The sequence below is a fragment of the Granulicella arctica genome (assembly GCF_025685605.1).
GTDB classification, from domain to species: domain Bacteria; phylum Acidobacteriota; class Terriglobia; order Terriglobales; family Acidobacteriaceae; genus Edaphobacter; species Edaphobacter arcticus.
Map to the genome: position 1 here is coordinate 3166860 of NZ_JAGTUT010000001.1, position 230686 is coordinate 3397545.

General features: G+C 58.0%; 197 protein-coding genes and 2 tRNA genes (2 of these 199 only partly in view). 97 read left to right on the forward strand and 102 right to left on the reverse strand.

What is annotated here, in order from left to right; all coding sequences use genetic code 11:
• The 6 genes from OHL20_RS13505 to OHL20_RS13530 all read left to right on the forward strand — a co-directional run.
• A protein-coding gene (locus tag OHL20_RS13505) for a polysaccharide deacetylase family protein (protein WP_263383702.1) crosses the window boundary here: on the forward strand, positions 1-39 show its end. It extends 1311 nt beyond the left edge of the window; 39 of the gene's 1350 nt are visible here — the last part of the coding sequence; its start codon lies beyond the left edge, outside the window; the stop codon is at positions 37-39.
• The gene (locus OHL20_RS13510; protein WP_263383703.1) at positions 30-2009 is read left to right on the forward strand and encodes a hypothetical protein; all 1980 of its coding nucleotides are present in this window, start codon (positions 30-32) and stop codon (positions 2007-2009) included. Before OHL20_RS13505 ends, OHL20_RS13510 begins: the two co-directional genes overlap by 10 nt.
• Positions 2010-2429: 420 nt before the next feature.
• Positions 2430-3569: a right-handed parallel beta-helix repeat-containing protein gene (locus tag OHL20_RS13515; protein WP_263383704.1), complete on the forward strand. Its 1140-nt coding sequence runs from the start codon at positions 2430-2432 to the stop codon at positions 3567-3569.
• A gap of 57 nt (positions 3570-3626) precedes the next feature.
• Positions 3627-4745, forward strand: a complete 1119-nt coding sequence (locus OHL20_RS13520; protein ID WP_263383705.1) for a glycosyltransferase family 2 protein — start codon at positions 3627-3629, stop codon at positions 4743-4745.
• A gap of 142 nt (positions 4746-4887) precedes the next feature.
• Positions 4888-5970 (forward strand): glycosyltransferase, encoded by a 1083-nt coding sequence (locus OHL20_RS13525; RefSeq protein WP_263385012.1) that lies wholly within the window; start codon positions 4888-4890, stop codon positions 5968-5970.
• A 5-nt stretch (positions 5971-5975) separates the two neighbouring features.
• Entirely contained in the window at positions 5976-7259 is a 1284-nt protein-coding gene (locus OHL20_RS13530; protein ID WP_263383706.1) for a rhamnosyltransferase WsaF family glycosyltransferase, read from the forward strand.
• Between the two features lie 2 nt (positions 7260-7261).
• Here the strand turns inward: OHL20_RS13530 and OHL20_RS13535 are convergent, their stop codons facing one another.
• Positions 7262-8668, reverse strand: a complete 1407-nt coding sequence (locus OHL20_RS13535) for a sigma-54 interaction domain-containing protein (RefSeq protein WP_263383707.1) — start codon at positions 8666-8668, stop codon at positions 7262-7264.
• A 585-nt stretch (positions 8669-9253) separates the two neighbouring features.
• Between OHL20_RS13535 and lhgO the strand changes: the two genes are divergently transcribed.
• The 3 genes from lhgO (at position 9254) to OHL20_RS13550 (ending at position 13949) form a co-directional block, all read left to right on the forward strand.
• Complete coding sequence (lhgO, locus tag OHL20_RS13540; RefSeq protein WP_263385013.1) at positions 9254-10471, forward strand: L-2-hydroxyglutarate oxidase; 1218 nt, start codon at positions 9254-9256, stop codon at positions 10469-10471.
• 603 nt (positions 10472-11074) lie between these two features.
• Positions 11075-12595, forward strand: a complete 1521-nt coding sequence (locus OHL20_RS13545) for a choice-of-anchor D domain-containing protein (protein WP_263383708.1) — start codon at positions 11075-11077, stop codon at positions 12593-12595.
• Positions 12596-12746: 151 nt separating this feature from the next.
• Entirely contained in the window at positions 12747-13949 is a 1203-nt protein-coding gene (locus OHL20_RS13550) for an esterase (RefSeq protein ID WP_263383709.1), read from the forward strand.
• Positions 13950-13951: 2 nt separating this feature from the next.
• Here the strand turns inward: OHL20_RS13550 and OHL20_RS13555 are convergent, their stop codons facing one another.
• On the reverse strand, positions 13952-14548 hold the full coding sequence (locus tag OHL20_RS13555) for a cytochrome P460 family protein (RefSeq protein ID WP_263383710.1): 597 nt from the start codon (positions 14546-14548) through the stop codon (positions 13952-13954).
• Between the two features lie 124 nt (positions 14549-14672).
• Here OHL20_RS13555 and mreC point away from each other — a divergent pair, with 124 nt between their 5' ends.
• From mreC to OHL20_RS13600, 9 genes are all read left to right on the forward strand, one after another.
• Positions 14673-15941: a rod shape-determining protein MreC gene (gene mreC / locus OHL20_RS13560; RefSeq protein WP_263383711.1), complete on the forward strand. Its 1269-nt coding sequence runs from the start codon at positions 14673-14675 to the stop codon at positions 15939-15941.
• A gap of 9 nt (positions 15942-15950) precedes the next feature.
• Entirely contained in the window at positions 15951-16475 is a 525-nt protein-coding gene (gene mreD / locus OHL20_RS13565) for a rod shape-determining protein MreD (protein WP_263383712.1), read from the forward strand.
• 73 nt (positions 16476-16548) lie between these two features.
• Entirely contained in the window at positions 16549-18495 is a 1947-nt protein-coding gene (gene mrdA, locus OHL20_RS13570; protein ID WP_263383713.1) for a penicillin-binding protein 2, read from the forward strand.
• A 3-nt stretch (positions 18496-18498) separates the two neighbouring features.
• The gene (gene rodA / locus OHL20_RS13575; protein WP_263383714.1) at positions 18499-19599 is read left to right on the forward strand and encodes a rod shape-determining protein RodA; all 1101 of its coding nucleotides are present in this window, start codon (positions 18499-18501) and stop codon (positions 19597-19599) included.
• Positions 19600-19653: 54 nt separating this feature from the next.
• Complete coding sequence (locus OHL20_RS13580) at positions 19654-21258, forward strand: VWA domain-containing protein (protein WP_263383715.1); 1605 nt, start codon at positions 19654-19656, stop codon at positions 21256-21258.
• Between the two features lie 32 nt (positions 21259-21290).
• On the forward strand, positions 21291-21869 hold the full coding sequence (locus OHL20_RS13585) for a DUF4142 domain-containing protein (RefSeq protein WP_263383716.1): 579 nt from the start codon (positions 21291-21293) through the stop codon (positions 21867-21869).
• A gap of 28 nt (positions 21870-21897) precedes the next feature.
• Positions 21898-22320, forward strand: a complete 423-nt coding sequence (locus OHL20_RS13590) for a DsrE family protein (protein ID WP_263383717.1) — start codon at positions 21898-21900, stop codon at positions 22318-22320.
• Positions 22321-22918: 598 nt separating this feature from the next.
• The gene (locus OHL20_RS13595) at positions 22919-26764 is read left to right on the forward strand and encodes an Rne/Rng family ribonuclease (protein WP_263383718.1); all 3846 of its coding nucleotides are present in this window, start codon (positions 22919-22921) and stop codon (positions 26762-26764) included.
• Between the two features lie 197 nt (positions 26765-26961).
• On the forward strand, positions 26962-27972 hold the full coding sequence (locus OHL20_RS13600; RefSeq protein WP_263383719.1) for a hypothetical protein: 1011 nt from the start codon (positions 26962-26964) through the stop codon (positions 27970-27972).
• A gap of 95 nt (positions 27973-28067) precedes the next feature.
• On the opposite strand, the gene OHL20_RS13605 is transcribed toward OHL20_RS13600, so the two are convergent.
• The 8 genes from OHL20_RS13605 to OHL20_RS13640 form a co-directional block, all read right to left on the reverse strand.
• Positions 28068-28484 (reverse strand): hypothetical protein, encoded by a 417-nt coding sequence (locus OHL20_RS13605; protein WP_263383720.1) that lies wholly within the window; start codon positions 28482-28484, stop codon positions 28068-28070.
• A 448-nt stretch (positions 28485-28932) separates the two neighbouring features.
• Complete coding sequence (locus tag OHL20_RS13610) at positions 28933-30279, reverse strand: aminopeptidase P N-terminal domain-containing protein (protein WP_263383721.1); 1347 nt, start codon at positions 30277-30279, stop codon at positions 28933-28935.
• Between the two features lie 63 nt (positions 30280-30342).
• Positions 30343-30714, reverse strand: coding sequence for a hypothetical protein (locus tag OHL20_RS13615; RefSeq protein WP_263383722.1), 372 nt, complete (start codon positions 30712-30714; stop codon positions 30343-30345).
• A complete protein-coding gene (locus tag OHL20_RS13620) occupies positions 30711-32333 on the reverse strand; it encodes a cellulose synthase family protein (protein ID WP_263385014.1) in 1623 nt (540 codons plus the stop codon). The genes OHL20_RS13615 and OHL20_RS13620 overlap by 4 nt, the downstream gene beginning before the upstream one ends.
• Positions 32334-32412: 79 nt before the next feature.
• Positions 32413-32826 carry a VOC family protein gene (locus OHL20_RS13625; protein WP_263383723.1) on the reverse strand — a complete coding sequence of 138 codons (414 nt, stop codon included), beginning with the start codon at positions 32824-32826 and terminating at the stop codon, positions 32413-32415.
• Between the two features lie 21 nt (positions 32827-32847).
• A complete protein-coding gene (locus OHL20_RS13630; protein WP_263383724.1) occupies positions 32848-33774 on the reverse strand; it encodes a dehypoxanthine futalosine cyclase in 927 nt (308 codons plus the stop codon).
• Between the two features lie 65 nt (positions 33775-33839).
• Positions 33840-34232, reverse strand: coding sequence for a hypothetical protein (locus tag OHL20_RS13635; protein WP_263383725.1), 393 nt, complete (start codon positions 34230-34232; stop codon positions 33840-33842).
• A gap of 25 nt (positions 34233-34257) precedes the next feature.
• Positions 34258-34779 (reverse strand): vitamin K epoxide reductase family protein, encoded by a 522-nt coding sequence (locus OHL20_RS13640; protein WP_263383726.1) that lies wholly within the window; start codon positions 34777-34779, stop codon positions 34258-34260.
• A gap of 69 nt (positions 34780-34848) precedes the next feature.
• On the opposite strand from OHL20_RS13640, the gene OHL20_RS13645 reads away from it, so the two are divergent.
• On the forward strand, positions 34849-35787 hold the full coding sequence (locus OHL20_RS13645; RefSeq protein ID WP_263383727.1) for a metallophosphoesterase family protein: 939 nt from the start codon (positions 34849-34851) through the stop codon (positions 35785-35787).
• Positions 35788-35932: 145 nt separating this feature from the next.
• Positions 35933-36445, forward strand: a complete 513-nt coding sequence (locus OHL20_RS13650; RefSeq protein ID WP_263383728.1) for a DUF4870 domain-containing protein — start codon at positions 35933-35935, stop codon at positions 36443-36445.
• 91 nt (positions 36446-36536) lie between these two features.
• On the opposite strand, the gene OHL20_RS13655 is transcribed toward OHL20_RS13650, so the two are convergent.
• The gene (locus OHL20_RS13655; protein WP_263383729.1) at positions 36537-37421 is read right to left on the reverse strand and encodes a DNA-methyltransferase; all 885 of its coding nucleotides are present in this window, start codon (positions 37419-37421) and stop codon (positions 36537-36539) included.
• Positions 37422-37553: 132 nt separating this feature from the next.
• On the opposite strand from OHL20_RS13655, the gene OHL20_RS13660 reads away from it, so the two are divergent.
• Positions 37554-38306 (forward strand): Stp1/IreP family PP2C-type Ser/Thr phosphatase, encoded by a 753-nt coding sequence (locus tag OHL20_RS13660; RefSeq protein WP_263383730.1) that lies wholly within the window; start codon positions 37554-37556, stop codon positions 38304-38306.
• Here the strand turns inward: OHL20_RS13660 and OHL20_RS13665 are convergent.
• Positions 38303-39067: a hypothetical protein gene (locus OHL20_RS13665; protein WP_263383731.1), complete on the reverse strand. Its 765-nt coding sequence runs from the start codon at positions 39065-39067 to the stop codon at positions 38303-38305. The two genes, OHL20_RS13660 and OHL20_RS13665, sit on opposite strands and share 4 nt — an antisense overlap.
• 106 nt (positions 39068-39173) lie before the next feature.
• Between OHL20_RS13665 and OHL20_RS13670 the strand changes: the two genes are divergently transcribed.
• From OHL20_RS13670 to OHL20_RS13685, 4 genes are all read left to right on the forward strand, one after another.
• Positions 39174-40040, forward strand: a complete 867-nt coding sequence (locus tag OHL20_RS13670) for a 3-hydroxybutyryl-CoA dehydrogenase (protein WP_263383732.1) — start codon at positions 39174-39176, stop codon at positions 40038-40040.
• A gap of 12 nt (positions 40041-40052) precedes the next feature.
• The gene (locus tag OHL20_RS13675) at positions 40053-40508 is read left to right on the forward strand and encodes a MaoC family dehydratase (RefSeq protein WP_263383733.1); all 456 of its coding nucleotides are present in this window, start codon (positions 40053-40055) and stop codon (positions 40506-40508) included.
• A gap of 3 nt (positions 40509-40511) precedes the next feature.
• Positions 40512-40778, forward strand: a complete 267-nt coding sequence (locus OHL20_RS13680) for a hypothetical protein (protein ID WP_263383734.1) — start codon at positions 40512-40514, stop codon at positions 40776-40778.
• Between the two features lie 173 nt (positions 40779-40951).
• The gene (locus OHL20_RS13685) at positions 40952-42112 is read left to right on the forward strand and encodes an acyltransferase family protein (protein WP_263383735.1); all 1161 of its coding nucleotides are present in this window, start codon (positions 40952-40954) and stop codon (positions 42110-42112) included.
• A gap of 216 nt (positions 42113-42328) precedes the next feature.
• Here OHL20_RS13685 and OHL20_RS13690 read toward each other — a convergent pair whose 3' ends face one another.
• The 3 genes from OHL20_RS13690 to OHL20_RS13700 form a co-directional block, all read right to left on the reverse strand.
• A complete protein-coding gene (locus OHL20_RS13690) occupies positions 42329-43222 on the reverse strand; it encodes an RluA family pseudouridine synthase (RefSeq protein ID WP_263383736.1) in 894 nt (297 codons plus the stop codon).
• A gap of 397 nt (positions 43223-43619) precedes the next feature.
• Entirely contained in the window at positions 43620-44777 is a 1158-nt protein-coding gene (locus OHL20_RS13695) for a M4 family metallopeptidase (protein WP_263383737.1), read from the reverse strand.
• 81 nt (positions 44778-44858) lie between these two features.
• Positions 44859-45221, reverse strand: a complete 363-nt coding sequence (locus tag OHL20_RS13700) for a protealysin inhibitor emfourin (RefSeq protein ID WP_263383738.1) — start codon at positions 45219-45221, stop codon at positions 44859-44861.
• A 674-nt stretch (positions 45222-45895) separates the two neighbouring features.
• Between OHL20_RS13700 and OHL20_RS13705 the strand changes: the two genes are divergently transcribed.
• The 4 genes from OHL20_RS13705 to OHL20_RS13720 all read left to right on the forward strand — a co-directional run bounded on the left by OHL20_RS13705 (position 45896) and on the right by OHL20_RS13720 (position 49054).
• On the forward strand, positions 45896-46624 hold the full coding sequence (locus OHL20_RS13705; RefSeq protein WP_263383739.1) for a hypothetical protein: 729 nt from the start codon (positions 45896-45898) through the stop codon (positions 46622-46624).
• 115 nt (positions 46625-46739) lie between these two features.
• Positions 46740-47264, forward strand: coding sequence for a hypothetical protein (locus OHL20_RS13710; protein ID WP_263383740.1), 525 nt, complete (start codon positions 46740-46742; stop codon positions 47262-47264).
• A gap of 172 nt (positions 47265-47436) precedes the next feature.
• A complete protein-coding gene (locus OHL20_RS13715) occupies positions 47437-48099 on the forward strand; it encodes a hypothetical protein (RefSeq protein WP_263383741.1) in 663 nt (220 codons plus the stop codon).
• 124 nt (positions 48100-48223) lie between these two features.
• Entirely contained in the window at positions 48224-49054 is an 831-nt protein-coding gene (locus OHL20_RS13720) for a rhomboid family intramembrane serine protease (RefSeq protein ID WP_263383742.1), read from the forward strand.
• 1 nt (position 49055) lies between these two features.
• Here OHL20_RS13720 and OHL20_RS13725 read toward each other — a convergent pair whose 3' ends face one another.
• From OHL20_RS13725 to OHL20_RS13735, 3 genes are all read right to left on the reverse strand, one after another.
• Positions 49056-49409 carry a helix-turn-helix domain-containing protein gene (locus OHL20_RS13725; RefSeq protein ID WP_263383743.1) on the reverse strand — a complete coding sequence of 118 codons (354 nt, stop codon included), beginning with the start codon at positions 49407-49409 and terminating at the stop codon, positions 49056-49058.
• Between the two features lie 155 nt (positions 49410-49564).
• A complete protein-coding gene (fabG, locus tag OHL20_RS13730) occupies positions 49565-50311 on the reverse strand; it encodes a 3-oxoacyl-[acyl-carrier-protein] reductase (protein ID WP_263383744.1) in 747 nt (248 codons plus the stop codon).
• An 18-nt stretch (positions 50312-50329) separates the two neighbouring features.
• Positions 50330-51103, reverse strand: coding sequence for a YqjF family protein (locus tag OHL20_RS13735; RefSeq protein ID WP_263383745.1), 774 nt, complete (start codon positions 51101-51103; stop codon positions 50330-50332).
• A gap of 60 nt (positions 51104-51163) precedes the next feature.
• Here OHL20_RS13735 and OHL20_RS13740 point away from each other — a divergent pair, with 60 nt between their 5' ends.
• The 5 genes from OHL20_RS13740 to OHL20_RS13760 all read left to right on the forward strand — a co-directional run bounded on the left by OHL20_RS13740 (position 51164) and on the right by OHL20_RS13760 (position 57732).
• Complete coding sequence (locus OHL20_RS13740; RefSeq protein WP_263385015.1) at positions 51164-52750, forward strand: FAD-dependent thymidylate synthase; 1587 nt, start codon at positions 51164-51166, stop codon at positions 52748-52750.
• A 67-nt stretch (positions 52751-52817) separates the two neighbouring features.
• Positions 52818-53897, forward strand: a complete 1080-nt coding sequence (gene recA / locus OHL20_RS13745) for a recombinase RecA (RefSeq protein WP_263383746.1) — start codon at positions 52818-52820, stop codon at positions 53895-53897.
• Between the two features lie 127 nt (positions 53898-54024).
• Entirely contained in the window at positions 54025-54522 is a 498-nt protein-coding gene (gene coaD, locus OHL20_RS13750) for a pantetheine-phosphate adenylyltransferase (RefSeq protein ID WP_263383747.1), read from the forward strand.
• 151 nt (positions 54523-54673) lie between these two features.
• On the forward strand, positions 54674-55018 hold the full coding sequence (locus tag OHL20_RS13755; protein WP_263383748.1) for a PadR family transcriptional regulator: 345 nt from the start codon (positions 54674-54676) through the stop codon (positions 55016-55018).
• Positions 55019-55020: 2 nt separating this feature from the next.
• Entirely contained in the window at positions 55021-57732 is a 2712-nt protein-coding gene (locus OHL20_RS13760; RefSeq protein WP_263383749.1) for an ABC transporter permease, read from the forward strand.
• A gap of 104 nt (positions 57733-57836) precedes the next feature.
• Here OHL20_RS13760 and OHL20_RS13765 read toward each other — a convergent pair whose 3' ends face one another.
• Entirely contained in the window at positions 57837-58664 is an 828-nt protein-coding gene (locus OHL20_RS13765) for a hypothetical protein (RefSeq protein WP_263383750.1), read from the reverse strand.
• Positions 58661-58966 (reverse strand): PadR family transcriptional regulator, encoded by a 306-nt coding sequence (locus tag OHL20_RS13770; protein ID WP_263383751.1) that lies wholly within the window; start codon positions 58964-58966, stop codon positions 58661-58663. Before OHL20_RS13770 ends, OHL20_RS13765 begins: the two co-directional genes overlap by 4 nt.
• Before the next feature lie 50 nt (positions 58967-59016).
• Between OHL20_RS13770 and OHL20_RS13775 the strand changes: the two genes are divergently transcribed.
• A complete protein-coding gene (locus OHL20_RS13775; protein WP_263383752.1) occupies positions 59017-59790 on the forward strand; it encodes an ABC transporter ATP-binding protein in 774 nt (257 codons plus the stop codon).
• Positions 59783-61417 carry a hypothetical protein gene (locus OHL20_RS13780; protein ID WP_263383753.1) on the forward strand — a complete coding sequence of 545 codons (1635 nt, stop codon included), beginning with the start codon at positions 59783-59785 and terminating at the stop codon, positions 61415-61417. Before OHL20_RS13775 ends, OHL20_RS13780 begins: the two co-directional genes overlap by 8 nt.
• 15 nt (positions 61418-61432) lie before the next feature.
• Here OHL20_RS13780 and OHL20_RS13785 read toward each other — a convergent pair whose 3' ends face one another.
• Entirely contained in the window at positions 61433-64033 is a 2601-nt protein-coding gene (locus OHL20_RS13785; protein ID WP_263383754.1) for an ATP-binding protein, read from the reverse strand.
• Positions 64030-64605: a biliverdin-producing heme oxygenase gene (locus tag OHL20_RS13790; protein ID WP_263383755.1), complete on the reverse strand. Its 576-nt coding sequence runs from the start codon at positions 64603-64605 to the stop codon at positions 64030-64032. Before OHL20_RS13790 ends, OHL20_RS13785 begins: the two co-directional genes overlap by 4 nt.
• A 119-nt stretch (positions 64606-64724) precedes the next feature.
• Here OHL20_RS13790 and OHL20_RS13795 point away from each other — a divergent pair, with 119 nt between their 5' ends.
• From OHL20_RS13795 to OHL20_RS13815, 5 genes are all read left to right on the forward strand, one after another.
• Positions 64725-64883 carry a hypothetical protein gene (locus tag OHL20_RS13795; protein ID WP_263385072.1) on the forward strand — a complete coding sequence of 53 codons (159 nt, stop codon included), beginning with the start codon at positions 64725-64727 and terminating at the stop codon, positions 64881-64883.
• Between the two features lie 46 nt (positions 64884-64929).
• Entirely contained in the window at positions 64930-66123 is a 1194-nt protein-coding gene (locus tag OHL20_RS13800; protein ID WP_263383756.1) for a pyridoxal phosphate-dependent aminotransferase, read from the forward strand.
• A 68-nt stretch (positions 66124-66191) separates the two neighbouring features.
• Positions 66192-67322 carry a mannose-1-phosphate guanylyltransferase gene (locus OHL20_RS13805; protein WP_263383757.1) on the forward strand — a complete coding sequence of 377 codons (1131 nt, stop codon included), beginning with the start codon at positions 66192-66194 and terminating at the stop codon, positions 67320-67322.
• Between the two features lie 20 nt (positions 67323-67342).
• A complete protein-coding gene (locus OHL20_RS13810) occupies positions 67343-68776 on the forward strand; it encodes a phosphoglucomutase/phosphomannomutase family protein (RefSeq protein ID WP_263383758.1) in 1434 nt (477 codons plus the stop codon).
• The gene (locus tag OHL20_RS13815) at positions 68773-69441 is read left to right on the forward strand and encodes an HAD-IA family hydrolase (RefSeq protein WP_263383759.1); all 669 of its coding nucleotides are present in this window, start codon (positions 68773-68775) and stop codon (positions 69439-69441) included. The genes OHL20_RS13810 and OHL20_RS13815 overlap by 4 nt, the downstream gene beginning before the upstream one ends.
• A gap of 435 nt (positions 69442-69876) precedes the next feature.
• Here the strand turns inward: OHL20_RS13815 and kdsB are convergent, their stop codons facing one another.
• Entirely contained in the window at positions 69877-70635 is a 759-nt protein-coding gene (gene kdsB / locus OHL20_RS13820; RefSeq protein ID WP_263383760.1) for a 3-deoxy-manno-octulosonate cytidylyltransferase, read from the reverse strand.
• Between the two features lie 105 nt (positions 70636-70740).
• Here kdsB and OHL20_RS13825 point away from each other — a divergent pair.
• Positions 70741-70817: transfer RNA gene (locus OHL20_RS13825), tRNA-Met, on the forward strand.
• 30 nt (positions 70818-70847) lie between these two features.
• Here OHL20_RS13825 and OHL20_RS13830 read toward each other — a convergent pair.
• Positions 70848-71171 (reverse strand): hypothetical protein, encoded by a 324-nt coding sequence (locus OHL20_RS13830; RefSeq protein ID WP_263383761.1) that lies wholly within the window; start codon positions 71169-71171, stop codon positions 70848-70850.
• Positions 71172-71239: 68 nt separating this feature from the next.
• Positions 71240-72484, reverse strand: coding sequence for an acyltransferase family protein (locus OHL20_RS13835; protein ID WP_263383762.1), 1245 nt, complete (start codon positions 72482-72484; stop codon positions 71240-71242).
• A gap of 211 nt (positions 72485-72695) precedes the next feature.
• Here OHL20_RS13835 and OHL20_RS13840 point away from each other — a divergent pair, with 211 nt between their 5' ends.
• From OHL20_RS13840 to OHL20_RS13850, 3 genes are all read left to right on the forward strand, one after another.
• The gene (locus OHL20_RS13840) at positions 72696-73940 is read left to right on the forward strand and encodes a S41 family peptidase (protein WP_263383763.1); all 1245 of its coding nucleotides are present in this window, start codon (positions 72696-72698) and stop codon (positions 73938-73940) included.
• Positions 73941-74072: 132 nt separating this feature from the next.
• Positions 74073-76478, forward strand: a complete 2406-nt coding sequence (locus OHL20_RS13845; protein ID WP_263383764.1) for a penicillin-binding protein 1A — start codon at positions 74073-74075, stop codon at positions 76476-76478.
• Positions 76479-76632: 154 nt separating this feature from the next.
• Positions 76633-77985 carry an energy transducer TonB gene (locus tag OHL20_RS13850; protein ID WP_263383765.1) on the forward strand — a complete coding sequence of 451 codons (1353 nt, stop codon included), beginning with the start codon at positions 76633-76635 and terminating at the stop codon, positions 77983-77985.
• A 338-nt stretch (positions 77986-78323) separates the two neighbouring features.
• On the opposite strand, the gene OHL20_RS13855 is transcribed toward OHL20_RS13850, so the two are convergent.
• Positions 78324-78728, reverse strand: a complete 405-nt coding sequence (locus tag OHL20_RS13855) for a DUF1801 domain-containing protein (protein ID WP_263383766.1) — start codon at positions 78726-78728, stop codon at positions 78324-78326.
• A 513-nt stretch (positions 78729-79241) separates the two neighbouring features.
• Between OHL20_RS13855 and OHL20_RS13860 the strand changes: the two genes are divergently transcribed.
• The gene (locus OHL20_RS13860) at positions 79242-80561 is read left to right on the forward strand and encodes an alpha/beta fold hydrolase (RefSeq protein ID WP_263383767.1); all 1320 of its coding nucleotides are present in this window, start codon (positions 79242-79244) and stop codon (positions 80559-80561) included.
• Between the two features lie 638 nt (positions 80562-81199).
• Here the strand turns inward: OHL20_RS13860 and OHL20_RS13865 are convergent.
• The gene (locus OHL20_RS13865; RefSeq protein ID WP_263383768.1) at positions 81200-82285 is read right to left on the reverse strand and encodes an oxidoreductase; all 1086 of its coding nucleotides are present in this window, start codon (positions 82283-82285) and stop codon (positions 81200-81202) included.
• 42 nt (positions 82286-82327) lie between these two features.
• Positions 82328-82480, reverse strand: coding sequence for a hypothetical protein (locus tag OHL20_RS13870; RefSeq protein ID WP_263383769.1), 153 nt, complete (start codon positions 82478-82480; stop codon positions 82328-82330).
• 150 nt (positions 82481-82630) lie between these two features.
• Here OHL20_RS13870 and OHL20_RS13875 point away from each other — a divergent pair, with 150 nt between their 5' ends.
• Positions 82631-83722, forward strand: coding sequence for an alkene reductase (locus OHL20_RS13875; RefSeq protein ID WP_263383770.1), 1092 nt, complete (start codon positions 82631-82633; stop codon positions 83720-83722).
• Between the two features lie 3 nt (positions 83723-83725).
• On the opposite strand, the gene OHL20_RS13880 is transcribed toward OHL20_RS13875, so the two are convergent.
• The 5 genes from OHL20_RS13880 to ygfZ all read right to left on the reverse strand — a co-directional run bounded on the left by OHL20_RS13880 (position 83726) and on the right by ygfZ (position 87896).
• On the reverse strand, positions 83726-84274 hold the full coding sequence (locus OHL20_RS13880) for a glutathione peroxidase (RefSeq protein WP_317890961.1): 549 nt from the start codon (positions 84272-84274) through the stop codon (positions 83726-83728).
• A gap of 39 nt (positions 84275-84313) precedes the next feature.
• Positions 84314-85261 carry a riboflavin biosynthesis protein RibF gene (ribF, locus tag OHL20_RS13885; protein ID WP_263383771.1) on the reverse strand — a complete coding sequence of 316 codons (948 nt, stop codon included), beginning with the start codon at positions 85259-85261 and terminating at the stop codon, positions 84314-84316.
• A 1-nt stretch (position 85262) separates the two neighbouring features.
• The gene (locus tag OHL20_RS13890) at positions 85263-86048 is read right to left on the reverse strand and encodes an MBL fold metallo-hydrolase (protein WP_263383772.1); all 786 of its coding nucleotides are present in this window, start codon (positions 86046-86048) and stop codon (positions 85263-85265) included.
• Between the two features lie 100 nt (positions 86049-86148).
• Complete coding sequence (locus OHL20_RS13895; protein WP_263383773.1) at positions 86149-86796, reverse strand: DUF1844 domain-containing protein; 648 nt, start codon at positions 86794-86796, stop codon at positions 86149-86151.
• An 83-nt stretch (positions 86797-86879) separates the two neighbouring features.
• Entirely contained in the window at positions 86880-87896 is a 1017-nt protein-coding gene (ygfZ, locus tag OHL20_RS13900; protein ID WP_263383774.1) for a CAF17-like 4Fe-4S cluster assembly/insertion protein YgfZ, read from the reverse strand.
• Positions 87897-87947: 51 nt separating this feature from the next.
• On the opposite strand from ygfZ, the gene OHL20_RS13905 reads away from it, so the two are divergent.
• The 9 genes from OHL20_RS13905 to OHL20_RS13945 all read left to right on the forward strand — a co-directional run bounded on the left by OHL20_RS13905 (position 87948) and on the right by OHL20_RS13945 (position 97749).
• The gene (locus OHL20_RS13905; protein ID WP_263383775.1) at positions 87948-89468 is read left to right on the forward strand and encodes a hypothetical protein; all 1521 of its coding nucleotides are present in this window, start codon (positions 87948-87950) and stop codon (positions 89466-89468) included.
• A gap of 49 nt (positions 89469-89517) precedes the next feature.
• Positions 89518-90378, forward strand: coding sequence for an S-methyl-5'-thioadenosine phosphorylase (locus tag OHL20_RS13910; protein ID WP_263383776.1), 861 nt, complete (start codon positions 89518-89520; stop codon positions 90376-90378).
• Positions 90379-90444: 66 nt separating this feature from the next.
• A complete protein-coding gene (locus tag OHL20_RS13915; RefSeq protein WP_263383777.1) occupies positions 90445-91389 on the forward strand; it encodes a PfkB family carbohydrate kinase in 945 nt (314 codons plus the stop codon).
• Complete coding sequence (locus OHL20_RS13920) at positions 91370-93064, forward strand: ArnT family glycosyltransferase (protein ID WP_263383778.1); 1695 nt, start codon at positions 91370-91372, stop codon at positions 93062-93064. The genes OHL20_RS13915 and OHL20_RS13920 overlap by 20 nt, the downstream gene beginning before the upstream one ends.
• 31 nt (positions 93065-93095) lie before the next feature.
• Positions 93096-93803 carry an MgtC/SapB family protein gene (locus tag OHL20_RS13925; RefSeq protein WP_263383779.1) on the forward strand — a complete coding sequence of 236 codons (708 nt, stop codon included), beginning with the start codon at positions 93096-93098 and terminating at the stop codon, positions 93801-93803.
• Complete coding sequence (dapF, locus tag OHL20_RS13930; RefSeq protein ID WP_263383780.1) at positions 93804-94607, forward strand: diaminopimelate epimerase; 804 nt, start codon at positions 93804-93806, stop codon at positions 94605-94607.
• The gene (locus tag OHL20_RS13935; RefSeq protein WP_263383781.1) at positions 94604-95542 is read left to right on the forward strand and encodes a S66 peptidase family protein; all 939 of its coding nucleotides are present in this window, start codon (positions 94604-94606) and stop codon (positions 95540-95542) included. The genes dapF and OHL20_RS13935 overlap by 4 nt, the downstream gene beginning before the upstream one ends.
• Before the next feature lie 17 nt (positions 95543-95559).
• Positions 95560-97002: a UDP-N-acetylmuramate:L-alanyl-gamma-D-glutamyl-meso-diaminopimelate ligase gene (gene mpl, locus OHL20_RS13940; protein ID WP_263383782.1), complete on the forward strand. Its 1443-nt coding sequence runs from the start codon at positions 95560-95562 to the stop codon at positions 97000-97002.
• Positions 97003-97014: 12 nt separating this feature from the next.
• Complete coding sequence (locus tag OHL20_RS13945) at positions 97015-97749, forward strand: lysophospholipid acyltransferase family protein (RefSeq protein ID WP_263383783.1); 735 nt, start codon at positions 97015-97017, stop codon at positions 97747-97749.
• Here the strand turns inward: OHL20_RS13945 and OHL20_RS13950 are convergent.
• The 13 genes from OHL20_RS13950 to OHL20_RS14010 all read right to left on the reverse strand — a co-directional run bounded on the left by OHL20_RS13950 (position 97728) and on the right by OHL20_RS14010 (position 113446).
• Positions 97728-98366, reverse strand: coding sequence for an SPOR domain-containing protein (locus OHL20_RS13950; protein WP_263383784.1), 639 nt, complete (start codon positions 98364-98366; stop codon positions 97728-97730). The genes OHL20_RS13945 and OHL20_RS13950 overlap by 22 nt on opposite strands.
• A 14-nt stretch (positions 98367-98380) precedes the next feature.
• The gene (locus OHL20_RS13955; protein WP_263383785.1) at positions 98381-99157 is read right to left on the reverse strand and encodes a slipin family protein; all 777 of its coding nucleotides are present in this window, start codon (positions 99155-99157) and stop codon (positions 98381-98383) included.
• Positions 99158-99220: 63 nt separating this feature from the next.
• Positions 99221-99883 (reverse strand): hypothetical protein, encoded by a 663-nt coding sequence (locus tag OHL20_RS13960; RefSeq protein ID WP_263383786.1) that lies wholly within the window; start codon positions 99881-99883, stop codon positions 99221-99223.
• Between the two features lie 71 nt (positions 99884-99954).
• Entirely contained in the window at positions 99955-101262 is a 1308-nt protein-coding gene (locus tag OHL20_RS13965) for an NfeD family protein (RefSeq protein WP_263383787.1), read from the reverse strand.
• Entirely contained in the window at positions 101259-102881 is a 1623-nt protein-coding gene (locus tag OHL20_RS13970; protein WP_263383788.1) for a tetratricopeptide repeat protein, read from the reverse strand. Before OHL20_RS13970 ends, OHL20_RS13965 begins: the two co-directional genes overlap by 4 nt.
• A gap of 25 nt (positions 102882-102906) precedes the next feature.
• Entirely contained in the window at positions 102907-104514 is a 1608-nt protein-coding gene (locus tag OHL20_RS13975) for an ArnT family glycosyltransferase (RefSeq protein ID WP_263383789.1), read from the reverse strand.
• A 3-nt stretch (positions 104515-104517) separates the two neighbouring features.
• On the reverse strand, positions 104518-104847 hold the full coding sequence (locus OHL20_RS13980) for a DUF3467 domain-containing protein (RefSeq protein WP_263383790.1): 330 nt from the start codon (positions 104845-104847) through the stop codon (positions 104518-104520).
• A 24-nt stretch (positions 104848-104871) separates the two neighbouring features.
• Positions 104872-104956, reverse strand: a tRNA-Leu gene (locus OHL20_RS13985).
• A gap of 274 nt (positions 104957-105230) precedes the next feature.
• A complete protein-coding gene (locus OHL20_RS13990) occupies positions 105231-108677 on the reverse strand; it encodes a carboxypeptidase-like regulatory domain-containing protein (protein WP_263383791.1) in 3447 nt (1148 codons plus the stop codon).
• 222 nt (positions 108678-108899) lie between these two features.
• Positions 108900-110384, reverse strand: a complete 1485-nt coding sequence (locus OHL20_RS13995) for a tetratricopeptide repeat protein (RefSeq protein ID WP_263383792.1) — start codon at positions 110382-110384, stop codon at positions 108900-108902.
• A 16-nt stretch (positions 110385-110400) separates the two neighbouring features.
• Entirely contained in the window at positions 110401-111417 is a 1017-nt protein-coding gene (locus OHL20_RS14000; RefSeq protein ID WP_263383793.1) for an L-rhamnose/proton symporter RhaT, read from the reverse strand.
• Positions 111414-112670 (reverse strand): enolase C-terminal domain-like protein, encoded by a 1257-nt coding sequence (locus OHL20_RS14005; protein ID WP_263383794.1) that lies wholly within the window; start codon positions 112668-112670, stop codon positions 111414-111416. The genes OHL20_RS14000 and OHL20_RS14005 overlap by 4 nt, the downstream gene beginning before the upstream one ends.
• 71 nt (positions 112671-112741) lie before the next feature.
• Positions 112742-113446, reverse strand: coding sequence for a GntR family transcriptional regulator (locus OHL20_RS14010; RefSeq protein ID WP_263383795.1), 705 nt, complete (start codon positions 113444-113446; stop codon positions 112742-112744).
• Positions 113447-113539: 93 nt separating this feature from the next.
• Here OHL20_RS14010 and OHL20_RS14015 point away from each other — a divergent pair, with 93 nt between their 5' ends.
• Positions 113540-113863 carry an L-rhamnose mutarotase gene (locus OHL20_RS14015; RefSeq protein WP_263383796.1) on the forward strand — a complete coding sequence of 108 codons (324 nt, stop codon included), beginning with the start codon at positions 113540-113542 and terminating at the stop codon, positions 113861-113863.
• 122 nt (positions 113864-113985) lie between these two features.
• Complete coding sequence (locus OHL20_RS14020) at positions 113986-115332, forward strand: alpha-L-fucosidase (protein ID WP_263383797.1); 1347 nt, start codon at positions 113986-113988, stop codon at positions 115330-115332.
• An 83-nt stretch (positions 115333-115415) separates the two neighbouring features.
• Here the strand turns inward: OHL20_RS14020 and OHL20_RS14025 are convergent, their stop codons facing one another.
• Complete coding sequence (locus OHL20_RS14025) at positions 115416-117197, reverse strand: alpha-L-fucosidase (protein WP_263383798.1); 1782 nt, start codon at positions 117195-117197, stop codon at positions 115416-115418.
• 224 nt (positions 117198-117421) lie between these two features.
• On the opposite strand from OHL20_RS14025, the gene hflX reads away from it, so the two are divergent.
• Positions 117422-118954 (forward strand): GTPase HflX, encoded by a 1533-nt coding sequence (gene hflX, locus OHL20_RS14030; RefSeq protein WP_263383799.1) that lies wholly within the window; start codon positions 117422-117424, stop codon positions 118952-118954.
• A 125-nt stretch (positions 118955-119079) separates the two neighbouring features.
• Here hflX and OHL20_RS14035 read toward each other — a convergent pair whose 3' ends face one another.
• Positions 119080-119424, reverse strand: coding sequence for an oxidoreductase (locus OHL20_RS14035; protein WP_263383800.1), 345 nt, complete (start codon positions 119422-119424; stop codon positions 119080-119082).
• A 237-nt stretch (positions 119425-119661) separates the two neighbouring features.
• Between OHL20_RS14035 and OHL20_RS14040 the strand changes: the two genes are divergently transcribed.
• Together OHL20_RS14040 and rpiA are read left to right on the forward strand one after the other, a co-directional pair.
• Entirely contained in the window at positions 119662-123096 is a 3435-nt protein-coding gene (locus tag OHL20_RS14040; RefSeq protein ID WP_263383801.1) for a TonB-dependent receptor, read from the forward strand.
• Between the two features lie 312 nt (positions 123097-123408).
• A complete protein-coding gene (gene rpiA, locus OHL20_RS14045; RefSeq protein ID WP_263383802.1) occupies positions 123409-124086 on the forward strand; it encodes a ribose-5-phosphate isomerase RpiA in 678 nt (225 codons plus the stop codon).
• A 73-nt stretch (positions 124087-124159) separates the two neighbouring features.
• Here rpiA and OHL20_RS14050 read toward each other — a convergent pair whose 3' ends face one another.
• The 13 genes from OHL20_RS14050 to OHL20_RS14110 form a co-directional block, all read right to left on the reverse strand.
• Positions 124160-125533 carry an amidohydrolase/deacetylase family metallohydrolase gene (locus OHL20_RS14050; RefSeq protein ID WP_263383803.1) on the reverse strand — a complete coding sequence of 458 codons (1374 nt, stop codon included), beginning with the start codon at positions 125531-125533 and terminating at the stop codon, positions 124160-124162.
• A gap of 45 nt (positions 125534-125578) precedes the next feature.
• On the reverse strand, positions 125579-127192 hold the full coding sequence (locus tag OHL20_RS14055; protein ID WP_263383804.1) for a PLP-dependent transferase: 1614 nt from the start codon (positions 127190-127192) through the stop codon (positions 125579-125581).
• A 55-nt stretch (positions 127193-127247) separates the two neighbouring features.
• Positions 127248-127733, reverse strand: a complete 486-nt coding sequence (locus tag OHL20_RS14060; protein WP_263383805.1) for a RidA family protein — start codon at positions 127731-127733, stop codon at positions 127248-127250.
• A gap of 48 nt (positions 127734-127781) precedes the next feature.
• On the reverse strand, positions 127782-129062 hold the full coding sequence (locus tag OHL20_RS14065) for a selenocysteine synthase (RefSeq protein ID WP_263383806.1): 1281 nt from the start codon (positions 129060-129062) through the stop codon (positions 127782-127784).
• A 47-nt stretch (positions 129063-129109) separates the two neighbouring features.
• Positions 129110-129892, reverse strand: coding sequence for an RraA family protein (locus OHL20_RS14070; protein ID WP_263383807.1), 783 nt, complete (start codon positions 129890-129892; stop codon positions 129110-129112).
• A gap of 132 nt (positions 129893-130024) precedes the next feature.
• Positions 130025-133399: a TonB-dependent receptor gene (locus OHL20_RS14075; protein WP_263383808.1), complete on the reverse strand. Its 3375-nt coding sequence runs from the start codon at positions 133397-133399 to the stop codon at positions 130025-130027.
• Between the two features lie 257 nt (positions 133400-133656).
• Entirely contained in the window at positions 133657-134280 is a 624-nt protein-coding gene (locus OHL20_RS14080) for a response regulator (protein ID WP_263383809.1), read from the reverse strand.
• Positions 134277-137297 carry a sensor histidine kinase gene (locus tag OHL20_RS14085; RefSeq protein WP_263383810.1) on the reverse strand — a complete coding sequence of 1007 codons (3021 nt, stop codon included), beginning with the start codon at positions 137295-137297 and terminating at the stop codon, positions 134277-134279. Before OHL20_RS14085 ends, OHL20_RS14080 begins: the two co-directional genes overlap by 4 nt.
• A 174-nt stretch (positions 137298-137471) precedes the next feature.
• Positions 137472-138764 (reverse strand): MFS transporter, encoded by a 1293-nt coding sequence (locus tag OHL20_RS14090; RefSeq protein WP_263383811.1) that lies wholly within the window; start codon positions 138762-138764, stop codon positions 137472-137474.
• Between the two features lie 138 nt (positions 138765-138902).
• A complete protein-coding gene (locus OHL20_RS14095) occupies positions 138903-140594 on the reverse strand; it encodes an alpha-L-fucosidase (protein WP_263385017.1) in 1692 nt (563 codons plus the stop codon).
• A 66-nt stretch (positions 140595-140660) separates the two neighbouring features.
• On the reverse strand, positions 140661-141617 hold the full coding sequence (locus tag OHL20_RS14100) for a hypothetical protein (RefSeq protein WP_263383812.1): 957 nt from the start codon (positions 141615-141617) through the stop codon (positions 140661-140663).
• 61 nt (positions 141618-141678) lie between these two features.
• Positions 141679-142506 carry a lactonase family protein gene (locus tag OHL20_RS14105; protein ID WP_263383813.1) on the reverse strand — a complete coding sequence of 276 codons (828 nt, stop codon included), beginning with the start codon at positions 142504-142506 and terminating at the stop codon, positions 141679-141681.
• A gap of 34 nt (positions 142507-142540) precedes the next feature.
• Complete coding sequence (locus tag OHL20_RS14110) at positions 142541-144094, reverse strand: FAD-binding protein (RefSeq protein ID WP_263383814.1); 1554 nt, start codon at positions 144092-144094, stop codon at positions 142541-142543.
• 355 nt (positions 144095-144449) lie between these two features.
• On the opposite strand from OHL20_RS14110, the gene OHL20_RS14115 reads away from it, so the two are divergent.
• Complete coding sequence (locus OHL20_RS14115) at positions 144450-145778, forward strand: cytosine permease (RefSeq protein WP_263383815.1); 1329 nt, start codon at positions 144450-144452, stop codon at positions 145776-145778.
• On the opposite strand, the gene OHL20_RS14120 is transcribed toward OHL20_RS14115, so the two are convergent.
• Positions 145775-146887, reverse strand: coding sequence for a Gfo/Idh/MocA family protein (locus OHL20_RS14120; protein ID WP_263383816.1), 1113 nt, complete (start codon positions 146885-146887; stop codon positions 145775-145777). The genes OHL20_RS14115 and OHL20_RS14120 overlap by 4 nt on opposite strands.
• Positions 146888-147061: 174 nt before the next feature.
• Here OHL20_RS14120 and OHL20_RS14125 point away from each other — a divergent pair, with 174 nt between their 5' ends.
• Positions 147062-148717, forward strand: coding sequence for a M28 family peptidase (locus OHL20_RS14125; protein WP_396272569.1), 1656 nt, complete (start codon positions 147062-147064; stop codon positions 148715-148717).
• Positions 148718-148929: 212 nt separating this feature from the next.
• On the opposite strand, the gene OHL20_RS14130 is transcribed toward OHL20_RS14125, so the two are convergent.
• The 12 genes from OHL20_RS14130 to OHL20_RS14185 all read right to left on the reverse strand — a co-directional run bounded on the left by OHL20_RS14130 (position 148930) and on the right by OHL20_RS14185 (position 162069).
• Entirely contained in the window at positions 148930-150081 is a 1152-nt protein-coding gene (locus OHL20_RS14130) for a glycoside hydrolase family 88/105 protein (RefSeq protein WP_263383818.1), read from the reverse strand.
• A 111-nt stretch (positions 150082-150192) separates the two neighbouring features.
• Complete coding sequence (gene ilvC / locus OHL20_RS14135; protein ID WP_263383819.1) at positions 150193-151218, reverse strand: ketol-acid reductoisomerase; 1026 nt, start codon at positions 151216-151218, stop codon at positions 150193-150195.
• A gap of 279 nt (positions 151219-151497) precedes the next feature.
• Complete coding sequence (ilvN, locus tag OHL20_RS14140) at positions 151498-152121, reverse strand: acetolactate synthase small subunit (protein ID WP_263383820.1); 624 nt, start codon at positions 152119-152121, stop codon at positions 151498-151500.
• A gap of 9 nt (positions 152122-152130) precedes the next feature.
• Entirely contained in the window at positions 152131-152874 is a 744-nt protein-coding gene (locus tag OHL20_RS14145; protein WP_263383821.1) for a hypothetical protein, read from the reverse strand.
• A complete protein-coding gene (gene ilvB, locus OHL20_RS14150; RefSeq protein WP_263383822.1) occupies positions 152874-154619 on the reverse strand; it encodes a biosynthetic-type acetolactate synthase large subunit in 1746 nt (581 codons plus the stop codon). Before ilvB ends, OHL20_RS14145 begins: the two co-directional genes overlap by 1 nt.
• 68 nt (positions 154620-154687) lie before the next feature.
• The gene (gene ilvD, locus OHL20_RS14155) at positions 154688-156397 is read right to left on the reverse strand and encodes a dihydroxy-acid dehydratase (RefSeq protein WP_263383823.1); all 1710 of its coding nucleotides are present in this window, start codon (positions 156395-156397) and stop codon (positions 154688-154690) included.
• A 190-nt stretch (positions 156398-156587) separates the two neighbouring features.
• On the reverse strand, positions 156588-157223 hold the full coding sequence (gene leuD, locus OHL20_RS14160; protein WP_263383824.1) for a 3-isopropylmalate dehydratase small subunit: 636 nt from the start codon (positions 157221-157223) through the stop codon (positions 156588-156590).
• Positions 157224-157320: 97 nt separating this feature from the next.
• Positions 157321-158748, reverse strand: coding sequence for a 3-isopropylmalate dehydratase large subunit (leuC, locus tag OHL20_RS14165; protein ID WP_263383825.1), 1428 nt, complete (start codon positions 158746-158748; stop codon positions 157321-157323).
• Positions 158745-159470: a hypothetical protein gene (locus OHL20_RS14170; protein ID WP_263383826.1), complete on the reverse strand. Its 726-nt coding sequence runs from the start codon at positions 159468-159470 to the stop codon at positions 158745-158747. Before OHL20_RS14170 ends, leuC begins: the two co-directional genes overlap by 4 nt.
• 10 nt (positions 159471-159480) lie before the next feature.
• Positions 159481-159672 carry a hypothetical protein gene (locus OHL20_RS14175; protein WP_263383827.1) on the reverse strand — a complete coding sequence of 64 codons (192 nt, stop codon included), beginning with the start codon at positions 159670-159672 and terminating at the stop codon, positions 159481-159483.
• 13 nt (positions 159673-159685) lie between these two features.
• Positions 159686-160786 carry a 3-isopropylmalate dehydrogenase gene (leuB, locus tag OHL20_RS14180; RefSeq protein WP_263383828.1) on the reverse strand — a complete coding sequence of 367 codons (1101 nt, stop codon included), beginning with the start codon at positions 160784-160786 and terminating at the stop codon, positions 159686-159688.
• A gap of 107 nt (positions 160787-160893) precedes the next feature.
• Positions 160894-162069 (reverse strand): 2-isopropylmalate synthase, encoded by a 1176-nt coding sequence (locus OHL20_RS14185; RefSeq protein ID WP_263383829.1) that lies wholly within the window; start codon positions 162067-162069, stop codon positions 160894-160896.
• A gap of 248 nt (positions 162070-162317) precedes the next feature.
• Here OHL20_RS14185 and OHL20_RS14190 point away from each other — a divergent pair, with 248 nt between their 5' ends.
• The 3 genes from OHL20_RS14190 (at position 162318) to OHL20_RS14200 (ending at position 164616) form a co-directional block, all read left to right on the forward strand.
• Positions 162318-163241: a LysR family transcriptional regulator gene (locus tag OHL20_RS14190; RefSeq protein WP_263383830.1), complete on the forward strand. Its 924-nt coding sequence runs from the start codon at positions 162318-162320 to the stop codon at positions 163239-163241.
• 103 nt (positions 163242-163344) lie between these two features.
• The gene (locus OHL20_RS14195) at positions 163345-163821 is read left to right on the forward strand and encodes a hypothetical protein (protein WP_263383831.1); all 477 of its coding nucleotides are present in this window, start codon (positions 163345-163347) and stop codon (positions 163819-163821) included.
• 192 nt (positions 163822-164013) lie between these two features.
• On the forward strand, positions 164014-164616 hold the full coding sequence (locus OHL20_RS14200) for an outer membrane protein (protein WP_263383832.1): 603 nt from the start codon (positions 164014-164016) through the stop codon (positions 164614-164616).
• Positions 164617-164678: 62 nt separating this feature from the next.
• On the opposite strand, the gene OHL20_RS14205 is transcribed toward OHL20_RS14200, so the two are convergent.
• The 3 genes from OHL20_RS14205 to OHL20_RS14215 all read right to left on the reverse strand — a co-directional run bounded on the left by OHL20_RS14205 (position 164679) and on the right by OHL20_RS14215 (position 168498).
• Entirely contained in the window at positions 164679-165221 is a 543-nt protein-coding gene (locus OHL20_RS14205) for a porin family protein (protein ID WP_263383833.1), read from the reverse strand.
• 226 nt (positions 165222-165447) lie between these two features.
• Positions 165448-167325 carry a hypothetical protein gene (locus tag OHL20_RS14210; RefSeq protein ID WP_263383834.1) on the reverse strand — a complete coding sequence of 626 codons (1878 nt, stop codon included), beginning with the start codon at positions 167323-167325 and terminating at the stop codon, positions 165448-165450.
• Positions 167326-167412: 87 nt separating this feature from the next.
• Positions 167413-168498: an energy transducer TonB gene (locus OHL20_RS14215; protein ID WP_263383835.1), complete on the reverse strand. Its 1086-nt coding sequence runs from the start codon at positions 168496-168498 to the stop codon at positions 167413-167415.
• Between the two features lie 366 nt (positions 168499-168864).
• Here OHL20_RS14215 and galE point away from each other — a divergent pair, with 366 nt between their 5' ends.
• Positions 168865-169833 (forward strand): UDP-glucose 4-epimerase GalE, encoded by a 969-nt coding sequence (gene galE, locus OHL20_RS14220; RefSeq protein WP_263383836.1) that lies wholly within the window; start codon positions 168865-168867, stop codon positions 169831-169833.
• Positions 169834-169926: 93 nt separating this feature from the next.
• Here galE and OHL20_RS14225 read toward each other — a convergent pair whose 3' ends face one another.
• From OHL20_RS14225 to OHL20_RS14235, 3 genes are all read right to left on the reverse strand, one after another.
• Entirely contained in the window at positions 169927-170109 is a 183-nt protein-coding gene (locus OHL20_RS14225; protein WP_263383837.1) for a hypothetical protein, read from the reverse strand.
• Between the two features lie 1525 nt (positions 170110-171634).
• Positions 171635-171811, reverse strand: coding sequence for an MFS transporter small subunit (locus OHL20_RS14230; RefSeq protein WP_263383838.1), 177 nt, complete (start codon positions 171809-171811; stop codon positions 171635-171637).
• A gap of 18 nt (positions 171812-171829) precedes the next feature.
• Positions 171830-173206 carry an L-lactate MFS transporter gene (locus OHL20_RS14235; protein ID WP_263383839.1) on the reverse strand — a complete coding sequence of 459 codons (1377 nt, stop codon included), beginning with the start codon at positions 173204-173206 and terminating at the stop codon, positions 171830-171832.
• Positions 173207-173512: 306 nt separating this feature from the next.
• Between OHL20_RS14235 and acs the strand changes: the two genes are divergently transcribed.
• Positions 173513-175489 (forward strand): acetate--CoA ligase, encoded by a 1977-nt coding sequence (gene acs / locus OHL20_RS14240; RefSeq protein ID WP_263383840.1) that lies wholly within the window; start codon positions 173513-173515, stop codon positions 175487-175489.
• 2 nt (positions 175490-175491) lie between these two features.
• Here acs and OHL20_RS14245 read toward each other — a convergent pair whose 3' ends face one another.
• The 3 genes from OHL20_RS14245 to OHL20_RS14255 all read right to left on the reverse strand — a co-directional run bounded on the left by OHL20_RS14245 (position 175492) and on the right by OHL20_RS14255 (position 178257).
• Positions 175492-175998 carry a GNAT family N-acetyltransferase gene (locus tag OHL20_RS14245; protein ID WP_263383841.1) on the reverse strand — a complete coding sequence of 169 codons (507 nt, stop codon included), beginning with the start codon at positions 175996-175998 and terminating at the stop codon, positions 175492-175494.
• A 12-nt stretch (positions 175999-176010) separates the two neighbouring features.
• On the reverse strand, positions 176011-176580 hold the full coding sequence (locus tag OHL20_RS14250) for a YybH family protein (RefSeq protein ID WP_263383842.1): 570 nt from the start codon (positions 176578-176580) through the stop codon (positions 176011-176013).
• Between the two features lie 78 nt (positions 176581-176658).
• Positions 176659-178257: a M20/M25/M40 family metallo-hydrolase gene (locus tag OHL20_RS14255; protein WP_263383843.1), complete on the reverse strand. Its 1599-nt coding sequence runs from the start codon at positions 178255-178257 to the stop codon at positions 176659-176661.
• Between the two features lie 306 nt (positions 178258-178563).
• On the opposite strand from OHL20_RS14255, the gene OHL20_RS14260 reads away from it, so the two are divergent.
• Positions 178564-178746: a hypothetical protein gene (locus OHL20_RS14260; RefSeq protein ID WP_263383844.1), complete on the forward strand. Its 183-nt coding sequence runs from the start codon at positions 178564-178566 to the stop codon at positions 178744-178746.
• Between the two features lie 76 nt (positions 178747-178822).
• On the opposite strand, the gene OHL20_RS14265 is transcribed toward OHL20_RS14260, so the two are convergent.
• Together OHL20_RS14265 and OHL20_RS14270 are read right to left on the reverse strand one after the other, a co-directional pair.
• Entirely contained in the window at positions 178823-180361 is a 1539-nt protein-coding gene (locus OHL20_RS14265; protein ID WP_263383845.1) for a fumarate hydratase, read from the reverse strand.
• Positions 180362-180469: 108 nt separating this feature from the next.
• Complete coding sequence (locus OHL20_RS14270) at positions 180470-181180, reverse strand: outer membrane protein (protein WP_263383846.1); 711 nt, start codon at positions 181178-181180, stop codon at positions 180470-180472.
• A 154-nt stretch (positions 181181-181334) separates the two neighbouring features.
• Between OHL20_RS14270 and OHL20_RS14275 the strand changes: the two genes are divergently transcribed.
• Positions 181335-181898 carry a c-type cytochrome gene (locus OHL20_RS14275; protein WP_263383847.1) on the forward strand — a complete coding sequence of 188 codons (564 nt, stop codon included), beginning with the start codon at positions 181335-181337 and terminating at the stop codon, positions 181896-181898.
• Between the two features lie 58 nt (positions 181899-181956).
• Here the strand turns inward: OHL20_RS14275 and OHL20_RS14280 are convergent, their stop codons facing one another.
• Complete coding sequence (locus OHL20_RS14280; RefSeq protein WP_263383848.1) at positions 181957-183075, reverse strand: DUF481 domain-containing protein; 1119 nt, start codon at positions 183073-183075, stop codon at positions 181957-181959.
• A 112-nt stretch (positions 183076-183187) separates the two neighbouring features.
• Here OHL20_RS14280 and OHL20_RS14285 point away from each other — a divergent pair, with 112 nt between their 5' ends.
• From OHL20_RS14285 to OHL20_RS14300, 4 genes are all read left to right on the forward strand, one after another.
• The gene (locus OHL20_RS14285) at positions 183188-183346 is read left to right on the forward strand and encodes a hypothetical protein (RefSeq protein ID WP_263383849.1); all 159 of its coding nucleotides are present in this window, start codon (positions 183188-183190) and stop codon (positions 183344-183346) included.
• A gap of 240 nt (positions 183347-183586) precedes the next feature.
• The gene (locus tag OHL20_RS14290) at positions 183587-184324 is read left to right on the forward strand and encodes a GvpL/GvpF family gas vesicle protein (RefSeq protein WP_263383850.1); all 738 of its coding nucleotides are present in this window, start codon (positions 183587-183589) and stop codon (positions 184322-184324) included.
• Positions 184325-184495: 171 nt separating this feature from the next.
• Positions 184496-186094 (forward strand): OmpA family protein, encoded by a 1599-nt coding sequence (locus OHL20_RS14295; RefSeq protein WP_263383851.1) that lies wholly within the window; start codon positions 184496-184498, stop codon positions 186092-186094.
• Between the two features lie 70 nt (positions 186095-186164).
• The gene (locus OHL20_RS14300) at positions 186165-186938 is read left to right on the forward strand and encodes an SDR family NAD(P)-dependent oxidoreductase (protein ID WP_263383852.1); all 774 of its coding nucleotides are present in this window, start codon (positions 186165-186167) and stop codon (positions 186936-186938) included.
• 3 nt (positions 186939-186941) lie between these two features.
• Here OHL20_RS14300 and OHL20_RS14305 read toward each other — a convergent pair whose 3' ends face one another.
• On the reverse strand, positions 186942-187193 hold the full coding sequence (locus tag OHL20_RS14305) for a hypothetical protein (RefSeq protein WP_263383853.1): 252 nt from the start codon (positions 187191-187193) through the stop codon (positions 186942-186944).
• Positions 187194-187384: 191 nt separating this feature from the next.
• Between OHL20_RS14305 and OHL20_RS14310 the strand changes: the two genes are divergently transcribed.
• The 3 genes from OHL20_RS14310 to OHL20_RS14320 all read left to right on the forward strand — a co-directional run bounded on the left by OHL20_RS14310 (position 187385) and on the right by OHL20_RS14320 (position 190024).
• On the forward strand, positions 187385-188326 hold the full coding sequence (locus tag OHL20_RS14310) for an ABC transporter ATP-binding protein (RefSeq protein WP_263383854.1): 942 nt from the start codon (positions 187385-187387) through the stop codon (positions 188324-188326).
• An 8-nt stretch (positions 188327-188334) separates the two neighbouring features.
• A complete protein-coding gene (locus OHL20_RS14315) occupies positions 188335-189189 on the forward strand; it encodes an ABC transporter permease (RefSeq protein ID WP_263383855.1) in 855 nt (284 codons plus the stop codon).
• 304 nt (positions 189190-189493) lie between these two features.
• A complete protein-coding gene (locus OHL20_RS14320; RefSeq protein ID WP_263383856.1) occupies positions 189494-190024 on the forward strand; it encodes a hypothetical protein in 531 nt (176 codons plus the stop codon).
• A gap of 51 nt (positions 190025-190075) precedes the next feature.
• Here OHL20_RS14320 and OHL20_RS14325 read toward each other — a convergent pair whose 3' ends face one another.
• On the reverse strand, positions 190076-191092 hold the full coding sequence (locus OHL20_RS14325) for a YpdA family putative bacillithiol disulfide reductase (protein WP_263383857.1): 1017 nt from the start codon (positions 191090-191092) through the stop codon (positions 190076-190078).
• A gap of 74 nt (positions 191093-191166) precedes the next feature.
• On the opposite strand from OHL20_RS14325, the gene OHL20_RS14330 reads away from it, so the two are divergent.
• Together OHL20_RS14330 and OHL20_RS14335 are read left to right on the forward strand one after the other, a co-directional pair.
• Positions 191167-193215, forward strand: a complete 2049-nt coding sequence (locus OHL20_RS14330; protein ID WP_263383858.1) for a DUF2339 domain-containing protein — start codon at positions 191167-191169, stop codon at positions 193213-193215.
• On the forward strand, positions 193212-194510 hold the full coding sequence (locus OHL20_RS14335; RefSeq protein WP_263383859.1) for a DUF3999 domain-containing protein: 1299 nt from the start codon (positions 193212-193214) through the stop codon (positions 194508-194510). Before OHL20_RS14330 ends, OHL20_RS14335 begins: the two co-directional genes overlap by 4 nt.
• 9 nt (positions 194511-194519) lie before the next feature.
• Here the strand turns inward: OHL20_RS14335 and OHL20_RS14340 are convergent, their stop codons facing one another.
• Positions 194520-197219 carry a DNA translocase FtsK gene (locus tag OHL20_RS14340; protein WP_263383860.1) on the reverse strand — a complete coding sequence of 900 codons (2700 nt, stop codon included), beginning with the start codon at positions 197217-197219 and terminating at the stop codon, positions 194520-194522.
• A gap of 364 nt (positions 197220-197583) precedes the next feature.
• Here OHL20_RS14340 and OHL20_RS14345 point away from each other — a divergent pair, with 364 nt between their 5' ends.
• Together OHL20_RS14345 and OHL20_RS14350 are read left to right on the forward strand one after the other, a co-directional pair.
• Entirely contained in the window at positions 197584-198048 is a 465-nt protein-coding gene (locus OHL20_RS14345) for a PA2169 family four-helix-bundle protein (RefSeq protein ID WP_263383861.1), read from the forward strand.
• Positions 198049-198115: 67 nt separating this feature from the next.
• Positions 198116-198472, forward strand: coding sequence for a DoxX family protein (locus OHL20_RS14350; RefSeq protein WP_263383862.1), 357 nt, complete (start codon positions 198116-198118; stop codon positions 198470-198472).
• Here OHL20_RS14350 and OHL20_RS14355 read toward each other — a convergent pair.
• Genes OHL20_RS14355 through OHL20_RS14370 form a run of 4 tightly spaced genes read right to left on the reverse strand, consistent with a single transcriptional unit; the run spans position 198469 to position 202659 of the window.
• A complete protein-coding gene (locus OHL20_RS14355; RefSeq protein ID WP_263383863.1) occupies positions 198469-199371 on the reverse strand; it encodes an undecaprenyl-diphosphate phosphatase in 903 nt (300 codons plus the stop codon). The two genes, OHL20_RS14350 and OHL20_RS14355, sit on opposite strands and share 4 nt — an antisense overlap.
• 58 nt (positions 199372-199429) lie before the next feature.
• Positions 199430-200455, reverse strand: coding sequence for an SH3 domain-containing protein (locus OHL20_RS14360; protein ID WP_263383864.1), 1026 nt, complete (start codon positions 200453-200455; stop codon positions 199430-199432).
• A gap of 43 nt (positions 200456-200498) precedes the next feature.
• Positions 200499-201506 carry a threonine ammonia-lyase gene (locus OHL20_RS14365; RefSeq protein ID WP_263383865.1) on the reverse strand — a complete coding sequence of 336 codons (1008 nt, stop codon included), beginning with the start codon at positions 201504-201506 and terminating at the stop codon, positions 200499-200501.
• 10 nt (positions 201507-201516) lie between these two features.
• A complete protein-coding gene (locus OHL20_RS14370) occupies positions 201517-202659 on the reverse strand; it encodes an alpha/beta hydrolase (RefSeq protein WP_263383866.1) in 1143 nt (380 codons plus the stop codon).
• Between the two features lie 239 nt (positions 202660-202898).
• On the opposite strand from OHL20_RS14370, the gene OHL20_RS14375 reads away from it, so the two are divergent.
• Complete coding sequence (locus tag OHL20_RS14375) at positions 202899-204218, forward strand: DUF6895 family protein (RefSeq protein WP_263383867.1); 1320 nt, start codon at positions 202899-202901, stop codon at positions 204216-204218.
• Positions 204219-204274: 56 nt separating this feature from the next.
• On the opposite strand, the gene OHL20_RS14380 is transcribed toward OHL20_RS14375, so the two are convergent.
• The 6 genes from OHL20_RS14380 to OHL20_RS14405 all read right to left on the reverse strand — a co-directional run bounded on the left by OHL20_RS14380 (position 204275) and on the right by OHL20_RS14405 (position 211151).
• On the reverse strand, positions 204275-205939 hold the full coding sequence (locus tag OHL20_RS14380; protein ID WP_263383868.1) for a ribonuclease J: 1665 nt from the start codon (positions 205937-205939) through the stop codon (positions 204275-204277).
• A 39-nt stretch (positions 205940-205978) separates the two neighbouring features.
• Positions 205979-206686, reverse strand: coding sequence for a TMEM175 family protein (locus tag OHL20_RS14385; RefSeq protein ID WP_263383869.1), 708 nt, complete (start codon positions 206684-206686; stop codon positions 205979-205981).
• 16 nt (positions 206687-206702) lie between these two features.
• On the reverse strand, positions 206703-207557 hold the full coding sequence (locus OHL20_RS14390; protein ID WP_263383870.1) for a 2,3,4,5-tetrahydropyridine-2,6-dicarboxylate N-succinyltransferase: 855 nt from the start codon (positions 207555-207557) through the stop codon (positions 206703-206705).
• A 57-nt stretch (positions 207558-207614) separates the two neighbouring features.
• Positions 207615-208535 carry a 4-hydroxy-tetrahydrodipicolinate synthase gene (dapA, locus tag OHL20_RS14395; protein WP_263383871.1) on the reverse strand — a complete coding sequence of 307 codons (921 nt, stop codon included), beginning with the start codon at positions 208533-208535 and terminating at the stop codon, positions 207615-207617.
• A gap of 88 nt (positions 208536-208623) precedes the next feature.
• Positions 208624-209547 (reverse strand): hypothetical protein, encoded by a 924-nt coding sequence (locus OHL20_RS14400; protein WP_263383872.1) that lies wholly within the window; start codon positions 209545-209547, stop codon positions 208624-208626.
• Positions 209548-209897: 350 nt separating this feature from the next.
• On the reverse strand, positions 209898-211151 hold the full coding sequence (locus tag OHL20_RS14405) for an aminotransferase class I/II-fold pyridoxal phosphate-dependent enzyme (protein ID WP_263383873.1): 1254 nt from the start codon (positions 211149-211151) through the stop codon (positions 209898-209900).
• Positions 211152-211476: 325 nt separating this feature from the next.
• On the opposite strand from OHL20_RS14405, the gene OHL20_RS14410 reads away from it, so the two are divergent.
• Complete coding sequence (locus OHL20_RS14410) at positions 211477-212193, forward strand: ROK family protein (RefSeq protein ID WP_263383874.1); 717 nt, start codon at positions 211477-211479, stop codon at positions 212191-212193.
• Positions 212183-212569 carry a DUF6979 family protein gene (locus OHL20_RS14415; RefSeq protein WP_263383875.1) on the forward strand — a complete coding sequence of 129 codons (387 nt, stop codon included), beginning with the start codon at positions 212183-212185 and terminating at the stop codon, positions 212567-212569. Before OHL20_RS14410 ends, OHL20_RS14415 begins: the two co-directional genes overlap by 11 nt.
• Before the next feature lie 220 nt (positions 212570-212789).
• On the opposite strand, the gene OHL20_RS14420 is transcribed toward OHL20_RS14415, so the two are convergent.
• Entirely contained in the window at positions 212790-213296 is a 507-nt protein-coding gene (locus tag OHL20_RS14420) for a VOC family protein (protein WP_263383876.1), read from the reverse strand.
• Positions 213297-213385: 89 nt separating this feature from the next.
• Between OHL20_RS14420 and OHL20_RS14425 the strand changes: the two genes are divergently transcribed.
• From OHL20_RS14425 to OHL20_RS14480, 12 genes are all read left to right on the forward strand, one after another.
• Positions 213386-214597, forward strand: a complete 1212-nt coding sequence (locus OHL20_RS14425; protein WP_263383877.1) for a VWA domain-containing protein — start codon at positions 213386-213388, stop codon at positions 214595-214597.
• 100 nt (positions 214598-214697) lie between these two features.
• Positions 214698-215261, forward strand: a complete 564-nt coding sequence (locus OHL20_RS14430; RefSeq protein WP_263383878.1) for a thioredoxin family protein — start codon at positions 214698-214700, stop codon at positions 215259-215261.
• A gap of 36 nt (positions 215262-215297) precedes the next feature.
• Positions 215298-216197, forward strand: coding sequence for a YihY/virulence factor BrkB family protein (locus OHL20_RS14435; protein WP_263383879.1), 900 nt, complete (start codon positions 215298-215300; stop codon positions 216195-216197).
• A 116-nt stretch (positions 216198-216313) separates the two neighbouring features.
• Positions 216314-217846: a pyruvate kinase gene (pyk, locus tag OHL20_RS14440; protein ID WP_263383880.1), complete on the forward strand. Its 1533-nt coding sequence runs from the start codon at positions 216314-216316 to the stop codon at positions 217844-217846.
• A 59-nt stretch (positions 217847-217905) separates the two neighbouring features.
• Positions 217906-218334, forward strand: coding sequence for a DUF3291 domain-containing protein (locus OHL20_RS14445; RefSeq protein WP_263383881.1), 429 nt, complete (start codon positions 217906-217908; stop codon positions 218332-218334).
• Positions 218335-218436: 102 nt separating this feature from the next.
• Complete coding sequence (locus OHL20_RS14450; RefSeq protein ID WP_263383882.1) at positions 218437-219684, forward strand: FAD-dependent oxidoreductase; 1248 nt, start codon at positions 218437-218439, stop codon at positions 219682-219684.
• Between the two features lie 98 nt (positions 219685-219782).
• Positions 219783-220898 (forward strand): Gfo/Idh/MocA family protein, encoded by a 1116-nt coding sequence (locus OHL20_RS14455; RefSeq protein WP_263383883.1) that lies wholly within the window; start codon positions 219783-219785, stop codon positions 220896-220898.
• 33 nt (positions 220899-220931) lie between these two features.
• Positions 220932-222845 carry a DNA mismatch repair endonuclease MutL gene (gene mutL, locus OHL20_RS14460; protein WP_263383884.1) on the forward strand — a complete coding sequence of 638 codons (1914 nt, stop codon included), beginning with the start codon at positions 220932-220934 and terminating at the stop codon, positions 222843-222845.
• A gap of 133 nt (positions 222846-222978) precedes the next feature.
• Positions 222979-225246, forward strand: coding sequence for a hypothetical protein (locus OHL20_RS14465; RefSeq protein WP_263383885.1), 2268 nt, complete (start codon positions 222979-222981; stop codon positions 225244-225246).
• Complete coding sequence (gene cmk, locus OHL20_RS14470; RefSeq protein ID WP_263383886.1) at positions 225243-226016, forward strand: (d)CMP kinase; 774 nt, start codon at positions 225243-225245, stop codon at positions 226014-226016. Before OHL20_RS14465 ends, cmk begins: the two co-directional genes overlap by 4 nt.
• A 179-nt stretch (positions 226017-226195) precedes the next feature.
• A complete protein-coding gene (locus tag OHL20_RS14475; RefSeq protein ID WP_013581125.1) occupies positions 226196-226396 on the forward strand; it encodes a cold-shock protein in 201 nt (66 codons plus the stop codon).
• A gap of 399 nt (positions 226397-226795) precedes the next feature.
• Positions 226796-226996, forward strand: a complete 201-nt coding sequence (locus tag OHL20_RS14480; protein WP_179486580.1) for a cold-shock protein — start codon at positions 226796-226798, stop codon at positions 226994-226996.
• 70 nt (positions 226997-227066) lie between these two features.
• On the opposite strand, the gene OHL20_RS14485 is transcribed toward OHL20_RS14480, so the two are convergent.
• Entirely contained in the window at positions 227067-227951 is an 885-nt protein-coding gene (locus OHL20_RS14485) for a hypothetical protein (RefSeq protein ID WP_263383887.1), read from the reverse strand.
• Between the two features lie 194 nt (positions 227952-228145).
• On the opposite strand from OHL20_RS14485, the gene OHL20_RS14490 reads away from it, so the two are divergent.
• Positions 228146-230650, forward strand: a complete 2505-nt coding sequence (locus OHL20_RS14490; RefSeq protein WP_263383888.1) for a 2-oxoglutarate dehydrogenase E1 component — start codon at positions 228146-228148, stop codon at positions 230648-230650.
• A gap of 15 nt (positions 230651-230665) precedes the next feature.
• Here OHL20_RS14490 and OHL20_RS14495 read toward each other — a convergent pair whose 3' ends face one another.
• Positions 230666-230686 carry the end of an MFS transporter gene (locus OHL20_RS14495; protein WP_263383889.1) on the reverse strand. The gene runs 1647 nt beyond the window's last position, so the window shows 21 of its 1668 coding nt (coding positions 1648-1668); its start codon lies off the right edge, out of view; the stop codon is at positions 230666-230668.

A 230686-nucleotide genomic window follows, 5' to 3' on the forward strand; every position in this document is an offset into this window, starting at 1 on the left:
AGGGTTTGCTACGAGTTCGAGAGTGCAGTGTGCAGTTGAGCATATATCCAACCTGTTTCTGGCGATGGCTGGCCAGCGTTTCTCTCTTTTTAGGACATGCGTCCGCCTTTGGAGCCAGCATTGTGCTTATCGAGAGTTCAGGCGCACGGTCGACATCTCATCAGAAGTTAGCCTCAGTTTCTTCATTTTACGGACTTGACCTCAACGTCGTCTCAGTCAAGCAGCATCCCGATAATGCAGAACTTCTTCGGGCAATTCGCTCTCCTGAGACCGTGGCGGTGGTTACAACTGCGGAAGCACTTTCCAAGCTCGATCCTCGAGTGGTCTCCCTTGCACTGCATGGCCGGGATAAGGCCGTACCATGGCTGATTGACTCTATTGATGAGACAACAAAAAACGAAAAGCTGGAGCGTTGGTCCGGTGGGTCCATCCAGAGTTCGGGAAGCATTCATGATGGTCATACCGCTTCTTATGCAGTGTTGCATTCAGCCACTGTCACCGGTCCACTTGGTGGTACTACTTTCCCGCTGAATACCGATGGAGCCTCTTATCTTGTTATCCGCGAGAAAGGGAGTGCAGAACAACTTTTGACCGTACATGAAGGAGATCAAGCATATCCCGTGCTGGCACGAGTGTTGGTTGATGGTCAGGAAGTATTTTTTGCTACGAATGTTCCGACCGATTCACCGTCGCTCACCGCAGATCCCTACCGCCAAATACAAGTATTTGCGGATTTGATTGTTCCAATGGTTTTTCTTCATTACGCAGCAGGTGAGCGCGCTTGGCATGCTCCTGCGGCATTTGCCAATCTCACAATCGATGATGTTTGGCTGCGACAACCATATGGGCACGTGGACTACGAAGGTTTACTCAAAGAGGCTATCCGCAAAAACTTTCACGTCACCATGGCGTTCATCCCGTGGAATTTTGACCGCAGCCAGTCTAGAGTAGTCTCTCTTTTTCGAGATTACCCCAATAGATTATCCATCGCCATCCACGGCAACAATCATGTGCATCAGGAGTTCGGTCCGCTTGCTGATCACCCGCTTGTTGAACAATCCTCGAACATCCGGCAAGCGCTCGGACGCATGGAGAGATTCCACCAACTCACCAGTATTCCTTATGACAGAGTTATGGTGTTTCCTCATTCGATATCGCCAACCGCAACACTTGGTGTACTGAGACGTTATAACTATTTGGCTACAGCAAATTCATTGAGTGTTCCCTCTGATGCCGCAGCACCGGCTGGGCTCTCCTTTGCTCTCAGAAGTGGCAGCCTGGATTTTGAAAATTTTCCTAGTCTTCGGCGGTATTCCGCGGAGACATCTATCCCCCGTACCCAACTCGCCATTGATGATTACCTCGGTAATCCAATGCTTTTCTATGTTCATCAAAACTTCTTTTCGGCGGAAATCGCTGCGTTCAACGAGACGGCAGATTGGGTAAACAGAGTAGATCCGAGTACGCAGTGGGTCAGCCTGGGAATGATCGCGAAGCACCTTTATCTTGAGAAACTCCGGGACGATGGTGGCGTAGACGTTGAAGCAGTCTCACCTGTAATACAGCTGGAGAATCATCGCGAGTACCCAGTCACTTACCATATGAATCGTCGTGAGGACTTTACATACCCGATCACGGTTTTCGTAGGAACTGCGAGCGTGCCATTCAACCGGACCAGTAGGAATCTCTCACTCGATGTCATAGTGCCGGCAAAGAGTCAACGTACAATTGCAGTCATCTATGGCAATGAATTGGCGCTCTCGCAAGTAAAGATTGCGAAAGATTCTACATATGTCTACGTCATTCGCATGCTGTCCGACTTTCGAGACGAAGTGGTTTCCCGTTCTAATCTAGGACGAGCGCTCTCCGCCTCGTATGTTACTCATAGCAAAATGTGGGCTGACGGAATCTTGGCATTGGGTTGTTTAGTGATCCTCACATTCGGTTATTTATGGTGGCGTAAAAAACGAGTGTGCAGAGAGGTTCATATAGACAGGGTAAGTGCTTGATGTTGAGAATCCTAGAGACAGAACGCGGAACATGCTCACGATAAAGAGTATGCGCAAAGAACATGTCTATCATAGTTGCTCAGAACTATGCATTTCTTTTTAATAACGTTAATGTTAGAACATTGAGTAAATAACACGGAGAGAGTGCCACGACTGTCTCGTGTCTCTCTTCGATTGTTCTAGAAATGTTTGTTCAAGAGGCTACTCAACGTGAAGCAATCCTTGAAGTGCTGTTTCGTGATTATTGCTCTGAGTTCACTGAGAGCTTATGGTTCTAACTTTTATGTTCGTCAAGCAGCGGTTGGTAATGGAACAGGCACAGACTGGAACAATGCATGGACTGATCTAGGAAGTATCTCGGCAACTAGCGTTGCATGCGGAGACACAGTCTGGATCGCAAGTGGAACTTATAAGAGTACGATGACACTCAGTAAGACATGTAGTGCAGGTCAGCCAATCACTATTAACAAAGTTCTAGCATCAGACGTGTCTCCTACTGCTGCGGCAGGCTGGAACGCAGCATTCGATGGCCTGGTAAGCCTGACAGCCAATCCGGCGATCAACATAGCAAGCGGAAGCAATGTCACCGTCGATGGTCGGTCTCGTTATCCCGCATCGACCTATGGCATGCAAATCACTATCCCACCCGGAGGAGGAAACGGAATCGTTGGAGCCCAGTCTGGATCAATCGATAGCGTCAAGTTGTACAACATCGAAGTAGTGGGACCTTACTGTACTTCTACAAAACCCTGCAGTACTGCCGCGTATGGAATAAATATCGCTCCATCCACAAACCAAGTCACTAATCTTCTTATAAGCAATTGTTCAATTCACGGCATCAGTGAAGCCCTGAGATCGTCAAACTGGAACGGTGTTACCGTTGAATACAATCACATTGCAGATACCATTGGTGACGGCGTCGATCATGAAGATGTGATGTATTCCTATCCATCGAGTAATGTTACCTGGCGATACAACATCATTAAGAACTCGCCAAACGACGGAATCTTCTTTGAATTCGGTGGAGCTACAAACTTCAGTTTTTATGGAAATGTATTCTACGCAAGCTCTTTATCGTTCATAACAACGAAGGCGCCGGGCAACTACGGCCCGATTTACATCTACAACAATGTCTTTCATGCTCCATCTGCGGCAGCGTATGGGTTCATCTCTTCTAATGGGAGCACGATGAATGCTGCGGATCAGGTATATAACAATGTGTTCTACAATGTCTCAAATAGCCTAGGTGCTGCAAACAGCGGTTATAACGCATATAGCTATACGTCATTGACAGGTTACACGTGGCCCTCAGGCGAGGTGGGATCGTTCACATTTATTGACACCGGCAACACGTTCCAGAATGTGGGGGGAGGCCTATTTCAGCCTGTAGCTAACTCACCTCTCATAGGCAAGGGCAAGGCGCTTACCGCCGATGGCTACATCAACAAAGACATGGATGGCAGGACTCGCGGCGCTAAGGGAGGATGGGATATTGGCGCTTATGAATACCCGGGAACTGCTCCGGCCCCCCCAACAAACCTGAATGTCATTGTTCACTAATTCCCCTTAGAGGTTCGATGATGACGTCCACACCTGAAGTTTCTCCGAGATATGTATATGAGCAATCCAACTGTCAGCTTTGTTGTGCCTTGTTATCGATTGGCACACTTACTTAAAGAGTGTGTGGATTCTATTCTGCTTCAGACATACAGCAATCTGGAAGTGTTGATCATGGATGATGTCTCTCCAGATCACACAGCCGAGGTTGCTTTGTCGTTCCGGGATGACCGGGTCAGGTATATTCGCAATCCACAAAATCTGGGACATCTCAAAAATTACAATGCCGGAATTTCTCTATCCAAGGGTGATTATATCTGGCTTATTTCAGCCGATGACTATCTCAAGTCGCCACAAGTGTTGGAGCGTTATGTCACTTTGCTGGAGAAGTTCAAGAATGTGGGCTACGCGTTCTGTCCGGGCACAGAGGTTCGCTCCGGGGCTGAACTAGAGGTTTTGAAATACTCAATCTTTGCCAAAAACGATTGTGTCGTTAGCGGTCGAAGGTTTGTAAAGAGTTTGTTGGAGCATAACTTTGTTGTTGCGGCGTCCGTTCTTGTGCGGCGATCCTGCTATGAAGACATCAGCATGTTCCCGATCTCCGGCGCTATGGAGTGGAGTGGTGACTGGTATCTCTGGTGTCGTTTCGCACTTGAATACGACGTGGCTTATTTCGCAGAGAGCATGGTGTGCTATCGGGCTCATGAAGGGAGCATGACGCAGGAGCTGGCGAAGGTTGAAAACCTGCACAAGTGTTCAGAAGGGGATCTAGCAATACCATTAATGATGAGGCTTGAAGCACAGGAAAGACATCTTGAAAGCCTCGAGAGAGACTGTCTTAGGGCGGTCGCTAAGGAACTTGTTCGACAATGCCTTAGTAAGAAATATCAGGGTAGTCAGTGGTCGCTCACCTCTTCTGAGATTGAGGCAATCATTTGTGATCAAATTCCCGGCATCGACTCTCAGCGTTATGTACGTGCAAAAGTGTTCGAAGGGTTTGGAGATCGCTTGTGGAAAGAGGGCCAACGTACGTCTGCTGCTCAGTTCTATCGAAGAAGCATCCTTCAAAACCCAGTACAGTTGCTTCTGCCCCTCAAGATGCTTCTTCTTGGTTTCGGCGTCCCAAGGAGCCTATTGGCTCATGTGAGGATGCTCGTCGCCGGTCTTCGTGCCGCCTGATATGGATCATCTGGATAGCCTGTACTGGGCCGCTGCCTGAGTGCTTCGGTTCTTTTGAAAAAGGTAACCCTCCTCTTACCATCCCTACTGAAGTTTTCTGAAATTGAGAATTGCCATGCCAAGTCCACTTGTCTCTGTGGTTATGAGTGTCTACAACGGAGAGGAGTTCTTGGGTGAGTCCGTTCGAAGCATTCTTGACCAAACCTTTTCAGACTTCGAATTTATTGTTGTGGATGATGGCTCATCGGATCGATCAAAATCTATCCTGGATGCGTATGCGCTCGAAGACAAACGTATTACCGTAATTGCTCAGGATAATCTTGGATTGGTAAAGTCACTGAACCGGGCGTGTGGGCTTGCTCGAGGCAAGTATCTTGCCAGGATGGATGCCGATGATGTCGCAGTAAGAACTAGACTTGCTTTGCAGGTCCAGTTCTTGGAGGCTCATCCAGAAATCAGCGTTGTTGGGAGCGCGGTTGCGTTTATAGACAGTTTAGGACGAATTCTTACCGTTGCAAAGCGGCCTCTACATGATCGCCAAATCAAGAGGGCACTGCCTGATGCAAATGTCTTGTGGCATCCGTCGGTGATGCTCACGGCAGAGACATTTATCTCGCTGGGGGGCTATCGCAATGTGCCCTATGCAGAGGATTACGATCTCTGGCTGAGAATCGCAGATCAACATGCGTTGGCCAACCTGTCTGAGATACTCCTAAAGTACAGAGTTCATGGTTCTCAGGTATCGATATCGAGGACCGTGCAGCAGGCGTATGGTGCGCTGGCATGCCAAGCTTCGGCGCGACAGCGGAGGGTAGCACAGCCAGACCTGCTAGAGAATATAAGTGAGATCGATTCGGAACTGTTAATCCGGATGGGCGTCAGTAAAGCCGCTCAGCAGACCGGGATAGCGAGAGGCTATCTTGTGTGTGGTCGCAATCTAAGCCGCGCCGGTAAATTCACTTTGGCACTGACGATGCTGGCGACGTTTACCTCAGGGGAACTTGGATCAGCAGAGCCTTGGGTGATCGCTGATGCCTTCCTTTGTATGGCCATGACTTATTGGATGATGAAAGAAAACTTGCAAGCGTTGCGGTTTCTGGGGCGTGCCCTCGTCATTCGACCGATGATCTTGGGACGTCCAATCAAAAAGACGTGGCAGAGACTTTCACGGGAATTTCAGGACAAGCGAAATAGCAAAGCTAGTCAGATATATCAGGTTAGGTGATCAAGATGGGAAATGAGATTCTCGCTCAGATGGGCCGCCGTTATCGCCAACTGTGGAGCATCTGGGGTGCTACGGGGTATCGAGGGTTAGCCGCACGCTTGCGCTCGGCCGCGGCCGCCCGCCTCATTCAACCAAACTCGGATTTACCTGTAAGGCGTGCCGATGTGCTGGCTGCGGATCTAGCCCATCCGGTAGTGGCACACAGTCTTTACCACAGTCCTGGTGAACCGCTCACCATCAACTGGGTGATCATCCCAGCCGCGCCACGCTCTGGAGGTCACACAACACTCTTCCGAATTATTCGTTATCTTGAGGATCGCGGCCACACCAATAGACTCCATTTTTACAATGTCTATGGCGGCGATCATCTGTATTACGAGAAGATAGCACGAGAATCTTATGGTTTCACCGGGCAGATCAAGGATCTCAACAACAACATGGAAGATGCACACGCGGTGATTGCTACTTCCTGGGCGACGGCCTACCCAGTGTTCAACTCCGCCGCTGCCGCGAAGAAGTTCTATTTTGTGCAGGATTTTGAACCATCCTTCTATCCTGTCGGTGCCATCAGCCTCTTGGCAGAGAATACCTATCGAATGGGATTTCAAGCAATTACAGCCGGAAGATGGCTATCTGAAAGACTTGCCAGCGAGTTCGGAATGATAGCGGAGGCTTTTGAGTTCGGTTGCGACACTTCGGTGTATCACCTCCTCCCACGGTTTCAGCGTTCAGGCATTGTCTTCTATGCCAGGCCAGAGGCGGCGCGCAGAGGCTACGAGCTCGGCATGATGGCATTGGAGTTGTTCGCACAGAGAAATCCGGACGTTCAGATCCACCTCTACGGCGAGCAGTTAGGCGCGATTCCGTTTCCTTGTACGCACCATGGCAGGATCAGTCCTCTTGAATTGAACGAACTCTACAATCGATGCTCCGCAGGACTGAGCCTGTCACTTACAAACGTCTCGCTGGTTCCACATGAGATGCTGGCTGCTGGCTGTATTCCGGTTGTAAATGATGCCCCGCAGAACCGCATGGTCTTGGATAATCCGTATGTCGAGTACGCTGACCCCTATCCGCAATCGCTTGTTGCGGCACTCGAGAACGTCTTCCGTGTGCCGGCACGGGAGGCCCTTGCGTCTGCTGCCTCTGCAAGTGTGCGTAACTCGACGTGGGAGAGTGCGGGAGCGACAGTCGAGAATATTCTGAGACGAGCTGTTTCTGATACAGAACTTTCAAGCTCAGTCTTAGAAGTCAGCACTGACACTCCCACTGCTCTCGCACACCATTAGTGCTAAAGGGTGAGCCCATGCTGCTGAATTTTGTAGAGAAGACTTCTATAGCTGATGTTTAGAGTAGTTGCTGCCTTTCGCCGGTTCCATCCCGAGGCGACTAAGGCGTCACTTAACAAGCGAATCTCTGTTCGGTTCTTCATCTCATTGATAGTGCCCTTCATACCAGAGACGTCGGGTGCAGGGAACTCTATTTCCGAGGTCGGTGCGCTCTTTGATTTAGAGCCTCCGGGCGACGACATCGTCTTTCGCTGCAAATCGTTCAACGCTGCATTTTGGTCCTTAAGAATCAGCGTCCGTACAACAAAATTCTTCAATTCACGCAGGTTTCCTGGCCAGTGATAGCCTTGGGCCGCCTCGATAAGTTCATCTGCGAAGACGAAGGATCGATCCAGATCTAATGAAGAGCGAGAGGTCATTTCCTTAATCAGGAAAGGAATCTCTTCTCGTCGATCGCGAAGTGGTGGGATGGTAATCGTGAAGGTGTTGATGCGGTAATACAAATCTTCGCGAAAGCGTTTTTCTGCAATAGCACCCTGGAGGTCGATGTTTGTGGCAGCGAGAACGCGAACGTCGACCTTGGTTGGAGAGCGTGAGCCAAGGCGTGAGAATGAGCCATCCTGGAGAACGTGAAGCAACTTGGCCTGCATTTGCGGGCTCATCTCCCCGATCTCGTCGAGCAAGATTGTCCCATTGTGTGCAAACTCGAACTTGCCTGGTTTAGACTTCATGGCACCGGTAAACGCACCAGCTTCATAGCCGAAAAGTTCACTTTCAAGAAGCTCGGTCGGCAAGGCTGCACAGTTCACATTCAAGAAGGTTCGTTCAGTGGACGCATGATACTTGTGGAGCAGCATGGCAATAATTTCTTTGCCGACACCGCTCTCTCCAAGAATCAGAACCGGAATCTTTACCGGCGCAAGAAGCCTCACTTCATCGTAGATCCGCAACATAGTCGGCGATGCTGCAAAGAAGAAGCGGTTATGATCCAACTCCTCGAAGCGATGCTCTGGTAGAGGGGCTGTTGATGAGATTTGGCTGCAAGCTGAGGCCGGTCCTGCGAAGCCGGCGCTCTTGTAAAGAGTATTCAAACTTGCCGCAAGAAGTGGCTTTGTGAAGACGTGACTGATCCCAAGACTCGCCGCATCGTCGATTGAGAACGACTCAGGGGAACTCGCGATGACACAGATGCGGTCGCGGCTAACCCACTCCAAAAGGGCTGCAGGGCTTCTCTTGGATTGATCGAATATCACGAGATCAACGGTTACACCATTGCGAAGCAACTTGATCCCATCTTCCAGTTGCCCAACGCAAAGAGTGTCGAACTTTAGGGGATTTGAAAGGCTGTTCACCGTGTTGCAAAGGTCTGGATCATTACTTATTAGGAGTAGCGTTCCTACGAGATTCATTAGATACCTCAAAGGCAGAGAGAAAATTGAAACAGAGTTTGTAGCACCAACAGCTGATAAATCTAAACTGACCCAATGAAAACTGACCCAAGGTGAATCTTTCTTAGCTCTAGTGAGATTGATCGGCTGCTTTCTTCGATCGATCTTCTATAACTCGGTTACCGTAGTTTTCTGCAGATTTTGTGTCTAAGCAGAAAGCTGGACCCGAGAAGCTGAGCGAATGTAAGGCCAATACGATTTTATGTCAAGTGCAAATTTTCTTCGGAGCTGGATGAAAGACATGAACTTTTATGTGTCGAAGTTAAGTCTATATATATCAACGAAATTACCCTGAAAGCCGAAAGATCTGAATTCCCGTTTTGGGCATCGCCAAGCATTTCTCAGTCCAACTTTTAGGACATACATTGGTAATGCGGTGTTGTAGGACGGAAACTGCCAGGTGCATTACTTAGTGGATAGGCGGGCTTGGAAACTGTGCGAACCATTGCTTGACATAGCTTTTCCGGCAGAAACCTATTACATTTACCCGACTCCAAATACGCTCCCTAAGGAAGTCTTATCTCTTCTCATGTAGAAGTCGCGATCATCGGTGCGGGAATTGTTGGGCTTGCAACCGCCCTCGAGCTGACGAAACGCTTCGACGGCTTGGCAATTGCTGTCCTTGATAAGGAAACAGATGTAGCTAAACACCAGTCCAGCCATAACAGTGGAGTGATTCACTCGGGTATCTACTACAAACCAGGCTCGCTCAAAGCTAATCTCTGCAGGAGCGGGGCTCGCTTGCTTATATCGTTCTGTCAGGAACACGACATTGCGTACGAGATGTGCGGCAAAGTCATCGTCGCCACCACCGAAGCGCAGCTACCTCAACTCGATAAACTCTACACTCGTGGGATCGAGAATGGCTTGGAGCATGTGCGGCTTCTGTCGAGCGAAGGCATCCACGAATTTGAACCTCATGCTGCCGGCATTCGGGGCATCCATGTTCCCGAGACAGGTATTGTCGATTACAAGCAGGTAGCGAGAAAATACGCAGAAATTGTTGGGTCGCGCGGCGGATCGATTCTACTCGGGCATGAAGTAATAGGACTCAGACCTTATGGTAGCAGGACGATTATTGAGACTACGAGCGGTGCCATTAGTGCAGGGGTGGTCATTAATTGTGCAGGTTTGCAAAGCGACAGGGTCAGTAGAATGGCCAGAGCAGCACTCGATTTGAGGATCATCCCCTTTCGCGGTGAGTACTATGACCTGACCCCCGTAGGATGTCGCTATGTAAAAGGACTGCTGTATCCTGTTCCCGATCCGGAATTCCCGTTTCTCGGAGTCCACTTCACACGGCGTCTCTCCGGTGGCGTAGAGGCTGGTCCCAATGCCGTTCTTGCTCTCAAGCGGGAAGGCTATTCGAAGCGCTCCTTCAATCTCATGGATGTTGCTGAGTACGCAACATTCCCAGGCTTTTGGAAGATGGCTTCCAAGCAGTTCCTCCGCTCCATCGACGAGTATCACCGCTCTTGGAGTAAGGCGGCCTTTGTGAGGTCACTACAGAGTCTGGTACCTGAACTTACGGGTGATCACCTTGTCCCGGGAGGCTCGGGGGTTCGTGCTCAAGCGCTTGGGAGCCAAGGGTCTTTGCTTGATGACTTCCGCTTTACATACACTGCAGGAATGATGCACGTCTGCAATGTTCCGTCGCCGGCGGCTACGGCTTCACTGGCCATAGGCAGATATATTGTGGATTCGTTATTGAAAAGCGATTGCACAAATCTCGCCGAGCTTCTTCGCTTACAAAGCACTAGGTGATAGGCAAGTTTGTTTAATCTGGAAAAATAAATTCGCCATACCGATATCTGTTGGCCGCAATGTCACTAATGTGACATTGCGGCATTTTACGTTAACGACCATCCACTAGCTGGATAGAGTGGGCATGTTACAACGATCAAAAGTGAGCAATAAAGTTCATAAACTTTGTTCGGATTAAGTCAGCACCGAGCTGGTTGCGTTGAATCGAAACTAAATCTATGTAACAGTTAATAAGTCTTCTTAGCTGAACATTCCCCGCCGAGAAGATCCTCAAGCCAGCCTGCAATTCTGATACTCCATACCTGCCTGTCGTACCCTCAACGGTTTTAGTACCGGTGTGTAATGCTTTGTCATTCTCTGCCTCTTAGTTAATTAATCTTGCACGATATAAGGGGTATGTTGATGCACAGCAGGCGCCGCTCTATATTCAACCAGGCTATGGTGTACGGGAAGACAGATCCTAAACCGGTATCCGCGCTTTCTGATTCAAGCAAAAGACCTTTCAACTACAAGTTTTCTCAGACAAACCGTCTAGCTCTGATGTGTCTACTGGTCACCTTCATCGCAGGATGCGGATCAGGCATCTCGCGGGTGAGTGTCGGCATGCTCCGTCTCTTACCAGGTTCAGTGGATTTCGGCGATGTAGCACTCGGAGAAGTGGTCAAGAGTAATGTAGCCGTCGTAAACGATTCGGCGACTCCCCTTGTCATTGGTCAGGTCAGCCTCGACGCTGCAGGGTTCTCGCTGATGGGCGACGAGGCGCTTCCAATTGCGATTGCGCCTCACGCAACACACACCCTTGTTGTTGGTTTTCAACCTTCAACTTCCGTCGACTACGCCGGACAGCTTACTGTCCTCGACACACTGGCGCGTCCAATGGCGCAGATTGCAGTGAGTGGATCAGGTCGTCATAGCAGGAGGCTTTCACTCAGCTCAACCAGCCTCACGTTTCCAGGTGTCAATGTGAACTCTACGTCAGTCCAGACCTTGACATTAACGGCAAGCGAAAGCTCATCAGTGACCATCAATTCCATTACAGCTTTAGGGAGTTCCTTCAGCCTCGTCCCGATAAGCTTTCCTGTCACGTTGAATCCGTCTCAATCACTGAGCCTCAGGGTGAAGTTTATTCCGGTAGCGGCTACAAACTTTACGGGGAGCATCACCATTGAAAGCAATTCATTCCATTCAACTGCCACTGTCAGCCTTTCAGGATCTGGAATTCTTGCCCCGCAAGCCCTCTCACCAGCGCTCGGGGTCAGTGCCACCACGCTGAACTTTGGTACAGAGTCGCTCAACGTAGCGGGAACACAGGCCTTGACGCTCACATCCGTTGGTTCATCGGCACTAACGATCAATTCTGAGTCACTCACAGGTAGCGGATTTACCGCTTCGGGCACAATATTTCCGATTACCCTCCAGCCCTCGCAGAGCCAGACGTTGAACGTCACATTCAAACCCTCGGCAGCCGGTGCGGTGACGGGACAACTCGCCATCACCAGCAACTCGGTAAACGGCAACACCACCTTAGTCAGCCTTGCGGGAACGGGAGCTGCGTCCCAGAATCCAGTGCTGGGCGTAAGCGCATCCAGCCTGAATTTTGGGAGCCTTGCCGTAGGTAGTTCTTCGACGCAGGCGCTAACGATGACCTCAACCGGGTCTTCTGCGCTCACTGTCACCTCTTCCACTGCGAGTGGCGCGGACTTCGCGCTCATAGGAGGAAGTTTCCCGATTACCCTCGCACCTTCGCAGTCTGCTGTTCTTCAGCTTCGTTTCACACCAGCGTCATCCGGATCAGCTACGGGAACACTCTCTATCGCAAGTAACTCCACAACGGGAAGTACTACATCGATAGGATTGAGCGGCGTTGGTACGGCCGTCGCCCACGAAGCCGATCTCAGTTGGACTGCACCGAGCACATCGGCAGACCCCGTCGAAGGCTACAACGTCTATCGCATCAGTAGCACTGGAGACACCACACTGTTGAACTCGTCGCCCAATGTCTCAACCTCGTATGTCGACCATTCTGTCCAGAGTGGGTCACAATATCAATACATCGTGAAGAGTGTGGATGCAAATGGGACAGAAAGCGTCGCGTCGAATGAGTTCCTCGCGCTTATTCCCTAAGCCAACTACTATCTTTAGCAACTTTAACAATCGCAGTGATCTTTAGGGACGTATCTTTACCAGATGAACGTGTAAGCCCGCTACAGGTCAGGTCCTCCAGCTTCACTCAGAAGTAATTCTTTCTGACGAAGTTGGAGGACCTGAACTATAAGTGACTTTCTTAGAGCTTTGGAAGGTACTGTGCGGCTACACTCCTGCTATGGCTTTCAAGTACCTCCTTACCGCTCTCCTTCTGTTTCCTCTTGCTGCCTTCGCCCAAAAAGCTACGCCGAAGCCCGCTCCGCCACCTCCGCTAAAATCGCATGAGGTCCATGCTAATCGGACGGTCACCTTTCGCTTCAGGGAGGCGGCCGCGGCAAAAGTGGAGTTGAATCTGGAGGGAGTAGCGAAGCCTGTTCCGATGGTGAGGGGACGGGATGGGATCTGGAGCTACACAACCCAGCCTTTGGCGCCGGAGATCTATGGTTACAGCTTTCTAGCGGATGGTGAGCCGCGCATCGATCCGGCGAATCACAATCTGCATCCGAACATCGCCTTCTCGGCAGGGAACAGCGTGGAAGTGCCAGGTGACGGACCACAGCCTTGGGATGAGACCTCTGTCCCGCATGGAACGCTGCACGTGCATCGGTTCACCAGCACCGTAGCAATTGGTCTGCAAGCAGATCAGGAGGAGGTCGTCGTCTACACGCCGCCGGGGTATGACGCGACCGCAAAGAAGCCGTACCCTGTGCTGTACCTCCTGCATGGCTGGAGCGGGGTTGCAAACACCTGGGATAACGAGGGGCAGGCGAATCTCATCCTCGATAACCTGCTGGCGGCAGGAAAGATCAAGCCGATGGTGGTCGTCATGCCGCAGGGATATGGCGACATGAGCTTTGTACAGAATGGGTTTGATATCTGGCAGGACCCTGTTCCCGTGGAGCACAACACGCAGCTTTTCATGAAGATGCTGCTGACAGAGATCCTGTCGCAGGTCGAGGCAAACTACGATGTGTCGAAGGATCGAGAGCAACGCGCAATAGCAGGACTGTCGATGGGCGGACTCGAGTCGCTCGATACGGGGCTGCACAATCCGGACAAGTTCGCTTGGGTCGGCGGATTTAGCTCAGCCGTGCACAACCTGGACTACGAGCATCAATTGGCAGATCTTGATCCGAAGGCTGCGAACCTGAGGCTCCTATGGATTGCTTGTGGGACTGAGGATGGGTTGATCAAGGCCAATCGCAACCTGGTCGGTTTTCTTCAGGAAAAGAAGATGCCCGTGACAGCGATCGAAACGCCCGGTCTTCATGTGTGGACCGTGTGGCGGGATAACCTGACGCACTTCGCGCCGCTGCTGTTCCAGGATAAGTAGCGCTATTTGGCGGCGGGCGTGGCGATCTCCTTCAAGTAGGCGGGGCTGAGGGTGCCTTTCTTCTGGGCCAGTCCTACGAGGGTGGGATAGAACTGGACGAACGTAGTGTCGACAGCGGCATGTTCTTCGTGGCAGGTGTAGCAGCTTGCCGGGCGGGGTGTGAGCCTCGCGCTGACCTGGTTGTCAAATTCAAAAAAGCCCCATCCGCCTTTGAGGCGGGCATCCTTCACGTGGATCTCCATCCCCATGACCTCGACGGATTGAGTCTGCCCGTGTTTGTTGATAGATTTGCCGCTCTCACCGCCTCGATTTTCAAGCACCATGACCGTCCCGTCCGGCCATGTGCCGACCTGCTGGAAGGCTCGCCAGGCCGAAGGATTCACGAAGACGTTGTCGAACATCGTGTGGCCGTCTGCCTGGGCCTTCGGGTTGTAGCTCATGTTGACGCCAGAGGTCAGGTAGACCCACTCACGATAGTGCTCAGGATACCTAAGCTGCCCGTCGGATGTGTAGGCGGGACCGTCTGCCGGGATCGTGTTCGGCTGACTGGCGGTCGGCATCAAGACAGCAAGGAGCAGGAGTACTGGCAGACGAAGCATCGCAGAACCTCTTGATTTATGAACATCATCGTATACGCAGGGCTGACCGCGATGGTTCCGATGACTTCTATTTGATAGGGATGACCATCAACACCCTGATCTCGCGGATAATGACAGAAGCGCAATGGAATCCTTCTTCTCCCGGTTTAAGAATGCACTCGTTCTGATCGTGATCCTTCTCGTTCAGACGATTGGCCTGGCTATCCAGGTACGCCGTCCCGTGGGCGCGGACGAGCCGGACGGTCGAAAGGTCTACCTGCTGCGTTACTGGGCTACGACTTCGATATCGCCGTTCGAACGATTGATCCAGCGGTTTGGGTCCGGGGTGGAGGGGGTGTGGACCAACTACCTCGATCTGCGCCACACGCGCCGACAGAACGCGGAGTTGCAGCAGCAGATTGCACAGATGCGACTGGAGGAGGCGGCCTTCGCGGAAGATGCCATCCAGGGACACCGGCTGCAAGTGATGCTCGACTTTCAGCAGCACTATGTAGCGAAAACCGTAGCAGCGCAGGTAATCGGCACGAGCGGGTCGGACCAGTCGCGAATGCTGATTATCGATAAGGGGAGCGAAGAGGGATTGAAGCCAGACATGGCCGTGATCACACCGGACGGGATTGTGGGTAAACTTCGCGACGTCTTCGCCCATACCGCGCAGCTTCTCTTGCTGAACGACCAAAGCTCGGGAGCCGGGGTTGTGCTTCAGACGACGCGCATCCGTGCCGTGGTGCGGGGTACGCCAACAGGCAAGCTCCAGATCGGCAACCTGACCGCAGATTCGCGGATCAAGCCAGGCGAGACGATTCTGACCTCAGGTGGCGACCTTGTGTATCCGCGCGGTCTGAATGTCGGGACGGTCGAATCGGTCGCGGCTGATCCGGATCACCAGCCTTATACCGCAATCGTGATCAAGCCAAGTGCGAACCTCTTTCAACTTGAGGAGGTGCTGGTGATTATGCAGACGCAGACAAACATCCCGCTGCGGGCACAACAGGATCTCGCGCGTGGAGCCGCAACAGCCGAGGGAATAGCGGCGCAGGCCGACACGCGGCGCGCGGCCGACTTGCTTTCGGAACGCCTGCCAAGCCTTCACGACGTCGATCCAAAGTATGTTGAGCCCTCCGGCGCGGACGCAAAGTCCTTAGATCCCGCTGCGGCGAGTGCTGTCGGGGCCACGAACAAGGAGGCTGGCGGGACGGTGCCGAAGCCCCTGCCTACCCTGCATTCCGACCACTTTACCCCGGGGACGACACCGCCTGCCTCGAGCTTGACCCCTGGAGCACCGGCCTCCGCTGTGCCGCTGGAGGTGCCCACGCCGACGCCTCGTAAAACGCCCCGGGTAGCTGCTCCGCCAGCGGAAACGCCCCCACCAACGACGGAGCCGCCGCAGTAGCGCTAAACCATGGCCAATCGAAGTTACACCTCCCGTCGCGAGCTTGAAGAGCACAGCTTTCATCCTGCTGTGACGCTGCTCGTGCCTGTCGCCGCCATCCTTGTACAGGTGCTGTTACCGCATGCCTTTCCGCGCGTGGCAATCATGGATCTTCCGCTGATTGTCGTGATCTTCTTTGCGGTGTCGCGACGAAGCCCCATTGCCGGAACGATAACCGGCACGATCATCGGCCTGTTACAGGATGCGCTCACCAACCAGCCGATCGGCGTAAACGGCATGGCAAAGGCGTTGATCGGCTATATTGCCGCCAGTATCGGGGTGCAGGTGGATGTGGAGAACATCAGCACGCGAGTATTGATGAACTTCGGCTTTTCGCTGCTGCAGAGTGCGTTTCTCTTCCTGATCGATAGTCGACTGCTCGGGCTGGCGGGGCACCACGTGCTCTGGAAGCATGAGCTGATTCGAGCGGCCATCAATACCGTAATCGCGATTCCGCTCTTCTTCCTCCTCGATGCTACAAAACGCACGGAGTAAAGAGGCATGAGCCAGCTTCGTTACCTCGATCCTTTCCCATGTTGAGGTACAGCCGTCTAAACTACTGTCAGCGATGTCTACGTCTTTTCCAAATCACGACTTCCTGAACGAGAAACAGGAGAAGGTTGCGCCCGGCAAGCTGCACGCCGCACAGTACATTGTCGCGTTGATTTTGGTGACCCTGTTTGCCGGGCTATGGAGGCTACAGGTTCTGGGAGCGAGTAACTATCGACTACTGGCCGAGGCGAATCGCATCCGCAAGGTGCCAGTGCTCGCACCCCGAGGCAAGCTCTTCGACCGCGAGGGTCGAATTCTCGTCGATAACTATCCTTCGACTTCCTGCTATCTGCTGCGCGAGCAGGTGAAGGACGCGGCTGCCGACCTTCCGCTCATCTCGGCTGGACTGCACCTGCCGATCGAGCAGATCCAGGCGACAATTCGGCGCTTTGAGGCTACGCCCGGATATCTCGCCATCCCCTTGAAGCAGGACATCACTCCAGATGAGCAGGCCTTTGTCGAGGCGCACCGGAATGAGCTGCCAGAGCTTGAAACCCTTGATGAACAACGCCGTCTGTATCCGCGCGATGGCTTTGCAGCGCACCTGATTGGGTATGTCGGCGAAGTGTCCGAGCAGATGCTGAATGACCCGAAATACGCCTTCTATGCGCCGGGTGACGTAGTTGGGCGGTCGGGCGTGGAGCAGACGTACGACGCGCTGCTGCGAGGTAAGGACGGTTCACGCGACTTGATCGTGAATAGCCACGGCAAAGAAGTTGGGCGTCTCGGGCAGGAACTTGCCGTGCCCGGCGAGGACCTGAAACTGACCATCGACCTCGATATCCAGATGGCCGCCGAGAAAGCGATGGAAGGCAAAATCGGAGCGATGGTCGCGATGGACCCGCATACAGGCGAGATCTTGGCGATGGTGTCCCGTCCTACATTCGATCCGAATGAGTTCTCGGGACGGCTGACACGCACCTACTGGTCGTCGATCCTGAATAATCCGGACCATCCACTGCTGAACAAGGCGATCCAGGCGCAGTTGGCACCAGGTTCGACCTTCAAGATCATCATGTCGCTGGCGGGACTGGAAGAAGATAAGGCGCAGGATCTAAAGGTAAATTGCCAGGGCGGAGCGAGCTTCTACGGGCACTTCTATGCCTGCGATAAGCACCACGGTGGAGTGGACATCCACAATGCCATTCCGCTTTCTTGCGATACGTTTTACTACACGCTCGCGAATCGCCTGGGTATCGACACTATCGCCAAGTATGCGTCGGCATTGGGTATAGGCCAGAAGACGGGAGTGGATCTGCCCGATGAGGCGACGGGCATCATGCCATCCACGATGTGGAAGATGAAGACGCAGCATGCCAAGTGGTATGCAGGCGAGGTGATCTCAGTTGGCATCGGGCAGGGTGCGGTGACAGTGACCCCGATCCAACTAGCGCGTGCGCTCGCCGGGGTAGCCTCGGGCGGGTCGTTGAAGCGGCCACATATCGTGTTCCCGAGCGAGGTTCCGAACGAGGAACAGGAGGCTTTGGCGGCCACGTTCCCGGGTTCGGGCGACAAGGTCGTTCCGGTTCGCAAGGACAACTGGCAGTTGATCTCGGACGCCATGGCGCAGACCACGATCAGCGGTACTGCCGCTGCCGCGCACCTCGAAGGCATCGACTTCATCGGCAAGACGGGCACCGCGCAAGTGATGAGCCACGATGCGCTGGCACGGTCGGGCGGCGGTCATAAGACCGATCCAAACGCCTGGTTTGTGGGAATGGCCCCACGTCGCAACCCCGATATCGTGGTCGCGGTCCTCTGGGAGCACGGCAACTGGGGAAACAACTCCGCAAAGTTGGCGGCGCAGGTGATTGACGCCTTTGTGAACAAGCAGCGCAAGTTGGAGAACAACATCCGGGTAGCCTCGGTCCCTTCACAGGTGCCCAAACCCGAGGCTTCGATAGCCGTTCCGGGCTCCACCATCGTTGCTGTTTCGACTAATCCGCCTCAGGGTACGAATTAACTGATGGCCCGACTCTCTTCATTTCGCGACTTTGACTGGCCGCTCCTGGGCATGGTCTTGCTGCTCTCGATCATCAGCGTACTTGAGATCAAGTCGGCTACCCTCCATACGAAGTTTCACGGCTTCGACCACAAGCAGATCGGCTTTCTGGCTATCGGCCTCGTGCTCATGTTCCTGATCTCGCTGATCGATTACCACCGCCTTCTCGACATCGCGCACTGGGCCTACGGGGTCAGCCTCGCGGCTTTGGTTGCGGTGCTGCTGATCGGTACGAAGGTGCTGGGCGGCCGACGTTGGATCAAGTTTCCAGGCGGCATCCATTTCCAGCCCTCAGAGTGGGTAAAGCTGATCCTCATCGTGGTTATCGCCCGCTACTTCTGGGGACTCGCGGGTCGAGATCTGACGTGGGGCGACGTGGGCAAGGCTGCCGCAATGGTGATGGTGCCGATGCTGCTGGTGCTGAAGCAGCCGGATCTTGGGACGGCACTGACCTATCTGCCGATCCTTATATGTGGCCTGTTTCTCGGGGGGCTCCGGTTCAAGCAGGCCGCTATTATTTTGCTGGTTATTGCGATCGTTGGCGGCGGTGCGTGGCGCACGGGCAAGGTGTTGAAGCCATATCAGAAGGCGCGCCTCACAAGCTTTATGGACCCGGACAGTGATCCGCGAGGTGCTGGTTACCAAATTAAGCAGTCGCTCATCGCGGTGGGATCGGGCGGGATCTGGGGGAAGGGAACGAACAAGGGGACGCAGACCCAGGGCGACTTCCTGCCGATTCCGTACACCGACTTCATCTTCGCGGCGTTCTGCGAGGAACACGGATTTATCGGTGCAATAGGCGTGTTGCTGCTGTACTTCCTCATCCTGATGCGGCTGATCCAGAACGCACAGACGGCGGCTGACCTGCCCGGATCCTTCATCATCATGGGGGTAGTAGCCGTGATCGTCTTTCAGATCGCCGTGAACGTCGGCATGGTCGTAGGGCTGATGCCGGTGACAGGCATTCCACTGCCGCTGATGAGCTATGGAGGATCCTCGATTCTCTTCACCTTTCTGGCGCTCGGTATCGTGATGAATATTCGAATGCGGCGCTTCGTGAACTAAAGCCGTCGTGACTTTCAGGATTGCCCTCGCGTAAGCTCGTTTGCGGAGAACGAGATGAGCTTTATCCGGGCCATAGTGCGCGCTTCGTTGCTGGCTGTGTTGATCGGAGCGTTGCAGCCGGGTTTTCTCCTGTTCGGGCAGGAGCCTGAGAAAGCACCCGTCACGACGATCAAGGTGGCGTCGCGGCTGGTCTTTCTGGATGTCACAGTTCTCGACAAAAGCGGCCACCCCGTAGTGACGGGGCTTACGCGGGACGACTTCACGATCAGCGAGGGTAAGAGACCTCAACGGATCTTCTCCTTTGAGGCGCCAGAAAGCCACACCACCGGTGATGAGGCCGCGAGCGATGACACTGTCGGTAAAGCGCCGGTGACAATCTTAGTGCTGGACCTATTGAACTCAAGCTACGACGACTTTGCGTACATCCGCTTCGAGCTTGAGCGATACCTCACAGCGCAACCGGCACAACTCGCGACCCCCTGTGAACTGATGGTGCTGGGAAACAACTCGCTGCAAATGGTGCAGGGCTACACGCGGAACAGGGAAGACCTGATCTCTGCGTTACACCATATGCCGAGAGCTCTGCCGTACAAGCTGAGCCCGGCATTTATCGGAGAGCGGTTTATCCAGTCCACAAGCGCTCTCAAGCAGATTGCATTACAGAATAAGGGCATTCCAGGACGGAAGAACATTATCTGGCTCGGCCAGGGGTCGCCCAGCATCAAGGCTGAGGATGTAATCGGCAAGTCACAGGAGTGGGTCGGTCGCTACATGCGCAACACAACGGACCTGCTGGTGGATGCGCGGGTGACGCTTTACGTGCTTCACCTCTCCCTAGGGTTGTCTCTGGAGACGATGTATGTTGCCGCAGCAGCAAACTCCGCCCAGCATGGTCACGATCCGTTCGCAGAGGGCCTGAACTTCGGGGTGTTCATGAGCGAGACCGGAGGGAAGTTCTTCTACAACCGGAACGACGTTGACGGCGAGATCAAGGATGCGCAGAAGCTCGGATCAAACTATTACACGTTGACCTACCAACCCCAGGAGAGCGTCTCCGCCGACACGTTCAAGCCGATCAAGGTAACAGTGCGCAACAGTGAGTTCACCGTGATGACGAAGACAGGGTACTTTTCTCCGGAGACCGTTGGCACGGTCGAAAGTCGTCACCACGTCATTACGGACCTCAATGAGGCGGTGTTGTCCGATGTACCGTTTCGCAATCTTCAGATGGCCCTTGGTCAAGTGGTGCGACATCCGGATACAGGTACGGCGGAGTTCACGGTAAACCTTGGGCTCAAGGATCTCTCATGGCAGCAGGGTGAGGATGGAAAGAGCACGGCGAACCTGCGGCTGGCCGCCGTCTGCATGACGGCCCAGCGAGGAATTGCCGCTTCGCGCGTCGAGACGGTGACGGTGCAGTCGCCAACGGATGACCCCACGCTGCGGCCAAAGTACATCACGCAAGTGTCCCTGACCTTGCGAGTTCCAAGACAGACAAAGAACATTCGTGTGGTGATGCAGACAGTCGAAGGAGGACGGCTCGGCAGCGTAGATGTAGATCGGAAGACGTTAGACGCGGCGTCCGCGACACCTACTCCAGCGGCGACGCTGATCGCTCGGCCGACGCCGCGGTCCCGCGACGTGCCAGCCAAGCCTTGAAACCCATTATGGTGTGGTTGGGGAGGATCGCTATGAAGGTTCGAACTGTAGCAACCGGTCTGACGATACTCTTCGTCGCAGTGAGCGCAATGGCTCAGAACAACGGCGCAAACACGCGCGGGGTCGAAGGAACACTAAGCGCCACAGCGGATGCAAACCAGGGCGAGAGCCAATCAACGCGGGACAAGATGTTTCTGCGGGAGGCGGCTGAGACCGGACTGGCGGCGGTGCAATTGAGCCAGCTTGCGGTGCAGAAAGCGGGTAGCGATGAGGTGAGACAGCTTGCGCAGAAGATCGTCCACGACCGCATCGTGCTGAACGAGAGTATGAGCCCGATCGCTGATGAGATGGGCGTTCGATCTCCCACAAAACTAGGCAGGAGGGACCATGCAGAGCTTGGCAAACTGTCCAGCCTGTCCGGCGAGGCCTTCGATCGGGAGTACCTGGTCTATTTAGTGAAGAGCCATCGTGCGGACCAGAAAGCATTTCGCGACGAGGAAAAGAAGGTGACCGATGCAGGCCTGAAGTCGGTCGTGGATCGAGCCTTGACGGCGATCGATGAGAATTTGACATTGCTGGAAAGGCTTGCGGCGGCCAGAGGAATCAAGTGAGGGTGCGCTGCGCGTGAAAGAATCAGGTATGTTGAAGCGTCTTGCTGGAGTCTTCCTGTTGTCTGCGATGACGTGTGTTGGTGTTTCGGCGCAGGCCACACACGCTCATCATGTGGTCTTTGTGCTGAGTTCGGCAGATCAGGACGACTGGCACACAGCCATGATTCTCGCGGATCACTTTCTAGCAGGGGTGAAGCCGGAGCCATCCGAGGTGGAGGTGCTGGCGTATGGCGGTGGGATCGATAGCCTGAAGGCAGGCGCGTCCACAGCAAAAGAAATCGTCGACCTCGAGCAGCTTGGCGTGCATTTCGTGGCTTGTGAGACGGCGATGCGGGCCCTTCACATCGCAAAAAGTGACCTGGCGTCCGGAGTAACGAGCGTTCCTTCCGGAGTTGTAGAGCTGGTACGGAAGCAGGAAACCGGCTGGAGCTACGTCAAAGTCGGACGCTGATTATGAACCGCTTGTGAATAAATAGCTCCCCGGAGCAAGCCAAGTGCCACCTATATAGTGCATACTGTTTTCATGACCTGATTGGCCAGATGCTGATCAGGAAATAAAACCCGCTCCCCTTTGGCGCACGGCGCCGGCAGCGGCAGGATTTCAAAAGCAAGTCTCAGCTTTAGCTGAGGATTACCAGGAATTTAGAAAAAAGGCCGGCCAGGCTGAGATATCGAACCCATTGGCCGGACAGGTTTAGGGAATGAACACATCCGGAAGGCAAACGGCCCCGCCTCTTATTGAGGTTGTTTCGGTCACCTCCGCATGTCGCCTGCTTGAAGCTTCTCCCATGTCAAAGATTTTGTCCGTGCCGCTGCAATTGCCTCTCTTCAGAGGTGGTTCGCAGCAGGGTTGCCGTTCGATCTCGCACTGGTCGGGTCCTCGTGTCATTGGAACATCGGCTTCGGCCGCTGCTGCTTGCATGCTTCCACATCCTGTCCGCACCACTGGTGAGCAGCGCTTAGCGATCAGCTAGCACCGCTCCCGATCCTCCGTCTGCCTGTCCGCTCCGGCCTGAAGAAATCAGGCCCGGGCAGAAAGAGCAGAAGTAATGTCGAAAGAAATTTATATCTCCAGCACGCCACACGAGACCCGTCTGGCTATCGTCGAGAACGACGCCCTCACCGAGATCTATTACGAACGCGAGAATGAGTACACACTCGCCGGCTCCATCTACAACGGCAAAGTAACGCGCGTGCTTCCGGGCATGCAGTCGTCATTTGTCGACATCGGCCTCGAGCGCGATGCATTCCTCTACATCACGGACTTCATGGAAGAAGCACCCGACTCGGCCGAGTTCGATACGGTCGCAATCGGCGACGGATCGCGTGATTCGAGTCCCCGCGATGCAGGGATCCGCGAGCCTCGCGAGCCAAGAGAACCACGCGAGCCACGCGAAGCGCGGGTTCCCCGGCTTGAAGGATCAAGTGAAGCCGCACCCCGTGTCGAGGGCCAGAGGACAGAAGGCCAGCGTGAGGGTCGCGGCGGCGAAGGCCGTGGTGACCGCAATAACGGTGGTCGCGGACGCCGTGGGCGCAATGATCGTAGCGACCGCACACCGAATGTAGATCGTTCTGCGAACGCCGATTTCCAGCGACCGGATGCTGGTCCTGACGTGCCGCGCGTCGCTCCGGTTGCCCCAATCGCTCCTGCTTTTACTGAGAATGTGGACGGTGGCGACTTAGGTGAGGGCGCTCCGGGAGCGGATGGTAGCCGCCGGTGGCGCGGTCGTCGTGGCCGTCGTCGTGGCCGCGGTCCGGTCACGGCTGCGGGAGCTTTACCTGTTGCTGGCGAGCAGCCGATGTATCCCGCCGAGGCTGAGGCCGAGTCGGTTGAGAATATTGCGGAAGAATTATATGTAGACACTGCGCCGACCGAGGCAGCGCCGATTGAGGCTAATCCCGAGCAAAGCTATAACGAGAGCCGTCGGAGTGGGCAGGGCGAGCGAAGCCGCAATGAAGGTCGCGGCGACCGTGGCGGCCGAGATCGTGGTGGGCGAGGCGGACGTGACGAGCGTGGCGGCCGTGAAGATCGCGGAGGTCGTGCGCCACGCGGCTTTGCGCCGTCGCAGAGTTCGTATGGCTTGGAGAGTAACGCGGAAGAGCTTATGGATGCACCCATAGGCGACCCGATCATCCTTCCGGGTGAGTCCCTTGGAAAGTATCGCAAGGGCGACGACGCTGCGGAGACGAAACCCACAAGTACCATCGCGGCTCCCGCTCCTTCAAGCGAATATTCCATTCCAGTAGGCTGGGACGGCGGAGCAACGCTGCCGGGTGAGTCGCTCTCGCGGCACAAGCGATCAGACAGGTCAGCGGAACCGCGCACCAGTGTGCGAACCGAGACCCGCGCGAATTTTACAAACCCCGCTGTGGTGCCAGTCGAGGTAGTTCACGCGGCCGTGATCGAAGAGCACGACGGGCTGAGTGTAGCCGAGACCCCCGAGTCACAGCCCGAAGTCGCAATGGCTGCCCATCCCGAGTTGGTTCCCGAAGCCGAGATCAGCCACGAGACCAGCTCCAATAGCCAGGCAAGCCCCGAAACGAAGCATGAGCCCGACGTCGAATTTGCACCGGCGATTGAGGCTGCTGCCGAAACCGAGCCCGCACTTGCGGCAGAGTATGAGCCTGAAGAGGGAGCCGCATCGCATCGCGTCGATCCAGTCGCGGTCAGCGAGTATCGTCAGAGCGCGGTAATCGAAGAGCCCACAAAGGAGACCGCACCGGAAGTCGACGTTCATGAGGAAGAAGTCGTCGCTCCCACAGAGACCGGCTTCGGCCACACGCATCTGTTCACCCCGGAGCCGGTGGTTTCTGCGGAGAGCAGTGCAATCGAAGAGCCCATCACAGCGCCGGTATTCGAAGAGCCAGTGATCGAGCACTTCGAGCCAATTACGGGCACACCGATGCCGGACTACCTCGCCTCGGATACCACGACCGTGAGCGCGTCGGGCGAGATGCTTTCGGAGACCCCCGCGGTTGAGCCGGTCAGTGTTCCTGCGCCGATCGAGCAGCCTGAACCCACGGCACCCATCCTGCACGAGGCAGCCGTCATAGATCCCGCAGCAACGGATGCAACGGACTTGGTCGAAGAGCACGCCGAAGCGTTTGAGGAAGAGGAGGAGGAGCCCGCAACTCAGTCGTTTGCGCCGGGCTCCGGCAATCTCGAGGAAGAGCTGTTTGAGGAGGACGAGTACGATGTCGCCTCGATGCACGCCTCGCACGATGATGAAAACGATGACCTCGAAGAGGAGACGCTTGAAGGTGCGGCCGACCTCGGCACGATGATTCGCGAGATGTCGATCGACCAGATCACCCGCCCAGGCGGCGACCCCGAGGACGATGATGAGGACTTCCTCGAGGAGGATTTTGTCGGTGAGTCAGAGGAGCTAAGCGGCCGCGAGACATTTGAGGATGAGGATGAAGACCAGGACTCCGAGGAGGCTGCCCGGACCACTGAAGCTGCCGGCGACTTCTCGAACGAGTTCCGTGAACCCGCCTCGACCGACGCTGCTCCGACCGATGGACAATCCTATAATGAGCGCCGCGGTGGACGGCGGGATGCCCGTCGCGGCGGTCGCGATCGGGATAAGCGCGGCGGCGATAGCTCCGGGCGTCCGCGGAACACGGGCGGCGGTGGAGATCGAGACCGTGGGCGGTCCGGTGGGCAGCGACGCTCGATGCAGGCGACGAACCTGCCGGCAATTAGCGAACTGCTGAAGCCGGGTCAAGAGATCCTTGTACAGATCGCCAAGGAGCCGATCGCGAAGAAGGGTGCGCGCATCACCTCGCACATCGCCCTCCCCGGTCGCTTCCTTGTCTTTATGCCGACCGTGAACCACACCGGCGTATCGCGCAAGATCGAATCCGATGGCGAACGCCGTCGCTTGAAGGAGATCCTGCTGAGCGAAAAGGGTGAGGCTGCAGGCGGCTTCATCGTTCGCACCGCAGCCTCGGGCGCAAGCGAAGAGGAGTTGCGGAGCGATCTGCGCTTCCTGCTGAACCTCTGGACCGACATCAAGCAGCGCTCAGAGTCCTCGAAGTCGCCGGCCCTGATCTATCACGACCTCAACCTCGTAGAGCGCATCCTGCGGGATCAGGTAACAGACAACTTCTCCGCAATCTGGGTCGACACCGAGACCGAGTATGAGCGGGTGCTGCGCTTCCTGCAGCGCTTCCAGCCAAGCCTCATCCGTCGCGTCAAGTTGTACGGCAAAGAGACGCCACTCTTCGAGCAGTTCGGCATCACGGAAGAGATCAACAAGGCGCTTCGCTCGAAGGTATGGCTCAAGTCCGGCGGATCGATTGTCATCAACCAGACAGAAGCGTTGGTCGCAATCGACATCAACACCGGCAAGTTCGTCGGCAAGACAGCTCGCCTCGAAGACACCATCGTCAAGACGAACCTCGATGCCATTCCCGAGATCGTCCGGCAGATTCGCCTCCGCGACCTTGGCGGCATCATCATCATCGACTTCATCGACATGGATGAGCGAAAGAACCGCAACAAGGTCATGGCTGCCCTCGAAGATGAATTGAAGAGCGATCGCGCTCCGTCAAAGGTCCTGCAGTTCAACGACTTCGGTCTGGTGGCCATCACCCGCAAACGGGTCAAGCAGTCGCTCGAGCGCACCCTGTCGACCACTTGCAACGTCTGCGTCGGCACAGGCATGGTCAAGTCGCCGGTCACGGTGTGCAACGACATCTACATCGAGATGCGAAAGATGTACAAGCACCTCGATAAGGGTGACGTCATGCTGCGCGTCCACCCCGAGGTGGTCAAGCAGTTGAAGAGCCCGGGCACCAAGTGGCTACAGGAGATGGAAGAGATGTCCGGAAAGACAATCCTGGTCAAATCCGATCCAAGCCTCCACCCCGAGCAGTTTGATATTCACTAAATCGCTCTGAAGGAAAGCGGACGGGCACCTCGCAGCATGCAGGTGCCCGTTTTGCTGGCCGCTAAACGGACAGTCTGGGCGAAGGCCTGTTATCCATTTCAGATTCGTTAGCGTCTTACACAACATGCTGACAAAGTTCGTGTTGAACTGTGACAAGAACAATGTTCCAGCCGTCTTAACATTTAGGAGTCAACAAGATGCAGAAGATGAAACCGATCCTCTTTCAAGCGAGTCGCGTAGCGGCCGTAACCTTCCTCGCCGCCGTGACGGGATTTGGGCTTCAGGCCCAGCAGCCCGCGACCATTGCCTCCACGAGCACGTACGCGACGCAGGCCTATCCAGCATTGAATCTCCAGGCCGCTCTGAAGACTCCGATCAATATCTTCGATACGGACACATCGAGCAGCAGCTCAAGTTCGAGCACCGATACAACCGATGCCGTTGCCGCCGAACGTTTCACCCTCGGCGAAAGTCTGCAGCCACCCCCGCGCCGTCGCTATGGCCGCCCACGCTACACCGACAACATGCATAACGCTGACGGCTCAAACAAGTATGCCTTCATCGTCGGTGGCGGCTTCACCCTGCCGACTGGCGGAACGCACAACACGCTGAAGACCAACTACAACGTTCAGGGCGGAATTGGTCGCAACTTCAATAAGAACTTCGCGGTCATCGCCCAGTTCGATTGGGCGAACTTCGGTATTCAGACGAACACCCTGAACACACTGCTTGCAACCTACAATCAGCTGGGAGCTACCGACCAGAACGGTGACTCGCTCACGCAGCTAGGAGGCAGCAGCCATGTATGGTCGTTTACGCTCAATCCAACTTACTACTTCATGGGTGGTGAGAAGAGCGGAGCGTACGTCGTCGCAGGTGCCGGTTTCTACCATAAGACAGCGAACTTCACGATTCCAGCGGTTGGCGAGTACTGCGACCCTTACTACGGCTGCTATGAATACCAGGCCAACCAGTCCATCGATAAATACACGAGCAATGCGTTCGGTGTGAATGGTGGTATCGGATTTACGTACAAGCCGTCGCGATTCGGAAACCAGAAGCTCTACGCTGAGGCGCGCTACGTCTTTGTCGACAACTCGCCGAAGCCGTACTCCCTCGGTAGTGCGACCAACAACTACTTCAACGCCTTCCCGCAGAACAGCGCGCGAACCACGTACATCCCCATCACGTTTGGTATTCGGTTCTAGCTCCAACCCGAACATCTATACCGTGAACGAAGAACAGGCTGTGGCGTTGATCGCCACAGCCTGTTCTTCGTTCGAATGGAATTTGAGTCGTCAACTTATTTCAGAAGCCATGCGGCCTTGCGAAATCGCATGCTGTCGTTACAACGAATCGATGCGATGAGCACTGGGGTTTTCATAAGTTGCAGCGGCGCAGCGGAAAAGGTTTGGCGTCGAGATGAGAGAATTGTCGGCGGTTTTCTGTGATTGAGTGTTGCTGCATCGAGTGCCGAAATACTCAGGACCTTGCAGCCGGTGCCTGGTGTGATGTCAATCGTTGCAATTCGTCCTAGCGGCGGTAGCGAGTGTGGTGTCATCAGTGTCTCGTTCGGCGCGTGCGGGATATCGTCAGCGTAGGGAGTCGCATGCTTGCAGTGCTGGCTTCGTGCATCGATCGTGTAGCACTGATAGAGCCAATCAGGCGGAACAAGTGTGCTGCCGACTTTCAAGCTGAACAGTGATCCTTCCATGGCCACAAGCTTTTCTTCTGCGGCACGAGTGACGCAGTCTTCCGGATCATCGGGAACGGTAGCAAGGAAATGCAGGAGGGAGCTTCGTTGTTCGAGAGCGGACTTGCCTTGCAGCGCAGTCAGGAGCGAGTCAAAGCGATGTTGCAAAGGCGCACAGGCGGAACTTACTCCTGCATGTTTCGCGGGTTGCGCCAGACAACTACTCGTCAGCACGATCAGAGTGAAGAGCGACACGCCACGTAGTTGCAATTTTCCAACGATCATTCCACCACTCGGGTGCCGACCGACAGATCGTCTAAATCGACTGTTGATAAGGTATTTGTAGATCTCATCCCAGGACGCCAAAGGAGCAAGCTCCCCCCGGATAGGGGAGGCCAAAGCCTCAAGGTACCTCGGGCGGCCTATTAAGCAGTCCTGAAAGTTGGCCCTTTCGCGACCTTGGATTCTATCGAAGCTAGTGCTTCATGGCCGCCTCAATCTCCGCAGCCGTATGAGGAAGCTTGGCGATCAGGTCGTCGAGCTTTCCTTGATCATCGACATAAACGACGTCTTCGATGCGTACGCCAATGTTTTCTTCAGGGAGATAAATCCCAGGCTCGATGGTGAAGACCATACCCTTCTCGAGCGGTCTGGAGTAGATCCACGGGTCATGGACGTCGATGCCGACCAAGTGGCCGATCCCATGAATCATGTACTTCCCGAGCGATTCGCCGTGGAGATCCTTGCCATGCTCATTAATGTAGTTGAACGCCACGGTATCAAGGGAGTCGGGCTCCTTGTGATTCGGGTCGTTGATCTTCGATTTGCCTGCGACGAAGGCAGCAGCAGCAGCGCGCTGAGCCCCGAGCACAAGATCATAGATCTCCCGCTGCCGGGCGGTAAACCTTCCATTCACAGGCAGCGTCCGCGTGATATCGCTGGCGTACATGCTGTACTCACCTGCAGCATCAATCACGACAAGGTCGCCGGACTTCATCGTGGCGGCATTCGAACTGTAGTGCAGAGTGGTGGCGTTCTTTCCCGAGCCGACAATAGGCGCATAGGAGACGCGCTCGCAGCCCTCATCCATCAGCTTCCCAATGATGACGCCAGCGACATGGCCCTCAGTTGCGCCGGGTCGAACCGCCTTCATCTCCGCTAGCTGCGCGGCGATTGACGCATCCGAAGCCTTGCGGAGCAAGGCTACTTCAGCGGGAGACTTGATGGCCCGCAGCTCCGTGGTGAGGTCGGTGACGTCCTGCGTGGGAGGCGTCGTGCCGAGTCCAATGCTCGCCGCGAAGAAGTCGAGCAGGGCCTTCGTCTGTTTGGAGTCAGGCTCCGTCCACACACTTCCGAGGCGGTGCGTAGGAGAGATGGCGCTGAGGATCGCCGGCATCTCCGCCATCGCGTGAACCTCGTCGACGCCGGTTGCGGTCGTAACGCCCGGCGTGGCGGCATCCATCTTCACCCCCGTGTACTTCTCGGTGCGAAGCTGCCGCGCAGGAAGAAAAAGTATCTCGCGATAGGGGCGCATGGCGCGAGCCGGTGTGATGTCGGTTGCGGCGACGGCGGGGCTACTCGCGATCACGACCAGCGCGGCACCAGGCTCGTTCCAGCCGGTCAGATAGTAAAAGTCCTCATCCTGACGGTAGGGCATAAAGTCGAGGATGGGTTCCTCAGCGGCGAAGAAGATGGCGACGCCACCCTTCATCTTGTCGGCAAGAGCGGCGCGACGTGTGCGGTACTCGGGCTTCGGAACGGACTCGAAGGCATGAGCGAAGGTAGTGCAGGTGAGGAGAGCTAGGGCGAGCAACGTGCGCATAAGTGTCCTTGGGTTCACGTCATTCTAGCGCGTAGGGTCAATGCTCGGTCGTATTTTGCGGAATCACCCGGCGATGGTGAGCGAGCCAAGCGCGACGACGGAAGCCATGGAAAACAGTGAAAGGATGACAGCGGGAATCCCGATGCTCTGAACCTCGAAGTCGCCAGAGCGGCGCATCAGAGGTACGGCGGCGAAGGCTATCAGCAGCGCGACGACAGGCGCAGCAATCAAGCCAAATTCGCCCAACTTGAGATGGCTACCCGGAAAGCTGCGGACGAGCAATTGGATCAGATTCAGAGCGACGATCACGAGTCCAAGTAGAACCCCGGTGGAAGCGGATTTCGTGCGGCTACCGCGGAGGGTCCAGAGGCAGTAAAGATGGCCTGCGAGGGGAACGATAGCCGCAATCCAGATCGTGAGCGTGAAGAGATTCAAATGCCGACCGGGTAAGGCTTTTCGTGAAGCTCCTGACCGGGATTGGCATTGCGCTCGAAGCGTCCCTGCAGAAGCGACAGCAGCCCCGTATACCAGTAGCCAAGGACGAACAGAAGAAGGAAGGGAACCGTAAAGAAGTTTTCAGTCGAGATGGCGTACCAGACAGTCCCGGTAAAGTAACAGCCGATGGCCAGTTCGATCCATGGAACAATGCCGAGGCGCTTGCGATACACCTTGGCCTGCGAGCGCTCGCCCTTCTTCTTCACAGAATACTTAGGCGTGCGCGCGAAGGCGGACTTGATGCCGAAGAGAGCTTCCAGCACCGCCTTCGTATTTGTAATTGTCAGGCCGACACCGAGCGCCATCAGGAAGGGAACGTAAAGAAAAGTCTTGTACCAGGTCTTCGGGAAAAGCTCTTTCTGGCTGACCAGGTAGAACGTCGAGACGGACATGGTACTCGCCATGAAGAGCGGCAGATCGATCAGCAACATCTGCGCCAGACCCTGCCAGCTCCGAATGATCATGGCCGGCATCAGCAACGTGCTCAGGACAATCATCAGCGGATAACTGAGATTGGCGGTCAGGTGATACCAAGCCTCAAGCTTGGTATGCCACGGCATGTCGCTGCGCATCACGCGGGGCAGAATTTTGATACCCGTCTGGATCAGGCCCTTGGCCCAGCGCGCCTGCTGCGTCTTGAAGGCGGTCATCTCGATCGGGAGTTCAGCAGGGCATTCGACATCCTGCAGGTACTTGAACTTCCAGCCCACCATCTGGGCGCGATAGCTAAGGTCAGTGTCCTCGGTCAGAGTATCGTGCTGCCAGCCACCAGCCTCTCCGATCGTCGTCCGTCGCCACATGCCTGCTGTCCCGTTGAAGTTGAAGAAGACGCCAGCACGCGAGCGGCCGCCATGCTCCAGCACAAAATGCCCGTCCAGCAGGATAGCTTCTACCTGCGTCATGAAGGAGTAATTACGGTTCAGGTGCGTCCAGCGAGTCTGGACCATCCCGATCTGCGGCTCGGCAAAGTGCTGGATAACCTTCGTGATCCAGTCCGGCGGAGGAACGAAGTCCGCATCGAAGATAGCGACAAACTCGCCCTTCGCAACCTTGAGGCCTTCGTCCAGGGCTCCCGCCTTGTAGCCATAACGGTTGGTGCGATGCAGATAGACGATCGGTTGGGGAGCCATGCCCGGGAAGCCCTGGGCGTATCGCTCAACGATCTCGCGGGCCACCTCGACAGTCTCGTCCGTGGAGTCGTCAAGCACCTGGATCTCAAAGCGATCCCGCGGGTAATCCAGACGACAGATCGCTTCGATCAGGCGGTCGATCACGAACTGCTCATTAAAAATTGGCAGCTGAATGGTCACGAAGGGAAGCTGTCCCTCGGGAAACCGGGCCACCGGCTCATCCCATTTTGCCGCGTTCTTCTTGTTGCGAAAGTAGAGCCAGACCAACTGGTACCGGTGGATGCCGTAAAAGGCAAGGATCAGCATCACGATGAAGTAGGGAACTAAGAGGGCGGTGTCAAATGCGTTCCAGCGATAAAGATGCTCGAATGTGCGGTCGGCATAGTGCGTCTTCCAGTAGTGCCCAATGCCCTTTGGTGCGAGGAGCAGGGCGAGCGCGAACTGGGTGGATGAGGTGAAAGAAGACAGGATTGCGGCTCCGTGCAGGTAGTGACGTGTCTGGTTGATTCTACGTTATAGGCGGTTGCGAGCGAGGGTAGGCCCCAGCGTCAGACGTATTGGGCCAGTTCGACAAGGTTGTTATCAGGATCGCGGAGATAGAGGGAGCGGATCTTCCCGGTAGCTCCGTCACGCTCGCCGGGACCTTCCTCAATCGATATATCAAGATGTGAAGTTCGATCGCCACTTGATCAAGCGGCGTATCTAAAATGAGGCAGAAATCTCCCGAGCCCGGGGTCGGTGGCTCAGCGTGCGGAGCGAATTCGTGCCCGCGTTCGTGAAGGTTGATCTTGTTCGGTCCAAAGTGGAGAGAGGTGCGGCCGTCTTTGTAGACGACCTTCATGCCGAGCCGGGCATAGAAAACCGACGTCTTCTCGATGCTGGCTACGGTCAGGACAAGGTGGTCGAGGCGGTTGAGGATCATGCCGGTTTGGATGCCGATTCGCTACCCGAGGAACATCGTCCGGTACACCGTATCGCGCTGCACAGGCTTCAGACTGGCTTCACGGATCACCCGCCGCAGGTCCTCTTCGGTCGTCCTGTCAGGAGTAAGAATCGTTTCAGTCGGCATCGTGGAGCCCACGTCATTCGCCCCAAACCGAATGGCCATCTGCAATACCTTCAGCCCCTGCGTAGCCCAGTCAGCCTGAAGATTCGGGATGGTATCCAGGACGATCCGAGCGATCGACAGCGTGCGCAGGTACTCGACGGCGGTAGCCTCTTCGAAGCCCCGTATGCCCGCGGCAGCAGGCTGGAACGCAACAGGAATGAAGGCAATAAAACCGTTCGTCTCCTGTTGCAGATCGTTGAGAGCTTCCAGATGGTTGATGCGGTGTTCAACCGTCTCGCCTGCGCCGAACAGCATGGCCGCAGTCGAGGGCATGCCAAGCCGATGAGCTTCGCGATGTACGGCGAGCCACTCTACCGGGGTACAGCGCGTACCTGTAGCCACAGCCTCATCAAGAATGCCCGCATCGGCACCGGTCAACGACTGCAAGCCTGCTGTCTGGAGTCGAACCAGCGCATCGCGAAGGGTCAAATTCTCCTGAAAAGCAAGGGCGACGATCTGGGTGGCGGAAAGCCCATGGCGCCAAAGAGCGGGCTGCCGGGTGCGAAGAGTAGCTAAAAGACTCTCCCACGCAGCAAGCGTAGGCAGGTCGCCGTGAAGGTTGAGACCGGTGACGTTCAAATCCACGGCTTCCTTCACCTTGCCGTCGAGATCTTCGGCCGTACAACAGAGAGTACGATCAATGACGTAGCTGACGACGCCCTCAGGATGAAGGCGGCGGCGAACCGCGTCCGCCTCCATGCCGATCCCGATAAGATCGTCGCTGCGGCTTGCGTCCAGGGCTTGCTGGCGGGTAATTCCCATTGCTTCAGTTTACGCCGAGTCTGGATCGACGGAGATAAGACCAGCTTCGCCCTCAACAACGTTTCTTAGTGAGGACGCAGCACAAGCGTAATCAAAATAGCGAACGCAGCCAGCAGGAGCAGCACACCCGTCTTGATCCAAAGCCCGAGGCTCGCTAACTGCTTCTCAAGCAGAGCAATCCGGTAGGTCTCACCCTCAACGGCAACACGGTTCTGTTTCACTTCATCAGCGATCGCCGCAAGCTGAGTCCCCTGATCCTGAAGCTGCCGGTACATACCGGCATGCGCCGCAGTCACCTCGCCCAGATCGGCGCGGACATGCTCAGCCATCGCCGTAATGGCGGTCTCATTCGCCTTTTCGCTGGCGGACTTCGAAGCAAAAAACTTGTCCGCCATCGGAATCAGGCGGGAGACGTGAGGGAGCAGTTCGACGAGTTGAGCGAAGACCTTGGGCCACATGGTCCCTATGGTAGCGGATGTTGGTCTAGTGCCAGGTGTTGACGATCGCCTTGGAGTCATCCTTGAGGTCGGTAACCAGCATCGTGCGATCAAGTGGACCACCACGCAGACTCTGCCGCCAGCGAACAAAGATCGTCACGGCAGTAAGCAGCAGGATGGTGGCAACGATGCACTGCGACCACAGGCAGTAGATGCACCACTTCTGCAAGACATAGGCCTCAAGATAGCTCAGGAACGCAGCCGCCATAAACCCGAACTCAGCAAGATGCAGCAGCATCCAGTAACGTCCGAACAAAGCCACAATCGCCATCAGGCCATAGCCCGCAATCCCGATAATCGCGATGGGAATGTGACCCTTCGCGTTAGCATCCTCGTCAAACGTGCGAGGCGGGAAGACCGCAAACCGGCTGTGATTCACCGCGCCGCAGTCGAACTTCTCCGTAACGGCGCACGGTGGCGCGTCGCCGGGGGCCTGGTTGTGGACGCGGAGCGCGAGGACGGAGACCCAGAGGCCGGCAACAGCAAGGAGCGCGAGCAGAAACTTCATACTCCCTATCTTAATAGAAATCCGCGTCATCGCGATGCAACCTGCGGGCGGTATTCTGACTGCATGAACATGCTCGATCGTCGCCACTTTCTCTCGCTGCTCGGTGCCGCAGGAGTCTCCGCCGCTCTGCCGAAGGCCACCTTTGCCGCTCCCGCTATCGAGCCGTTCACCTTCCTCTTCATTACCGATACCCACCTGCAGCCGGAGCTTGACGCCGCCAAAGGCACGGACATGGCGTTCAAGAAGGCGCGCGGCATCAAGGCCGACTTCGCCATCCAGGGCGGCGACCATGTCTTCGATTCGCTGGGCGTCTCCAAAGCCAAAGCCTCGTCCCTCTACGATCTCTACGGTAAAACCGAGCAGGATCTCGGCATGAAGCTCCACCACACCATCGGGAACCACGACGTCCTCGGCGTTTACCCAGCCAGCGGCATGGCCCCCACAGACCCGCTCTACGGCAAGAAGCTGTTCGAAGAGCGCTTCGGCAAGACATACTACAGCTTCGACCACAAAGGCGTTCACTTCGTCGTGCTCGACTCCATCGGCATCACGAAGGATCGCGCCTACGAGGGCCGCGTAGACGAGGACCAGTTGTTATGGCTCTCGAAGGATTTGAACGCACTTCCCGCAGGCACACCAATCATCGTGTCCGTCCACATCCCGCTGGTCACGGCGTTTCTCTCGTATGTGCCCGAGGTCCCGGTAGCCCCGAACGCTCCCCCAACCGCCACACACCACGGCCTGAGCGTCGCCAATTCAAGTGACGTCATCGACCTCTTCGCCGCGCACAACGTCATCGGCGTGCTGCAAGGCCACACCCACATCAACGAGCGCGTCGAGTGGCGCGGCGTTCCCTACATCACCAGTGGCGCAGTCTGCGGAAACTGGTGGCACGGCACACGCATGGGCACGCCAGAGGGCTTCACCGTGGCATCCGTAGCCAACGGACGGCTGACCACGCGCTACGAGACCTACGGCTTCCAGACAGTAGCCCCGCAGAATACCTGAGGCCTCGATGGCAACGTCTGCGGGAGCCTGGAAGAAATCACTTGACCTGCGTATGCGCTGAGGTATGCTGATGCCACTTGCGAACGGTGCATTCCGTGGGCCTGGCACTCGTCCGACGCAAATCCCAGCAGCACAAGGAACTTCCATGAGTGACCCGATCCCACCACAGCAGCCCTACACCCCGCCCTACACGAACACGCCCTACACCGACATCCCGAACGCTGGCCCCGCCGGGTACCCTCCACCACAGGGATACGCTCCACAGGGTGGGTACCCGCCGCCCGCCGGTTACCCTCCGGCGGCCGCATCCTCAGGCCTTTCGACCAATAGCGCCGCCGCACTGGCGTACGTCACCATCATCCCGGCGATCGTCTTCCTCGTCCTCGAGCCCTACAACAAGATTCCGCTGGTACGCTTCCACGCAATCCAGTGCCTGGCGCTCACAGCAGTATGGGTCGGCCTGCAGATCTGCCTCACGATTCTCGCTATCATCCTGCACGTCATTCCGCTCATCGGCATGCTCATCGGCCTCGTCCACCTCGCAGTCGGTCTCGCCATGTTCATTGGCTGGCTCGCTTGCATCATCAAGGCGAGCAAGGGCGAGTGGTTCAAGCTGCCAGTGATCGGCGACTTCGCACTCAAGCAGGCCCAGAGCTAGGCTCTCTTCAGAGACACGAACGCACGGGTGCCCCATCTCCCGATTTTGGGAGGTGGGAATGTACCAAGCTCCCTGCAGCCCTTGCTTTCCGTCATTTCCGAAGGGACCCTGCGTCCGCCTTGCGCTTCACAGCCTTCCGCCGATGCTTCGTCTTCTTCGGAGCGAACCGCTCCAGCCGACCCTCCATCACCGCAACGGCCTCCGCGCTTTCATCCACAAGGATGAAGGCGCGGTCGTTCTTCGCCGCTGCCTCCCCCGTCGTCCCGCTCCCCGCAAAAAAGTCGAGAACCGTCTCCCCCGGGTGCGAGTGGACGCGAACAATACGCTGCAGAATGCCCAGCGGCTTCTGCGTCGCGTAGCCGGTCTTCTCCTTGCCCGTAGGCGAAACGATCGTGTGCCACCAGACATCCGTCGGCGTTTTACCCCGCTTCGCCTTCACGGGACCAACCAGGCCCGGAGCCATATACGGAATGCGGTCCGTACCGTGGAGATTGAAGGTATAGTTCTCCGGCTGCCGCGTATACCAGAGGATATTGTCGTGCTTGGCCGGCCAGCGCTTCGTAGAGCGAGCCCCATAGTCATACGCCCAGATAATCTCGTTCTGGAAGCAGTCGCGACCGAAGATCTCATCCAGCATCACCTTGCAGTAATGCACCTCACGATAGTCGATATGAAAGAACAAACTACCGGTCGCCGAGAGAACCCGGTGAGCCTCGACAAGGCGCGGCCGAAGGAAGCCAAGGAAGTCGTCGAAGGCATCTATATACCCGGCACCGGAGATCTCGCTGCGTTCCGTCCGATACCGGTGGCCGCCAAAGCCAGTGCGATCCCCCGCTTCATCCCGAATCGTCTTGATCGCGGGACGCACCTGCCGCCGACCGGTGTTGAACGGCGGATCGACATAGATCAGTGGGATGGACGCGGTCGGCAGGTCCCGCAGCACGGCGAGATTGTCACCATGGATGATCCGATTCATAGGCGCGGCACAACGTTCGCCGCCCGCAATAGAGCTTGAGGATGCATGCCAGCAATCATCGCACTCCTCTTGGCTCGGTGAGACGTGTATTGTGAATCTCGGAGCAACTTGAGCACTATGCCAGCAGGTCAAATGTTTCCGGGTTTCAACTTCGCCATGCTTTCGAGTGTAGGCCGCGTCCGCAGCGGCAACGAGGACTACTGTGCAGCGGTCCCAGACCGAGGCCTCTTCATCGTCTGCGATGGCATGGGCGGCGCGGCAGCAGGTGAGGTCGCCAGCGAACTGGCAGCCAACACCTTTCTCACGCAGATGCAGGCAGCCCTCCCCATCCCGGATACAACCGAGCACCTCCTGAACTCGTCCGTCCAGGCGGCGAACAAAGCCGTGCATGAGCACGCGTCCGCGAGTCCGGGCATGAAGGGTATGGGCACGACCCTGGTAGCCCTTCAATTGGAACCCGCAGCAGAAGGGAAGCCGAGAACGCTCTGGCTCGCGCACGTAGGGGATAGCCGGTGCTACCGCCTCCGTGCCGGAGACCTAACCCCCATGACGCTCGATCACTCCCTCGTTCAGGAGCAGATGACCGCAGGCCAGCTCACGCCGGAGCAAGCGGAGCGGTCCCCGATGCGCAACATCATCACCCGCGCCATCGGCTCAGGCCCCCGCGTCGAGCCCGAGGTACAGGAGCTGACCCCCGAGACCGGCGACCTCTACCTTCTCGGCTCAGACGGCCTTACCCGGGACCTCTCAGACGAAGATCTCGCTGATCACCTCACCACCGCCGACGCTACTCTCGAGAGCATGTGCCAGTCCCTGATCGACGCAGCAAACGCCGCAGGCGGCGGAGACAACATCACCGTCCTCCTCCTCCGCATCGAGGCCTAGACACTCCGTCTGCCGCGTTCGCCGTTGCTGACCATGCCCGCTATGGCAAACGAACATCCGCTCATCGCGAGCGCCACCAGCAGGCTTGTCCATTCGTCACTGTTACGGTGTGCTGCGGCGACGCGCGGTCCGTGGAGCATCACAACCCACAGTAGAAACATCGCTCCCAACGAGGTCGCCGCCCACCCTGCATAGACTTTGCTGGCGATTGCAAGAGCCGCAGCCAGAAACGCGATCCCGACGAAATAGGCCCAGAAGAGATGAGCAGGCATCCAGGCTGGTATAAGCCCGGCGACAAAGGGGCCATAGAGGAGGTGCTGTACACCAAAAACCGCGAGCGACATCGCGAACAGAGATCGTCCCAAGTAAAGCAGCAGTGTCCACTTCCTCGCGCCCCCAGGGCGACAGAGCGACTGGGCGAGCACACATCCGGTGCCTGCGATGGCAAAGAGTTCGAAGGCCCCGGTCCACGGATCCGGAGCACGCGGACTGGCAACGATCTTCGGCAGGTAGTAAGCGACGCCTCGCGCAAACGGCACCAGTGCCAGCAGAAGTGCCGCAGCACAGGATTGCCTTCCAGTCACCAGTCCCGCAGCAGCAACAATCAGAAGGATTCCGGCCACAGCAGCGAGGAGGTGATTCTCAGGCACCCACGGCGGCCCAAGTCCCGAACCAGTCTTGGCGTAGAGCAGGTGCTGCACGCCGAACGCAGCGATAGCAAGGGAGAGCAGAAGACGACCGAGTGTAGTGAGATGTCTCATAGCCATCGGTGGAAGAGCGCTTGATTGCTGATCTTTGTATCACGTTGCTCTACCAGCTGGGAATGGGACGCAAGCTAACTGGTACACTTCGGCTTCTTGAGGACCTATGACTGAAAGCATCTCCAGTATGAATTCCATCGGCGTCGTCGGCGCTGGCACCATGGGCAACGGAATCGCCCACGTATGCGCACGCGCAGGCTTCCACGTCGTCCTGGTAGACGTGGCGCAACCGGCTTTGGACCGAGGCCTCGCCGCTATCGAGAAGAATCTGTCCCGCGAAGTCACCAAAGAAAAGCTGACAAGCAAAGAGGCCGCAGCCACGCTCGGGCACATCGAGCCAACCATCGAGCGTAGCCAACTGGCCGGATGTGATCTCGTGATCGAAGCCGCCACCGAGCGCTTTGCCGTAAAAGCAGAGCTGTTCAAGGAACTCGACAGCCTCCTGCGTCCAAAGGCAATCCTCGCCAGCAACACCAGCTCCATCTCCATCACGAAGCTCGCCGCCCAGACCCAGCGCCCCACCCAGGTCATCGGCATGCACTTCTTCAACCCCGTGCCGGTCATGGGGCTGGTCGAGGTCATCCGCGGCCTCCAGACCTCCCAGGCGACCTTCGACGCAGTCCGCGAACTCAGCACGCAGCTAGGCAAGACCCCGGTAGAGGTCAACGACGCCGCAGGCTTCGTCTCAAACCGCGTCCTCATGCCCCTCATCAACGAGGCCATCTTCGTCGTCATGGAGGGCGTCGCCACAGCCGAGGCAGTCGACACCGTCTTCAAGCTCGGCATGGCTCACCCCATGGGCCCGCTCACCCTGGCGGACTTCATCGGCCTCGACGTCTGCCTCGACATCATGCGGGTGCTGGTCGATGGCCTCGGCGATCCCAAATATCGGCCCTGCCCCCTCCTCATCCGGATGGTCGATGCCGGCTGGCTCGGGCGCAAATCGGGCAAAGGGTTTTACACTTACGAGTGAGGGACTGAACCCATGCCGCAAGAGCTTTACTTTGAAGATTTTTATGTTGGCCAGAAGTTCCACTCCGCTGGCACCGCCACCGTCTCCACCGAAGAGATCAAGGAGTTTGGCCAGAAGTACGATCCGCAGCCCTTCCATCTCGACGAAGCCGCCGGTGAAGGCTCCTTCTTCAAGGGCCTTGCCGCCTCGGGCTGGCTCACGGCCGCCATCGTCATGCGCCTGCGCGTGCAATCCATCAAGGTCTTCGGCGGCATGATCGGCGCAGGCGTTGAAGAGATGCGCTGGACCGAGCCCGTCCGTCCCGGCGACACCCTCCGCACCGAGATCGAGGTCGTCGGCGTCCGCCACTCCAGCTCCCGTAAGGACTACGGCATCGTCCGCACCCGCACCCTCGCCTTCAACCAGCGCGACCAGATCGTCATGCGCTCCACCGTCAACTTCCTCGCCCCCGTCCGCTCCAAGGTCTAAACCATGACGCCCGAGGATGTAGATCTCCTGCAGCGAAGCGTCGACCGCGTCGTCGCTATCGAGTTGACCACCGGCGAGCAGTTCTTCGCCGAGGTGGTCATCGTGGTCGACGAACCCCCAACCCCCGACGTCTTCGTCATCCGTGTCCTGCGCGAGCCCGACGGTGTCTTCGTATCCGCCACAGAGGATGAGTCCGGCGAGTCGATCCTCTTCTCCGCCATCAGCCGCGTAGCTCCAATCCCTGGAGTCGACTACCCAGCACTCGCCTAGTTCCGAACACCGTTTTCAAGGAACGACTTCTGGGGACCGCCATAGGATCCCTTCCCAGAAGCCGGCCGTAGTGATTCATCCGGGGTTATGGCATCGCCGGTCGCTCATAAGTAGTCAGCCCAAACAAGCACAAGCTCCCCCTTGCAGCCATTTGTGTATGGTGTTGACAGGCCATGAGTCAGCAAGACGCACGCATCCAACCCAAACAGCACTTCGAAATTCTTGACGGCCTGCGCGGCGTTGCGGCCATGATAGTCGTCATCTTTCACATGTGCGAGGCATGGAACGGCGGCGATCACGCCAGGCAGATCGTCAACCATGGCTACCTGGCAGTCGACTTCTTTTTCATCCTCTCGGGCTTTGTCGTCGCCTACGCGTACGACGACCGCTGGCACCCGACAAACGGCCAGCCACGCATGACGGTATGGGATTTCTTCAAGCGCCGCCTCATCCGCCTTCAACCCATGGTCGTCATGGGCACCGTCCTTGGTGCGCTGCTCTTTTACCCGGGCGCCAGCGCCAAAGTCTTTCCGCTTATCGCAGGCACCTCGGTGTCCAGGCTCCTTCTCATCGCACTCATCGGCTGCACGCTGATTCCGATACCCGTATCCATGGACATTCGCGGCTGGCAGGAGATGCATCCGCTGGACAGTGCGGCCTGGTCGCTTATCTTCGAATACATCGCAAACATCGGCTACGCGCTCGGACTGCGCAAGGTATCCAATCGTGTGCTCCTGGTGCTTACGGCGCTCTCCGCAGCCTTGCTCACGCACTATCTTGTCACCACGCCACGCGGCGACATCACGGGTGGCTGGACGCTTAACGCGATCGAACTCAAAATCGGTTTTGTGCGGCTGTTCTACCCATTCATGGCCGGCATGCTTCTGCAACGTCTGCACAAGCGCATCCGCGTCCGCAACGCTTTCCTATGGTGCAGCCTGCTGCTTGTCCTCACCTTCGTCCTGCCGCGCTTTGGCACGCCGGCCACGCTCTGGAAGAACGGTCTGTATGAGGCGCTGGTCGTCATTCTCGTGTACCCGGTCATCGTGGCCATGGGTGCGGGCGAGCAGATCACCGGACGCGCAATCACCCGCCTGTGCCGTTTCTCAGGTGCAGTTTCCTACCCGCTCTACATCACGCACTACGCTCTTATCTACATCTACACAGCCTGGGTGGCCGACGGAAAGTTCACCCCGGCGCAGGGCGTGGCGTGGGGTGCGGCTTTGTTCTTTACCGCCATCGCCATCGCGTATGCCTGCCTCAAGCTCTACGACGAGCCGGTACGCCGTTGGCTGAACCGCCGCTTCCTGGTCACTGGCACCACGACACCGTAGTTCTCTTGCCCAATGCAATCAATCTCTCGAAAAGTCATGGTTTTGAGACCGTTCGCGGGACTCCGTCATGTCCTCAAGGGATCGATCCATACAGCGTGGAAAGGACTAGCGCGCGTCTTCCCTGCACCAGCAATACCGAAGTCACGTGCTAAACCAGCTCACTGAAATGCGCGCAGGCTCCAGCAAGCACCTGACTTGATCCCCACTGTGAACCTGCTAGCGCACCCAGAATCCAGACGGCAAAGCAGCCTCAAGATGGATCACTTCTCCACTGATAGGGTGCTGAAATCTCAAAAATTGAGCGTGCAGCAAATATCCACCATCGCCCGGTAGACCGGGGAGATGGTCGAGAGGCTGCCCCGTCAGGCCGTACAGCGGATCACCTGCCAACGGGTGGCCGATCGATGCCAGATGGATTCTGATCTGATGAGGTCGGCCCGAGTGCAGACTCACCTCAAACGTTGTGGTGCTTGCGGTGCGTGAGATCACCTTCGCCGATGACCTTGACGGCTTGCCGCCCGGGTTGGCGGCCCATACGGAACCGATGAGCGGGTGGGGTACAAGGCCGATCGGCGTGAGAATTTCGTAGCTGTCGAACTGCGCAACGCCCTGGGCCAGCGCCCGGTAGGTCTTTTCAACTTTGGGTGTGTTCCAGTCTGCGGTCAGTTGAGCGGCTGCCTGCGGTGTCCTGGCGAAGAGGACGATGCCGGTAGTGGCTCGGCCCAGCCGGTGGACAGGATTTGCATTGGGGTATTGCGCTTGCACCAGCCGCAGGAGCGTGTTCTCCAGGAAGCCGCCGCCGGGCAGGGTGGGCAGCCCGCCAGGTTTGTTGACGGCCAGCAGATGCGGGTCATCAAACAGCACTTCGAAGTGCTGAGGAGCCTCTGGTTCCACCCACGGTGGACGGTTCCACACAAGACTCTGGCCCAGCCCGAGCAATTCGCTTCCGCTAGCGATGACGCCGTCGAGGGCGACCTCCCCATGGTCCAGCTTCGCTTGCCAGGCCTCAAGGCTGGAGTGGGGATAAAGGCTTGCCAGATGGCAGAGCAGGGTTCGTCCACAATCGTTGCTGCTGATACGTGTCGTATAGGCGTAGCCCCGGTTGAGCATCTGGTTTCAAGTCTAAGCCAGGCCATCTGTGGCAGATGCCCCGTCTTCCGTGGATCATTCTGAATTTGCTGAATGATTAAGCTCTCATGGAGCGAAGTCATCATCCGATGGAGCTCATTCCCACCAGGCCCGCATGTGCGACGGAGTATCGGCGGATGCACTGGTTCTAGCGGGCTAGCTGAAACGCTACCCGCATATTGATAACCTGAAGCACCAGCAAGCATTCGCCAGTCTCATCCAACAGCAAAACAAGCAGAAATCGCATGCCGAGAACGAACACGGTGGCGCAAGCTCAGACGACCTGCCATGAACGGCAACGACCGGGCACACTTCTCACTCGCTGCCGCCAGATGGCATGGTGGGGAAGTGTGCGCCGATCATTTGCTTTGCACCTGGCCTAGCGTCCAGGTTGTTGAGCTCCGTCGGACGGTGTTGTCTCGCCGCGCTGAGTCGGGTTCAGAGGCAGATTAACAATGGAGAGCGGCTGTTTCAACACTCCAACCGTATGCCAAGCATCGCTAACCGCCTTTTTCTCGGGGCTTGTCGATCCATACAGCCGCCCTGCGTTAAGAACGGTCAGATTTGCAAAGCTTGCGAAGTTGGCCTGCGGCTTGAGCCTTGGGTCGGTGAGGGTGTCGTACCAGACCTGCCCGGCCTTCAACCACGAAAAGCCACCGATGGCGCTGGCGGCGAGGAAGAAAGCGCGGTTTGGGATGCCCGAATTGGTGTGGACGCCACCGCTGTCGGATGCGGTATGGACGTAGTGAGCCATGTCAGCCGGTTGATCGTCCTTGCCTAGCATCGGATCGTCATACGCCGTTCCAGGAGCCTTCATGGAGCGAAGCGCAACCCCTTGGATGCTTTTTGCCAGAAGACCTGCGCCAATTAGCCAATCCGCCTGGTCGGCAGTCTGATTTAGAACAAATTGCTTGACGCAGGATCCGAAAACGTCCGAGATTGACTCATTCAACGCGCCGGACTGGCCCAGATAGATGAGATTTGCCTCGCTGCCCGTAACCCCATGCGTCAACTCGTGTCCAATCACGTCGACCGAGCCGGTAAAGCTGTTGAAGAGGACTCCGTCTCCATCGCCGAAGATCATCTCCTGCCCGTTCCAGAATGCGTTGTCATACTTCGAGCCATAATGCACCGTAGCGTTGAGCCGAAGGCCTGCATTATCGATCGAATTACGCTGATAGGACTTGTAGTAGAAGTCGAACGTGTTTCCTAGCCCGTCGTATGCCTGGTTTACGGACACATCCGCGACTGCAGCCTGACCCTCGCTGCGAACCATCGTTCCGGGCAGCGTCTGTGTGTGGTTCGTGTCGTAGATTGTTCTCTGTTTCTGGGGTGGTGTCGCGGTAATGGACTCGTGAGCTACCTTGTTTCCACCAAGTAACGCGAACTGAGTACGGCTCGCTCGAAGACTCTGGTCAACCGAGAGCGTCTCTAGAACAGCATCACGCTGTTCCTGGGTGCCTCGCTTGGCGACATTGATCAGAATGTTGGGGGGAAGAATGCAATAGATGGAACGACGGCGATTCGAACTGCACATGAGTTGCCTCCTGACTGGCCCCAAGAACGTGCAACAAAATCGAGGACAATATAGCATCGCCCTACTCGCCGTCTACATAAATTATTTAGGAACACTGGCAAGGCGGTGCTCCCAGATTCTCTGCGTCTCTCGCTGTACCCAATCGGATAATCCTTGCGTCTGCGCTGAAGGCGGAATGGAATGCGTCTCGCCGTCTTCCATCGTGACGGAAACATCGTATTGGAAGCCGTCTCGAACCGGGCTGTGCCCAGGTTGGTTGCTGCCTTGCCCAGGCACCCTGGTGACGAGATCCTCGACTTGCTTTGCCTCAGCGACGGCAAGGTCACGGCGATAGTCGCTCCCTGGTGCCGAGACATGCACTCCGTGTGCATCGGTGTGGATCACTCCCGAAACATTCGTTGCCCTGCCGACGAACCCTCCAGTGCGAGTAAAAGAGATCTCCATAACGCGCTCCTTGCGATGCTCAGGAATGGATGCAGGCTTTTCACCCTGCAAGATCTTGGTTGAGCTCTCCGCCCGCATCATCCGAACGCTGGCTAACGCAGAAACCAGGCAGGCTGTGAGTATAAGCACGGGCCCACCATAGCTCAAGAGCAGCCTTCGTGTCTGTCGAAGACAAAGCCCAGCACCGTTCATGGCTTCTCCGTCCCGGTCATTTTAGAACGGAACATGCCCTTCAGGGCGCTCGGAGATTCTCCGCCTCGAGGATGATTCCTGTCGAACATCTGCATTTGTCAGGACACCTTGAGCAGCTTGCTGTAGCTGTATCAGGCCCCTGGATATCGTGCGCAATCGATCAAAGCCAGTACCAAGAGCTCTACGCGGAACGTGGGTCGCTGACCTATCGAGAGCACGCAACCGATTACCACTGTGGGCTGTATCGTAGAGGGCGTCACCGGTGTTCACAAGCGCGAGTCCGCGCACGATCCCTAATCGGTAACAATTGGCAATCTTTACGATCCACATGGCTTGCCTCAGCTCCAGTCTATGAGTTGGCCGCCATAAATCCGCCATGTTCCCGCAAAGTCGGTGTTTTCGGCAATGTCGACGTTTTCAGCAGCCCGCTCGAACGAACTTGCCGAAAACGCCGTTTTGCGGGAGTCTCAGAAGAAGCGTCTATGCTTGGTGCAATGAACACAGCACTTTATCGCAACCCGCTCCTGTTAAGAGTCTGCATCTGCCTCATCAGCCTTGCTCTAGCGGTCACGCCCTGTCTCGCCCAAGGCGACCCATGGCAGTCGCTCAGGCTGCTGAAACGAGGTCTAGGCTTCGTCTTCATTGGACAGGACCAAACTTGCCGGTATGGTGAACTCCAGGAAGTTACAGATACAAACATCTCGATCAAAACGGCTCAAAGTAGCGTGGTGATTCCGAAGTCGGATTTATTACGGGTCCGATCTGGGTTTGGTGGCCGTCCAGTCGCGAACGATAATCCCAATATGCCGCTCTTCACCCTCTATAGCGGCAGAAGCTCATGGGCTGATCTCTTAGCCTTTGCCCCCTTCGAATCAAAAGGGCATCCCTACTCCACGGTCACTTTCTCACTGAAGACAAAGGATGGCGGACTGCATAAAGGCTTTCTAAGCAAGGTGACGGCAGAAGAAATCACGCTTACTGACAAAGTTGGAAGTGCTACTACCTTTCCCAAGGGACAGGTAGACTACGTCGACTACATCCGAGAAAAACCGCTTAGCGATAAGCAGGAGTTCTATTGGGAAGAACTCGGTATGGGAATGATTTTCGATCCGCAACTTTACCCACGTATGTTTCACTTGGGAGACATCATGCCGGTGACCTTATACAGATCAACACTCGTCGAAGAAGATTCCCCAGTCGTGTGCAAATGAATTGTCTCGCTCCCGCAAAGTCGGTGTTTGCGGCAACTTCGGTCGTTCTTGCCGAAAACGCCGTTTTCCGACAGCAGAATTTTTGCCGTCTAGGATTGTTCGTGCAGGCAAACATATGAGCGACCGGAACGAACAAACATACAGAGTTCGCCTTTTCGATGAAGACGGCTTGCCGTGGACGTCACGCGTGCAGTGGGGGATGCTCCTCTTCTGGCTTGCTATCATAGGGTTCGTTCTTGCTCCCATCGTTGGGATCTACCTGGGCATTTGGCTCATCTCCAAAGGCAAATCAGCCCTTTCCCTTGTTCTGTACATAGTTCTTACAAGTGTGTGGGTTGCGGTCTTCCTGCTACCGGGTGGAACGCACCGGATCCTATCGTCCGTCGAGCTGGCGCTCGAAGTGTCGTCTTCAGTTCTATGGCTTGCTGGTGCATATGCCCTCAGACTGCAAGTCATGCGCTACTACTCGGATCAAGAGGGTATTCCATTCCCGCTTAGTCCGGTGCTCACGGCGCTCTTCGGACCTTGGTACGTTAGCGGTCACCTTAGGGCAACTTTTCCCCTCGACGGCACGGGCCGAGCTGGAACGGGAATTATGAAACTCGATACATGGTCAGCGAAAGCTGAACTTAAGCCCTGACTGCCGCAAAGTCGGGGTTTTCGGCAATTACGCCTTTTTCTGACACATTGGCCTACGAGTTAGCCATTTGTGATACACTTAGGTTAGTAGGAAATATCACAAGCTCGGCTACCCAGCCGGGCTTGTTGCGTTTAACCCAGCACCCCAACCAGAGCAACCACGGGAGATCATCTTGTCCGAAGCCAAAAAGTCCTACCAGTGCCGCCACATCTTTACCGACGGCCACCAGTGCGGCAGCCCCGCCCTCCGCACCCAGAAGCTCTGCTTTTACCACCACGCCAGCCGCCAGCCAGCAGCCCACAAGACCGTCCACGGCATCACCTTCATCGCCCTGCCCGCGCCCGACGACTTCCACGCCATCCAGCGCGGTTTATCCGAAGTCTTGCGCTTACTCGCCTCGAACGGCATCGACGACCGCCACGCCACCGCCCTCATCAAGGGACTCTCGGTTTGCAGCGCCAACCTCGCCCGCGCCGCCCGTCACGCCAGGTCCATGCCCGCCGCCACCGAACTCGTCCAGGACTTCGTACAAGACCCCCTCCTCGGCGTCCTCGCTCCCGGTCCAGAACCAGAAGCCTCCATCGAAGACCCCATCCCCGACTACACCCCCGTCGTCACCCCACGCCCCACCGTCGAATACACCACCACCCACGAAGCCATCGCCCTGGCCAACGCCCAATGGGACGCAGCCCAAAAGACTCTCGCCAGAGACCGAGCCGACCACAAACAAGTCCAGACCTATCCCACCCCGAATCAAGACTTTGGACCTCAGAAAAAAATAATCCCGGCCAGCATCACAGTCTACGAAACGCCAAAAGAACTAGCCATCGCCTAGGCACCTGCACTTCTTTTCTGTCATTCCCGCAAGCAACCTGCGTGAGCACACCGGGAACGAGACGTGGCTGGCAACGCTCTTTGTTTTGTTTTCTGCACCACGACACGGTAGCGTAGAGGAGACGATGTCCTTCACTGAGCCACAAGGCGAAATTCTTCCCCCCATCGGCGGGGCCGTGCAGGTGCCGGACTACGCACCAGCAGAATCGCGCGCCCAACAGCAGACCCGTGCCGAGAAGAGCAGCTTCAATCCGATGGCCTCGCCCGCAACCTACGTTCTGGTCGCCGTCAACTGCGCAGTGTTCCTATGGATGCTCCTCCACGGCGTCTCCATCAGCAATCCCACCCCAGGCCAGTTGCTCCACTTCGGCGCGAACAACACCCAACTCGTGCTGAGCGGAGAGTGGTACAGGCTCCTGACCGCAACCTTCGTGCACATAGGCTTCATCCATCTGGCGACCAACATGTGGTGCCTCTGGAACCTCGGCCTCCTCGGCGAACCCCTGCTGGGAGCATGGGGCCTGGTAGCCACCTACATGGTCACAGGAGTAGCCGGAAACCTGTTGAGCATGGGCCTGAATGTAGCCATGGGCGAAGACTCCATCGGCGCAGGAGCCTCCGGAGCTGTCTTCGGAATCGCCGGAATTCTCATCGTTCTGCTAAGCAACAAGCGCCTGCCCATCCCATGGACGGAACTGAAGCGACTGCGCAGATCGGTCATCCAGTTCGCCGTCCTCAACCTGATCATCGGCGGCGCAACGATCTTTACCAACATCATCCGGATCGACAACTCGGCGCATGTAGGGGGCTTCGTGTCAGGGCTGGTGCTTGGACTACCGCTGGTGCCGCAGATGACAGCAGGCCGTGCGCGCTACCTCTCAAGGCAGAAGGTCGTCTTCGCAGGAGCAGCCTTTTTGCTAGCCCTCCTAGGCTACGGAATCTACCGCTTCCGCTAACTTAGCTCATCGTCGTAGAAGCGAACTTGCGGACCATCGCCAGCAGCAGCCGACGGTCACTTTCGCTAAGATTCGCAGAGTAGCGCTGAACCTGGGTCAGAAAACGGATCTCTTCAGCATTCAGGTTCAGGCCAAAGACCTCCTTGGTGGAAGGCGTGTTTCCGTCAGCAAAGAACTCAGCCAGCTGAAGGTCAAGCGCCCCGGCGATCTTCTTCAGCGTGTCCAGCGAAGGAACGGTGTGGCCGTTTTCCACGCGCGAGAGGTAGCAGCGGAGCAGTCCCGTTCGCTTCTCGATGTCGCCCTGCGACATGCCCTTCTGCTGCCGAAAGCCGCGGATGGTCGTGCCGATATTCATAGAGACTGACTCTTGCGCCGTTGCGGTGGTCGGGAATGTTTGCATGTCAGCCATTAGCCACAAGCTAACGAGCCACAACGCCACACGCAAGCGCTAACTTGGAAACCAACACGATTCTCGTACCTTGGAAGATTCCCCATAGGTCCGGGGTTGTCCTAACCCATGTACATTCCACCGTTTACGTCGAGGGTGTGGCCAGTGATGTAGCTGGCCTCCTCCGATGCCAGAAAGGCAACGGCGTGGGCAATGTCAGCCTCAGTGCCAGCGCGAGCGAGGGGGATGATCGACATCATGGCGGAGGTCTGCTGCTCGTTCAGAATGCCGGTCATAGCTGTCTCGACAAAGCCCGGAGCCACGGCATTGACGGTGATCGTCCGACTGGCAAGCTCGCGGGCGAGAGCTTTGGTGAGGCCAATCAGTCCAGCCTTCGAGGCAGCGTAGTTGGCCTGCCCAGCCTGACCAGTCTCGCCAACGACAGAGGTAATGTTGATGATGCGGCCCCAGCGGGCCTTGACCATAGAAGACATGACAGCCTGAGACATGAGGAAGGCACCGGTCAGATTGGTGGTGAGCACGTCGTCCCAGTCCTTCTTTTTCATTCGCATCGCCAGAATGTCGCGGGTGATCCCAGCGTTGTTGACGAGGATGCCAACGCTGCCATGAGCCGCAATCACGGCCTTGACCGTCTCCTTGATGGAGTCCTCGCTCGCGACGTCCAAAGCATAGGTCTGGGCGGCTCCCCCGGCTGCTTGAATCTCGGCGGCTACTTCGGCAAGCTTATCCAGATTGCGCGCGGCGAGGGCTACGGTGGCGCCGGCTTTGGCGAGTTCGAGGGCGCAGGCACGGCCGATGCCTTGCGATGCTCCGGTGACGAGTGCGATGCGGCCTTCTAATCTGCTCATTGCGACGATTATACGAAGTTACGGAGCGGGAGCGGCATCCGGGCGAAGCGACCAGATGTAGACCTCAAGCTTGCGGGCGAAGTGGAGAATAGGTGGGCAGTCGGGCAGGGTGATGTCGTGGGCTGTTGGGAGGGTGTTGACGGAGATCTCGGCTTCGGCAGCTTCAAGCGGCCATGGCAGGTGATGGATGTGGCCGACGAGGGTGCGGCTGCCGGAGGTGGTGAAGAGGCAGTAGCGCTCGGTGAGGAAGCTGGCGAGGGTGCCAGGAAGACTGGGAGTAACGATGCCAGAGCCCTTGTACTCGGCCTTGAAGCGGGCGGGCTTGCGGGTAAGTTCTCGGGTACTTTCGTAAAGGACGGTGCCGTCTTCGCGGGGCTTGGAGTGCATTTTTGCCCAGAAGTAGGGGAGATGAAAGAGGGTGCGGGCACCGATGACGGCGAGCAGGCTGGCGGCGTCGAGCGAGAAGAAGTAGACGCCCGGGAGGCCGGTGGTGCGGGAGCGGACGTAGGTGCGGAGGTTGAGTTCTGGGAAGCTGCTGGTGCCGGGGGTGGTAAAAGCGAGATCGCCCATGGCCCGCGTGCGGACGCGATCCATGTAGAAGGGGACGACACCGATCCAGGCGTGGCCGTCGAAGGTGTCGGGCTCGAGGCTTACGGGGAGGTGCGGGGCTAGCTGGGCGACGGGGATGGGCCAGTGGGCGAAGAGGAGATTGTTCCAGCGTTGGGCTAGGCGCCATTGGCCGGAAGGAAGGGGGTACGGGCGGTGGGCGAGGGTGGAGAGAATGTCCGGCACTGATGGTTGGATGCTGTGGGAAACAGGGCCGAAATTCTGGTGGCTTATTCTGTTGAGTACATGCTTGAGAACGAGACGATTCCTACTGTGGCGGCAACACCGGTTCCGGCGAGTGAGACGGATGTGTACGCGATCCATGGGGCTGACCCCGAGGTGCTGGCGTATGCGATGGCGAAGTATTCGCGGTCGTCGCTGTCGATGAAAGAGTCGCTGGCAGAGATTAGTTCGCAACGGGCTGAGCAGTTTCTGAATACGTTCTACTTTCAGTATGGGCATCGGTCGATTGCGGATCTGGCGCATATTCCGTTTGCCATTGAGCGGTTGAGTCTGCTGGCGGCAATCTGCCTGGTCGACGAGCAGCGCTGGGATGGCCAGGAACGGTCGACACGCTATCAGAATTTTCGGAGATCGGGATGGTTTACTCCGACGCTGGGAGCGGCGGAGACGGTGCGGTTTACGGCAGCCGTCGAGGCGCTGTTTGCCGGGTATGACCGGGTGGGCGCGGGGATGTTGGAGGCTCTGAAAGCGACGATCCCGCAGCCGGAGTCGATGAAGGCAGATGCGTATGAGCGGACGCTCAAAGCGCGGGCGTTCGATGTGGCGCGGTATCTACTGCCGCTGGCGACGAATACCTCGCTGGGGCAGATTGTGAATGCGCGAACGCTGGAGACACAGGTGTCGCGGCTACTGACGAGTGAGTTCGCGGAGATACGGTCGCTGGGCGAAAAGTTGAAGGCGGCTGCCGCTGGCGAGGCATGGAATGTTCACCATGGCGACGCCGAGGTGTTGCGGGAAGAGATCTGCTCGTACGATGCGGACTGTGGGGCACGTGCGGCAGAGATGCTGCTGCGGCCAGTGAAGGCTGCTCCGACGTTGGTGAAGTATGCGGCGGCGAACGAGTATCAGGCGCAGAGCCGCGCAGCGTTGACGCAGGCTGCGGCGGAATTGATGGCAAGGGCGGTAATTCTGCCTGCTCCGGTCGTTGACCTGGTGGATGGCAATGAGTCGCTTGAGATTGAGTTGGCGACCTCGCTGCTCTATCCACATTGCCACTACTCATACAGACAGCTTCGCGAAAGTGTAGCGGCGCTGACTGAGGGGCAGCGCGCGGAGATCGTGCGGCTGGGGATGAGCCAGCGAGGGCGGCACGATGAGTTGCTGCGGAGCTTCAGTGCGGGGCAGGGCATCAAGTTTGACATTCTGATGGATATTGGCGGGTTCCGCGATATGCATCGGCATCGGCGATGTGTGCAGTTGCTGCAAGGGTATACGGATGCGCATGGGTTTGAATCGCCTGAGTGTCCGGGACAGCCTGGGCTGGAAGCGGCGGGACTTGAGGCGACGTACGAAGCGGCGATGGATGCGAGCTTTGTGGCATATCGGGAGCTTCGGGATTGCGGGGTGGCGGAGGCGGCGCAGTCGGCTCAGTATGTGCTGCCACTGGGGACACGTTGCCGGTCGATGTTCAAGATGGACTTTGCTGAGGCGCTCTATATCTCGGAGCTGCGGACGGGTGCGGGTGGGCATTTCAGCTACCGGCGGGTGGCGCATTTGATGTATCAGGCCGTGGCAGCGCGGCACCCATCACTAGCCGCGTATTTTCGGGTTGAAGATGTGAACGAACCGGTGGATCTGCTTCGACGGTGATTCGCTTTTTCTTTGCCTTTTCCCAATTTGGTGCTAGAGTTGACGAGACTAGAGGAGAACTAACGACGTGGCTGATGAGCGTGGCAAGGCAATAGAAGCGGCAATGGCGCAGTTGGAGAAGCAATTCGGCAAGGGCTCCATTATGCGTTTGGGATCGAAAGAGGCCATTGTGCCGATCTCGGTAATCTCAACGGGATCGATCTCGTTTGACGCCGCGCTTGGAGTTGGAGGCGTGCCGCGTGGGCGCGTGATCGAGATCTTCGGGCCTGAGTCCTCTGGAAAGACGACGATTACGCTTCAAATTATTGCAGAGGCGCAGAAGGCTGGTGGACTAGCGGCCTTCGTCGATGCGGAGCATGCACTCGATCCGCAGTATGCAAAGAAGCTCGGAGTGGATGTTGACAACCTGCTGGTGTCGCAGCCGGATTATGGCGAGCAGGCGTTGGAGATTGTTGAGGCGCTGGTGCGGTCGGGCGCGATCGACGTGCTGGTAGTGGACTCGGTTGCGGCACTGGTTCCGAAGGCGGAACTGGATGGCGAGATGGGCGATTCGCACATGGGCTTGCAAGCCAGGTTGATGAGCCAGGCGTTGCGGAAGCTGACGGGAACTGTATCCAAGTCGAGAACCTGCTTGATCTTTATCAACCAGATTCGCGACAAGATTGGTGTGATGTTCGGCAATCCTGAGACGACGACTGGTGGCAAGGCGTTGAAGTTCTACTCGTCGATGCGTATTGATATTCGCCGCATTGGCGCGGTCAAAGAAGGCGACGTTGTAGTCGGCTCGCGGACCAAGGTAAAGATTGTGAAGAACAAGGTCGCGGCGCCCTTCCGCGATGCCGAGTTCGACATTCTATATGGCGAAGGTATCTCCCGCGAAGGTGATGTGCTTGATCTCGCGGTGGTGAACAACATCGTCGATAAGAGTGGCGCATGGTATTCGTACCAGGGTGAGCGGATCGGGCAGGGCCGTGAGAACGTCAGAAACTTCCTGAAGGAGAATAAAGAGATCTTTGGGCGGATCGACGTGGAGTTGCGTAAGAAACTTGGGATCGGCGCATCCAGTGTGCCGGTCGCTGATGTTCCGGCGGTACCTGCGAATGGCCCCGTCGTGGCGCAAGAGGCAGTCAAGGCAGGTAGAAAGTAATTCGTACTACGAAGTATAAGTTGCAGTTACATTCTGGGTGGATGTAGCTGCAACTAGTCGTCAAGGGTGCACTTTTAGAGTGGGCCTTTGACGTCGTATTTTGTTGAGCCTGTATCATTCCTCCTGAATGCATACCGTTAAGGCAATCTATCCCGGCACGTTCGACCCGCTGACGAATGGACATCTGGACCTGATAGCGCGTGGGGCCAAGATCGTCGACGAATTGGTGGTTGCGATTCTCAGAAACACGGAAAAGGGTGAGCCGCTATTCACAGTGGAGGAGCGGCGAGAGATGATCTTCGAGGCTACCCGCGAGTTCGACAACGTGTCCGTAACAACCTTCGACGGATTGTTGGTTGATTTCGCCCGCCAGCAGGGAGCGAAGGCAGTTCTGCGGGGCATTCGGGCGATCTCGGACTATGAGTACGAGTTCCAGATGGCGATGATGAACCGGAAGCTGAATCCTGAAATCGAGACGCTGTTCATGATGCCTGCAGAGAAGTACACGTATGTGAGCTCTCGGCTGATTAAGGGTGTGTTTCGGTTGGGCGGAGATGTGACGGCGCTGGTGCCGCCGCTGGTGATGGAGCGGCTACGGGCCAAGGGAAGTCTGCCGGCAGAATAAGGTGCGCCGCGGATCTTGATGGAGGAACGCGGACACAAGATCGTCTCAGCATTTAATTCCAGATGCGGGAACTTTCTCCAATGGGCCGCGTATGGGTCTCCTATGGATATTGCAAAGGAGTAGCTTCTTTGCGATATCCAAAGGAGTGAGCATGGCGACGGATAAATCGGAAGTTTTACAGGGAACGCTGGATCTGATGATCCTCAAGACGCTGCAGGCGCTGGGCCCGCTGCATGGGTTTGGCATTGCGAGGCGTCTTGAGCAGTTGAGCGAAGACGTGCTGACGTTGAACGAGGGCACAGTCTATACATCGCTCCTGCGGCTGCAGCAGAAGAACTGGATTGCTGGGGAGTGGGGCGTCTCCGAGAACAATCGCCGGGCGCGCTTTTACAGCATCACGCGGCGCGGCCTCAAGCAGCTCGCGGTTGAGACCGAAAACTGGGAGCGCATCGCCGCCGTGATTGGCCGTGTGCTGGCGCTTGAGGCGAAGGCTTAGCCATGATTGATCGCGCACTTACTCTCGTAGCTAAGTGTAAGGCTCTCTTTGTGCAGAGGCGTTCTGAAGATGCCTTCGACGAAGAGATAGGAATGCATCTCGAGATGCTCAAGGAAAAGCTCGAGCATGAGGGCATGAGCGCCCAGCAGGCGACACGCGCGGCACGTCGACAGTTTGGCAACACAACACTTCTGCAGCAGCGACAGAGAGAATCGAGGACGACTATGTTCTTTGCCAATGTGGGGCGGGACCTGCGGTATGGTGTGCGGCAGCTGGCGAAGACGCCAGTGTTTACCGCTGTTTGCGTCCTGACGCTGGCGCTGGGTGTGGGAGCGAACACGGCAGTCTTCAGCGTGATGCATGCTGTTCTGCTGAAGATGTTGCCGGTGCAGAATGCGTCCCATCTCTTCTATGTGCACACGACGGGCTGGCCGGATGGGGCCTCGCAGACAGGCCAGGGGGCCACCTCTTTTGCGTATCCGTTCTATCGCGCACTCCGCGAGCAGAGTGGACTGCAGGACGTGATGGCGTTTATTCCCATGTCGGCCAGCGGGAAGGCTCCTGTGCGGGTGGGCACAGTGCCGGAGGAGGCTGCTGGGGATATGGTGAGCGGCAACTACTTCAGTGGGCTCGGTGTCGGCACGGTGCTGGGTCGCGGCTTTCTCCAGAAGGATGAGGACGACCATACTGCCGTTGTCGTGATCAGCGAGAGCTTCTGGGCTACGCACTTTGGACGTAGCCGCGATGTCCTCGGAAAGACGCTTTATATCAAGTCGGTTCCGTTCACGATTGTGGGGGTTGCGGCGAGGGGCTTTGAAGGTACCGAGGGGAGGTTGCCGCTGGAGTTCTGGATACCTCTGCAGAGCAGGCCGGAGTTCAATGCATGGGGCTCGCCAGTGAAGCGTGGAACGTACCTGACCCGGCAAAACTTCTGGTGCATGAAGCTGATGGTCCGCACGGCTGCCGGTCTCAGCCGTGGACAGGCGCTTGCGATGGCGCAGGGAATCTTCGAGCGGGCAGCGTATATCGGCGTTGCGCCAAAGCGTGCAGGAGATAAGCCGAATGAGCTTTCTTTCAACGAAGCCAAGCAGTTTGACGCGCAGGATGACTCCTTTGCGCGAGCGTTGAAGCTGCTGATGGCAATGGTCGGACTGGTGCTTCTGATCGCTATCAGCAACGTGGTGATGTTGCTGACGGCTCGCAATGCGGGCAGGCAGAGGGAGTTCAGCGTACGGCTTGCATTGGGCGCGGGGCGCAAGGAGTTAGCTCGACAGTTACTGACCGAGAGCGTCCTGCTTGTAACACTGGGGGGAATAGTTGCCTGGGGGTTTGCCCTGGGAGCGACGCGAGCCCTGGGATCGTGGGCCCAGATTCACTCTAACTTGCAACCGGACGGGGCGGTGTTGGGGTTCACCTTGACGGTGCTCCTTCTGCTGGCGCTGATGTTTGGGTTGGCTCCGTTGCGATCCGCGATGTCGAGCGGGCCGGAGATGGTGCTGCGCAACTCGGCGACGGCCTCCCAGGCGAGCTCTCACAAGGTGCGCGCTGGGAATGTGGTGATCGTCACGCAGATCGCCATGTGCCTGGTTTTGCTGGTAGGCGCGGGATTGCTCCTTGGTACGCTGCGGAATCTTTTGAAGACACCGCTTGGGCAGAAGCCAGAGGGCTTGCTGGTCTTTGGCATCCATTCGGAACGGGCGCATGGTAAGGAGGAGAGCATCGCTTTTTTTGTGGCCTTGCAGCAGAGGCTGCGCACCATCCCCGGTGTGGAAAGCGTGTCGATGGTGGACAATCGGCCTGGCTCAGGATGGTCCAGCAACAACAGCGGCTTACTGGTGGACGGTCACAAGCCCAACGGAATCGAGCCCGAGCAGGCAGGCTATCGAGGAAATATCGTAGGCGCGGACTATTTCCGCACCATGGGCATCCAGATACTGCAGGGACGGGATTTCTCCGATGCGGATTCCGCGTCCGCCACGAAGGTCCTGATCGTGAATGAAACCTTCGCGAAGAAGTATGTCGGCACATTGAATGCTGTAGGCCACGTTATGAGCGACCCAAAGGGTGTTGATCAGGACATCATCGTGGGTGTCATAGCAGACCACAAGTACACCAGCATCACCGAAGAGGCGATGCCGATGCTATGGACCGTGTTCACGCAGGGCGGCGCCGTGAGTCAGGAGAATGTTGAGATGCGGGTGCAGGGCGACCCCTTGGCAATGTTGCCGACGGTGCGTAAGGTGGTGGCCCAGATTGACCCGGATATCCCTCTGCTGGAGCCGATGACCCAGAGCGCGGTGTTCGCAGATTCGATCTCACAGCAGGCGCTCTTTGCGCGCCTGGCAGGCTGCTTCGGCGTGCTGGCTGTGGTGCTGATCGCGACCGGTTTGTATGGAACGCTGGCTTATCGCGTTAGTAAGAGGACGGCGGAGATTGGTGTGCGCATGGCACTCGGCGCCCAACGTCCGCAGATGGTGTGGATGGTGCTCCGTGGAAGTTTGCTGCTGTGTGCGGCTGGTGTGTTGGCTGGTGTGCCGCTTGCTATGGCTGCGGGTAAGGTGCTGGAAAGTTCCTTGTATGGGATGAAGTCTCTTGATCTGACGAGTTATCTGAGTGCGATTGCGGGTGTTGGTGTGGTGGCTCTTCTGGCGAGTGCAGTGCCTGCGGGACGGGCGGCGAGCATTGATCCGCTGAGTGCGTTGCGGGCAGACTAGTTGCAACTGGGGCGTGAGCGAAGGCTTAACACCGATCCGTGCGGATGACATCGATTAGGAGCAGATGCAGTTTTCTATAGGAGACAGAAGAAGGCAATGGTGTGTCAGGGGGCGGGTTGGGTGATCCATTGGCTGGATTGGCACCAGCTGGTTTCGATCTCGGGGATACTGAGGAGGCCGTGGCCCTGCTTGCAGAGGAGCTCGGTGCCGTTCCACTCGAGGAGGTTGTGGGAGGGTCGGCCTACGCGGGCTGGGGTAGCGAGGGCATGAAGGCACTGCTTGCAGCGCTGCTCCTGATCGTGGAAGGCCCAGCGCATGCCGACGAGGGCGAGGAGAACGAAGGTGAGGATCTGGAGAAGGTCGGCGGTGGTGGGCAGAGCAGCGCGAAGGGAGTGGCAGATGTCGGCGCTGAGGAGGAAGGTAAGCGTGAGAATAAGGGCGGTCTTGGCGAGGAAGAAGAGCTGGCGTTTGATCCAGTAGAGCTTTCGGCCGATTGAGCCCTGTTCGAGGTGGCGGCGGGAGGCGGTCGCGAAGGTAACGAAGACGACGAGCGGAGCTCCAATGAGAGATCGCTTGAGTTGGTCGGTGAAGTAAAGGCTGAGCGGGTGCCAGCTTCCGGTGACGAGCACGGCAATGATGGTCGAGAACAGGCAGAGGCCGAGCAGGGAAGCGAGGCAGAGGACGGGTGTGCCGCTGAAGGTGCGTCGCCAGCTATCCGTGCGGAGCCACAGCGCGTCGCGGGTAAGGCCGATGGAGAGGTCAGTGGTGAAGGCAACGGTTGGCTTCCTGCGACTGCCGTGATGCATGTGCCAGAGTTCGGCCTCCCAGGTGCGGCACCACTCGTCGCGCTCGTCAGTGGGGACGATCGTTGCGACGGTGCGAAGGAGGGTGCGATCGAAGGTCGGGAGGGGTGACGGAAGCAGGGGGCTCATGAGTGCTTCTCCGTGACGAGGCGGGCGAGGAGAGGATATCGTTCGGTGACGGCGAGGGTAGCGGCCTTCCCTTCGCGGGTGATCTCATAGTAGCGCCGGGCGGGGCGTTTCTTGGCGGTGGCTTCCTCTTCGGGCTCCCATTTGGAGGCGACGAGTTCATCGCGCTCAAGCCGGCGGAGGGCGGGATAGACGGTGCCGCTGGGCAGGCCAGTGACATCCATGACGTCAAGGCCGAAGCAGTAGCCGAGGCTGAGCGCTTTGAGGATGAGGGCCGCGCTGTGGGAGAGACGATAGTTGCTCATGCTATGTAGTATGCTATCACTAGTAGAATACTACATAGGGGTGAGCGACCATGTTGGAGCTGCAAAGTGTGTCGAAGCGCTACCGGGGCATACCGGCGGTGGATGATGTGAGCTTCGTGCTGCGGGAGGGCGAGGTGCTGGGCTACCTGGGGCCGAATGGGTCGGGCAAGTCGACGACGGTGAAGATGGTGATCGGGATGATCCAGCCCACGAAAGGGAAGATTTTCTTCGGCGGGCGAAATATCCATGATGACCTGTCGGGGTATCGGGCGCAGCTTGGCTATGTACCGGAGGAGGCGCAGGTGTATACGCACCTGTCAGGGCTAGAGTACCTCCAGTTGATCGGGCGGCTGCGCGGGATGGAGGAGCGCCTGATCGAGCAGAAGGCGCGGACGTTGCTGCAGCTGCTGTCGCTCGAAGGGGCGCAGTACGCGGCGCTTTCGGACTACTCGAAGGGGATGAAGCAGAGGGTGTTGATTGCGGCGTCGCTGCTGCATGAGCCGAAGCTGATTGTGTTCGATGAGCCATTGTCGGGGCTGGACGCAGTGTCGTCGCGGCTGTTCAAGGACCTGCTCGTCCTGCTGGCGGGGGAGGGCAAGGCGATTCTGTATATCTCGCATGTGCTGGAGGTGGTGGAGCGGGTGTGCGACCGGGTCATCGTGCTCGCGAAGGGGAAGGTGGTGGCGGATGCCGCGCCGCGTGAGCTGACGCGGCTTATGGAACTGCCGACACTTGAGAGCGTGTTCGCGCAACTGGTGCAGCAGACGGATACGGCCAAAGTGGCACGGGAGATCGTGGACGTGATGAAGGTGCAGCATGGGTAACTGGGGCGGGGTGACGCGGATTCTTGTGGACCACTTCTTTCGGCGGTTTTTCGACAACGACACGCTGCAGGTGGAGGGCGACACGGTGACGACGGTGGCGCGCGCGGTTTCGATTGTGGCTGCGCCGGGGCTGCTGATCTCGTTTTTTCTGCAGAACACGTATCCGAAAGGGCCATGGATGGCGATTGAAGATCGCTACTTCTTTGTGCTGCTGTCATTTGTGGTGATGGGGGCGGTGTCGATCTTTGAGTGGGAGATGCTGTTTCCGGATCGGCTGGACTTCCTGATTTTGTCGCCACTCTCGTTGAAGCCGCGGCAGATGCTGGCGGCGAAGGCGATGGCGCTCGTGGGATTCTTGATGATCTTCCTGGTGAGTGCTAATTGCTTTGCAATGGTGATCGTGCCGGCGATCAGTCGCGGGGAGTTCTATCGGCACTTGTACGCACATGCTGTAGCGGTGCTGATGGCGGGGGTGTTTGCGTCGCTGTTCTTCCTGGCGCTGGGTGGAGTGCTGCTCTGTGTTGTAGGTGCGGTGCGGTTTCGCGTGATCGCACCGGTGGTGCAGATGGGGTCGGTGATGATGCTGGTGCTGCTGACGCTACAGTACCTGCGGTATGGCGACGGGCTGGAGGCGGTGCTGACAGGCTCGCTTGGCATGGCACGCTGGATGCCGCCACTCTGGTTTCTCGCGCTGTACGAGCGACTACTGCATGGGGATGCGGCACCGGCGTTCGCGCGGGAACTAGCTGGATACGCTGAGCGAGGAACGGCTGTAGCGGCGCTGGTGGTGCTGGTGACCTATCCGCTCGCTTGGGCCCGGATGCGACGGATGGCGGTGGAAGGCGGCTCGCGACAACAAGTGCAGCCTGCACGATGGTTGGCGGCGCTGGTGCATCGGGTGGTGCGCCGGCCGGGGGAGCGGGCGGTGTTTCACTTTATCGGGCAGACGATGAAGCGGAACAATCGGTACCAGGTCTACCTTGCTATCTACTGCGGAACGGGTCTGGCGCTTGCGGTGGCTTGTGTGGTGACTTTGCGCGGGAGTGTGGTGGTGCTTTCGGATCGGGGACTTCACGCGGTGATGCCGCTGCTGCTGTTCTGGGTGATTGCGGGGCTGCGGACGGCGTTCGCGTTCCCTCTCTCACTATCGGCGGGATGGGTTTTCCGGATAACGGGCGTTCAGGTGAGTGAGTGTACGGCGGCGGCAAGGAAGTGGGTGCTGTTCTGTGCGCTGGGTGTGATGGTCTGCGTTCTGGCTATGTTGGCGGCGATACGTTGGGATGCCCGGCACTTGCTGGTGCAGTTTGTGTGTGGGGTGTGCCTTTGTGTGGTGTTGGCAGAGGCGTTCTTCTTTCAGCAAGGTGTGCCGTTCAATCGGCCGAGGATGCCGGGAAGGACAAGTCTGCCGTTGATGCTGACGCTGTATGTGGGCGCGTTTCCAGTAATGATCCTTTGGGTGACACACGTGGAGGTCGGTTTGGAGAGGAATCTGTTCAAGCTGCTGTGGCCGCTCGCGACGGTCGCGATGATGTACGCGGGCTTGAGTCTTTCGCGCGGCGGGCCAGAGGAAGTTGAAGAGGAGATGGAAGGCTATGAGGGTGAGTTTCAGCTACTTGGTCTCAGCTAAGACGAAGGATTGAAGTTATGGAGTCATGATCGGGAGTAAGACGTGGAAGTGGGTGCCTTGACCCGGGGCGCTGCGGACAGTGAGGTGGCCGTGATGTTTCTCTACGATCTCCTGGGAGATGTATAGGCCGAGGCCATTGCCGAGGTCACCTTTGGTGGAATAGAAGGGCTGGAAGATGAGACGCTGAGTCTCTTCGGTCATGCCGTGGCCATTGTCGCCTACGACGATCTCGACTGCGCCATCGACGGTGCTGGCTGCGAGCGAGATGTGGCCTCCCACAGGCGCGGCATCTACAGCGTTTGATACCAGATTGGCGAGCACCTGCTGCAACTGGCCGATCACGCCGTGGATAGTGACGTCCTCACCTCGAAGGATGGTCACGGTGACGGCGCGGTTGCGGATCTTCCCAGCAAAGAGCTGCTGGACGTCATTGAAGAGGCTCCCGGCGAGGGCGGAGCTGGCCTTCTGGACGCTGTCCCGAGACCAGCGAAGGGTCTGCTTGGTGATGCCGGAGATGCGTTGAAGCTCACTCTCGGCCATGGCGATATAGGACTTTGCTGGGCCTGTGTCGAGGATCTCGTCGCGGAGAAGATAGAGCAGATTGGTGATGGCCTCGAGTGGGTTGTTGATCTCGTGGGCAATGACGGACGTCATGCGGCCGGTAAGGGCGAGCTTCTCAGTCATGCGTAGGGCAATCTCGCGCTCGCGGCGGTCCGTGAGATCTGTACAGGTGCCTACCCAGCCGGCGCGGCTACGGTTGGCGTGGAGGAATGGAATGGCGCGGACGAGATTCCAGCGCTCGATACCGTCGGGAGTCTGAAATCTGACCTCGGCCTCGAAGGAGGTACCAGCGGCGACGGCCTGCTTCCAGAGGTCGGTGCAGCGCATCTCATCCTCATCGGCCAGGCGGTTGTGCTCAAACCAGCGACCTTCATGACCCAGGCCCTGATCGCGCCACTTCTGGTTGACATATGTGAGCTGGCCGTCGTCGTTGGCGGTCCAGACTAAGGTCGGGAGGGCATGGGTTAGCTGCTGAAAGCGGGCTTCGCTGAGTTCGGCGGCCTCTTCGGCGCGCTTCAGATTGATGGTCATGACGGCGGCGCGGAACTCTCGGGCCGACTCGATCTCCATCTCGGTCCATGGGGCGCTTTGGCCGTGAACGATGTCCTTCCAGGCACCAAAGGAAGCGCGGGGATGGAGGCCGTCTGGCTCTGGCTTCAGCTTGACGGGCTCGCCAGCCCACTTGACGGTGCGAATGACCTCTGGCCGGAACCAGACAAGGTAGCTCTGGCGAACATCGGAGATTCGTATGGCAAGGATGCCGCTGGCAACGGTATTGATTTCTTCCGCCCACTCGACCTGCTCCTCAAGGTGCTGGGTGGCAAAGAGCTGCATGTCTTCGCGGGTGTTCATCCAGTCGACGAGTCTGAGGACCTGCTGCCGGTTGGGTGTGATGCCCGCAAGTTCACACTGACCTTCAACGATGAGGGCGACGCCTTCCGCGTCGGTCACCTCGGCGAGGAAGTCGATCTGCGACTTCATGGCGGCGATGTAGTCGTTCTCGGCGGCCATCTGGGTGAGCATTCTGCGCTGAACGTCATGGAAATGGAGCATCTTGCCGAGCTTAGCGGTGGTACGGAGGCCGATGAGCTGGGTGCTCACCATCTTGGTGAGGAGGTCGCAGGCGCTGCGGACAAGATACGGAATGGTGCGCGGGGTGGCGTGATGGCCGCTGATGAGGCCCCAGAGCTTGCCCTCGCAGACGATGGAGATGGACATGGAGGAGATGGTGCCCATGTTGCGCATGTACTCAAGGTGGACTGGAGAGACACTGCGGAGGAGAGCCATCGAAAGGTCGAGGGTCGCCATGGGTCGTCCGGCTACGCCCTGAATAGGAGAGGGGGTGTAGGTAACGTCCGGAATGATGCGGACGGTGTTGAGAACGTAGAGAGCGCGAGCCTGTTGAGGAATGTCGCCGCCGGGGAAGCGTAGATAGAGATAGCTTGGCAAGGTGCCGTCGTTCTCTTCGGCGAGGACGGTGCCGTGGCCATGCTCGTCGAAACTGTAGAGGAGGACGCGGTTGAAGTGGGTGAGGTCTTTCACCTGTTTCGTGATGGCGCGGCAGAGCTCGATCTCGCTACCGAGCTGATTGAGCTTGCCGACGAAGTTGGTGATGACGGCGTTCATCAGCTCAGGGCGGACAAGGCGATCGATACGCTCGAACTCAAGGATGCGCTCGTCGCCGACCTTGTGGGTGACGATGCTATAGAGCTCGTTCCGCATCTGGAAGGAGCCGAGATAGGTGACGAATCCTGGCGTCTCGTCGGCAAGGGTAAGAAAGCGGAAGGCGGCGAGGACCTCGCGCTCGAGGATGGTTTCGATAGGCGTGCCGAGGATGAGCTTCAGCGGGATGCCGAGGAACTCCTGCGCATTGTCGCTGGCGGCAACGACGTGGTTGTCCCGGCGATCGAGCAGGAGGAGGAAGCCGTGACGTTGGATGCTGCCCGGGAGGCGGATTGGCTCGTCTTCGCAGTGCTTGGGAAGCGGCGTCATCATGGCTGCAGGAAGGGGTTGCAGGAGTTCGTTGGTCGAGGAGGCGAGTGGCTTATCGTTCATGTGGCAGCGAGTTCCTCCTGCGGCTGTTGCATCCATGTGGCGAATGTCCGGAACATGGCTTGTGCAGAGTGGATGACCATTTCTGTTTCAGCGTCGGGGATGCGACTGCGGAGGATGTCACAGAACTCTGTCCACATAGGGCCGGTATTGGGTCCGTGGCCGCGGAAGAAGGCGTCACCTCGACCGTTCATCAGGCCGAGTACGCGGGTGACATGGCGAGAGATGATCTGACCGCCGAGGGTAGAACCTTCCATGACGTACATCGCGCCGAGAAGCGCGGCTTCGGTATCAAGTGGCGGAAGACCGGCGGTGGAGAGTTCGGTCGGCGTTGTGTGGAACCAGGCGAGGTCATGCTCGATCATGGATCTTCGCTGACGGCGCCGAAGGGCTGGTTGCAGCCAAGCGGGTGAGTTATGGATGGATTGCTGTTCCCAGATGACGATCAGGCTATGAATCTTTGTCAGGTAGCTGACATACAGGTTTGCGTCGAGGGTCTCCGACATGAGTGGCAGGCTTTCTTCGGCCGTGCGATGGTCTGCGGCGGTTGCTGCGCGTAATCGCCCAATGTCCAAGATGTGCGTGCTCGCGGTCTACGTATCGCCGTGGTCTGGTTATACTCCTTTGTCTGATTGATGGCCTTGGGTGCGACGAGGAATGGCGCAATGTTGTCGTTCCTCGAAGCAGCGCAGAAGTGGATCATCTCGTCAATCCGCTGGGGATCAAGGGTGTGGGTGAGCTTGGGGTAACCGGGGTCGATGCGGCGATCGCGAATGCGGTGTTTCACGCGACGGGGGTACGGGTGCGAAAGCTGCCGATTCGAGTTGGGGATATCCCTATTTCGGCGCTTTGATGAGGCATCGCTTTATCTTGAGGGGCAAATCTGAAAGACTAGGGGCATGAGTACAACAGCGACAAAGGTGTTTGCGGACCGCATTGGCCGCATTGAAGTTTCAGCAACGATGGCGATCACGGCTGCAGCGTTGAAGCTGAAGGCAGAGGGTGTAAACCTGGCGGACTTTGGCGCGGGCGAGCCGCACTTCGCGACGCCTCGCCACATTAAGGACGCAGCCATTGACGCGATCGAGAAGAACTTTACGCGGTATACCAACGTGGCCGGCATCCCCGAGGTGCGGAAGGCGATCGTAGATCGTCATGCGTGCGACTTCGCCTCGAACTACACGCCGGACGAGTGCGTGTTTACGACGGGCGGTAAGTTGGCGCTTTTCAACGCGATCCAGGTGCTGGTGGATCATGGCGACGAGGTGATTCTGCCGGTGCCGTACTGGGTCTCCTACAAGGACATCATTCAGTACGCGGGTGGCGTGGTGAAGTATGTCGAGACCAGCGAGGATGAGAACTTCCGCGTGACGGCTGCAATGATTGAGCGCGCGATTACGGATCGAACGAAGGCGATCATTCTTTGCTCGCCATCGAATCCGTCCGGTGCGGTCATGGCTCCTGAGGATGTGGAGGCGATTGTGCGGCTGGCCCATGCGCGCGGCATCTACGTGATGTTGGATGAGTGCTATGTGTACCTGACGTTTACCGGTGAGATTGTGAGCGGCGGTTCGTTTACGGATTGCAAGGAGCACATCATCATCCTGGGCTCGCTTTCTAAGACGTATGCAATGACTGGATGGCGTGCGGGCTTTACACTGGGGCCGAAGGCGATTATCTCGGCCATGAGCAAGCTGCAGTCACAGAGCACAAGCAATACGGCGAGCATGGTGCAGCGTGCGTCCATTGCGGCGCTGACGGCGTCGCAGGAGTGCGTGTCCGAGATGCGGGCAGACTACATCAAGCTGCGCGACCAGACACTTACAGGCTTTAAGACGATTCCGGGATTAACTTGTACCATCCCGCAAGGCGCTTTCTACGTATATCCAAATGTGAGCTCGTTTTTCGGCAAGGGCGGCATTCGCTCGGCTGCCGATATTGCAGCGAGATTACTCAGCGAGGCGCATGTGGTTGTCGTTCCGGGCGAAGCATTTGGTACTGCTGAGCATATCCGGCTTTCGTATGCGGTTTCGCATGATGTTGTGGATGAAGGCGTAAAGCGCATGCGGACGTTCTTTGCGGCACTAGCATAGTTGCAGGGATTTGAAGAAAGCGGAGGGCGCTCGACAGTGGCGCCCTCTTCCTTTAAGGATGGAGCTTTATGGGCTTGGATGGGATTCGATTTGCACCGGTAATTCTGGCAGGTGGAAGTGGGACGCGGTTCTGGCCACGGAGTCGTCGGGCTCGCGCAAAGCAGGTGTTGGCGCTCGACGGCGAGGACACGATGATTCAGCAGACGCTGGCGCGACTGTTGCCGGTGTCCGAGGCGGCTGATGTCTGGATCGTGACCAATCGCTGGCTTGCGGACACGATTTCGGAGCAGATGCCTACTGTGCGAGCGGATCACATTCTTTGCGAGCCCATTGCAAGGAATACGGCTCCGGCGTGTGCACTGACGGCGTTCCTTCTTGAGAAGAGCGAGCCGGACACTGTGATCGGAATCTTTCCCTCGGACCATGTGGTTGCGAACATCGGGCGATTCGCGAAGGTGATTGAGGCGGGCATTCGCGTGGCAGCGAGCGGAGCGAAGATCGTGGTGTTGGGAATCCCGCCGACACGACCGGAGACAGGCTACGGCTATATCGAGCAGGGCCAAGGCGTAGTGCTCGAAGGAGAAGAAGGAATCTCGGCGTTCCGCGTGAAGCGATTCCGGGAGAAGCCGGATCGGCATACTGCGGAGCGGTTTGTTAACGCCGGGAACTTTGCCTGGAACGGTGGAATCTTCCTGTGGAGTGCGCGGACGCTGGCAGATGCGATTCGGGAGCACATGCCGGATATGGCTCCGATTCTCGAGAAGATTGCGGCGGCGCATGGAACGGCTGACTTTGACCGGGTGTTCGCGGAGGAGTATCCCCAGTGCGAGAGCATTTCAATTGACTATGCGGTGCTTGAACCGCGGTCGGCCAAGGGCGAGCGACGGTCGGAGATTTATTGCCTGCCAGCGGACTTTGGGTGGAATGATCTTGGGTCGTGGGCATCGCTGCATGAGCATCTTGGTGATCATGAGGATGCCAACGTCGTCGATGGGCCAACGGATGGCATCGTAGCGATTCAATCCAAGGGGAATTATGTGTATGCGCCGGGGAAGATGGTGGCGCTCCTTGGAGTCGACGGGTTGGTTGTGGTCGAGACGGAGGATGCGCTGCTGATCACGACGCGGGAGCGGTCTCAGGATGTAAGCAAGGTAGTTCGGCAGGTGCATGAAGGATTGGGTCGGGAAGACCTGATCTAGATGAGGAGGCTACGAGGCTGATGGCAACTGCGGTCAAGTTCGGGACGGATGGTTGGCGCGGGATTATTGCCGATGACTTTACCTACGCGAATGTGCGGGTGGCGGCTTCTGCGATTGCGCATTATGTGATCGAGGCTGAGGACGCCTCGCGCGGCGTGTGCATTGGCTACGATACGCGGTTCGGGTCGCGGAGCTTTGCTGGCGTCGTCGCCGAGGTGCTCTCGAAGGCGGGAATTCCGGTGATGCTGGCGGATGCGATTACGCCGACACCGGCGTTGAGTTTCGCGGTGCGGGAGTTGAAGGCGGCTGGCGGCGTGATGATTACGTCGAGCCACAACCCGGCGGAGTGGAATGGCGTGAAGTATAAGGCGAGCTATGGCGGCTCGGGACGCCCGGCGATCATTGGGCAGATCGAGTCCTACTTAGGTAAGGAGTTGCCGGTTGCCGGAGTTGCTGGCGCGATCACCGAGGTCGACTTCAACACGGATTACGTTGCGGCGATCACGCGGTTCGTGGACCTGGAAGCGATCAAGGCTTCGGGGTACAGGTTTCTGATTGACTGCATGTATGGTGCGGGGCGCGGCGTGATTGCCGGGATCTTTACGCGAGCAGGCATTCCGTTTGTGGAGATGCGGGCGGAGATCAACCCCTCGTTTCCGGGGATCAATCCTGAGCCAATTCTGCCGCATATCAAGGAGACGCAGGTTCGGGTGGTTGCGGACAAGTGCGATGCCGGTCTGGTTACAGACGGCGATGCGGATCGGATCGGCGCGGTTGATGAGCATGGGAATGTTGTGGACGCGCATAAGATCTTCGCGATCATTCTGCAATGGCTGTTGAAACGCAAAGGATGGCCGGGCGATGTGACGCGTGCGTTCAACACGACGAAGATGTTGGACCGCATCTCCGCGAAGTATGGCCGCAAGCTGCATGAGCATGGGATCGGCTTCAAGTACGTCTGCGACCTGATGCTGACGGAGAACATCCTGATCGGCGGTGAGGAGTCGGGCGGGGTCGGGATCAGCAGGCACCTGCCGGAGCGCGACGGCATGCTGAACTCGCTGCTGCTCGCGCAGGTGATGGCAGATGAGAAGAAGACGCTCGGCGAACTGGTTGCGGCGTTGCAGGAAGAGTATGGCGAGCATCAATATGGGCGCATCGATATGCATATTGACGAGGCGTTGAAGCTGTCGGCGATCGCACGGGCGCAGGGTGGAATGACAGACTTCGCAGGAATGAAAGTGCTGCGCGTCGAGACGATGGACGGGATCAAGTTCTTTCTGGAGAACGAGGCTTGCGCAGGCAAGGCGAACGCAGCGGAGACGTGGCTGCTGCTGCGGGCTTCGGGGACGGAGCCTTTGTTGCGGGTGTATTGCGAGAGCTGTTCGGTGGAGTCAGTGGAGAGAATTCTGGCGGTTGCACAGAAGTTTGTCTTGGAAGGTGGGACTGTTTGAGCAGTGAGTTAGTGATTCGGACGAAGGGTTTGCTGTTCGATATGGATGGCGTGCTGATCAGCTCGATTGGGTCGGTAAACCGGTGCTGGAAGCGATGGGCGGCGATGTACGACATTCCGGATGCGGAGAACTTCGTGATTCCGCATGGCGTTCGGGCAATCGACGTGATCAAGTCGCTGCGGCCCGATATCGATCAGGCTGAGGGTCTGAAGGTGATCGAGGATATGGAGATTCTCGATACGGCGGATCTGAAGGTGCTGCCAGGTGTTCGGGAGCTGCTGACTTCGTTGCCGGTGGAGCGGTGGGCGATTGTGACCTCGGCGACGCGGCGGTTGATGCTTGGGCGATTGGAAGTAGCGGACTTACCGGTTCCTGAGCGCCTGATTGCCGGCGATATGGTGGAGAAGGGGAAGCCGCATCCGGAGCCTTACATCCGGGGAGCTGGCTTGCTTGGCTTTGCGCCGGAGGATTGCGTCGTGGTTGAGGATGCTCCTTCGGGTGTTGGGGCCGGTAAGGCGGCGGGGTGCCGGGTTTTAGGGGTGCTTGGGACGCATGCGTTTGGCGATCTGCATGAGGCGGATTGGGTGGTGGGTTCGCTGGAACATCTGGTGGTGACGGCTGTTGAGGGTGGGCTTGAGTTGCGGTTCAGCGCCGTTGAGGCATAATTTTTTCCGAAGTCCAAAGTGTTCAAACGGTTGGACTTAGGTCTGGACCTGCTCTATGAGAAATTAGGGTCTGAGGGAGTGATTCTCCTGATGTGGGGTTATTGCGGACCTGCATTTGTCAAACTGTGCGATTAGTTTTCGAGGCGGCGAGACCATTGCTTTGGGAGTGACAGAATCGCCGCCTGCGCTGCCGAATTCTTTCTCAGGATATTTTTCTCTGAAGTCCAAAGTCTTCAAACGAATGGACTTAGGTCTGGACCTGGTTTGGGCGAAGTCTGGGTATTGGGGACTCGTTTCCCAGCGTTGGGGGGACTGAGGCGCCGCATTTGTCAAGTTCCATGACTTTATTTTGGAGGGACTGCGGACGCGGGTTCCCTTCTGGAATGACAAAAGAAGAGCGAGGACCAGTGCGAACCGCAGATCCTTCGACTTCGCTCAGAATGACAGTTTGTTGGGTTGTCCGGTGTGGCGGGCGAGGAGGAGGGCTTCTACCTGGTGGAGGTCTTCTTCGGTGTCTACGCCGATGGTGTCGTAGTCGGTGGGTTCGACGTAGAGGCTCAGGCCGTTTTCGAGGAAGCGGAGTTGTTCGAGGCGTTCGGTTTTCTCAAGGGTGCGGTGGGGGAGGGTGGGGAAGCGGTTGAGGGCTTCGGCGCGGTACCCGTAGAGGCCGATGTGCTTCCAGTAGATGGCGGTGCCGGTGGCGTCGCGATCGTAAGGGATGGTGGCCCGGGAGAAGTAGAGGGCGCGGCCGTCGGCGGCGGTGACTACTTTTACGGCGTTGGGGTTGGCGATGTTGGTGGGGGTGCAGCGGACTGTGAGGGTGGTGACGTCGACGTGCGGGTTGGCGAAGGGGCTTAGCAGGGCGGTGAGGTGTTCGGGGCGGAGGAGGGGTTCGTCGCCCTGGATGTTGATGTAGATGTCGGCTGGATGGAGCTGGGCGACGGCGTGGACGCGGTCGGAGCCGCTTGGGAGGTCGGGCGAGGTCATCTGGACGGGCCAGTTGTGGGCGTGGCAGAGGGTGGCTACTTCGTCGGAGTCGGTGGCGACGATGACGGCGTCAAGCTGGGCGCAGGCTCGGGCGGCTTCGACGACCCAGGCGAGCATGGGGCGACCGGCGATCTCGCGGAGGACTTTGCGGGGGAGGCGGGTTGAGGCGAGGCGGGCGGGGATGACGCCGAGAACGATAGGTTTCATGGGGTGTCAGTTTCTCGATAGGGCCGAAATCCAGTATGATTGAAATGGCTGCGGCGCGGTAGTCAGGTGATGTTTACACCGGCCCGATGCAGCAACAAACACCACGGCGGTGTAGCTCAGATGGTTAGAGCGACGGACTCATAACCCGTAGGTCCGCAGTTCGATTCTGCGCACCGCCACCACACATTTCAGTACATTTGCAGCGAGCTTGTTCAGGACGGCACGTCTGTTTTGCTGGCGTTGGTTCGGGCGCGCATGGCTTTGAGCGCGGGTGTCTCGCCGCCGGTGGCCTCGATCTTGAAGTTGGCGTAGGCGCTCTCCAGATCGGGGTATTGGCGCATACTTGTCTCGTTGACGAGGTAATCGCCCGGGATATCGTTCCAGGCGAGTGGGTGTTGAAGTTGGCCAAGGATTGCTGCCTGCAGAAGATCGCTGAGCGCGCTGTGCAGGATGGTGCCGCCGGGATCTTCTTCGGCGTAGCGCTGAAGGATCAGGTCGAGCGTTAGGGCTGCGTGCTTAAGAGATGCCTGATCCATGATGGGTTCAGTCGTTCCTGACTGGGTAGATTCTCGACTGCTGGGTTCTTACCGAAGTCGCTATAAGGCTAGACGGGTCGCAGAGCTTCTTCGGGCAATGGTGGGATGGCGATGCGCGCCTCGGTCTTTCCGGCTGGCAGGCGGTCGTACTGGAAGTATTTTTTGAGCTTCAGGATGGGCTTTTCGTAGAAGTTGAAGCTGAGATAGGCTGCAGCGATGGCGAGGAGGAAGAGTGCGACCCCTGAGCCTGCCACTGCGACGAGCTTGTTGGGCGTGATCAGCCCAATCCAGGAACGGACCAGACCAAGGATCAAACCCAGGAAGAGGGCGTGCAGCACGTAGAGACCATAGCTGTATTTCCCCAGGAATCTGAGGGGAGCGAGTTCGAAGGTCCGGCGGAGGGTCGTGTCCGGACGCAGGCACCAGGCGATGAGGGCAGTCGAGGCAATGGCAAGGAGGGAGTATCGGACGCTGAGCAGCGATTCCGCAACGGATGCGGGCCATTCTGGATGGTGCGTGGCGATCTGCTGGAGGACGATGACGGCGAGGGCAGCCGGAGCGGAGAAGGCGAAGACTGCGCTGGCGCGGCGAAGGACGGTGTCATGGTGCCGGGTGCGGAGGATGAGTGCGAGCGCGGCGCCGATGAGGAGCGAGTCCATGCGGGCGATGGTCGAGGTGTTGATGACCTGATAGTCGGCGTGTGTGAAGGCAAGGCCGAAGCGGGCGGCGACGGCGAGGAGGCTCAGGATCACGCAAAGCCAGAGAAGATGGCGAGTCTTGCGGACGTAGAAGACGATGAAAGGCCAGGCGATGTAGAACTGCTCCTCGACGGCGAGCGACCAGAAGTGGGAGAGATTGACCTGATGGCCGGGGAAGAACTGCGACAAGGGCATGGGGTAGCCGGTGTTCTGCAGATAGAAGAGGAGGGACCACTGCATACCGTGCCATTGCAGCGCGAGGACAGGCGTAAGCAGCAGCAGAACGATGAGGGCACCGTAATAGAGCGGAAAGATGCGGAGGCAGCGGCGGGCATAGAAGCGCCGGAAGTATTGCGAATCGTGCAGTGAATCCTTCAGGATGCCGGTGATGAGGAAGCCGGAGAGGGCGAAGAAGAGATCGACGCCGATGGCACCGGTTCCAAGAACAAGCTGGGTGGCACGAATGACTGGGCTGACCGTGGGACCGCCGCCCGGGAAGAGATGCGAGCCCATGACGGCCAGAACGGCAACGCCTCGGAGGCCATCAAGGGAAGCGATGTGGCCTGCGTAGGGACCTGGGTCCTGAAGCCGGGGCTGTGAGGATGGAGAGAGCATCTGAGACTAGTGTAACTATTTTGGTACGAGAGTAACTCAAGAGACTTACGTCAGCTGGTTTATCTCTGGCTGAACCTGCTCTGCAAAGGTTCGAGTCCGGGTTTATGATTCTGAACAGGATTAGTTTTCGCCTGCTGCCGGTTTTGGCGGCTGGTTTGGTGCACGCTTTCTGAAGTAGTTCGTCTAACGATTGTCCTTTGAGGAGTCGCCTGTGCCCAAGAGTTCGAAGATCATGCTGCTGGTTGTGTCGGTTGTGCTGGTGCTGGTGGTGTTCCTCGGCGTGAATGCGAGTGGGGTACGTGCGGCGACGGCGGACGATCAGCAGGACGGTGCGTACAAGCAGATCAATGTATACAGCGAGGTGCTGCGGCATATCCAGACGGACTATGTGGTTGAGCCAAATATTCCGGCGGTGACGAATGGGGCGCTGCGGGGGCTGCTTGAGTCGCTCGACGCGGACTCCAGCTACCTGACGGCGGATGAGTACAAGACCTACAAGGCGGACAAGGGCGGCAAGGCGCAGGTCGGGATCAATATCTCGAAGCGATACGGGTATGCGACGGTGGTTTCGGTCGTACCGGGAAGCCCGGCGGAGAAGGCGAATCTGAATGATGGCGACATCATCGAGGCGATCGGGACGCAGGATACGCGGGAGCTTTCGCTGGCGACGATTCAGCGGATGCTGGCCGGACAGCCGGGTTCGGAGCTTTCGGTTGCGGTGGTACGACCTCGGCGTGCTGTTCCGGAGAAGGTGACGATGACGCGGGGCGATGTGGCGCTGCCGCCAGTGCAGGAGACGCTGTATGAGAATTCTTCGATTCTGTATCTGAAGCCAGGGGTGCTGGACCATGAGCATGTCTCGCAGATGGAAGCAAAGCTGAAGAATATGCCGAAGTCGGGCTCGAAGAAGGTGCTACTCGATCTGCGGGATGTGGCTGCGGGCGATATGGCTGAGGCGACGCGGCTGGCTAATTTCTTTTTGAAGACGGGGACGATTGCTACGCTCGAGGGGCAGAAGTTCCCCAAGCAGACGTTTGAGGCGGATGCGGCGAAGTCGATCAATGCGACGGCCCCGCTGGTAGTGATTGTGAATCGGGGGACGTCGGGACCGGCGGAGCTGGTGGCCGGGGCGCTGCTGGATGACAAGCGGGCGGAGTTGATCGGCGAGCGGACGTTTGGCGAGGGTGCGCAGCAGAAGACGTTTGAGCTGCCGGACGGGGCGGCGCTGATCCTGTCGATTGCGAAGTACCAGTCGCCCTCGGGGAAGAAGATTCAGGATGAGGGTGTAACGCCGGGGGTGCTGGTCGCGGGGAATATTCCGGATGAGGGTGGCGGGGATGACGATGCTGCGTCGGTTGAGACGACGCCGACTACGCCTACGGTGAAGAAGGCTGCGGTGCAGGTGGATGAGCAGTTGTCGAAGGCGCTGGATCTGTTGAAGGGTAAGGCGGCTTAGGGTTCATCGGGCAGAAACTGCGAACGCGGATTTCTCGGATTGGTACGGATAGAGTATGGCGATTTGCCTTATCCGTGGTGATCGGCGAAATCCGCGGTCGTGTCTGGTGGGCGTCGGCTAGAATGAAGAGCGATGCCAGGGACCTTCAGCCGCGAGACTCGAGAGCCTGAGGTTGGGGCTGGTGCGGGGCTGCGTGGGCGAGTGGTGCGGTTCTTTCGGCCGGTGGTGGACCGGTTCGATCTGCGGGGGCCTGAGTTTCCTTCGCGACGCGTAGCCGTCAAGACTACGTTTTATGCGTTGATGGGTTTGTCTGCGATGTTCGGGATTACGAGCGGATTGATGCTTGTGTACTCCGTCGACCTGCCGCAGATGGAAGATCTTGTGCGGTATCGCCCGAATACGACGACGGAGCTGTACGACATCCATGGGAAGGTGTTCGGCTCGTTTGCGCTGGAGCGGCGTGTGGTGGTGCCGTATGAGGAGTTTCCTCCGGTGCTGCGGCAGGCGATTATTTCGATCGAAGACAAGAGCTTTGAGAGCAATTGGGGGGTGAACCTGTTTCGCGCGGTGGGTGCGGCGTGGCGGGATCTGCATTCGCCGGGGCGGGCGCAGGGAGCGTCGACGCTGACGATGCAGTTGGCGCGGAACCTGTTTCTTTCGTCGGAGAAGACGTACGGGCGGAAGTTTCAGGAGGTGCTGCTGTCGATGCAGATCGAGCGGCGGTTTACGAAGCCTCAGATCTTCTCGCTTTACGCAAACCAGATCTACCTGGGGCATGGGACGTATGGGTTTGAGGCTGGGGCGGAGTTCTACTTTTCGAAGCATGTGCGGGAGCTGACGCTTTCGGAGGCTGCGTTGCTGGCTGCGCTGCCGAAGGGGCCGGTGCTGTATTCGCCGATCCGGCATCCGGTGCGGGCGATGGAGCGGCGCAACCTTGTGATCAACGCGATGCTGCATGACGGGAAGATCACGGAGCGGCAGGCTACGGATGCGGAGGCGGCTCCGCTGGGGCTGAATGTGGCGGTTCCAGGGAATAGCGTGGCGCCGTACTTTGTGGAGGAGATTCGGCGGCAGCTGGAGAAGGAGTACGGGGCCGAGGAGGTTCACGGGGCTGGGCTGCGGGTGTATACGACTCTCGATATCGAGCTGCAGAAGGTGGCGAACAAGGCGGTGCTCGACGGGGTGGCGACGTATGAGCGGCGGCGAGGATGGAAGGGAACTCTGAAGCGCGTGGCTGCAGAGGACCTGGGAGCGTATGTGCATCCGGACTGGTCGCAGACGGTGGAACCGGGCAGCTATGTGCATGGTGTGGTGATGGTGGCGACGGCTCGGCAGGTGGTGGTGAAGGTGGGTGCGCAGGCGCAGGCGGCAGTGATGGAGCCGGCGGACTGGGCGTGGACGCAGATCTGGAGCGGGGACAAGCTGCTGCATGTGGGCGATGTCGTGTATGTGAAGCTGGGCGAGCGGCTGGTGACGAAGGTGGCAGAGGGAGTGCCGGAGCCGGTGGCCTTCCACGCGCGGCTGGAGCAGGATTCGGGGGCCCAGGCTTCGCTGATGGCCGTTGATAACTCGAACGGCGAGGTGCTGGTGATGGTGGGCGGGCGCGACTATGCGTTGAGCCAGTTCAACCGGGCTACGCAGTCGCAGCGGCAGGTCGGCTCGTCGTTCAAGCCGTATGTGTATACGGCGGCGATCGAGAACGGGGTGAAGCCGAGCGACATTATCACGGATGTGCCGACTAGCTTTGCTACTCCGGGGGGATGGTACTCGCCACATAACTACGAGACGGATTTTGGTGGGGCGATGACGATCACGCAGGCGTTTGCGACGTCACGGAATATTCCAGCGCTGAAACTGGCGCGGGATGTAGGGATGCCGAAGGTGATCGAGGTGGCGCGGGCCTTCGGGATTACGAGCAACCTGCCTAATTTTCTCCCGGTGGCGATTGGCGCGGCGGACCTGACGCTGGCGGAGCAGGTGGGGGCTTACGAGGTGTTTCCGAATGACGGTGTGCGGATTCAGCCACACCTGATCCGGAAGCTGACGCAGGCGGACGGCTTGCCGCTGAACGAGAAGGTTCCTGAGGTGACGGAGGTGATCTCGGTGGAGGTGGCGCGGACGATGATGGTGCTGCTGAAGTCCGTGGTGCAGTATGGAACGGGCTCGGCGGCCTCGTCGCTGGGGCATCCGCTTGGGGGCAAGACCGGAACGACGAACAACTATACCGATGCGTGGTTCGTTGGATTCTCGCCGTCGGTGACGTGCGGGACGTGGATTGGCTTCGATACGCGGGAGAGCCTGGGTAAGAAGGAGACGGGCGCGAAAGCAGCGCTGCCGATGTGGATCGACTTCATGCGGGCCGCAGTGGCGGATAAGCCTAAGGAGCAGTTTGCGACGTCGGCGAAGCGGGCTATGGATGTGACTGTGACGCCTCGGGTGAAGGCGGTGCCGAAGGTGGATGAGGATGCTGATCCGGATGAGGATGCGCCGAAGGTGCCGGGTGGTGCTGGTGCGGCTCCTGTGGTGCCGCAGCCTTAGGGTTTCGTGCGATCTCAAGAACAACTTGAGTCCCAGTTTCGGGTTGCTATGAAGTATGGGTTCGCGTGTCTCGGTAGAATCTATCTAAGCCAGATGCGATCAGCGCGATTTGACTGCTCCTTGGGATGATCCACGAAGCGAGAATTGGATCCTTATGTTTTTGTTGTCGAAGCTTGGTGGGGTCTCAGGTCTCTTTACAGAGGATGTAGCGAGGATACGGGAGTTTTTGCTCGATCGCGGCATACCTGCCGGCTCATTGGCGGCGCTGACCCACTTTTCCGGTCGATTGGCGATCGACCCGTCCTTCCAACGGGATGTCACGTCGCTCGTCCAGGTGGTGATCCGGCGCGAGGATGAGGCGGTCGATTACATGGACCTGCTTGGCATTCTCGTCGTCGCCGCCGCAGGGGCTGGGCCATTCCATGCCAGCGACGAACAGGAAGAGTCGGTCAGGGAAATTCTCCGGTTCCTTACGCAGATTCGCCGACCCACCGGTGCCGTGGGGCCGGTGTTCGTGCGGTCTCAGAATGTGATTCCCGTTGTCGTTGCGGCCGAAGCTCTTCCTGGCGAGCGCGCCGCGATGCCGGTTCCTGGGAGCCACGATGTGCCAGTCCGTCCAGTCTCATCCGTGCCCTTCTACCGGTTAGAGGATCTGGAACCTTCGCGGGGGCGGGGAGCGGCGGTCTGGATTGCGGGCGCAATGGCGTTGGCAGTTGCCTTGGGGTCGGGATGGATGCTCTATCACAAGGGCCATGCTGCACCTCAGACTACGGCAGTGCTGCAGATCGTACCCTCTCCGAATTTGCCTGTACATGATAGTAACGAGCGGACGACGGAGCCGGTGAGACGTGTTCAGAGATCCCGGGCGCCTGTGATCCGGAGGCCCGCGCCGACTGCTGGACGTTCTGGCGCTCTTCCAGGTAAACCCCGCACGGCGGAAGACGCGTCGACTGTCGGCTCTCAGCGACCGCTGGATGCGGGCCGGAGCTTTCCGCCTGCGAATTCAGCTTCGCCTGCTAAACCTGATGTTATTGCTGGGAGTGCTCCTGTCACCAGGCCGTTGAACGCGGGGCCTGAGAGTGCTGCGACGAGTACACCACCCGTGAACACTGCGACTTCCAGTGCGCCGAGTGTTCGCCGCCGTTTACCGAAGTCAATCATGCTGAATCCACCTCCTCCGCGCTTGTCGGCTGAACGTCTCAACGCGGCGGCTCCGGGGGTTGTGCATCCAGCTTCACTCGGCATGATGGCGTCGAACCTGATTTCGAGCCCGGCGCCAGCTTACCCTGCCGCGGCGTCCCAGGCACTGGTGCAAGGCGAGGTCAGGGTGCGAGCGGTTGTCGATCGTGACGGCAATGTGATTGACGCACGCGTGGTGAGCGGTCCGGAGTTGCTACGAGACGTTTCGCTCGAGGCCGTTCAGCGCTGGCGTTTTCGACCCTACATGCAAGGCGGTAAGCCGGTTGAGGTTGCTACCACGGCGATTCTGGATTTTGAACTGCCCTGAGGCGACTTAAGCCTGGTGCATATTTCCTGATGTTTATTCGAGAGTAAGTATTTTTTTGGGAAGAGGCCAGTAGGCGCAAGTAAACGCGGCTGGATGGCAAACAGGAAGTCAGCGGCAAGTGCTAGGGCGAATGCGGGATCTCTTTCGACATCTCCCCCGAGTCGGGAGATGGGCAGACGAAGCTTGCTATCCCGCAACTGGCTTCGGCGTTTCGCTTTCGGCTGCTTGAAGAGGTTGTTTCCCAAAACACCGTTTTCTACTTGAAAACAATGTGGGCTATGTTGGCTGAGCGTCTTCGCGTGGAGGCATCGGCCTCGGACTCCTCGGACTTGTACCGGTCAGCCGTTTTCTATCCGCGCTTTCATGTCCAGAAAAGCGGCCACCACGAGTCTCCTCAGCGGTGCGGCGTCGAAGGTCGTCCCAGGTCTCAGCTTCACATGCCGCATGAACTTGCCATTTCCCTGCAACAGACATGCTGGATCCGGCAGCGCTGATCCCTGAAAAAAACCTACGTTGACGTGGGAAGTAAATACATTCATGGAAGCAAAGGGCGCGTCGTTGAGACACGCAACCGGACAACCATCATGCAAAAGCTCCCGGACTTCGTCTCCGCACTGACGCATCAACTGAAACCACTCACGCGCAGTATCACCCAGTACGCCCCCATGCGTGTTCATCCATGCATCGATGGCGGGGTCGTGTTCGAGCGTACCGTCTAAGCGGAAGAGTTTTCTCTCCATCATCGTCGCACTGTGCCTTCGCGATCTCTGCCGGAAGACATCGATAGTTCTACTCAAACGTTCCGCTCTTGACAAGATTTCAGGGATTCGCCTCTTACGTTCGTCGTTCCTCTTCGAAAGTCGGGGTTTCGGCAATCACGGCTTGTTGATGTCTGGGCTGCACGCAACGCACGAAACCAGGTCCTCACCTGGCGCATACCAAGATGACCCTTCTTGCTCAGGATGAGGAAGAGCAGACCGCTCGATCCGGTCATAGATGATGTGGCGGCGTCCGAACGATTTGCACAAAATTGGCCCTTGGGAAAGTACGAGACCCGTAATTTCCGAGAACCGTTTTCCAGGAATGAGGGGGATTACTGGTGACAAGCCGACTTGTCAGGATCAAAGATCCAGCTCATAGAGGAGGCTTTCACATGTATGGCGAGCTACATGTGCGCTTGACGAACCCTATGTAGTTTTCTACATTAACCGTCTGGTAAACCGTCCCACGCTATAGCTACCAACACAAGGTCTCTCATGAAACTGCTATCGAAGCTGATTCTGCTGGTCAGTTGCGCACTTGGAATCGCGATCTCCATCACCGGATGCCGCCACCAAGCACAGGACATCACCGGCAACTGGCAGGGAACCATTACGCCACCACAGGGAAGACCGCAACGGATGATTCTCCAGGTGATGCGCGATGACCATGGAGATCTGAGAGCAAGAATCTACAGCATCGATCAAGGACCTACGGGCGACTGGGCAGATTCGTTCAGCGTGCAGAACTCCGCCGTAAAATTTTTCGTCGGTATGGTTGGACTCACATATGAAGGCACCCTGAATCCGGACCATGACACCATTACCGGTATATGGATTCAGAGGGGACGCACTCCATTCACTTTCCAGAAAGCCACCAGCAAGACCGCGTGGTCCATTCCGTCCGATCCTGTCTCGCACCATGTGGAGTTCGTCACGGTCCAATCCGGTGTAAAGCTAGAAGTGCTTGACTGGGGTGGCACCGGTCTGCCTCTCATTTTTGTACCCGCGATGGGCGACACGGCGCATGCCTTCGAGAGCTTCGCACCAAAGTTTGTCGGCAGGTACCATGTCTACGGCATCACGCCTCGCGGTTTCGGCGAGTCGAGCTACCCTACCCCCAACCGCGAGAACTATGCTGCGGATCGCCTCGGTGATGACGTTCTCACCGTTATGTCTACTCTGAACATCAACAAACCTGTTCTCATCAGCCACTCTATTGGCGGTGAAATCCTCAGTTCTCTTGGGAGTCGTTATCCCGCTAGAGTTCGGGGCCTTATCTACATGGAATCCAGTGGCTACTATATGCACTACGATGCTGCGCTTGGCGATACGCAGCTTGATCTGCTCGATGCCCAAGATAAGATCGAGAGCATCCTGCCATATGACCCCACCGCTCCAAAGGAGTCCGTCGAGAAGTTGCTTGCGTCACTTCCTCAACTAGAGAAAGATTTGAGGGCCGAGTTGCAAATGAAGCAGGACATCCCTCCGCAACCTCAAGACTCTTCTTTACCGCCCCCGCCTCCCAGTGCCTTTTCCGCCACATTCAACGGCGAACAGAAATATATGAAGATTCCAGTGCCGATCCTCGCTTTCTTCGCGGTGCCGCACGATGAAACACTCCCTGCCGATCCCGCCCATCACGCTGCGGCCATCGCTTTTGAACTCAAGCGAAGCACCGACATGGCGAATGCATTCGAGAAAGACGTCCCATCGGCAAAGGTAGTCCGGCTACCAAACGCAAATCACTATATCTTTCGCACCAACGAAGCAGAGGTACTACGTGACATGAACGACTTTCTCGACAAGCTGCCGTGAACCGATAACTCCAAATCCACATATTGCTACCGAGAAACGCTCTTCTGGTGAGAGATGTCCCTGAATCCCGCAAAGTCGGTGGTTTCGGCAACTTAGTTTTTGAAGTTTCCGAATACGCCGTTTGGAGGCAGTTGCGCCGTCACACGTTGAGCGGTCGCCTTATGGGTCGCCGAATCGATTCAATTGCAAGACCGACTAGAGCATACGTCAGGGCATTGGCTAAAATGACCACGAAGATACTCAGAGGATGTGGACGAGCTATTGCGATCGGGCAAGTTAGATCGAGTAAAACAGACACAAATCCTCGCTGCTCCCCCTGTACGGTGAAGAGATACATTGACCAGAGACCCACAACAAGGCCGCCTACTACTGTCCAGATTGCGATTCGACCCTTCATGTTGTCACCTCAGCGTCCACACTACTCCCTAACTACTCCGCTGAAATATCTCCGTGCGGTGGTCGTTTTGTTATTTAGCTTCTGAAACTCCAGCAAAGGCACAGTTTTCGGCAAGTTCACACTTTGTGTCTCATCGAGTCGTCCTGGATATCCTGGGTTCGCTGAAGGAAGACAGACGCAGATTCCCTGCTGGAACGACAAAGAGAGTTAGGGCTAAGGTGCTCTGTCTGTTTGCTGATCGTCAGGCCCAGTCGGCTTGTTCTTCGGGGGTTAGTGGGATGGGGAGGGTTTTGCCCTGGGCTCCGGAGGCGAAGGAGGTTTCGAGGATGGCCATCACGGCTACGGCGTCGTGGGTGGAGATGGCTGGGGGTTGGTGGGTGAGGATGGCGTCGCGGATGTCGACGTAGTAGCCCTGCTGGTTGGCGGGTGGGGCGGGGATGAGGGTGCGGGTGCCGGTGGCTCCGTCGATGAGGATGCTTTGGTCGGGGTCGACGCCGAACGCGGGGTCGTTAGGGGAGAGGCCAGCTTTGAGCTGATCCTCCTGCACGTCCAAGCCGTATTTCATCCAGCTGCCGAGGGTGCCGTGGACCGTGGTGCGGGGGCCGGTTCCGGCGGCGAGCAGGGTGGCGTGGAGGATGACGCGGAGGTTTGGGTAGAGGAGTTGGATGTGGGCCCAGTCCTCGGTCTGGCCGGGTTGGCCGTCGGGGGTGCGGCGGAGGGTGGCGAAGCTGGCGTTAACGGCGGTGGGGAGTCCGAAGAGAAAGAGGGTCTGGTCGATGAGGTGGGGGCCGAGGTCGAACCAGAGGCCGGCACCGGGGCCGGCGTCCTCGCGCCAGCGTTGGCGGATGATGGGGCGGAAGCGGTCCATGTGGCACTCGTAGTGGGAGACTTCGCCTAAGACGCCGGAGGCGAGGATGGATTGTGTGGCGAGGATTTCGCTGTCCCAGCGGCGATTGTGGAAGACGGAGAGGAGGCGGTTGTGCTGCTTTGCGATCTCGGCGAGGGAGCGAGCTTCAGCCAGAGTGACGGTGAAGGGCTTGTCGAGGACGACGTCTTTACCGGCGCGGAGAGCGGTTGCGGCGAGGGGATAGTGCGAGGTGTTTGGGGTGGCGATGACGACGAGGTCGACGTCGGGGTGGGTCGGGACCTCGTCAGGGGTGCAGACATTGGCTTCGGGGATCGATGCGTGGACGGCTTCGGGCTTGCTTGAGCCGACTACGGTGAGGGCGAAGCCGGGAATGGAGCGGATGAGGGGAGCGTGGAGGGTCTTGCCGGCGTAACCGTAGCCGATCAGGCCTACTCGAATCGTGCGACTGGGTGCGGTCATGAATTCAGAGTAAGCCCTGATGGGCTGAAGGTGTGAACCGGTTTAGAAGGCATTCTTGAGTTCGTTGGAGAGAGTGCCAACGGGGTTTGTGGTGGCTTGTTTCACGATGGTGCCGAGGGACTCGCCGCGACGGTACATGAGGTAGGCTGCTGCTGCACCGGAGAGGATGGTTCCCCAGAAGAATAGTCGTTTCATGGCTGCTCCTTGAAGGTGAATCTGGAAGCACGTCTCGGGAGAGAGCGTGTCTATTTTCCGTTGGATGCAGGTTTATCGGATGCTTGATACGAAGAATATGGCGAGGATTACGGTCACAACTCGGGCTGCGGGATCGTCATCCGAGGAGATATGAGTGATTTGTTGCTAACCCATTTTCAGAGTGCTGCCCTTGATCTTCCTAACCGCGTCTGCATGGCGCCGATGACACGAGGGCGGGCGGATAATCCGGGCCACGTTCCGCCTGAACTTGAGGTGGAGTACTACACGCAGCGGGCTACGGCGGGGCTGTTGATTACGGAAGGAACGCACATCAGCCCGCGGGCGAACGGCTGGGAGAATGTTCCCGGGATCTATACGCCGGAACAGGTGGCAGGATGGCGGAAGGTTACGGATTCCGTGCACAAGGCGGGCGGGCGAATTTTCTGCCAGCTTTGGCACCAGGGGCGGATTTCGCATCCGGATCTGCTGGGCGGGGAGTTGCCGCTGGCTCCGTCGGCGATGACGGCCAAGGGCGTGAATGCGTATCTGCGGGGTGGGTATGTGCCGTCACCGGTGCCGCAGGCGGCTTCACTGGACGAGGTGCATGGGATGATTGGCGAGTTCCGTCATGCGGCGAAGTGTGCGGCTGAGGCGGGGTTCGATGGGGTGGAGATCCATGGGGCGAACGGGTACCTGGTGAATCAGTTCCTATCGGGGCAATCGAACCAGCGGACGGATGAGTATGGCGGGACGATCGAGAACAAGGCGCGGTTTCTGTTTGAGGTGCTGGATGCTGTCGGCGAGGTGCTCCCAGCGGGGAGGATTGCGCTGCGGCTATCGCCTTCTATGAACGATATGCAGGGGATCACGATCGATCCGGAGTTGAACGCTACGTTCGATTATCTTGTGCCGAAGCTGAGCCGGTATGGGCTGGCGTATCTACACTTCCTCAACCCGATGAAGCCGGTGGATGATGTGCCGTGGGCGGTAGCGGATGTGGCGAAGCACTATCGGCCGATGTATGAGGGGACGCTGATGATCAACAGCGGATTCAATTTTGAGAGTGGGAACAAGGTGATTGCGGATGGGTTCGCGGACCTGGTCTCGTTTGGGCGACCGTTCATTGCTAACCCCGACCTGGTGAGCCGCTTCCGAAGTGGGAAGAAGCTGGCGGAAGGGGATAAGGAGACGTTCTACACGCCGGGTGCGGAGGGGTATACGACCTACCCCTCCGCTTCGTAGCGATTACTTGAGGGCTGATTCGATTGCGGCGATGACCTCGGGTGAGTCCGGGGTCGTGGCCGGCTCGAAGCGGGTGATGGGTGAGCCGTTGCGGGCGATGAGGAACTTGGTGAAGTTCCACTTGATGTCGCCGCCGATGGTGGGGTTTGCGGTCTTGTCGGTGAGGTACTGGTAGAGCGGGGTCTTGTCTGCGCCGAGCACGGAGACCTTCGACATGATGGGGAAGGTGACGTGATATTTGCGGTTGCAGAAGGTCTTGATCTCGGCGTCGGTCCCTGACTCCTGGTTGGCGAAGTTGTTGGCGGGAATGCCGACGACGACGAGGCCGCGATCCTTGTACTTCTCATAAACGGACTCGAGCGCGGTGTATTGCGGGGTATAACCGCAGGCGCTGGCGACGTTGACGAGGAGGAGAACCTTGCCCTGATACCTGGCGAGTGTGGTGGGATCGCCGTCGATGGTTTTGAGCTTGTAGGTGTAGACCTGCTTGACTGAACCGGCGATGGCAGCGGTAGTTATGCAGAGGAGAAGGGTAAGACAGAACTTGCGCACGAGAGCCTCCAGTGAAGGATTAACTGTAGCAGGAGGGTGTTACGCGGTGGTGATGAGCTTGCAGAGATGGAAGAGGCGTTTTGCCTGAGCGACGTCGAGGCCGATTTGCGCTTTGAGGGCTTCGGGATTGGGCCAGCGGATCTCCGGGCGGAGACGCTTGAGGAAGGTCAGGCGGAGGGGCGTGGCTTCGTCGAGGGCGATGGGGTGAAAGTTGAGGAGGTGGGACTCTACGGTGAAGGAGTCGGCACCGAAGGTGGGGCGGTTGCCGATGTTGGTGACGGCTTCGAAGAGTTCTGTTCCGACCTGGAGGGTGGTGACGTAGACGCCATTGGCGGGGAGGAGTTCCGGGTACGGGGCGAGATTGATGGTGGGGACGGTGAAGCGGGTGCCGTAGCCGCGACCGGGGGCGGGTGTGCTGTCGATGGAGAAGGGGCGGCCGAGGAGCGCGCGGACCGATGCTACTTCGCCTGCGGCGATGAGTTTGCGGATGCGGCTTGAGGAGACAACCTGTTGGCGGAGGATCTGCGGGGCGAAGACGCGGACCTTGAAGTCGAACTCGGCGCCTAGCTGCTGGAGGCCGTCGATGCCGGACTCGGCCTGATAGCCGAAGCGGAAGTTTTCACCCTCGTGGACCTCGGTGGCGCGGGCTGCCTGCTTGAGGACGGTGTCGGCGAAGGTGCGAGCGGAGAGGCGGGAGAAGGTGTCGTCGAAGGGGAGGACGAGGGTGGCGTCGATGCCGGTGGCTGCGAGGAGTTCGAGCTTGCGAGAGAGTGGGGTGATGAGGGCAGGCGGCGCTTCGGGACGAAGGACGCGGGCCGGGTGCGGGTCGAAGGTGATGGCGAGGGATCTCTGATTGAGGGTGCGAGCGCGGGCGATGACCTCTGCGATGACCCAGCAGTGGCCACGGTGGACGCCGTCGAAGTTGCCGATGGTGGCGATGGTGGGGCCGTAGTCCGCGAGTTCTGCGAGGGTGTGGAAGATTTTCATATCAGGCGATCTCGAAGGTGAGTTGGAGGCCGTCGTAGGCGAGGCGGATGTTGGGCGGAAGGATGGCGTTGGTGGCTTCGTGATCGAGGTCGTGACTCATGTGGGTGAAGAAGGCGCGTTTGGGCTTGAGCTGTTCGACGAAGGCTATGGATTTGTCGAGGTGTGAGTGGCTGAAGTGCGGATCGCGACGGAGCGCGTCGATGATGAGGATGTCTAAATCCTGGAGGAGGGGAATGCTCTCCAGCGGAAGGTCGCTCATGTCGGTGAGGTAGGCGGCGGTTCCGAAACGATAGCCGGTAGTGTGAAGGCGCCCGTGGAGGAGAGGGATGCGCTGGAAGAAGGCTCCAAAGAGCGGGACACCGGCGCCGGGGGTGAGGTCGAGGCGGTGGATCTCGACGCGGGCGCTGGTGGAGTTGCGATGCTCGGACTTGAAGGTGTAGTTGAAGATGCGCTCGAGGCCCAGGGCGGTGGAGTCGTCGGCGTAGAGGGGCAGGTTTTCCTTGAGGAGAAAGGAGAGGGGACGAAGGTCATCCATGCCGAGGACGTGATCGGCGTGGCCGTGGGTGTAGAAGACGGCGTCGACGCGGCGGATGTTTTCGCGGAGGGCCTGGGCGTGGAAGTCGGGGCCGGTGTCGATGAGGACGGTGTGGTGGTCGTACTCGATGCGGATGGAGGGTCGGGTGCGGCGATTATGGGGGTCGGTGGAGGTGCAGACGGCGCAGGTGCAGCCGAGGGTGGGAACGCCCATGGAGGTGCCGGTGCCGAGGAAGGTGAGGGTGGCCTGCATGGGTGGGTTAGGGACTCTCGGCGGGAAGCCGTCTGTATCGATGTGGGTAGTGGCACGGATTAGACCATGCCACTCCGGGGTTTCGATTTGCTGGCAGAGTTTAGCGGACGATGCTGGGGCCGCTTTGACCGGGGCGACCAGGGGTTCCCTGGGCTTTGGACGCGGCAGAGCGGGAGAGAGCCTGGGTCACTTCGAGGAAGGCTACGCGCAGCTCGAAGATGGCGCTTTCGAGGAGGCGGGTTTCGGCCTCGGAGAGATTGTTAGCGGTCTTATCTTCGAGGACGGCGAGCATGTCGATGCTCTGGCGGGCTCCCATGAGGTCGACGCGCGGCTGCTCGCCTTCGGGGGTGTTGCCGCCGAGCTGCATGACGGCCGTCATGTAGACGGACTGGACGAGGCCGTCGAAGGTCATCTGGGGGAGATGGTCCATGCCGGGGTTGGCGGCGCGAATGGCTACGTCGAGGCGATCGGCGGTCTGCTCGTAGGCGAACTTGGCCTGGCTAGTCTGCTCGGGGGTGAGGGCGGGCGGCAGATCTTCCTGCTGATCGGTGGCTGGCGGCTCGACGCCGGGGGTGTCATCGGCTGCGGAGATCGGTGTCGGTGCGGCGACGGGCTCGGGACCAGAGGGGATGGCGTGCTCAGGGCGGGGCTCACGCTCGGGGGAGGGGTCAGCGTCGGGGCGGGGTTCGCCGTCGAGGGTGAACTTGCGGCGGTCGGTGACGACGAAGGGCTTATTTTGCTCGGACATGGCGTCTCTTTTCAATGTGTCTTGGAACTGGGATGCGGTTTACAGAGCAACAGCGCGGCAAAGCGCCGACCCTTCGGCCTTGCTCAGGATGACAGATTTACAGGAAGCGTGATGGCTTGAATTTCGATACCGGCGCAGGTGAGGGCGGCGTTACGGTCGAGGGCTTCGCGGCGAATATAGCCGAGGCCGAGGTGCTGGATGCCGGTTGGGAGCGAGATGGCGGCGATGCTGGTGAGTTCGCCTACGGGCTTGCCGTCGGCCTCGATGGGGGTGCCCGGAGCGGCGGTTCCGGCGAGACGAAAGCCTGTGAAGGTACGGTGGACGTTGCCGCGGGAGCGGATGCGCTCGACGATCTCCTGACCGAGGTAGCAGCCCTTGGCGAAGTGAAGGGCGCGGGTCTGGGCGGTCTCCTGGGGGAGCTCTTTGGCTGTCTCGGTGTTGCGAATGTCGGTGCCGTAAAGGGGTGTGCCTTCGAGGATGCGGAGGGACTCGAGTGCTTCGGGAGTTGCGGTGTCTGCGCCTGCGTTGGTGAGGGCGGCGGTAAGGGATTCGGCGGTGGCGTCGTCGGTCCAGAGTTCAAAGCGCGGAACGACAGGGCCATGAGTGCCGACGAGGACGACGGCAGATTCATGCCAACGTACGCTTTGAAGCGACAGAGCGCCGGGAACTTCAAGGCCGAGCTGGGCTAGAAGCTCAGGAGCTTTCGGGCCAACCAGGGCAACGCCGGTGAGGGTTGCGGTGATGTCGGTGAGCTCGACGTCGTCCATGATGATGAAGCGGTCGAGGGTGGCGGCGAGGCCTGGGATCTGGGTGCGGTCGGTCTGGAGGAGGATGCTCTCTGGCTGGGCGAAGGCGTAGGCGGTGCCCTGGATGCGGCCCTGGGCGGAGAGGATGAAGTTGTAGTTACCTTCGCCGGGCTTGAGCTCCTGAATGGAGTTGGTGACCATGCCGTTGAGCCAGCGGACGCGGTCTTCGCCGGTCACGCTGATCCAGCCCAGGTGGTTGAGCGGGGCGACGCCAGCGCCGTATAGCAGGGTTTGAAGCTGCGCCTCCTGTGAGGCGGGGACGGCGTCGGATTTGATTTCTGCGGTCAGGCTCATAGCGGACGAGGGTGCAAGTTCTGCGTACACTTGATTATAGCGAGGTCTTCGGTGGGGTCTGGTGTGTCGGGTAGCGGTGTGTGGATGCGGGTGGTGGCGGGCGCGGCGTTGGCTACTACGGGAATGATTGCGTTTGGGCAGGCGGCTCCCGCGGATGCGAAGCCAAAGGTAGAGCCGCGGATTACGAAGGAGCAGGCTAAGGAGCTATTCCGGTCTGTGGATGAGATTCTTGCGTTCGTGAGTACCGATACCAAGCTGCCGATCGAGCACCCGGTGAAGCGAGTGATGATCTCGCGGGATCAGGTGAACAAGTACCTGACGCAAAAGTTTAATGAGGATGAGGGAACGAAGCGGCTGGAGCGGTCGGAGATTGTGCTGAAGAAGTTTGGGCTGCTGGACCGGGACTTTCACCTTGGGCCGTTCCTGGTGACGCTGCTGACGGAGCAGATCGCGGGCTTCTACGACAACAAGACGAAGACTGTGAACCTGCTGGATTGGATACAGCCGGAGGAGCAGAAGCCGGTGCTGGCGCACGAACTGACGCATGCGCTGCAGGACCAGAAGGTTGGGCTGACGAAGTGGTCTGAGGCGAGCGAGCACGGGGTGGCGAAGAACTCGCAGGAGGATACGAAGCATATCCAGACGGACGAGGCGGAGACGGCGCGCGAGGCGGTAGCGGAGGGACAGGCGATGGTGAGCTTTGTCGACTACACGCTGAAGCCTGCGGGAAAGACGCTGCTCGATGCTCCAGAGCTGGCGGATCGTTTTAAGGAGGCGGCTGCGGATACAAGTGGGTCGCCGGTGCTGGCGCGGGCTCCGCTGCTGCTGCAGGAGTCGCTGCTGTTTCCGTATAGCGAGGGATTGAGCTTCGAAGAGGCGGTGATGGTGAAGGCGGGACGTGAGGCGGCGTTTGCGGGCGTGCTGGCGAATCCACCCTCGTCGAGCTTTGAGATTATGCATCCTGCGGCGTACCTGGGCCATGTGCCGGTGCCGACGCTGCGGCTGCCGGACATTCATCCGCTGCTGGATGCGGAGTACACGCCGTATGACGTGGGCGTGATGGGCGAACTGGATGTGAAGATGCTGACGGAGTTGTTTGCGGGGCATGAGGTTTCGGCTGCGATTACGCCTGCGTGGGACGGTGGCATCTACTTTGCGGCGCAGAAGAAGTCTGCTGTGACGGCCGCGGAGAAGGAGTCGACGGCTTCGCTGGGTTTGCTGTACTACTCGCGGTGGAAGAGTGCGAAGGCTGCGCAGGCGTTTATGCAGGTATATGCGGGACAGTTGGCGCGGAAGTACTCGGGCGTGGTTCGTCGCAATAAGGATGAGGCAGACGCGGGAGAGCAAATTTACTCGACCAATGAGGGCGATGTGCTGCTGTCGATTACGGGCGAGGGCGTTTTCATCGGTGAGGGATTTCCGCTCGCGCTGTCGCGGACGCTGCGGGATAAGGTTGCGGGAGCGCAGTCGAGTGGACCGCTCCAGCTGGCTGCCGTGCCGATGCGTGAGCCTGCGATGGGACTGGTGCAGATGATGGGATCGTTTGGGATGATGAAGGTTGCGGTTCGTTGAACGATATACTTTTCGTGGACAAAGCTGGTTGAGTTTCAAGGAGATTGCGTTGCAGAAGGCAGAGATTGGCATTATCGGCGGCAGCGGTTTGTATGCGATGCCCGGGCTTGAGAATATTCGTGAAGAGCGCATTGAGACACCGTTTGGTGAACCATCGGATGCGTTTGTGCTTGGTGATCTTGAGGGTCGCAAGGTGGCGTTTCTTGCGCGGCATGGACGTGGACATAAGCTGCTGCCTTCGGAGCTAAATTTCCGGGCTAACATTTACGGGATGAAGGTGCTCGGTGTGGAGCGGATTCTTTCTGCGTCGGCCGTTGGATCGTTGAAGGAAGAGCACAAGCCTACAGACTTCGTGATGCCAGACCAGTTTATTGACCGTACCTATGCGCGGATCTCAACCTTCTTTGGAGATGGGATTGTGGCGCATGTTGGATTTGGCGATCCGGTGTGCGGGACGATCGTGAAGACGTTCGCAACGGCCTGTGAGACGGTGGGCGTGGTCGGCAAAAGCGGCGGGACGTATGTGTGTATGGAAGGGCCGCAGTTTTCTACGCGTGCTGAATCGAACCTCTACCGCAGTTGGGGTGCGGACGTGATTGGCATGACGAACCTGCAGGAGGCCAAGCTGGCCCGCGAGGCGGAGATCTGCTACGCGACGATGGCGATGGTGACGGACTATGACTGCTGGCGCGAGGGGCATGACGACGTGACGGTCGACCAGGTGGTGGCGGTCCTGCATCAGAATGCTGAGAACGCGGCGAAGGTTGTGAAAGCGGCGGTTGCGGGAATGCCGACGGAGCGTACGTGTGCGTGCGCTTCAGCGATGAAATATGCAGTGTTGACCGATCCGAAGGCTATACCTGCGGCTACTCGGGAGAAGCTGTCGCTGCTCCTTGGGAAGTATCTGTAGCGGTATTGGTTACAAGTGTTCACGCAACGAAAATTTGAAGTTCCGCGACGCGGGGAAGACGGTTTGATGGCGATTCTGGTGGTTGGTTCGGTGGCGTTCGACAGCATTGAGACGCCGCATGGCAAGGTGGATCATGTTCTTGGGGGGGCGGCTACGCACTTCTCACTGGCCGCAAGCTTCTTTACCGACGTGCGCGTGATCGGGGTGGTCGGCGAGGACTTTACGCCAGCCGACGAGGCTGTGATGACGCGGCGTGGAGTCAACACACTTGGCATTGAGCATGCTGCCGGGTTGAGCTTTCATTGGACGGGCGAGTACTCGGGCAGCTTGAATGAGGCGAAGACGCTGGGTACGGACCTGAATGTCTTTGCTACGTTCGAGCCGAAGATTCCGTCGGCTTACCAGGATAGTGAGTACCTGTTTCTGGCGAACATCGACCCCGTGTTGCAGGCGCGTGTGCGGAAGCAGATGCCGGGCGTGAAGATGGTCTGCGGCGATACGATGAACTACTGGATTGCGGATCATGGCGCGAATCTTGCGGTGGTGTTGCGCGAGTTGGATGTGCTACTGATCAATGATGGCGAGGCGCGGATGTTGTCGGGTGAGCAGAACCCGGTGAAGGCGGCGCACGCTGTGATGGCGATGGGACCGAAGGCGCTGGTGGTGAAGCATGGCGAATACGGGGCTACGGCGTTCTTCAGCGATCGGGCGTTTGCTGGTGTCGAGAGCGTGACGGTGCCGTTCCGTGCACCAGCGCTGCCGATGTCGGAGGTGGTTGATCCAACGGGTGCTGGTGATTCGTTTGCGGGCGGGTTCTATGGGTACATTGCTTCGCAGCCCAAGCTGACACCTACCGTGTTTCGGACGGCGATGTTTTATGGCGGCGTGATGGGTTCATTCGCGGTCGAGAAGTTTGGCACGGAACGGCTGCAGGCGCTGACGCGTGAAGAGATCGAGGAGCGCTTCCGGCTCTTCCGGGAGATGTCGCATCTTGAAGCCTCGGTCGCCTAGAACGGGTCGACGGGTGCTTTCGACTGCACCCGATCGTGCTGGTGTGGTGGTGCACGATCCTAATGTAGTGCGACCGGCTACGCGCGAGGAGACGTTTCCGATTGCGCTGGGTGCGGTGGTGCTTTCGTTTCTGGCGTTGATTATTTGCTACTCGCACGGTTACTTGTTGCTGTATGGCGATGCGGTGGCGCACCTGGGGATTGCGCGTAAGATTCTGGATTCGCGCAATCCCGGGTTGGCGCAGCTTGGTGGTGTGTGGCTGCCGCTGCCGCATCTGTTGATCGTTCCGTTCGTGCAAAAGATGATCTGGTGGCAGAACGGGCTGGCGGGTGCGTGGCCTTCTCTGCTTTGCTATGTGGCGGGTGTGGCTGGTTTTTATCGGCTTGCACGGCTGATGCTGGTGCCGCGGTGGGCCATCGCGGCTACGGCATTTTATGCGCTGAATCCAAATCTGCTGTACCTTGCGACGACGGCGATGACGGAGCCTTTGTTCCTTGCATTATTGATCTGGATGACGCTGCTGACGGCGGAGTGCTGCGCGGCTATTCGCGCTGGGCGGCATGGTTTTGTTGCGCGACGGCTGATGTGGTTGGGTCTGCTGATTGTGGCGGCTGTATTTACGCGCTATGACGGTTGGATTGCGGGCGCGGTGGTGTGGTGTGTGGTGGCGTGGACGCTGGCGCGGCACCGTGCGGTGTGGGCGAAGGTTCGGCCGGCGTTTGTGTTGATGACGGTGCTGGCGGTGGCGGCTCCGCTGAGCTGGCTTTGGTATAACCAGCATTTTTATCATGATCCACTGGACTTTATGCGTGGTCCTTACTCGGCTGCGGCCATTGAGAAGAAGACCTCGCCTCCGGGTGCGAAGCACTATCGCGGCTGGCATAATCCTGCGTGGGCGCTGCTGTTTTATACGCGCACGGCACAGGTGGATGCGGTGGCCTGGGAGGTCGGGTTTGCGGTGATGGTTGCGGCGCTGGTGGGTCTGTGGAGCGTGATCCGGCGACAGTTACAGATGCCGGTGCTGCTGCTGTGGATGCCACTGCCGTTCTATGTGTATTCAGTGGCGTATGGGTCGGTGCCGATCTTCATTCCGCAGCTTTATCCGCACTCGTTTTATAACGCGCGGTATGGGATGGAGATGCTGCCGGCTTTGGCGCTGTTCTGCTTTGTCGCGATTGCAATGCTTGAGGAACGTATCCGCGGATCGAAGCCGCTTGCTGCTCGTTTGATGGAGCCGGTGGTGCTGGCGCTGATTGCGGCTAATACGATTGCCATGATTTACTTCGTGCCGCTGGTGCTGAAGGAAGGGATCGTCAATGCCACGACCCGCGTGCCATTTGAGGCGGCCATTGCGCGGGAGTTGGAGAAGATGCAGGGGGGCGTGCCGATCCTGATGTCGACGTCCGATCATGTGGGCGCGGTGCAGCAGGCGGGTATTCCGCTGCGGCAGATGTTGAGTGATGCGGATTGGGATACGTGGCATCCTGCGCTGGAAGATCCGGCTGGACACGCTGCGTTTGTGGTGGCAATTGCGGGTGACCCTGTGTCGGCGGCTGTTGCTGCACATCCGGCGCACCTGACGGAACTTACGGTCTTGTGCTCGACTGGGCAGCCGTGTGCGCGGATCTATCAATCGGATATCTACAAGGGCGCTTCTACAGGAAGCATTCGTTGACGCCCTGAGCTGGTGCTAGGCTTCTCATACGATGTTCGTGCCGTCCTCTTTTCACTTTAGCGAGATTGACCAGGAGCTGCTCTCGAGCGGCACGGCGACACGGTTGCTGATGGCGTGCGCGATGGGTGGCCTGATCGGCATTGAACGGGAGTGGCGGCGCAAGGCTTCGGGGCTGCGGACAAATATGCTGCTGTGCCTGGGGTGTGCGTTTTTTACGCTGCTTTCGGCTGTGCTGGCCGGTGAAGGGAATCCGGATAAGGGCCGGGTGGCTGCGAATATTGTGCAGGGGATCGGGTTTCTCGGGGCGGGGCTGATTCTTCATTCGCGCAACCGGGTGCTGGGGCTTACAAGCGCGGCGACGGTTTTTGTGGTGGCCTCGATTGGGATGGCTTGCGGGGCTGGTCTGTACCTTGAGGCCGCGTTGGCAACGGCGATTACGCTGGTGTCGCTACAGGTGATTGGGTTGCTGGAGTACAAGATTGGATGGAAGCGCTACCCGCTGATCTACGAAGTGCGCGGGGCGGATGAGAAGACGATGGTGGCGACCGTTCTGAGTGTGATGGATGCGGCTGGCGAGCGGCTCACCATTGCGGAGCGGGATACAGTGGGTGCGCTGCAACGGATCGTGTTTTATGTGACGGCAGAGCAGAAGAAGCATGAGCGATTGCTGGCGCAACTGCGGGCTGGCGATGCTACCGACCAGGTGGTGGCGTTTCGCGATACTGAAGAGGATGGATAGATGATTTCGTTTGTGAAGGCGCATGCGTGCGGCAATGATTTTCTGGTGATGGACGAGGCGGTTGCGGGGCGAAACCATGCTGCGCTGGCTCGGAAGCTGTGCTCACGAAATACAAGTGTAGGTGCGGATGGTATCGAGTTTCTGGAGCGGCGTGGGAACGGCGAGTTCTTCCTGCGACTGTTCAATGCGGATGGAAGTGAGGCGGAATTGAGCGGGAATGGCACACGGTGTGTCGCGGCCTGGCTGGCGAAGAGCGAAGGCTTAATGGAGGTAGCGCTGGGGACGCATGGCGGGGTGCGGACGTGCCGCGTCATCGAGGCGAGCGATCCGACGTACCTGATTGAGAGTGGGATGGGAGTGCCACGGGTGATGCCGAGGACGATCGTGGTGGAGGGGGTCGGCGAGGTTGCGGGAGCGATGGTAAATGTGGGGAATCCACACTTTGTAATCTTCACCGAGGCTGAGGATTTCAGTGCTCATGGGCTTTCGTGGCAGGAACTTGGGGGGCGGATCAGTACAAGTCCGCTGTTCAAGTTCGGGACGAATGTGGAGTTTGTGCGGGTGGTGTCGGAGGCGAAGATTGCGTTCCGCATCTTTGAGCGTGGGTGTGGTCCGACGACCTCTTCGGGGACGGGGACGTGCGCGTCTTCGGCGGCGGCGATGTCGCTGCGCGGCGTGAATCGGGATCTGACGGCGGTGGCTGAGGGTGGGAAACAGGAGACGGTCTGGACGTCGACTGACGCAGTAATGATGCTGACGGGACCGGCCGAGATTATCTGTACGGGTGAGGTGTTTCCGCTGTGATCGAGGTTGTGAAGGCGAAGGCATTGGGGGTTGGGTCGCGGCTGGCCGTGGTGTCTCCGGCGAGTACACCGAAGCCAGAGTTGGTGGCGGCGGGGATGGAACGGCTTCGCTGGATGGGGTATGAGCCGGTGCTGTTTCCGCATGCGCTGGACCGAGGGCCGCTGTATTACGCGGGGACGCTTGAAGATCGGCTGAGCGATTTGCACGCGGCGTTTGCTGATCCTGCGATCGATGGGATTATCTGCGCGCGGGGCGGGTGGGGGTCGGCGGAGTTGCTGCCGTATCTGGATGCGGGACTGATTCGGGCTAGTCCGAAGGTGTTTATTGGGTATAGCGACCTGACTTCGCTGCAGGGCTGGTTGCGGAATGAGGCTGGGCTGGTGTGTTTTTATGGGCCGATGGTCGCGGCGGATTTCGCTAAATCGGACGGAGAGGATGTGGCGAGCTGGCAGTCCTCGCTTGGAAGTGAGGCAGCGTGGTCGGTGGGGGCTGCGGAGGGGCTGCGCGTGTTGCGTGGAGGGAGTGCGGAGGGGCGTCTTGGTGGAGGATGTCTGTCGATCCTTGTGGAGTCGCTGGGAACGCAGTACGCACCAAAGAGCGGAGACGGGGTCTTGTTTCTGGAGGATATTGGAACGAAGCCTTACCAGTGGGACCGGATGCTGTGTCATCTTCGGCTTGCAGGGGTGCTGGATGGCATATCGGGAATCGTCTTTGGAGACATGCAGCAGTGCGTGGCACCTGAGGAGATGGAGTTGCTGGAGGGGGCGCTTCTTCATGCGTTGCGCGAGTTTGAAGGGCCGATTGCGATCGGGCTGCGGTGTGGGCATGTGGGTCGTGGCAATGTGACGCTGCCGCTGGGGGTGCGGGTGCGGTTGGAGTGTTCGGACGTGCAGAACCCGCGTATGGACTTTCTTGAAGCGGCTGTGAACGGCTAGACTCCATTCTGGAGCTAATGCGGACTTTGAAACATATTCATCTGATTGGGATTTGTGGGACGGCGATGGCGTCGCTGGCGGGGATGCTGCAGGAGCAGGGGCATCGGGTGACGGGGTCGGATACGGCGGCGTATCCGCCGATGAGCGAGATGCTGTCGGGGCTTGGCATCGCGATTCATGAGCCATATGCGGAGGCGAACCTGGAGCCACGACCTGACCTGGTGATCGTTGGGAATGCCATTTCGCGAGGGAATGTCGAGTTGGAGTATGTGCTCGATCAGCGGATTCCCTTTACGTCGATGGCGGCAGTGCTGCATGACGAGTTTCTGCCGGGTCGGGAGTCGCTGGTTGTCGCAGGGACGCACGGAAAGACGACGACCACGAGCATGCTGGCCTGGATCTATGAGGTTGCTTCGCGGACGGATGCGCGATTCGCGCCATCGTTCCTGATTGGCGGGGTGGCGGAGAACTTTGGGACGAGCTTCCGGGTGCGGGCTACGAAGCCGTTTTTGCTAGAGGGCGACGAGTACGACACGGCGTTCTTCGACAAGGGACCGAAGTTCCTGCACTACTTTCCGGATGCGGCTATTTTGACGCATGTGGAGTTCGATCATGCGGATATCTACCCTGATCTTGCGGCGGTTAAGACGGCGTTCAAGCGGCTGGTAAACCTGATTCCGCGGCGCGGACGGCTGGTGGCGTTTGATGGCAGCGAGAATGTGAGCGAGTGCGCGGCAAAGGCTTTTTGCGCGGTGGAGCGGTATGGGTTTGCTGCGGAGTCGTTCTGGCGAGTGTCCGGACTGCGGCATGAGGGTGCCGTGAGCTATTGGCGACTTGATCGAGACGGGCAGCACTTTGCCGATCTCGAAATGCCCATGGCCGGAGAGCACAATGCGCTGAACGCTACGGCTGCGGCGGCGCTGGCGGCAGGGCAGGGAGTGCCGGTCGAGGCGATTGTGGTGGCATTGGCGAGCTTCCGGAGTGTGAAGCGGCGGCTTGAAGTGCGGGCGGAGGTTGGCGGCGTTACGGTCATCGATGACTTTGCGCATCATCCTACGGCGATCCGCGAGACGCTGCGTGCGCTGCGTAGTGCTTACCTTGGGCGACGGCTCTGGGCGGTGCTTGAGCCACGGTCGAATACGCTGCGGCGGAATGTTTTTGAGGCTGATCTGGTAGAGAGCCTGGCGTTGGCCGATAGGACGCTGCTGGCGGCTGTCTTCAAGTCGGAGAGCATTCCCGCTGCGGAGCGGTTACATCCTGAGCATGTGGCGGAGGCGCTGGTGCAGCGGGGCGTGTCGTCGGCCGTGTGTGCAGATGCGGATGAGGTCGTGAGGGTGCTGGTGCCGCAGCTTCTGGCCGGGGACGTGGTGGCGATTCTTTCCAATGGCGGGTTTGGAGGGATCTATACGAAGCTGCCTGCGGCGATTGAGGCGGCTCAGGACGTGCTCTCGGCGCGGTAGACTAAGGCTTGTATGTTTGCTGCCTTGAAGATGCTCGCTGTGTACCTGACGCTTGGACCGATTGCAGGCATCATCGGGATTCCGTATACGTTGGTGGTTGGAGATATCAGCCGGCTTTATCGGGTGGCGATGTGGATTTTGCGCGCAGGAGTGCGGGCGGGCGGGATCACGGTAGAGGTCTCCGGCATGGAGAATGTGCCGGCCGGACAGAGCTGCATCTTTATGAGCAACCATGTCTCGAACCTGGACCCGCCGGTGCTGCTGCCGATGTTGCCGGGACGGAGTTCGGTGCTGCTGAAGAAGGTGCTGACGAAGATCCCGATCCTCGGCTGGGCTATGCTTATGGCGAAGTTTGTGCCGGTGGAGCGCGGGAGCAAGCGAGATTCTGCGCAGGCGAGCGTCGTGGCTGCAGGAGATGCGTTGAAGTCCGGGTTGCATATCCTTGTGTATCCCGAGGGGACACGGTCGCGGGACGGTCGGCTCTCGACCTTCAAGAAGGGGCCGTTCTATCTTGCGCAGCAGACCGGAGCGCCGATTATTCCGGTCGCGATCTCAGGGACCGAGAGGATGATGCGAAAGGGCAGTATTGGAGTGACGCCAGGGCTGGCGCGGGTTCAGATGTTGCCCGCGATTGAACCATCCGACTACAAAAGCCGGGAGGACATTCTTGCGGCTGTCTATGAGGCAATCGCCCATGCCTTGCCCGCTGAGATGCAGCCTGCCGACTATTTGATGAAGGGCTTATAGCCGTCGGAGTCGAGGCGCTTCGCTATCGCCTGCGCTTCTGGTTTGGTGGCGTAGGGGCCGACCTGGACGTGGAAGAAGCTATCCTGCGGCTCTTTGCGGATATAGGCTTTGTAGCCTTTGCGGCTGAGTGCGGCGAGGAGGGCGTCTGCGTCTCCCTGACGCGAGGGCGCGGAGATCTGGACGACAAACTGACCTGCGGCGGCGACCGGTGGATTCACCGGGTTTACAGCCGATGGCGTAGGGCTCGGAAAGGCTACAGGATGCGCCGTCGTCTCTGTTGGCTTGGAGCGCGGAGACGGTGTGGTGTCTGCGACCGGACCCTCTGGCGTTTCAGTATCGGGGTCTGTCACGGGTTTGGGGGCTGGAGGAGTGCTCTGTTTGAAATGGCTGAAGGGTGAGTCGGGTTTAGGTTCCGGCGCAGCGTCCGCCTTGACCTCTGGTGCTATAGGTGCGGCGGCCTGGATGGAGTGGCGGCCCAGCGAGTAGCCGAAGCCGAAGAAGGCGGCGCAGACGAGCGCCAGGGCGAGGAAGATGCCGAGGATGGTGGCTGTGCCGAGGGAGATCTCGCGTTCCCTGTCGTTGCCGTCAGAGTCAAGGCGGTCGTTATCGATATTCACGCGGTAATCCTTCGTTAGTCCTTCTTAGGGATGCTCGCTTCAGGGATGAAGGTACGGTTGAACAGGTTCATGAGTTCCATCGGCAGGGGGAAGACGATGGTGGTGTTCTTTTCGACGCCGATCTCAGTAAGGGTTTGGAGGTAGCGGAGCTGAAGCGTCATGGGCTGGGTGGCCATGAGAGCGGCGGCCTCGACGAGTTTGGCTGCGGCGTTGAACTCGCCTTCTGCATGGATGATTTTGGCGCGGCGTTCGCGTTCTGCCTCGGCTTGCTTGGCCATGGCGCGGAGCATGGTCTCGGGCATGTCGACCTGCTTCACCTCGACGGAGACTACTTTTACGCCGAAGGGTGAGGTGTGGCCGTCGATGATGGACTGGATGCGGATGTTGAGGGCTTCGCGATGGGCGAGGAGCTCGTCGAGGTCGACCTCGCCGAGGACGGAGCGGAGGGTGGTCTGAGCAAACTGTGAGGTCTGGTAGACGTAGTTCGCAACTTCGATGACGGCCTTGGTGGGATCGACGACGCGGAGAGTGATGACTGCGTTGACCTTGAGGGTGACGTTGTCGCGGGTGATGACGTCCTGTGCCGGAACCTCCATTGCTTCCTGGCGAAGGCTGATGCGGACGATCTGATCGAGTGGGCGGAAGACGAGGATGATGCCGGGACCAGCGGCTGCCTGCTGCACGCGACCGAGGCGGAAGATCACGCCCCGCTCATACTCCTTAAGGATCTTGATGGAGTTGAGGAGATAAAGGACGACGATAGCAACGATGACGAGGATGGGGAGCGGCATACGGGTAGCCTTCTTTGCGGGGCCGGTTGCGTTTATGGCAAGCGGCCCTTAGGACAGAGCGGTTTAGAAGTGAATGTAGAAGCCGACAGCCGGCTCGGTGGTGATCTGGCGCTGCTTGATGGTGAGGTAATTCTGGCCGAAGTCTGGTGCGAGGAAGAAGACCTGACGGAACTGGGCACGGATGCCGAAATGCGAGCTGATGATGGAATCTTCGACACCGGCATCATAGTAATACGCCGCGCGGGCTTGAGTCGGGAGCCCTTGTCCGCCACCAGGCGTGGCGCGGAAGGCGAGCGACCCGGCACCGGCTGAGGCGAAGGTGGAGATGCCGAAGATTTTAGGTGTATGCGCTACGTATCCAACCGTGTACTCGCTGGCGTTGGTTTGCGCACCGCCGGTGATGTAGGACGAAAAGTTCTGGGTGTAGCGAGCGTAGCCGTAGTTGAACTCTGCTCCAAGGTAAGGAGACTTTGTGTAGCGGACCGTGACGAGAGCGCCGAGCGTCTGGCTGGGCTTCTGGGTGAGGGAGACACCGAGATAGTTCGTGCCAGTGACGGTGTTGGTGAACTGGCCGGTGCCGCTCACACCGAGATCCATGTGGCTGAGAGTTCTGTCGAGGAGGGTGACAGGTGCGGTGACCTGGGCGTGGGCGCTTCCTGCGAGAACGAGGGCTGCGACAGACAACAGGGTGCGGCGGACAACAGACGGGCAAAACACGTTCGGCATGAAGAACAGACTCCCTTATCAAGACAACTATTACCGTTTAGTCTACCTTGTTTGTGCCTTTGCTCCCGTAATCAGCGGAGTTCGGCTGCCTCGACGATGAGCATCAGTCCATCGACGGCACGGACACGAACGGGCGATCCTGTGGGTAGTATGGCGGTATTAATGTCGAGGGTGGCTTGCCAAAGTTCGCCACGAATCTCGATCTGACCGGAAGGATTGAGGGGGGTACGCGCGACGGCGAGACCGCCGATCATGGCTTGAGGGCCGAGCAGGATCTTGTTTTTTCGAGCGCGGAGGGCGATCCAGGCAAGGGTGAAAGAGATGAGACCGAAGCCAACACCGGCTCCTATTGCCATGCCGAGATGGACGCGAAGTTCGCCGATGGGGCCGTCGACGAGGGTGGCAAGGCCGAAGACAAGCGCCAGGGTGCCGGCGAGGGCGAGGATGCCATGGCTGGTGAACTTCGTCTCGAGAAGGATGAAGACGAGGGCGGCAAGAAGGAGTGCTACGGCAGTGTGCCGGACGGGGAGCAGGTTGAGGCCGAAGAGTCCGAGGAGAAGAAGGAGGGTGCCGAGGGCTCCTGGGACGATCGTGCCGGGAACGTTGAACTCGAGGTAGATGAGGAGACCGCCGAGGACGACGAAGAAGACGGCGAGGTCGGGGCTGGTGAGGCTGCTCAGTAGACGCTCCCGGGTGGAGGGAGGGAGAGAGACGATATGTGAGCCGGCCAAATGGAGCGTGGTGGGGTTGCCGTCAAAGCGGTGGATAGTGCGATTGTCGAGAGCAGCGAGGAGGGCGGCATCATTCGGGGCGGTGAGGTCGATGAGTTTGAGTTGGAGCGCTTCGGTGTCGCTGTAGGACCTTGAGTTGCGGACTGCGTCCTCGGCGGCTGCAGGGTTACGGCCTCGGCGGGTAACGTAGGAGCGGAGGAAGGCTGCGTCGTCGTTCTCTATCTTTTCTTTGAGGATTGGGTCGAGCTGCTTGCCCTCGACGATGGGGTGGGCTGCGCCAGCGTTCGTGCCGGGTGCCATGGCGGCTACGTCGGCTGCTTCGAGGAGGAAGAAACCTGCGGAGCCAGCGCGGCTGCCCGAGGGCGAGATGTAGATGATGACGGGAACGGGGGACTGCTCGATGGCGGCGACCATGGTGCGGGTGGACTCGAGGAGGCCGCCGGGGGTGCCGAGCGAGATAAGGACTGCGGCGGCGTGCTGGTCGGCGGCTGCGCGGAGGCCGCGCTGGAGGTAGTCGGCTGTGATGGGCTGGATTGTGTCGTGGAGGGTGAGGCGAATCACGATCGGTGGTGATTGGGCGGGGAGGCCCAGGGCGCAGATGAGGCTTAGCAGCAGTAGCTTCAATGCGCGTGCTGCTGTGGCGGTCATGGGAGGCTTTGGCCCCGATTGGCGAGTGCCTGCTTCATGCCGAGGACAGCGGAGTTGGCTGGCTCGAGGTGGAGTGCTGCGCTGACGTCGGAGGCTGCAGCGGGTAGATTATTGGCTTGAAGTTCGAGGCGGGCAAGGACGAGCAGCGCCTGGGCATTAGGTTGAATCTTCAGCGAGGTTTGGGCTTCCGTACGAGCATCTGCGGCGTTGCCACTCTGCTCGCGGATCTGGGCCAGACCGGCATGGGCTGGAGCGCTGTTGCTGTCTGCGGTCAGGGCTGACTGGAACTCCTGCTCGGACTCGGGGATGAGGCCGGCAGAGAGGTAGTCGCGACCCAGTTTGGTGTACTGCGTGGCCTGTTCCGCCGGGGGCAGGGTGGCCATACGGATGGCGCGCATCTGGTCCATCTGGAAGGCTGCCTGACGGAACGAGGCCTCGGAGTAGGTGCGGCGAATGCGAGGGACGGGGTCGAAGCCACCCGCGGTGACGGCGTTCTTAAGTGGAGTGCCTGTCACGGATTTGTTGGCGAGCAGACGGGTGTGCAATTCAGCTGCTTCTGCATCGGCGGCGTGGAGCTTGAGGGCGGTCTCGACCTCGCGTATGGCGCCGGGTGCATCCCCTCGGTTGAACAGGCCGACGGCAACGTTGTAGTGATAGTCAGCGTCGTTCGGATCGGCGGTGCTGGCGCGCTGGAAGAGGGCGACGGCGTCTTTGCTCTGGCGGCTGGCGGCTACGGCCTGATTGTTGACGACCTCTGGAAGAGGCAGGCGGCTGGCGACAAAGCCAAAGGCGGTTTCGGCGGCGCTGTACTTTGCTGCGTTGAAGCGCGCCAGACCGAGATAGAAGTTGGCTTCGAGAGAGAGACGGTCCCCGGCAGGAACCTTGGCAAGGGTTGCGGCGGCCTGGTCGTAGAGACGACTGGTGTACTGCACCTTGCCGAGGGCGAGTAAGGCGGCTGGATAGTTGGGCGTGTCCTGAAGAGCCTGTTGGAGGTGCTTGATGCGCTCCTCGGAATTGGCTTCATCTGTGCCACGGATGTAGTTCTCGAAGGCGATGAGCTTGACACCAGAGGAGGCGGCGAGGAAGGTCTGCTCGGCTACCCTGAATTTTGGATCGACCTGGTGGGCGACCTTCCAGGCGATGCCGTTCTCAACGTCGAAGAGATGGTCGAGCGGGCTGGAATCCTCAAGCGGTGCGGAGAGACGAAGCTGATTGATGCTGAGAGTCTGAGCCTGGGCGGTTATGCGTCCGTCGCGGACGGTATAGCTGCCGACGACGACATAGTCTGCGTCGAGGGTCTGGGCCATGCGAATCGTCGTGGCGCGGGTGGGGCGGAAATCGGCGGGGAGACCGAGATGGTCGAGCGCGTAGAGGCGATCGTCGCGGGTAATGGTGAGGAAGCCGGCGGAGGTGAGGCGCTGATTGAGAGTATCGGGAAAAGAGTCACCGATCCAGGCGAGGTTTGGCTGCCCGGTACGGTTGTCAAAGGGTAGGACGAGGATGAGACGGCCGCCAGTGTCGCGGGTCTGGGCTGAGGCCGTAGTCGATTGAAACGCGCCGAGCAGGAGCAGGAGTGCGGTGATCTTAAGGGGTAGGCGCAGAGGCGCAATCGTCAACACAGTTGCTGATTATATGCGTCCGGTGTCAGGGACGACGGAGGGGGGTGACTTGGGCGTCGACGCTGCGCGGAAAGTGGAGGACAGCGGCCCATTCGCCTCCGCGGTGTGCTTTCCAGACGACCTCCCCGTGGAGAAGTGCAGCGGCTTCGGCGGGACGGAGGTCATGATGGAAATCGAAGTATTTGGCGTCAGCTGGTTCGTTCGCGCGGCCGAGGTTGACCTTCCCTGAGGGCTCCCACTTTGTCGAAAAGATAAGGGCTGTGTCGTAGCTGCCGGGGTCCATTGCGGCCTTCTCCATCTGCTCGATGGAGAAGTTCTGGATTGCGGCGACGGCGAAGGGATGATTGGAGTAGCCGATTTCGGGACGGGCGAGTTCCGATGTGGCTGGCCAGGCGGTGAGTACGGTGGCGGCAGGGTAGTGCTCCTCTATATAGAGGACGGCCTGCTGGTGAAGAACGATCATGTTGCGGTAGGTGAGGTTGTCTTCGGGGGCAAACGCATAAGGCGGATTGATCCAGATGCCGCAGAGGAAGGCGACCGCGCTCAGGGTGGTGAGGGCTATGAAGCCGAGGCCATGCTGCGGAAGACGGCGGTACCATTCGACGATGCAGAGCAGGAGGATGAGGGGATAGAGCGGGAGCAGGTAGCGTGTGAGGAGTGCTCCGCCGAGGATTGAAAACTCCAACAGATTGGCCACGAGGACGATGCCGAGAGCAATGTTGATGGCGCGAGGAAGGCGCGGGCGCGCTACCGGAATGATGAGGATAGCTGCCGTGCAGGCTACGGGCACAAACATGTTCATGTGAACGGTGAGGTGAAGGATGCGATGCCAGAGGCAGAGGGCGATGCGGTGGGCATCGAGGTTCGCCGTTGCGTTATAGCGAAGGAACTCGGGGTTTCCGAAGATGAAGCCGGTCTTGTGGAAGTGGTAGGCGTACCAGGCGAGCAGTGGGAGGATAGCCGCTGACAGGGCTCCAAACCACTCAATATGAAGCCGTTTCCCTTGTGCTCGAAGCGCTTGAACACCCTCCCACGCGGCGAGTGCCAAGGGAGTGATGATGGCAGTTTCTTTGGAGAGAGCGGCGAGCGAAAACATGGCTGCGGCCAGGATGAGGTCGCGGCCATCGCGTATCGGCTTGCGATCGCGTGAGGCGAGGTGGGGGAGGTAGAAGGAGAGTCCCCAGAGCGTGCAGGCTGCGGCAAAGATGTCAGCGTGGGCGAGGGTACTCTGCGCAAACCAGACCGGATAGATCTCGGTGAGGAGGGTTGTTGCGATGGCGACCTGAAGATCGGCAAGACTCCGCGAAATGCGGTATACGCCGAGGAGCGCTATCGCAGCTACAAGGCAGACGAGGATCCTCGTGCTGAGGATGTGGAAACCGGCCAGATGCCACCACCCTGCCAGGAGAATGGAGGGCAGAGGAGGGTGAGCATTGGTGACCGTGGACTGCGGGATTAGCGTACCGGTCTTGAAGAAATCGAGCGCGGCGGGAATGTAGTACCCACCTTCGTCCCAGAAGTAGGGGAGGCGCAGGAGCGTCCAATGCGCGAGTGCGACAGCTATGGAGAAGAAGGGAAGTAAGAGCCAGAGGCGACGGGCGGAAGAGTGGTCGGAGACGGGAGGAGACGGCACAGACTAGTTGACGGGACCGTTCTGCGGCGGAAGAGGCTCAAGGGCCAGCTCGCCGAAGGTTTGCTCGTACTGAGCTAAGTTGTTACCGAGAACGTTCCAGAGGGCTTTGGCCTGCTGCGGGCTGATATAGATGCCCTGGAAGTTCTGCACGTTGACTTCATCTTTGTTCTGCTGGTGCATGGTTCCGAAGACGAGAAAAAAGTCCCATACGCTCATGCGAACCTGCACGCTGTTCGCGTAGCCGTCGCGGTATTCGGACGTGGCTGTAAGTTTGAGGGTCGGCTGGTTGGGATCTTGTTGCGGCTGTGCAGTCGGGCTCTTGATGTCGCTCATCCTAATTCCTGTCCGGGTAGTTGCTGGTGCGAAAGGGGGGACTTGAACCCCCATGGATTGCTCCGCCAGATCCTAAGTCTGGTGCGTCTGCCAATTTCGCCACTTTCGCATGTATTGCAAGGGACTACAGGTAATCATGTCACTTTTTGGTGATGTTCGCTTGCTCTCTTCCCGGTCGAACTGACGAGCCTATCGATAGCTGGTCAGTTGTGAGTGGAGACAGGTGGGCGTACAGCACCAATGTCCCAATTGTACTGTGCTCGATGGGCTCTGCGGTGGCGGGAATTGTTTTGAGGTTGTGCTCGGCCAGAAGAAATGCGGACGTGCTGCAAGGCTGGAGACGGAGCTTCCGTTCAAGAGAACGGAAGCTCCGTGCTGATGCGTTAGAAGATGAACTTCGCACCCAGTTGCAATTGGCGAGTTGTGCTCGCTGTGTTGGACACCTGGCCAAACGTCGTATCGCTGAAGTTTGAGTCTGGTGTGCCGAGCACAGGGTGGTTGAAGATGTTGAATGCTTCGCCACGAAGCTCCACTGTATATCTGTCGCGAATCGGGAACTTGCGAAACACAGAGGTATCAAGGTTCCAGTAGCCAGCAGACCGGAGCGAATTTCGTCCTGCTGTGCCGAAGGTGAAGTTTGCTGGTGCTGCGTACGCCGCCGTATTGAAGTACTCAACCGCAGAACGATTCTTAATGTTGTTAGGGTCGCCAACGACGTTTGCGGTTTCATATCCACTGTTGCCATTGCCGGTGTTCGCGATATCTCCACTAATATTTGGTGTGAACGGCTGACCCGATCGCGCCAGGAAGATGTTGTTCAATTGCCAGTTGCCCAGTATGTAGTCGGCGATGCCGTTTCCGGTGGAGAACTTAGCACCCCTGCCGACAGGTATGGAATAGAGCGTACTGACAGACAAGACATTCCTCAAATCGTTACCGGCAACAGACCGGCTGCCAAACGCGGCCGGATGATAGGGGTCCTGCGGAACGCCACCTTCGACGCCAAACCAACCGTCGCCGCCCTCGTCGATCGACTTGGACCACGTGTAGGAGACTGAGTAGGAGAAGCTGTTGGTGTATCGCTTTTCCACGGATAGCTGCATCGCGTTGTAGCTGCTCGAACCGGTGCTGCGGTCATAGTAGGTTGGGTGGATGTAGGGGAAAGGGGCTCGGGCCTGTGGATCACCTGGTCCGGGCGTGGGTGCGGTGTTGTAGTAGCCACCGACGTCGAGCCGGTGTCCCGATGATCCGACGTAGTTGACGGTGACCGTTGTTGCCGAACCAAGCTGACGTGCGATGCCTACGTTGTACTGCTCGGAGTACGGATTCTTGATATGTGGATCGTAGAAGAAGCCAACCTGCTGAAATGGTGTTGGTGCAGGGAAATTTCCGGAGCCAGTCGCAGCGAGGGGGTTCTGTGTAGTGGTCGTAGGTGTCTGACCTGTCGAGGTCGGGAGGTTCAGTTCGCCTGTGATGATCTGGCCTGTATCCGGCCACGAGCCCTCGATGTTCTGGCCCATCTGCGTCGCGGCAGCCCACTGGTCATAGACGATACCGAACGCTCCGCGAATGACTGTTTTATCGTCGTAGCGATACGCGAATCCGGCGCGTGGTCCGAAGTTGAGATAGACGTTGTGAGGAATTTTTCCGCGTGGGTCGACGATGACATGTGCAGGTAGCGATCCGTCGCCCGGAATGCACGGTGCATGTCCGCGAACCGAGCAGGCTGGTGGTGCCTTCTGAAGAATGTAGACACCATTCATCAGGTCGACGTCGCCAGTTTCAATACCGCCCTGTTGTCCCACGGAATCCTCGCTGCCATAGCCGGGGATAAAGGTTACGTCATAGCGCAGGCCGTAGTTCAGGGTGAGTTTGTCCGACAGCCTCCAACTATCCTGCGCGAACGCGCTTAAGACGCCGCCCGGCCGCTCCGTCTCGTTTACATTACGGCGCTGTGCGCCATCCGGCGTGTTCAGCAGGAAGGAGGCCAGCGCGTTACCAGTTGATGCATCTTCAGGATTCGCGGTCTGGGTCGACTGGAACTGGACACTCGATGACGCAATCGGACTTGAGAAGCCGATGCTTGTGTAGCCGCCACCCATATGAAGCTCGTGCCTGCCGATGATCTTTGTGACCGTTGCTCGAAACTCATTGCTGTCCGTGGCTTTGGGGGTGTTTTGAATGGTTTCACCTCCACCTGAGAATCCGGTGATTCCAAGTGAAGGAACGAGGCTTCCTCCACCGTTTGCTACGAATCCACTCACGAGCGAAGGATCGAAGCCAACCTGCGAAAGTATCGCTGCTGTCGACTTTGTATAAAGGGCCGTGTTGTTATGCTGGCCTGTCGTTCGCGCGTATTGTGCCTGAACGATGAGACCTGGATTGAAGATATGCACGTAGCTGCCGCCGTAGTTGCGGGCCGGCGTTGCGAGGGTACTTACCAGTCCCGGGACTCCTCCGGATTGTGTCTGCAGGCTGTTGATAAAGCTATAGCGGAACCATGCGGAGTCTTTGGCCCCGAACGTATGATCTACACGTACCGTGAACTCATTCTGCGTCTGGGTTAGCGGCGTAGTATCCACGGCGTTTGTACCGTTGGCGAGGGCCGTGCCCGCAGCCGGATACACAAATTGAGCGAATGCCACCATGCGCGGGTCGATCAAGCTTTTGGGGATCTGTCGACCGGGAAAGATGTCACGGATATATTGACCTGGCTTCGCAGGATCGGGACGCGTCGTGAAGGGATTGTAGATATCTTTTCCGAGGGCACTTAGGTCGCCGTTCAACTCTGCCGCAGTCGGGACGGTGAGCGAAGCATTCTGCGTCTGGTTGTAACGGAAGCCTTGATAAGCACCGAAGAAGAACGTCTTATCGCGACCCTGGTACAGCTTGGGAATGAGGACTGGGCCGCCGATCGATCCGCCGAACTGGTTTTGCTGGAAGACTGCCTTCGCTGATGTAGTCGGGAGGAAGTAGGTACGGGCGTCGAAGATGTCGTTCCGCGCAAACTCCCACCCGGAGCCATGGAAGTCGTTGCCACCTGACTTTGTTACCACGTTGACGACTCCACCCATCACTCCGCCGTACTCGGCACTGTCGGTATGCGAGACGATCTTGAACTCCTGAATGGCATCGATGATCGGCGGAACATCATAGGTGCTCAGGATGCTGCCGTAGTTATTCAATCCATCTGTCAGGAAGAAGTTACTGCGATTGGATTGGCCATTGACCGCCGGGAAGGAGGTCGACGAGCCGAACGCCACCGGTGGTCCAGCAAAACCTCCGCCATTGCTCTGGCCTGTGTTTGTGGGAGCGACGCCTGGAGTCAGTTGCAGAAGCTGTGTGAAGTTGCGTCCGTTGAGCGGCAGATCATTCACCTGGCGCGTGGAGATGACGGTGCCGAGATTTGCTGTCGTCGTCTCGAGTAGGGGAGCGGAGCCCTGGACATTGATGACTGAGCTTTGCTCTCCCGGAACCAGCGTGAATTCGATCGTCGCTGTCTGGCCTACCGTCAGCGTGAACGTGGTGATCTTCTGCGTACCGAAGCTCGGGGCCGTCGCTTCCAAGGTGTATTGCCCTGGCGTCACGCTTACGATCGTGTACGAACCGGTGTTGTTCGAAGCTGTGACCGTCTCGACAGACGTATCAAGGTTGCGCAGCTTCACCGTAGCATTCACGACTGACGCTCCTGATGCGTCATGAACGACACCGTTTACCGACGCGGTTGACAGTTGCGCGTGCGCCGTCCCGACCCAGACTACGGTCAGTGCAATCAGCATCGCGGTGTAAATTCTGCGGCCGAAAGATCTTCCCTGATTTCCTGCGAACATCCCCATGTGCTCCTCCAAAGACTTACTAGCTTCAGCTATGTGCTTGCAGATTCCTGTTCACTTCGCCACGCGAGCTGGCAAGGATGTGTTCGAAGTTGATGACAGATTTAAGCACTCATCACAAGCGAGAGGAAATATACAGAGTGGCGGAAGGATTGTCACCTATAAACCGAGCGTTTCACGGATGAAACGTGGAAGCGGCCTAGGCTCAATGGATTCGGGCTACTGGCCCGCCCGTCTAGCCCGCAGCATCTCCAATGTCTTTGCCACATCTTTATCGTCCGGCAGCAATCCCTGTGCGGTTTCCAGCTCTCTCTTGCCGTTCACAAGGTCGCCGGATCGGCAGTACACGAGTCCTAGATTCTTGTGCAGCAGTGGCCTCGCGCTGCATTCGCCGCACGCTTCGATCGCTGCATGTAGCTGTGAAATCGCCTGCGCCCAGTCTCCGGCCGAAGCTGCGCTTAGAGCCTGCGTTCCGATCATTTGCGCTTTGTCCGTTCGCTGCTGAGCGGACTGAATGCTTAGGAAGTGCGCCTGAAGAGCCTTCGCCTCCTCGGGCTGAGTCTTGGTAAGCACTCGCGACAGGGCGTATAACGCCTCGCCGTAGTCGGGCTGCAGCTGGATGGCTCTGCGCCACTCAGCGATGGCGCGATCCCTGGCGCCATCATCCTGCAGCGCCTGACCAAATTGATAGTGTCGACGCGCGCTGCCAGGCTCAAGTTCGCTTGCCTTGCCGAAACCAAGTACAACAGCCTGCTTGTCCCCTGTCTTTCTTGCGACGGTACCCAACATCGTCCACCAGTCAGGGTTTACGCCATCGAGATGAACTGCGATTTTCAACGAAGTCATCGCTTCTGCATTGCGTTCGAGGTCAGCCAGGACTCGTCCCTGGTTGTAGAAAGCTAAACCGTTTTGAGGACTTAGACGGACGGCCTGTGAGAACTCCGCAAGAGCACCTGCAAGATCGTTAGCGTCAGCAAGAGCGATCCCAAGGTTTATATGCGCCTCTGCGAGCTTCGGCTTCAGACGCACTGCTGCTCGAAACTGGACCAGGGCCTCCTGAGTTCGGCGCAGCGAAATTAATACCATCGCATGACTCATGAGAGCGTCAGCATCTTGCGGATCTACACCGATAGCGTGCTGCAGTATTTCTTCTGCTTCGGCGAGCCTGCCCTCGCCTGCCATCAGGGATCCAAGGTTTACCATCGCTTGTTCGTAGCGGGAGTTTTCCGCTATTGCTTCTCGAAAGAGCTGCTCCGCTGCAGTGTTGTCGCCTTCGCGTCGCTCGAGTACGCCAAGGTTGTTTCGCGCTTCCGCGTAGCGTGGATCGAGATTGATCGCTTTGTTCAGTTCAGACTTGGCTTCGGCGGTTTTGCCTTCCTTCAGGCTAAGCAGGCCAAGCTGGTTCTGCGCGGGTGCAAACGAGCTAGCCAACTGCATCACTCGCTGCAACGCTGTACGCTCCTCGGAAAGCGATCCAGCCCGGTCGAGTGCCAGTGCCAGTCCGTAGTAATTCTTCGCCTCATCCTTGCCAGCAGCCACAGCCGAGCGGTATGCGGCTAGCGCGCCACTCACCTCGTTGTGCTGGAGCAACAGATCTCCTCGCGCGCGATCCGCATCGGCTGCTGCGTTTTGTGCTTCGGCGTGGGCACCGCACAGGAGCGCACATAACACTACTGAACTCGACGCGTTGCCCAGTCTGCTCATCCCAGCTAGCACTCCTTTAGCGGCCGCCATACGAAAGCAGGACGGTCGCGCCGATGAGCCCTGTCATCCCTGCAGCGAGCAATGCTACGGCACGTTTAGGCGCGCGCCTCCACTCGCCAGTTAGTACGCCGGATAGGGTCGCCGTCATGATCATGAAAATCTGGAGGAGCCCCCATCCGATCGACGTTCCGAGTGCCCCCAGATAGACTGCGCTGACTCCATATAGCGACATTGCTCCCATCCACAGCACGCCCATTAGAATAGCCCAAAAACCATCGGACGCACTCTGTCTAAAGATCGGCCAGGTACCGTTCCGGCTGAGAAGGTACGCGCTATATCCAAGGTTTGGGATCAGACCTCCAAACAGCGCAACCGGCCATACCGAGTAGGCAGCCGCGACGGGTGTGTTACCCAGCCGTACTGCCTCGATGGCGATTCCTTGTCCGAACGCGAAAGCATAGTTCAACATCGGAGCCATGCAGCCGCATAGCACCGCCAGCAACACGGCAGCTAGGTAGCCTGTTTGCGCCGGTATATCCAACACCTCGCGCTCGCCCGAATGCTCTCGGACCTGGCCTCCCCATGCCGTCAGCGCAATTCCTCCGACCATCACGACAACGCCCAGCAGGATAGCCACGACCGCCGTATGCGATACAAGTGCTCGCTGCCCGGCGAAGAGAGGAACCAGTGTTCCGAAGACTGCACCGAGCCCGACGATCGTCGCATAGCCAACGCCCATGCCAAGCCGCCGTACGGAGATCCCGAAGAGTATCTGTGCGATTCCCCAGCCGACACCGAATAGCACCGGTCCGACCATCACCCCTAGCGGAAGTATTCGGTAGACCTTCAGCAGGTCATGCACATTTGTGAGCGCCAGGCCCCACGGCAAGATCAATAGCGAGACGATGCTGAAGACCAGCCACATGTGCTCGAACCGCCAACGGCGCGCAAACTTCATGGGCAGCATGCAGTTACCTGCCATGATGCCCGCGACCATTGTGAGGCCGATGCCGCTAAACATGGTAGCGTTCATTGACCACTCCGGCTGGCTAGCTCTTTGAGATCACTCGAAGAGCCGGGCTCCTGCGGCGTTCGGTAGTATCCTCGCTCGACCTCTGCCGGCAGTAAGAAGTGGGAGCGCAGGTGAGGGATGTGTTCCAGGAACTGCGCCTCATGCCCCATCGCGATATGGTTGAAGATCACTAAATGCTGATGAATCTGCCCCATATCACCGACGTGTGGCACCACCGGCAGCTTGAACTTACGCGCTAACAGGCTCACCGCTAGAAATTCACTTACCCCTGCCAGTCGTGTGCAGTCTGCCTGCACGTAGTGCACCGCGGCTGACTCTATGAAGTTCTTGAAGACCACCCGATTTGGGATGTGTTCCCCGGTCGCGATTTTTACTGGAGCGATCTCGCGCGCCAGCGTTGCATGTGCCACTACATCGTCCGGGTGCGTCGGCTCCTCGATCCACAATGGCTTCAATTTTACCAACTCAGCACACATGGTTCGCGCTACGGGCAGAGTCCATTGCTGATTTGCGTCGAACATGACCGTACCCGCATCGCCCGCGCACTCCCGCAGCATTGCCGCACGTCGCAAATCGCGTTCGTGATCCTTCGATCCGACCTTCAATTTGAACGCCGTAAAACCCCGCGCAATGGCTTGCTCTGTGAGGTGTTTAACCTTTGCATCGTCATAGGCCATCCAACCAACGGACGTGTCGTAGCCTGGATACCCTGTTTGCAGCACTCCCTCGCGGGTGCTCCGCGAGTAGGCCTCAGTTTGCAGCAGTTCAATCGCCTGCTCCTCGTTCATGACCTCATCCAGGTAGCTCAGATCCAAGAGCCGGACTACTTCCTCCGGCGTCAGATCGAGCAGCAACTTCCAGAGCGGAACGCCGCGGCTCTTTGCCCACAGATCGAAGCACGCATTCGTGATCGAAGCCAGCGCAAGGTGCACCACACCTTTGTGGGGGCCCAGCCAGCGAAGCTTTGGATCATCGGCAAGCTCTCTTGCCACGCGGCCAAACTGCGCCATCAGATCCTCAATTGGCATGCCCCGGAGTGGAGGCGCTAGCAGCTCGATCGCCTCACACACCAATCGGTTTCCTTCACCCAGGGTCAGCGCAAAGCCCGATCCTATCTCGCCTTGCGAAGAGTGTAGCTGCGTGACCGCCAGACAGTACTCCGGATCTGTATGGACGGCGTCGCTCCCCGCGCCGGCGGGCAGCGGATACCTTGCATCGAAGCTCGAAATACGATCAATCGAATAAGCGCCCAAACTGTCTCCCATTCACGCTGTGCTTTGTCGTCTGCTACTTGTCGAATAGTGGCGGCCCTTAGCGGGCTGCGCTAACGTCCAGAGCGCGTGGAGAGCATGGGCTTCTTCTCCCAGTTCTTGTACGCCGTCGTTGAAAATCGGGCCATTACGCGGCGCACATATTGCTCCACGACATCACCTTCACCCTCGTTGAGCAGATCGATGATGCGCTGATGCGCTTCGAGATCTCTTCCCCAGGCCCCTGTCCCTTGTCCGCTTGCGATCAGACGGATTCGCACGAAGGCAAAGAATGGCAGGAGCACCCGCCGGGCGTGGTCAACGATGTAGCTGTTCCCCGACAACCGGCACAGTTCAAGATGGAAGGCCAGATCGCTATCCAGAAGATCCTCTCCTTTGTCGCGTGTGGCTGCGACTCGCATAGCCGCCAGCGCTCGCTCCAGCAACCCGGTATCCGGCTTTTTCTCCGCAGCGAGGCGCGCTGCTACTCCCTCAAGCGCTCCTCGGAGGGCGTAGAGGTCAAGCACGTCTTCTTCGCTGAAGCTCACCACCCGGGCGCTGCGGCCGGCAGCCTTCGTAACAAATCCTTCCTGCGCCAGGATGTTGATTGCCTCGCGAATTGAACCTTGAGCGACACTGAACTTGCGCGCCCATGTCCCCTCCACGATCCGCACTCCCGGCAGCAGGGCGCCATTTACGATCTCCTGACGTAGTGAACTGGCAAGCTCATACTTGATGAGCGTTTCACCAGACGGGTCTGCTTGTTTAGGTTTTCGCATAGGCGCTTATACTTGCAAGCCAGAGCGTACAGTAGCCGAATCGGTGGCGTCAACGAGCACTTAAGCACTTGAACGTTCCGCAAAGGAGAATTTATGAAGCGATATGGAATGGCAATCAGGCTTCGTCCCGAGGCTGAAGCGTCTTACAAGACCCACCATCGGGCTGTCTGGCCAGAGGTCCTGGAGCGCATCGCAGCCTGCAACATCCACAACTATTCGATCTTTCTGCATGCCGGAACCCTTTTTGCCTATTTCGAATATGTCGGGCAAGACTATAAGGCCGATATGCAGAAAATGGCCGCCGATCCGAAGACCCAGGAGTGGTGGGCCATCATGGACCCGATGCAGGAGCCACTAGCGACCCACGGCGAAGGAGAATGGTGGACGGCACTGGAGGAAGTGTTCCATACAGATTAGGAGCTAATGAGCGCTCAGATTTGTGATGGGTAGGGAGTTCCCGAATCGAATCCTGAACTTTGGCTTGCAACTTGACAGATATGTGAGCGACAAACTACCGTTCCATTCAAATGAGCGCTCAAATGTTTGATCGTCGCCGATTTCTCCAAACTGGTGTTGCCACAGCTAGTTTGCCTTTTCTTCCTCGTCCCGCCTTCGGCAGCACCTTGGAAGATGAGCACACCGCCTGGTTCCGCGAGGCGAAGTTCGGGATGTTTATCCACTGGGGTCCATACTCGCTCCGAAGCGTCGAGGCGTCCTGGCCGATTATGCAGCCAGGGAACTGGCAGATCTCGGAAGCTGAGTACCGCGCTCTGCCACAGCGCTTCAATCCAGTTCACTACGATCCCGACCACTTCATTGACCTGGCTCGCACCGCAGGTCAGGAGTACATGGTCTTCACGACAAAACATCACGACGGCTTCTGCATGTTCGACTCTTCCTATACGGACTACAAGATCACCAACACGCCGTACAAGAAGGACATCGTCAAGCAGTTGTCAGATGCTTGCGCGCGTCGCAATATGAAGCTCGGCTTCTATTATTCGCCACCTGACCTTCATCATCCCGGTTTTCGGGATACCACCAAGCTCGCTCGCGACAACTGGAACGGACAGCCGGAACGTCCCGAGTGGTCTTCCTATCTTGCCTATATGCAACTCCAACTTACAGAACTCCTCACGCGATATGGTGATGTCCGGGTTGTTTGGTTTGACGGCCTAAACCATCAGGAGAAGTACGACGGTCAGCGATTCCTTGACCTGATCCATAAGCTTCAGCCGCCTACCCTCATCAATGACCGCATCGGTCTCACCGCTGATTATGTGACCCCGGAGCAGTTTATTCCTAAGTCCATTCCCACCAAAGATGTTCGTATGCGTGGAGCCGACTCCAGCATCCAGGGAGAATTCAAGGGTGGCGTACCCTCGTCGGCCGACTTCCAGCTTTGGGAAACGTGCATGACGATTAATGAAACCTGGGCCTACAACATCCATGACACCAAGTTCAAGTCGACGCAGGATCTTGTCCGCGGTCTTGTCGAGGTGACGAGCCGGGGTGGCAACTTCCTTCTCAACATTGGCCCGCAGCCGGATGGGCTCATTCAGCCAGAGTTTCAGGAGCGCCTGCAGGGAATTGGAGAATGGATGGCGCTCAATGGCGAGTCGATCTACGGCACCACGTTTGGACCCATCCAGGGTGAGGTAGCTTATCGCACCACGACGAAGCGCAACGATATTTTCGTTCATGTCTTCGACTGTCCGTCCGGTCCTCTGCAAATCAAGGGGATTAAGCCGAAGATTCAGTCTGCTCACATGCTTGCCACCGGACAGCCAATCACGTTCCAGCAGGCTGATGGAGAAGTTCGACTCACGCTTCCGGCGCAGGCCCCCGGTAAGCATGTCCATGTGATTCGCGTTATCACGTCGTAACGTCTGTTCGCATGTTGTCTGGAGTCTTGACGTATCTACGCAAGGACTCCAGATCTACATGCTGAAGCTTGTACACCTTGGACTTATTGCTTTAGAGACATGGACACTGCAATGATCTTCACCGGTAGAGGCGTGCCTTTGTAGAAGGGTTCGGGCGGTGTCACCTCAACGCGTTGATCGCCGCCGGTACGCGCGGAGCCGGCTGTGATGGGGATATCTCCCGTCCAGACGCCCTCTCCGCTGCCAGCTTCCAGGAGCACCTGTCTATGCTGGCCTCCAATCAGAAGGGTCATTGTTCCAGCGGTCGCAACCTTGTTATAGTGGACGGCCACCTGGTATGTTCCAGGCTTGGAGGCGATCCACCAGCGAAGTTTGTAGAGGGTTGCAGGAGCTTCGTAGCCGCGTCCGTTGTAGTTGAAAAATGAGTCTGCCTTATCGGGTGGCAACGTCATCTCGCCCTTCGAATCGGGGCGAATGGTTTGGGCTGGCGTGATGTTGAAGCTTCCTGTAAACGGAACCACTACCACTGGCAAGAACTCGGTGGATGCTTGCTTCAGTAAGTCGGCGACTTCCACTGTTGCCCCTTCGGGGGATAAGTCAACACTTCCTGAACGGAGTCTTTCATGACCGAGAAGGTACGGTTGTCCAAGATGAGTTCCAGGCGCAACGCCTGGAAGGAGGAGTTTGCCATCGGCAGGGAGAGACTTTACGAAGAGGTATAGGTGAGTTTTACCGAGAGTCGCATATCCGAAATTCAGGTTCTGAAATGGTGAACCTCCGGGCACATCATTCGGTGAGCCAAAGATAGCCGCACCGTTCGCCTTGACCCAACTGCCCATCCCCTGAAGCACCTGCGATTCAAACGGAACGACGGAGCCATCTCCCTTCGGCCCAATGTTCAGAATGTAGTTGCCGCCACCGCTTACTACCGTGACCAACTCGAGTATCTTCTCGTGGACCTTGTCTGCAACCTCGCCATGCTTCTGCCAGGAGCGGTAACCCCACGTCTCGCCGTAGATCGAGGCCGGAGTCTGCCACGGCTCGTCGATCGCAAATTTCGGAACCTCGTTATCGCCCATGACGGTAAAGTCACCCTGGTAGTTGAAGACGCGTCCCGAGACCATCGTCGCGGGCTGAAGCCGATGAACCGTTTGCGCAAAGCTTTGACTCTGCTCTGGCGTAGGCTTGCCCATATCGAACCAGATCTCACTGAGCGGGCCGTAGCCTGTGAGCAATTCGGTCAACTGTGCACGGTTGAACTTTGCGTGATCGTCGGAGATGGGGTTGCTGTTTCCCTCGATGTACGGGCTACCCGTTGGGGCATGCCAATCGATCGTCGAGTAATACACCCCGAACTTGAGACCTCCCCGTGCACAGGCCTCTGATAGTTGTTTGACTACATCTTTGTGATACGGCGTGCCTTCAACGATGTTGAAGTCGGACTGCTTCGTCGCAAACATGCTGAAGCCGTCATGATGCTTTGCAGTCACCACGATGAAGCGCATTCCTGCCGCCTTAGCCAATGCGACGATCGCGTCGGCATCAAAGTTTGCAGGATTAAAGCTGCTGGCAAGCTTTGCGTACTGATCACGAGGAATTGGTGCGTTCGCCATGATCTGCTCGCTGTATCCATTGTCGATCTGCTTGCCTTGCCAGACGCCGCCAAGCTCCGAGTAAAGTCCAAAGTGAATGAACATGCCGAAGCGCCGCGACTTCCATCCCTGAATCGTCGCCGCACTGGGCCGAGGTTGACTGAGAGGAAGTGGCTTCGTCTGGTCGACGACTGGCTGCTGGCTGAAGCTGGAGTTCAAGGTTGCTGCAAGGAGACCAGTAAGAAGAGCGCAACGGAAAAACGTCTGGTTCAAGGAGACCTCATAATGATGCCGAGTAGTGCTTCTCCTCAAGGCTACACTCGCGCTGAAGATCTATGGATTAGAACTGAAGCAAATCGTACCAAATCACGATCTTGTCGTCGGTATTGATGCCCAGATTTTTTCGCAGTGTTAGCCGGGGGTGCAAGTGGAGACTGACGCTGTTCATTCAGTATCATTAGGAGTAGGCCGGAATTCGGCCGTGAATTGAGACAACTTTGACCAGCAAGAAGGCTTCGCCTGAGGCCGCCCCAGAACAAGCGCCATCGCGTCGGAATCGCGGAAAGACCGTTCGTCGTAGTCTCGTTGAAGCAAGTGAGGCCCAGGATGCGGCACTTCTTGCTCGCGAACTCCGCACCTCGCAAACTCAGCAGGAACTTGCCGTAATCGTCGTGGTCGAGTTCACCGGCGAACTGCGCAAGCGCAAGCAGCTTACCGCAGCGGCTCGACTTGCCCGCACCGCGGCTGCCGTCGTGGCTGGCGAAGAAGACCTTTTTGAGGATGTGGCGGCCTCCACGCTCGACCTGGACGCGAGCCGTGCGGAGTTCGAAGAACTGGCGCGATCAGCCGGTGCGACGATCGCCGCGACTCTCGTACAACGACGGCAGAAACCAGATCCCTCCAGCCTCGTCGGTCAAGGCAAGCTCGACGAGATTGTTGAGGTGGTAGCTTCCGCCAACGCCTCGCTTGTTCTCTTCGATCACGATCTTACGCCTTCGCAGCTCCGCAATATCGAATCGCGACTACCTTGTCACGTGATCGACCGTTCGCAACTCATCCTCGATATCTTCGCTCGGCACGCCCGGACTCGCGAAGGTCAGCTTCAGGTCGAACTCGCGCAGCTTGAATACCAACTGCCCCGCCTCGCTGGCCGTGGTCGCGCCATGTCGCAGCTTGGTGGCGGCATCGGGACCCGCGGTCCGGGTGAGACGCAACTCGAGACCGATCGTCGCAAGATCAACCTTCGCATCGACCATATCAAGACTCAACTCGATGATGTTCGACGCATTCGTCATCAGCAGCGACAGCGCCGCGAGGCAGTCCCAGTTCCCGTGGTCGCACTCGTCGGCTATACCAACGCTGGTAAGAGCACCCTGTTCAATGCGCTCACTGAAGCAGGCGTTCTTGAATCGGCCCGGATGTTTGCTACGCTCGACCCAAAGCTCCGGCAGTTGCAGCTTCCATCTCGCCGCAAGATTCTGCTCTCCGACACTGTTGGCTTCATCCGCAACCTTCCCCACACTCTGGTTACGAGCTTTCGCGCCACACTGGAAGAGGTGGAGCGAGCCGAGATTCTTCTCCATGTGCAGGACGCTGCCAGCCCCATGCGCGAGGAGCAGAAAACTCAGGTGGAGAAGGTCTTAGCCGAGCTTGCCGTCTCAACCAAGCCTGTTGTCCAGGTCTTGAACAAGATAGATCTTGTCCCAGCTCAGGAACTCGCCCACCTTTCACGCGATCGAGAAGCGATTCCAGTTTCTTCGCTTCAGCACACTGGGTTGGAAAAGCTTCTGATTGCGATCGATGCCGCCCTTGTTGTCGACCCGTTGATCGAATCCAGCTTCCGGCTACCGCAGTCCGAAGGATCTATCCTTGCTTCTCTTGAAGGAGGAGCGATTATCGAGGAGAAACGCTTCGAAGGAAACCTTGTTTTTCTCAGAGCCCGCGGACCAGCATCTCTTCTGAACCGGTATCGTCGCTTTCGTGAGAAACATAGTCTTTCTGACTCGACCGTACAGGCGAGGCATACCTGAGCCTATTGGCCTCGGATGTCGAGTAAAAGCCTCGGCCAGCGAGTATGCAGACCTACCGCTCACCGAGGCCTACACGGAGGGCCTGACCCTATGGCAAGACAGGCTCGGTGGCGAAGGCGTAATCGTTATAACCAATCGAGTCGAAGGTGTAGAAGGTGTTGCGATCGTGTCGTGAGAGTAAGCCCTTGCTTGATGCGAAATGGCAGGTGGGGATTTGCAATGAAATGGCGACCGAACGCGACTGCATCCGCGATGCCACTTTCAACAGCTATCTCTGCAGTGTCCGGCTCAAAACCGCCAGCCGCTACGATCTTGCCCTTGAAGACCTTTCTTAACTGCTCTGTCGCGACAGGTGCCTGGCCGTCATTGATCGTAGTGTTTCCCTTCACACGCGGCTCCACGATATGGAGATACGCGAGGCCGAAGCTATTCAGATGGTCGGCGACATAGGTAAAGAGCGGGGAAGGCACTCCATGACCTTTTCAGGGCTGACGGAGGTTCGCAGTCGAAGGTGCCTTCTCATCCTTTAGGTTGAACACTGAACCCACCTTCAGTAAAGACTCTGTGAATTACAGAGCTACTGCAAAAAGGGGATTGACATTGCCATCCATACTCCACTACAAGTGGGCGTTCCGAAAAAGCAAGTTTAGTTGTCGGCAACGATAAGAAGATCGCTCACTGAGCATTGTTCCACTTGGAGGCTACACATGCGATTTAGATATTTGTTGCTCCCCAGTATTGTCCTGGGGAGTGTGATTGGACTATTTCCTGCAAGTCTATCTGCGCAGTCGGACAGTTCTTCGCTTTCAGGAGCGGTTTCTGATAAATCGGGAGCGTTACTGCCGAACGCAAAGATCACGATACGAAACAATGCCACTGGCGCTGAACAAGTTATTACCACCAATGAGAGCGGTAACTTCACGGTCCCAAGTGTGCAAACTGGTATTTACACTGTTCGCGTTGAGGCGAATGGCTTCCAGTCAGCGTTGTTAAACGATGTGCACGTTGATCCGAGTATTGGTAAGCGCGTCGATTTTAGCTTGAAAGTCGGAGAGTCATCGTCGACGGTGACTGTCGAAGCTAACGCGAATACAGTGCAGACGGAAAGCGCATCGGTGGGGCAGCTCGTCACTCAAGAGCAGGTGAAGAGCATTCAACTCAACGGACGCAACCCCCTCTATCTATCGCAACTTGAACCTGGCGTCGTGCGTAATGCCTCAATGGCCTCGTTCGCTTTCGGCCTGGACAACGGAGTCAACATTGGCGGTGCCCGGAGCCAGGAGAGCCTGATCACTATCGATGGTGCCCCGGCCGTTCGCACACGATCCAATGGAACCAGTGTCGGTGTAGCAGACGTAGATTCCACCTCCCAAGTACAGATCCTGACAAACAGCTACCAGGCAGAGTACGGACGCACCTCCGGCGGCCAGGTTCGTATCGTGCCGAGAAGCGGTACCAGTACCTTTCATGGATCGGCCTACGAGTACTTTCGCAATACAGTTCTCAACGCAAACACCTGGCAGCGCAAGCTTCCAACGAATGCAGCTAATATTCGGAATAAACCACCAGGCTTCCGTTTCAATCAGTATGGATGGAATCTTAACGGACCAGTCTTCATCCCCGGTCATTTTAACCAGGACAGAAGAAAGCTCTTCTTTCTAGCTGGGCAGGAGTACCTGAAGTACAACAATGATGACACCGTATTTCGCAGAGTTCCGACAGAACTGATGCGCGTTGGAAATTTCAGCGAGCTACTGGCTCCAAATATCTTCTACGGCGGGACAAGTCAAATCGTAAACCCCACAACGGGAGCAGCATACGCCGGTAATGTTATCCCTGCGTCTGACCTAAGCGCCAACGGACTTGCACTGCTTCGAGCTTTTCCCGATCCGAACGCAGCGGGTTCGAACTACAACTGGGTAGATGCAGCAACAGAGCAACAGACTCAACGCAAAGATTCGCTGGTTATCGACTTCGTTCCCTTTGAGGCACATCGGATACGATTCTCAGTGCTGAACTACAACTACCACGACTACACCCCGCACTACGGCAACTTTAATCGCAATCCACGCATATTCATTCGCCCAAATCAAATTGGTGTTTTGCACTATGAGTGGACTGTGTCGCCGTCCCTGATTAACGAGTTTGTTGCGTCTGCTGCTGCAGACCACGTCACGATCAACATCGACACCTCCAGCGGCCTCTACGACCGAACAAAGTACGGGATCAACTATCCCTACCTCTATTCCGCCGCAACCAAGACAATACCAAACAAGATTCCTACGATTAGCCTTCCGAACTTCGATCTTCTTGACGGCGGCCCCTACCCATCGCACTCCGGCGGTATCGTTTACAACGCTGCCGATAACGTCACAAAGGTATTCGGCAACCACACCTTCAAGGCCGGCTTCAATTTTGAGTACGCGGGCGAGAATAACTTTGACCAGATCACGGTCTCGAACACTCCTGGTTCAACCAACAATCAAAATGGGAAGTTCACCTTTACAGATAGCCGCACCGGCGGCACGACTACGAAGATCGGTGTTGCGAACGCAGCTGAAGGCCTTTTCGATAGCTACGGAGAGATCGGTCAGCGTTCGTACACGCTCTATCGCAGTACTATGTACGAGGGCTTTCTCCAGGATCAATGGCGCGCCACACCTAAGCTTGTTATCGAAGCGGGTCTCCGATACAGCTTCTTCAATCCCTACTACGCAAAGTGGGGTAACCAGTCAGTCTTCGATCCGTCAGCTTACAATCCTGCGAATGCCGTCACTGTTAATCCTGTCACTGACGTAGTGACAGGTGGCGATCGTTATAACGGAGTTGTCATCCCGGGCAGCGGATTTCCATCGAGTGCAGCAGGACACGTCGATCCCACCATCCTCGCCGGCTTCCAAAATCTGTTTCGTGGATTCAGCAATGCTTACTCTCCAACCGTCAAGAGTGACATTCAGCCTCGTGTTGGGTTCACCTACCAGGTGACGCCCTCTATGGTTGTTCGTGCTGGTGGCGGACGGTATGTGCAGCGGCTCGGCATTACCGATAACGTCTTCACAGGTGGCAACGCGCCGTTCCAACCCTCATCCACCGTCAGCCTTGGACAGGCAAACAGCCCCGGCGGTGTAGGAGCGAACAATTTCCCATTCAACTACTCTTCGCAGGCCTTCAACTATCCGAGTCCTGAGGCATACAACTGGAATCTTACAATTGAACAAGAGCTTCCGGCCCTTGGAGTCTTCTCGATGTCCTATGCGGGACGCCGCGGCCTCCACCTGGAAGGGCTCATCAATCTAAACCAACTGCCGCTTGGCACCACGCTACAGACTGCGAACAAGGGTGTCGCAACCGACGCCCTGCGGCAGTATAAGGGCTTCTCGAATATCAACCAGGCGACCAATGGTGGCTCGTCGATGTACAACGCGCTGCAACTCAACCTGCGGCGCCGTCTGAGCAAGGGTCTGCTCTTCGGCGTTGCTTATACCTGGTCGAACAGCACTGACTTCGGATCGTCGAACGGCACGCAACTTCCTAATGCCTTCGACAAGTCGACTTACTATGGTCGGAGTGATTTCAACATCCGCCATGTCTTTGTTTCGAACTTCGTCTACAACATCGATCAGTTCAACCACTCCAGCCACCTGATCAATCGCGCAACTCTTGGCAACTGGCAGTTCTCCGGCACGCTACAGGCGCAGACTGGTCCTCCTCTGAATGTGTCTCTCGGTAATGACTTTGCAGGTGTCGGCACTGGCTCGGGGACGCAGTTGTATCGGCATACCGCTCCAGTCGTCACGAGTAAAGCGTTTGCAGGCCAGACTAGTACGGCTACCTGGTTCAATACGTCCGTCTTCGCAGCCCCTCTTCCTGGAACATTCGCGCCGCGTGGATCTCGCAATCAGATCGACGGGCCGGGCTTTCAGAACTACAGCTTCGCCCTTAACAAGACATTTCATCCGTTCGAACGGCTGCAGAATCACACGGTTGTGTTTCGTGGAGAAGGCTTCAACGTCCTCAATCATCCAACAGCGGACAATCCGGATACCAATCCAACCTCCGGAACATTCGGTCAGAGCAAGACCAAGGGTGGTACTTACGGCGCTGACCGTCAGTTCCAGTTCAGTCTTCGTTATGCGTTCTAAGCGTTAGCTGCTTGTCACTGTCGTACTAAAGGCCCCTGCCATGATGAGAGGGGCCTTTTCGGGTCAATGCCAGGAACATAACTATCGGCCCATGTGTCTCAAATGCGCGCCTCAATTGCCTCAAGTAACGCAATTGCTTCCGCCTGAAAGCCTTCTGCCTGCTCCTGGTTGCAAACGAGAACCCGACGGTCATTCCTGCGCAACCACTATTGGCACCCCGAACTACGCTGATGCCGCAAAATAATTGACATATGTCGAGTCCAACGCTGCTCATGCTCCTTGAGGTCGTCCTTGTCGTTTAGCATGATCTTTATGGCACATGAGATAGCAAAGCTACTTGCGGCACGTCGCGCACTCAGCTTTATCGAAGATGGGATGGCCGTCGGCCTGGGTACGGGGTCGACAGCCACCCTCTTCATCAGAGAACTCGGGGAGCGAGTCCGAACCGGCCTACATGTTCGCTGCATTGCTTCCTCCAAGGCAAGTGAGGAACTAGCCACTTCGCTTGGGATTACTCTAACGAACTTTGAGGAATGCCCTTACCTTGATGTAGCGGTAGACGGCGCAGACGAGGTAGCACCTGGCCTGGCTTTGATTAAGGGTGGTGGCGGTGCGCTCCTGCGAGAAAAGATTGTGGCGAGCGCCGCGAAGAAGTTCATTGTTGTTGCAGATAAGAGCAAAGTTGTTGATCACCTCGGCGGATTTCCGGTGCCAGTCGAAGTAATCCAAATGGCTTGTCCGCTCGTTATGCGGAGCCTATCTGATCTTGGCTTCGAGGTACTTCCACGTAGGACCTCTGCTGGTGGTTATTACATCACCGACGAAGGCAACTTCATCTTGGATTGTAAGAACGGGCCAATTGCCGATCCGCGAATGTTGGCCGACAAGATACGTGCCATGGTGGGTGTTGTGGAACATGGCTTATTTCTGGGGATGGCGACAGTCGCGCTCATCGCCGACGAGGATCAGCTCGTCGAGCGCACGTCGTAGTCGGTATGAAGCAAATGAGCTGCTGGATTATCCAGCAGCTCATTCGATCGCAGACCGGAATATCTGTCGAGGGTTAGTGGTTCTCAACCGGGGTGGCTGATTTCGGTCGCGGAGCAAAGCTACTCCACCGATATGCTTCTGCGTCATTCGGACCAGGTTTTGCTGTCCACAGATCAGCGCTCATACCATTCAGATCGTAGACAATCTTGCCGTCCTTGATGGTCAACTCGCAAGAGAGCTTATGCTTTCCATGGAGTCGCTTGTCGATCATGTCCGTGAACCCGAAGTTGCCTGCCTCCAGGCGAAGCACAGCTATATCTGCAATGGAACCTTCTGACAGGTTGCCTAGTTCGTCATGGCGAATCTCATGTGCCGGATGGGAGGTCATCTCGGCTACAACCTCCTTGAGCGGGACGCCTATAGCGAGGATTTTGTCAGCTACGTTAAGTTCATCCTTCATGCCCGAGTTCATGCTAGTGATGTGAAGATCGGTAGAGATGGAATCAGGGATAAAACCCGCTTTGATCATCGGGACGGCTAGGGACCACTTAAAGCTTCCGCCTCCTTGGCCAACGTCGAAGTAGATGCCGCGCTTCCGACCTTCGATCATGGCCTTGCTTGGGCCAAGAGTGGTGAGGTCCTGCTCCTGGCGAATGCCAGAGTACATGTGGGTGTAGATGTCACCGGGGCGAATCTTCTGAGTCATGAGATCATAGATCGGCCGCGTCGGACGATCTACGCCAAAATCCACCATAACTGGAATGTTGGCCTTGGTTCCGGCGATAACTGCCTGCTCCACCGGTGTCCATTCGGGACCTGCGAAGTGCGCCGTTTTGATTCCGACGATGGTCTGAGGGTATTTGAGAGCCATGGCTGCTGTAGCCTCACCATCCATGTCACTCGTGTTGTTTTCGTAGAGCGCTCCGCGCATACCGGAGCCCACAATATTCAGCATCGCGAAGACCCGCGTCTTTGACCGGTCGATAATGCGATCTTTGAAGTCTTCAAAGTTACGCCATCCGGAACAGCCCGCATCGACAACGGTTGTGACGCCGACACGAAAGGTGAAGCCGTCCGGCGGGACGCTGTTATCGCCCGCGTAGGAGTTGCGCTCGCCTGTGCCGGCGTAGACGTGGACGTGAATATCAATCAGACCAGGCGTGACATAAAGCCCTTTTGCATCAATGGTCTTCAAGGCATCGGTCGAAGGAATATGTGCCGCCACCTTGGCGATCTTCCCATCTTTGATAGCCACATCCATCAGCGCATCGATGTGATTCTTATCATCGAGTACGTGACCACCGCGGAGTACAAGATCGTAAGCCGGTGCTGCAGACTGCGCGAAGAGGCCGCTAGTTGCGAAGAAAAGAAACGCAGCCGAGCCGACGATAATTCTTCGAATTGATGTGCGAGGCTTGGAACTCCTGACTTCGGACTTCTGGGACATGTTTCTCCAATCGGCTAATTCGTTCTATATGCTGTGCATCATCGTTTAGGCGCGCGCAGCCTTCCAAGAAGCTTCGCCGTATTCGCCCAAGTGGACGGTCCCGCTCATACTGTTCCCCTGAACGGTGCCGCGGAAGTTCCAAGGGACGGAGTTCCCGCTGACCGCCATGCTGCTGTGCAGTTCGATCTCATTGGCATGGATCGAACCCTGAAGGGCTGTCTTGTAGAGCTCGCCCTGCTGCACGCCTGTAAGCGTATTTCCTGTTTGATCAAGAGTGAAGTGTTGCTCGCCCATTCCGCGGGAATATTGGATCGACACTGCCCATGTGCCTTTCACCGTCGCCGGCGTACCCGCGGGCACGAGCGGATTCTCGTACTTGCCAGGCTTAGTCAACCCTTCGTAGATGGCATCGGCGATAATGCGTTCTTCGCCCGGGTCCATCATGTAGGGCATGATCGTGAGGGTGCTAGCCATCTTGTCCGGCCGTGTGCCGGTACCGCCGTCGACAAGGATGCGCGGGGTTCCGGCATCAAGGCGCGCGAACATCTCCGTGCCCGTAATCTTGAGAACGTTAGCGTCCCAGTGAATGCGGAGACGTGGTGAGCGATTAGAAAGATCTTCCGGCTGCAGGTATTCAGTGGTGATCGAGGGAACACTCTTCACGCGGGATTCGATGAACTGTAGCCAGGAGAGCCATTCGCGCTGCTCGGCAGCATGATCACGCTTGTACCACTGGCGAACGGCGGCCAGCAGCCCCATGATCTCTTCCTTGCTGCATTTGTAGGCGCGTCCGTAGTTATGGTGCGGTGCAGCTTGAAAGTACGCAGCTCGGCAGAGATCCTTCTGGCCGATGAGCATGCCGGAGGATTGTGGCCCGCGCATACATTTACCGCCTGAGTAGCCAACCAGTGTTGCGCCGTGCTGGATGTGAATGTTGGGGACGAGCGGCTCTTCGGCTGCGGCGTCAACGAAAACGGGGATGCCCTTCTCCTTGGCGATGGCGCAGATACTTGGAATACTCAGCGGACCACTCTCGGCAAGCGGGCTCGACAAGATGTAGATCATTGCGGTTCGTTCTGAGAGCTTACCGCGAAGCTCCTCAGCTGAATCGACCTCGACCACTTCGGCTCCAGTCATGCGAACGCCGAAGTCATAAGGGTTTCGGGAGTGCTTCGGTATGATGACCTGATCGCGACCCTTTATGTAGGGAAGCGCTTGCGACTTCTCCGGATCGGTTCCAGCAATGCATGCAATCGTGGCGAGAGCGATGGCGGCCTCACAGCCGGTCGTGGCGATGCCCCATTCGGCACCGGTAAGCTGGCCAAGTTCTTTGCCGACAGCATCCATTAGCTCGTCAAGGTGGACGAAGTAGAAGGACGCGTCGTACATAGCTTGTTTGACCTGGGGCAGGGAACGCGAGCCGCTGATGATGGTGAACGTACCGTGGCCGTTCACAATCGGCCGAACGCCAATACTCGTAAAGAGATTGTCGGAACTCGTCCCACTACGAGCCGGAAGCTTGTGAGTCGCAGCATCGGCTTGCATGAACGCGTTCGCCGCGAGTGGTGATGCAGCACTCGCAGCTCCCAGGGCAGAGATAATTCCGGATTGCTTAAGGACTTCGCGCCGTGACCAGCGTGTCGTGCGAAAGAGAGACATGGAGATGATGTTTCCTTTCCTTGAATCATGTTGAAGCTACTGCTGATTGGTCGATCTAGATGTAAGCGATCAGGTCGATCTCTACGAGTGAGTTGCCAGGGATGCCGCCCGCAGGGGCAATCGTGGTACGGACGGGAGGGATACTGCCCCAGCGACCACCGTAGACGGTATTCATCTTGGCCCAGTCATTGATGTCGTTCAGATACACGTTCACTTTGAGAACCTTCTCCATCGAAGAGCCAGCTCCGACGAGTGTCTTTTCTAATTCATCGAGAACATGCTTGGTATGCTCTTCTACCGTGCCTTTGAAATGCGCTCCCACTCCAGCGAGAAACAGCAGATTGCCAAACGAAACAGCGCTTGAAAACAAAGGTGCAGCGCCGGGTGCTACATCCGCGTTTGTCTTTACGGGGTACGACTTCTTCTCAAGTTTTCCGGAGGTTTGTGCTTCTGCTGCTGTGCCCAGCATCATCCCGCCCGTCGCGACTGCGGCGGCCTTGGCTGCATTCTTGAGTAGCCCTCTTCGTGATTGCTTTTCCATGACTAACTTCCTTTCGGCTTTCGAATCTTCGATAGAACGATGAAGTACTCAGGCCTTGGCTCTCGAGAGAGCGGCGTGGAGGTGACGACCGACGATCTCGGCTTCACCGGGCTGCAGCATCCACGTGCCTACGACGATAGTGTTCTGGTTGGAATGAGTGCCGAGACGGCCAGTCGATCCCGTTGCGGGATTGAGTTCAATCTGCGGACGTTGCGTGCGGAGAAGCTCCTGCACAGCCTGTGGCGTGATGCCAACTACAAGCGGATCATACGTAAGAATGAGGTGGGGAACACGGTTGGCGATCTCGGGCATAAAGATATCCGTTTGCATCGTTGGGATGTCTTTGACGAATTTGGCGATGATGTCCGCACGGCGCATGTACTCGGCCTGATTAGCCTCGTCGCTCTGCTCAAGCAGCCAATCGACGGCGGCGACCATGCCAACGATCTGCTCTTTCGCAACCTTCATACCACGACCAACTGCATCGGAGTTGGGGTTGTTGTTGGTGACAGCAAGATCTGTAAGGTGTTTCTTGCCGAGCAGGAGACCAGCGTTTTGTGGGCCGCGGATGCCTTTCCCACCTGAAAAGCAGACGAGATCGTAACCCATGCCGGTGTACTTCCAGAGGTTCTCAATCGGGGGCATATCAGCAGCGGCATCCATGTGGCAGGGGACATTATGCTGGTGAGCGACATCGAGCCACGTTTGACGATCGATCTCGCCATGCTCCGCAGAGTTGAAGAAATTTGTCATGATCGTCTTCGATGTGAATGCGCTTCTATAGTCATCGATTGTAACGACCTCTACGATCTTCACGCCACAAAGCAACATGGCGTGATCATACTCATATCGGTGAGCCTTCTGGACGATGACTTCGTTCTTTATCGTGCCTACATTCTCTGGGATTTGCTCCGGCGTGACTCCGTTTGCGGACATAATACAAGCTGCAGTGGCGAGGGTCAGCGCGGCGGATGCGCCTGATGTGACGACAGCTCCCTCGCAGCGGAGACGTTTTGCGAGGTACTCGCCAGAGGCCCGTTGTAAGTCCTTGAGAAAAACGGGATGAAGCGCGGCATGTGCCACAGCACGCTGCACCTGCGGAGGCATGACGGCGGCTGTGAGATAGGTGTACGTTCCAGCAGCATTAATGATGGTTTCGATACCAAGCTTTGCGTAGTAGTCATCCGCTGACGGAACTGTCTTCGGCCCCGCGGAAGCAAAGCTTTCAGCAGCCACAAGAGGAGAGATGGCGATCGATGCGAGCGCTACTTGTGATCCTGTAAGGAACTTGCGTCGAGACAGCTTGCTTGAATCAGTTCCAGAGACCATGACTAACCTCGTGCTGTAGATTCGCGAAGCAATAAGAAGATCATTCGCTAGATTCTGCCAAATTGCTTGACCGCTTCAGTAATCGAATGGAATTTCTCGATGAAGGGGTACATCGAATGTTCGCTGTTGTCGAGTTTCTGCGCCAGAAGGAGGACATCCGCTGCGTGTTCTCGAGGAACAACGACAACACCATCTTGATCGGCAACAATAATGTCGTTTGCTGAAACAGCAACGCCATCGCACTGGATCGGAATGTTCACGCCGCCGAAGCGGTAGTGCCCTACTGATGTGGAGGGCACTGGGCCCGTCGCATAGACAGGAAAGCCGATTCGTTTGAGCTGCGGGAGATCGCGTACTCCGCCATCGATGACTGCACCTGCGAAGCCGCGCGAGAACATCGCCGTCCCCATCAGGCCCCCCATCCCGGCGATGTCGGCGCCATCCTCCACCTGCATCACATAGACCGACCCTGCACCGCCCGAGTCGATAGCCTTGAGCATGCCGGTGAGGGCATCAGGATCGTGGTTTTCCTGCTTGATAAGCTTCACCGTCAGCGCCGTCCCGGCAAACTTGGTAGGAAAGATAGACTGCATGCGATGTGACATGTAGTGCTTCTGATGAAATAGCTGCTCGAGAGCATCGGAGACAGACGCAGCCTCAACATGACGATACGCCTCAAGCATGGCAGCTGGGTCCGCGTTGTAGTCGGCGGCCGTCTTCTGCGCGTCAGCGTGCAGGATGCGGGGCAATGCGAGCGAAGCCGCACCGAGCAGCACTGCGGTGATAAAGACTAGAACTCGTCGGTTTGATGGTCGATAGGTAACGTTCACATGGGCCTTCCGTGCCTGGAGTCATCAAGATGCTACGTGCGGATAAGATACCCCATGCTGAGTGCCGATGCGGTGTCGAAAGAAAGAAACCCTGATGGAACAACCTGTCCATCAGGGGAACAGCAGGTCTGACTAGAAGATAAACTTTCCAGCAAGTTGAATTGCGCGGGATCCGCTAAGTTCGCCAGGAATCGTCTGCACAGTAGTGACAGTTCCAAAATTTGCAGGGCTCAGTGCGGTGCCGCTTTGTGATGCTGCGCTGAGCGTTGCGTTCGGATTGCCTGCGCTCGGATGATTGAAGACGTTCTGGGCCTCCGCACGGAACTGAATCTTCATCTGCTCACGGATTGCAAAGTTTTTGAAGAGCGAAAGGTTGTCATACGAAAAACCAGGTCCATGAAGAGTGTTTCGCGAAGAGTTTCCGTATGCATAGTTATAGGCGACGGTAGCACCGGCAGCGTTCAAAGTCTGAGGAGCGACCGGGAGCGTGTACGCGCTGATATCGATGCAAGAACCGACGTTGCCGTTGATGTAGGTCTTCACGCTGCAATGGGAGCTCGGTGTATGAACGAAGTTCGGACGCTCGGTGCCTTGATCGAGGCCAGCGCTGTTATAGCCCAAAGAGACGTTGAAGGGCATGCCGCTCTGGAGGTTGACGATATCGTTGAGTTGCCATCCCCCAAGTGCCTCGCGAACGGCAAACGTAGAGTTTGCAAACTTCGGCAATTCGTAGGTGACAACGCCAACAAAGCGATTCCGAATGTCCCAGTTCGCGTTGCCATAGTCAGCACGGATGTTGTAGGGCTGCGACAAAACGCCGCCGCCGTTCGAGTCCGAGCCAATATCAAGGTCATGCGACCAGGTATAGCTTGCCTGACCGGAAATCCCGTGAAAGAGCCGCTGGCGGAAGATCGTCGTCAGCCCATTGTAGTGAGCATACGCAATATTATCGAGGTCGCGAATGGAACCGAAGAGCTGATTCGGACGGAGCGAATTGAGAGTCGGTTTAGCTGCATACGATGCAACCGTGTTTGCTGAGGGATTGGCGGGAAGATTGGTGTAATTACTGATGTCGAGGTGCAGGGAATGAGAACCCAAATATTGGAGTTCAAACGCTGCACCCTTCCACAATTCTTGTCCAACGCTGACGTTCCATTGATAGCTGCGCTGCGTCTTGTTAGCTGGATCGTATTGAACCGCGCTCTGATAGGTGCCGGGCGTTCCAGCGACCGGAGAAGCACTTCCAGCACCCGGTGTTGGATTGGACAGTGACAGCAGATTGGCCGAAGTAGTGCTGTACCCGATAAAAGCACCGAGAGGATAGTTGCTGCTGAGCAGCGTAAAGCTGTTCAGTTGGTTGGCGTTGTAGTAAAAACCGACGCCGCCACGAAGCACGGTCTTGTCTGTCACGCGATATGCTAGGCCCAATCGCGGACCGAAGTTGTCATGAGTCGGACTTGCCAACTTGAAGCCGGGTGTGGGGGTGAACGTGTTTGCCGTCAGTGCAGTCGTTGCCGGAATAAGTGCCGTCTCTGCGGGGTTCAATAAGCGGGCGTATCCATTGAGACTGTACGGAACGGTGGGTAGGTCGTACCGCAGACCGTAGTTGATGGTCAGCTTTTGCGTAGCCTGCCAGTTATCCAGAACGAAGAAGCCATCGCGCCACTCACCGACAGATCCCTTCACGGTGGCAACAGGCGTCTGGTCACTCGCTGCAAGGCCCAAAGCGAAATCCGCGCGGCTGTCACCCGTAAGCGTGCCATTGAAGGTGAACAGGCCGAGCGACTCATTGGTGGCCGCGCGTCCGAGCGTCAACTTGCGCAGCTCAAGCCCGGCCATAATGTTGTGCTTACCCCGCGTGTAGCTGACCTGGTCGTACCCGTCGACGGTGCGGTCATCTTGAAACCAGTTCGTGCCATTGTTCCCGATGTTCATACCGGCTGCGCTGCTCAGCTGAACGTTCGGAACTCCGAGATTACCGGTCGTGGTATCGAAGTTGAAGCCTGGGATGCCGAGTGACGTGCCAGCGCCTTTGAGATTGTTGACGTACCAGTAGTTCAGCGAATCGGTCATCAATGTATTGATTCCGAAATGGAAGTCATTCACGAGCCGCTGTGTGATGACATGCGAGTAGCCGAAAGCCAGGTTGCGGCTGTTCGCCGGACCATAGCCTCCTGCAACAGGTACCTGATTTCCGTTTGCGTAAGTAAGATTCTGCCAATGATAGCGAGCAAAAACGCGAACTTTTTCACCAATGTTCTCGTCAATGCGATCGAGTGATTGAGCGATGAACAGTGTATTCGGGAAGTAGACATTGTTAAGGTTGTTGCTGATACCAGCGGCGTTCGGAAGAGGAATGTAAGCCTCATACTTCTTGGCGATCTGCGCAGCAGAAGTAGACAACTCGTTCGATGGAATCTGGTTGTTCACGTAGGCCGCGCCAGTGTAGGGATCCTTGAGGCAAATGCCTGAACAAACGCCTGCCGCATTCACAGATCCGAGTGCAGAGAAGTCTCCTGCCTCCTGAGCCGCCGTCATCACGGTCGAGGTGCCCGCAGTTTGCGCCTTCTGATTGAGCTTCTCGTAAGACCCGAAGAAGAAGGTCTTGTCCTTACCGTTGTAAAGCTTAGGGATATATACCGGACCACCTAAAGTGAAGCCGTATTGGTTGTAGTTTAGAGGAGCTTTCTTCTGTGTCGGTGAGTCGAGAAAGTTATGGGCATCCAGAGCCGTATTCTTGATGTAGTCATACGCAACACCGTGGAAGTCGTTTGTACCGACCTTACTCACCATGTTGATATGGACGCCCAGATAGGCACCGTACTGTGCAGGATAGTTACCACTCTGCATCTGCACTTCGGAGATCATGTCGGTGCCCGGACGTGCTGGCGTGACATTGCCGAGGTTGTTCATGATCGAGACGCCATCGAGAGTAAGATCGTTCTGAGTTTCACGCTGACCCGCACCAATAAAGTCGACCCCAGGAGGATTGCCGCTATAGCTTGTCTTCGAACCAATAGTGACGTTCGAAGCAAGTGCCGCAACCTCCAGAGCATTGTGCCCCTGAACCGGCAGGTCTTCGACCTGCTTTGTCTCAAAGGTCTCACCCAGGCGCGCGTCGTCCGTCGAGAGTGGCGGAGTGCTGGCCGATACGGTCACCACCTCAGACGCCGATCCTATCTTCAAACTGAAGTCTGTTCTTACGGCAACGTCGATCGAGACCGGCACGCCGACGGTGACTTCTTTCTTGAAGCCCGTCTTTTCTATGCTGATGTCATAAACACCGCTCTTGATGAAGGAGATGGCGTAGTAGCCGGAGCCATTCGTGGTCGCCGCATACTTTACCTGGGTTGCCACTTCAGTCGCCGTGACTTGGGCTCCAGCAACGGAGCCTCCACTCGCATCGAAAACTGTCCCGACGAGCGAGGTGTTGTTGGCGATCTGGGCCGAGGCACCCGTGATACACAGGATGCACAGCAGAAAGAGACGCAGAATAGTTCGGTTCAAGGCACAACCTCCAGAGACGTTCTTGCACAGACTTGACACATGGCCCCGGCGCAGCCTGATCGTGGGTACAGCATTGCAGATACCAAAGGGCGGACCGCAAATGCAGCGACTCGAATAGCAGACTGAGGATTAATGAAGATTTGACTATGAGGTCACCTTGCTGTCATCAGGCTGTTGACGTGGCTCCGCCTAGGCCAAATGACCTATTCAGGATCTTGCTAAGTTATGCCTGAACTACGCGAAGACTGAAATGGAAGTTACTCCAGGTGAACAAGACCGCGCTGGAAGGCGTAGATCGTCGCCTGTGTGCGATCGCGAGCGCCCATCTTATCGAGGACCGAACTGACATGAATGCGCACGGTCTTCTCAGCGATATGAAGTTCTTCGCCGATCTCACGATTGCTGAGCCCGCGCGTAATACAGGCGAGCACCTCTGTTTCGCGCGGTGTCAGTTCTATCGCCGGGGTGCGCTCTGCGAGTCGATCAAGAGCATGATGCGGGAGGTAGCGTAAACCTCGATCTACGTTCTGGATAGCATTCAGGAGTTCTTCGCCGCTTGCATCTTTCGTCAAGTAGGCCATGGCTCCATTCCGAACAGCGCGATAAATGTCCTCGCTCCCTTGGTAGTTGGACAGGATGACAATACGAGCAGTCGGAAACTCCTTGCGAATTTGGATGATAACTTCGAAGCCGCTGACACGCGGAAGCCGTAGATCAAGCACGACGACGTCGGGCCGGAGCGAACGAAACATGACAATTCCAGATTCACCATCACTGGCTTCGCCCACGATCTCGATCTGCGCGTGGCCGGCAAGTACAGAGTGCAGCGCCATGCGCGCGAGGAAGTGATCTTCGATCAGCAGCACACGAATCTGTTTCATATGCCGATCCATCGTATGACGTTATGCTCTTGTTGCAGCGGCTGTCTCATGGCACTGAAGGATACCTTGACAGTGACCTCTGTGCCGGCTTCGGCGGATGTCTGTAGTCTGAATGTCCCGCCGAGCTTGCGGGCTCGTTCCTCCATCACTGGTATGCCAAAATGGCCGCTTCGTGAAGGGTTGGGTTCGGAGTCCTGAAATCCTCGCCCATTATCGTGAATGGAAAGGCTCAGTGCGTCCAAGTCATATTTGAGAAGGATGAAAATGTGCGATGGACTGGCGTGGTGAACCGCATTTGAAACGGCCTCTTGACCAATACAGACGAGGTGGTGAACGCATCCGGGAGCAAGCGGTAGTTCGTCCCCTTCGACCTTGAAGGTCGTTTCAATGCCTTGTTGGAGTGAGTCGGCTGCAAGCGCCCGCCCGAGTGCCTGCGAAAGGATGTCCGTCACCTCGTCCGTGCCGCGAAGATCCCAGATGATGCGACGCGCTTCGGCCTGGCAATGCGAGACCATGCTGCGAGCAAGTTCGCAGGACTGAGCGGCAGGAGTCGCACTGGAATCGGTATCTCGGAAGAGCTTGGCTGTTGCCTCAAGTTGCCACGAGATCGCGGCGAAGCCTGCCATCAAAGTGTCGTGGCATTCCCGAGCGATACGATTTCGCTCCTCAACAACGATGCCAAGCCGTCCTTTGAGTAATTCGATTCGATGACGGAGAAGCTGAAGTATGACAAACGCCGCAAGTAAGCAGAGCGTGAGATAAAAATACCAGGTCTGGTAGAAGAAGGGCCGTTGCCTTACAGCAATCGAAGCAATAGGCGAGGTCCATTCTTCGCCGCTGGCACGTGCTTGCACTTCAAAGGAGTAGTTTCCCGGCGTAAGACGACGATAGCGCGCAGTATGAGAATGAGTTGTGGTCCATTCACTATCGTAGCCAGTAAGTCGATAACGATATTCTATCCGGGCCGGATTCGTAAGTTGCTTGGCGTTGAAGAGGAAGAAGGCGTCTGGCTGACCAGCTTCAAGGTCAATACGAAAACTTCCACTCGCAGCGATGTTCTGCGTGGTGTCAGGATCACTTGAGAGGCTCCATCCTGTGATCGTCGCAACAGGGCTTATGGCACCGAGTTTCTCAGCCGCGTCCGTGGTGTGCACAAAGCCCTTGGTCGTAGCAAACCAGAGGGTTCCATCCGGCAGAATAGTGGAGGATGGCTGCGAAGGACCGCCGCATTCACTGGAGCGCATGCCGTCGGTCTTGCCGAGAATCACAGCCGAAAGCTGCGTGCGCTTCTTGTCAACCACTGCGTGAAGTTCTGCAACGGATAGTCGGACAATGCCGCGAAACGTACCCAGCCAGAGATGGCCGTCTTTGTCTTCGGTGATGGTGTTGACTGCCGCCGTAGGAGCGTTCGAGTCGGCTGAAAGTGCAATAAAGTGATCTTCACGGACTGCAGCGAGACCGCCGCTCCGGATGCCTGCCCACACGTATCCGCTACTGTCGAGAGCGAGCGACAGAATATGAGGATGATCAAGTCCTTGAATGGCCGTTACAACATCACCGCGAATACGATAAAGACCGTTTGTTGTGCCGATCACAAGCGATCCATCTTTATCTTGAACCATGCAGGTAATCAGTTGCGACTCAAGAAATAACGCGCGGTGCTGTGAATCCGGTTCGCCTCGTGGAAAGTAAAAAAGTCCGGTGTAACTGCCTACCCAGAGTCCTCCCCGCTCATCCACGAGAATCGAACTAACAGCATTGCCGGGTGACTCATTGCCCAACAAATAATGATGGTAGCTACGACCATCGAAACGGTAGATGCCATCGAACCACGTTCCAATCCAAATCTGCTGTTTGCGGTCTTCGGCGATCGCACGGATGGGTGTGCTCGGGGGCATTCCAGGAGGAGTGACGGAAAGAAGCTTCTCACCGTGCCTGCGGAAAAGACCTTGGCCCCAAGTGCCGAGCCACAGGTCTCCATGGCTGTCCGTGAATGCTGTCGCAGCATAGGTTGCCTTGAATCCCTCTGGCTCGCCGAAGGGTGCAAGTGCACCTTTGTGCCACCGGCTGAGGCCGCCCGTGAGCATACCGATCCAGAGGTTCTGCTCATCATCGATGAAGAGGGTACGAATCGAGTCATCTGGCAACCCGTCATGAGAACCCCAATGAGAGAGGCCGTCGGCGGCAAGTCGCCAGATACCATCATGGCGAGTCCCAATCCAAAGACTTCCTGCGGCGTCGCCAAGCAGCACGGTGATCGGATTACCCACGGTGGCACGCACGACCGGATCGTACTGCAACGCACTACCGCAAGAGACGCACTTATGAGGCACAAGCTCCACAAGACGTGCCATGGTGCCGACCCAGATTCGTTTCCTCGCGTCACGATAAACGGCGACGGCAGTCTCATGAACACTCCGGCCTAAGGAGAAGCGCTGAGCAATGCCATCTTGCCAATGGTAAAGACCCAGGGACGTAACGAAGAACATTCCCCCCCGCCCATCTTCTGCGAACGGAGTGGTGATGTCACCTGAGATCATCCCAGTACCGGCTATCAACTCGGGACGACCATTCACGATGCGTTCCACACCATTCTGGGTGGCGACCCAGACTACGCCCGCAGCATCGAGGTGAAACATCCGGATTCGTTCACTATGATGACCGTACTGCTCGCTCACCTGCACCACGCCGTTGTTGGTAGCGTGAAGCACTCCGCGACCATCCGTGCCGATCCAAAGATCACTGGTGCTGAGTGGGAGAACGGCATTCACAGCCTCGTTGTCAACAAGACCTGCGAGATCAATGGGAGCGTTTTTAAAACGCTGACCGTCGAAGGTCGACAGCCCGGAAGAAGTCGCAAGCAGAAGTAAGCCATCGGCTCTCTGCGTGATCATGCGGACGTAGTTATCGGGAAGCCCGTCCTCGACCTGCCATTCCTGCTTCTGATATTCGGAAAGTCTCAGCAATGATGAGGGTTGGGCGTGCGCCGTCCGGCAGAACAAGGGCAGAACAGTCATAAGCAGCCAAAATGCTTTAGAAGACGATGACCTGGAAGGGCACGCCTGTTCCCAGATGCGGCAGCCGCGCTGCAGTCCGACGGAATGGATTCGCCTGGTCAAGGAAGAAGTTGAACCTTAAGGCGAACACAAATTTGTGCGAACTGCAAGCGTGCCGGTGGTGAGCCCGCTCGGTCAGACGTCGAGCGGGCGCTCCGGGTGGACAGTCATCCAGCAGATACCGCCTACAACAGCGAGGATCGCCGCGATCGCGAAGGATGTCGTCCAGCCGAATCTCTGCGCGATCCATGGAGTAAGGGACGCAGTGACTGCGCCGCCCACTTGACCTCCCATATTGACGAGGCTCGAGAACACACCGGAGCTGCGACCAGCAATGTCAACCGACACTGACCAGAAGGAACTCTGCGACAGATAGAGTGCTCCCGCACCACCGGCAAGTATGACGCCCGCGAGTTGAGGACTGTGTACCTTCGAGCCAAGCACCAGAAAAATAGCCGTGCAAAAGAGTGCTGCAGAGGCTAGACCACACCGTCCTATCCGTAATCCATGGGTGCGCGTCAGTCGATCGCTGAGCGCTCCGCCGACAAGGCAGCAGACGGTCATAGAGAGAAAGGGCAGCATGGCATACCGGGCACTCGACTTGAGATCAAAGCCACGCACCTGTGCCATATAGAGAAAGAACCAGCTAAAGAAAATCCACGCAACATAGCCGAAGCTGAAGTAGCCAGCCATCAACGCTGGAAGGTCACGCCGCCGAAAGATAGCCCGCCAGGAGATGACCACCGGCTCAGAGGTTCGAAGCTGCTTCGTCGCGAGATCACCCGTGAGACCCGCCCGGATCTCGCTCAACTCCAGTGGCCCAACGTCAAAGTGCTCCTCTGGGGTATCCCGGGCGAAATGCCACCAGACGCCCCCGGCGATCACCCCGACGAGCGCGCTGAACCAGAAAGCCGCTCGCCAGCCATGGTTTGTGATGAGCCAGGTGAGAAGAGGAGGGGTCAGGCCACTTCCCGCCCCAACACCTGCGAAGATGAGACCGTTGATGAAACCCCGTTCCTGTACCGGAATCCAGCGCGCAACAAACTGGTTCGCGGCAGGGTAAATGACCGCCTCTCCGGCACCGAGAGCGAAGCGAATCGCAATCAGCAGCATCACGGCGTGCGAGATGCCGGAGGGGAGCAGTGCTGTGAGAGCCGTGGCTACACCCCACCAGAGAACGCCTAAAGCCAAGACGAGACGGGGGCCATAACGGGCGGCCAGCCAACCGGCTGGAAGTTGAAATCCGGCATAGCCAATTAGAAACGCACTGAAAATCCATCCGAGCCGCTGGTTCCCTAAGCCATACTCCGTACTGATCTGCAGGCCCGCGATAGAAATGTTGGTGCGGTCGAGGAACGCTACACCACTAAGCACAAACAGCCAGAACGCAAGGAAGAACCTGACGCGGGTACGACGTTCGAAGTACATCGGGAACTCCTCCAGCCAGGACATAACCTATGCTGGAGAACTCCAACAGTGAATCTCGGTGAATGTCCGGACGATCTATTGAACTACGAAGGAGTGACTTGCCGGTAGGGCGTATGGCCTAGATCACCAGGAGAGATTTCACTTTGAGTGGGTAATTGATCGAATCACCGGCTTGTCCTCCCCGTACAGCGTGAGTAAAGGATGTTTGACGAACGCATGAAACTCATAGGATCCCGGTGCAAGATTACGCACGTCAACCTGAAAAATACCCTTGGCGGTAAGCTTCCGGGTCTCGGTCGAGATCCAGACTGCGGAGCGGGCATGGGTATCTTCTCCCGTAGTCGCGCGATACTCAAAGCCAACGTCCAGCGCAGGCGCGTCGCCCGTGTCGAGGAGTTCACCATGCAGGACAATTGAAGCACCGTCCGCACTCTGCGCTGATGTCCCGGTCTTGACGCGAGGTGGCGTGAGCGACGGGGTAACATCGGTCAGCTTCACAACGACCGCGTTTGGCCATTGGCTGTTGTCCTGGAGCCGTTGCGCCCTCATCACACGAATATGCAGCCCATCTTCCTGCTGCGTCCACGTACTTTGCGGAATCGTCGTCGGCTTATACTCGACGGTCTTATCATCCTGCCCCAGAACACTGATGGAGCTATCTTTGTTCGCACGAACTGAGTGAAGAGTGAACTCACGCCATGTGCCTCGTTCCCAGGGAACGGTCGAATCCAGGATTGCGTAGAGCGGCCCTTTGTTCTTCTTCTGCGTAAACCAGATGTCACCCTCGTTAGGGATGATCCATGGGCGGACTCCATAGATGGACTCCCCATTGACGAACATCCAAAGACCAATCTCGCGGAGCCGATTCTCCTGCTCTATCGCAAGCTGGCCATTGGCCATCGGGCCAACATTGAGGAGAAGGTTTCCACCCTTGGCGCGCGTCTGGAAGAGCAGCCGAATCAGATCGGAGCCCGACTTATAGCGCTCGTTATCCGGCTGATACTGCCACGCCGTGCCCATGGTGATGCTGGCCTCCCAGGGTCCGGGAAGACTGCCGCTGGGGACCGCAAGCTCTGGTGTCTCTAGAGCACCGCGAGTGACAATGATATTCGGCTGAAGCTTCCAGGCAAGCTCACGTAGATCGCTGGCTTCCCCGTCAAAAAAGATCAGGTCGACAGGTCCATAGTGGGTCAGAAGCTCCGTCACCTGTGTCCTGTCATACTGCAACAAACCAGGATTGTTGCTCGGCTCAACCTCGGGTACGTGCCGCTTGATAGGCTTCCCATGTTGATGCAGCCAGTAGAAGTCGTCGGGCGAGAAGTAGACTCCTGCAGCGATACCCTGGTGACGAAATGCGTCGAACACCTCCGCTGTAATATCTCGATGGAACGGTGTGTTCTCAATACCGAAGGGCGTCGTTTCTGAGTGGAACATGGTAAAACCTGAATGATGTTTTGTGGTGAACATAACGTAGCGAACGCCTGCAGTCGCTGCAAGTCGCGCCCACTCATTCGGATCGAAACGGGTTGGATTGAAAGTTCTTGGTAGATCGTTGAAGAAGCGATTCGTGTAATCGTCGGAAGCCCCGACGAGCGAGTGGCTGATAACCACGCCAAGCTGGCTGTCAACGCTCCAATGCACAAAGAGTCCAAAGCCCTGATCCCGGAACCAGTCAAGGCGATCCGGTTTGTTTCGCGAGGCAGATTCAAGATCCTGCGCTGTGATCGAGTGACTTGCTAAGGCAAATGGCAGTAGCACCGCCATAATCGCGAATCCCCGCCCCAACTTCGCAATAGCCCATTTCTTAGAGATCAGGATGATTTTCAACATCGTCACAAGTCGGCCCTTTGTGAGAACTATAGCAAGCGGTTCTGATAGCGACCGCGGCTACATAGCTCAGTCAGCCTTAAAGCTGTAGCGGATCTGCCAGGTCTGTGTCTTACCCGGAGCAACGTTGATGTGAATATAGGCTTCAGGGCAGATCGTCTTTGGTGTGGACCAGAAGTAAAACTTCGCAAGCGGAGACTGTGAAGTTTGTTCGATACCTAAACGAGTTGCCTTGTCTTCCAGGGCGATGCGGTATTCTCCACGCTTCCCTGTGTACCCGGTCAAGTAGCCTTGCGGACTGTCGCCGCGTTCAGGTGTCGTGTTGAAGGTAATACTTTTACCGCTTACAGTGGCGGCCTTCGAAAACGCTTTGTCGGGTGTCACCGGAAAGCCCAGAGTTACGGTCATGCCCGCCCCGGTAGGTTGGTTATCGAGCATAAAGAAGTCGTGATCATAGACATCGGTAATGATAGCCTTCGAGCCAAGGTTTGTAAGCGTGTGCTCCAACGTCAAGACGGCGCCATGTTTATCTAGTTTCACTGTCTTCTCGTAGCGATAGCTGTAACCAAAATCTGTCGTGATCAGTTGCGTAAATTTCATCGATCTTTTAGAGCGTAGCGAACTGCGAGTGCCCGTATCGACGATCGGATACGCTGTGCCAAAGCTATATGGAGCGGTGCTGGTTCTACGTAGAACACCAACACCAATCTTGAGAAAAATCCCACCAACGGCGGAATCGTCGTAGCCCAGTTCACTGTTCGCTGTGCGAAACTCCTCCGCTGGCCCGGTGATGGAGTCGTTCAGCAAAGGATCATAGTGCGGGAACCATTCTCCAAAGTATCGGTGGCCCTTCAACGAAACACAGCCAATTACGCCCGCCCAGTCGAATCGAGAGGAGCGGTAGTAGCCATTCACAGGGTCAGGCAGGAAGAGCACCGCATCGAGTTTGCCGTTTGAGAGAAATGCTCTTGGATGATCGGCATGGGGCAGATCAGCGCACGCATCGCTCGTTGCGGCAGATGTCACGCCGCCTTGCCCAGATGCTGTCGCTGAGGCGAAAACAGCAATCAGCAAAATGAGTACAAGATCAAAGGTGCACAATCGCGATAGCCGTTGGCGCAGGGACAAGACTTACCTCAGAAAACTTTGCAGGTTGAGCATGGTTGATGCCGACGTGAGTCGTCCCATTCACATCAGACGGAGAAGGCTGATATGACGGGACAGATAAGAAGGTGCTGCAATCGCCTTCAAGTGACAGCGCTCCTTGAGGGGTGACGCGATACGAGAGGATGCGCTCACGGAACGCATCTGTGAACTCTAAAACTTCTTCGCTCTTGAATTTCAGTTCGGGCTGTATCAAGTTATCAAGGTCCTTGTTCAGAGCCTTGGCGTTGAGTGATCTTGTCACGGCGGTAAGTCTGCCTATAAATCCGTCGGCGCGGATCGGAAGCAGATTGCAACCTCCGCTGGCAGCACTTGCAAGCCACCGCCCGCTCGGGGAAACCGCGAGATGAGTCGGAAGCGTTGAAAATAGTGCCAGAGCTTGCTGATTAAGCCGCGTCAGTTGGCCGGTCTGCCTTTCAATGGCGAATGCTTCCACAGATCCCGTTGGGCGATGGGCGAACGAATCGACACCGTTCGCTGCATAAAGAAAACGCTGATCTGGTGACAGGACAAGCGAAGTAGGTGACAAAGAGGGAACTGTTTGCACATGCTCCCAGGAGCCATTCTCACTAACAGAAAATACCTTGATTACATGCGTCGCCGAAGCCACGATTGCAAACTGTCGAATTGATGCCGATGCCAGATACGGCTGGAATGCTCCAAGTGATAAGGGTGCGAGTGTTCCCAGCGCAGAGATCGAGCCGAGAGCTTTCACAAATGTTCTGCGCGTCGCTTTCAAGCTCGATGCCATAGGATTCACCTTATTGAAGAAGCAGATTAAAGCGTCAAATGCGGACGGACATTGCATGATGAAAGACGTTATGAGGATCGTGCTTTCTCTTTACGCCTTGCAGAAATGGATAAAGGTCACCGGTGCCGTAGAAGAGTTGTGGCCAGTAGCTATGCTCCAGCATGTCCGCATCCGGATAGTTCATGTAACAACCTTCGTAGTGATCGTTCGGGTATGGAGTGCCAGCATGACTCTTATCCGCAACATCAGTTGAGTACGCCGCTGTGTACGTATCCCGCATTCCTTTTAGGCGCCCTTCATCGTCGCTCACATCCTGCCAATAGCTCATATATTGCAGCTTCATGATGGAAGAACGTTGCGAAATAGCCGTATCCTTTGCGCGTTCAGGATCGTTGGTGGCGCCTCCGTAAGAATCGACTGCGATTACCAGGCCTTGTGAGGACTCGCTCGACAACATCTTGTAAAACGCGAGCGCCTCGCCTTCCGTAAACGACTTCTTCATGTAAGCGGATTTGTATTTCGCGCGCGAGCCCCCACCGATGCCGCTACCATTGCCGCTGCTTGCGGCCTCAATCCACGTGCTCTTCGTCATCACGTGCTCGCCGTAACAGACGGAGTCGCCGATCATGGGTCGCTGAAGATTGCGAGAGGAGCCGGCGCGACGAAGGTCATGCGCGTTGTAGTCCGGCGGAGCTTCCGCAATCGGCTTGCACCTCTGAAAGCGATCCAAAAAGTCCGTAAGAACCGAGAGATCGTTGACCGTTCCATCTGGATTGGTGAAATATGCATTGATACCGAAGCGTCCGGAAGATTTGTTATTCAGGTTCAGCACGCCGAACAGCCCCCACGTGTCCTTCACACGGTCATGCTCTTCCCAGTACTTCCCATAGGTCGTCAGGATTTCGACAAACCTGTCGGGTGTCATGCTGGCCCAGTCAAAGGAGATGCTTGCCTGCATCAACTCTTCGGGCGCAGGCGGCAACTCATCAAATGAGAAGCTGGTGATCAGGCCAAAGTTCGATCCCTGACCGCCGCGGAGCGCACGAAACAGATCGGCATCATGCTTCTTGTCGACCCTCAGCGGATTGACCTTGCCGTGCGCATCGACTGTAAGAATGTCTATCGAAGAAAGCCAATCGCAGGTAATCCCTCGCAACCGCGCCAGCAGACCATAACCTCCCCCGCTCACATGGCCGCCAGCCGTCACCGTGAAGCACGTCCCTCCGGGCAAGACCACGTTGGCCCGCTTATAGAGATCCTGATAAATATTTCCCAGCATGGCTCCCGGCTGGATATGGAAGGGGCCTGAACCCTCTGGCCTGGAGGTGATTGCGTTTAAAAGACTGACATCGAGTATGGCGCCGTTAGGATTGTTGACAACAAAGTCTTCGTAGCAATGGCCAGAAGAGCGAACCGTCGGACGCAGACCCGCATCAAGGACTTTCTGGAGCGCAACAGCTGCATCTTCAGGAGTCACACAGTATTCGACCCGTCCCGCCGCATCAGCGTCGGCTGAGGGAAACCGCTGATTGCGGCCGCGGTGGGCCACTCGGAAGCGGGGGTCCTGTCGATCGACAATCGTTGCCATGTCACTCCCTTCGGCAGTCTAAGTAAGCGTGCAGTTAAGATTGCAGGGCTGCAACCGAGCAGAGCTAGGCGCGAAAGCGACTTCAAGTTACGGCCGCTTTTTCGCTGAACATTTGTACCAATATGCACCCGATAATAGCAGCCGGCATGGATTAACAAAGCGGAGTACCGATCGTCCGGTTTCAATCCCGATCACAATGCTTCGGCATTGTCACACGATCGATAGCGTTCCTGAAATCCGCGGCTTTCAAATACACAGGAAAGGTCACCCCACCCGCAACTTGCGGACGTAGTGCGTGAGCCAGACAAGTCACTTACGGGTTCGATACCTTACAATGGGTCGGATGTGAGGGTCCATGGCACGCACCGTACCGCAATATGTCGAATGCTCTATCCCCGTTCCTCAAGCCAGCCGTACTCCCTGGTATAAGAGCACCTTTCCCACCTACGCGGGCATCTTCCTCTGGGTCGGTTTTTACCTCAAGCTCGCAGAACCAACCATCAGCAACGCGAGCCTGACCGTCTGCCTTCTCGCCCTCCTGGTTGCCGGCCTCCTCTGCTTCGGCCTCTACTATTACGTCCCCGCCATGCTCGGCATGAAGACAGGCCAGCCCCTCTATGTCGTCGGCACGTCAACCTTCGGCACCACCGGTGGCTACCTCATCCCCGGCCTGCTCATGGGACTTCTGCAGGTCGGCTGGGTCGCCGTCGTCTCCTCCGTCTCCGCCAACTTCATCATGAAGGGCCTCAACCAGACCTCCAGGGGACTCTTCATCCTCATCGTCGTCCTCTGGGTCTACAGCCTGGGCTGGGTCGCCATCCGTGGCATCCACTACGTAGGCCAGGCCGCCAAGTTTCTCAACTGGATTCCCCTGATCATGATCCTCATCGTCCTCTGGGCCAATCGCAGCGGCATCGCGCAATACCAGCCCGCCCACCACGATTCTGTGACCGGCTTCCTCAACGTACTCGCCATCGTCATCGGCTACTTCGCCACCGCCGGAGCGGCAGGCGCAGACTTCGGCATGAACAATGCCAACCGAAAAGACGTCGTCCTCGGCGGCCTCTTCGGCATCGTCCTCGGAGTCCTTCTAGCCGGCGGCCTCTCCATTCTCTCCGTAGCCGGATACCTCGGCCGCGGCATCGGCGTACCCAGCTACGAATACAGCTCTGCCATCTCGAGCGTCGGTGGCCTTGCGCCCGTCATGTTCTTCCTCTTCGCAGCCGCCTCGCTGGTCCCAACCTGCTTCTCGTCCTTCATCGCCGCAAACAGCTTCAGCACTATGCTGCCCAAGATCCCGCGCAGCGTCTCGACCTTTGCCGCTCTCACCGTCAGCGCTCTCATGGCAGTCACCGGTATAGCGGACAATCTGGTCGGCTTCTTCGGTATCGTCGGAGCATCCTTCGGCCCCATCTGCGGTGCCATGGTCGCCGACTACCTGCTCGCCGGACGTCGCTGGTCCGGTCCGAGACTCGGCGTCAACTGGGCTGGTTGCATCGCCTGGGCCATCGGGTTCCTCGTCGGCATCCCGGAACACATCCCCGGCCTGCCCGCCGCCTTCGTCAAAGCGGATAACCCGTCCGGTCTCTACTCCTTCATCGTCGGCTTCCTCGTTTATCTGGTCCTCGCGAAATCAGGCCTGCGCCCTCCCGTAGTCGCTCCAAAGGCACTTGCAAGCGCCTAGTCCAGTGGAAGCAGCTCGCCGGGGCGCTCGCTGGATCGATAGAGCGCCTCGACGAGCGCCATCGTCTCAAAAGCATCCTCAAAGTTCGAGGGCAGGGTCGGCACACTGCCCTCGGCGAACGCCTGTAGCGCACCCATCGTTCCCATAAAAGCGTCAGGAAAGTTATTCCCGCTCACCGGCAGCGAGCGCCAGTGCGGCGAATCGATGTCTCGCTGGGCATACTCAAGCGTGTCCGGCTTGCCTTTCGGATAGTCGAGGTTCAGCCCCATCGTGATGCGCGCCGCACCCTTCGTGCCCTCCCACTGCACGAAGCTGTGCTGATGCTCCGGCCCAAAGTTGTGATGATGGTTCGTCGCTACAAAAACTCGCTTGGCATCGCCATAATCAAGGATCGCAACCGTCTTGGTCGCCGCAAGGCTCCCAGAGTGAGGGTTCTTCACCGTCTTTGCATAGACACTCAGAGGATTCCCAAGCCACGAGCGGATCAGGTCGAAGTAATGGATGCTGTGATACAAGATCTCCAGGCGCGGTGCCTTCGCGAGAAAGTCCCACAGGTGCCACGGCGTATAGGTACTGGTCTGGATCTCAAGATCGTGAATCTCCCCTAGCAAACCCCGCTTGGCAAGCTCCGCTGCCGCCAGGTTGTTTGGCGAATAGCGCAGCGAGAAGTTCACCGCTGCAACGAAGTTTCTCTCTCTGCAGATCTCGCGCAGCAGGCGAGCCTCCGCAAGCGTCTCCCCCATCGGCTTCTGCATCAACACCACAGCTCCCTCTGGAAGCTGAGGCAGGATCAGCGGAAGCTGGGACGCAGGCACCGCGACATCGAAGACAACATCTGCCGGAGCAAACCGGACCGCCTCAGGGATCGAGTCAAAGGTACTTGCAATGCCGCGCTCAGCTCCAAGCTCCGCCGCCTTACCTGGCGTGCCATCCATCAATCCAATCACCGGAAAACCGGCTTTTTCGTACGCCGGTAGATGTGCTGCGCGAACAATGCCGCCAGCGCCTATAACGAGGATGGGCCGGACAGTCTTAGGTCGTGGCGGCGTCGCGGCCTGTGTAGCCGAGAGCAACTCTGCATCTTCAATCTCATCCTGCAAACTAGCCATCGTTCGATCTCCTGCTGCCGTGCGTTTGATCTACAGTACAGGTTTTCCCGCCCACAGGAATCCTCCTTGCCATCCTCTCCGAGACTTCTGCTGCGAGGCCCTGCGATAGACTAAAGCCGTTCCCTTCACCCTCGATTCGAGTTCGCCCGGAGCCACTCTTTGACCAAAGTTCGCATGGCCGCAGTCCTTGCTCTTTCATTGTCTTCAGCACTCTGCAACTCGCGGCATCTGTTTGCCCAGGCAATTCCGGCCTCCGTCAAGACCGCTGAAGCCTCGATCGATCCAGAGAAGATTCGCGCCCACGTGAAGTTCCTATCCGACGATCTCCTCGAAGGACGTGGCCCAGGGCTGCGCGGCAGCGAAATCGCAGCAAAATACATCGCCACCCAACTCGCACTCGATGGGTTGAAGCCAGCAGGCGACAACGGCACCTTTCTCCAGCAGATCAACTTCGTCGGCATGAACGCAATCCCGGCAAAGACAACCGTCGCACTGCTCCCGAAGTCAGGAAGCCCAATCAACCTTCGCTACGCTGATGACTACACCATCAGCAATCGAACCCTCACCCCATCCGTCGATATCGACGCACCCGTCGTCTTCGTCGGCTATGGCGTCACCGCACCGGAGTTCCAGTGGAACGACTTTGCGGGCGTCGACGTAAAAGGCAAGGTCATCCTCTGCATCGTCGGAGACCCACCATCGACCGACCCGAAGTTCTTTGGCGGCGATGCGCTCACCTATTACGGTCGATGGACCTACAAGTTTGAGCAGGCCGCGCGCATGGGAGCTCTCGGCGCACTCATCATTCATCGAACTGACCTCGCGAGCTACGGCTGGGATGTCGTCAAGAACTCCAACACCAGCGAGAAGACCTATCTGCGCGACGACAAAAACCCGCAGTTGCAGGCCGCAAGCTGGATTCAACTCGACGTAGCCAGCAAGCTCTTCGCATCTGCCGGACTCGACGTCAACACGGAGATAATCGCCGCAGGCAAGCGCGGCTTCAAAGCCGTCGAACTGCCCGTCCACTTCAAGACCCACATCGAAAGCACCGTTCGCCCGTTTCAGTCAGCGAACGTCGTCGCCATCCTCCCCGGGGCAAACGCCGGTGGTAAAGATCAGGCTGTGATGTACACCGCCCACTACGACCACCTCGGCCTCGTGCAGGGCATGGCAGGCGATAACATCTACAACGGCGCAGCCGACAACGCCACCGGGTGCGGCATGCTACTCGAGATGGCGCGAGCATGGGCGCAGTCCGGCATCAAGCCGCCTCACTCCATCATCTTCTCCGCAGTCACAGCCGAAGAGCAGGGTCTGCTCGGCTCGGAGTACCTCGGCCAGCACCCGCCCATTCCGGCAGCGCAGATCGCCCTCGACATCAACTACGACATGATCCTGCCGATCGGCGTTCCCCTCGAAACCAACGTCAACGGAGCCCAGCGAACCACCTTCTTCGCGGCAGTCGAAGAGACTGCCAAACGCTTCAAGCTCGCCATCGTGCCTGACCCTAGACCCTCCGCGGGCAGCTACTATCGCTCCGACCACTTCAGCCTCTCCCGCGTCGGCATTCCAGCCTTTTCGATCGAAACCGGCGACCTCTACGAAGGCCACGACGCAGCATGGGGCAAAAAGCAGCATGCCGACTTCACCGCTCACGACTACCACAACTTCACCGACAACTACCACGACGACTGGGACTTCCAGGGCAACGCCAAACTAGACCGCTTCGGTATGGACCTCGGCTGGCAGGCCCTCTCCGCCCCAACAAGCGTTCAGTGGAAGGCCGGAGATGAGTTCGAGGCAGCCCGCCAGTCCGCTTCAAAGTAGAAGTCTGCCCGGAATGGGTGTTAACCAGAAAATCAACAGCTCTCAATGTTTGAGGACTGCACAGGAAACGATAACTTGAGTGTTATCTAGACTTTAGCCGGCCTCAGGACACTTTTCGGACTTGTTTGGACTTAAGTCGTTTGAAATCATAGACTTTGGACCAGATCGGAAAAAATGTAAGAGGCATTCCAGCGCCGATAGACGCTTGACGCTCACTTCGTTGCGAGTCGGGACACTTCAGAGCCTGCCAAAAGAAAAGCTCCTGTTCCAAATACGTAGCTGGCACCCTGCGTATAAGCGCCCGGTGCTGCGCCGACGGGCTGGATGCTGCCGAGGCGGCCATCAGCATAGATGTGGCTCACAAGGCCAGCCCATCCTTGCTGCACGATCGGCGTGAACTTCTTCGCGTCGAGCAGGTGGTGATTGACTCCGTAAGCCATGGCGTAGACGAAGAAGGCAGACCCCGAGACCTCGGCATACGGATAGTCGTCGGCATCGAGCAGACCTGGCCGCCACAGGCCGTCCGCTCCCTGCAGCTTTGCGACCGAATCGGCCATCTCGCGAAGTCGGTCTATGTAGAAGGCTCGATGCGGATCGTTCGCGGGCAGGGTCTCGAGCATGCGTGCGATGCCGCCCATCACCCAGCCGTTTCCGCGAGACCAGAAGACCTTGCGGCCATTCTTCTCTCGCTTGTTGAAGTAGCTGTTGTCGCGGTAGAAGAGGTGTTCCTGTGGGTCCCATAGTAGGTCTGAGGTGATCTTCCATTCGCGATGCATGTACTCGAGGTAGCGCGGATCGTTGCTCGTCTTCGCAAGATCGGACCAGACGGGCGGAGCCATAAACAGGGCGTCGCACCACCACCAGATGGGATGAGCGGGATCGTCGGGAACCTTCATGACCTCGTCGAACTGGCTGCGCAGCGGCTGGATGCGTTGAGAGTCCGGCTTCTCCCGATAAAGCCACAGATAGGATTGACCGATCGCCTGATCGTCGGCGTGCAGCTTTCGCGGACCGAGCGTCCAGTGGTAGTGCTCTGCGACTTTGGCGACGGCGTCGCGATACTTAGGGTCGTGCAGGGTGTCTGAAGCAGCCAGCAGGCCGACGTACAGGGTAGCGAAGGTCCAATCCTGACTGGGCGAACCGGCGATGCGAGCGGTCTGCCAGTCGGCTACTTTGCGCATCCCTGCATAAACAGCGGCAGGTCGAACGGAGCCGGAGAGGTCCGTTGCGAGTGGGCCGGGATCGGCTGGCGCATCGCCTACCGAGGCTTTGCTCTCATTCGCTGTCATCTGGCAGAATGTCGTTGAAGATGAGGCGGTAAGCAGCGCCGCGCTGAGGATGGTTTGCATCACGATCCGGTTCATTCGTCTTCCCTCTATCGGGTACAAGTTGGCGCGGGCTGCTGGTAGAACGAGGAAACCCACGTTCGTTGGAACGTGGGTTTCCTCGGTGATGGGTGGAGACAAAGGCGGTGGCTAGGCCTTGACCACGGCTCCGTTGACTACCTTGACGGGGTCGAGGAAGGGCATGGACTTGCGAAGTTCGGCGCCTACGGTTTCGATCTGGTGAGCGGCTTCAGCCTTGCGGATGCGGGCGAACTCGTGACGACCTGTCTCGTTCTCGGCGATAAACTTCTTCGCGAAGGTGCCGTCCTGGATGTCGTTGAGGAGACCCTTCATCGCGGCCTTGACCTCAGGGGTGACGATGCGCGGTCCGGCTACGTAGTCGCCCCATTCAGCAGTGTCGGAGATGGAGTGGCGCATGTACTCGAGGCCACCGCGATACATGAGGTCGACGATGAGCTTGAGTTCATGGAGGACTTCGAAGTAGGCAAGCTCCGGCTGGTAGCCAGCTTCAACGAGCGTCTCAAAGCCTGCCTTGACGAGTGCCGAGGTTCCGCCGCAGAGGACGGCCTGCTCGCCGAAGAGGTCGGTTTCGGTCTCTTCGGTGAAAGTGGTCTCGAGAACGCCGGCGCGGGTGCAGCCAATGCCCTTGGCATAGGAAAGGGCAAGCGCGAGGGCGTGACCGGACTTATCCTGCTCGACGGCTACGAGTGCGGGAACGCCGCCGCCTTCGGTGAAGACCTCACGGACGCGATGGCCGGGCGCCTTGGGAGCGACGAGCGAGACATCGACACCGGCAGGCGGCGTGATGGTGCGGAAGCGGATGTTGAAGCCGTGGGCGAACATGAGTGTGGCGTCGGGCTTCATGTTGGGCTCGATGTCGGCGTGGTAGACCTTGGCGGCTGTCTGATCGGGCGTGAGGTTCATGATCACGTCAGCCCACTTCGAGACTTCGGCGACGGTGCCTACTTCGAGGCCAGCTTTGCGGGCACGGTCGGCGTTGGGCGAGTCGGCGCGGAGGCCAACGCGGACTTCTACGCCGGAGTCCTTGAGGTTGAGTGCGTGGGCGTGGCCCTGCGAGCCGTAGCCGATGATGGCGACTTTCTTTGCCTGGATGAGGGAGAGGTCTGCGTCTGCTTCGTGATATGCCTTAGCCATTGCGTGCGTCTATCCTTTTCGCTTGCTGTAGGGGTACCCCCCCGAGGGTGGGGTACCTTAAGTGGTTTTGAATGTGCGACTTGCAAAATTGTAAGCTGCCAAAGTCTTCATTCTAAAAGGGTTGCGCCAAAGTATTCATTCCATGCGGGTTAGCGAATGGCCAACCAAATGCGCTCGTGCTTTATCTCTCCTCTTAATTGTACGTTGGCAGGAGCAGGCCGGCTGTCTGGAGCAGAGGCTTAGCGCCGATCCTGGGCGTATGGCAGCGATTCAGACAAGTTAATCCTGCTCCTCTTCTTCGTGAACCTCTTCGAACTCGTTGGGAAGGATCTCGTCGGGTTCGGGCTTATCGGGGAAGGCTGGATGGGTGAGGTCGCGGGTGGAGGTTGGTGTGCCGAGGGCTTTGAGGACGCGGCTGGTGTGATGACCGCGGCGCATGGCCATGCGACCGGTGCGGGAGACTTCGAGGATTTCGTACTCGGACTCTTTCAGGACCTGGATGAGGCCTTCGATCTTGCTGGCGGCTCCGGTCATCTCGAGCATGACGGACTCGGGGGCGAGGTCGACGACGCGGGCGCGGAAGACGGTCGCCAGTTCGAAGATCTGCGAGCGGGTCTTGGGTCCGGCGGCTACCTTGATGAGGCAGAGTTCGCGGATGACGGCCTCGCTGCGGCCTACTTCGTCTACGTCCACGGTGATTTCGAGCTTGTAGAGTGAGGCGCGGATACGGTGGGCGGCGGTCTCGGGGGCCTCGCAGACGATGGTCATACGGGAGGTGTCGGGGCGTTCGGACTCGCCCACAGTCAACGACACGATGTTGATGTTCAATCGGCGGAAGAGTGAGGCTACGCGGGTGAGGACGCCGGGTTTATCGGATACGAGGGCTACGAAGGTGTGGAGCATTACGGCCTTTCAGTACGATGTCGGGGGCGCGTCGGAGTGGGGCAGGTTCGTGGCTGGTGGCTTGGGAAATGTGGGGATGTAGTTCTTTGGGATTTCAAAGAGGAGAAGCTCGCCGGGCTTGGGCGGCAAGGTGATGCCGCTGCAGATGTTGCTGGTGGTGATGCCGGTGCTAAGGATGGTGGCGATGGAGTAGTCGGTGTAGAGCTCGGCGCGGGGGCGGCAGTCGCCATACATATTGGCGAGGATGCGAACGGTCTGGGCGTGGGCCGGGTCGATGATGATGAGGCCGTTCTTGTCGGTGGCCATGGCTACGGAGCCGATCTGGTCGGCGTGGAAGGCTACGTTGAGGCGCTCGTCGGTGATGGGTTTGTTGGTTTTTGCGTTGAAGATGCGGATGTGGAGTTGCTGGGCGTTGGCGGTAGTGATCAGGTTGACTGCAAGCAACAGCAAAACCAACGTGCCAACCCTTTTACGGAAGGCAGAGTAAGTGGCAAGCACTAAGCAGGAAAAGATTGCCATATCTGACAATCCTGCAAGACCAATAAAAACCACTGGATGGTCGGAGTTGATACCGGTAGCAAAAAAGATCGCTGCGATCAGGACCCCAGGAAGTAGAAGCAATCCGCAATTATCCAAATGCGGGATTGTTGCTAGACCAACAAGGGCAAGCGTGATCACCGTTCCACCAGCCATGCCAACCAAAAGGGCTTTCGTGTCGATTTTCTTCCACATCGCAAAGGTGGTCGCCATCATTACTCATCCTCGGCTGTCTCTAACAATGGGTTGGTTTGGGGGCGGCGGACCATTTCGTGGAGGGCGGCACCGGGGGCGATCATGGGGTAGACGCCGTCTTCTTTTTCTACCTGGAAGTTGATGAGGAAGGGTTTGCCGGAGGTGCGGGCTTTTGTGACTGTGGGGGTTACATCCTTGCGTTGGGAGACGTGGGCTCCGGCGATGCCGTGGGCGGCGGCGAGGAGGACGAAGTCGGGCGAGAGGATGGGGGAGGCGGCGTAGTTCTTGTCGTAGAAGGCCTCCTGCCACTGGCGGACCATGCCGAGGAAGCCGTTGTTAATGACGGCGATGTTGATGGCGAGGCCCTCCTGCTGGATGGTGGAGAGCTCGCAGGCAGTCATCTGAAAGCCGCCGTCGCCGGCGATGACCCAGACGTCCTTTTCGGGGCAGGCGGACTTGGCTCCGATGGCTGCGGGGAGGGCAAAGCCCATGGTGCCGAGGCCGCCGGAGGTGATGAGGGAGCGGGGGGCGTCGTGCTTGTAATACTGGGCCTCCCACATCTGGTGCTGGCCTACGTCGGTGACGATGACGGTCTGGGCGAGGCGACCGGCGGCGAGGGCTTCGCGCCAGATGTCATTGATGACGTGGGCGGCGTAGAGGTGGCCGTTGTCGGGGAGATTCATAATGTCGCGGACGGCGGCGGTGCCCTTGAGGGCGTTGACTTCGGCGATCCAGGAGGCGTCGTCGTTGGCGGGTAGGGCAGGGAGGAGCTTGTCGAGGGTGTGGGCCAGGTCACCTATTAAGGCTACGTCGACCTTGACGTTCTTGTTGATCTCGCTGGGGTCGATGTCGATGTGGATCTTTTTGGCGTTGGGAGCGTAGTGGGCGAGGTTGCCGGTGACGCGGTCGTCGAAGCGCATGCCGAAGGCGAGGAGGAGGTCGGCCTGCTGGATGGCGTGGTTGACCCAGGACTCGCCGTGCATGCCCATCATGCCGAGTGAGAGGGCGTGGTAGGTGGGAAAGGCTCCGAGGCCGAGGAGGGTGCTGGCGACGGGGATCTGGCGGCGTTCGGCGAAGGCGATGACCTGGTCGCGGGCACCGGACTCGACGATGCCGTGGCCGGCGAGGATGACGGGACGCTTGGACTTGAGAATGAGCTCGATGGCCTGCTCGAAAGAGTTGGTCTCGGCGCGGAGCATGGGGTGGGGACGGTAGGCGGCGGGGGCGGCAGCTTCGAAGTCGAAGGGGGCGGTGGCCTGCTGGGCGTCCTTTGTTATATCTACCAAGACTGGGCCTGGACGCCCGGAGCGGGCTACGCGGAAGGCCTCGCGGACGGTAGGGGCGATGTCCTCGGCGCGGGTGACGAGGTAGTTGTGCTTGGTGATGGGCAGGGTGATGCCGGTGATGTCGACCTCCTGAAAGGCGTCGGAGCCAAGGACTTTGGAGGAGACCTGGCCGGTGATCGCGACGACGGGGATGGAGTCGAGCATGGCGGTGGCGATGCCGGTGACGAGGTTGGTGGCACCGGGGCCGGAGGTGGCCATGCAGACGCCGACCTTGCCGGAGGCGCGGGCGTAGCCGTCGGCCATGTGGGAGGCGCCCTGCTCGTGGCGGACGAGGACATGGTGGATTGGGAACTTGCGGAGGGCGTCGTAGATGGGGAGGATGGCGCCGCCGGGGTAGCCGAAGATGGTGGTGACGCCCTCGCCTACGAGGGTGGCCCAGAGGATTTCGGCTCCGGTGAGTTGCGGGTTGTTTGGGGTCATTGGGTGCCTCCGGTGTTCATCAATGCGCTAGAACGTTCTTTCGCTTATTTGAGGTGTTTGGTTACGGACTAGGTGGTCACGGCTCCGAGGCTAGCGGACGTGACGGAGTTGGCATACTTGGCGAAGACGCCTCGTTTGTAGCGGGCGGCTGGGGCTTTCCATACTCCTAGCCGGGCGGCGATCTCTTCGTCGGAGACGTTTAGGGTTAGGGTGCGGGCGGGGATGTCGAAGGTGATGGTGTCGCCTTCGTGGACGGCGGCGATGGGGCCGCCCAGCTGGGCTTCGGGGGCTACGTGGCCGGCCATGAGGCCGCGGGTTGCTCCGGAGAAGCGGCCGTCGGTGAGCAGGGCTACGGAGTCGGAGAGTTCGGGGATGCCCTTGATGGCGGCGGTGACGGCGAGCATCTCGCGCATGCCGGGTCCGCCGCGTGGGCCTTCGTAGCGGATGACGCAGACGTCGCCGGGGTTGATCTGGCCTGCTTCGACGGCGGCGTGGCAGAGGTCTTCTGAGTCGAAGACACGGGCGGTGCCGGTGTGGAGCAGACGCTCGTGGCCGGCGACCTTGATGACGGCTCCCTCGGGGGCGAGATTGCCCTTCATGATGACGAGTCCGCCGGTTGCTTTGAGGGGGTTGTCCCACTGGCGGATGACGGGCTGGTTGGGGGTTTCTACGGCGAGTGCGGCCTCTTCGGCGAGGGTCTTGCCGGAGACGGTGATGCAGTCGGCTTTGAGGAGACCCTTTTCGATGAGGCGCTGGGCTAGGACGCGGGAGCCGCCTGCCGCCTGATAGTCGCTGGCGACATACTTGCCGCCGGGGGAGAGGTCGCAGATGAAGGGGGTGCGCTCGCTGATCTGGTCGAAGAGGTCCATCTCGGAGCCGCCGGGGTTGAGCTGAATGCCGAGTTCGCTGGCGATGGCGATTAGGTGGAGGACGGCGTTGGTGCTGCCGCCTGAGGCGCAGACGGCGGTGATGGCGTTCTCGATGGCCTCGCGTGTGAGGATCTTCGAAGGGCGGACGTCGTTGCGGCAGAGGTTCATGATCATGGCACCGGCTGCGCGTGAGGCTGCGGCCTTCTCAGCGGACATGGCGGGGACGCCGGTGAGATTGAAGGGGGAGATGCCGAGGAACTCGCCAGCCATCGCCATGGTGTTGGCGGTGAACTGGCCGCCGCAGGCTCCGGGGCCGGGGCAGGCGGCGGCTTCGAGAGCTTCGAGCTGGTCGTCGTTGATCTTGCCGGCGGCGTGGGAGCCCATGCCTTCGAAGACGTTGAGGATGGTGATGTCTTTGTGGGTGCCGTCGGGTTGGAGCAGGCGACCGGGGGCGATGGAGCCGCCGTAGAGCATGATGCCGGGGATGTCGAGGCGGGCCATGGCCATGATGGTGCCGGGCATGTTTTTGTCGCAGCCGGCGATGCAGACGATGCCGTCGAAGAGGTTGCCGCGGGCTACGAGTTCGATGGAGTCCGCGATGACTTCGCGGGAGATGAGGGAGGCCTTCATGCCTTCGGTGCCCATGGTGATGCCGTCGGAGATGGTGACGGTGTTGAACTCCATTGGGGTGCCTCCGGCGTCGCGGATGCCTTGCTTGACGGCTGCGGCTACGTCGCGGAGATGGAAGTTGCAGGGGCCGATCTCGGTCCAGGTGTTGGCTACACCGATGATGGGCTTGTGGAGGTCTTCTTTAGAGAAGCCTACGCCGCGCAGGTAGGAGCGGGCGGCGGCGCGGTTGGGGCCTTCGGTGAGGGGGATGCTGTATTTCTTCGGATTGATCTCGGACATTTGTTCCTCTTCGGGCTGAAGGCCTAACACGGATCAGTGCGGATGACACCGATTTGCTTGCAATCTATAACCAAGGACTAAAGCTGACCGCGGAGTTCGCGGATGAACACGGATTTCAGAACAATTACCAGTAGATGCTGGTACGGATCAGTGCTCGTTTTTAAATCGGTGGTATCCGTTTAGATCGGTGTTAAGTAGTTACGGGTCGTGGGGCTAGCCAGAACTCTTGATTGTGGTTGGATTCAAAGGTGTCCAGTTCGGATTCGTGGCGGAGGGTGAGGCCTATGTCGTCCAGCCCGTTGAGGAGGCAGTATTTGCGGAAGGGGTCGATATCGAAATGGGCAGAGAAGCCTTCGTCATCGGTGATGGTCTGGGCTTCGAGGTTGATGGTGATGGTGTGGTTCGGATTGGCGGTGCTGCGGGCGGAGAGCAGGTTGACGTTGTCTTCGGAGAGGCGGACGAGGACCATGCCGTTTTTGCCGGCGTTCGAGAAGAAGATATCGGCGAAGCTTGGCGCGATGACGACGAGGAAGCCGAAGTCGGTGAGGGCCCATGCGGCGTGCTCGCGGGAGCTGCCACAGCCGAAGTTCTTACCGGCGATGAGGATCTTCGCTCCGGCATAAGCGGGGTTGTTGAGGACGAAGGATTGGTTGGGCTCGCCGGTGTGCTCGCCCTCCTGGATACGCCGCCAGTCGAAGAAAAGAAACTCGCCGTAGCCGGTGCGCTCGATGCGTTTGAGGAACTGCTTCGGGATGATCTGATCGGTATCGATATTGGAGATATCGATGGGTGCGGCGTGTGATGTGAGGACGTTGATGGGCTGCATGTAACTCCTAAGAACAAATGCTTAACACGGAAGGTGCGGATAGAAGCTGGATCAGGACGGATCTGGTTTCTATCGGTGTCATCCGCTTTGATCGGTGTTAGGTTTCGTTGAAGTTCCATGTGCGGATGTCGGTGAAATGGCCGGTGATGGCGGCGGCGGCGGCCATTTGCGGGGACACGAGGTGGGTGCGGCCTCCGCGACCTTGACGGCCTTCGAAGTTGCGGTTGGAGGTTGAGGCGCAGCGCTCGCCGGGGGCGAGGATGTCTGGGTTCATGCCGAGGCACATGGAGCAGCCGGGCTCGCGCCACTCGAAGCCTGCGGTTTTGAAGACGAGATCGAGGCCTTCGCGTTCGGCCTGGGCTTTGACGGACTGCGAGCCGGGGACGACCATGGCGCGGACCGTGGTGGCGATGTGGTGTCCCTTGACTACCTTAGCGGCGGCTCGGAGGTCTTCGATGCGGGCGTTGGTGCAGGAGCCGAGGAAGACGGCGTCGATGCGAATGTCCTCGATAGGAGTGCCGGGTTTCAAGTCCATGTATTCGAGGGCGCGCTCGAAGTTCTTCTGGTCGGCTTCGGAGGCGGTGGGGTCGGCGAGCGGGACGGTGGACTTTACGCCGGTGACCATGCCGGGGGAGGTTCCCCAGGAGACGGTAGGGGTGATGTCGGCGGCCTGGATGGTAAGTTCGCGGTCAAAGGTGGCGCCGGGGTCCGTGGTGAGGGTGGACCAGTGGGTGAGGGCTTCGTCCCAGGAGGATTCGACGGGGGAGAAGCGGCGGCCTTTGAGGTAGGTGAAGGTGGTGGCGTCGGGGGCGATCATACCGGCGCGGGCTCCGGCTTCGATGCTCATGTTGCAGATGGTCATGCGGCCTTCCATGGAGAGGGCGCGGATGGCGGAGCCGGCGTATTCGACGACGTGGCCGGTGGCTCCAGCGGTGCCAATCTCGCCGATGATGTGGAGGACGATGTCCTTGGCGGTGACGCCGGTGGGGAGGTCGCCCTCTATATTGATGCGGAAGGTTTTGGGCTTGTCCTGGGGGAGGGTCTGGGTGGCCATGACGTGTTCGACTTCGCTGGTACCAATGCCAAAGGCGAGCGCTCCGAAGGCTCCGTGGGTGCTGGTGTGGGAGTCGCCGCAGACGATGGTCATGCCGGGTTTGGTGAGGCCGAGTTCAGGGCCGATGATGTGGACGATACCCTGCTCGGGGGACTGGACGTCGAAGAGTTCTACATTGAAATCAAGACAGTTCTGGCGGAGGGCGTCGATCTGTTTCGAGGCGATCTGGTCGACGATGTGGAGGCGGTCGGCGATGCTGGACGTGGGGACGTTGTGGTCGACGGTGGCCACGGTGCGGTCGGGGCGGCGAAGCTTGCGGCCTGCGAGGCGGAGACCTTCGAAGGCCTGTGGAGAGGTGACCTCGTGGACGAGGTGAAGGTCGATGTAGAGGAGAGCAGGTTCACCTGCGGGCTCGGCTACCAGGTGCTGCTGCCAGACTTTTTCGAAGAGCGTTTGCGGAGTCGTACTCATGGCTGGGCTTCCTTCTTTGCGAGAGCTTTGGGGACCTTGACGCCGACGGTGGCGATGGGGAGTTCGTGAGGTGCGCCGTCGGGGTCGACAAGGATGGCGTGGGTGAGGTTCTGAACGATGCCGGAGCCGGCGAGCGGCTGGGCAGACCAGCGGGCGATGCTTGCGATGAGGGCTGGCGGGATGCGGTCGGGGCTGCCCGGCTCCGGGTTCAGGGCGCGATTTGGGAAGATCCAGAGGGTGTACTCGGCTTCGGGCTGGGCGGTGGTTTTGCTGTCGCGAATCCAATCGATGGCGGCGAACGCGAGGAGTGGTTCGCGGGCGTTGAGATCGACCCAGAGGAGACCACGCGAGGGGCAGAAGTGGACGACGCAGCCGGAGATGGAGAGGTAGCGATTATCGTCGGCGATGACCTTGTCGGGTACGGAGAGGTGGTCGAGCGCGGTGTCGGCGAGGGGGCGATACTTGCCGTTGACGGGATTGCCCCAGAAGGTCTGGGTTGCGGTGAGGTACTGAGCGAGCATGGGGCGGAAGCGGCCATCCTGCACGAGATCGTTTTCGCGACCCTCTTTGTCGGTGTCTGAGGGACCGTACTGCCAGAGCCACTCGAGGTCGGACTTGTGGACCTTTGCTGGCTTGTCTTTCGCGCCGGGGAGGTGGAACTGGGCGTGGGCGGTCGCTGCGGTGAGTAGGATTGCGGCGGCGAGTTGGAGGGTGCGGCGCATGGTGTCTTGTTCAGCTCCGGGTGGTGCTTTGCTTCTTTGCTACGGCCATCATGATGAGGTTGGCGATGACGAGAATGAAGACTCCGCTGAGAGCGACGATGAGGAGCGGCTTGCCTCGGAGATACTGAATGATGAGGCCGGTGAGGATGGCCAGATTCATCAGGACAGCCTTGGTGTGCATCGTCATCGGTTCAGTTTGCATGATGCTTCCGCTCCTAGACGGCGTGCATGGATTGACGCTTGTCGATGGATTCGGTGAGGGCCTGGTGAACGAGTTTGCCCATCTGCTGGGTGGTGACGGTCTGGGCGGAGCCTCGGGCGATATCGGCGGTGCGGTAGCCAGCATCAAGGACCTTGTGGACGGCGTTCTCTACGGCTTTGGCGTCAGCTTCCAGACGAGCGGAGTGGCGTAGGACCATGGCGGCGGTGAGGATCGCGCCGAGGGGGTTGGCCTTACCGGTTCCGGCGATGTCCGGGGCTGAACCGTGTACGGGCTCGTAGAGGTTGACGGTGCCGCCGAGGGTGGCGGAGGGCAGCATGCCGAGGGAGCCGGTGATGACGCCAGCCTCGTCCGAGAGGATGTCGCCGAAGAGATTCTCCGTGAGGACGACGTCGAAGTTGCGGGGGATATTCATCAGGTGCATGGCCATGGAGTCGACGAGCTGATGCTCGAGGGTAACTTCCGGGTAGTCCTTAGCGACTTCGGTGACGGTGGCGCGCCAGAGTTGGGAGACCTCGAGAACGTTGGCCTTGTCGACGCTGGTGACCTTCTTGCTGCGCTTCGCGGCGAGTTCGAAGGCGACGCGGGCGACGCGGACGACCTCAGCCTTGGTGTAGCGCATGGTGTTGATGGCTTCGTCTGACTCCTTGTTCCACCAGCGGGGCTCGCCGAAGTAGAGGCCACCGAGGAGTTCGCGCACAAAGAGGATGTCGACACCTTCGGTGACCTCCGGGCGGAGGGGCGAGCTGCCGCTGAGGGCCTTATAAGCGATGGATGGCCGGAGGTTGGCGTAGCCGCCGAGAGCCTGGCGGATCTGGAGAAGACCGGCCTCGGGGCGCTTGTCGGGGGAGAGCGCGTTGAACTTGTTGTCGCCGACTGCTCCGAGGAGGGCGGCGTCACAGGTTAGGGTAGCGTCGAGGGTCTCGAGGGGAAGGGGCGAACCGGTCTCGGTAATGGCGATGCCGCCGATGAGGAGCGGAACAAAGGTGAAGTCGTGACCGCCTAGTTCGGCTACGGCCTTGAGGATGCCGATGGCTTCATGGGTGACTTCTGGACCGATGCCGTCTCCGGCGAGGACTGCAATCTTCAGATTCATACGCTTCCTTTTAACTTTGTGGCTACTTTGGCGAACTACTTAACACGGATCAGTGCGGATGAACGAATTTAAGAACGGGCAACTGCACATGCTGGTTAGGGCAACGGCTATGCGGTTGTGGCTACCGATTTGTCGGGCTGGAGCAGGCCTATGAGGTCCTGATCGTAGATGGATTTCTTGCGGTCGGTGAGGTCGGTGAAGCGATGGTAGACCTCGTCGAGTTGGGCGCGAGTGAGGGGGTGGCCCAGTTCGGCGAGGCGCTGCTCGAGGACGCGGCGGCCACTGTGTTTGCCGAGGACCAGATTGGTGCTGGGGACGCCTACCGAGGCAGGGGTCATGATTTCGTAAGTGAGGGGGTTGGCGAGCATGCCGTGCTGGTGGATGCCGGACTCGTGGGCGAAGGCGTTGGCGCCGACGACGGCTTTGTTCGGGGAGCAGCCGAAGCTGATGCATTCGGAGAGCATCTGGCTGGTGGGGAAGAGCTGGTTCATGACGATGTTGCTGTTGTATGGGAACTTATCGCGGCGGACCATCAGGGCTGCGGCAATCTCTTCAAGGGCGGCATTGCCTGCGCGCTCGCCGATGCCGTTGATGGTGCACTCGACCTGGCGGGCTCCGCCTTCGATGCCTGCGAGGGAGTTGGCTACGGCCATGCCGAGGTCGTTGTGGCAATGGGTGGAGAGGATGACGTTCTCCATGCCGGGAACGCGGGTATGGATGGTGCGGAAGAGGGCAGTGTACTCGGCGGGGGTGGTGTAGCCGACGGTGTCGGGCAGATTGATGGTGGTAGCGCCTGCCTGGACGGCGATGGTGACGATTTCGGTGAGGAAGTCGATGTCGGAGCGGGTGGCGTCCTCAGCGGAGAACTCGATGTCATCGGCATAGGAGCGGGCCAAGCGGACGGACTCGGCTGCCTGGACTAGGGCTTCGGCGCGGGTGATGCGGAGCTTGGCCTCGAGGTGGAGGTCGGAGGTGGCGATGAAGACGTGGATGCGAGACTTCTCAGCGGGCTCGATGGAGCGTGCGGCTGCTTCAATGTCCTCGCGCTTGCAGCGGGCGAGGGAGGTGATGCGTGGGCCGCGGACGTCTCGGGCGATCTGGCGGATGGACTCGGCGTCACCGAGGGAGGCGATGGCGAATCCGGCTTCGAGGATGTCGACGCCGAGCGCGGCGAGTTGGTGAGCCATGCGAAGCTTTTCGGCGGGATGCATGGTGCAGCCGGGGGATTGTTCGCCGTCGCGGAGGGTGGTGTCGAAGAAGACGATCTGATCTTGGTTGGCCATGTTTTCTGCAGCCTCTTTATGCTGGGACAAGCATAACGCAGGCTTATGATGATATGCAGGCTTATTAGAATTTGTAATCAGAACATTCACGGAGCGATGGGCGCGGCCAGGAACGAATGCGGGGCCCGTCGCTTCGCTCAGGATGGCAATGTGGAACAGGCACCGACGTGAACGAGCAATGCAATCGTGTCGGATTGCTTTTCGCTTTTCGGTCGAAGAAATGAGTTTTCCTACTTGAGGAGGTTTTCTTGGATTTGTTTCAGTTGGAGACGTTTCTGGCGGTGGCCGAGGAGAGGAGTTTCTCGAGGGCTGCGGCGCGATTGCATCGGACCCAGCCTGCGGTGAGCCAGGCTATTTCAAAGCTTGAGGGGGAACTGGGCGAGGTGCTATTTGAGCGCTCGTCGCGGGACGGCACGCTTACGGATGCGGGTGAGGTGCTGCGGGAGTATGCGCAGAAGCTGCTCAACTTGCGGACCGAGGCCACAGGCGCGTTGGGAGAGTTGCGGGAGCTTCATCGGGGACGGTTGAATCTTGCGGCGAATGAGTACACCTGCCTGTACCTGCTGCCGCTGCTGGATGAGTTTCGGAGGCAAAATCCGAGGATCAAGGTGTCGGTGCAGCGCGCGCTGGCGAGCCGTATTCCGGATGAGGTGCTGATGCATTCGGTTGATCTTGGCGTGCTTTCGTTTCGGCCGGAGGATCCGCAGGTGAGGTCGGTCGTCGTGTTTCGGGATGACTTGGCGTTTGTGGTCAATCCGCAACACGCCCTGGCGAAGGCGGGGGAGGTGTCGATTCGGCAGCTGGGCACGCAAAACTTTATTGCGCACAACATTGCTTCTCCACAACGGCAGAAGGTGATTCAAATCTTCAACCGACATAAGACTCCGCTGCGGATGGGAGTGGAGCTGCCGTCGCTTGAAGCGATCAAGCGCTTTGTCGAGATGGGGAACGGGGTGGCTCTGGTTCCTGGGCTGACGCTGCAGCGGGAGTTGGAGCAGGGGACCCTGGTGAAGGTAAAGATTCGCGAATTGCAGATTGAACGGAAGCTGCGGCTGGTGTACCGGAAGCAGGCGAGTTTGTCCCACGCAGCCCTCGCCTTTCTCAAGGTGGTGGAGGCATATGCGGAGGCCCATGGCGATCCCTACTGCTTTCAGACGGAGCGTTCTGCCTGAATCTTGCGAGATTGCGGAACATTTGGGCTGGAGTTGCGTCTGTATGAGGAGATGACCGCTCGGTGAGTCTGTCGGGCAGCATGAAACGCGATGAGGTAGGACTATGAGACTGATTGGCACAAATGGAATGCGGGTAGCAATGTTGGCGATATGTACGCTGACGGTAAGTGCGATTCCTGCGATGGCGCAGGATAATGGTGCACCTCCGCCACCTCCGGCGGGCGACCAGGGACCAGGCGGCGGCGGACATCGTGATCCGGCGCGCATGGAAGAACGTCAGCTCGAAATGATGACCAAGCATCTGAATCTGACGCCCGACCAGGTGACCCAGGTGAAGGCCATCGACGATGCACAACGGTCGCAGATGATGGCAATGCGCGGCGATACCTCGATGTCTCGCGACGATAAACACAGCAAGATGATGGCGATGCGACAGGATCGCGAAGCAAAGATCCGGGCTGTGCTGACGGATGATCAGAAGCCCAAGTTCGACGCGATGCTGGCGAAAGAGCATGAGCGAATGGAGAACCGCCAGGGCGGCCAAGGTGGACCCCCGCCTCCGCCTCCAGCAGCCCAGTAAGGGTTTCAAGTAGTTGAAGGAGATGCCGGGGGAATCTGACCTCCGGCATCTTCTTGTCCCATACGCTTCGCGAGGACGCGGGTACGGGTACAATGGAACGTAGTGACGGTGCCCGTCGTGGGGTTTGCACGCAAGTGCATCCCAACGAAGTTCGAATTGGAATCGCGCAAACGTTAAGGGGTTCGACGAAGAATGAAGAAGACGATGTTGTTGTGCGCACTGGCGCTATCCGCCGTGACCGCTTTTGGACAGGAAAGCCGCCAGGATGTAAGTTTCAGTGCTGTTGGATTGGTTTCTCCGAATGTGACCGGAAATGCCGTTCATATGTCGACGACCCATACACTTGGTTTTCTCGGTAGCTACCGCTACCTCTTGACGCCTCGCAGTGGCTTGGAACTGAACTATGGCTTCCTCCAAAACGACAATAAATATGTCACCAGCTTCATTCCGAATGGGAGAATCCATACGCGCCAGCAGGAGATTACCGGCGCCTACGTTTACAACCTGACCTTCAAGAAGATCAATCCGTTCGCTGAAGTCGGTGTCGGCGCTTTGATCTTTACGCCGATCAAGGATTTCAGCACCAACAATCTTGATGCCAAGCAGAATACGAATATCGGTGGCCTTTTCGGTGCTGGTGTAGCGTACGAAATCAGCCCCAGCTTCGACATCCGCGCAGAGTATCGCGGCTTCATCGCAAAGGCGCCTGACTTCAGCACGGCGAACGCAGTCTTCAAGACGAATCGCTATGAAGTAATCTCCACTCCTGCAATTGGTGTTGCATACCATTTCTAGGTTTTAGATACCAACAAAAACTCCGGCATCTCGCCGGAGTTTTTGTTTAAGCGATACGAATCTTAGAAGTGGTACGCGAAGCCGGCTGACAGAGATGTGGGGGTGAGGCTGTCGTTTGCAGCAGAGGTGCCACTCTTGGAGAAGCCGCTCCAGCGTTGGTATTCATAGCCGATTCGCCCGTTCATGTGACGAAGAACCCGGATGTCAACACCTACGCCCAGAGCACCCATGTTGTAGGCCAAGTTCGCTGAGTTGTAAGGATAGTTCAGAACACCTCGTCCAATCGCCACCTTGCCGTACGGCTGATAGCGGCCGTAGTGACGGGAGTATCGGGCGCCTATCTCATAGGTGCGCTCGTATACATTAGTGTTCGGGTCTCCATCCGAGATGAAGTTATAGCTTGCTTCCGCACCAATACCTTTGTGAAAATCGAAGTCAGCGTAGATGCCATACCCATTGAAACGGCTGCGCGCATAGTCTGAATTGGCATTTGTGAAGGTGACACCGACCTGTGCGTCACCGAGCCGGCTTGCGGTCGCTCGAGCTTGAGCGACACAGGGTAAGGTGCTGAAAAGCAGACCCATGGTTACAAGCATTTTCAACATGTGCGTCCTGAGAGAATTAGAACAAGAGTGTGTCGTTCCATCGTGCGAAGTATCTCCCGGCCTTACAGTCGATATCGGACGTTTGCAAGCTGGCATGAATTTGTCCTTCGAAACCACATCTACTAATTTGATGCGGGATTTCGCCTCGGCGTGTTACTTAAGCCGTATGTCTTATGTACGACAAAACGCCCAGTTTGGACTTGACACACTCTATACCTCTAATGTCCTACTGAGGAGGCAACGACTGACCCGTAGGTTGAGCAGCGGCAGGAGTAGCCGTATCGGCCGGGGTAGATGCGGCAGGCACGGTAGCGTCGCCGGGGTTAGTTGCTGCAGCACCTGCCGCCGCAGGTGCCGGTGCTGCTCCGGGATCGACGGGAACTTTATAGTAGGACAGCTTGATGTAGACAGGTTCCACTTCAAACGGCATCTTGTCTGCAGCCATCAACAGAGGCTCGAATGCGGCGTGCATGGTGATGACCTGGTCAGTCCAAGGATCGTAACGCAGAAAGCTTGAGAGTGGTACGGCGGCCTGCTGTTTCAGGTTCGCCTGATCTAGTTTGCCACCCTTCCCTACGAGACCCTGGAGCCAGAAGGAGTGCTCTTTGTCATCCTTCATCAGGCCGTCGCCGATCATAGGCTCGGTGAGAGCGTGGAGCGGCTTTGCACGCTGCTGCAGCTGCTGTAGATAGAGACCAAAGTATTGCTGGCCGTCGACGAGTTCCTTTGCACTCAGAAGTTCGATAGCCTTCTTGGCTGCGGCAGTGTTGTCTGCATCGGTATGATGCATTGGGATCTTGCTGAAGACTGACGTAGAAGGGAAGAGGAGGCTGTCGCTGAAGGCGTACTTTGTATCGAGCCGGTGGCCGAGAACGACGTGGCCAAGCTGGAAAGCCAGAACAGCGTTCAGGTTACCCATCTGCTGCGCTCCATCCTGCGTAACGATGGCTGTCGTGTCGATCAGGCTCTTTGAGAGAACGATCGTGTTGCCGATTGCCATCGATTCAAGCGGCTCTGTTAGCAGTGTGCGCACACGGATCGGGCGGGATAGCTGGATGCCGTTATAGATGAGAATGTTGTTGGCGAGGTCGGCAAGAGTTTTGTCAAAGTCGCTCGGAGCAGCCAAGAGGCCAGCCTGGAAGAGACGCTCGACGACGTTGTCTTCGGCTTCCTTCACCCACTCACGCTGAGCGCCGAGCGGGCTGACATCCTGTGCATCGTTGCTGACATCCGTTGCGCCTACAACGTCGAGTGAGGTGTTTTCCGCGTCCTTGTTCGGGACCTTCAAGACGTAGCCCCAAATGTGATTAATTGCCTTAAACTTGAGGGTCTTTGTGGCGCTGCGGGGGTCGCTCTCTTCCACGTAGAACGCAGTGGGAAGCCAGAGGTCGGGTTGCACGTTGGTGCGCCAGCTATCGAAGTGGTAGTACTCGCTGATGGTCTGCTCGCTACCGGCAAAGTCACCGTTGAAGCGAACGACGTTCCCGTTATTACGCTCGATCCAGATGCGACCGAAGAAACGGCCTACACTGCGCTTGCCCGAGATCGGAGTTACATCAAAGACTGAAGTGGGAACACTACCCAGAAACTCATTTCTTACGAAGCCGAAGGCATAGTGTTGACGATCGAATCCGTTGGAGTCCATCAGAATCATCTGCACAAAGCCGGACTCATGGAAATTAAGTCGCAGGACGGACGATAGACCGGTGAGGAAGGAACTGCTCTGTTTGAAGAGGCCTTTTTTCTGACCGCCTCCCGACTTGTAGGTGTCATCATCAATGACCTTGTCGAAATCAACGCGCCCAAGAAAGTGCTGGTCCGACTCTGGAACCTGTATCAGGGCCTTGTCCGGCCGCATGTTCTGGATATAGGTTTCGACGAGTGGCGTGCGCTCTTTGAGAGCCTTGATGACATCCTTTTCACGCACAATGGACTTATCTATAAGCTCATTCTGGGCCGCGGTCAGCTTCCGTGAGGACATGACGTCCTTGTTCTTATCCTTCTTCTTGCCGAAGACCGGGACGGCGCCTGCCATGGCGGGAAGAGTGCTTGCGGCCACGAAGGCCATCAGCAGGGCAACGGAAGTCTTATTGCGAAAGGTCATGTCTTTACGGCTCCTGGTAGTACCCATGTATGAGGCAACGATGGCTATGCTGATTCGATTCTAGACGATGCAGGCAGCGACGACAGGTCAGCTGGCGAGCTGAAAGGCGACGTTGACGACGCCCTCCCAGTCAATTGGATGTCCTGAAGCGTCCAGTGCGGGTTGAAAGCGCGTTCCACGGACGGCGCTTTCTGCAGCCTGATCGAGGCCGTGACCGAGTCCGCTGGACACGCCAAGAACCTCAACCGATCCGGCAGATGAGACACGCAGCCTTACCGATACCGTACCTTCCAGGTGCATCGCGCGAGCCTCTGCCGTGTACTCCGGACGAGGCTTGAAGACGACCTTCGGGCCAGTTCGAACAACCGCAGACGCGACAGACATGGACTTCGGAGCGGTCGGAGTGGCCGCTACGCCCAGATTAACCGGGCCAGCAACCCGCCCTGTCGCGTTGTTTGAGCCCGTGCCACCGGGCACCCCGAGTTTCACGCCGGCAACTGCGTGAGTTCCATTGCCTGAAAGGGAGGTGCCGCCAGGGCTACCGGATCCGAGGCTGACCTTCGTCGCCGGGGGGCCTCCACCGTTATTTGATGCTGGCATCCCGGCGAGACCGCGCTGGCCGAGATTGATAGCACTGGTCGCTGGACGATCAGAAGGGGCGATGGGATTGTCAGGTCTGCCGAGCGCAACGGCTGACGGGTGGGGAGAGTTGTTCACGACGGAAGCGGCCTGAGGGCGAGCTAAGTTGACAATGGCCGGTGCAGCCGGTGCGATTACCTGCTTCGGAGGCGCAGGCGCAATCTTCGGAGCTGGCGTGGGCATCTTCACGGCTTGCGGCGTGGGGACCTCAGGAACTTTAACCTCTGGCACCGTAATCTTCGGGGGTACTTCCTTGATCTTAGGAGGAGGCGGAAGCTTGGGGACGATCCTGGGCTTCATCTCCGGGATTGGTTTGATCATTGTCGGAGCAATGAGTACTGTCAGGCGCGGGCGGCTATCGCTGATCTTCTTCGCGGCCAAGCCAAGGATGATGGCGACAAGTACGATTAAGATGTTGAGCGTTACAGAGGTGAAGACCGATGCTTTGCTCTGCCGTCCTGCGTCGAGAACGCCGAAATGCGCGAATTGCAGACTGGTCGAGGGCGGGAGTTCTGATTGGAGGGGCTTTGCCATATAAAAGGAGAGTCCTTATAGGTCAGATGCACAAACACCGCGGACTGCCGATGCCTTTCAGTATACGTTACTTTAGTCACTCTTCGGTAACTTTATCTGCTGTCAGCGTGAAATGTTCCTGATCACGCCAAAGTCTTCTTGCTGGCAGATGCTTCCCAATGCGTCTTGAAACTATTTCGTCCACTTACCAGTCTATGCCAGGCGCTTCGCCACTTGGTATTTGAAAGTACGTTCCACAAAGTTTTCCTGAAATGACAATCCTTTGCTAGTTGGTCGGCCGGCAGCCTCAAACCTGTGCTCGTTCAGCATGACTTGTGTCGCTGTTAGCTTTAACGGTGATGCATAAGAAAAGGTTAGGAGGCTTTGATGAAGATTTTGATAACGGGCGGCGCGGGGTATATAGGCGGTACTGTTTCACGGATTCTGAGAGACAGTGGCAATGACGTGACCGTATACGACAACTTTTGCCACAGCCAGCGTTCTGCCGTGGCTGAAGGGGTCCGTCTTATTGAGGGAGATGTCGCAGATCGCGAACTTCTTGAGACGACGCTTCGAGAGGGGCAGTTTGATGGGGTGATGCATTTTGCGGCCTTGATCGAAGCTGGCGAGAGCATGAAGCGGCCCGAACTCTACTTTCGGGCAAATACGGCCGCAACTCTTACATTGCTCGAAGCGATGCAGGCAACTGGCCACCAACGCTTGGTTTTTAGCTCAACAGCAGCTTGCTATGGCGAGCCGGAGAGTTCCCCGATTCGAGAAGATGCTCGTTTACTTCCGACGAATCCTTATGGTGAGAGCAAGCTCCTAGTGGAGCAGATGCTTAAGTGGATGAACGAAATCCATGGATTCCGCTATGCCAGCCTGCGCTATTTCAACGTCGCGGGCGCGATCGAGGATTATGGAGAGGCACACGAGCCCGAGTCACATCTGATCCCACTGATCCTTGATGTGGCCCTCGGGAAGAGGAAGAACATCAAGATCTTTGGCCGGGACTATCCTACGGCGGATGGCACCTGCATCCGGGACTATATCCATGTGCGGGATCTTGCGAACGCTCACCTGCTTGCCCTGAAGTCGCTTGAGGAGAAAAGCCGCGTTGTCTACAACATCGGCAATGGCCAAGGTTTCAGCGTACTGCAGGTGATTGACTCTGTTCGCCGGGTGACCGGTAGAACAATAGCGGTCGAGGAGTGCCCAAGGCGTGATGGAGATCCGGCAGTGCTTGTAGCCAGTTCGGAAAAGATCAAGCAGGAACTTGGCTGGGTTCCTCAATTCGGAGAGCTGGATGACATCATCTCGAGCGCCTGGGAGTGGCACCAGAAGCGTTACGCCTGATCGGCCGTCCAGCTACGTAGAGGCTGTGGTGCTGCTCTGTGTAGCTGGATACAAACTCTAGAATGACCGGGAGCAGCTCGAAACTATGCGCGGCTACTGCTTGGGAAGCTTGTGGAGTTCCTGCTGATAGTTTGCGGGCTGCGGATTCAGTTGAGAATCTTTGACTGCTGCCCTGTAGCCACCCCGGTAGATCGAATACATAACTGCCAGTGCGCACCCCACGCCGAACGAGAACCCCAAAAAGAAACCGATCAGCGTAGGCCAGTAGAAGTTCACGATTGCTTCAAGTCTACGCGCGACACATCGAAGCAAGAGTGAACAGCCACGCGGGATATGTTGCGGCTGTTTCCTTGGAGCCTTCTTAGTGTGCTCAATTCCCATTTATTTTCGCTACTACTCCCCAAAAGTAACCCATAAAATAAATGCATTGCACATAAAGTAACCAAAATTAGCAACGCCCCTATGGCTGGAACTGATCTTATTGATCTCTTTAGTAACTAAGGCAAAAATTGCCGATTTAGGATGATAACTTCAGCTTCAGCACGACAAATGTTCCATTGCAGTTACAATCTCGGCGGTGCAAAGAAAGGTTTCAAACATGTTCAATTTCGGCGGCGTTGTATCATCCGTTCTCACGGCTCTCCCCTACCACCTCAGCTTCACCATTGCAGGCATTTCTCTTTTCACCATCTACTGGTAGTCTTTTTCTTCCCGAGATCTCGGGAGCTTAGTAAGCATAGGGCGGCTGCGTTTCATCGAAAGATGACGCAGTTTTTCTTATTTTTGCGAGAGTTTATCCGCCGAAAGCTATGTTGTCCAAGTAAACGATCAACTCGTCGCAGCCACTTGGGATTCACAAGTAGGCTGAGTAGTTAAAAGGTTGAATCCCAGCACTTCACACAATCACATACCAGATCTTACGGGCTTCATATGATCCTGAACCTCTAAGGAGCCTACGCCCGCAGGTTCCGCGGCAGAGCATGTTCTGAACTTGTTAATTGCGATTCGTTAGCTGGTTAATTATTGCTTTCGTAACTACCGGTTCTCAAGAAGCTTTCAGTGCGATCTGATCTCACGGATGAGTGGCGGCGACCGAAAGAGAAACGGCGCAATCTGGCATTAGTTCTTTTAGTAATATTCGTAAGTTATTACGGTAAAAGAGCGTAATTTTCTTAGGTAATGCGGACGAAAATGCCGATTATGCGGTGCTATTGTTGTCCTCAGCAACAGACTCTAGGTAATATTTTCCACCTTCGCATGAAGGTAGAAGAAAGGATCTACCATGGTTGAGGCAGGCGGCGTAATCCCTTCTCTTTTGTCAATTTTTCATTATCATCTCAGCATCACAATGTTTGGTATCGCACTCTTTACGATTTACTGGTAGCAGCTGATTCTGACTTATGATGACTGCCTTCGACTTATGTCGGCGCAGTCATTCTTTTTTAACTAACAGAAAGTGCCGCCGATTTGAGAATTGGTGGCGGCACTTGATGAATTTTGAGCAGTGAGGAGTGTGGATCGTGGCTGGCTTCTACTTCGTCATTTCGCGGGCCACGATTCATGAGTTGCGCGCGGTGGAACGGTGTCGAGTGAGGCGCGCACGTAGAGTCCGATGACACAAGGCGCAACGACTAATCCAAGAACCGTCAAAGCGATAAGGACGACGGTCATCATGGCTTTCCTCTAAGCGGCTGCTTTGTAAGTTCAGCACGCATGTCCGGTGACTTGCTTGGACGACGCAATCAAATCACAAACTAGAAGAAAATGATAGTAGCCAAGAGTACAAAGCGGGTGGGCGAGGCTACTTTGCAGTGCTTGAACTTACTGGTGCCGTTACCACTGCAGGCTTGGCGAAGATCTTTAACGCGTTTTGAATTGTGTAGTTGAGCCCCCAAGCCGTCGGCAATACGACGACCGCCCACGCAGCGGCGATTAGGATGGGCGAAGATTTCTTTGCTGCGGCTATATTTGTCATCATGCTGCTCCTGAAGTGAAGTTAGTGTGCCGGACCATCCGGGACGACGATGTTCTTGTCTGTGAGCCAATACTTCTCAGCAACGGGCCGAACAAGCAGATTGGCAAGGAAGCCGATCAGCATCAATGTCGCCATGATATGCAGGATCAGAGGGTACGCCTGCTCCTTGGGAAGCTTGTTGACGATGTAATGATCAAGAATGCCGTTGACGATAAGCGGGCCGATGATGCCTGCAGCAGACCAGGCGGTGAGAAGGCGTCCATGGATTGCGGAGACGTTATAGCCGCCGAAGAGATCTTTTAAGTAAGCAGGAATCGTGGCGAAGCCGCCTCCGTACATGCTGATGAGGACTGCTGCGGTCAAAACGAAGAGACTGATCGAGTTGAGATGATCTAGGCGGGTGAGGGGCAGAAAGAAATAGAGTAAGGCGCCGAGGGTGAAGAAGACGAAGTAGGTACCCTTGCGACCGATGAAGTCCGAGAGCGAAGCCCAAACGAAGCGGCCCACCATATTGAAGATGCTCAGGATGCCAACGAAGCCGACTGCAGCGACGGCTGTAATGTGACCCTTGAAGAGATCCTGAATCATCGGTGCAGCTTGTTCGAGGATCCCGATCCCTGCCGTCACGTTAGTGAAGAGGATGATCCAGAGCAGACAGAACTGTGGAGTTCGCCACGCCTGCGTAACGGCTACGTTGTGGCTTGAAATGAGCGCGGAATGCTTTTCAGAGGGAACCCAACCCTCGGGCTTCCAGTCCTTCTCGGGGATGCGGATGGTGAAGACGCCGAACATCATGAAGATGAAGTAGAGCGTTCCCATAACGACAAGGGTGTAGGGAATTGCAGGCTGACCTGCGGCTTTGAAGTGCGCCATCAGTTGGTTGGCCAGTGGACCGCCGATCATGGCTCCGCCGCCAAAGCCCATGATGGCGAGGCCGGTGGCCAAGCCTGGACGGTCTGGAAACCACTTGATCAGCGTTGAGACGGGCGAGATATAGCCGAGTCCAAGGCCGATGCCTCCGACGACTCCATATCCGAGATAGATAAGCGCAAGGGAATGGATGCTGGCACCAAAGGAGGCAATATAAAAGCCTGCTCCGAAACAAATAGCTGCGTAGAACATGGCACGCCGCGGACCGACACGCTCGAGCCACGCTCCAAAGATTGCGGCTGAAATCCCAAGAAACGCGATGGCGATCGAGAAGATAAAGCCGACCTGCTCCAAACTCCACGCGGCTCCGTTGGGTCCATGTAGGGCTAGCAGCGGATTCTTGAATACGGAAAAAGAGTAGACCTGGCCAATCGAGAGGTGGATCGCGAGAGCGGCGGGGGGAACGAGCCAGCGGCTGTAACCAGGTTTGGCTACGGAGCGATCACGATCAAGGAAGGAAAGAAACATGGGTGAACCTTTCTAAAGCAGAGGCTGACGGCTGCGGATCTGTCGTCTCTGTCTGTGCCGTATCTAGAAATGACACGGAGACCGCATCCTACGCGCATTTCAGCACGGATGGGCTCTGATCGTTGGATGCAGAAGCGGGAGAGTCTGGTTTGGCCAGTTGAGCGCGGCATTTCAGGAGAAGACGTTTTTGAGTGGGATGTCAAAACGGCTGCAGAGTCGGGCTTCTTTGACGTGCTTTGAGGCCGACTGTTAGAACCATTGCGGGACGCCTTTTTCTTTATGAGGTGATCCCCGGAATGAGGACGAATGTCAGCTTTGACAGGGAACGAGAGTGTAGGGACGAATATGAACTCGCTGCTGCGCGAAAACCGGGTGTTTGCGCCCTCGGTCGAGTTTGCAGCGAAAGCGCATGTGAAGAGCGCGGGTGAGTATGAGTCGCTCTATCGGCGAAGTGTCGATGAGCCTGAGGCCTTCTGGGCTGAGGCTGCCCTAGAGTTGGAGTGGTTTGCTCCATGGATGAAGGTGCAGGAAGGCGAAATCTCGGAATCAAAGTGGTTTGTGGGTGGGAAGCTGAATCTCTCGCACAACTGTGTCGACCGACATGCGCTTGGTGCTTCCAAGGATAAGGTAGCGCTGCTGTGGGAGGGCGAACCGGGTGAAGTTCGCAAGCTGACGTACGGGGAACTGCATCAGCAGGTGCAGCGATTTGCGAATGTTCTAAAGGGGCTTGGGATACAGAAAGGTGATCGGGTCGCTATCTACATGGGGATGTGTCCCGAGTTGGCGATCGCTTTACTTGCATGTGCTCGAATCGGGGCGGTGCACTCGGTGGTCTTTGGCGGATTCGCGGCTCATGCCATTGCGGATCGGGTGAACGACTCGGCCTGTGTCGCTGTCGTGACCCAGGACATCAGCTATCGTCGCGGCGGCGAGGTGAAGCTGAAGGCGATTGTCGATGAGGCGCTAGTCAAGTGTCCGACGGTGAAGAATGTTGTTGTGTTCCAACGCGCGCCGACGGCTACCGTAAATATGCAGGCAGATCGCGATGTCTGGTGGCATGAGGTGATGGGATCGGCTGAGGCCGAGTGTGCTGCTGAGTGGATGGATGCGGAGGATCCGCTTTACATTCTCTACACCTCAGGCACCACGGGTAAGCCAAAGGGCCTGGTGCACACAACGGGCGGCTATTCGGTTGGGACCTATCTTACGAGCAAGTATGTGTTTGATCTGCGCGCGGACGATGTGTATTGGTGCACTGCAGATATTGGTTGGGTGACTGGACACAGCTACGTCGTCTACGGGCCGCTGCAGAATGGCGTCACCGTGATGATGTATGAGGGTGCGCCGAACTGGCCGGAGCCGGACCGCTTCTGGAAGATTATGGACACACACCAAGTGTCGGTGTTTTATACGGCACCGACGGCGATCCGAGCCTTCACGAAGTGGGGAAAGCAGTGGGTAGACAAATACTCGTTGGCATCACTTCGGCTGCTCGGTACGGTCGGTGAACCAATTAACCCGGAGTCGTGGATGTGGTTTCATCGGGAGATCGGCAAGGAGCGCTGCCCGATCGTTGACACCTACTGGCAGACGGAGACGGGCGCGATCATGATCGCGCCGCTGCCCGGAGCGGTGCCGGCGAAGCCCGGATCAGCGACAAAGCCGTTTTTCGGAGTTGTGCCTGAGGTTGTTACAAAAGAGGGTATGCCGGTTCCGGATGGGCAGGGAGGGTTGCTGGTGATTCGAAAGCCCTGGCCTTCGATGGCGCGTACGATCTACGGTGATCATGCGAGGTACAAGGAGGCTTACTTCAGTGAGGTCCCCGGCAGCTACTTTACGGGTGACGGCGCACGGAAGGATGAAGACGGCTACTTCTGGTTGATGGGTCGCGTGGACGATGTGATCAACGTAAGCGGGCATCGGCTGGGAACGATGGAGATCGAATCGGCGCTGGTTGCCCATGCAAAGGTTGCGGAGGCGGCGGTTGTCGGGCGTTCAGATGAGATGAAGGGGCAGGCTATTGCCGCGTTTGTGACGCTTGAAGGCGGGCACGAGGCGAGCGAGGAGTTGAAGCAGGAGTTGCGGCAGTGGGTTGCGAAGGAGATTGGCGCCCTGGCGCGTCCGGATGACCTGCGATTTACAGAGAGTCTGCCGAAGACTCGCTCGGGCAAGATCATGCGAAGGCTGCTACGTGAGCTTGCGGAGACGGGCGAGGTGAAGGGCGATACGACGACGCTGGAGGACTTTGGGGTGATTGCGAAGCTGCGGGAGAACGAGGAGTAGGGCTAAAGCAGGCTGTCCCAGGAGCGCCAGCCAAAGGCCAGGTCCGGTAGGGTGACTCCTCCGAATTCTGTGAGCTTGTGGGCGACCTGCACGCCGCCCAGACGCTGGTAGAAGGCAATGAAGGGATTGTCGGCGAGGGCCCAGACGATCATGCTCTTGAATCCTTGATCGCGGAGGTTGGCCGCGATCCTCTGGCAGAGAGCTCGTCCCGCCCCTTTTCTTTGTTGCCGAGGTAAAAGGTAAATCACGTAGAGTTCCGCGTCGAAGTCATCGAGAGCTTCGCGGATCACTCCTCCGCTGGCGAAGCCGAAGACGCCTGACTCGTCCTCTGCTACGAGGATCAGCGGACCATTCTCGGCAAGTTGGGCGGACCACATCGCTGTTTGCGTTTCTATGTTGAGCGAAGCCAGGTATTCAGCGGGAACGATGCCGCCATAGGTGCTCCGCCAACTCTCGACCTGCACACGGGCGATCGCGGATGCCTCATACGGGACGGCTTGTCGGATCATCAATGACATCACCTATGGTGTTGGCATTGTGCAGCAGGCACCGGCGGGTGGAGCGTCGTTCGCGCTACCATCCATGGATACCTTCCACTTGCCGTTCTCGATCTTCTTCCAGACCGTGAGGTAGCGACCAGAGGTCTCAATAGGTTCACCATTCTTGTCCTTGGAGTGGCCGACATAGCGGCCCCAGGTGAATCCCATATCGTTCGAGGGACCCATCTGTGCGCCTTCCATCGTCCAGCTTAGTTGGTACTGCTTCGGGTCCCATTTTGCCTGGGCGGTGACGGCACTATAGCCGAGGACCGCGGCTTTTCCGTTGTTCAGGATGACACCATCGAGAGCCATCCAGTCGGCAAAGGCCTTGCCGCCGCGTGTCTCGACATCCTTCGAAAAGCGCTGATCGAGGTCGAGGAGCAGGAGGACGCCTGGGGAAAGCGTCGGCTGATTGAGCGGATTTGTGATGATCTGACGTTGCGGAGCAAGGGGGTCAAGCGGCGCGGTGCGGGGTCCGCCTGGGATGGTGCCAATCTGGCCAGCTACCGGAAGCGTGATGAGGGTACAGAATAATGCAGCAAGGCGAGTCATACCGAAATGGTAGCAGCGCGGGGCGGATGCCTCCACCCCTCTGGATTCGTGACGTATGACAGAACGGTAGCTACGTTGTCATTTCGTAGCGTAGCGCCGGAAGAAGCTGGCCTCGGCCCATGAAGGACGGGGCGGATCGTCTGCCACGCTTTCAGCGAGCTTGACCATGAACTCGTCAAAGTGAGCGGCTGAGTTGAGGTCGACGGGCTGGGAGAGATTATCGGCAGGCGAGTGATAGCGATTCGTCCGCCAGTCCTTCTCCATCTGCTGCTCGGGCGACCCGAGTGCGAACCCGACCTTAATGGCAAGTGCTGGTATGCCGGCCCGGACGAAGCTGTACTGATCGGTGCGGACGAAGGAGTTGCGATCAGGGTAGGGGTCAGTTGTGACTTCGTAGCCAAGGTTCTTTGCGACCGCGCGTGCATTGGTGCCGAGAGAGCTTTCGTTGACACCCTGGATCATGACATAGTGCATGGGGTAGAGCGGGAGGAACATGTCCATGTTGAGATCGGCGGCGATTGATGCCTTCGCGACGCTTGGGTGCTCGGCGTAGAAGTGGGAGCCGAGAAGACCTTTCTCCTCTGCGGTGAAGATGACGAAGAGAATGCTCCGCTTGGGTTTGAAGCCCGAACTCGTGATGGCATGCGCTATCTCCATGACGGAGGCTACGCCCGAAGCATCGTCCATGGCTCCGTGGTAGATTTTGTCGCCGTTGATGGGAGCGCCTATGCCGATGTGATCTAGATGAGCCGAGACGAGGACGTACTGATCTTTGAGAGCTGGATCGGAGCCCTCAAGCTTGCCGATAATGTTGGGAGACACCGCCTTTTCGTTCTGCGTAACGACTTTTGCTCTGAGGGATAGGGCGAGCGGGAAGCGTGGAAGCGGCTTACCGTCATTGCCGAGTGCGAGAATTTCGGCAAAGGTGTGGCCCGAGCCGGCAAACAGTTTTTCGGCCTGAGCGGGATTGAAGGTCGCCGTGACGATTGGGCCGGGTGTCTGCATGTCCGCATCGGCCAGACGCATGCGATCCTGTGTGGAAAGTAGGATCTGGCGCTCCCAGGGGATGTCCATGCCGCGGGGGATGGGGATGGTGATGGCGGCGATAGCTCCTGCTGCTGCTGCCGCTTTGCTGAATTCAGCGGCGCGTGCGTGCGACTTGAGAGCGGCGGGTACGTCAGCAGGACCGCCGTTCAGCAGCACGATGACTTTGCCCTTGAGATCCATGCTCGCGAAGTCGTCATAGTGAACATCGGGCATGTGGAGGCCGTATCCGATGAAGACCATCGGAGCATCCACAATTGCTGGTTCCTTCAGACGGGAGCCGAGCAGAATGTCGGGGCCGATGGCGAGGTCCTGGGCTGCGCTCTTGCTGACCAGCGAAGCACTTGATTGTGCAGCAAGGACGCGGGTGACATCGAAGTTGACAGGCTGCAGAAAACCTTCGGTACCCGCGGGTTGCAGGCCGTACTGCTTGAAGTGATCGACGACGAAGGCTGCGCCTTTGTTGTAGCCATCGCTACCAGTCTGACGACCCTGGAGTTCATCACCGGCTAGATACTCAATGTGAGACCACCAGAGCTTGCCGGCAGCGGTATAGTCCGTTTGGCTGGCTGACTGGGCAAAGACGGGTGCGACAGTCATAACGACAAGTGCGGTGCGTATCAAACTGCGCATCGTTGAAGGTCCTTTGGAGAGATTCGGGATAGCGGCAGTGTATCGCGGAAACTCTCGCCGTGTAGGCGCGTTGAACAGCGGCTTGTGTAGTCGAAAGTCGATTCGGGATTGCTGATAGACGAAAGCTGTAAATGCACAAAGATTTAACTGTACCGGCCGCAAGTGATGTGCCATTCTGTACGAGTTACCAAAGTAACAATCCTTGCCCCGCCCTTAATGTACTGCCCACGCTCCTATGCTGTCGTTGCTGGAGTGCATCTACAGCATCGGCTAACCTGCCTACCTCCTGAGCACTTGGAGAACATCATGTCCGATACGATCCTTGCTCTTGTTCTCACCATAACGACGCTGATACTCATGCTGATATGGGTACCTATGCTTCAAACAGTCGAGGTATTGGCTCGACGATATCCCGTCGACGGAACGGCTGAGATGCCGAACCTGGTTGAAGAAGATTCCGGTCCGCAGTTTACCGGCGACGTCGCGTAGCGAACCCGTCCCTCCCCCGAACGGCCCACGAAGCGCATCCAGTCTGGATGCGCTTTATGGCGTAGGTGACGCAAACTTACTGCAGGATGGGAACTCCGCCCAGATCGCCATGGGCAATTCTGGCGGCCCACTCGGCGGGACCTGTCTGGTGAACGGAGGTGCCCTTTGTGTCCACGGCAACCGTGACCGGCATGTCGACGACATCAAACTCGTAGATTGCTTCCATGCCGAGATCTTCGAACGCGAGTACCTTTGCGCTCTTGATGGCTTTTGATACGAGATAGGCAGCGCCTCCGATCGCGATGAGGTAGACGGCTTCGAAGTCTCGTATAGCGTCGATGGCAATTGGGCCACGTTCGGCTTTACCGATCATGCCAAGCAAGCCGGTAGCCTGAAGCATCTGGCGAGTGAATTTGTCCATTCGCGTGGCCGTGGTGGGCCCGGCGGGCCCGACAGCCTCGTCTCGAACCGCCTCAACGGGGCCGACGTAGTAGATGAAGCGACCTCTGAAGTCGACGGGAAGTTCCTCGCCACGGGAGAGCATGTCGGTCATGCGCTTGTGGGCGGCATCGCGCCCGGTGAGGAGCTTCCCGGACAGCAGAACGACCTCGCCGGGCTTCCACGTCTTCACATCGTTGTGCGTAAGGGTGTCGAGGTTCACGCGACGTGCGGAGTGGGTGTCTATCTCAAGTTTCGGCCAGGCATCGAGTGAGGGAGGTGCGACCATGACTGCGCCTGATCCATCGAGCTTGAAGTGGAGGTGGCGGGTGGCAGCGCAGTTGGGGATCATGGCGACGGGCAGATTGGCCGCATGTGTAGGAAAATCCATGATCTTGACATCAAGCACCGTGGTAAGGCCGCCAAGGCCCTGTGCCCCGATGCCTAGCTGATTCACCTTGGTGTATAGCTCAATGCGAAGCTCTTCAATCTTCGAGGACGGACCACGGGCGATAAGCTCCTGCATGTCGATGGGGTCCATAAGCGACTCTTTCGCCATGACCATCGCTTTTTCTGCGGTGCCCCCGATGCCGATGCCGAGCATGCCGGGCGGACACCAGCCGGCGCCCATTCCGGGCACAGTCTTGAGCACCCACTCTACTACTGAATCGGATGGATTCAACATGGCGAAACGACTCTTTGCCTCGGAGCCGCCTCCCTTTGCCGCCACGGTGACGTCCACGTCTCCACCGGCTACAAGCGAGATGACCACCATTGCGGGGGTGTTGTCACCGGTGTTTTTTCGAGTGAAGGCTGGATCACGAAGAATGCTGGGGCGGAGGGTGTTGTCAGAGTCTTTCCAGGCGCGGCGGACACCCTCGTCGACCATCTCCTGCATGGTGAGCATTCCCTTACTGCTGGCCTCCCATCGGGTCTCCATGCCGACCTTGACGAAGGCTGTGACGATACCGGTGTCCTGGCAGATGGGCCGATGGCCCTCGGCACACATGCGAGAGTTGATGAGGATCTGGGCCATCGCATCTTTTGCGGCGTGGCTCTGCTCCATATCGTATGCACGCGCAAGATTAGTAATGTAGTCGACCGGATGGTAGAAGCTGATGTATTGCAGCGCGTCAGCTACGCTCTGGATGAAATCGTCCTGCTTGATAGTGGCCATGATCGTCGCGTCCCCAGCACCATTTTAGGCTGGGTGGCGGGTGCCGTCATCTCGGCGGAAGCCTAGGTTTGAGGGCACCCTGCCGTTGCAAATGAGCCTATTAGACTTCTAGTGTATGCGTCCGAAGCGGTAGACAACACCGATGTTGCCGCCGAGGCTGTTCTGGATCGTGCCGCCGAAGTTGGTGCCGACGTAGGCCGGGCTGACGCGAACGGCGAGGTTTGGGAAGAGGTTGTAATCGAAGTTTGCGCCGACGCTGAAGGCTGCGCGGGCGTTCGAGGAAGGCCAGAGACCGAGGTCCGTGTCGAGAATGCCCTTAGAACTGCCACCGAACTTACCCAATGCCGATCCGCCAAGGGCATACAGGCTGATGGCTGACTTCTGCTTCGCATAGACACGGTAGGTCGGTCCACCCATAAACGTGTACTCCGAGATTTGCGGATTAGGCAGGTCGAAGATCGTATTGCCGATCTTGGCATTGCCGTACGCACCACGGATATCGCCAGTGATTCCGAGCTTGGGATTCAGGAAGTAGGTACCGTTCATGAAGAAGGTGACTTCATTGTTCCTCTGCAGGAAGGGGCCTGAGCGCCAGCGCATATAGCCGCCACCGCCTGCTACCTCCCAGCGATGGCTGTAGGTGTCTTCGATTGTGCGCTGGATACGAGCCTTGCGATTCGCGCTCGATTCGCGTCGTGGTCTGCGTGTCTGTGCCTGCGCTGAACCCGCGCTCATAGCTGCTGCTGTGAATACAAACAATGCTGCTGCGACCAGCTTGCGCTTCGAAATCTTCTTCAACGTCACGTTCCAGACAGCCATCAACGATTTCCCCTGCACAGACCTTAATTTGTTACTGTGTGATCTCGACACTACATGGGTGGCTTGAAATTCTCGGCCACTCTGCGTCCATCCTCTTATTAGAACATTGCTGCCCTCTTCGTGGGTGGTACTTACCGAAGGAGTCCCTGGTCTCATGGCGAAAAGCACCCGCAGCAAAGCGTCAAACGGCGCCGGGTTTGGCAAAGTTTTGCTTGGTTTTGTGTTTGGCGTGCTGGCGGTAGCAGCGGCTGGTTTCGCTTACCTGCACTTCGGCTCCCTGCCGGTGGCGACGTCCGACAAACCTTTTCTCATGGAAAAAAACATTGTGCGGGTTCCTTTGGGCGCGCGAATTGATCATGAGAAGAAGACTCCTCCGTTCGGCACGAGTGAAGATGTGTTCGAGGCCGGCGCTCACATTTATCGCAGCGAATGCGCGAGCTGCCACGGAACACCTGGCCACGATGTTGCCTTCGCGAAGTACATGTATCCTTCCGCACCTCAGCTTTGGAAAAAGCATGGGAAGCAGGGAATTGTCGGGGTCAGTGATGATGAGCCGGGCGAGACCCACTGGAAGGTAGCCAACGGGATCCGGTTGACCGGAATGCCCGCCTACAGTCATGTCCTGTCGGAGACGCAGATGTGGCAGGTAAGTCTTTTACTGGCGAACGCCGACAAAGAATTGCCCGGACCTGTGGTACAGATCCTGACCGCTCCGTAGCTCTGAGGAGCGGTCAGATCAGATGATGCGACCTTCGGTCACCTAGCTATGCAGCAATTTAGAAGGTGTAGCCAACGCCCGTCGTGAACTGGAAGCTGTTCTTCTGATACCCAGTTGGCGGGTCATTGATAAAGCTATCCGACGCACCAACATTGACTGTCAAACGGTGGAAGGTTGGCAGCGCTAGGTTGATTGCTCCAGTTGCGGAATAGGCATTTGAATTATTCCAAGCTGGCAGTATGCTGCCCGTCTCCGTGAGAAGCAGCTTTTTGGGAAGCGTGCGTCGATACGTTTCCGCAAAGGTCGAGCCAATCAGGTTCTGACTGACCGTACCTGAAGCTGGTAGAAACTCCTGCATCTCGTAGTGAACGTCAAATTTCAGGTCGAGTTGCTGCTTCGGATTTTGAAGGGGCGTCCAGCCGAATCCGCCGCCATACACCTGTTGAAGATTCAAACCCTGGGCGAAGCTGTGATCGAAGCTGGTATCGCCCAAGGCGTAGAAACGCGGACTGAAGTAGCGGTCATACTCAAAGTCTGCGTGGAAGATACTCGTTTTCGCGACACTGTTCGGGGTGGCCGGAGATGTCTGCGGGATTACGGGCTGCGTAAGCTTTCCGTACGCCTCGCTGAGATTGAAGATCTGCCGGTCGTGCGGAGGCAGGTAAGAAACCATGGGCGCAACCCGCACCAGGTTGAGGCCGAGGTTGAAGGTCGTGCCAAAGTTGGTGGCCTGGACATCGGTGGCACCCGCGCTGGCAGCACCCTTCCATCCGCGCAGCAAACTTTGACTGCGAAGCTGCTTCTCGAAGGTGGCTTGATCGATGACCAGAGCCAGATCCTTCTCGGGAATGGAGGAACTGACGCCTGACGGTGGAGTCACCGACAGAGCGCTATCGACGTATTCGACCTTGCCCGGGATAACGAGTTGCTGCACGTCCTTTCGGGTAAGCGGAACGTCCTTCTTGAGAACTGCAAAGTTTCCATGGGTGTGCATCTCCTTGACGTTGTCGAGAGAGACAGTGATCTCACCGGCCATGTCGCTCTTGAAGACAACACTGTTGCCGCTGCCGCTCTCGAACTTGCCGGTCAACTGGTCGCCGTTCTTGAAGATCAGGACATCCGGATCGGGCTTTGCGGGCGCTGTTTGCGCGCTGATGGAGATTACAACCAATGACAACAGGCTCGCGGTCATCAGAAAGTGCAGCGATATCTTCAGAAGTTGGTTCCTCTGTAAAAAGTCCATAGCTATTAAAATAGCGTAGCTTCAGAGCAGGAGATACCGCAAAGATATGAATCCCGTCATTCGCGTCTTTGGTAAAGCCTTGCGCCTTGTCGGCATTTCCAGTCCGGAAGACAATCTGCCCAAGGCAAAGGATGCCACGGATCCACCTTGCTGGCGAGATAAAACAGCAACTGGGGCGTCGATATCGGCTGGTTCCGAGAAGTAGTGTCGACGAAAGGCCACTGATCTTTCTCGCAGCGGTGTAGTCACAGTACTCGGTAAAAAGTATGTGTTGCCAACCGTTGCAATTTAGGCATAGTATCCGTCTCGCACTCGGTAAAGTACGCTAATCGCGCACACGCCAGAGAGCACCCGGTTTGTTGTAGACGTTTCCAGACAAATTTAGTTACAAAATCAATCTCCTGCAGGGGCGATAAGACCCCGCAGCGTTTCGGAGCGAAAAACTATGGCATGGTATGCCTACTGCATCGCAGAACGTCAAGCGTTTCCTGAACTCAGCCGTCACCGCCGTCCTATGCCTTTGGCTGGTGTAACAGGAATCTTTGGTAACCAAACGTTTCTATTTCCGGCCAGTGACCTTGCAGTTATTGTTTCTGAACACAGTCCCGAAGAAGCTGCTCAGATGGACCAGCAGGCAGCGAGAGATCACGCACGTGTGATCGCCGACTGCTTTAAGCTTTCTACTGTTCTTCCGTTTCGCTACAACACTACCTTTGCTGATGATGACTCTCTCCGTAGATCTGTACGCTCAAACCAAAGACATTTTTTGGCGAATGTAGAACGTCTACGCGGTAAAGCCGAGATGCACCTTAAAGTTCTCGTCGATGACACTTGCCCAGGTAATTCGCTGCGTGATATGACGGTCGGACAGCAGTATCTCCACAGCTTGCGTGAAAGTGCGAGTAGACAGCGAGAGCGCCAGTCGAAGGCGCGGGCTCTTTCCGTACAGATGCACCGTATGTTCCTGCCACTTGCAGAAGAGATTACCTGCAAGCGGACGGACTCCGGCAAAATGCTGCTTGATATCGCTCATCTGATTGACAACAAAACCATCGAGCGCTACCAGAACAAGTACTCTTCGGCAACCTTGCAACTGAAGGAGTGCAGCATGCAGCTTTCGGGACCCTGGCCACCGTACCACTTTGTACATAAGACAACGCCTCAACACCAACACAGCGCGTAATCCCTCCGGGATCTTTTTCCAGGTAACGAATCATCCTCTGAGCTCTGTTTAAATGCAGAACACAGAGGATGTTTTGCGTCCAGCGGACACCCTTTTGCCGGTTCAGGGGCATCGCACTTATTGAGCAGCCAACATTTAGGCTCAGGCACACGTGTGTAAGAGGAGATTTTGATGAACCGTAAGAAGAACTCTATTTGCGGGCAGGTCGGCCCTGCCTTTTTGTTTGCTTCGCTAGCCTTTGGAACATCGATTTCGGTAGTGGCGCAAGAGCCAAACCCTACTGCTCAGCAGCCTGTGACCGGCGTGCAGAATCCCATCAGCCAGCAAGACGGCGTTTACCTATACCGAGTGCAGGTCGTTCAGCGTGACCTTGACGCCGTTAACTATCTGCACCGCAGCGGCTCAACCAAGATCGGCTTCCAAGGCACGACGTTGCTTCCCATGGCGAAGGGAGAAGCTAAGGTACAGAGCGAGCGCGGTGGCATCACCATTGACGCAGAGTTTAAGGGCTTAACCCCGGCAAACGGATTTGGCCCGGAATATCTAACATATGTCCTCTGGGCGATCTCATCCGATGGACGTCCACAGAATCTCGGCGAAGTCCTCCCAGATGGAACAAAGAACAACATTCATGTCACAACAGCACTTCAGTCTTTCGGCATGATTGTCACTGCTGAGCCGTACTTTTCTGTGACGCAGCCAAGCGATGTCGTTGTGTTGCAGAATGTCGTGCTGAACGACAAAACCAACGGTGTGCTTGAGAAGGTCAACGCCCACTTCACCCTTTTGCCGCGTGGCATCTATGCGCGTACAGAAGGTTCGAAGACAGTTCTCGACCCAATTACTCGAAATGAGCGCTCGCCGCTTGAACTCTACGAAGCAGAGAATGCGATTCGTATTGCTAAGCTTGCCGGTGCCGACAAGTATGCTGCGGACATCATGCAGGAAGCTGCGCAGGATCTGCGTAATGCAACCGATATTGACCGTAACAAGAAGGGCGATCGCAAGATGGAGATCACCTTCGCCCGCCAGGCAGTGCAACGCTCTGAGGATGCTCGCATCAGCACGTTGAGAAAGCAAGCTGATGAGCGCCAACGCAACGCGGAGAATGCCAAGCAGCAAGCTCAGAATGATGCTCAGCAGTCGCAACTGCAGGCCCAGCAGGCTCAGCTTGAGGCGGAGCGCGCTCGTGCAGCACAGGCTGAGGCTGATGCACAACGTGCACGCGCTGAGGCGCAGGCGGCAGCAGCACAGCAGCAGGCAAGCAAGAGCGTCGAGGATGCAAATGCGGTTCGCGAGAAGCTTCGTGCCCAATTGAACAGTGTGCTGGCCACGAGCGAGTCCGCCCGCGGTTTGATCGTAAACATGTCGGACGTCCTGTTTGATACCGGAAAATACACGCTCAAGCCGGATACGAAGGTCAGTCTTGCCAAGGTTTCTGGCATTCTGGCAGCTTATCCAACGCTGAAACTGCAGGTCGAGGGCTACACAGACAGTGTCGGCGGGGATGAATACAATCAGAAGCTGTCTGAGAACCGTGCTGGCGCGGTCCGCGACTTCCTCGTGTCGCAGGGCGTTCAGATGAATAACATCTCGGCGACTGGTTACGGAAAGGCTAAACCTGTTGCAGATAATGGAACGGCGCAGGGACGTGCACAGAACCGCCGGGTCAACCTGGTAGTTTCGGGTGATGCGATTGGCGTGCAACAGAGTGCGCCGGATGCTTCGGGCACGGCCGCACCGACCGGCACCTCCGCACCTCCGCAGTAAGAATCGACGGGAGTGGCAGGCCGCACCAGATTATGGTGCAGCCTGCCATTTTTTTGTTTATAAGGGACAGATGAAGAATCTTGCTGGAAAGATCGTTTTTATCACTGGAGCGAGCTCGGGTATCGGCAGGGCAACAGCACACGCCTTTGCAGAAGCAGGAGTGCGCTTGCTGCTTTGCGCGCGTCGGCTCGATAAGTTGACTGAAATTGAAGCTGGGTTGAAGGCCGCCGGTGCTTTGGCAGTCCACAGTTTTGAGTTGGACGTGTCTAACCGCAAAGCTGTTGAGTCGACGCTCGGCGCGCTGCCGGCAGAATGGGCGGCGGTAGATGTTCTCGTTAACAATGCCGGCCTGAGCCGAGGCTTGAATAAGCTCTATGAAGACGATCCTGATAACTGGGAAGAGATGATCGACACAAACGTCAAGGGACTGCTTTATGTAACCCGTGCGATCGTTCCGGGAATGGTCGCGCGGCAGAGGGGCCACGTCATTAGTCTGGGCTCCACGGCTGGCCATCTTACATACGCAGGCGGAGCGGTTTACTGTGCGACAAAAGCTGCTGAGAATGTGATTAGCGAAGGTTTGAAGATTGATCTTATGGGCACCCCGGTCCGCGTCACATCCATCGACCCCGGAATGGTCGAGACGAACTTCAGTGAGGTACGCTTTCGAGGCGATACGGAGAAGGCAGCCAAGGTCTACCAGAACATCACGCCGCTGCAACCGGAGGATGTGGCCGACGCGATTATCTGGGCAGCCTCGCGCCCCGCACATGTGAATGTGCATAACCTCCTGCTTACGTCGATCGATCAGGCGAATTCCATGGTGCTGAATCGCAGATCATAGCGTCTAGAGGTGTATGGACCAGCCAAGCTCGACGAGCTTCTCTTCGATGTCGGCCAGCGCATTGGTGAGGGCTGTTCGTCGATGCGGGCTCGACGTCCTTTCGGAGAGTACGCGCTCACGCTGCAGTTCTAACGCCTGCCGCTGACGCTTGCGATCAGCCTCTTCCGAGGCGGCGAAGTTCGAATTAACGGCCTTCGGGGCAGCGGCTTCACTCTGCTGCTCCTCGACGGATTTGCTCTCCCAGCCTTTAGACATAACTCAATTCTACGACGTACGTTGCTGCGGTGGTAACTTCCCAGCGTTTCATCATTTCAGATGGCTGCAACAAGAGCGAACCTCCCACATTGGAAATCTTGCTTTCGTTGCGTTCTTCATTGTTGATTGCATCGACTACGACCCTTTAATGGTGCCTATAATCAAGTAACTGGATCGGGGATACGTGCACGGTGATCGTTGAAATAGAAGGACTCAGCAAAGTCTACGAGGGCAAGCATCGGGTAGTTGCCGCCGATGGCATTGATCTGAATGTGCGGGAAGGTGAAGTTTACGGTTTGCTCGGTCCAAACGGGGCGGGTAAGACGACGACGATCAGCATCTGTACGACACGCGCGCTACCGACAGCCGGTCGAGTTCATATTGCGGGCGTGGATGCAGTCGCGAACCCGTCTCTTGCACGAATTCACATTGGCGTAGTGCCGCAGTACAACACGCTTGATCGCGCTTGCACGATCTTTGAGAACATCAACTTTCACTGCATCTACTTTGGCTTCTCCCGCAGCGATGCAAAGGCTCGAACGGAGCAATTGCTTGAACAGTTTCACCTCACCGAGCGGATTGGCGCCTATCCTTCGCAACTCTCAGGAGGTCTTGCGCAACGGGTACAGATTGCGCGCGCCATCGCGCATCGGCCTAAAGTGTTATTCCTCGATGAGCCGAGTGCCGGCCTCGATCCGCAAAGCCGCATCGCCATGTGGGACGCGGTGCGCGGTCTTCGCGACGAGGGGATAACGGTTGTGCTGACGACGCATTACATGGAAGAGGCAGATGAGCTATGCGACCGGGTTGCGATCATCGATCATGGCAAGATCCTTGTTGAAGATACGCCAGCTGCGTTGAAAGCTTCAATCGGCGCACAGAAGATTTATGAGCTGGAGTTGAACAGCAAAGAGAATATGCCGGTGCTGGTTACGGATCTCAAGCAGTTGAATGGCGTGAGCAACGTCGAGACCAAAGAGAGCGGCGTTCGCGTTTTTGCTCATGGCGCCGATGGCCTGCTTGCCGACATTGTCGTCGCTGCTGGGCCTTACGGCCTGCGCGACCTGACGATCACTGAAACCAGTCTCGAGACAGTCTTTATCAGTCTGACGGGCCGCGACCTGCGAGAGTAGAGGAATAGATGGCAACTGCTTTGACAACACATCCCGCAGCGGCATCGAAGGCAACGCAATATACACGGGCTTTTGTCGGCTTATTTCTGCGTGACCTTTATGTGCTGCGGCGCGAGCTCTTTCCGTTTGTGGTTCGCGTCTGCATGAACCCACTGCTTTTTCTCTTCGTCTTTACCTATGTCATTCCGCACCTGAGCGGGCCTGCCGCCTCAGCGAATCCGACGGCTTCAATGGGCAGCGGATCGGCGTTCAGCACGGTGCTTTTGCCAGGGCTGATGGCTGTGGCGATCATGTTCAGCGGTATTGCGGCGGTCGCGCTGCCGCTCGCCCAGGACTTCGGTATTACGCGCGAGATCGACGATCGCGTGATGTGCCCCCTGCCGGTCGCGGCTGTAGCGATTGAGAAGATCGTCTTCTCGGCGATGCAGGGAGTCATCGCTGCCGGGATTGTGTTTCCGCTTGCATACTATGTGCCGAGTACCCATGCGCAAACGCATGTGTCGAGTTGGCTATTTCTGATCGTTGTGACGATTCTGTCGACGCTTACGGCAGGCGCGCTCGGCCTGACGATTGGAACGGCCGTCAAGCCGCAGCAGATCGGCTTGATCTTCGGCGTGGTCGTGATTCCGATTACGTTCCTCGGGTGCGTTTATTACCCGTGGGCAGCGCTGACGCATATTCGCTGGCTTCAATTCGGCGTCCTCATCAACCCCATCGTTTACATGAGTGAGGGTTTGCGGGCGGCGCTTACGCCGAGTCTTCCGCACATGCCGCCGGTGTTGATTCTGACGATGCTGACGGTGTTTCTAGTCTTGCTGACCTGGCTAGGTGTCCGCGGATTTCTGCGGCGTGTGATCGGCTAACGACGCGCGGTCTGCCAGAGTGTGATCGAGTGCCCACGATCGGCGTAGATCAAATATCGTAGGACACCGCCTTCGCTGAGCATCCTGGCGCGTGCTATCATTCCGCTACTTCGGCCCCCCAATAACTCCGTGATTTGAACCGTGAAGTCTTGCTCGTGCTCATCTGCTGGGCGCCTGCCAGATTCGACTTCGGTCTGCATAGATCTGAAGACGATGACACGAACCGCTGGATTGTGGAGCTACATAGCTAGCTTTACACCTGGCCTTCACTCAGCCACTCACCCTGAGGAGGAACTCCAAGAATATGGCAAAGGCTACAGTCGAGCAGCTTAAAGACGGCATTACAATCCTCACCAATAAGGCGAACTTCGGTAAAGACTATAAAGCCATTCACAACGAAAATACATTCACGAAGGTTTATGGCGACTTGGGAGTATGGCTCGAGGATAAGAATCTGGAGGCAACGGCAATCTTGGTCGCCCAGGTTATAAATCAGTACTTTGCTTCGAAGTTTGACTTTGGTCAACTTAAGAAGATCGGGACATTCTCTTGCGCTACCTTGACTCCTCTGGTTGTAGCGGCGCCTTTGACTGCAACGTACACCGATCTAAAGGCTACGTATGTGGTCGGTACATCTGACTACATCAAGGTTCGGGCGGAAGTGGCCAGGGTACTTGCCATCGACGACAAGACACATTCTGCTCATGGTTCAAACTTCAAGGGCACACAATCGTTGGAACAGATCATCACCAATGTCTGCGCTCCTGTAAAGGGATTGGCGGAAATTGCCAGGATGAAAGGACTGGTTCGTTCGAACTACAAACTTAACTGGTAACCGTGTGACGACGGTAGCTGACTCTGCCCGCAACGGCGGTCGGCTACCGTTTTACGCAGGTTGCGGAAGCGCAGCCAGCTTTTCAGTGAGGCTGTCGGCAATAAGCTTTCCGTGGAAGCGGCCGTTCTCGATGAAGATTTCGTTGGTGCGCTCTCCAGCAACGATTACTCCCGCAAGGTAGATGCCAGCCACGTTGCTTTCGAGGGTTGCAGGATCGCAGATAGGGCAGCGGTCATTTGCTTCGTCAAGCTTGACGCCGAGCCGCTCGATAAACTCGAAGTCGGGATGGTAGCCAGTGAGGGCGAAGACGAAGTCATTGGGAATCGTCTTCTCGCCGTCAGGAGTGGCAAGGGTGACAGTGTCCTCGGTAATATTGGCAACGGTGCTTTTGAAGTACGCCTTGATCTCACCGTTGGCCACACGGTTGTTGATATCCGGCAGGATCCAATATTTGACATGACGATGCATCTCCGCTCCGCGATGGACGAGCGTCACGCGTGCGCCGTGGCGCCATAAGTCGAGTGCAGCGATAGCGGCTGAGTTCTTACCCCCGATGACGAGCACATTCAGGCCGAAGTAGGGGTGGGGCTCATGGTAGTAGTGCTTGACTTTGCTCAACTCTTCGCCGGGAATAGCGAGATAGTTCGGCAGGTCATAGTAGCCAGTTGAAACAACGATCTTACGGGCACCGTGCTCGATACGCCGCCCAAAGCGGTCTTCTGTGTGGACGACAAACTCGCCGTCCGATCCAGCAACCGAAAGGACAGTCTCGTACTGGCGCACGTCGAGTGCGTAGTGCTCCGCAACCTTACGGTAGTACTCCAGAGCCTCGTTGCGATTGGGCTTCTGATTGGGGCTGGAGAAGGGCATATTGCCAATTTCCAGCAGCTCTGGCGTCGTGAAGAACGTCATGTGTGCCGGGTAGTGAAAAAGGGAGTTGCAGAGACATCCCTTATCGATGAGGACGACGGAGAAGCCGGCTCGCTGAGCATCGATCGCGCAGGCAAGGCCCGTCGGACCAGCCCCAATGACCACAAGATCGTGAACGTTCGAAGCAGAAGCACCCATGCAACCAGTTTACTTGATGCGGCTAACGGTGATTCCGTGCCAACGGGTAGCTGCAGGCAGTAGAGTTAAGGGCCATGGGACAGGACGAAGACGGCAGACAGGCTACGAAGGCGGATTTTGAAGGCCTGCGGCTGAGAGTGGATCGGCTGGAGCTCGAGTTGGCTGAGCTGCGGCAGGAACGGGAGATGTATCCCGCTCCTCCTCCGCTACTCGACGTGGAGACCAGCCCAATTCCGGGACCGGTCGTGGTACCGGCACCGCCAAGCCTCCTAAGCGTTCCACCGCCGCCGAAGGCTTCGCTCGAAAATCGGCTCGGTTCGCAGGTCTTTAACAAGGTCGGGATCATTGCTCTGCTGATCGGGACGACGTGGTTTCTGAAGCTGGCCATCGACAATCACTGGATTGGGCCGGTGGGCCGCATCCTCATCGGGCTGATCGCCGGTGCAGGGATCATCGCCTGGTCCGAGCGGTTTCGACGGCAGAGGGTTACCGCGTTTTCATACTCGCTGAAGGCTGTGGGAAGCGGCGTGCTGTACCTGTCGCTGTGGGCGGCGTTCCAGCTTTACCATCTGCTGCCGGCGCCGGCCGCCTTGGGAGCCATGATCCTCGTGACGGCATGGAACGCCTTCATGGCCTGGTCGCAGGACGCGGAGTTGCTTGCGGCCTATGCACTCATCGGCGGTTTTGCTACGCCAGGGCTGCTCTCGACTGGAGGCAACCACGAGGTCTTCCTATTTACGTACTTGCTGGCGATCGATCTTGCCACCGTACTGCTGATCAGGCTGAAGGGATGGCCACGGCTGCTGATCGGATCTTTTCCCGTGACGGTGGTGTACTTCATCGGCTGGTACAGTGGGTTCTACAGAGCCGAAGATCTTGTTGTTACGGCGATATTTCTCGTGCTGTTCTGGCTAGCCTTCCTGAGCCCTTCGGTGGGCACGCTGAAGGATCCAGTAAAGCTGCAGGGACCGCTGGAGGCTTATCTCAAGGGGATCTTCGTGCCGCTGGCGAACGCCGCGTTTATCGCGCTTGGCCTGTACTCGGTGCTACAGGATGCGCATCATCATGCGTGGCTTCCGTGGCTGATGGTTATGCTGGCGGCTGCGTACCTGGGAGTCATGCGCTTCCCTCAGGGCCGACTTGCTTCAGCGATTCATCTGTCGCTGGCCATTGTGTTTCTCACGATCGCAGTGCCGCTCAAGGCCAGTGGCCATTGGATTACGGTAGCGTGGCTGGTCGAAGGCGTGGCTCTATTCTGGGTGGCGGCCCGGCTGGCGGCTTCAGCCGATGCTGCGGAGGAGTCATCACTCCGGGATGACACGGTCCTTCGATGGCTCGCGTCGGCTGCCCTCTTGCTCGGATTCATTGCTTTGTTTGTAGTGTCGTACTGGTTCAATCCGGCGATCCATCAGAGCTTTTTCAACCATGACTTTGCTACGGCGCTGATCGCTATAGCGGCCTTTGCCGTGGTCGCGTGGCTTGCCTGGCGTGAGCGTAGGGATGCTCTGCTGATCGTCGGTACGGCACTCCTCGCGATCGACCTTATCGCTGTACTGCTTTCTCTGCGGGAGATCGTCGTGTCGCGCTTCGATGGTGTCGCGCGGACCGCCTTCTTCAATGCAGATTTTGCCACAGCATTGGTTGGCGTGGCGGTTCTGGCTGGCGTAACGAACATCTCCCTGCGCCTCCTTCGATTGCAAGCTGCAGCCGTGTGGCGGCAGCTCGCAGGAGGCTCAATCATCGCGCTCAATCTGGTAACGATTCTCTCGTGCGTGCGGGAGATTGGCTCGTTCTGGATCTATAGTGCGAAGAATCCAAGTGACGGTCTGAAGCAGGCGTTGGCTGTCTCTGCATTCCTGATGGTCTATGGCGCGATGCTGCTCGCCGTCGGCTTCTGGAAGAGGACGGCCTTCATTCGTTGGCAGGGTTTGATCCTGCTGGTATTCACCATCGCGAAGACATTTCTGTATGACATGAGCAGCCTGAGCCAGGGCTACCGAGTCGTCAGTTTTCTGGGGCTTGGTGCGCTGCTGATGGCGGTCAGCTTCGCCTATCAGAAGGACTGGCTCAGCCTGCGCGAGTCCGCTTCAAGCTCTCCTGCGCCCATCGCGGAGGACAAATGAAAGCGCTTCTGTTTGCGATCCTTCTCTGGCAGGTTGTGGAGAGTGTGGAAGCTCCGGCACCCGATCAACGATATTTCAAGTATCGGCGGCCAATCACGATACCGGTCAGGCCCTCCGCGACAGGTAGTCCCGGTCAGGCCTGCGCGACGCTTGATGGCGAGGTGTATGCCCATGGTGCGCCGTCGCTCAAGGATCTTCGGCTGTACGTGGGTGCACGCGAAGCGCCCTATGCTGTGACGCTCAGCGAATCGATCGAGTCTGAGAACCAGTCAGCGACTGTGCTCAATCTCGGCCTGCGCGGGAAGAAGATCAGCTTTGATCTTGCCATGCCGGATCGCCCGTACACCGACGTGACGCTCAACCTTGATGCACACAACTTCATCGCTGCTGCCGAAGTCTCAGGAACGAACCATCCGGGCGAAACGCCGACCCGGCTCGGAACGTTTACGCTCTTTGATCTGACGGCGCAGCGCCTCTCCCGAAGCACGACGCTGCATCTTCAGGAGTCCCGTTTTTCGACGCTTCATATTGAACTGAGCGTCTCGAGTGTCGCGGGAGGAGAGGCGAATGTCCCCGGTCCATCGATGGTTACGGGAGCCGCTGTGCCGCCAAGTCGCGAGGCCCAGACTGTCTACACGGCGGTTGCGACCTCCGGGGTAATTTCACAGAAGGCGCACCAGACCATCGCCAGCTTTCGGCTGCCGGCGCATGTTCCGATGGAGCGGGTTTCATTCGCGCTTTCCCCGATTTTTACCGGGAACTTCAGCAGGGATGTGCGGATCACCGCGCACGCTGAGGGGACGGCCGAATCTGCGTCCGAAACGCTGGCCGGGAGTATTCTGCGCGTTCATCTAGAGCAGGCGGGACGCGAGATTCGGCAACAGGAGCTTAGTGTTCCGGCTACGCTTGGGGCGAATCTTCAGAAGAATGCGCTTGTCGAGGTTACGGTCGAAAATGGAGATGATGCGCCGCTTCCGATCAGCTCCGTCAGTCTCGAGATGCGGCAGCGGCGGCTGTGTTTCAACCAACCCGCGACAAATGATCTCGCCCTCTTTTATGGGGACGCGGTCCTCGAAGCGCCCGTCTACGACTTCGCTCGTTTACTCTCTCTGGCGAGTGCGATGGCACCTGCAGAGCTCGGTGCCGAGCACCAGAACCCAGCGTACATCCCACGGCCTGAAAGGGAGCGTTCGCTAACGGAGCGTCATCCTGAGCTGCTCTGGATCGTGCTGCTGGCGGTGGTCTGCATCCTCGCGGTGGTGGCGACTCACTCAGCAAAGAGGATGCCGAAGTAGCAAGCCTTCTTACCGGATGACCTCGTCCACTTCGGCGACCCAGTTGGGCGACTTGAGGATCTCGCGAGGCTTTGATCCATCGGCGGGACCTACCAGGCCGTCGTTGTACATCATGTCGATCAGGTGAGCGGCGCGGCCATAGCCGATGCGCAGGCGGCGCTGGAGAAGGGAGGTGCTTGCCTTCCCGAACTCGAAGACCAGCCGAACGGCATCGTCGTAGAGATCGTCATGATCGCCGGTATCGCCGCCATCGCCATCTTTGCCGGTGCCGGCGTCTTCTTTGGGCCCTTCAAGGAAGCCGTGGACGTACTCGGCCTCGCCCTGCGCCTTCCAGAAGGCGGTGACGGCGGAGATCTCTTTTTCCGTAACGAAAGGAGCATGGACGCGCTGAACACGGCTGGTGCCCGGTGGCAGGTAGAGCATGTCGCCGCGGCCGAGCAGGCTCTCTGCGCCGTTCGAGTCGATGATGGTGCGGGAGTCGACCTTGGTGGCGAGGCGGAAGCTCATGCGTGTTGGAACGTTCGCCTTGATAAGGCCGGTGATGACATCGACCGAAGGGCGTTGCGTGGCGAGGACGAGGTGGATGCCGACGGCGCGAGCCATCTGGGCCAGGCGGGTGATGGACTCTTCAACGTTTGAGCGGTCGAGCATCATCAGGTCGGCTAGCTCGTCGATGATGATGATGATGTAGGGCAGCGGCTCCTGCTGGACGTCTTCGAAGAGATATTCGCTGCCATGATCGAAGAGCTTGTTGAACTGGTCGATATTGCGGACATGGTTGGCGGCGAGCAGCTTGAGGCGGCGTTCCATCTCGCGTACCGCGTTGCGCAGAGCGTTTGCAGCCAATTTCGCTTCGGTGATGATAGGCGTAAAGAGGTGCGGGATTCCCTCGTACATGCCGAGTTCAACGCGCTTTGGATCGACGAGGATCATGCGGACCTGCTCAGGCGTACTCTTGAACAGCACGCTCATGATCATGGCGTTGATCGCGACCGATTTACCTGAGCCGGTGGAACCGGCGATCAGAACGTGCGGCATGGCAGCGAGGTCGGCGGTAACGATGCGGCCATTGATGTCCTTGCCAAGAGCGATAGCGAGCTTGGACTTCGACTGGGCAAAGCTCTCACACTCGACGACATCGCGCAGCCAAATGGTCTCGCGCTCGGCGTTCGGCACCTGGATACCGACGGTGCTCTTGCCTGCCATGCGCTCGATCAGGATGGATTCTGCAGCCATCGCGAGGCAGAGATCGTCGGCGAGGCCGGTGATGCGCGCGACCTTTACCCCTGCGTCCGGCTTGAACTCGAATGTCGTGACTACCGGGCCGGGATTGATCTGTGTGACCTGTCCGTCCACATCGAACTCGGCGCACTTTTCGACGAGGATGCGGGCCTCTTCGCGAAGCTCATCTTCGCGGACGATTGCCTGTTCTTCGCTGCGGTAGAGAAGTGACGAGGGCGGCAGTTTGTAGCCGCGCACACTCTTGGGGACGATCGTCACGGGGTGAGCGTCAGCGTCGGCTCGCTTGCCGAAAGAGATTCCCTGTGGCGTAGACTGGGCGGCTGGCGGCAGCGGCATTGGTTCGACTAGACGAGGCCTCATCTCCCGTACAGGAGTGCGGACCGGCAACGGTTCTGGCAGGCTCATCAGATCGTTTGCGTCGTGATCTTCGAATGCGGTAAATGGCGGCGTGGTGCCAATCTTTCCGTCCCATTCGCCGGCCGGAGCCGAGGCGCGCGCCAGTTCCTCAGCGAACGGTGCAGCCGCAGCCGTTGCCTTGCTGAACGGAGTGACCGGAGGAGCATCGACCAGGGTGCGAGGCATCGCTTGCCACATGGAAGAGGCAGGAATCTCAGCAGCGACCTGCTCGTTCCGGCTATCCACGAAAGCTTCCTTCCTGCGCTTGCCCCACCATCCAAAGAAGCCGCCAAGCAGGGTTTCGCTTGCAGGCGCAGCAATCGGCTCAGGGGCGTTGAGATCGCCAGCCAGGCGAGAAGAGAGTGCCTGCTTCTCACGCTCGCGCCGGGCCCTTGCTTCCATGCGCTCCCGCTTGCTCTCGAAGACGTCCATTTGCTCGACGGCTTGGTGGCGATTGCGCCGAGCGCGCCAACCAACCCAGCGATCATGCAGATTCTGGAGAAAGGAGAAGCGGACTGTCGCCCATTCCCGCGCCGTGCTGAAGGTAAAGGTCGTTGCCAGGTAAAGCGAGACGGCAACCAACGAGCCGAGCACGATACATGCGCCCGGAAGATTGAGGAAGTGCACCATGCCGTCGGCAAGCAGACGCCCGGTAGCTCCTTCGATTGGCAAGGCTTTGCGCCATAGTAGGTGTCCGGGGAGCAGACCGATCGCTGCCGGTCCAAAGACGATCCACATGCCCAGGCCGATGCTGCGTGTGACAGGCGAGCCTGCCGGGCGTGAACGTAGCCAGCAATAGCCTACGCGTCCGAGCACGATCGGGAGGAAGAGTGCTGCCACGCCGATCAACTGCAGCAGTGCATCAGCAATGTAGGCGCCAACGATCCCGGTCCAATTGTGCGCTGGGCGGCCGGTTGCGTATCCACCCACGGTGTTGAGCGACGGGTCAGTCGGAGTATAGGTGACGAGCGCGAGAAGGAGGAGGCCTGCACTCACCAGCACTGCCAGACCGATCATCTCGTTCAGTCGGCGATGACGTGTTGGCGTAGCGACGGGTCGGAGTGTCTTCATAGGGTACGCGGAACCTCGCATCATCTCTGGTACTGCCCTGTCATGCAGCTCAGAGAACAGCTCTCCTTGCGGCGCACCATCAGAGCATCTCCGATTATCTGCCAATGAGCGAGCCGGGAGGGAAGCAAGCGAGCGCTGGAATCAGGATGCAAACTCCCATGCAAACCCCTATGGAACTCCGGCATCTATCTTTTGAGACTTGGTTAGTGACTGGCGACAGCACACGACCACTAACATGTGGCAGGGCAGGGGAGCGGGATTTTCGCGATTTCTCTCGCTTGTCATCGGCGCAGGAGAATCGCCGACAGCCGATGGACCAGTTTCTGCCACATACATTTAAAGATCAGGAACACGAGGGCTTCTTATGGCAACGGACGAGAGCAAGAACTCTGAAATGGAAAAGGTAGTACGCAACCTCATCAACACGCTTCAGGACAGCCAGAAGGGCTTCGCAGATATCGGCGAGCACCTCAAGGACGAGACCCTCAAGCGCTACTTCTTGGCTGAATCCCTCAAGCGCGCCAACTTTCGCGGCGAGCTGGAAAATGAGCTTCACCGTCACGGTGTCGCTGACGTTCACGAGACAGGCACAGCTAGCGGTGCCGTTCACCGCGTCTGGGGCGACTTGAAGGCGAAGCTTGGTGGAGGCGACCACACGCTGCTCGAGACAGCCGAACAGGGTGAGGATGTAGCCAAGAAAGCTTATGCAGATGCACTCCAGCAGGAGTTGCCTCTCCCGCTTCACCAGTTACTCAGCGAGCAGCAGGCACATGTGCTCACCTCGCATGACTACGTTCGCGATCATCGCGACGCGCTCGCCAGTAAGTAGTCCTTCAATTCTAGAAGCGAATGGCCCGGCATCTGCCGGGCCATTCTCTTTTCAAACAGGAGCCGTAATGATTGCACGCACGGTCCTCGCCCTACTCTTCGTGGCTGCGGGAGGTCTTCACTTCCTGATTCCGCGTACCTATCTCAAGATCATGCCACCTTACCTGCCATCGCACCTAACGCTTATCTACGTTAGTGGAGTGGCAGAGATTCTTGGCGGTATCGGCCTCATGGTTTCGCAGGTGCGTCACGGAGCGGCGTGGGGACTGGTTGCTCTACTCATAGCAGTGATGCCTGCCAACATCTACATGGCGACAGCTCATATCGCTGCTCCGGGCATTATGGGCGAGAGTTGGGCGCAATGGCTGCGACTCCCGCTTCAACTTCCGCTGATCTACTGGGCGTGGCTTTACACTCGCGGTTAGTAACCTGCTGTGTGCAGGTAGAAGACAAAGCCCGAGGCAGCGATGCAATAGATGCCGAACAGATACCAGCGTCCCGATTCCAGCCAACTGCTCAACCACTTCAGTGCCACGAGGCCGGCAAGGAACGCGAAGACCATGCCGAGCAGGCTGGTCAGGAAGGCTGCATGAATCTCTGCTGCTCCGGTTGGCGATCCGTGCACAGCCTTAACCAGCCGAAGAGTCTCGCGCAAAACCACTGGCGGTGTCAGGATAACTGCCAAAGCAAAGCTGAACCGCTCGGCGCGCTCTTTACTCGAGCCGGCAAGCATTCCTGTAGAGATCGTAGCGCCTGATCGCGAAAAACCCCGAAACGGCAGGCAGAGACCCTGGATGAAGCCGATCCAACCGGCCTGACGCATCGTCACGCCATCGCCGGACACTGACTTGAAGTCTCCCATGCGTCGCCGTTCCATCAGTCCGGCAATCACAATCAGGATGCCTGCTGCAAGCAGTGCGGGTGCGATCCACTCAAGATGGCTAAACAGATCTTCAATTTGCGCCTTTGGAGCGTCCCGAAAGACCGTCTTCTCGATGATCTTGCTGATCGGGTATCCGATCAATCCTGTCAAAATGGTGGCCCACGCCGCCCGGATGGCAAACCGCTTAAAAGAGAGCGCGTCCTTGAAATACGTAAACTTCCACTGCTTCCAGAAGTAGGCAATCACCGCGAACATGGTTCCGGTGTGCAGCATCACCAGCAGGAGAGTCATTGCAGGGGAGGACGGATCGAGGACCGGCATGGACGGATCAAGGCGCATCAGCTTCTCGGCAACGACCACGTGCGCCGAACTGGATACAGGAAGCAACTCGGCCAGGCCTTGCACAATCGCAAGGATAATAATCTGCAATAAACTAGGCATCTCTCCATCCTAAAACGGCTTGATGACTTTTTGCTGAATGAATTGGCAGAAGATTGAATTAGTCGCGATCATTTCCGTAGACGGAAATGCCCTGAGCGACCCTGTAGGCGAGGCTGGCCCCCCGAGCGCTGTAGTCGGACGCCGGGTACTTTGCTCGAAGCTGTTCAGCCAGTGCCTGCGTGTGCGCAGCAGCGTTGTCGGCACGCTTCTTGTTCTCTTCCACTGTGTACATCGTCACCAGTACGCCCTGTCGGTAGACTGCGTCATAGAGCGCCTCGGCCGTCATTGGACCATCGGGGAACTGCTGCGCGTACTTTTCGTAGAGTCCAGACTCCATCTCCGGACACTTAGGCAGTCCCTGCCAGTCGCCGCAGAGCTTGTTGTCAATCAGCTTGAACGCTGCCATCGCGGCAAACTTAGTTCCGGGATAGGTCTTGATGACCTTTTTCATCTCCCCGTCATAAATCGCGGGCCTTAGAAATGCTTCCTGCTCCTTCGCCGAGGGAAGCGTGCTTACATCGCGTTTCTCAAGCTGCCAGCGCACATCGGCGGATCGCCAGGCCGCTTCGGGCGCGATAGAGGAATCGGGAAAGTAGTCGGCCACCCGACGGTAGAGCAGATGAGCCTGTCCGGCGGCTCCCTTGGGCGCGTGGGGTTCCGATGCCTGCTCCTCAAGCGTTGCGGCGGCACCGTAGAGGATAGCGTCGCCGCCCTTCGTCGTGGGACCTACGACGCCCTTGTCGCGGATCCAGCCTGAGGCTGGGGTCACATTGTCTTCCTCACCGAAGTCAGTCTTATCCGCGTCATCCGCCTTTTCTTCGACGTCCGTATTCGCGAAGACTCGTATCCATGGCCCGTTGCGCTCGATCACGACCACCTCGTGCCCCGGCGTCACGAGTGAAATCTTCTGCGCATCGGCATCAGGCGATATGTAAACATTTGCCTCATGCAGCACGGTCGCTCGCGCTGCTCGGTCGTAGCCTGCGGTCTTGTCCTGCTTACTTCGCTGGCCCACAGCAGGTGCTACAAAGGCCATCGTCACCGCCAGCGAACCGGCCAGGCTTGTCCTAAGAAAACATTGCATTGGCTTTCATCCCCTAATTAGACGCCCTGGCGCAGAATACTCCTCAACCAGCGGTTGCCATCTCTGCCTCAAGCTGCTCCTTCAATGCAGGCTCAAGGTTTCCGCCACTCAGGATGACCGCGACCTTCCGCGCCTTCGGCAGTTCGGCCGCGTGAAAGAGCGCAGCTGCCAGTGTTACTGCGCCGCTTGGTTCCGGAACGAGCTTTGTGACGGTAAGCATGATGCGCATGGCGGCGAAGATCTCCTCCTCTGTCACGGTCAGAATGCCATCTACGTAGCGCAGGACGTGTTCGAAGTTGAGCGGACCGAGGCTCTGCGTTCGCAGACCATCCCCGATCGTGCGAGTCGTTTTTGCCGCGGGCCATTCGACCAGCGTCTTGGAGTAGAAGCTCTCCTTCGCGTCTGCCGCCAACTCCGGCTCTGCACCCCAGACCTGCGTCTCAGGTGAGGCGAGTTTCACTGCCGTTGCGGTGCCACTTAGCAAACCGCCGCCGCTCACCGGCGAGAGCACCAGGTCCACACCCGGAAGCTGCTCCACGATCTCCAGCCCGCAGGTACCCTGCCCGGCAATGATCTGCGGATGGTCATAGGGCGGAATCATGGTGTACCCGAACTTTGCAGCCAACTCCTCAGCTTTCAACTTCCTTTCAGACGAAGCGGGACCAACCATCACGATCTCTGCTCCCAGGGCAGCCGTGGCGATCTTCTTGATCTCCGGTGCGTTCTCTGGCATCACGATCACTGCCTTTGCCCCCAACGCGCGCGCCGCGTACGCTACACCCTGTGCATGGTTGCCACTTGAGTATGTGATCACTCCGCGCGTCAGCGCATCCGGCGTCAGTTGCGAGACCATGTTGTAGGCGCCACGGAGTTTGAAGCTTCCGATTGGCTGCTCGCTTTCAGCCTTGATGTACAGGTCGAACTCAGGCTCCGGCACATTCGCCATTCGCAGACGTGCCCGCGACACCCGATACAGAGGCGTCCTCACGGCCACACCTGCAACGCGCTGATGCGCCGCCCTTATCTCCTCTAACGTTACAAATTCACTCATCACTTCTCCTTCATCTCTGCTCTGCCGCGTGCATCACAAGCGCCATAAAGTGGACCAATCGCCACTCGTCCCACAAGCCCGGCTGAGCCGCTTCAAAATCCAGATGCGACAGCACAGGACTCACCAGCACTGCCTTTAGAGTCGATCCGGGGAGTTCGCTCGCCATCCACAACGTCTCCGCCGCTGGAATGATGTTATCTGCTTCGCCATGAAGGAGGTAGACCGGCGTCGTCATCGTCTTCAGTCGGCCTGCCGGGGAGAGCCCGGCCATATCTTCGATATGCAGCGCATTCGCCTTCGCCAGCATCGCGCGGGTCACCGGAGAGTTTGAATCCATAAGCTGTTTCGCTTCACCTGTCTGCTGAGACGTCAGGACGGCTAAAGCAGCATCCTCCGCGGCTTTGTCTTCGTATAAATGCTGACGAAGCACCTTGCGGACCGCATCGACATCTTCCGAGGGAACAAAGTCATCGAGGTGCTCATACTCCAGCACCAGAGCGCCATATTCATGCGGCGTCAGAGATTCGAAGCTGCCGTCCGGCCGCTGCTCTTTGCCTGTCAGGTAATAGTTGGCCACATGGCCCATCGCGTCCTGTGCGCCCACCGCGAAGACGAACTTAAAGTCTGGCCGATACACCGGGTCTGCAGCAGCCAAGAGCGCCAACCCGCCCGAGAAGCTCAACCCCATCACGCCTACCGGTCCGCCCGTCTTCCCTGCGAACCATTTTGTTGACTCGCCGATCATGCGGATTGACCCTGCATCGATGCGATAGTCCTTGATCTCCGGCAGCTCCGGCGTCAGCACGCGGAGACCACAACTCGCCATGGCTGCAGCGAAGCTCTCCAGTCGCGGTTCGTCGATGCCGAGGTAATGAACACCGTGCAGCACGATCATCGCCGGAGCATTGGGTTTGTTTATGGGCAGATAAAGTCGTCCCCGGACCTTGCCGGCCGCTGTATCGAGGCTGATGTCCTCCGTCGCAATTGGCTCAGCGACCGCCTCGCCAACCAGCCACGGCACAGGCTGCTGGCTCACCAGCTTCAGCACGGCAGTAGCCTGCAGGTGAGCCAGCGCAAAAGGCCATGCTGCCACACAAAGAACGAGCGGACCGGCAACAAGGAGCAGCCAGAAGACGCCCCGCCTGGTTGTCATCAGGTGCCGCGCATGGTCGCGCGCTTGCCGAAGCTGCCGGGCCGTTCCTCCGAAGTTTGCTTTCGCGGCGCGTCGTCGTCCGGAATGCCTCGCCACTCGCCGCATGTCGTGAATTCTATCTGGCTCCATTAATTAGTTAATTATTTGCAGGGCAGTGTCCCTGAAACGGAATGGATTGCGCTTTCACAGTTAAGAGAACATGACGCCGTTCTAGATGTCGGGGCGTGACAGTAGAAACCATGAAAGGTTTGCCAGCGATGAGAAACTCCAGGATTTCCTCCATACGCACCTTGAACGCCGAGCCACTCTGGGATGAAGACGATCTGCTGCAGCGGCTTTGCCATAGCCTCGACTTCGCTGAGCAAGCCATTCGGCAACTGTCGGCGAACGATTCCACCGGCGACGACTCCACCCAATGCGGCACCATTGTTCCCGAAAAGGTCATCGCAGAGACAGCGCTGCTGCTCCTTGCGGCCTCAAATGTCTCGAGCTATGCCGCTGTCGGTCCGCGTGTGCTCCGGGTAGCAAGTCTGCTCGTGCCGCACGCACGGAGTCAGCGCATGCTGCGCGGAATCTGCCTTCAGCCGTCGCTCGCCTTCGACTACGCCGTTGGTCACGTCTGTCTGAAGCGCCTCGGCTTCTACGATGGGGACTTCGACGCCATGCTCGACCTCAGCGTAGCCGCCCAGGCAAGTGATGGCCGTGAGCGCGAGCCGCACCGTGTACTCGAACAGGAGTGGCTCAAGCAGAGCTGGCTCTATCCAGAAGGTCTGCCTCGCCTCCGCAGCCACGGCGCAGGAGCTACCTCCGCACTTAGTCGCACCATCGATCTTCTCCATGGCACACGCGAGGATGTCTCCTGCTTTACACACGCCCTGATGTACATGCGAGACTTCAATCTTTTCCCCCGCAGTCTCCCACGCAGCCGCGAGGAACTCCTGGCCGAGGCGGAAGGCATGTTGGCGCGTTGCCTGGATGAGCAGGATTACAGTCTCGCCGCCGAGGTGCTACTCGCCTGGCCGCTCACTGGCGAAGAGTGGAGTCCTGCCGCCATCTTTGCCTTTCGTGTCCTCTGCCGCGTTCAGTGTGACGGAGGTTTTCAACCCTCTGACGCGAACACTTACTTTCACCCGAACAGCTACCGCACGATCTACGCAATGGGCATGCTTTGCGCAGGAGTGCTCGCACCAGGCCGCCGCCCACCTCTGACGATCCCAAAGGTTGTTGTACGCGCAGGCGCATTTGGAGACGTCTTCGAGTGCTTCGATCCAGACGATCGCAAGGCACATTGGCAGACTACCCTGGGCGACCTCGAGCCTGCGGAACGTGAGTCACTGACAGACTTTTTGCTATCCATCGCACTGCATCGCGAGTTCGGGAAGAAAGACTTTGGCGCGGTACAGCGATTGCTCGCCGTTGGTAACGCTCTCAATCTCTCCCCTACACCGGTCGCCACCCAGGCTACGGAGATGATGGTCCGAATCACTCAGTTCGCTGAGATTCTCTCCTACAGCGTTCCCCTGCCCGCCTGCGATGTGGTCGAGGAAGAATACGCCTGACTCTGACAGCAAAGCGCCCCTGACATCGGGGCGCTTGCTGTTCATCTTGAAACGGATCAGATCTCCAGAATCACTGGCATGATCAGAGGCCGGCGACTGGTGCTCTTCTGGATGTAGCGCTTCAGGTCGTTGCGGATCTTCTCCTTGATGACCCCATAGTCCTTCTTCTCTTCGGGGCTGGAGCTATCGAGGGTTCGCAGCACAACCTGCTTTGCCTCCGCGATCATCGCCTGGTCGCCGATCGCCATACCGCGCATCACGATCTCGGGCGGGTTCTCCACCTTGCCCGTGTTCTTGTTAATCGCAATGATCGGCAGAATAATGCCGTCTTCACTCAGGTTTTTGCGGTCGCGGATGACGAGGTCTTCCACTACATCGGTCGAGGAGCCACCTGAATCGATGCACACCCGACCTACCGTTACCTTGCCATTCTTTACGGCCGATGTTTTGTCGAACTCAAGAATGTCGCCATCTTCGAGCAGAATCGCCTTTTCGACGATGCCCATGCCTGCAGCCAATTCAGCGTGACGCTTGAGGTGGCGATAATCACCGTGGACAGGAATAAAGAACTTCGGCCTGACGAGATTAATCATCAGCCTCAGCTCTTCCTGGCTGCCATGGCCGCTGACATGAATCAGGCCGGAGTTGCCGTCGTCGTGGATCACCTTGGCATCGCGCCGTTCGAGGTGATCGATCATCCGGTAGATACCCTTTTCGTTGCCCGGAATGACGCGTGAACTCAGCAACACCGTGTCGCCCGCGTCGATGTGCGCGAACTTGTGGTTGTTTACAGCAGCCCGGCTCAGCGCGCTCATCGGCTCGCCCTGCGTGCCTGTGATCATGATGCAGACTTTGTTCGGCGGCAGGTCGCGAATCTGGCCCGGGTTGATGACGAGGCCCTGTGGTAGATCCAGATAGCCGAGGTCCTGTGCGATCTCGGTCGAGTTGTCGAGCGAACGCCCAATAATTGCAACCTTACGGCCATGTGTGTGGGCAAGCTCCATGGCGAGACGAATACGATGGATCGACGACGAGAAGCAGCTAAAAAACAGCTTCTTCTTGGTCTGCGCGAAGATCTCATCCAGCCGCGGTCGTACTGCTCGTTCGCTTGGCGTATATCCACTGCGATCGACGTTGGTGGAATCCTGCAGCAATGCCAGAACACCCTGTTTGCCGAGCTCTGCGAACGCGTGCAAGTCGAAGGGCTTGCCATCCGGTGGCGAGAGATCAACCTTAAAGTCGCCTGTATGCAGCACCACACCGACCGGCGTATGAATCGCCAATGCAACGCAGTCGACAAGGGAGTGTGTCACGCGGATCGGCATGACCGAGAAGGGTCCGAGCGTAAATCTCTTGCCCGGCAACATTTCGATAAGCTCGGCATCGTCCAACAGGCGATGCTCTTCGAGCTTGCCTTCAACATACGCCAGCGTAAATTCGGTCCCATAAACGGGTACATTCAACTCGGACAGAATCCACGGCAGACCGCCGATGTGATCCTCATGTCCGTGGGTCAGCAGGATTGCCTTGACCTTCGAGCGGTTTTCTGTGAGATAGCTGATATCCGGAACGACAATGTCGACGCCCAGCAGCTCTTCTTCGGGGAACATCAGACCAGCGTCGATAACAATAATGTCGTCTTGCCAGCGGAGCGCCATGCAGTTCATACCGAACTCGCCAAGGCCCCCCAGCGGTATCATGCGTAATTTATCTTGTGCCATTCAACTTATAAGTCTAGCACTCTGCGCGTAAACGCCCGCTTAGATGCTGGAAAAGGACCTTGTGGTTCGTCCTCCGTAGTAGCCGTAAAACCACTTCGAGACCCCGATTAGGAGATAGACCCATCCTGCGTTGCCCGCCTCGCCCAATGGCAACACAACAGCCAGCAGGCAGGAGAGCAGGCCGATCGCGACCATTGTCAGGTGGTCTGCCATGTAGATCTTCGTTAGCTTACGCTCGAGCGGTGTCAGTTCCAGTTCCTCCCGCTGCCGCCACCCATTCCAGTAGAGGGCGAAAAAGAGCAAGTAGATGACCGTAAAGCCGAGGCCGTAGACCACCATTAGCTCGGTACCCTCATGAGGCTTCAGCTGGTTGGCATCGACGTAGCCCGCGACCTGCCCGATAAATAGGCCGAACATGAACTTGAGCGGATAAACATAGAACAGCACAACGAAGAGCAGCATCGCGTTCAGCACAATGGTGCCAACGTCGTGCAGCCCATATCGCCGAAAAAAGAAATAGTGGGCGTACCAGACGGTCAGCAGAAGTGTGAAGCTGACAGCAAACGGTAGGAACCCATGGATCAGCTCGTGCAGTTCGCCATACGTCTTGGGTACTTCAAGCGAGACCACCAGCAGTGTCAGTGCGAAGCCGAAGACTACATCGCTGAACCCATCGACGCGCGACATCGCCGTGCCGCGCAGTTGAAATCCATCGGGGCCGATCAGAGCGTGAGAGGAAGGGGCCATGGGTAATCCCCAAAGCCTATCGCAGCAGGTCTTCGAGCGCCAGCGAAAGCTCCGTCTTCTCGTCGCGATACTTCACGATGATCGGCGTCGCCACGCTCAGGCCCCATTCCAGACCCTTGCCGCTCTTGATGGCCCGCGACCCCGGCACCACGACAGCGCCCTCAGGGATAATGAGAGGGGAGTCGCCCGAGGCCTTATGGACTTCACCCGTCACCAGATCGTAGACCGGGGTGCCGCGCGTTAACACTGTTCCCGCCGCCAGCACCGCTCGCCGACGGACGACCGTCCCTTCGTAGACGCCTGTGTTGCCGCCGATCAGGCAGTCGTCTTCGATAATCACCGGCGAAGCGTTCACCGGCTCCAACACGCCGCCGACCTGTGCGGCTGCGCTCAGGTGCACGCGCTTCCCGATCTGCGCACAGCTCCCCACGAGCGCATGCGAATCCACCATCGTGCCTTCATCCACGTACGATCCCGTGTTGATATACATCGGGGGTGCGCAGATCACGCCCTTAGCCACAAAAGCTCCTCTTCGAACAGCTGAGCCGCCGGCGACAACTCGCACTCCATCTGCCGGAGTAAAGTGCCTTGCGGGAAACGTCGCCTTATCCACGAACGACAGACCGCCCGGCGCGCCCATCTCGACCATCGAGCCAAGCCGAAAGCCCAGCAGGATGCCGCGCTTCACCCAGGCATTGACGCGCCATCCCAACGGCAGTGCAGCATCCGGTTCAGCTGCCCGTAGCGTTCCAGCTTCTAGCTGGTCACGTAGCGCAAAGAACGCCGTCTCCGCCTCGACGTTGCCAACTGCCGCTGCACCCTGCGCAAACCAATGCTCGATCGCCGCCTCTAACTCCAAAGTCCCGTTCAAACCACACCTCTCCCTTAATTCAAATGCTGCACCTGCAACTTCTTTAGATCGACAGCGCTAGTACATCCGCAGATCTTCACCAGCACTTGGGAGACCGACCAGCAGGCCAAGCTCACCCATCAGGCGTTCCAGTCGTCGCCGCGTCTCCCCTGTGACCGGCACCATGGGCAGCCGCAAAACATCCTCACCCTTGCCGATCATTGCCAGCACTGCCTTCACCGGCCCAGGACTCGCCTCCCAGAAATGCGCCTGCATCAGCCGAAAGAACTGCCGATTAATCCGCCGCGCGCTTCGGTAGTCCTCATCAAGGGCCGCTCGCACCATTGCCGCCATCTCGTTCGGAATCACATTTGAAGCCACTGAGATCAGTCCGGCACCACCCAGCGCCAGTACCGGCAAGGTCAACCCGTCGTCGCCGCAAAAAACCTTGAAGCTTCGTGGCGCCGTCGTGAGCAGTTCCGTGATCTGTCCAAGATTTCCGCTCGACTCTTTAATCCCGATAATGTTTGGAATCTCTGCCAATCGCAGCACCGTCGCCGGCTCAAGATTTGCTCCCGTCCGCGATGGAATGTTGTAGAGCACTACGGGCAGTGAAACCGCGTCGGCGATAGCCTTGAAGTGGCGATACTGGCCCTCCTGCCCCGGCCGGTTGTAGTACGGATTAGCGGTAAGGATGCCGGAAAGACCGTGTACTTCGGCAAGCTTTTGCGCCCGCACCACGGCCTCGTGGGTCGCGTTGTGCGTGCATCCTGCGATGACCGGGACACGTCCTGCAGCCGCGCCTACAACGCACTCGACCGTTCGCAGCCACTCCGCCTCGGTCAGCGCCGAGGCCTCGCCTGTAGTTCCGCAGGGAACCAGGAAATCAATACCCTGTTCGATCTGCCAGTTCACCAGCGCATGCAATGCCGGTTCATCGACGCTGCCATCCCTGCGAAAGGGAGTTACCAGCGCCGTTCCACATCCACTCAAATCCATAATGAATTAAAGTTTACCTCCTGCGGGTGCAGCCAGCTCCCAGAGCAAGCTGCACACAGCGCAGAATAGCCAATCGAACCTGCTGAGACTATCGGAGATCGCCGGGCAGACGAGGCCGTAGTGCGTCCATGTGGCCGTAAATGCGCTCTTCGACGGCAGCCATTTGCATATGGACACTGACTCGAGTCGAAGGCTTGTCGCGATGAAATCCTGAGCTTCGGCTCGGGGTCTCGCCCGTAACTTCTTCCTTGTCGAGAAATGCACGGACCGCTTTTGTGATCGAAGGATCGACAGAGACACGGCTATTAAAGTTAATGGAATCTTTGTCCAGGGTGTACCGGGCCCCGTCTTGCCAGGAGACACCATTCCATTGACGCTCACATCGAATCGCGCAGATCACATCGTGCGACTTCACGGATTCTGTCGCGAGCTCCTGCGCATACAAGAGATTCAACGCTCGATCTACATGAGGATTCAGGGAGGCTACGTTCGGGGCTACGCCAGGTGCTTCCAGAATCGCCCTGCGAGCCTGTATCTCCCGTTCGATTGCTTCGAGGCCGTCGAGAGTCTGCTGTGCATGCGTGTTGAACACATTCCGCACGTACAAGGCGTAGATCCACGTATGAATCATCGAGTCCGGACTTTCCGTTGTTTTGATGGGGAAGAGAGCGGCCATGCCGAATCGTGGTGTGACGCAAACCGCACTCATCGGCTCGATGTCGCGGGCAGCGGGAAACATCGCCTCCGGGGTTCTCGCATCCGGCCTTACCTTAACCCCTGCGGCGAGATAGAACGGCTTGTGCTCGGCTTTGATCGGGATGGAATTATGGCGCAGCGCATTCATGACGATCGGGACGTGAAGCCTCGAAAAGAAGCCCCCGCGCGGAGCCTGTTGGAAGAAGCCGCTTCGGAACATCTGTTTCGGGGAGCGGGTATCACCGCGGAAACAAATCCGACCTCCGCCGGCTATGGGCTTCTGTGCAACTTCTGTAGGAGAGAAAATCTGATCCATTTTATGTCTCGCATCTTGTCCGTTGACTCTGGACAAGTCTCTTTTAGCTGGTTGAGCTTCTTTGGATGAACGGCGGCCAAGGCTCACAATCTAGTGCTACAAACATTGCTTGAAGCAGAAATTCAGTCTTCTTTATTGCTGTTCTCATTCAGAGTACGTGCTTCCTGGCAGCAATGTTCCTTCAACAGTGATGACACCGCTTCCACTTTCCAGCAAAAGGCCTGCGGAGCAGCCCTAACCTACACAGGGTCTGCATCGCGTCGGCTTTGATGTTTCTAGCAAATGAAAGAGGTTCCGGCAGTATGCCGGAACCTCCTGGTCTTCTTAGAACAGTATTCGCTTCTTGGATACTAGCCGCGATACAGCTCGGTCGGAACATGATGCAGTTCGGGAATGTACAGCGATGCCGCGCCGTTTACCGTTCCTGCGGGCATGTCCATGCACTTGACGAAGGCTGTCTGGAATTTGGCCATCTCGTCCTTGGTGCCGACAGTGACGCGAACATAGTTCGGCATCGCTGCCCAGGTACGTCCGATGGCTACGCCGTCCTTCAGCATCGCTGCCTGGAACTCACGTCCCGGACGATTGACATCGACCATGAACATGTTGCCCTGCGAGCCAGGAACGATCTTGTAGCCCTTCTTTGTAAGGAACTCGAGCGTCTCCGCGCGAATGTCCGAGTTGATCTTCTTGCGAAGCGGCACAAGATCTTTATCCTGCAGGCTGGCGCGAGCGCCGGCAGCGGAGGTGATCGAGATGCTTGCAAGCTGACGCGCCGGAGCAGCGACGGTCGTGAACTTCATCAGCAGGTCAGGGCGACCAACCGCAAAGCCAGCACGAAGCCCGGCCATACCGTAGATCTTCGAGAACGTGCGCAGGACGATAAGGTCCTGATCCGCCGCGACCTGATCGAGCACTGACTCGTCGTTTGAGAAGTGATGATAAGCCTCGTCGACGATGACGACCGAACCCTTGGGCTTGTTCTTCAGCAGCCAGAGGATGTCTTCACGCGGCGTCATGGTGCCTGTCGGGTTGTTGGGGTTCACGATGTAGAACGCACCAGGATTCGGTGTTGCTGCGAGCATCGCCTTCACGTCATGCGCGTAGGTCGAAGTCAGCTTGACGGGGAACTTGGGAGCCTTCATGGTATCGGCAGCGCGTGGGCCCTGCTCGTAGCTCGGATCGCCGTAGACGAGGGGCTTGTCGGGGCCGATGTTCGACATCAGCGCGAGGTCAAGCGGTCCGCCGGATCCGGGGAACAACGCGGAATAGCCCTTCTTCAGGCCGAAAATCTCGTTGAAGGCCATGACGGTCTTCATCGTCTCTTCCTGGTGATAGCGGCCGCCCATTGGGGCCGTGCTACATATCGCCGTCAGCGCCGATTGCGCAGGTCCGAGAGGGTTCTCGTTTGAGCTGATGATGACGGTATCTGGCGGAAGCTGCCGCATGTCGCCCATATCGGACATGCCGCCGCGCTGCCTGGTCGCTGGTGCCGGAGCCTGTTGTGTTGCTGCCAGTGCGGGGAACGAGGCTGCTGCGAAGGACGCCGCTCCGAGAGTACGCATGAAGTTTCTGCGCGATAGACCCTGAATATCGTTGATCATTTGGTTCTCCTCAACTACTCGGTTTATAGGGAAATACACGGCCGCTGCGACAGGAGGACAAGCCGGCTGCAAAAGCGGTAGAGACTATTTCTCCTGACGGCAAACTACAGCCGGCAGAACCTAACTTGGGGGAATCACTATGAAAGACGGGGAAGCGGTTGCTTGAGTTTCAATTTACCGCGAATTTCACAGGAAATGTGAGTTTTTTTATCTGCCCGCGATATGGAACGCATAAAGACAGCAGAATGAAGCGAGTTAGCCCAAAATGTGGGTCCGACCGCACGCGAATCGCGCTCTGCCAACATCGCCTGTATTCTTGCTCTCAATGAAAGTTCTCGTAATCGACATCGGCGGCACCAATATCAAGGTCGCCTGCACAGACATTCGCGTTCCCATCAAGATTCCCTCCGGGCCAACACTTACCGCGAAGCAGATGGTTGACGACGTTCTCGCCGCGACCAAGGGCTGGCAGTTTGACTGCATCTCGATCGGTTACCCCGGTCCTGTGAACCATGACGCGCCTCGCCAGGAGCCGCATAATCTCGGTGCGGGCTGGACGGACTTCAACTACAAGCAGGCGTTTGGGAAGCCTTATCGCTTCATCAACGATGCGGCGATGCAGGCGCTTGGCGGCTACAAAGGCGGTCGCATGCTCTTTCTGGGCACAGGAACTGGGCTTGGCTCGGCGCTCATCTTCGATGGCACGATCATCCCGCTTGAGCTGGCTCATCTTCCGTATCGGCGAGGCCGAACGTATGAGGAGTACATCGGACTTGCGGGGCTTGAGCAGCGTGGCAAGAAGCGCTGGCGCAAGTCCGTGCTCGACATCATGGCGCGGTTGCAGGCTGCGATGGTCTGTGATTACGTGCTGCTCGGCGGCGGGAACGCCAAGCTGATGAAGGATCTTCCTGCTGGCGTTGTTCTTGGCGCGAACAGCAATGCGATCGAAGGTGGCATCAAGCTCTGGGAGACACCGATTCCTGCAAGTACTGATGCAGTCCAGACAGTAGATAAGCTGAAGGGAGGCAAGCGTGGCAAATAGATACGGCGAAGCAGCGATCCTTGCCGCTCGTGCTGCGGCTGAGTTTCACAGTCATCCAGGCGATCGCTGGAACGAGGTGGTGCAGAAGCTTTATCCGACCAGTCCAACGGCGCAGCGGAAGGGTTCTCCGCGACAGGCTTTCCTGAGTCTCTGCGAAGCTGGACTGATCAAGGGAATTCCGGCAGGTCAATATGCTGCTCCGCATCGCGGGATTACGTATGCGACGCGCGCGGTTTCGTTACTCGACGCGGGAACACATACGACGGTGAACAGCCTTTGGGCTGAAGTCACGGATGGTGAAGCGATTCCGCATGCGAGCCAGATGGATGTTGTGATGGCTCTTTGGAAGAACAACCTGATCGTCCGCAAGGCGTAGCAACAGCCCCAGATAGAAGTGCCCCCACCCCCCCGTACCTAAAGTACGAAAGTCTTCATAACAGGCGGGTTAGGTTAGTACTTAGCGCGGGGTGGAGTGCGTGCGCGGCGGGTATAGGTTCTATCGATGGGGGTGTTTGAATGCGATGTTTGTCAAACATGTCACATTGTTTTCCCCGGCAACGGACGAGAACAGAGCGGATCCCTGCGGGATGACGAACCTAAGCAGAGGTCGGTGCCTCGGCCAACAATTTGCGCACGTCCAGTGCCCTGGTAAACATCGTGAAGTTTCCGGCGGCGTCCTTTGGCCACTCGGCCCGGGGCAGGTCGCGGTAGAGTTCGACACCGTTTCCGTCGGGATCGCGGAGGTAGAGGGCCTCGCTTACACCGTGGTCTGAGGCTCCATCGAGCGGCACGTCGGCGGCGATCAGCCGTTGCAGGGCGTCGGCCAGTGTGGCTCGCGTCGGGTAGACGATGGCCAGATGGTAGAGCCCCGTCGTTCCGGGCGCGGGAGGCTTACCGCCTAAACTCTCCCAGGTGTTCAGCCCGATGTGGTGGTGATAGCCGCCAGCCGAGATGAAGGCCGCGCTTTCGCCGTACCGCATCATGAGTTCAAACCCAAGGACGCCACAATAGAACGCCAGCGCGCGGTCGAGATCCGCTACCTTCAGATGCACATGGCCGATCTGTACGCCGGAATCGATTCCTGCCTTCAATGTTTCAGTCATAGGGAATAGATGATCCACAGGCGGTCCGGGCGTCATCTTTCGATTTACCGAGCAGGAAACCTACAAGGCCGCAGCCCGTCTAAGAGGGCATGCGTCCCTGCGTCGTCCTTCGAATCGGTCTTACCGGCGTCCTGCTCGCCCTGCCTCTCACGCTCACTGCCCAGCATCCGACGCTGAACGCTCCACCGCCCGACAAGGCACCGCCTGCTGCGACGACGCCAGCACAGGAGCCCCCCGCTCCGGCTTCGACTGCCCCAACGATCTCGGTCGATGCCAAGCTCGTGAACCTGCCGGTTGTCGTTCGAGATAAGAATGGCGCGCTCGTTCAGAACCTGACCAAGGCCGACTTCACCCTGCAGGTCGACGGCCACGCCCAGACCATTCGCTACTTTGACCTCGACAACAATCTGCCGCTCACCCTGGGCCTGCTTGTGGATACGAGCCAGAGCCAGCGCGGCGCCATCGACGACGAGCGCACGGCGAGCACGGCGTTTCTAGACCAGATGCTGGTGGGGAAGCAGGACCAGGCCTTCGTGGTGCAGTTTGCCCGCTCGATCGAACTCCTGCAGGACTTGACTTCCTCGCGGCCCAAGCTCCAGGCTGCGTTGAAGGATCTCGACACACCTGCTCCTGCTGATCGCTCCGCCAGCACGACGGATACTGATGATCCGGACTCCAGTTCCGCACGCCGGGACCGTGCCCGTGGTGGCACGACGCTCTACGACGCCGTCTTTCTGGCTTCGGATGAGTTGATGTCGAAGCAAAAAGGGTGCAAGGCGGTGATCCTGCTGACGGATGGGGACGACCGTGGCAGCAAGGAGCGCCTGACGGACGCGATTGAAGCGGCTCAGCGCTCCGACACCATCATCTATGCCATCTACTTCAAGGGCGAGCAGCAGCGGCAGGACAATAACAACAACGGCAACAATCGCGGCGGTGGTTTTCCGCGCGGTGGCGGGATCGGCTTTCCGGGAAGCGGTGGTGGCGGTTATCCCGGGGGCGGCGGTGGTCGTGGCGGCCAGAATCCGCGCCCGCAGGAGACGCGCACGGATGGTAAGAAGATCCTTGAGCGGATGGCGCATGAGACGGGAGGCCGGATGTTCGAGGTTTCGAAGAAGCAGCCCGTCGGCGATATTTTTACCGAGATCGGCAAGGAGTTGCGCGCTCAGTACCGGCTTGGCTATACGCCCGACCAGCAGACAGCAGGCGATGGCTACCACCAGATCGACCTGTCGCTTAGCGGTTCCGATAAGAAGAAGCTGACGATCCAGACTCGGGATGGTTATTACACGGGTAAGTAGAGTCCATTGCCGACTCTGGTAAAAGCAGGTTCCCGACGGAATGACAGAAAGAAAAGCAGGGGCGGAAGATAGGCATTCCCGCTGCGATAGAATCGCTGCCATGGCAAATCTCGGCACACGGCGTGCATTCTCCGCCACCTTTCTCCTCGGCGCAGTGACGTTCCTCACCCTTCAGGGCTGCAGTAGCACGCCATCCCCGGCCGTTGAGACGCCTGCGCCTGCCGTCCCCGTTCCTCACGCGCAGGTCAAGGCCAGTGTTCCTTTTTCGAAGAAGCATATCTACTCCGAAACAGCCGATCCAAAGGTCGACATAGCTGCGGCACTGAAGCAGGCGAAACGTGAACACAAGCATGTCCTGCTCGACTTCGGAGGCGACTGGTGTGGTGACTGCCAGGTGCTCCACATCTACATGGACCAGTCTCCGAACAAGGAACTGCTGGCGCAGAGTTACGTTGTCGTCAACGTCTTTGTGAACAGCGATATCGACAACCACCTCGATATCGGCCAGAAGTATGGCGTGCCCCTGAAGAAGGGAGTACCAGCCATCGTGGTGCTTGATGCGAATGGCAAAGTACTCTACTCGCCGCAGAATCGCGAGTCCGAGACGATGAGCCGCGCGGATGCGCAATCGGTGACGGACTTCCTGAACCGTTGGAAGGCGTGATTCGAAGGGGCAAGGCTTGGGTCGAGAGGGTCGCCTATGAGTAGCACGCCGCAGCCCATCACGCTCCAGCACGTCATGCCTCACCGGCTTGGCCGCATCCTTATCCGCTCCATTGCGCGGGCGCTCGATCATGATTGCGTAAACATCGGCCAATCTTCCGCCTACTCGGCGATGGTGGCGTTGTTTCCTGCGCTGATCGTCGCTGCGGCTGCCGTCTCGCTGCTGCCGGATAGCACGCCGCTGCGGTCGCAGATGTCGATCTTCTTCGACCGCATCCTGCCGCCGGACGTCAGCCCGATACTTCAGAGCTACTTTGTGACGACACCGAACAGCAGCCACTCTGCCCATGCGCTGATTGTTGCGGCGATCGTGTCACTGAGCGGTGCCTCGGGAGTGATCGCTACGTTGATGGAGGGCATCCGCCGTGCCCACCAACTACCGGAGGATTGCTGGACGTTCTGGCAGCGGCGAATTCGTGCGCTCATCCTGGTGCCGCTCTCGCTGCTGCCCCTGTTCATCGCCAGCTTTCTCGTCGTCTTTGGCCAGTTGCTGACGGCGTGGCTCGCGACCCATGTGATGGAGTCGATGCGGACACCGGTCTTCCTGCTTGCGTTCCTGATCCGCTGGACCGTGGCGCTTACGGGCAGCGTTGGCTTGATTGCACTGCTGTACCACGCGGGTACGCCGAAGCGGCAGTTGTGGCGCAGCGTCCTGCCCGGTGCCATCATGGCGACGGCGCTCTGGTTCGTGACCACGCTCGTCTTTGGCTGGTATGTCACGCGATTCGCGAACTACAGCCAGGTCTATGGATCGCTTGGTGCGGGCATCGCGCTGCTGTTCTGGCTCTACATTATCTGTCTCAGTGTGCTGTGTGGGGCGGAGTTCAACGTGCAGTTCCAGTCGCGCTTCAACCAGGATGTACCGCCCGTCGCGTAGAGAGATTCACACGGCAAACGTCGCAGCCAGCTAGAATGGTCTCGCAGACAAAATACTATTGGTCAGACCATCGACGGCTTACCCCGCGCAGGTTGGAAAGAATCCGGAAGACCTTCATGACGCCTCAAGATACGACGCCTTACGCTACCGCCTCGCAGAACCCATTTCTCTCGACCGACCAGGTGCGCCGTGCCAAGATTGTCGCCACACTTGGGCCTGCCTGTAGTACTGAACCCGTGTTCCGCCAGCTTGTCCGCGCCGGGCTCGATGTGGCCCGGCTTAATTTTTCGCACGGCTCGCACGAGCAGAAGGCCGAGCTGATCGCCATGGTGCGCAAGGTTGCGCGCGAAGAGGGCAAGCCGATCTGCATCCTCGCCGACCTGCAGGGTCCGAAGATCCGCACCAGCAAGCTCGTCGATGGCAAGCCTGTTCTACTGACGGCTGGCCACCGGATCACGATCGTACCGCGTGAGGTCGATAACGGCACGGCGGAGTTCGTCGGCACCAGCTTTACGACGCTCGCCGAGAACCTTGTTCCGGGCTCGCGCATCCTGCTCTCGGATGGTCTGATTGAGCTGAGCGTGGTTGAGTGCACCGCCTCCGGCGACGTGATCTGCGACATCATCAATGGCGGCATGCTGGGCGAGAAGAAGGGCATCAACCTTCCGGGTATCGCCGTAAACGTTCCCTCACTTACTGAGAAGGATGAGATCGATCTGATCTTTGCGATCGGCCAGAATGTCGATACGGTCGCTGTCTCGTTCGTCCGCACCGCTGACGATGTGCGCCACGTCAAGCAGAGGCTGGCTGCGCTGAACTCCGATGCCTGGGTGATTGCGAAGCTGGAGAAGCCGCAGGCGATTGAGCATCTTGATTCGATCCTTGAAGTTGCGGATGGCATCATGGTTGCGCGCGGCGATCTCGGCGTGGAGGTTCCGCCCGAGAAGGTACCGGCGATCCAGAAGCACATCATTCGCCGTGCAGCGGAGTACCGTAAGCCGGTTATTACGGCGACGCAGATGCTTGAGTCGATGATCGACAATCCGCGGCCTACACGCGCCGAGGTCTCAGACGTGGCGAACGCGATCTATGACGGATCAGACTCCGTGATGCTCTCGGCTGAATCAGCCGCGGGCAAGTACCCCGTCCACGCCGTTGCGATGATGGCGAAGATTGTGGTGGAGACGGAGCACCAGATGCGCACCGATCCGCAGCCCGGCGAGCCGCGTCCGCGCAGCGTCAGCCTGTCGGTCGCCGAGACGATCTGCGAGTGCATGGCTCATGCTGCAGATGATCTCGACGTCGCGGCTATCGCCATCTTTACAGAGACCGGCGGCACCGCGCGGTTGCTCTCAAAGTACCGTCCGTCGCCGCCGATCTATGCGCTTTCTCCGTTCGAGAAGGTCATCAATCGGTCGATGCTGCTCTGGGGAACGTATCCCATCCTCTGCGACCGTTTCGACGATACGGACATGCTCGTCGGCATGGCCGAGACGATTCTCGAGAAGCTTGGCTATGTTCGCCAGAGCCAGGTGCTCGGGATCGTGGCTGGAACGCGTACCCGCTCCGGCGCGACCAACTTCATGCGCCTCCACATGGTCGGCGACCGCGAGGCAGAGATCGGCAAGACCAAGCCCGCGACCAGCTAAACTTTCGCAGATGATGCGCATCCCACTCCTGACGATGAAACGTGCTGTCGGAGTGAAGGATGGCCTTTGTTAGCCTGACGCGTCTGAGGATTCGGTCGATCCGGTTCCTGCCCCGCTTTGTTGTGCACACGCTGGCCTCGCTCCGGCAGGTGAAGAAGGCACCCGGCTTTCTTGTCGGTGCGTTGCTGCCAGATCGAAGCTGGACCTTCTGGACGCTGACCGCCTGGGAGAGTCAGGAGAGCATGCGTGCCTACATAGTCTCGGGCTCTCACAAGGAGGCGATGCGCCATCTGCTGGAGTGGTGCGACGAGGCCTCCGTGGCGCACTGGGACCAGCCGGACAGCACCCTTCCCGCGTGGCTCGAAGCCGACCGGCGCATGCGCGAGAGTGGACGGCCTTCGAAGGTGCTCCACCCAAGTCCGCATCATGCCGACCTAAGCTACCGGACGCCGCGTGTGACAGGAGGCGGCACGATCCATCGTGCGTGACCTACCTATAGCCATGTGCTTTGCGACGCGGCCAAGGCTTGTCCGACCATCAGAAATTTGGTTTACTTCAGTGGCGATGAAGTCTCAGCGTGAAAGTTCCCTATGAATGAAGCTCTCCACAGCACGGTCTGCATCGTTGGCGGCGGACCTGCAGGCATCGTCATGGCGCTGCTTCTCGCTCGTCAGGGCATTGATGTAACCGTGCTTGAGAAGCATAAGGACTTCAATCGGGACTTTCGTGGGGACACCATCCATGGTGCGACCCTTCGCGTCATGCAGGAACTTGGCCTGCTTGACGCGCTCCTGAAGGTTCCGCATCAGCAGTTCGATCATGCGGTCGCCTCGCTTGGCGGTTGTAATTACCTCATCGCAGACTTTACGACGCTGCCGTCACCAACCAACCTGATCGCGCTGATGCCTCAATGGGACCTCCTCGATTTCCTGTCTGCGGAGGTGCGAAAGTACCGAAACGCCCGCATCCTCATGGAGCATAAGGTTGCAGGGCTGATGAAGGACCAGAAGACAGGCCGGATCCTCGGTGCCTATGTTGAAGGCGATACGGGTACGACCGAGGTTCACGCCGCGCTCACGGTTGGATGTGATGGCCGGCACGCGATTACGACTGATTCTGCTGACCTGCAGCGCATTGAGCATGGTGCGCCCATCGATGTTCTCTGGCTGCGACTCTCACGCAGAGATAGCGATCCAGAGACTGCGCTGGGTAACCTGAACTATGGTCGCATGATCGTCATGATTAATCGGAAGGATTATTTTCAGTGCGGTTACCTCATTGCGAAGGACAGCTTCGAGACATCGATCAAGCCCGCTGGCTTAGAGAAGTTTCGCCAGCATCTAGTCAGCCTTGTCCCGTTCCTCGGTGCGCCAGGCCCGGACGGCAGATCCCGCGCCGAAGAGATCCAGTCGTGGGACGAGGTGTCCCTTCTCCCGGTGCAGGTCAATCGCCTGCGCCGCTGGCACATTCCGGGCTTGCTCTGCATTGGTGATGCCGCCCACGCGATGTCCCCGGTCGGCGGCATCGGGATCAACCTGGCCATTCAGGATGCGGTGGCTGCGGCGCGCATCCTGGCTCCGGTGCTTCGCTCAGCGCAGGAGCGCGGCAGCCCGATCACCGAGCACTCGCTCGCCCACGTCCAGCATCGCCGCCAACTGCCGACGCGCATCACCCAGACCTTTCAGACCACCATCCATGGATTTTTGAAGAGTTACCTGGGACGACCTGGCCCGCTCCGGGCTCCCCTGGTACTCCGCATGCTCAGCCGCAGCCAACTGTTTCATCGATTGACGGCACGCTTCATCGGCCTGGGCGTACGTCCTGAACACGTCCGTTAGGGGTAAACGGCTAGCCGGTTCAGCCTGCGTCGGGAGGCTCGCCTTGACTCTGCCCGCGTGGGATGGCATCGTACTCCTGCCAGCCCAAGGAGAGTTTCATGTCCCTGACCCGCAGAGATCTGACCCGTAGAGACTTCGGTCGTCTTGCCGCCGCTTCCGCCGCTTTTGCAACCGTGCCCCGTGCCATTGCTCAGGCTGCCGCGCCAAAGAAGATTCGTTACGCCATCATCGGTCTCGGACGCATCTCGCTCCAGCACTTTATGCCCGGCACGAAGATGTCGGCCATGTCCGAGGTGACGGCGTTCGTCAGCGGTCATCCCGACAAGGCGAAGCAGCATGCGGCTGAGTACAACATTCCCGACAGCTCCATCTATACCTACGAGAACTTCGACCGCATTCGCGACAATCCGAACGTTGACGCGGTTTATATTGCGCTGCCCAACAGCATGCACGCCGAGTACACCATCCGGTCTGCGCAGGCGGGCAAGCACGTCCTCTGCGAGAAGCCCATGGCGACCAGCGTGGCCGACTCCGAGGCCATGATCGCGGCCTGCAAGAAGGCCAATCGCAAGCTGATGATCGCGTACCGATGCCAGCTTGAGCCGACGACACTTCGCGCCCGCGAGTTCATCCGCAACGGCACCATCGGCGCGGTCCAGGCCATCGAGAGCGCGAACGGTTTCAACATCGGTCCGGACTGGCGCACCAATGGCAAGCTCGCCGGTGGTGGCCCGCTGATGGATGTCGGCATCTACTCGCTCAACGCCTGCCGCTTCATGCTTGGCGAAGAGCCCACCGTCATCGCTGCCAATGCCTCCACCATCGACCACGACGGCCGCTTCAACGATGTCGAAGAGAATGTCTCGTGGACGATGAAGTTTCCTTCAGGCGTCCTCGCAAGCTGCAACACGACGTACGGCGCCAACATGGAAGGCTACTACCGCATCCACGGCTCGAAGGGCACGCTCAACGTCGAACCCGCCTTCGGCTATGAGGGCATCCATCTGACTGGCCGCGTTCGTGGAGCACAGGGTCCGCCAACGGTCATCGATCTTCTTGAGCAGGAGAAGGACCCCGCCCAATTTGCTCGCGAGGCTGACCACTTCTCAGGCTGCATCCTGAATAACACGCCCGTCGGCCCGTCCGGCGAAGAGGGGTTGCGGGATATGCGGCATATTCAGACGATCTACAAAGCGGCGGGGATCAAGTTTTAGGAAGACCGCGGTCGTCCTCGTTACAATCGAACGATGGGCCGTATCCGCATCCTCTCCGACCAGGTGGCGAACCAGATTGCCGCGGGCGAGGTGGTCGAACGGCCTGCGTCGGTCGTCAAAGAGCTGCTTGAGAACTCGATTGACGCCGGTGCCACCCGCATTCGGATCGAGATCGAAGCGGGTGGCCGCAAGCTCATCCGGATCATCGATAACGGCCACGGCATGGTCCGCGACGACGCGCTGCTCGCCTTCGAGCGACACGCCACCTCGAAGCTTCGCACCTCGGACGATCTGCTTTCGATTGCGACGCTTGGCTTTCGCGGCGAGGCGCTGCCGTCCATCGCCTCAGTTGCTCGCGTGCATCTCCACACCCGCGCGGAGCAGGACGATTCCGGCACCGAGATCGAGATTGCCGGTGGCAACATCCTGCGCGTCGAGGATGCGGGTATGCCGCATGGCACGACCATCGAGATTCGCGACTTGTTCTTCAACACCCCGGCTCGGCGCAAGTTCCTCAAGACCGAGCAGACAGAGCTTTCGCACATCGCCGCGCTGGTAACTCACTACGCGCTGGCGCATCCCACGAAGCACATCGAACTGCATTCGGCCACACAGGCCCTGCTGGTTGCGCCATCGGTTGCGAATGCGGGGGACAGGCTCTTCCAGATCTTCGGTCGCGATACCTCCACGCTGATGATTCCTACCGCCTCCGAGATGGACTTCGCCCGTGCGGGACTGCCGGAGCCGCCGCCGTGGAAGCGCGAGTCTGACTACGCGCCGCCCGATCCGGGCTACATCCGCATCAGCGGCTTCGTCTCGAAGCCCGAGTTGCAGAAGCTGAATCGCAACTCGGTGTATGTGTTTGTGAATAACCGGCTGATTCGCGACCGCCTTGTTATCCATGCGCTCATCGAGGCCTACCGCAACGTCATTCCGCCGACGAGCTTCCCGGTCGTCTTGCTCTTCCTCGAGATGCCGCCGCAGGAGGTTGACGTCAATGTCCATCCGGCGAAGACCGAGGTGCGCTTCCGCCAGCCAAGCTTCGTTCACGACTTTATCCGCGACACCGTTCGCACGACCCTGATGGCGGCGCGACCGGCGACGAGCTTCACGATGGCGCTCAATCCGCAGCAGAATACGGCGCATAGCTCGCTGCTGCTCGATGTGAGCCCAATGCCCGGCGCGCCCGACCCGCCTGTCTTTACGCCGCGGCCGCAGTCCGAGAACGACCCGACGTTCAACGATGCGGAGCCGTTCACGCTCGCGCCACCCGTCGTTCCCGAGTCGCCGGGCCGCCTCGACTTCTCCGGCGCGAGCATCCCTGTGGGCTATGAGACAGAGGCCGACCCTGGTCCCACCTTGAACGCCCTTGCCACGCTGAAACCCCTCGGCCAGCTTCGCGATTCGTTTATCCTCGCCGTCAACGACGAAGGCCTGTGGATCGTCGACCAGCATGTCGCCCACGAGCGGGTGCTCTTTGAGAAGATCCTCCGCGAGCGCGAGACCGAGAAGGTGCAGCGGCAGCGCCTCCTCATGCCGGTGTTGATCGACCTGCTGCCCGCGCAATTGATCCGCTTTGCCGAGCTTGCCCATGAACTCGATCTGAACGGCTTCGAGGCCGAGCCGTTTGGTCCGCGCACCCTGGCGATCAAGGCTGCGCCGGTAGGTCTCGAGGGCAGGGAACTGGAGCGGATGCTGGAAGAAGTCCTCGGCGTACCCGAGCGCGAACAGCAGACGGAAAACGCCGAAACGCGCCGCCGCCGCATCGCCGCCAGTATCGCCTGCCATGCAGCTATCAAGATTAATACGCCGCTTGACTCGGTGAAGATCGACTGGCTGCTCGCCGAACTGGCGAAGACGGAGCACCCAACGAGCTGTCCGCACGGCAGACCCATCGCTTTGCGGTATTCTTATAAGGACGTACAGAAAGCGTTCCAGAGAATCTAGCCAGAAGCCTGGCGGTGCGAACCTGGTTCAGCGCTCGTCCCTTGAAAATTTGAATACATCCCCAGCCCCGGCGAAGGATTGCTGTTCCGCGCTTGCTTCAGCACAGAAGCGCCCAGCAGGAAGGCACCACCCCTTGAGCACTTCGAGCACGAACCTCCCCACGGCTGAACAACTCGCCACCTCCCGACTCCTTCAGTGGCACCAGCAGGGTGAAGCCCTTCTTACCTTTGAGAACCTGCGAAGCTGGATCAATGTGACCGGCCTGGTCCTCTTCTCCTCGCGTTCGCAGCAGCTTCCCGCACCCGCACCAACATTGGTCGAAGCCGTGATCGGAGCGCCGAACGAGAATCCCGTTCTGGCCGATACCGAGCAGGCTAAATCACTGCTCGCCCGTATGATCAGCGAAGGCATCGCGGTGCCGTTGAACCTGCTTGGCACCCCCGGCGAGACGCCTGACTTCATCGCCTCTGCAGCAGTCTTCTCCTACATCTTCACCCTGCGCGGCGACAAAGCCTGGAAGCTGCCACCCACGACCAGCGGCGCAGTAAAGGTCTCCCCACTCGCACTGGCGACGTACACCCTGCTCGGCGAGCGCGTCACCCTGAGCGCCTACGATCTTGCAACGCAGCTTGGCAAAGAGGTTACGGAGTCGGCGGTGCTTCGCGCCCTGAACGAGCTTTGGGTGCATCTCCGCGTGCTGCCGATCCCGCAGCCCGACGGCGCCGCCACCCTCTGGGAGCTGACGACCGCACGATTCACCAAGCTGATGAAGGCTGGCTCGAACGCCGGTCAGCCCAGCGCTCTCTCTGCGTTGATCAGCCTCTACCTCAATACGGCCATCGTCGCGACGGAGGAGGAGATCGAGACCTTCCTCTCGCCGCTCGCCGCCCGTAGCCGCATCCGCGACGTCGTCCACGCGCTCATGTCCGCACGCCAGCTGGAGACGATTGCGATTGAAGGCAAGACCGTCCTCCATGTTGCGGGCGAACTTCCTGCCTTCCTCATCCCGGAGGGCAGCGTCGTGATCGACACCGATGCCGCCGAGGGGATCTCGGATGACGCTTCCGGCGAAGCGACTGCCGATGGCGAGCCCGTCGAAGGCGCTCCGCGTATCAGCAAGTTCGTCGCTAAGCCACGCAAGATCGGAACGGGCTACGTCAGCAAGCCCGTGTTTGGCTCGCGTCCCGCATCAAGCGGCGACCGCGAACGCCGCCCGTTCAAGAGCGATTCCGGACCAGGTCCGCGCAAGCCGAGCTTTGGTAAACCTGGCTTCAGCAAGCCCAGCTTCAGCAAACCATGGGAGGAGCGTGCACCGCGTCCCGCCGCCGCAGAGGGTTCTGCTGAAGGAGCAGAGCAGGCTGGTGAGCAGTCCACGCCGCGCTTTGATTCGCCGAAGCCGCGCTTTGACCGTGGCGACCGTGGCGGAGATCGTCCCGCATACGGCCGCAAGCCAGCGTTCGGAGCCCGTCCCAGCTTCGGTGGGGATCGTGGCAGCCGTCCGGCGGGTGGTGGATTCGCAGGCCGCAGCCGCGACGGTGGAGACAGCCGTCCGCCGCGCCGAGAGTTCACGCCGCGTCCCGATGGAGCCTCCGGCGACTCGCGCCCACCGCGCAGAACCTTCAGCCCTTCGGCTGGCGGCGATCGCCCCCGCAGCGGTGGCTACGCAGGCAAGCCATCGTTCAGCCGCGATTCCAATGACAGCCGGCCACCTCGTCGCGACTTCGGCGACAGCCGTCCTCCACGCCGTGACTTCGGCAGCGACTCCCGTCCGCCGCGCCGCGACTTTGCGCCGCGCCCCAATCAGGAAGGTGGCGATTCTCGACCACCACGCCGCGAGTTCAGTCCACGTCCTTCGGGCGATCGACCATCGTTTGGCGGACCGCGCAAGCCCGGCTCCTTCAGCGCACGTCCGCAGGGCGGCGGCTTCGGCGGCGAGCGTAAGCCGTTCACGCCTCGCGAGGGTGGCGCACCCCGCTTTGGCGGAGAGCGCTCCGGCGGCAGCCCCGATCGTCGCGCCCGTACCGACGGGCCACCGTTCCGCAAGTTCGACGCACCCCGCGGCGATCGTCCGTCTCGACCTTCCTTCGGCGGAGATCGCCCTGCACGCCCATCGTTCGGTGGAGATCGTCCATCCCGTCCCGAGGGATCTGGCGGCTACGCCGGCAAGTCCGGCGGTGGCTATGCCGGTAAGCCTAGCGGCGGTTATGCTGGGAAACCAGCCGGTGGCGGCTATGCCGGTAAGTCGAGCGGCGGCTTTGCAGGCAAGAAGCCGTTCAGCAAGTCCGGCCCGGGCGGCAAGCCAGCGGGAACCTTCGACAAGTTCAAAAACAACGCGAAGCCCTTTGGCAATCGGCCTCCCGCGCGGAAGTATCGCCCCGAGGAAGGTGAGTCCAAGGGATGACGCTCGACGCTCCAGCATCGTCAGCAGCTCCGAAGCGCCAGCGGCCGGTCATCGCCATCGATGGACCGGCCGGCGCAGGCAAGTCGACGCTCGCGGCTCATCTCGCTCGACGCTTCGGCTTCCTGAACCTCGAGACGGGAGCGATGTACCGCGCCCTCGCGCTCAAGGCGATCGAGAACGACTTCGCCTTCGACGAAGAGGCGCCGCTGCTGACCCTGGCTTCAAACACCCGCATCACGCTCGAACCGCAGCTTGATGGCAATCGCGTCCGCCTCGATGGCATGGACGTAAGCCGCCGGATTCGTGACCAGGATGTCACCTCCGCTGCCTCGCAGATCTCGATTCATCCACAACTGCGCGCCTGGATGGTGCAGCAGCAGCGCGTGCTTGGACAGGCTGGCGGCGTGGTGATGGAGGGGAGGGACATCGGCACCGCCGTCTTCCCGGACGCCGAGGTCAAGATCTTTCTGGATGCGGCTCCCGAGGTTCGCGGCAATCGCCGGTACCGGCAAGCTGCTCCAGCAAGTCCCATGACTGCGGGGCAAAGTGCCCAGCGCCAGGCTCCCGACGCGCAGACCGCAGAAGAGCAGCGATCCGCCGAGCAGGCCATTATCGCGGAGTTGAAGGAGCGGGACCATCGCGACCGCACACGTGCGGAGTCTCCGCTGCAACCTGCAGAAGATGCCATTATCCTTGACTCGACGGCGATGTCGCTGGACGAGGTTCTGGCTGCTGCTGAAGAGATCGTTCGTTCCCACCTCCAGGGATAGCGGTAATTTTCTTCGATTCACGAAGCTTTGTATGGTCGGGTACTTTAGTTTTTTCTTAATTTCTTTCCAATGTCGTGCTAACCTCTCCACATCGTTTGAGTCAACGTCGGATTTTTCAAGGATTCTGCGGATTCGATTTGAATACGGGCGGTAAATTCATCAGTGGCAAGGGACGCGACATGGAACAGGGAACAGTGAAGTGGTTCAACGATGCCAAGGGGTTTGGCTTCATTAGTCGTCAGAATGGTGAGGATGTGTTCGTACACTACTCCGCAATCAATTCAAATGGCTTCAAAAGCCTTCAAGAGGGTCAGGCTGTCCAGTTCAATGTCGTCAAGGGTCCCAAAGGCTGGCAGGCCTCAGACGTACAGCCGCTGTAAGCAGAACGCTGCGTAACTTTCCACAGGTTCGCGAGAGGGATAGCTTCGGCTATCCCTTTTCGCCGTTTGGAGCGCAGGATCGGCGAAATAAGCGCGTGAAGGGTTGTGTGGTCTTGCCGACATGTCTCAACGTCGTGATTTGCCCCGGTCTTTTCGGCTTTTATACCGCTCTTCTTGGGGAGCGCCGTTACGTACGCCGCACCTGTTTTGTTGCTGCGTAGATACCGCGACGGTACAAACCCCAGATAGTCATAGGGGACTCTACGATTTTGGTTGCATCCTTGCCAATCGTGTTACCATTAGGTTGTCGTTGGAAACAGATTGGATTTCTGCAGTGGCTGTAGTGTACGAACCCCGATTTGGATATAGCGTCAATTTTGATCTAAAGGAATTAACAATATGGAGCAGGGAACAGTAAAGTGGTTTAACGACGCCAAGGGGTTTGGTTTCATCAGCCGTCAGAACGGCGAGGATGTTTTCGCGCACTACTCGGCGATCGTTTCAAGCGGTTTCAAGAGCCTTCAAGAAGGCCAGGCAGTTCAGTTCAATGTGGTCAAGGGACCCAAGGGCTGGCAGGCTTCGGACATCCAGCCTCTGTAGGCTGTAACCGCATCACCCAGATTCAGGAAGGGACGGCTTCGGCTGTCCCTTTCCATGTTTAACCACATATTTACTGCGGTGTAGCTGGTGCAGGTGTCTGCGGATCAGGCTCGACCGTACTCAATCCGGGCAAAATCGTCGCCGTCGCCTTGAACTTGCGGTAGTTCGAGTTCACCACGCGCAGATTGCCGTGGAAGTTCAACAAAAGAAGGACACGGATCGCACCCTGGCCGCTGGCGGATGAAGGCAGCCAGACCTCACCATTAACCTTCGTCCACTCCGCCTCAAAGCTCGAATCCTTCTTCACATCGGCAAGAAGACCACCACCAACCTTGAATGGATTGACGAAATGCCCCTGGATCTTGCGCAGGGAGCGATCTTGCTCGTCCACCCAGACCGTACCCTCCATCTCGCGAATCGCGCCCTCGAAGCGACTGCGCGTCTTGGCCTTTGGATTCCCCGTGAAGTCGACGGCGACCGTATCGCGCCCGTTGAGAGCGATTCTGCGTGCATTGCCGAAGCTGCCGAGTTCTAGAAAGCGGGAAACGGTAACCACATCGCGCTCCTCGTCGGTGGGTTTGCCCTGCCTCTCCTTGGCCTTGGCGATCTCCTTGTCGATCCGCTCCGTCTCCTTCTTCTGCTCGTCGGGGCTGAGGTCTTTGCCATCCTTCTTTGTGACTCGCCGGATACGTGCGCCTGCGACGTAAAAGATGTCAGACTCTTCCGTCTCCGTCTTTTTGACGCCGCCGTGGCTATCCTGTTCCTGCTCAGTCGCAAAGGAATGGTAGAGATAGTCCTTCACCATCGACTCCGAGGCCTTCTGATGGATCTCGACCTCGTGCATCAACGCGGGAATGTCGGGCAAGGGCTTATCCGTAGGCTCCGCAGCCTGCCCGAGGCAAACGGCACAGCCGAGTAGAAGCAGGCAGCCGAGATTCCGCAGAACGTGCTTCATCTTCCTACTATAGCCATGCGATCTAACGAATCCGGACATACCTGTCAGACGTAGGAGTATCAGCGCGGGAACGCCGAACGCACATATTGATCGATAACCGCACAAATCGCAGCGTTCTCATTACGAAGGGAATAGCATAAAAGATGAACGGATTGACCGCTCATCCGCACATTTCTACTCGAACCGAGGAAGCAATGGCTACAAAGACCTCCCCCCGTACAAGCTCAGCTCCAGCAGCCACACTGGAAAACCGCATCTCCGAACGTGAGTATGTCTTCGATATCTTTCGTCGTTGGGGCTACCTGCAATCCTGGCTTGATCCGCTCGGCCAGTACCTTCCGCCCGAGCCGTTTCCTGTCGCCGTTCCCGAGGGCGATTTCGCCGCCGAGGCGCGCAGCTACTACAGCGGAACCTTTGGCATCGAGTTCACCCACATCGTCAATCCAGAGCAGCGACAGTGGCTCCAGGAGCAGGTCGAGCAGCCAACGCAGCGGCCAGATCAGGCCCACGTCCTGACGCAGCTTATCCGTGCCGACATCTTCGAGCAGGTCATCCAATCGCGCTATCTCGGCACGAAACGCTTCTCCCTTGAAGGACTGACGGTCTTGATCCCATTCCTCGATCAGGTTTTGGCGACTGGCTCGGCTTCGGGTGTCGTGAAGGCATTGATTGCGATGAGTCATCGCGGCCGCCTGAGCGTTATGACCAACACGATTGGCCGTTCCCCATCGGAGATCTTCGCGAAGTTTGAGGATGTTGACCCGCGCAGCACACTTGGCGGCGGCGACGTGAAGTATCACGTCGGCGCAACCGGCGAATATCACGCGGTCGATGGTGGCGCGATCGCTCTCCATCTCGCCTCGAATCCCAGCCACCTTGAGGCTGTCAATCCCGTTGTCATGGGACGTTCGCGCGCCAAGCAGATTCGCATGGGCGAAGGCTCCCGCAACAAGGTGCTGCCGATCATCATCCACGGCGACGCCGCGTTTGCAGGCCAGGGCATCACGGCGGAGTCGCTCAACATGGCCTCGCTCGGCGGCTACAACATCGGCGGAACGATTCACATCATCGTCAATAATCTCCTTGGCTTTACGGCGTTGCCGGAGGAGTCGAACTCCTCTCGCTTCTCGACCGATATGGCGAAGCGGCTGCCGATCCCGATCTTCCATGTGAACGCGGAAGATCCTGATGCGGTGATGCGCATTGCGAAGATCGCCACCGAGTATCGTCAGCGTTTCCACTCCGATGTGGTGATTGACCTGATCGGCTACCGGCGCTACGGCCACAACGAGGCGGACGATCCCACCGTTACGCAGCCCCGTCGTTACGCGCTCATCAAGGATCGCAAACCGCTCTATCAGCTCTACGCGGAGCAGATCGGCGTCGACCCGACCGAGGAAGCGAAGGCGATCCAAAACGGGTTCTTTGACGAGCAGAAGGCAGCCACGAAGGTGGAGCGCAAGCCGCGTCTCGCGCAGCTCCCTGACTACTGGAGCAGCTATCGCGGCGGCGAGTTGACCGAGGCGGACGCTCAGATCATGACCGGCGTCGCTGCCGATCGCGTCCTCGAACTCTCGCGCCAGCTCACCAGCTATCCGGCCAACTTCCACATTCATCCCAAGGTGCAGAAGCTCTACGAGCAGCGCGTGGAGATGGCAGAAGGCAAGCGCGCCTTCGACTATGGCTCAGCCGAACTGCTCGCCTACGCATCGCTGCTGACCCAAGGAACCCCGGTACGGCTCACCGGCCAGGATACGCAGCGCGGTACGTTCAACCAGCGCCATTCCGTTCTCGTCGACATGGAGACTGAGGTCCGGTATACGCCGCTTGAGCACCTGACCCCAACGCAGGCTCGCTTTGAGGTGCATAACTCGCTGCTATCCGAAGCAGCGGCGCTCGGCTATGAGTACGGCTACTCACGCGACTACCCCGAGGCACTCGTGCTTTGGGAGGCGCAGTTCGGCGACTTCGTCAACGGCGCGCAGATCATCATCGATCAGTTCATTTCGTCCGGCGAGGCGAAATGGGGCCTGCTCTCCGGCCTCGTGATGCTCCTGCCCCATGGCTACGATGGCCAGGGCCCCGAGCATTCTTCCGCTCGCATGGAGCGCTTCCTGCAGCTTGCCGCTCACGACAACATGGTCATCGCGCAGCCGTCGAACGCCTCACAATACTTCCACCTGCTGCGACGACAGGCAATGCGCTCTTGGCGCAAGCCGCTCATCGTCTTCACGCCGAAGAGCATGCTGCGTCACCCCGATGCTGCCTCGACCCTCGCCGAACTGGCGAAGCCGCAGTTCGAGAATGTACTGCCGGATAACGATGTGACCAACCCGCGTCGGCTGCTTGTCTGCAGCGGCAAGATCGGCCATAACCTCCGCGTGGAACGTGCCAAGCGCAACGACATGAGCGTGGGCATCATCTTCGTCGAACAGCTCTATCCCTGGCCCGAGCAGGAGTTGCAAGCCGCGCTCGACCAGCATCCCGATGCACCCGAGATCGTCTGGGTCCAGGAGGAGCCGGCCAACATGGGAGCGCATACCTTTGTCATGCCGCTCCTCCGCCGCATGGTTGGCGACCGCGCGCTGACAAGCGTCAAGCGAACCGCCAGTGCCAGCCCGGCGACTGGTTCCGCCAAGGCGCATGAGATGGAAGAGAAGACCCTGATCAATCTCGCGCTCGGCGCGCTGCACGGCTAATCGGCAGCCCGGCTCCTAGCTGGAGGAGCCGGGCTC

Coding starts and splice junctions, on each gene's coding strand:
- OHL20_RS13515 (WP_263383704.1), top strand. CDS start 2,430: ATGACACTCAGTAAGACATGTAGTGCAGGTCAGCCAATCACTATTAAC.
- OHL20_RS13520 (WP_263383705.1), top strand. CDS start 3,627: ATGAGCAATCCAACTGTCAGCTTTGTTGTGCCTTGTTATCGATTGGCA.
- OHL20_RS13525 (WP_263385012.1), top strand. CDS start 4,888: ATGAGTGTCTACAACGGAGAGGAGTTCTTGGGTGAGTCCGTTCGAAGC.
- OHL20_RS13530 (WP_263383706.1), top strand. CDS start 5,976: ATGGGAAATGAGATTCTCGCTCAGATGGGCCGCCGTTATCGCCAACTG.
- OHL20_RS13535 (WP_263383707.1), bottom strand. CDS start 8,668: ATGAATCTCGTAGGAACGCTACTCCTAATAAGTAATGATCCAGACCTT.
- OHL20_RS13545 (WP_263383708.1), top strand. CDS start 11,075: ATGCTCCGTCTCTTACCAGGTTCAGTGGATTTCGGCGATGTAGCACTC.
- OHL20_RS13555 (WP_263383710.1), bottom strand. CDS start 14,548: ATGCTTCGTCTGCCAGTACTCCTGCTCCTTGCTGTCTTGATGCCGACC.
- mreC (WP_263383711.1), top strand. CDS start 14,673: ATGGAATCCTTCTTCTCCCGGTTTAAGAATGCACTCGTTCTGATCGTG.
- mreD (WP_263383712.1), top strand. CDS start 15,951: ATGGCCAATCGAAGTTACACCTCCCGTCGCGAGCTTGAAGAGCACAGC.
- mrdA (WP_263383713.1), top strand. CDS start 16,549: ATGTCTACGTCTTTTCCAAATCACGACTTCCTGAACGAGAAACAGGAG.
- rodA (WP_263383714.1), top strand. CDS start 18,499: ATGGCCCGACTCTCTTCATTTCGCGACTTTGACTGGCCGCTCCTGGGC.
- OHL20_RS13580 (WP_263383715.1), top strand. CDS start 19,654: ATGAGCTTTATCCGGGCCATAGTGCGCGCTTCGTTGCTGGCTGTGTTG.
- OHL20_RS13585 (WP_263383716.1), top strand. CDS start 21,291: ATGAAGGTTCGAACTGTAGCAACCGGTCTGACGATACTCTTCGTCGCA.
- OHL20_RS13590 (WP_263383717.1), top strand. CDS start 21,898: ATGTTGAAGCGTCTTGCTGGAGTCTTCCTGTTGTCTGCGATGACGTGT.
- OHL20_RS13595 (WP_263383718.1), top strand. CDS start 22,919: ATGTCGAAAGAAATTTATATCTCCAGCACGCCACACGAGACCCGTCTG.
- OHL20_RS13600 (WP_263383719.1), top strand. CDS start 26,962: ATGCAGAAGATGAAACCGATCCTCTTTCAAGCGAGTCGCGTAGCGGCC.
- OHL20_RS13610 (WP_263383721.1), bottom strand. CDS start 30,279: ATGCGCACGTTGCTCGCCCTAGCTCTCCTCACCTGCACTACCTTCGCT.
- OHL20_RS13625 (WP_263383723.1), bottom strand. CDS start 32,826: ATGATCCTCAACCGCCTCGACCACCTTGTCCTGACCGTAGCCAGCATC.
- OHL20_RS13630 (WP_263383724.1), bottom strand. CDS start 33,774: ATGGGAATTACCCGCCAGCAAGCCCTGGACGCAAGCCGCAGCGACGAT.
- OHL20_RS13635 (WP_263383725.1), bottom strand. CDS start 34,232: ATGTGGCCCAAGGTCTTCGCTCAACTCGTCGAACTGCTCCCTCACGTC.
- OHL20_RS13640 (WP_263383726.1), bottom strand. CDS start 34,779: ATGAAGTTTCTGCTCGCGCTCCTTGCTGTTGCCGGCCTCTGGGTCTCC.
- OHL20_RS13645 (WP_263383727.1), top strand. CDS start 34,849: ATGCTCGATCGTCGCCACTTTCTCTCGCTGCTCGGTGCCGCAGGAGTC.
- OHL20_RS13650 (WP_263383728.1), top strand. CDS start 35,933: ATGAGTGACCCGATCCCACCACAGCAGCCCTACACCCCGCCCTACACG.
- OHL20_RS13655 (WP_263383729.1), bottom strand. CDS start 37,421: ATGAATCGGATCATCCATGGTGACAATCTCGCCGTGCTGCGGGACCTG.
- OHL20_RS13660 (WP_263383730.1), top strand. CDS start 37,554: ATGTTTCCGGGTTTCAACTTCGCCATGCTTTCGAGTGTAGGCCGCGTC.
- OHL20_RS13665 (WP_263383731.1), bottom strand. CDS start 39,067: ATGAGACATCTCACTACACTCGGTCGTCTTCTGCTCTCCCTTGCTATC.
- OHL20_RS13670 (WP_263383732.1), top strand. CDS start 39,174: ATGACTGAAAGCATCTCCAGTATGAATTCCATCGGCGTCGTCGGCGCT.
- OHL20_RS13675 (WP_263383733.1), top strand. CDS start 40,053: ATGCCGCAAGAGCTTTACTTTGAAGATTTTTATGTTGGCCAGAAGTTC.
- OHL20_RS13680 (WP_263383734.1), top strand. CDS start 40,512: ATGACGCCCGAGGATGTAGATCTCCTGCAGCGAAGCGTCGACCGCGTC.
- OHL20_RS13685 (WP_263383735.1), top strand. CDS start 40,952: ATGAGTCAGCAAGACGCACGCATCCAACCCAAACAGCACTTCGAAATT.
- OHL20_RS13690 (WP_263383736.1), bottom strand. CDS start 43,222: ATGCTCAACCGGGGCTACGCCTATACGACACGTATCAGCAGCAACGAT.
- OHL20_RS13695 (WP_263383737.1), bottom strand. CDS start 44,777: ATGTGCAGTTCGAATCGCCGTCGTTCCATCTATTGCATTCTTCCCCCC.
- OHL20_RS13700 (WP_263383738.1), bottom strand. CDS start 45,221: ATGGAGATCTCTTTTACTCGCACTGGAGGGTTCGTCGGCAGGGCAACG.
- OHL20_RS13705 (WP_263383739.1), top strand. CDS start 45,896: ATGCTTGGTGCAATGAACACAGCACTTTATCGCAACCCGCTCCTGTTA.
- OHL20_RS13710 (WP_263383740.1), top strand. CDS start 46,740: ATGAGCGACCGGAACGAACAAACATACAGAGTTCGCCTTTTCGATGAA.
- OHL20_RS13720 (WP_263383742.1), top strand. CDS start 48,224: ATGTCCTTCACTGAGCCACAAGGCGAAATTCTTCCCCCCATCGGCGGG.
- OHL20_RS13725 (WP_263383743.1), bottom strand. CDS start 49,409: ATGAATATCGGCACGACCATCCGCGGCTTTCGGCAGCAGAAGGGCATG.
- fabG (WP_263383744.1), bottom strand. CDS start 50,311: ATGAGCAGATTAGAAGGCCGCATCGCACTCGTCACCGGAGCATCGCAA.
- OHL20_RS13740 (WP_263385015.1), top strand. CDS start 51,164: ATGCTTGAGAACGAGACGATTCCTACTGTGGCGGCAACACCGGTTCCG.
- coaD (WP_263383747.1), top strand. CDS start 54,025: ATGCATACCGTTAAGGCAATCTATCCCGGCACGTTCGACCCGCTGACG.
- OHL20_RS13755 (WP_263383748.1), top strand. CDS start 54,674: ATGGCGACGGATAAATCGGAAGTTTTACAGGGAACGCTGGATCTGATG.
- OHL20_RS13760 (WP_263383749.1), top strand. CDS start 55,021: ATGATTGATCGCGCACTTACTCTCGTAGCTAAGTGTAAGGCTCTCTTT.
- OHL20_RS13765 (WP_263383750.1), bottom strand. CDS start 58,664: ATGAGCCCCCTGCTTCCGTCACCCCTCCCGACCTTCGATCGCACCCTC.
- OHL20_RS13770 (WP_263383751.1), bottom strand. CDS start 58,966: ATGAGCAACTATCGTCTCTCCCACAGCGCGGCCCTCATCCTCAAAGCG.
- OHL20_RS13775 (WP_263383752.1), top strand. CDS start 59,017: ATGTTGGAGCTGCAAAGTGTGTCGAAGCGCTACCGGGGCATACCGGCG.
- OHL20_RS13780 (WP_263383753.1), top strand. CDS start 59,783: ATGGGTAACTGGGGCGGGGTGACGCGGATTCTTGTGGACCACTTCTTT.
- OHL20_RS13785 (WP_263383754.1), bottom strand. CDS start 64,033: ATGAACGATAAGCCACTCGCCTCCTCGACCAACGAACTCCTGCAACCC.
- OHL20_RS13800 (WP_263383756.1), top strand. CDS start 64,930: ATGAGTACAACAGCGACAAAGGTGTTTGCGGACCGCATTGGCCGCATT.
- OHL20_RS13805 (WP_263383757.1), top strand. CDS start 66,192: ATGGGCTTGGATGGGATTCGATTTGCACCGGTAATTCTGGCAGGTGGA.
- OHL20_RS13810 (WP_263383758.1), top strand. CDS start 67,343: ATGGCAACTGCGGTCAAGTTCGGGACGGATGGTTGGCGCGGGATTATT.
- kdsB (WP_263383760.1), bottom strand. CDS start 70,635: ATGAAACCTATCGTTCTCGGCGTCATCCCCGCCCGCCTCGCCTCAACC.
- OHL20_RS13830 (WP_263383761.1), bottom strand. CDS start 71,171: ATGGATCAGGCATCTCTTAAGCACGCAGCCCTAACGCTCGACCTGATC.
- OHL20_RS13835 (WP_263383762.1), bottom strand. CDS start 72,484: ATGCTCTCTCCATCCTCACAGCCCCGGCTTCAGGACCCAGGTCCCTAC.
- OHL20_RS13845 (WP_263383764.1), top strand. CDS start 74,073: ATGCCAGGGACCTTCAGCCGCGAGACTCGAGAGCCTGAGGTTGGGGCT.
- OHL20_RS13850 (WP_263383765.1), top strand. CDS start 76,633: ATGTTTTTGTTGTCGAAGCTTGGTGGGGTCTCAGGTCTCTTTACAGAG.
- OHL20_RS13855 (WP_263383766.1), bottom strand. CDS start 78,728: ATGATGGAGAGAAAACTCTTCCGCTTAGACGGTACGCTCGAACACGAC.
- OHL20_RS13860 (WP_263383767.1), top strand. CDS start 79,242: ATGAAACTGCTATCGAAGCTGATTCTGCTGGTCAGTTGCGCACTTGGA.
- OHL20_RS13865 (WP_263383768.1), bottom strand. CDS start 82,285: ATGACCGCACCCAGTCGCACGATTCGAGTAGGCCTGATCGGCTACGGT.
- OHL20_RS13870 (WP_263383769.1), bottom strand. CDS start 82,480: ATGAAACGACTATTCTTCTGGGGAACCATCCTCTCCGGTGCAGCAGCA.
- OHL20_RS13875 (WP_263383770.1), top strand. CDS start 82,631: ATGAGTGATTTGTTGCTAACCCATTTTCAGAGTGCTGCCCTTGATCTT.
- ribF (WP_263383771.1), bottom strand. CDS start 85,261: ATGAAAATCTTCCACACCCTCGCAGAACTCGCGGACTACGGCCCCACC.
- OHL20_RS13890 (WP_263383772.1), bottom strand. CDS start 86,048: ATGCAGGCCACCCTCACCTTCCTCGGCACCGGCACCTCCATGGGCGTT.
- OHL20_RS13895 (WP_263383773.1), bottom strand. CDS start 86,796: ATGTCCGAGCAAAATAAGCCCTTCGTCGTCACCGACCGCCGCAAGTTC.
- ygfZ (WP_263383774.1), bottom strand. CDS start 87,896: ATGAGCCTGACCGCAGAAATCAAATCCGACGCCGTCCCCGCCTCACAG.
- OHL20_RS13915 (WP_263383777.1), top strand. CDS start 90,445: ATGGCGATTCTGGTGGTTGGTTCGGTGGCGTTCGACAGCATTGAGACG.
- OHL20_RS13925 (WP_263383779.1), top strand. CDS start 93,096: ATGTTCGTGCCGTCCTCTTTTCACTTTAGCGAGATTGACCAGGAGCTG.
- dapF (WP_263383780.1), top strand. CDS start 93,804: ATGATTTCGTTTGTGAAGGCGCATGCGTGCGGCAATGATTTTCTGGTG.
- mpl (WP_263383782.1), top strand. CDS start 95,560: ATGCGGACTTTGAAACATATTCATCTGATTGGGATTTGTGGGACGGCG.
- OHL20_RS13945 (WP_263383783.1), top strand. CDS start 97,015: ATGTTTGCTGCCTTGAAGATGCTCGCTGTGTACCTGACGCTTGGACCG.
- OHL20_RS13955 (WP_263383785.1), bottom strand. CDS start 99,157: ATGCCGCTCCCCATCCTCGTCATCGTTGCTATCGTCGTCCTTTATCTC.
- OHL20_RS13960 (WP_263383786.1), bottom strand. CDS start 99,883: ATGCCGAACGTGTTTTGCCCGTCTGTTGTCCGCCGCACCCTGTTGTCT.
- OHL20_RS13965 (WP_263383787.1), bottom strand. CDS start 101,262: ATGACCGCCACAGCAGCACGCGCATTGAAGCTACTGCTGCTAAGCCTC.
- OHL20_RS13980 (WP_263383790.1), bottom strand. CDS start 104,847: ATGAGCGACATCAAGAGCCCGACTGCACAGCCGCAACAAGATCCCAAC.
- OHL20_RS13990 (WP_263383791.1), bottom strand. CDS start 108,677: ATGTTCGCAGGAAATCAGGGAAGATCTTTCGGCCGCAGAATTTACACC.
- OHL20_RS13995 (WP_263383792.1), bottom strand. CDS start 110,384: ATGAGCAGACTGGGCAACGCGTCGAGTTCAGTAGTGTTATGTGCGCTC.
- OHL20_RS14000 (WP_263383793.1), bottom strand. CDS start 111,417: ATGAACGCTACCATGTTTAGCGGCATCGGCCTCACAATGGTCGCGGGC.
- OHL20_RS14010 (WP_263383795.1), bottom strand. CDS start 113,446: ATGCGAAAACCTAAACAAGCAGACCCGTCTGGTGAAACGCTCATCAAG.
- OHL20_RS14015 (WP_263383796.1), top strand. CDS start 113,540: ATGAAGCGATATGGAATGGCAATCAGGCTTCGTCCCGAGGCTGAAGCG.
- OHL20_RS14020 (WP_263383797.1), top strand. CDS start 113,986: ATGTTTGATCGTCGCCGATTTCTCCAAACTGGTGTTGCCACAGCTAGT.
- OHL20_RS14040 (WP_263383801.1), top strand. CDS start 119,662: ATGCGATTTAGATATTTGTTGCTCCCCAGTATTGTCCTGGGGAGTGTG.
- rpiA (WP_263383802.1), top strand. CDS start 123,409: ATGGCACATGAGATAGCAAAGCTACTTGCGGCACGTCGCGCACTCAGC.
- OHL20_RS14050 (WP_263383803.1), bottom strand. CDS start 125,533: ATGTCCCAGAAGTCCGAAGTCAGGAGTTCCAAGCCTCGCACATCAATT.
- OHL20_RS14055 (WP_263383804.1), bottom strand. CDS start 127,192: ATGTCTCTCTTTCGCACGACACGCTGGTCACGGCGCGAAGTCCTTAAG.
- OHL20_RS14060 (WP_263383805.1), bottom strand. CDS start 127,733: ATGGAAAAGCAATCACGAAGAGGGCTACTCAAGAATGCAGCCAAGGCC.
- OHL20_RS14065 (WP_263383806.1), bottom strand. CDS start 129,062: ATGGTCTCTGGAACTGATTCAAGCAAGCTGTCTCGACGCAAGTTCCTT.
- OHL20_RS14080 (WP_263383809.1), bottom strand. CDS start 134,280: ATGAAACAGATTCGTGTGCTGCTGATCGAAGATCACTTCCTCGCGCGC.
- OHL20_RS14085 (WP_263383810.1), bottom strand. CDS start 137,297: ATGACTGTTCTGCCCTTGTTCTGCCGGACGGCGCACGCCCAACCCTCA.
- OHL20_RS14090 (WP_263383811.1), bottom strand. CDS start 138,764: ATGTACTTCGAACGTCGTACCCGCGTCAGGTTCTTCCTTGCGTTCTGG.
- OHL20_RS14095 (WP_263385017.1), bottom strand. CDS start 140,594: ATGTTGAAAATCATCCTGATCTCTAAGAAATGGGCTATTGCGAAGTTG.
- OHL20_RS14105 (WP_263383813.1), bottom strand. CDS start 142,506: ATGGCATCGAGCTTGAAAGCGACGCGCAGAACATTTGTGAAAGCTCTC.
- OHL20_RS14110 (WP_263383814.1), bottom strand. CDS start 144,094: ATGGCAACGATTGTCGATCGACAGGACCCCCGCTTCCGAGTGGCCCAC.
- OHL20_RS14115 (WP_263383815.1), top strand. CDS start 144,450: ATGGCACGCACCGTACCGCAATATGTCGAATGCTCTATCCCCGTTCCT.
- OHL20_RS14120 (WP_263383816.1), bottom strand. CDS start 146,887: ATGGCTAGTTTGCAGGATGAGATTGAAGATGCAGAGTTGCTCTCGGCT.
- OHL20_RS14125 (WP_396272569.1), top strand. CDS start 147,062: ATGGCCGCAGTCCTTGCTCTTTCATTGTCTTCAGCACTCTGCAACTCG.
- OHL20_RS14130 (WP_263383818.1), bottom strand. CDS start 150,081: ATGAACCGGATCGTGATGCAAACCATCCTCAGCGCGGCGCTGCTTACC.
- ilvC (WP_263383819.1), bottom strand. CDS start 151,218: ATGGCTAAGGCATATCACGAAGCAGACGCAGACCTCTCCCTCATCCAG.
- ilvN (WP_263383820.1), bottom strand. CDS start 152,121: ATGCTCCACACCTTCGTAGCCCTCGTATCCGATAAACCCGGCGTCCTC.
- OHL20_RS14145 (WP_263383821.1), bottom strand. CDS start 152,874: ATGATGGCGACCACCTTTGCGATGTGGAAGAAAATCGACACGAAAGCC.
- ilvB (WP_263383822.1), bottom strand. CDS start 154,619: ATGACCCCAAACAACCCGCAACTCACCGGAGCCGAAATCCTCTGGGCC.
- ilvD (WP_263383823.1), bottom strand. CDS start 156,397: ATGTCCGAGATCAATCCGAAGAAATACAGCATCCCCCTCACCGAAGGC.
- leuD (WP_263383824.1), bottom strand. CDS start 157,223: ATGCAGCCCATCAACGTCCTCACATCACACGCCGCACCCATCGATATC.
- leuC (WP_263383825.1), bottom strand. CDS start 158,748: ATGAGTACGACTCCGCAAACGCTCTTCGAAAAAGTCTGGCAGCAGCAC.
- OHL20_RS14170 (WP_263383826.1), bottom strand. CDS start 159,470: ATGCGCCGCACCCTCCAACTCGCCGCCGCAATCCTACTCACCGCAGCG.
- OHL20_RS14175 (WP_263383827.1), bottom strand. CDS start 159,672: ATGCAAACTGAACCGATGACGATGCACACCAAGGCTGTCCTGATGAAT.
- leuB (WP_263383828.1), bottom strand. CDS start 160,786: ATGAATCTGAAGATTGCAGTCCTCGCCGGAGACGGCATCGGTCCAGAA.
- OHL20_RS14185 (WP_263383829.1), bottom strand. CDS start 162,069: ATGGCCAACCAAGATCAGATCGTCTTCTTCGACACCACCCTCCGCGAC.
- OHL20_RS14195 (WP_263383831.1), top strand. CDS start 163,345: ATGAGACTGATTGGCACAAATGGAATGCGGGTAGCAATGTTGGCGATA.
- OHL20_RS14200 (WP_263383832.1), top strand. CDS start 164,014: ATGAAGAAGACGATGTTGTTGTGCGCACTGGCGCTATCCGCCGTGACC.
- OHL20_RS14205 (WP_263383833.1), bottom strand. CDS start 165,221: ATGTTGAAAATGCTTGTAACCATGGGTCTGCTTTTCAGCACCTTACCC.
- OHL20_RS14210 (WP_263383834.1), bottom strand. CDS start 167,325: ATGACCTTTCGCAATAAGACTTCCGTTGCCCTGCTGATGGCCTTCGTG.
- OHL20_RS14215 (WP_263383835.1), bottom strand. CDS start 168,498: ATGGCAAAGCCCCTCCAATCAGAACTCCCGCCCTCGACCAGTCTGCAA.
- galE (WP_263383836.1), top strand. CDS start 168,865: ATGAAGATTTTGATAACGGGCGGCGCGGGGTATATAGGCGGTACTGTT.
- OHL20_RS14230 (WP_263383838.1), bottom strand. CDS start 171,811: ATGATGACAAATATAGCCGCAGCAAAGAAATCTTCGCCCATCCTAATC.
- OHL20_RS14235 (WP_263383839.1), bottom strand. CDS start 173,206: ATGTTTCTTTCCTTCCTTGATCGTGATCGCTCCGTAGCCAAACCTGGT.
- acs (WP_263383840.1), top strand. CDS start 173,513: ATGTCAGCTTTGACAGGGAACGAGAGTGTAGGGACGAATATGAACTCG.
- OHL20_RS14245 (WP_263383841.1), bottom strand. CDS start 175,998: ATGATCCGACAAGCCGTCCCGTATGAGGCATCCGCGATCGCCCGTGTG.
- OHL20_RS14250 (WP_263383842.1), bottom strand. CDS start 176,580: ATGACTCGCCTTGCTGCATTATTCTGTACCCTCATCACGCTTCCGGTA.
- OHL20_RS14255 (WP_263383843.1), bottom strand. CDS start 178,257: ATGCGCAGTTTGATACGCACCGCACTTGTCGTTATGACTGTCGCACCC.
- OHL20_RS14260 (WP_263383844.1), top strand. CDS start 178,564: ATGTCCGATACGATCCTTGCTCTTGTTCTCACCATAACGACGCTGATA.
- OHL20_RS14265 (WP_263383845.1), bottom strand. CDS start 180,361: ATGGCCACTATCAAGCAGGACGATTTCATCCAGAGCGTAGCTGACGCG.
- OHL20_RS14270 (WP_263383846.1), bottom strand. CDS start 181,180: ATGGCTGTCTGGAACGTGACGTTGAAGAAGATTTCGAAGCGCAAGCTG.
- OHL20_RS14275 (WP_263383847.1), top strand. CDS start 181,335: ATGGCGAAAAGCACCCGCAGCAAAGCGTCAAACGGCGCCGGGTTTGGC.
- OHL20_RS14285 (WP_263383849.1), top strand. CDS start 183,188: ATGAATCCCGTCATTCGCGTCTTTGGTAAAGCCTTGCGCCTTGTCGGC.
- OHL20_RS14290 (WP_263383850.1), top strand. CDS start 183,587: ATGGCATGGTATGCCTACTGCATCGCAGAACGTCAAGCGTTTCCTGAA.
- OHL20_RS14295 (WP_263383851.1), top strand. CDS start 184,496: ATGAACCGTAAGAAGAACTCTATTTGCGGGCAGGTCGGCCCTGCCTTT.
- OHL20_RS14300 (WP_263383852.1), top strand. CDS start 186,165: ATGAAGAATCTTGCTGGAAAGATCGTTTTTATCACTGGAGCGAGCTCG.
- OHL20_RS14305 (WP_263383853.1), bottom strand. CDS start 187,193: ATGTCTAAAGGCTGGGAGAGCAAATCCGTCGAGGAGCAGCAGAGTGAA.
- OHL20_RS14315 (WP_263383855.1), top strand. CDS start 188,335: ATGGCAACTGCTTTGACAACACATCCCGCAGCGGCATCGAAGGCAACG.
- OHL20_RS14320 (WP_263383856.1), top strand. CDS start 189,494: ATGGCAAAGGCTACAGTCGAGCAGCTTAAAGACGGCATTACAATCCTC.
- OHL20_RS14325 (WP_263383857.1), bottom strand. CDS start 191,092: ATGGGTGCTTCTGCTTCGAACGTTCACGATCTTGTGGTCATTGGGGCT.
- OHL20_RS14330 (WP_263383858.1), top strand. CDS start 191,167: ATGGGACAGGACGAAGACGGCAGACAGGCTACGAAGGCGGATTTTGAA.
- OHL20_RS14335 (WP_263383859.1), top strand. CDS start 193,212: ATGAAAGCGCTTCTGTTTGCGATCCTTCTCTGGCAGGTTGTGGAGAGT.
- OHL20_RS14340 (WP_263383860.1), bottom strand. CDS start 197,219: ATGAAGACACTCCGACCCGTCGCTACGCCAACACGTCATCGCCGACTG.
- OHL20_RS14345 (WP_263383861.1), top strand. CDS start 197,584: ATGGCAACGGACGAGAGCAAGAACTCTGAAATGGAAAAGGTAGTACGC.
- OHL20_RS14350 (WP_263383862.1), top strand. CDS start 198,116: ATGATTGCACGCACGGTCCTCGCCCTACTCTTCGTGGCTGCGGGAGGT.
- OHL20_RS14355 (WP_263383863.1), bottom strand. CDS start 199,371: ATGCCTAGTTTATTGCAGATTATTATCCTTGCGATTGTGCAAGGCCTG.
- OHL20_RS14360 (WP_263383864.1), bottom strand. CDS start 200,455: ATGCAATGTTTTCTTAGGACAAGCCTGGCCGGTTCGCTGGCGGTGACG.
- OHL20_RS14365 (WP_263383865.1), bottom strand. CDS start 201,506: ATGAGTGAATTTGTAACGTTAGAGGAGATAAGGGCGGCGCATCAGCGC.
- OHL20_RS14370 (WP_263383866.1), bottom strand. CDS start 202,659: ATGACAACCAGGCGGGGCGTCTTCTGGCTGCTCCTTGTTGCCGGTCCG.
- OHL20_RS14375 (WP_263383867.1), top strand. CDS start 202,899: ATGAAAGGTTTGCCAGCGATGAGAAACTCCAGGATTTCCTCCATACGC.
- OHL20_RS14380 (WP_263383868.1), bottom strand. CDS start 205,939: ATGGCACAAGATAAATTACGCATGATACCGCTGGGGGGCCTTGGCGAG.
- OHL20_RS14385 (WP_263383869.1), bottom strand. CDS start 206,686: ATGGCCCCTTCCTCTCACGCTCTGATCGGCCCCGATGGATTTCAACTG.
- dapA (WP_263383871.1), bottom strand. CDS start 208,535: ATGGATTTGAGTGGATGTGGAACGGCGCTGGTAACTCCCTTTCGCAGG.
- OHL20_RS14400 (WP_263383872.1), bottom strand. CDS start 209,547: ATGGATCAGATTTTCTCTCCTACAGAAGTTGCACAGAAGCCCATAGCC.
- OHL20_RS14405 (WP_263383873.1), bottom strand. CDS start 211,151: ATGATCAACGATATTCAGGGTCTATCGCGCAGAAACTTCATGCGTACT.
- OHL20_RS14410 (WP_263383874.1), top strand. CDS start 211,477: ATGAAAGTTCTCGTAATCGACATCGGCGGCACCAATATCAAGGTCGCC.
- OHL20_RS14420 (WP_263383876.1), bottom strand. CDS start 213,296: ATGACTGAAACATTGAAGGCAGGAATCGATTCCGGCGTACAGATCGGC.
- OHL20_RS14425 (WP_263383877.1), top strand. CDS start 213,386: ATGCGTCCCTGCGTCGTCCTTCGAATCGGTCTTACCGGCGTCCTGCTC.
- OHL20_RS14430 (WP_263383878.1), top strand. CDS start 214,698: ATGGCAAATCTCGGCACACGGCGTGCATTCTCCGCCACCTTTCTCCTC.
- OHL20_RS14435 (WP_263383879.1), top strand. CDS start 215,298: ATGAGTAGCACGCCGCAGCCCATCACGCTCCAGCACGTCATGCCTCAC.
- pyk (WP_263383880.1), top strand. CDS start 216,314: ATGACGCCTCAAGATACGACGCCTTACGCTACCGCCTCGCAGAACCCA.
- OHL20_RS14445 (WP_263383881.1), top strand. CDS start 217,906: ATGGCCTTTGTTAGCCTGACGCGTCTGAGGATTCGGTCGATCCGGTTC.
- OHL20_RS14450 (WP_263383882.1), top strand. CDS start 218,437: ATGAATGAAGCTCTCCACAGCACGGTCTGCATCGTTGGCGGCGGACCT.
- OHL20_RS14455 (WP_263383883.1), top strand. CDS start 219,783: ATGTCCCTGACCCGCAGAGATCTGACCCGTAGAGACTTCGGTCGTCTT.
- mutL (WP_263383884.1), top strand. CDS start 220,932: ATGGGCCGTATCCGCATCCTCTCCGACCAGGTGGCGAACCAGATTGCC.
- cmk (WP_263383886.1), top strand. CDS start 225,243: ATGACGCTCGACGCTCCAGCATCGTCAGCAGCTCCGAAGCGCCAGCGG.
- OHL20_RS14475 (WP_013581125.1), top strand. CDS start 226,196: ATGGAACAGGGAACAGTGAAGTGGTTCAACGATGCCAAGGGGTTTGGC.
- OHL20_RS14480 (WP_179486580.1), top strand. CDS start 226,796: ATGGAGCAGGGAACAGTAAAGTGGTTTAACGACGCCAAGGGGTTTGGT.
- OHL20_RS14485 (WP_263383887.1), bottom strand. CDS start 227,951: ATGAAGCACGTTCTGCGGAATCTCGGCTGCCTGCTTCTACTCGGCTGT.
- OHL20_RS14490 (WP_263383888.1), top strand. CDS start 228,146: ATGGCTACAAAGACCTCCCCCCGTACAAGCTCAGCTCCAGCAGCCACA.